The organism is Ruegeria sp. CJ2 (assembly GCF_056536745.1).
In genome coordinates this window covers 57,306-224,688 of record NZ_JBQFQF010000009.1, presented here as the reverse complement: position 1 = coordinate 224,688, position 167,383 = coordinate 57,306, and the positions used below count along the sequence as shown (strand labels likewise).

General features: G+C 59.4%; 161 protein-coding genes and 1 pseudogene (1 of these 162 running past the window's edge). 87 read left to right on the top strand and 75 right to left on the bottom strand.

Annotation, left to right across the window (positions count from 1 at the left end):
• Window positions 1-2,997: DUF5801 repeats-in-toxin domain-containing protein (locus tag ACR0MS_RS14795; RefSeq protein WP_480578967.1), on the bottom strand; the 2,997-nt coding region annotated here is incomplete at its 3' end.
• A 535-nt stretch (window positions 2,998-3,532) separates the two neighbouring features.
• Here ACR0MS_RS14795 and ACR0MS_RS14790 point away from each other — a divergent pair.
• Entirely contained in the window at window positions 3,533-5,764 is a 2,232-nt protein-coding gene (locus ACR0MS_RS14790; protein WP_480574721.1) for an Ig-like domain-containing protein, read from the top strand.
• Window positions 5,765-5,796: 32 nt separating this feature from the next.
• Here the strand turns inward: ACR0MS_RS14790 and ACR0MS_RS14785 are convergent.
• Window positions 5,797-6,196: pseudogene (locus tag ACR0MS_RS14785) on the bottom strand (hypothetical protein); the annotation flags it as partial.
• 268 nt (window positions 6,197-6,464) lie between these two features.
• Between ACR0MS_RS14785 and ACR0MS_RS14780 the strand changes: the two are divergent.
• From ACR0MS_RS14780 to ACR0MS_RS14770, 3 genes are all read left to right on the top strand, one after another.
• The gene (locus tag ACR0MS_RS14780; RefSeq protein WP_480574718.1) at window positions 6,465-8,189 is read left to right on the top strand and encodes a type I secretion system permease/ATPase; all 1,725 of its coding nucleotides are present in this window, start codon (window positions 6,465-6,467) and stop codon (window positions 8,187-8,189) included.
• Complete coding sequence (locus ACR0MS_RS14775; RefSeq protein WP_480574715.1) at window positions 8,189-9,493, top strand: HlyD family type I secretion periplasmic adaptor subunit; 1,305 nt, start codon at window positions 8,189-8,191, stop codon at window positions 9,491-9,493. The genes ACR0MS_RS14780 and ACR0MS_RS14775 overlap by 1 nt, the downstream gene beginning before the upstream one ends.
• 415 nt (window positions 9,494-9,908) lie before the next feature.
• Entirely contained in the window at window positions 9,909-10,598 is a 690-nt protein-coding gene (locus ACR0MS_RS14770) for a hypothetical protein (RefSeq protein ID WP_480574712.1), read from the top strand.
• Between the two features lie 302 nt (window positions 10,599-10,900).
• Here ACR0MS_RS14770 and ACR0MS_RS14765 read toward each other — a convergent pair whose 3' ends face one another.
• From ACR0MS_RS14765 to ACR0MS_RS14750, 4 genes are read right to left on the bottom strand one after another with little or no spacing between them, the layout of a single operon-like run.
• The gene (locus tag ACR0MS_RS14765; RefSeq protein WP_480574709.1) at window positions 10,901-12,055 is read right to left on the bottom strand and encodes a saccharopine dehydrogenase family protein; all 1,155 of its coding nucleotides are present in this window, start codon (window positions 12,053-12,055) and stop codon (window positions 10,901-10,903) included.
• A gap of 3 nt (window positions 12,056-12,058) precedes the next feature.
• Window positions 12,059-13,111: a saccharopine dehydrogenase gene (locus ACR0MS_RS14760; RefSeq protein ID WP_480574706.1), complete on the bottom strand. Its 1,053-nt coding sequence runs from the start codon at window positions 13,109-13,111 to the stop codon at window positions 12,059-12,061.
• 14 nt (window positions 13,112-13,125) lie between these two features.
• Window positions 13,126-13,740: a glutathione S-transferase family protein gene (locus ACR0MS_RS14755; RefSeq protein ID WP_480574703.1), complete on the bottom strand. Its 615-nt coding sequence runs from the start codon at window positions 13,738-13,740 to the stop codon at window positions 13,126-13,128.
• 12 nt (window positions 13,741-13,752) lie between these two features.
• On the bottom strand, window positions 13,753-14,403 hold the full coding sequence (locus ACR0MS_RS14750) for a histidine phosphatase family protein (RefSeq protein ID WP_480574700.1): 651 nt from the start codon (window positions 14,401-14,403) through the stop codon (window positions 13,753-13,755).
• 269 nt (window positions 14,404-14,672) lie between these two features.
• Here ACR0MS_RS14750 and gcvT point away from each other — a divergent pair, with 269 nt between their 5' ends.
• The 3 genes from gcvT to gcvP all read left to right on the top strand — a co-directional run bounded on the left by gcvT (window position 14,673) and on the right by gcvP (window position 19,120).
• Window positions 14,673-15,770 carry a glycine cleavage system aminomethyltransferase GcvT gene (gene gcvT, locus ACR0MS_RS14745; RefSeq protein WP_480574697.1) on the top strand — a complete coding sequence of 366 codons (1,098 nt, stop codon included), beginning with the start codon at window positions 14,673-14,675 and terminating at the stop codon, window positions 15,768-15,770.
• Window positions 15,771-15,788: 18 nt separating this feature from the next.
• A complete protein-coding gene (gcvH, locus tag ACR0MS_RS14740; RefSeq protein ID WP_480574694.1) occupies window positions 15,789-16,154 on the top strand; it encodes a glycine cleavage system protein GcvH in 366 nt (121 codons plus the stop codon).
• A gap of 110 nt (window positions 16,155-16,264) precedes the next feature.
• Window positions 16,265-19,120, top strand: coding sequence for an aminomethyl-transferring glycine dehydrogenase (gene gcvP, locus ACR0MS_RS14735; RefSeq protein ID WP_480574690.1), 2,856 nt, complete (start codon window positions 16,265-16,267; stop codon window positions 19,118-19,120).
• Between the two features lie 29 nt (window positions 19,121-19,149).
• On the opposite strand, the gene ACR0MS_RS14730 is transcribed toward gcvP, so the two are convergent.
• Window positions 19,150-20,496, bottom strand: a complete 1,347-nt coding sequence (locus ACR0MS_RS14730) for a cytochrome-c peroxidase (RefSeq protein WP_480592750.1) — start codon at window positions 20,494-20,496, stop codon at window positions 19,150-19,152.
• Between ACR0MS_RS14730 and ACR0MS_RS14725 the strand changes: the two genes are divergently transcribed.
• Window positions 20,434-20,904, top strand: coding sequence for a tetratricopeptide repeat protein (locus ACR0MS_RS14725; protein WP_480574683.1), 471 nt, complete (start codon window positions 20,434-20,436; stop codon window positions 20,902-20,904). The two genes, ACR0MS_RS14730 and ACR0MS_RS14725, sit on opposite strands and share 63 nt — an antisense overlap.
• Before the next feature lie 31 nt (window positions 20,905-20,935).
• Here the strand turns inward: ACR0MS_RS14725 and ACR0MS_RS14720 are convergent, their stop codons facing one another.
• Genes ACR0MS_RS14720 through ACR0MS_RS14695 form a run of 6 tightly spaced genes read right to left on the bottom strand, consistent with a single transcriptional unit; the run spans window position 20,936 to window position 26,513 of the window.
• A complete protein-coding gene (locus ACR0MS_RS14720; RefSeq protein WP_480574679.1) occupies window positions 20,936-21,997 on the bottom strand; it encodes a TRAP transporter substrate-binding protein in 1,062 nt (353 codons plus the stop codon).
• 25 nt (window positions 21,998-22,022) lie between these two features.
• On the bottom strand, window positions 22,023-23,312 hold the full coding sequence (locus ACR0MS_RS14715) for a TRAP transporter large permease (RefSeq protein WP_170485843.1): 1,290 nt from the start codon (window positions 23,310-23,312) through the stop codon (window positions 22,023-22,025).
• Window positions 23,313-23,900, bottom strand: a complete 588-nt coding sequence (locus ACR0MS_RS14710; RefSeq protein WP_480574674.1) for a TRAP transporter small permease — start codon at window positions 23,898-23,900, stop codon at window positions 23,313-23,315.
• Between the two features lie 53 nt (window positions 23,901-23,953).
• Window positions 23,954-24,469 (bottom strand): flavin reductase family protein, encoded by a 516-nt coding sequence (locus ACR0MS_RS14705; protein WP_480574732.1) that lies wholly within the window; start codon window positions 24,467-24,469, stop codon window positions 23,954-23,956.
• A complete protein-coding gene (locus tag ACR0MS_RS14700; protein ID WP_480574671.1) occupies window positions 24,469-25,359 on the bottom strand; it encodes an aldo/keto reductase in 891 nt (296 codons plus the stop codon). The genes ACR0MS_RS14705 and ACR0MS_RS14700 overlap by 1 nt, the downstream gene beginning before the upstream one ends.
• Complete coding sequence (locus tag ACR0MS_RS14695) at window positions 25,359-26,513, bottom strand: LLM class flavin-dependent oxidoreductase (RefSeq protein WP_480574668.1); 1,155 nt, start codon at window positions 26,511-26,513, stop codon at window positions 25,359-25,361. The genes ACR0MS_RS14700 and ACR0MS_RS14695 overlap by 1 nt, the downstream gene beginning before the upstream one ends.
• A gap of 107 nt (window positions 26,514-26,620) precedes the next feature.
• Here ACR0MS_RS14695 and ACR0MS_RS14690 point away from each other — a divergent pair, with 107 nt between their 5' ends.
• Complete coding sequence (locus ACR0MS_RS14690) at window positions 26,621-27,331, top strand: GntR family transcriptional regulator (RefSeq protein WP_480574665.1); 711 nt, start codon at window positions 26,621-26,623, stop codon at window positions 27,329-27,331.
• A gap of 12 nt (window positions 27,332-27,343) precedes the next feature.
• A complete protein-coding gene (locus ACR0MS_RS14685; RefSeq protein ID WP_480574661.1) occupies window positions 27,344-28,435 on the top strand; it encodes a Gfo/Idh/MocA family protein in 1,092 nt (363 codons plus the stop codon).
• A gap of 2 nt (window positions 28,436-28,437) precedes the next feature.
• Here the strand turns inward: ACR0MS_RS14685 and ACR0MS_RS14680 are convergent, their stop codons facing one another.
• From ACR0MS_RS14680 to ACR0MS_RS14645, 8 genes are all read right to left on the bottom strand, one after another.
• Entirely contained in the window at window positions 28,438-31,062 is a 2,625-nt protein-coding gene (locus ACR0MS_RS14680; RefSeq protein ID WP_480574658.1) for a molybdopterin-dependent oxidoreductase, read from the bottom strand.
• Complete coding sequence (gene nirD, locus ACR0MS_RS14675) at window positions 31,059-31,391, bottom strand: nitrite reductase small subunit NirD (RefSeq protein ID WP_480574655.1); 333 nt, start codon at window positions 31,389-31,391, stop codon at window positions 31,059-31,061. Before nirD ends, ACR0MS_RS14680 begins: the two co-directional genes overlap by 4 nt.
• Window positions 31,388-33,820 (bottom strand): nitrite reductase large subunit NirB, encoded by a 2,433-nt coding sequence (gene nirB / locus ACR0MS_RS14670; RefSeq protein ID WP_480574652.1) that lies wholly within the window; start codon window positions 33,818-33,820, stop codon window positions 31,388-31,390. Before nirB ends, nirD begins: the two co-directional genes overlap by 4 nt.
• 5 nt (window positions 33,821-33,825) lie before the next feature.
• The gene (locus ACR0MS_RS14665; RefSeq protein WP_480574649.1) at window positions 33,826-35,511 is read right to left on the bottom strand and encodes an ABC transporter ATP-binding protein; all 1,686 of its coding nucleotides are present in this window, start codon (window positions 35,509-35,511) and stop codon (window positions 33,826-33,828) included.
• A gap of 5 nt (window positions 35,512-35,516) precedes the next feature.
• Window positions 35,517-36,602: an ABC transporter permease gene (locus tag ACR0MS_RS14660; protein ID WP_480574646.1), complete on the bottom strand. Its 1,086-nt coding sequence runs from the start codon at window positions 36,600-36,602 to the stop codon at window positions 35,517-35,519.
• A gap of 100 nt (window positions 36,603-36,702) precedes the next feature.
• The gene (locus tag ACR0MS_RS14655) at window positions 36,703-38,070 is read right to left on the bottom strand and encodes a CmpA/NrtA family ABC transporter substrate-binding protein (protein WP_480574643.1); all 1,368 of its coding nucleotides are present in this window, start codon (window positions 38,068-38,070) and stop codon (window positions 36,703-36,705) included.
• A gap of 271 nt (window positions 38,071-38,341) precedes the next feature.
• The gene (locus ACR0MS_RS14650; protein ID WP_480574640.1) at window positions 38,342-39,514 is read right to left on the bottom strand and encodes a CmpA/NrtA family ABC transporter substrate-binding protein; all 1,173 of its coding nucleotides are present in this window, start codon (window positions 39,512-39,514) and stop codon (window positions 38,342-38,344) included.
• A complete protein-coding gene (locus ACR0MS_RS14645; RefSeq protein ID WP_480552418.1) occupies window positions 39,511-40,095 on the bottom strand; it encodes an ANTAR domain-containing response regulator in 585 nt (194 codons plus the stop codon). Before ACR0MS_RS14645 ends, ACR0MS_RS14650 begins: the two co-directional genes overlap by 4 nt.
• A gap of 285 nt (window positions 40,096-40,380) precedes the next feature.
• Here ACR0MS_RS14645 and ACR0MS_RS14640 point away from each other — a divergent pair, with 285 nt between their 5' ends.
• From ACR0MS_RS14640 to ACR0MS_RS14630, 3 genes are all read left to right on the top strand, one after another.
• Entirely contained in the window at window positions 40,381-41,535 is a 1,155-nt protein-coding gene (locus tag ACR0MS_RS14640; RefSeq protein ID WP_480574637.1) for a phosphoserine transaminase, read from the top strand.
• 57 nt (window positions 41,536-41,592) lie between these two features.
• Window positions 41,593-43,188, top strand: coding sequence for a phosphoglycerate dehydrogenase (gene serA, locus ACR0MS_RS14635; RefSeq protein WP_480574634.1), 1,596 nt, complete (start codon window positions 41,593-41,595; stop codon window positions 43,186-43,188).
• A gap of 113 nt (window positions 43,189-43,301) precedes the next feature.
• Window positions 43,302-44,033, top strand: coding sequence for a metallophosphoesterase family protein (locus ACR0MS_RS14630; protein WP_480574631.1), 732 nt, complete (start codon window positions 43,302-43,304; stop codon window positions 44,031-44,033).
• Here the strand turns inward: ACR0MS_RS14630 and ACR0MS_RS14625 are convergent.
• The 3 genes from ACR0MS_RS14625 to ACR0MS_RS14615 all read right to left on the bottom strand — a co-directional run bounded on the left by ACR0MS_RS14625 (window position 44,020) and on the right by ACR0MS_RS14615 (window position 47,713).
• The gene (locus tag ACR0MS_RS14625) at window positions 44,020-45,537 is read right to left on the bottom strand and encodes a malonate--CoA ligase (RefSeq protein WP_480574628.1); all 1,518 of its coding nucleotides are present in this window, start codon (window positions 45,535-45,537) and stop codon (window positions 44,020-44,022) included. The genes ACR0MS_RS14630 and ACR0MS_RS14625 overlap by 14 nt on opposite strands.
• 90 nt (window positions 45,538-45,627) lie before the next feature.
• Window positions 45,628-46,332, bottom strand: coding sequence for a GntR family transcriptional regulator (locus tag ACR0MS_RS14620; protein ID WP_480574625.1), 705 nt, complete (start codon window positions 46,330-46,332; stop codon window positions 45,628-45,630).
• A 25-nt stretch (window positions 46,333-46,357) separates the two neighbouring features.
• A complete protein-coding gene (locus ACR0MS_RS14615; RefSeq protein WP_480574622.1) occupies window positions 46,358-47,713 on the bottom strand; it encodes a formimidoylglutamate deiminase in 1,356 nt (451 codons plus the stop codon).
• Window positions 47,714-47,794: 81 nt separating this feature from the next.
• Between ACR0MS_RS14615 and hutI the strand changes: the two genes are divergently transcribed.
• The 8 genes from hutI to ACR0MS_RS14575 all read left to right on the top strand — a co-directional run bounded on the left by hutI (window position 47,795) and on the right by ACR0MS_RS14575 (window position 55,108).
• Entirely contained in the window at window positions 47,795-49,003 is a 1,209-nt protein-coding gene (gene hutI, locus ACR0MS_RS14610; protein WP_480574619.1) for an imidazolonepropionase, read from the top strand.
• Window positions 49,000-50,529: a histidine ammonia-lyase gene (hutH, locus tag ACR0MS_RS14605; protein ID WP_480574616.1), complete on the top strand. Its 1,530-nt coding sequence runs from the start codon at window positions 49,000-49,002 to the stop codon at window positions 50,527-50,529. The genes hutI and hutH overlap by 4 nt, the downstream gene beginning before the upstream one ends.
• The gene (gene hutG, locus ACR0MS_RS14600) at window positions 50,529-51,347 is read left to right on the top strand and encodes an N-formylglutamate deformylase (protein ID WP_480574613.1); all 819 of its coding nucleotides are present in this window, start codon (window positions 50,529-50,531) and stop codon (window positions 51,345-51,347) included. The genes hutH and hutG overlap by 1 nt, the downstream gene beginning before the upstream one ends.
• Window positions 51,344-53,026 (top strand): urocanate hydratase, encoded by a 1,683-nt coding sequence (gene hutU / locus ACR0MS_RS14595; RefSeq protein WP_480574610.1) that lies wholly within the window; start codon window positions 51,344-51,346, stop codon window positions 53,024-53,026. Before hutG ends, hutU begins: the two co-directional genes overlap by 4 nt.
• A gap of 72 nt (window positions 53,027-53,098) precedes the next feature.
• A complete protein-coding gene (gene serB / locus ACR0MS_RS14590) occupies window positions 53,099-53,977 on the top strand; it encodes a phosphoserine phosphatase SerB (protein WP_480574607.1) in 879 nt (292 codons plus the stop codon).
• Window positions 53,978-54,021: 44 nt separating this feature from the next.
• Entirely contained in the window at window positions 54,022-54,351 is a 330-nt protein-coding gene (locus ACR0MS_RS14585; protein ID WP_480574604.1) for an ArsR/SmtB family transcription factor, read from the top strand.
• Window positions 54,339-54,767, top strand: coding sequence for an SRPBCC family protein (locus ACR0MS_RS14580; protein ID WP_480574601.1), 429 nt, complete (start codon window positions 54,339-54,341; stop codon window positions 54,765-54,767). The genes ACR0MS_RS14585 and ACR0MS_RS14580 overlap by 13 nt, the downstream gene beginning before the upstream one ends.
• A gap of 20 nt (window positions 54,768-54,787) precedes the next feature.
• A complete protein-coding gene (locus ACR0MS_RS14575) occupies window positions 54,788-55,108 on the top strand; it encodes a YciI family protein (RefSeq protein ID WP_480574598.1) in 321 nt (106 codons plus the stop codon).
• 3 nt (window positions 55,109-55,111) lie between these two features.
• On the opposite strand, the gene ACR0MS_RS14570 is transcribed toward ACR0MS_RS14575, so the two are convergent.
• Window positions 55,112-56,110 carry an asparaginase gene (locus ACR0MS_RS14570; protein WP_480574595.1) on the bottom strand — a complete coding sequence of 333 codons (999 nt, stop codon included), beginning with the start codon at window positions 56,108-56,110 and terminating at the stop codon, window positions 55,112-55,114.
• A gap of 178 nt (window positions 56,111-56,288) precedes the next feature.
• On the opposite strand from ACR0MS_RS14570, the gene ACR0MS_RS14565 reads away from it, so the two are divergent.
• The 5 genes from ACR0MS_RS14565 to ACR0MS_RS14545 all read left to right on the top strand — a co-directional run bounded on the left by ACR0MS_RS14565 (window position 56,289) and on the right by ACR0MS_RS14545 (window position 59,778).
• Window positions 56,289-56,825: an invasion associated locus B family protein gene (locus ACR0MS_RS14565; protein WP_171124571.1), complete on the top strand. Its 537-nt coding sequence runs from the start codon at window positions 56,289-56,291 to the stop codon at window positions 56,823-56,825.
• A 134-nt stretch (window positions 56,826-56,959) separates the two neighbouring features.
• Window positions 56,960-57,127, top strand: a complete 168-nt coding sequence (locus ACR0MS_RS14560) for a hypothetical protein (RefSeq protein WP_480574591.1) — start codon at window positions 56,960-56,962, stop codon at window positions 57,125-57,127.
• A 148-nt stretch (window positions 57,128-57,275) separates the two neighbouring features.
• The gene (locus ACR0MS_RS14555) at window positions 57,276-57,653 is read left to right on the top strand and encodes a lysozyme inhibitor LprI family protein (RefSeq protein ID WP_480574588.1); all 378 of its coding nucleotides are present in this window, start codon (window positions 57,276-57,278) and stop codon (window positions 57,651-57,653) included.
• Between the two features lie 79 nt (window positions 57,654-57,732).
• A complete protein-coding gene (gene rlmN, locus ACR0MS_RS14550) occupies window positions 57,733-58,923 on the top strand; it encodes a dual-specificity RNA methyltransferase RlmN (RefSeq protein WP_480574585.1) in 1,191 nt (396 codons plus the stop codon).
• A gap of 228 nt (window positions 58,924-59,151) precedes the next feature.
• On the top strand, window positions 59,152-59,778 hold the full coding sequence (locus tag ACR0MS_RS14545) for a cytochrome P460 family protein (protein WP_480574582.1): 627 nt from the start codon (window positions 59,152-59,154) through the stop codon (window positions 59,776-59,778).
• Between the two features lie 4 nt (window positions 59,779-59,782).
• Here the strand turns inward: ACR0MS_RS14545 and ACR0MS_RS14540 are convergent, their stop codons facing one another.
• A complete protein-coding gene (locus ACR0MS_RS14540) occupies window positions 59,783-60,127 on the bottom strand; it encodes a hypothetical protein (protein ID WP_480574579.1) in 345 nt (114 codons plus the stop codon).
• Entirely contained in the window at window positions 60,124-61,041 is a 918-nt protein-coding gene (locus ACR0MS_RS14535; protein ID WP_480574576.1) for a DnaJ C-terminal domain-containing protein, read from the bottom strand. Before ACR0MS_RS14535 ends, ACR0MS_RS14540 begins: the two co-directional genes overlap by 4 nt.
• 154 nt (window positions 61,042-61,195) lie before the next feature.
• Here ACR0MS_RS14535 and ACR0MS_RS14530 point away from each other — a divergent pair, with 154 nt between their 5' ends.
• A complete protein-coding gene (locus ACR0MS_RS14530; protein ID WP_170415779.1) occupies window positions 61,196-61,582 on the top strand; it encodes a hypothetical protein in 387 nt (128 codons plus the stop codon).
• On the opposite strand, the gene ACR0MS_RS14525 is transcribed toward ACR0MS_RS14530, so the two are convergent.
• A complete protein-coding gene (locus ACR0MS_RS14525; RefSeq protein ID WP_480574573.1) occupies window positions 61,583-62,680 on the bottom strand; it encodes a cystathionine gamma-lyase in 1,098 nt (365 codons plus the stop codon).
• Window positions 62,681-62,683: 3 nt separating this feature from the next.
• Window positions 62,684-63,526, bottom strand: coding sequence for an LOG family protein (locus tag ACR0MS_RS14520; RefSeq protein ID WP_480574570.1), 843 nt, complete (start codon window positions 63,524-63,526; stop codon window positions 62,684-62,686).
• 79 nt (window positions 63,527-63,605) lie between these two features.
• Here ACR0MS_RS14520 and ACR0MS_RS14515 point away from each other — a divergent pair, with 79 nt between their 5' ends.
• Window positions 63,606-64,523 carry a threonine/serine dehydratase gene (locus ACR0MS_RS14515; RefSeq protein WP_480574567.1) on the top strand — a complete coding sequence of 306 codons (918 nt, stop codon included), beginning with the start codon at window positions 63,606-63,608 and terminating at the stop codon, window positions 64,521-64,523.
• 107 nt (window positions 64,524-64,630) lie between these two features.
• Entirely contained in the window at window positions 64,631-65,458 is an 828-nt protein-coding gene (gene dapD, locus ACR0MS_RS14510; protein WP_480574564.1) for a 2,3,4,5-tetrahydropyridine-2,6-dicarboxylate N-succinyltransferase, read from the top strand.
• A gap of 51 nt (window positions 65,459-65,509) precedes the next feature.
• Here the strand turns inward: dapD and ACR0MS_RS14505 are convergent, their stop codons facing one another.
• Entirely contained in the window at window positions 65,510-65,845 is a 336-nt protein-coding gene (locus tag ACR0MS_RS14505) for a cupin domain-containing protein (protein WP_480574561.1), read from the bottom strand.
• 98 nt (window positions 65,846-65,943) lie between these two features.
• Between ACR0MS_RS14505 and ACR0MS_RS14500 the strand changes: the two genes are divergently transcribed.
• On the top strand, window positions 65,944-66,288 hold the full coding sequence (locus ACR0MS_RS14500; RefSeq protein WP_170388822.1) for a hypothetical protein: 345 nt from the start codon (window positions 65,944-65,946) through the stop codon (window positions 66,286-66,288).
• A 6-nt stretch (window positions 66,289-66,294) separates the two neighbouring features.
• Here the strand turns inward: ACR0MS_RS14500 and ACR0MS_RS14495 are convergent, their stop codons facing one another.
• The gene (locus ACR0MS_RS14495) at window positions 66,295-67,353 is read right to left on the bottom strand and encodes a transporter substrate-binding domain-containing protein (RefSeq protein WP_480574558.1); all 1,059 of its coding nucleotides are present in this window, start codon (window positions 67,351-67,353) and stop codon (window positions 66,295-66,297) included.
• Window positions 67,354-67,561: 208 nt separating this feature from the next.
• Between ACR0MS_RS14495 and dapE the strand changes: the two genes are divergently transcribed.
• Genes dapE through rnr form a run of 3 tightly spaced genes read left to right on the top strand, consistent with a single transcriptional unit; the run spans window position 67,562 to window position 71,587 of the window.
• Window positions 67,562-68,701, top strand: coding sequence for a succinyl-diaminopimelate desuccinylase (dapE, locus tag ACR0MS_RS14490; protein WP_480574555.1), 1,140 nt, complete (start codon window positions 67,562-67,564; stop codon window positions 68,699-68,701).
• Between the two features lies 1 nt (window position 68,702).
• Window positions 68,703-69,278, top strand: a complete 576-nt coding sequence (locus ACR0MS_RS14485; protein WP_480574552.1) for a TIGR04282 family arsenosugar biosynthesis glycosyltransferase — start codon at window positions 68,703-68,705, stop codon at window positions 69,276-69,278.
• Between the two features lie 50 nt (window positions 69,279-69,328).
• Window positions 69,329-71,587: a ribonuclease R gene (rnr, locus tag ACR0MS_RS14480; RefSeq protein ID WP_480574549.1), complete on the top strand. Its 2,259-nt coding sequence runs from the start codon at window positions 69,329-69,331 to the stop codon at window positions 71,585-71,587.
• Window positions 71,588-71,595: 8 nt separating this feature from the next.
• Here rnr and ACR0MS_RS14475 read toward each other — a convergent pair whose 3' ends face one another.
• Both ACR0MS_RS14475 and ACR0MS_RS14470 read right to left on the bottom strand, forming a co-directional pair.
• Window positions 71,596-72,027 (bottom strand): DUF1801 domain-containing protein, encoded by a 432-nt coding sequence (locus tag ACR0MS_RS14475; RefSeq protein WP_480574546.1) that lies wholly within the window; start codon window positions 72,025-72,027, stop codon window positions 71,596-71,598.
• Window positions 72,024-72,719, bottom strand: a complete 696-nt coding sequence (locus tag ACR0MS_RS14470) for a glutathione S-transferase family protein (protein WP_480574543.1) — start codon at window positions 72,717-72,719, stop codon at window positions 72,024-72,026. Before ACR0MS_RS14470 ends, ACR0MS_RS14475 begins: the two co-directional genes overlap by 4 nt.
• Before the next feature lie 82 nt (window positions 72,720-72,801).
• On the opposite strand from ACR0MS_RS14470, the gene ACR0MS_RS14465 reads away from it, so the two are divergent.
• Both ACR0MS_RS14465 and ACR0MS_RS14460 read left to right on the top strand, forming a co-directional pair.
• The gene (locus ACR0MS_RS14465) at window positions 72,802-73,515 is read left to right on the top strand and encodes a helix-turn-helix transcriptional regulator (RefSeq protein ID WP_480574540.1); all 714 of its coding nucleotides are present in this window, start codon (window positions 72,802-72,804) and stop codon (window positions 73,513-73,515) included.
• 63 nt (window positions 73,516-73,578) lie between these two features.
• On the top strand, window positions 73,579-74,877 hold the full coding sequence (locus ACR0MS_RS14460; protein WP_480574537.1) for a lytic murein transglycosylase: 1,299 nt from the start codon (window positions 73,579-73,581) through the stop codon (window positions 74,875-74,877).
• Window positions 74,878-74,952: 75 nt separating this feature from the next.
• Here the strand turns inward: ACR0MS_RS14460 and ACR0MS_RS14455 are convergent, their stop codons facing one another.
• Together ACR0MS_RS14455 and ACR0MS_RS14450 are read right to left on the bottom strand one after the other, a co-directional pair.
• Window positions 74,953-76,350 (bottom strand): aspartate aminotransferase family protein, encoded by a 1,398-nt coding sequence (locus ACR0MS_RS14455; protein ID WP_480574534.1) that lies wholly within the window; start codon window positions 76,348-76,350, stop codon window positions 74,953-74,955.
• Between the two features lie 75 nt (window positions 76,351-76,425).
• Window positions 76,426-77,109, bottom strand: coding sequence for a GntR family transcriptional regulator (locus tag ACR0MS_RS14450; RefSeq protein ID WP_480574531.1), 684 nt, complete (start codon window positions 77,107-77,109; stop codon window positions 76,426-76,428).
• A 140-nt stretch (window positions 77,110-77,249) separates the two neighbouring features.
• On the opposite strand from ACR0MS_RS14450, the gene ACR0MS_RS14445 reads away from it, so the two are divergent.
• The 5 genes from ACR0MS_RS14445 to ACR0MS_RS14425 are packed head-to-tail and all read left to right on the top strand — an operon-like array spanning window position 77,250 to window position 82,535.
• Complete coding sequence (locus ACR0MS_RS14445; RefSeq protein WP_480574528.1) at window positions 77,250-78,335, top strand: polyamine ABC transporter substrate-binding protein; 1,086 nt, start codon at window positions 77,250-77,252, stop codon at window positions 78,333-78,335.
• Window positions 78,336-78,359: 24 nt separating this feature from the next.
• A complete protein-coding gene (locus ACR0MS_RS14440) occupies window positions 78,360-79,532 on the top strand; it encodes an ABC transporter ATP-binding protein (protein WP_480574525.1) in 1,173 nt (390 codons plus the stop codon).
• Window positions 79,532-80,422, top strand: a complete 891-nt coding sequence (locus tag ACR0MS_RS14435; RefSeq protein WP_480574522.1) for an ABC transporter permease subunit — start codon at window positions 79,532-79,534, stop codon at window positions 80,420-80,422. The genes ACR0MS_RS14440 and ACR0MS_RS14435 overlap by 1 nt, the downstream gene beginning before the upstream one ends.
• Window positions 80,419-81,237 (top strand): ABC transporter permease, encoded by an 819-nt coding sequence (locus ACR0MS_RS14430; protein ID WP_480574519.1) that lies wholly within the window; start codon window positions 80,419-80,421, stop codon window positions 81,235-81,237. Before ACR0MS_RS14435 ends, ACR0MS_RS14430 begins: the two co-directional genes overlap by 4 nt.
• A complete protein-coding gene (locus ACR0MS_RS14425) occupies window positions 81,234-82,535 on the top strand; it encodes an NAD(P)/FAD-dependent oxidoreductase (protein ID WP_480574516.1) in 1,302 nt (433 codons plus the stop codon). The genes ACR0MS_RS14430 and ACR0MS_RS14425 overlap by 4 nt, the downstream gene beginning before the upstream one ends.
• A gap of 2 nt (window positions 82,536-82,537) precedes the next feature.
• On the opposite strand, the gene ACR0MS_RS14420 is transcribed toward ACR0MS_RS14425, so the two are convergent.
• From ACR0MS_RS14420 to ACR0MS_RS14410, 3 genes are read right to left on the bottom strand one after another with little or no spacing between them, the layout of a single operon-like run.
• Complete coding sequence (locus ACR0MS_RS14420) at window positions 82,538-83,407, bottom strand: phosphotransferase family protein (protein WP_480574513.1); 870 nt, start codon at window positions 83,405-83,407, stop codon at window positions 82,538-82,540.
• 55 nt (window positions 83,408-83,462) lie between these two features.
• The gene (locus ACR0MS_RS14415) at window positions 83,463-84,125 is read right to left on the bottom strand and encodes a flagellar hook capping FlgD N-terminal domain-containing protein (RefSeq protein WP_480574510.1); all 663 of its coding nucleotides are present in this window, start codon (window positions 84,123-84,125) and stop codon (window positions 83,463-83,465) included.
• A gap of 1 nt (window position 84,126) precedes the next feature.
• Window positions 84,127-85,332 (bottom strand): flagellar hook-length control protein FliK, encoded by a 1,206-nt coding sequence (locus ACR0MS_RS14410; protein WP_480574508.1) that lies wholly within the window; start codon window positions 85,330-85,332, stop codon window positions 84,127-84,129.
• A gap of 111 nt (window positions 85,333-85,443) precedes the next feature.
• Here ACR0MS_RS14410 and ACR0MS_RS14405 point away from each other — a divergent pair, with 111 nt between their 5' ends.
• The 6 genes from ACR0MS_RS14405 to ACR0MS_RS14380 all read left to right on the top strand — a co-directional run bounded on the left by ACR0MS_RS14405 (window position 85,444) and on the right by ACR0MS_RS14380 (window position 89,130).
• Window positions 85,444-85,719, top strand: coding sequence for a rod-binding protein (locus ACR0MS_RS14405; RefSeq protein ID WP_480574505.1), 276 nt, complete (start codon window positions 85,444-85,446; stop codon window positions 85,717-85,719).
• Entirely contained in the window at window positions 85,709-86,068 is a 360-nt protein-coding gene (locus ACR0MS_RS14400; RefSeq protein ID WP_480574503.1) for a flagellar biosynthesis protein FlgN, read from the top strand. Before ACR0MS_RS14405 ends, ACR0MS_RS14400 begins: the two co-directional genes overlap by 11 nt.
• A gap of 209 nt (window positions 86,069-86,277) precedes the next feature.
• On the top strand, window positions 86,278-87,489 hold the full coding sequence (locus tag ACR0MS_RS14395; protein ID WP_480574500.1) for a flagellin N-terminal helical domain-containing protein: 1,212 nt from the start codon (window positions 86,278-86,280) through the stop codon (window positions 87,487-87,489).
• A 77-nt stretch (window positions 87,490-87,566) separates the two neighbouring features.
• Entirely contained in the window at window positions 87,567-87,941 is a 375-nt protein-coding gene (gene flaF, locus ACR0MS_RS14390) for a flagellar biosynthesis regulator FlaF (protein ID WP_480574497.1), read from the top strand.
• Entirely contained in the window at window positions 87,941-88,342 is a 402-nt protein-coding gene (gene flbT / locus ACR0MS_RS14385; protein WP_480574494.1) for a flagellar biosynthesis repressor FlbT, read from the top strand. The genes flaF and flbT overlap by 1 nt, the downstream gene beginning before the upstream one ends.
• Window positions 88,339-89,130 (top strand): DUF1217 domain-containing protein, encoded by a 792-nt coding sequence (locus tag ACR0MS_RS14380; protein ID WP_480574491.1) that lies wholly within the window; start codon window positions 88,339-88,341, stop codon window positions 89,128-89,130. Before flbT ends, ACR0MS_RS14380 begins: the two co-directional genes overlap by 4 nt.
• Window positions 89,131-89,228: 98 nt before the next feature.
• On the opposite strand, the gene ACR0MS_RS14375 is transcribed toward ACR0MS_RS14380, so the two are convergent.
• The 3 genes from ACR0MS_RS14375 to ACR0MS_RS14365 form a co-directional block, all read right to left on the bottom strand.
• Window positions 89,229-90,800, bottom strand: a complete 1,572-nt coding sequence (locus ACR0MS_RS14375; RefSeq protein WP_480574488.1) for a DUF427 domain-containing protein — start codon at window positions 90,798-90,800, stop codon at window positions 89,229-89,231.
• Window positions 90,801-90,906: 106 nt separating this feature from the next.
• Window positions 90,907-91,608 carry a winged helix-turn-helix domain-containing protein gene (locus tag ACR0MS_RS14370; protein ID WP_480574485.1) on the bottom strand — a complete coding sequence of 234 codons (702 nt, stop codon included), beginning with the start codon at window positions 91,606-91,608 and terminating at the stop codon, window positions 90,907-90,909.
• Window positions 91,580-91,867, bottom strand: coding sequence for a hypothetical protein (locus tag ACR0MS_RS14365; protein WP_480574482.1), 288 nt, complete (start codon window positions 91,865-91,867; stop codon window positions 91,580-91,582). Before ACR0MS_RS14365 ends, ACR0MS_RS14370 begins: the two co-directional genes overlap by 29 nt.
• A 177-nt stretch (window positions 91,868-92,044) precedes the next feature.
• Here ACR0MS_RS14365 and ACR0MS_RS14360 point away from each other — a divergent pair, with 177 nt between their 5' ends.
• From ACR0MS_RS14360 to ACR0MS_RS14345, 4 genes are all read left to right on the top strand, one after another.
• Window positions 92,045-92,512 (top strand): hypothetical protein, encoded by a 468-nt coding sequence (locus tag ACR0MS_RS14360; RefSeq protein ID WP_480574479.1) that lies wholly within the window; start codon window positions 92,045-92,047, stop codon window positions 92,510-92,512.
• A gap of 109 nt (window positions 92,513-92,621) precedes the next feature.
• Window positions 92,622-93,239 carry a ribonuclease HII gene (locus ACR0MS_RS14355; protein WP_480574476.1) on the top strand — a complete coding sequence of 206 codons (618 nt, stop codon included), beginning with the start codon at window positions 92,622-92,624 and terminating at the stop codon, window positions 93,237-93,239.
• A 107-nt stretch (window positions 93,240-93,346) separates the two neighbouring features.
• On the top strand, window positions 93,347-94,450 hold the full coding sequence (locus ACR0MS_RS14350) for a DNA methyltransferase (RefSeq protein ID WP_480574473.1): 1,104 nt from the start codon (window positions 93,347-93,349) through the stop codon (window positions 94,448-94,450).
• Between the two features lie 143 nt (window positions 94,451-94,593).
• Window positions 94,594-95,976: an adenylate/guanylate cyclase domain-containing protein gene (locus ACR0MS_RS14345; protein ID WP_480574470.1), complete on the top strand. Its 1,383-nt coding sequence runs from the start codon at window positions 94,594-94,596 to the stop codon at window positions 95,974-95,976.
• 82 nt (window positions 95,977-96,058) lie between these two features.
• On the opposite strand, the gene ACR0MS_RS14340 is transcribed toward ACR0MS_RS14345, so the two are convergent.
• Window positions 96,059-97,195, bottom strand: a complete 1,137-nt coding sequence (locus tag ACR0MS_RS14340) for an alkane 1-monooxygenase (RefSeq protein WP_480574467.1) — start codon at window positions 97,193-97,195, stop codon at window positions 96,059-96,061.
• A 59-nt stretch (window positions 97,196-97,254) separates the two neighbouring features.
• Window positions 97,255-98,310, bottom strand: a complete 1,056-nt coding sequence (mutY, locus tag ACR0MS_RS14335; RefSeq protein ID WP_480574464.1) for an A/G-specific adenine glycosylase — start codon at window positions 98,308-98,310, stop codon at window positions 97,255-97,257.
• A gap of 81 nt (window positions 98,311-98,391) precedes the next feature.
• Here mutY and ACR0MS_RS14330 point away from each other — a divergent pair, with 81 nt between their 5' ends.
• Together ACR0MS_RS14330 and ACR0MS_RS14325 are read left to right on the top strand one after the other, a co-directional pair.
• On the top strand, window positions 98,392-98,898 hold the full coding sequence (locus ACR0MS_RS14330; protein WP_480574461.1) for a DUF721 domain-containing protein: 507 nt from the start codon (window positions 98,392-98,394) through the stop codon (window positions 98,896-98,898).
• Window positions 98,899-98,912: 14 nt separating this feature from the next.
• Complete coding sequence (locus ACR0MS_RS14325; RefSeq protein ID WP_480574457.1) at window positions 98,913-99,575, top strand: DsbA family protein; 663 nt, start codon at window positions 98,913-98,915, stop codon at window positions 99,573-99,575.
• A gap of 35 nt (window positions 99,576-99,610) precedes the next feature.
• On the opposite strand, the gene lpxK is transcribed toward ACR0MS_RS14325, so the two are convergent.
• From lpxK to ACR0MS_RS14300, 5 genes are all read right to left on the bottom strand, one after another.
• A complete protein-coding gene (gene lpxK, locus ACR0MS_RS14320) occupies window positions 99,611-100,609 on the bottom strand; it encodes a tetraacyldisaccharide 4'-kinase (protein ID WP_480574729.1) in 999 nt (332 codons plus the stop codon).
• 4 nt (window positions 100,610-100,613) lie between these two features.
• Window positions 100,614-101,831, bottom strand: a complete 1,218-nt coding sequence (locus ACR0MS_RS14315) for a 3-deoxy-D-manno-octulosonic acid transferase (protein ID WP_480574454.1) — start codon at window positions 101,829-101,831, stop codon at window positions 100,614-100,616.
• Entirely contained in the window at window positions 101,828-102,628 is an 801-nt protein-coding gene (locus ACR0MS_RS14310; RefSeq protein WP_480574451.1) for an inositol monophosphatase family protein, read from the bottom strand. Before ACR0MS_RS14310 ends, ACR0MS_RS14315 begins: the two co-directional genes overlap by 4 nt.
• Window positions 102,615-103,961: a TldD/PmbA family protein gene (locus tag ACR0MS_RS14305; protein ID WP_480574448.1), complete on the bottom strand. Its 1,347-nt coding sequence runs from the start codon at window positions 103,959-103,961 to the stop codon at window positions 102,615-102,617. Before ACR0MS_RS14305 ends, ACR0MS_RS14310 begins: the two co-directional genes overlap by 14 nt.
• Before the next feature lie 272 nt (window positions 103,962-104,233).
• A complete protein-coding gene (locus ACR0MS_RS14300) occupies window positions 104,234-105,757 on the bottom strand; it encodes a DUF2125 domain-containing protein (RefSeq protein ID WP_480574445.1) in 1,524 nt (507 codons plus the stop codon).
• Between the two features lie 139 nt (window positions 105,758-105,896).
• On the opposite strand from ACR0MS_RS14300, the gene ACR0MS_RS14295 reads away from it, so the two are divergent.
• The 3 genes from ACR0MS_RS14295 to ACR0MS_RS14285 are packed head-to-tail and all read left to right on the top strand — an operon-like array spanning window position 105,897 to window position 107,979.
• A complete protein-coding gene (locus ACR0MS_RS14295) occupies window positions 105,897-106,640 on the top strand; it encodes an SDR family oxidoreductase (RefSeq protein ID WP_480574442.1) in 744 nt (247 codons plus the stop codon).
• On the top strand, window positions 106,637-107,245 hold the full coding sequence (locus tag ACR0MS_RS14290; RefSeq protein WP_480574439.1) for an enoyl-CoA hydratase/isomerase family protein: 609 nt from the start codon (window positions 106,637-106,639) through the stop codon (window positions 107,243-107,245). The genes ACR0MS_RS14295 and ACR0MS_RS14290 overlap by 4 nt, the downstream gene beginning before the upstream one ends.
• Window positions 107,242-107,979 (top strand): VOC family protein, encoded by a 738-nt coding sequence (locus ACR0MS_RS14285; protein WP_480574436.1) that lies wholly within the window; start codon window positions 107,242-107,244, stop codon window positions 107,977-107,979. The genes ACR0MS_RS14290 and ACR0MS_RS14285 overlap by 4 nt, the downstream gene beginning before the upstream one ends.
• On the opposite strand, the gene ACR0MS_RS14280 is transcribed toward ACR0MS_RS14285, so the two are convergent.
• Window positions 107,980-108,276 (bottom strand): HNH endonuclease, encoded by a 297-nt coding sequence (locus tag ACR0MS_RS14280; protein ID WP_480574433.1) that lies wholly within the window; start codon window positions 108,274-108,276, stop codon window positions 107,980-107,982. It abuts the gene before it with no gap.
• A gap of 48 nt (window positions 108,277-108,324) precedes the next feature.
• On the opposite strand from ACR0MS_RS14280, the gene ACR0MS_RS14275 reads away from it, so the two are divergent.
• Window positions 108,325-109,509, top strand: coding sequence for a TIGR03862 family flavoprotein (locus tag ACR0MS_RS14275; RefSeq protein ID WP_480574430.1), 1,185 nt, complete (start codon window positions 108,325-108,327; stop codon window positions 109,507-109,509).
• Here ACR0MS_RS14275 and holA read toward each other — a convergent pair.
• The 4 genes from holA to ACR0MS_RS14255 all read right to left on the bottom strand — a co-directional run bounded on the left by holA (window position 109,506) and on the right by ACR0MS_RS14255 (window position 114,104).
• Entirely contained in the window at window positions 109,506-110,534 is a 1,029-nt protein-coding gene (gene holA, locus ACR0MS_RS14270) for a DNA polymerase III subunit delta (RefSeq protein ID WP_480574427.1), read from the bottom strand. The two genes, ACR0MS_RS14275 and holA, sit on opposite strands and share 4 nt — an antisense overlap.
• Window positions 110,531-111,022: an LPS assembly lipoprotein LptE gene (lptE, locus tag ACR0MS_RS14265; RefSeq protein WP_480574424.1), complete on the bottom strand. Its 492-nt coding sequence runs from the start codon at window positions 111,020-111,022 to the stop codon at window positions 110,531-110,533. Before lptE ends, holA begins: the two co-directional genes overlap by 4 nt.
• Complete coding sequence (gene leuS, locus ACR0MS_RS14260; protein ID WP_480574421.1) at window positions 111,009-113,543, bottom strand: leucine--tRNA ligase; 2,535 nt, start codon at window positions 113,541-113,543, stop codon at window positions 111,009-111,011. Before leuS ends, lptE begins: the two co-directional genes overlap by 14 nt.
• A gap of 72 nt (window positions 113,544-113,615) precedes the next feature.
• A complete protein-coding gene (locus ACR0MS_RS14255) occupies window positions 113,616-114,104 on the bottom strand; it encodes a DUF3576 domain-containing protein (RefSeq protein ID WP_171124687.1) in 489 nt (162 codons plus the stop codon).
• A gap of 282 nt (window positions 114,105-114,386) precedes the next feature.
• Here ACR0MS_RS14255 and ACR0MS_RS14250 point away from each other — a divergent pair, with 282 nt between their 5' ends.
• Window positions 114,387-115,433, top strand: coding sequence for a porin (locus ACR0MS_RS14250; protein ID WP_480574418.1), 1,047 nt, complete (start codon window positions 114,387-114,389; stop codon window positions 115,431-115,433).
• A gap of 100 nt (window positions 115,434-115,533) precedes the next feature.
• Window positions 115,534-116,193 carry a YggS family pyridoxal phosphate-dependent enzyme gene (locus ACR0MS_RS14245; protein ID WP_480574415.1) on the top strand — a complete coding sequence of 220 codons (660 nt, stop codon included), beginning with the start codon at window positions 115,534-115,536 and terminating at the stop codon, window positions 116,191-116,193.
• Here ACR0MS_RS14245 and ACR0MS_RS14240 read toward each other — a convergent pair.
• Both ACR0MS_RS14240 and ribA read right to left on the bottom strand, forming a co-directional pair.
• A complete protein-coding gene (locus tag ACR0MS_RS14240; protein ID WP_480574412.1) occupies window positions 116,177-116,677 on the bottom strand; it encodes a L,D-transpeptidase family protein in 501 nt (166 codons plus the stop codon). The genes ACR0MS_RS14245 and ACR0MS_RS14240 overlap by 17 nt on opposite strands.
• Entirely contained in the window at window positions 116,674-117,768 is a 1,095-nt protein-coding gene (gene ribA / locus ACR0MS_RS14235) for a GTP cyclohydrolase II (RefSeq protein WP_480574409.1), read from the bottom strand. The genes ACR0MS_RS14240 and ribA overlap by 4 nt, the downstream gene beginning before the upstream one ends.
• Before the next feature lie 161 nt (window positions 117,769-117,929).
• Between ribA and ACR0MS_RS14230 the strand changes: the two genes are divergently transcribed.
• The gene (locus ACR0MS_RS14230; RefSeq protein WP_170415695.1) at window positions 117,930-118,616 is read left to right on the top strand and encodes a response regulator transcription factor; all 687 of its coding nucleotides are present in this window, start codon (window positions 117,930-117,932) and stop codon (window positions 118,614-118,616) included.
• Window positions 118,617-118,832: 216 nt separating this feature from the next.
• Here ACR0MS_RS14230 and ACR0MS_RS14225 read toward each other — a convergent pair whose 3' ends face one another.
• Entirely contained in the window at window positions 118,833-119,780 is a 948-nt protein-coding gene (locus ACR0MS_RS14225; protein WP_480574406.1) for an ornithine cyclodeaminase family protein, read from the bottom strand.
• Window positions 119,781-120,053: 273 nt separating this feature from the next.
• Between ACR0MS_RS14225 and ACR0MS_RS14220 the strand changes: the two genes are divergently transcribed.
• The 4 genes from ACR0MS_RS14220 to ACR0MS_RS14205 all read left to right on the top strand — a co-directional run bounded on the left by ACR0MS_RS14220 (window position 120,054) and on the right by ACR0MS_RS14205 (window position 122,687).
• Window positions 120,054-120,842: an exodeoxyribonuclease III gene (locus ACR0MS_RS14220; protein ID WP_480574403.1), complete on the top strand. Its 789-nt coding sequence runs from the start codon at window positions 120,054-120,056 to the stop codon at window positions 120,840-120,842.
• Between the two features lie 76 nt (window positions 120,843-120,918).
• Entirely contained in the window at window positions 120,919-121,836 is a 918-nt protein-coding gene (gene trxA, locus ACR0MS_RS14215; protein ID WP_480574400.1) for a thioredoxin, read from the top strand.
• Window positions 121,837-121,863: 27 nt separating this feature from the next.
• Window positions 121,864-122,505: an LON peptidase substrate-binding domain-containing protein gene (locus ACR0MS_RS14210; protein ID WP_171124449.1), complete on the top strand. Its 642-nt coding sequence runs from the start codon at window positions 121,864-121,866 to the stop codon at window positions 122,503-122,505.
• Window positions 122,502-122,687: a Trm112 family protein gene (locus tag ACR0MS_RS14205; protein ID WP_171124448.1), complete on the top strand. Its 186-nt coding sequence runs from the start codon at window positions 122,502-122,504 to the stop codon at window positions 122,685-122,687. The genes ACR0MS_RS14210 and ACR0MS_RS14205 overlap by 4 nt, the downstream gene beginning before the upstream one ends.
• Here the strand turns inward: ACR0MS_RS14205 and ACR0MS_RS14200 are convergent.
• A complete protein-coding gene (locus ACR0MS_RS14200) occupies window positions 122,684-123,946 on the bottom strand; it encodes an FAD-dependent monooxygenase (protein WP_480574395.1) in 1,263 nt (420 codons plus the stop codon). The genes ACR0MS_RS14205 and ACR0MS_RS14200 overlap by 4 nt on opposite strands.
• 53 nt (window positions 123,947-123,999) lie before the next feature.
• On the opposite strand from ACR0MS_RS14200, the gene ACR0MS_RS14195 reads away from it, so the two are divergent.
• The 4 genes from ACR0MS_RS14195 (at window position 124,000) to ACR0MS_RS14180 (ending at window position 130,263) form a co-directional block, all read left to right on the top strand.
• Window positions 124,000-125,328 carry an amidase gene (locus ACR0MS_RS14195; RefSeq protein WP_480574392.1) on the top strand — a complete coding sequence of 443 codons (1,329 nt, stop codon included), beginning with the start codon at window positions 124,000-124,002 and terminating at the stop codon, window positions 125,326-125,328.
• 108 nt (window positions 125,329-125,436) lie between these two features.
• Window positions 125,437-126,618 (top strand): aminotransferase class I/II-fold pyridoxal phosphate-dependent enzyme, encoded by a 1,182-nt coding sequence (locus ACR0MS_RS14190; RefSeq protein WP_480574389.1) that lies wholly within the window; start codon window positions 125,437-125,439, stop codon window positions 126,616-126,618.
• A 14-nt stretch (window positions 126,619-126,632) separates the two neighbouring features.
• On the top strand, window positions 126,633-129,527 hold the full coding sequence (locus ACR0MS_RS14185; protein ID WP_480574386.1) for a DNA translocase FtsK: 2,895 nt from the start codon (window positions 126,633-126,635) through the stop codon (window positions 129,525-129,527).
• 139 nt (window positions 129,528-129,666) lie between these two features.
• Window positions 129,667-130,263 carry a LolA family protein gene (locus tag ACR0MS_RS14180; RefSeq protein WP_171211144.1) on the top strand — a complete coding sequence of 199 codons (597 nt, stop codon included), beginning with the start codon at window positions 129,667-129,669 and terminating at the stop codon, window positions 130,261-130,263.
• 14 nt (window positions 130,264-130,277) lie between these two features.
• Here ACR0MS_RS14180 and ACR0MS_RS14175 read toward each other — a convergent pair whose 3' ends face one another.
• Both ACR0MS_RS14175 and ACR0MS_RS14170 read right to left on the bottom strand, forming a co-directional pair.
• Entirely contained in the window at window positions 130,278-130,859 is a 582-nt protein-coding gene (locus ACR0MS_RS14175; protein ID WP_480574382.1) for a transglycosylase SLT domain-containing protein, read from the bottom strand.
• Between the two features lie 59 nt (window positions 130,860-130,918).
• Window positions 130,919-131,800, bottom strand: coding sequence for an AEC family transporter (locus tag ACR0MS_RS14170; RefSeq protein WP_480574379.1), 882 nt, complete (start codon window positions 131,798-131,800; stop codon window positions 130,919-130,921).
• An 80-nt stretch (window positions 131,801-131,880) separates the two neighbouring features.
• On the opposite strand from ACR0MS_RS14170, the gene hspQ reads away from it, so the two are divergent.
• A complete protein-coding gene (gene hspQ, locus ACR0MS_RS14165) occupies window positions 131,881-132,207 on the top strand; it encodes a heat shock protein HspQ (RefSeq protein ID WP_171124435.1) in 327 nt (108 codons plus the stop codon).
• A 24-nt stretch (window positions 132,208-132,231) separates the two neighbouring features.
• Here hspQ and ggt read toward each other — a convergent pair whose 3' ends face one another.
• From ggt to ACR0MS_RS14150, 3 genes are all read right to left on the bottom strand, one after another.
• Entirely contained in the window at window positions 132,232-133,809 is a 1,578-nt protein-coding gene (ggt, locus tag ACR0MS_RS14160) for a gamma-glutamyltransferase (RefSeq protein WP_480574376.1), read from the bottom strand.
• Between the two features lie 198 nt (window positions 133,810-134,007).
• Window positions 134,008-134,448, bottom strand: a complete 441-nt coding sequence (locus ACR0MS_RS14155; protein ID WP_480574372.1) for an ATP-binding protein — start codon at window positions 134,446-134,448, stop codon at window positions 134,008-134,010.
• Between the two features lie 31 nt (window positions 134,449-134,479).
• Window positions 134,480-134,818, bottom strand: a complete 339-nt coding sequence (locus tag ACR0MS_RS14150; RefSeq protein ID WP_480574369.1) for an STAS domain-containing protein — start codon at window positions 134,816-134,818, stop codon at window positions 134,480-134,482.
• Window positions 134,819-134,920: 102 nt separating this feature from the next.
• Here ACR0MS_RS14150 and ACR0MS_RS14145 point away from each other — a divergent pair, with 102 nt between their 5' ends.
• Window positions 134,921-136,093, top strand: a complete 1,173-nt coding sequence (locus ACR0MS_RS14145) for a thiolase family protein (RefSeq protein WP_480574366.1) — start codon at window positions 134,921-134,923, stop codon at window positions 136,091-136,093.
• A gap of 58 nt (window positions 136,094-136,151) precedes the next feature.
• Complete coding sequence (locus tag ACR0MS_RS14140) at window positions 136,152-136,604, top strand: GAF domain-containing protein (RefSeq protein ID WP_480574363.1); 453 nt, start codon at window positions 136,152-136,154, stop codon at window positions 136,602-136,604.
• Between the two features lie 36 nt (window positions 136,605-136,640).
• Here ACR0MS_RS14140 and ACR0MS_RS14135 read toward each other — a convergent pair whose 3' ends face one another.
• Together ACR0MS_RS14135 and ACR0MS_RS14130 are read right to left on the bottom strand one after the other, a co-directional pair.
• Complete coding sequence (locus ACR0MS_RS14135; protein WP_480574360.1) at window positions 136,641-137,030, bottom strand: SHOCT domain-containing protein; 390 nt, start codon at window positions 137,028-137,030, stop codon at window positions 136,641-136,643.
• Between the two features lie 116 nt (window positions 137,031-137,146).
• Window positions 137,147-137,479 (bottom strand): DUF1294 domain-containing protein, encoded by a 333-nt coding sequence (locus ACR0MS_RS14130; protein WP_480574357.1) that lies wholly within the window; start codon window positions 137,477-137,479, stop codon window positions 137,147-137,149.
• 57 nt (window positions 137,480-137,536) lie between these two features.
• Between ACR0MS_RS14130 and ACR0MS_RS14125 the strand changes: the two genes are divergently transcribed.
• The 9 genes from ACR0MS_RS14125 to rarD all read left to right on the top strand — a co-directional run bounded on the left by ACR0MS_RS14125 (window position 137,537) and on the right by rarD (window position 148,199).
• Window positions 137,537-138,106: a helix-turn-helix domain-containing protein gene (locus tag ACR0MS_RS14125; protein ID WP_180887564.1), complete on the top strand. Its 570-nt coding sequence runs from the start codon at window positions 137,537-137,539 to the stop codon at window positions 138,104-138,106.
• Window positions 138,107-138,730, top strand: a complete 624-nt coding sequence (locus ACR0MS_RS14120) for a LysE family translocator (protein ID WP_480574353.1) — start codon at window positions 138,107-138,109, stop codon at window positions 138,728-138,730. It begins immediately after the preceding gene.
• Window positions 138,731-138,734: 4 nt separating this feature from the next.
• Complete coding sequence (locus tag ACR0MS_RS14115) at window positions 138,735-139,115, top strand: GFA family protein (RefSeq protein WP_480574350.1); 381 nt, start codon at window positions 138,735-138,737, stop codon at window positions 139,113-139,115.
• A 15-nt stretch (window positions 139,116-139,130) separates the two neighbouring features.
• Window positions 139,131-141,584, top strand: a complete 2,454-nt coding sequence (locus ACR0MS_RS14110; protein WP_480574347.1) for a GcvT family protein — start codon at window positions 139,131-139,133, stop codon at window positions 141,582-141,584.
• Window positions 141,585-141,587: 3 nt separating this feature from the next.
• Entirely contained in the window at window positions 141,588-142,640 is a 1,053-nt protein-coding gene (locus ACR0MS_RS14105; RefSeq protein ID WP_480574344.1) for an alcohol dehydrogenase family protein, read from the top strand.
• Between the two features lie 14 nt (window positions 142,641-142,654).
• Window positions 142,655-143,548, top strand: a complete 894-nt coding sequence (locus ACR0MS_RS14100) for a homocysteine S-methyltransferase family protein (protein ID WP_480574342.1) — start codon at window positions 142,655-142,657, stop codon at window positions 143,546-143,548.
• A 4-nt stretch (window positions 143,549-143,552) separates the two neighbouring features.
• On the top strand, window positions 143,553-144,497 hold the full coding sequence (locus ACR0MS_RS14095) for a GlxA family transcriptional regulator (protein WP_480574339.1): 945 nt from the start codon (window positions 143,553-143,555) through the stop codon (window positions 144,495-144,497).
• Window positions 144,498-144,586: 89 nt separating this feature from the next.
• Window positions 144,587-147,040, top strand: coding sequence for a GcvT family protein (locus ACR0MS_RS14090; protein ID WP_480574336.1), 2,454 nt, complete (start codon window positions 144,587-144,589; stop codon window positions 147,038-147,040).
• A gap of 253 nt (window positions 147,041-147,293) precedes the next feature.
• Complete coding sequence (gene rarD / locus ACR0MS_RS14085; RefSeq protein WP_480574333.1) at window positions 147,294-148,199, top strand: EamA family transporter RarD; 906 nt, start codon at window positions 147,294-147,296, stop codon at window positions 148,197-148,199.
• Here the strand turns inward: rarD and ACR0MS_RS14080 are convergent.
• Entirely contained in the window at window positions 148,190-148,894 is a 705-nt protein-coding gene (locus ACR0MS_RS14080) for an SGNH/GDSL hydrolase family protein (RefSeq protein ID WP_480574330.1), read from the bottom strand. The two genes, rarD and ACR0MS_RS14080, sit on opposite strands and share 10 nt — an antisense overlap.
• A gap of 2 nt (window positions 148,895-148,896) precedes the next feature.
• Entirely contained in the window at window positions 148,897-149,307 is a 411-nt protein-coding gene (locus tag ACR0MS_RS14075) for a nuclear transport factor 2 family protein (protein ID WP_480574327.1), read from the bottom strand.
• Window positions 149,308-149,403: 96 nt separating this feature from the next.
• Here ACR0MS_RS14075 and ACR0MS_RS14070 point away from each other — a divergent pair, with 96 nt between their 5' ends.
• Entirely contained in the window at window positions 149,404-150,051 is a 648-nt protein-coding gene (locus ACR0MS_RS14070; protein ID WP_480574324.1) for an RluA family pseudouridine synthase, read from the top strand.
• A gap of 2 nt (window positions 150,052-150,053) precedes the next feature.
• Here the strand turns inward: ACR0MS_RS14070 and ACR0MS_RS14065 are convergent, their stop codons facing one another.
• Complete coding sequence (locus ACR0MS_RS14065; RefSeq protein ID WP_480574321.1) at window positions 150,054-150,239, bottom strand: hypothetical protein; 186 nt, start codon at window positions 150,237-150,239, stop codon at window positions 150,054-150,056.
• A 103-nt stretch (window positions 150,240-150,342) separates the two neighbouring features.
• On the opposite strand from ACR0MS_RS14065, the gene ACR0MS_RS14060 reads away from it, so the two are divergent.
• The 4 genes from ACR0MS_RS14060 (at window position 150,343) to ACR0MS_RS14045 (ending at window position 153,333) form a co-directional block, all read left to right on the top strand.
• Window positions 150,343-151,032: a helix-turn-helix transcriptional regulator gene (locus ACR0MS_RS14060; protein WP_480574318.1), complete on the top strand. Its 690-nt coding sequence runs from the start codon at window positions 150,343-150,345 to the stop codon at window positions 151,030-151,032.
• A gap of 118 nt (window positions 151,033-151,150) precedes the next feature.
• Complete coding sequence (locus tag ACR0MS_RS14055) at window positions 151,151-151,822, top strand: YiaD family glycine zipper/OmpA-like lipoprotein (protein WP_480574315.1); 672 nt, start codon at window positions 151,151-151,153, stop codon at window positions 151,820-151,822.
• Window positions 151,823-151,940: 118 nt separating this feature from the next.
• Entirely contained in the window at window positions 151,941-152,483 is a 543-nt protein-coding gene (locus tag ACR0MS_RS14050; RefSeq protein WP_480574312.1) for an NADPH-dependent FMN reductase, read from the top strand.
• A 49-nt stretch (window positions 152,484-152,532) separates the two neighbouring features.
• The gene (locus ACR0MS_RS14045; protein ID WP_480574309.1) at window positions 152,533-153,333 is read left to right on the top strand and encodes an HTD2 family dehydratase; all 801 of its coding nucleotides are present in this window, start codon (window positions 152,533-152,535) and stop codon (window positions 153,331-153,333) included.
• Here ACR0MS_RS14045 and ACR0MS_RS14040 read toward each other — a convergent pair.
• Window positions 153,325-154,359, bottom strand: coding sequence for an NAD(P)/FAD-dependent oxidoreductase (locus ACR0MS_RS14040; RefSeq protein WP_480574306.1), 1,035 nt, complete (start codon window positions 154,357-154,359; stop codon window positions 153,325-153,327). The genes ACR0MS_RS14045 and ACR0MS_RS14040 overlap by 9 nt on opposite strands.
• Before the next feature lie 55 nt (window positions 154,360-154,414).
• On the opposite strand from ACR0MS_RS14040, the gene mnmC2 reads away from it, so the two are divergent.
• A complete protein-coding gene (gene mnmC2, locus ACR0MS_RS14035; protein WP_480574303.1) occupies window positions 154,415-155,080 on the top strand; it encodes a tRNA (5-methylaminomethyl-2-thiouridine)(34)-methyltransferase MnmC2 in 666 nt (221 codons plus the stop codon).
• Window positions 155,077-155,946, top strand: coding sequence for a DMT family transporter (locus tag ACR0MS_RS14030; RefSeq protein ID WP_170485739.1), 870 nt, complete (start codon window positions 155,077-155,079; stop codon window positions 155,944-155,946). Before mnmC2 ends, ACR0MS_RS14030 begins: the two co-directional genes overlap by 4 nt.
• On the opposite strand, the gene ACR0MS_RS14025 is transcribed toward ACR0MS_RS14030, so the two are convergent.
• Window positions 155,920-157,884, bottom strand: coding sequence for a lytic transglycosylase domain-containing protein (locus tag ACR0MS_RS14025; RefSeq protein WP_480574300.1), 1,965 nt, complete (start codon window positions 157,882-157,884; stop codon window positions 155,920-155,922). The genes ACR0MS_RS14030 and ACR0MS_RS14025 overlap by 27 nt on opposite strands.
• A 133-nt stretch (window positions 157,885-158,017) precedes the next feature.
• Here ACR0MS_RS14025 and dapA point away from each other — a divergent pair, with 133 nt between their 5' ends.
• Window positions 158,018-158,890, top strand: a complete 873-nt coding sequence (gene dapA, locus ACR0MS_RS14020; protein WP_480574298.1) for a 4-hydroxy-tetrahydrodipicolinate synthase — start codon at window positions 158,018-158,020, stop codon at window positions 158,888-158,890.
• 98 nt (window positions 158,891-158,988) lie between these two features.
• Here dapA and ACR0MS_RS14015 read toward each other — a convergent pair whose 3' ends face one another.
• The 6 genes from ACR0MS_RS14015 to pdxR all read right to left on the bottom strand — a co-directional run.
• Window positions 158,989-159,861 (bottom strand): dimethyl sulfoxide reductase anchor subunit family protein, encoded by an 873-nt coding sequence (locus ACR0MS_RS14015; RefSeq protein ID WP_480574295.1) that lies wholly within the window; start codon window positions 159,859-159,861, stop codon window positions 158,989-158,991.
• The gene (locus ACR0MS_RS14010; RefSeq protein ID WP_480574292.1) at window positions 159,861-160,610 is read right to left on the bottom strand and encodes a 4Fe-4S dicluster domain-containing protein; all 750 of its coding nucleotides are present in this window, start codon (window positions 160,608-160,610) and stop codon (window positions 159,861-159,863) included. The genes ACR0MS_RS14015 and ACR0MS_RS14010 overlap by 1 nt, the downstream gene beginning before the upstream one ends.
• Before the next feature lie 91 nt (window positions 160,611-160,701).
• The gene (locus ACR0MS_RS14005; protein WP_480574289.1) at window positions 160,702-163,515 is read right to left on the bottom strand and encodes a molybdopterin oxidoreductase family protein; all 2,814 of its coding nucleotides are present in this window, start codon (window positions 163,513-163,515) and stop codon (window positions 160,702-160,704) included.
• A 90-nt stretch (window positions 163,516-163,605) separates the two neighbouring features.
• Window positions 163,606-164,619, bottom strand: a complete 1,014-nt coding sequence (pta, locus tag ACR0MS_RS14000) for a phosphate acetyltransferase (protein ID WP_480574286.1) — start codon at window positions 164,617-164,619, stop codon at window positions 163,606-163,608.
• Window positions 164,620-164,624: 5 nt separating this feature from the next.
• A complete protein-coding gene (gene xsc / locus ACR0MS_RS13995) occupies window positions 164,625-166,403 on the bottom strand; it encodes a sulfoacetaldehyde acetyltransferase (RefSeq protein ID WP_480574284.1) in 1,779 nt (592 codons plus the stop codon).
• A 139-nt stretch (window positions 166,404-166,542) separates the two neighbouring features.
• On the bottom strand, window positions 166,543-167,383 hold the 3' portion of the coding sequence (gene pdxR / locus ACR0MS_RS13990) for a MocR-like pyridoxine biosynthesis transcription factor PdxR (protein ID WP_480574281.1). 620 nt of this gene lie beyond the right edge of the window; the window shows 841 of its 1,461 coding nt (coding positions 621-1,461); the start codon falls outside the window, past its right edge — the gene reads right to left on this strand; the stop codon is at window positions 166,543-166,545.

Here is a 167,383-nt window from a genome sequence, read left to right as displayed (position 1 = left end):
ATTGGAGCCCAGTTCAAGACTGTAGACCAGCGCGCCCAGGCCATCTTCGCCCGGATCATTCGTGGTCACGTTGAACAGATCGCCCACACCTTCGGTGTCCGTATCCGGCCCACCCGTCAGATCGGCGTCATCCGTCTGCAGGTCTGCGGTGCCAAGGGTCATGGCAAAGGCTGGCCCGTCATCGGTGAACGAGATTTTTTGGGTGAGGTCGACATAGTCCGTCGCGGTGTCCGCGGCGGTCTCGGCATCGCTGAGGGTGCCGACCAGACGGATCGCATCGGTCAGGGCCGCGCCCAATCCGGTGACATCCGAGGCATAGCCCGAGGTATCTGCCGAACTGTGCTCGACCGCCCGGTTCTGGGTCAGCGTCACCGCGCCGGTGCTGCTGACGACCGAGACCGAGAACACGACTTGCCCGCCCGAGGTTTTGCCTTCGATGACGCCAGCATTGTTGCTGAGAACCACGGTGTCTCCGGTGGCGGTGTCTTTCAGGGTCACCGACCCGGCATTGGAGCCCAGTTCAAGACTGTAGACCAGCGCGCCCAGGCCATCTTCGCCCGGATCATTCGTGGTCACGTTGAACAGATCGCCCACACCTTCGGTGTCCGTATCCGGCCCTCCCGTCAGATCGGCGTCATCCGTCTGCAGGTCTGCGGTGCCCAATTCCATTTCAAAGGCCGGCCCGTCATCGGTGAACGAGATGGAAGGCGCAATGTTGACGGCATCGGTGGCTTGGTCCGGTGGGGTCTCAGTATCGCTGAGCGTGCCAACCAGGTTGATGTAGTCTCCGGCACCAAGACCCAGCCCGACAGTGTCGCCGTTATATGGCGCTTGAGTGTCGGTGGTACTATGCTCGACCGCCCGTTCCTGGGTCAGCGTCACCGCGCCGGTGCTGCTGTTAACCGAGACCGAGAACACAACGTCGCCGGTTGCGGCGTCTGTGGCATCCGTGCCTTCACGACCGACGATGTCGCCGAGTTCGTCAAACAGGTACACGGTGTTGCCGGTGGCGGTGTCCTTCAAAGTTGTTGTAACCGAGGCTGCGCTCAATGCCAGGGAGTAGACAAGGCCACCATTGCCGTCGGCACCTGGTGAATTGGTTTCGACCGTAAACAATTCGCCGACGCCCTTGGTGTCGGTGTCCGGACCGCCTGCCAGATCTGCATCGTCTGTCTGCAATCCACCTGTACCAAGCTCGATGTCGAAGAGTGGTGCGTCGTCCTCAATGAGGCCACGGACATCATTTGCTGAGAAGTTCTGCTTGTCACCATCCTCGTCAAAGGCTTCGAAGAGTTCCCCAAGACCAATCCCAAGGATGTCGTCGTCGGGGTTGCCCGTCGTTACCGCGCCGTGCTCGACAGCGGCGAGTAGTTCCAGCCGGATATCTCCGTCGGTGTTCACAAGAACCCGGAGATGATCGGTGCTGCTGATCGAGAGGATGATTTCGTCGTTATAGGTTGTGCCGCCCACGTCGACGTTAACACCTTTATTCACCTCAACGTCAAATGTTTGACCATCGTCACTGTTCAGCGTGGTTCCGTCTTTCGTCGCATCCGCGCCAAAACCCAGGCCCGGTGCGTCCTGGCCGGATTGGAATATGCCGCTCAGGTTGTCAGTCGCGACCAGCACGTCACCCGTGCCGTCAAGGTTGCCGCCGGTCAAGGCGTCCTCATAAACCGTCAGATTGACATCCTGCGCGCCTTGGGAGGGGCCATCGTCGTAAAAATCGAGCTTGGACCCCGCCTCGGCCCGTTCGGAGGAGGTGCTTTCCAGGCTGAAGGCCTGAATACTGAACGCGACCTGATCATCGCCGTCGTTTTTGATTGCTATCCGGTTGAAGGACGGAGCCACGATACTGATGCGGTCATTTTCAACCGCGCCGATCACGGTAAATGTGCCGTCACCGTTATCCTGAACCATCGTTGGGTCGCCGGTGACGTCGACGCCGTTCACGAAGACTGCGGTGATGTTCACCTGAGCATCATCGCTATGGCCGGATATGAAATCTGTTCCGGTCTCAAGATATAAGCCCGCGCCTTCGGTATTCCACGCAGACAGATGGACCAAGGGGTTTGTGGTTGGGCCACCTCCAGTGACCTTCACAACATTGAACGCCGCACCGGTCGTCTGGAACACGTCCGTGAATAGAATGTTGTTCTGGTCACTGGCCTCGGTGGGGGTCAGCCCGGGTACGATATATTCGGGGTCAAACCCAGTGGTGAAATTGAAGTTCAAAATCTCGCCAGCGCCAATGTCCTGTGAGTTGGTGCCAAGCGCGGTTTTATCTGAACCGTCGCCCAGATTGGCACCCTGGCCACTGTTCACTGAATCGCCGTTGGCCTCGCCGGAGGCCACAATCGTGACATTCCCCGAACTGAAGGCCATGAATTCATTCTGGCCGGACGGAGCGCCCTCGAATGAAAAGTCGACGACCTGCTCGGCCGAGACAAAGACCTTATTGGCTAAGTCCACAACATCGTCGGGGTTGCTCCCATCCGGATGTTTTATCGGCTCGAACAAGGCGATCCAGAAGTCGCCGCCGATGATATTGCCGCTGACCGGATCAGTGACTTCTTCCAGGTAGATCGCAAAGATGACTTCCTGGGTAACCGAATCAATGCCCAAAACGACGTTGTCGTTCGCAGCCGACAAAAGATTGATGTTGTTTCCCGCAAGCGAGTCGAGGCCGGAATCAAACGTACCATCGAATAAGAACCCGCTGTCATCGGTCAGGCTCAGCCCAGTGATCGGAGGATCAGCGGTGATCTGCACATCATTGCCGCCGGTTCCGTCAGTGGGATCGCCCGCGATCTCAATCGCATCACCGACTGCCACGCTATAGCCTGTGACCGTTGCGCTATAGGCCGCCAATGCGGTGTTGAAAACCGACTCTACATCAGTCGGGAAAACGGCAGGGGTTCCAACAATGTCTTGCCGTTGGTCACCAAGGGATTCATCAATACCAGTAATGCCGTCAATATTAATCGTAAGTGCCATAATACTTCCCCCAATGGTTTACACTGGAAGCAATGAAGACACCGAGATGCACCGCTCAAATTCTATGTCTCGGATAACTTCAGATTCCAGCAGTCAATCCAGACGCAATAATGTGCTCAGAAGGAGACGGCTTTGTTGGGGGGCAGATGATGAGCCAGATAAAGTCACAAATAGGTCGTGCACCGCTGAAACGGATTCGCACAGCCAAGGTTTCTATAACTTCGATTTTTTGACTTTAAGAGATGTGAACCACGACATTGGCACCCCCATGCCAGAAAACAGGTTCTCCTTCAAACTGTGCCAGCACGCTACCACAGTGTTCCAAATTTCTCAACGTTTTCAAAAGGTCAGGCGAGTGCGTCGAGAATGGTTCGCGTAATGGTAGGTTCCGCTAGGTGATTTTTTGCCTGCTTTTCGAGCAAAGTTCTGCCCAAAAAATGCCCAAATTTCGGCAGCTCTTGCGACCACCATTGTTCGGCATTTATCAACAATCCAACCGCAAAATTTACAAAAGCGGGAAGTTTGAGGGCAAGAGATGGCTAAGGGCAAGGGCAGCGCCGGTAACGGCGGCAATACCGTGCTAAAAGGTGGGCGCGGAGACGATACCTATTTCGTTCATTCATCTGGAATTTCCATTAGCGAAAGAAAGAATGGCGGCATAGATACCGTTGTCTCGAGCGTGGACTATGCGCTTGATGATAATGTGGAAAACCTTTTCCTGGATGGCGTCGACGATCTCAATGGAACCGGCAATGAGCTTGACAATGTTCTCGAAGGCAACGACGGGGACAACATTTTTTCTGGCTTGGATGGCGACGACACGATCTTGGGGCTTGCTGGTGACGATATCTTGCAGGGCGGTGAGGGATTTGACCTGATCGACGGTGGCGAGGGGTATGACACCGTTCGCTTTGAAGGGAAGTTGGAAGACTACTCTTTCGAAATAGTAGGTGAAAGTATTTATGTCACCTCTTCTTCTGGCGAGCGAGACCACCTGAAAGATGTCGAGGTGCTGTCCTTTTCTGACATAGATTTGTTGGTCGTAGACTTGGAAACGCCTGACGATCCTAACGCTGATTCGCCGCAAGCGCTTGACGACTATGGGTCGGTGCAGAGCGATGGGTCGGTGATTCTAGCTGTTCTGACGAATGACCTTGGCGCGGGATTGCGAATAGCTTCTGTAACGGAAGGTGTGTCCGGTGCAGTAACAATTAACGAAGACGGGACCCTCACTTATGTTCCTTATGAAGGGGTCTCTGGCGCGGACACTTTCAGCTATACCGTTGTTGACGACCAAGGGCGCACTTCGACAGCGCAGGTGACGATGGAGATTGTAGACGGCAACTCGGCCCCAGTCGCTGTCAACGATACCTTTATGGCCGCTGAGGGTGAAACTCTCGAGAGTTCGGCCAGTATTCTCGACAATGACAGCGACAGCGATGGTGATACGCTGACCATTACGCAATACGATGCTGTCAGCGCCAACAATGGATCGGTCGTTGTGAACGCCGACGGGACGTTCAGCTATACCGCAGCCATGGGTTTCGTCGGAACTGACACTTTCAGCTATACAGTTGAAGACGGTCACGGAGGTAGTTCTTCCGCGGTTGTGACAATAGAAGTCGAGGGTGCCTCAGAGCCGGATGTCCCTTATTATGTTACAGGGCTGATTGCTGGAGACGAGTATCGGCTGAACCCCAACGATCCGGTCGGGACAAGCGTCACTGTAACTTATTCGTTCGCTACTGGGACACCGGATTATTACCACGACGGCCATTTTGCCTGGACGGACTTCGAAGCTTTCACGGCAGAAATGCAGGCGATTACGCGTAGCGCGCTTTCCAGTATTTCGGAGTTCGCGGACATTACGTTCGTCGAAGCCCCACTTGAAGAAGCCAGCATAGTGTTCGGGATCGCGGATATCGGCGGGTCCGCCCGAGGGTTAGCCTATTATCCAAATGCCTATACCGTTGGAGCCCCTGCCGGAGATGTGTGGATCGATTCATCATTGTCAGGACTTTCTTTCGAGCCTGGGACTGAGGAATATAAAACGCTGATTCATGAAATCGGGCATGTATTGGGGCTTCAGCACCCGGAAAACCTACCGCTTGATGAATTGAATCGGCAATATACTGTGATGTCGGATTATGTGCATCCGTCCTTCGACGGCGAGGCAAGTTCGATGTTATTGTATGACGTCGCGGCTATCCAATATTTGTACGGAGCCAACGAGACCACAAGAACAGCCGACGACGTATATGACTTCGATGCATTGTCCGAGACTGTGGAAATAATCTGGGATGCGGGTGGGCATGATGTCATAGACCTCTCAGCTTCAACGCATGGCGTTGAAATCGATTTGCGCGAGGGTTCATTTAGTACCGTTAGCCAGTCAGGTAGCAACAACATTGCTATCGCTCACCGGACAGAGATCGAAGACGCTATTGGCTCTTCTTTCGATGATACGATAGTGGGCAATGATGGCGACAATTACATTTTCGGCGGCGGCGGAAATGATGTCTTGTTCGGCGGTGACGGAGATGACTATTTCGATTTCGACTTCGATGGCTCCAACGGAAATGACCAGATTTCTGATTTCACGAACGGACAAGATGTACTTGCGTTCAGCGGTCCAGGGACGTCGATCGATGACCTAATCGTCACGACGCAGGAGTCTGGGGTTTTGGTAGAATATTCCGGTGGCTCAATCCATCTTGATAACGTTCTGTACCTGACAAGTGACGATGTAGTCTTCGGGGTTGCATAATCTGCAAATTTAGAACTGTAAGCGCTGCTGGCTCTGTCAGAAACGGTCAGTTGATTGCGAACATGGTTAATACAAGCACGACGGCGGGCGGGGCTCAGTAGTTTCCCTTTGCGGCTTCCATCAGGATCAATTTGTCCAACCTCAGATCGGAAATCGCACGTCGCTATTGCTCGTTTTCTTTCTGAAGCCGCTTCAGTTTTTTCGACCGATCTACGCTTATTCCGCATTCGCCGTTGGGCTCGACCCAATGGCGCCTTCAACGGCTCATTTCTTTCGCCAGCGGTAATAGGTTTGTTCAACAACGCCAATCTGTCTGATCGCATCAAGACGGGACTTGCCTAGCCCCATTAGAACTTCATCCTGTCTTAACCTCGGGACAATCCCTTCGGGCTTCGGTCGCTTGTTTGCCGTTCGTCGTCCGCCATTTTCCAACCATAGCGATGGACCAATTCACATAGGATGTTCAGTTCACACAAATTCACGACGCTTCAGATAATTTCTTAAGCCTGTTTTAGATCTGTGCTGTAGGAAACTAGAAAGACGACGGCGCATCAGTGTCAGGGCAAAGCAGACAAATTTGTAAGGACAACTTCGCGACTCCATTAGGGGAATTCCCTTGAGAACCCTACGTATTTTGCGCTGAGATGAAGCCGGTGTTAAAACCATTGTCGTTTACAGAATGTTTTGGCGGGCATCTCTTATGGATTCGACTACCGGTGGCGGCAAGCCTAAGAAGATCCGACCGCATATTCGCCGGCTTCTCGCAACGGTCATCGTTTTCAGCATTTTCACCAATCTTTTGATGCTGACAGGACCTCTCTTCATGCTTCAGGTCTATGACCGGGTGCTTGCCTCTCGATCAGAGGAAACCCTGGTTGCCCTGTTCGGTCTCGTCGCGATCCTTTACCTGTTTTACGGCCTCATCGAGTATGCCCGCGGACGCATCGCGGCGCGCGCCGGTGCCCGGTTTCAGTCGGCATTCGACGAGACCGTTTTCCGAGCTGTACTTGAAGACACTGCTGTACAAGGTGGACAACATAAGCAGTCCGCCCCGCTCGATGCGCTGGCCTCAATTCGAACTTTCTTTACCGCTCCGGTTTTCCTATCGCTACTTGATCTCCCATGGACCCCCATCTTTATCGGCTGCATTTTTGTCTTCCATCCCTATCTGGGATGGATGGCCAGCGCAGGCGGCATGGCTCTGATCACCGTCGCTTTCACTAACCAATTCGTAACTTATAAAAGGGTTACGGAAGCCAACAGGCTCTCGCACCGGGCAGACCGCTTTGCGGATCAAGCCGAAGAAGGGGGCGAACTCATCTGGGCACAGGGCATGTCGCAAGCAATGGTAAGCCGCTGGCAAGACATGCGAGCGGAAGGTGTTAAACGCACGATCGCTGCCACCGATTGGACGGGCTCTTTCACCGCCAGTAGCAAAGCCTTCAGGCTCTTCCTTCAATCTGCAATTCTGGCGGTTGGCGCCTGGCTCGTTCTGCAAAATGAAATCAGCGCAGGGGCCATGATTGCGGCCTCTATTCTGATGGGCCGTGCTCTCGCACCGGTCGAGCAGAGTCTTGGAAGCTGGCAAATCGTGCAGAATGCGCTTTCTGGCAGGAAGCGCCTGAACACCTTCCTCGCGGACATCTACGAGCGTGAGCCACCTCTTGAGTTGCCACGACCTGACGCCAAACTCCTTGTCAATAATGTGTCTGTTGTTGCCCGCCGTGGCGATGAACCGATCCTGAAATACGTGACGGTCGAAGTTTCGCCGGGAGAAGCGCTCGGTGTAATCGGAAAGAGCGGTTCCGGCAAAACCACACTTGCCCGCGTGGTCGTAGGTCTTGTGACACCCGTCGCCGGTGAGGTGCGTCTAAATGGGGCTAAGCTGGAACATTATGGCCCGGATCAATTGGGTCGGCACATTGGCTATCTTCCGCAGGACGTTGTGCTTTTTGAAGGTAGTGTTGCCGAAAACATCGCGCAAATGGATTTAAAGCCAGACTCTGAACTTGTCATCAAGGCTGCCAAAAAAGCGCGGGTGCACGATATCATTCAGAAACTTCCTGACGGGTACAATACTCGGATCGGAACCCACGATGCGCAACTGTCGGGAGGACAAAAGCAACGGGTAGCACTGGCTCGTGCGCTCTATCGCGATCCTGTGCTTTTGGTCCTCGACGAGCCGAACTCGGCACTGGATGCTGATGGATCAGAGGCTCTAAACTCGGTCGTGCGGGAAATGAAAGCAGACAACAGAGCCGTTGTTATTATGACCCATCGACCGACGGCGATCTCAGAGTGTAACAACCTGGTTATTCTCGACCAGGGTAAGGTCGCGGCGCATGGCCCGCGAGACGAGGTTATTAAGTCGACGTTGAAGAATGCCAATCAGGTTCAAAGCGTCGTCAGCGGAAAGACAAGCTGATGTCAGAACAGAAGGAGAGCTGGAGTGCCGTCGTACCCACCACGATTGGTGCAACGGCGATCATCGTGATGTTGGGCGTCCTTGGGGTTTGGAGCGTCAAGACGCAGATTGCCGGTGCCGTGGTTGCCTCCGGGGTGATTGAGGTTGAAAGCGAGCGGCAGGTGATCCAGCACCCAGACGGTGGGGTGGTTGGGGCTATTTTCGCGCGCGATGGCGATTTAGTGGCTGCCGGCGATGTGCTTGTGCGGTTCGACGATACATTTCTTAAAAATGAACTCGCGATCGTCGAAGGTCAGCTCTTGGAAATCTTCGCGCGCATGGCGCGCTTCGAAGCAGAGCGTGACGACACAGAGAGCGTGACATTCGACACTCCTCCAGACCTGATGTTAGTGCCTGAGGGCAAAATCACAGAGCAACTGGAAGGGCAGAAACGTCTTTTTGAAGCGCGTCGCATATCACTCGCGCAGAACGCCCAGCAAATTTCTGAACAGAAAGCTCAAGTTGCACAGCAAATTGAAGGCGTAGAGGCGCAGCGCAGGGCACTTGATCGCCAACTCAAGCTCATCGAACAGGAACTGGCTGATGTACAAAACCTCTTTGATCAGGGACTGACGAAAGCGTCGCGCCTTCTTGAATTGCAACGCGCCCAAGCTAGGCTCGAAGGAGAAATCGGCAGTCTGACGGCGCGCGTCGCCGAGGCGCGCGCAAAGATATCAGGCTTGGAAATCCAGCGACTTACTCTTTTTGACCAACGCCGCGAAGAAGCAATAAGCCGACTAAGGGACTTAGGCTACAACGAACTCGAATTGGTCGAAAAGCGCCTTGGGCTTATCGAAAGGCTGTCCCGCCTTGATGTCCGGGCGCCTGTATCCGGCATTACATTTGGATCAAGCGTCTTTGCGGAACAGTCTGTAGTTCGGGCAGCCGATCCGATGATGTATATCGTGCCCGGAGATCAACCGCTTCACGTGTCCGCAAGGATCTCACCGACAGATATCGAGCAGGTCTACACCGGTCAGGACGTTTCGCTGATGTTCACGACGTTCAATCGACGCACGACTCCGGAAGTTGCGGGGAAAGTCGTCCGCGTTGCCGCTGACGCTGCACAAGATGAAGCCACAGGCGTAACGTACTACGAAGCGATCCTCATGCCCGACGCGGCCGCGCTCGAAGCTTTGGAAAATGTCTCACTTGTTCCAGGCATGCCGGCCGAAGCCTTCCTCAAGACCGAGAACCGGACTCCGCTAAGTTATCTGACGCAACCGCTCACTGTGTATTTTCAGCGTGCCTTTCGCGAAGACTAAATCACCGGCCCCAATAATGCCGGTGATGCACACGTCCAAATGTTTCAACTTATCATGACTAAGTTTAGAATTGCGCACAGCAGTATCGTTAGGACGTCAATTTTGCGGACGTTCGGCAAAGGCCAAATCCTCTCCCCGCAACCAAACTTTGGGTTAAGAAACCCCAACACCGCCCGTTCAGACTACAATTGAGCCACTGGATCAACCGAATAACGTCGTCACAGCGTCGAGCGCGGGACTAAAGCGGCCCTACCTGGGACAGGAAGCCTTAACCTCAACCCAAGGGGCAGAGGTATGACGGAGTCGGGAAATCCTGACTTTATGATTGTTTGCGGTTCGTCGACCCTAAGTGCACTAGAATTGCCGCTCTATCTAAGGCGTGAATTTTTATTAAGGCTTTGAGAAAGAATCAAAATTGATTGGAAAGCTGAAAATTCCCTTCTTGGCTATCGCAACCCTTTGCATTCTTGGGGTGATTAGCTCTTCGACGGTTCGCTATAGGAATCGTACCAATCTGGAAGAGAGAATAAGAAACTACGCAATAGAACTGGTTCAAATGGACAGTTTTCTGGTCAAGTTTTTTCCTCCTCCGCACTCACTTGCGGAAGTTTATCAGTTTGGAATGCCGTTTTTTAACCCAACATGGGCTATAGCGCCTTTAGAACAAATTTCTGAATTCTCAAAGCGGAACCAGAGTAGAGTTAATGGAGATGTTCACGCTGTTCTTCTCGATAACTGGACGAAAGATGACACAGCTATTTTGTTCACTTTAAAAGACTGCGGCGGGTTTTTTTGCGACTTGGATAATTCTGACTTACAAGTCGTTCCCCGATCTGATGTTACGTATATTTTGCGGTCGGGAAACCCAAAAGTGAACAGAACCATAAGAAGTGATGGCTACCAAACCGCAAACATAACGCCGGGTTTTGCATCCAAAAAAGACTACTTGGTAACGGCTCAGATAATTCGAAACAATGGCGGCGATATTGTGGAGATATTCGTTTTCTATGAGCGACCGGCATCTTCGTTCGAAAGCTTCGTGCAGTCGTTCACTGGTGATCCACATAACAGACATATCGTAAAAAAAAATGTTCTTTCACTATAACTATGCTTTGCAATGGGGCGTTGAATACTAGATAGATGCGACCCGATCTGACTGCCGAATAATTACTTCGTTCGGGAGGGCGACAATAGGCTGAAGAGGTTAAAACCGCTTGTGTTTCGTCTCACGCAACGAATTCAATCGCTTCCGAGCGGCCTCCAATTCTAAACGTCAAATTCCGCCAAATCAGCTCAGTAATAGCCACTTCTGCGGCTATTACTATGTGATGGTTCCCCCCGGGAATAGGAAGAAGACGCGCCCAGCGCAAAAATTCCCTGTAGTGCGACTTGCCCGAACGCACTCGCTCAGGTCGCGGCGTCCGTCGAATGTGTCACTACTTGCAAGTGCTGAGCCAGCTTGTCGATCTCAGCCATCCAGCCTTGCACAAGTTTCGGATCGCTAGGGGCGGCATGAACGCCTGCTGGTATCTCGCGCTTCAAGACAGACTCAACAGCCAGAGACACGGGGATAGACACCAGTCGCGCCATTGCGGTTCCGCGTTCGTCACCCCAGGCATCCATCACATAGGTCTTGTGCCAGACCTCGGCGCCGTCTTTTTCCGCCTTCAGGCCGACGCACAGAACCACGCGGTCGGGCTCGCCCTCGTCATATGCGTTGTCAGTCCAGAATTGATCCGACATCTCTTTCAGGCGCGCATCCCCTTCGGGGCCAGAGAGTGTTTCGATTTCCGTGAACACGTCCGACCAGGCATCCGCCCAACCGTTCAGGCGCAAGGTGCCGCGGACGAATTCTTTGACCGGCCAGTGATCCTCGAAATGGTATTGGGCCATGAAAGGGATCGAGTCGCGGTTCGGATAGACTTCGAAACTTTCTGGCGTGGGCAGCGGTGCGATATAGCTGCTGATCGCATCCCACGGGCGGGCGACGTCCAGCGGGGCATAGTCGCGGATTGATTTGGACGGCGATCGCAGAGCCTTGAGTACCCCCAGCGGAGACCAGCTGAACTTGTACCGGAACGGGTTGGGGTTTTTCGGGACACCACCGCAATAGGAAATAAAGCTCAGGTGATTTTGGGGGTCGAACGCATCCGAGGCGCGGTAGTCGTCGACCAGGGCGTGCGCCATCAGATGGTCGATACCCGGATCAAGCCCGACCTCATTGACCAAGGCGACCCCGGCTTCGCGGGCCTTGTCGTCCAGCGCGCGCATTTCCGGCGCGATGTAGGAGGATGAGACGAAATTGGCCTGTTTCGAGATCGCCAGGTCTGCCAGCGGCACGTGCCAGTCGCCCGGCAGCATAGATACGATCACATCGCCTTGTTCCAGCACCGCACCCAAATCGTCGATGTCAAAGGCGCGGATGTCGTCGGTCAGGTCTCCGACCTCGGCGCGGGCCTTGTCGATGGTCCGGTTCCAAACGGTGACCTTGTGGCCGCCTTCGATCAGGCGGCGCAGGCCGGGGATGGCCGACAGGCCGGTGCCACACCAGTGAATCGTCATCGCTCAGATCCCTCTCATATGAGTATTGTAGGTTGCTTCTGCCCGACCCCAGACACCTCTGTCCAGATCGGTCAGAGTCAGCAGGGAGGGCAGCAGTTGGGCCGCGTAGTCTTCGGAACTTTCGACAGGCAGCATCGACGGAAGGTTGTCGATGGCCATCACATCCATCACCGGATCGGTCGCCACGCGCAGGGCGGGCGCGTCCCATGTGGTGGCGCGGTCATAGACCGGCACCGGGTTGTAGTCGCTGTCCGGGTCACAGGCCACGTCGCCAATGGCGGTCAGGTTGCGCGGTGCGTTCAGTGCATTACGGGGGACAAAGACCGGCGTGCCGGGGCGCGCGAAGATGCAGTTTAGGAACAGGTCGTGGTCAAGGATTTCGGGGAAGGGTCCACCGCTGGCGGTCTCGGCCATGTCCCATTTGGTGACGGAAACCCCCATACCCTCGCACATATCCGCAGCGCCTGTTCCCACGCGGCCCAAAGCACCGATGACGATGGCGCGGGGGCGGGTGCCGGTGGCGTCCAGTTCGGCCAGCAATTCGGCGTTCAGCGCGTCTTTGTTCGGATATACCCCGACCGGCGGGCATTCCTGCCCCCGCTGCTGCGCGGCCCATGTTTTCAGTGTCACCGCAGCGCCCGCGTATCCGGCCCAATAGCCAAAGGCGGCGACCCGGCGGCCCTCTTCATCCACCAGATATTCCAGATCATAGAGCGTACCGCCCCCGGCCTTGAACCGTTCCAACAGAGCGCGCCCGGAATGCTGCCCCTTATAGGCATGGCCGAACATGATGTGACGATGGGGCAGGGGCGTGCCATCTTCGGGCAGTTCCTTAAGGCCAAAGATGATCGCATCCAGCGGGGCGTCGGTCCACGCATTCTCGGCCGCGATCTCACAGCCTGCGTCCTTGTAGCCCTGCAACGGGATGGCGCGCACGGAACTTTCCTCGACCGTCACGCGGATGCCTGCGGCGATCAGGTCGGCGGCGCCTTCGGGGGTCAACCCGACCCGTTCCTCGTTCGGGCGCTGTTCTGCCCGGACCCAGAGATGTGTCATTGTCGTTCCTTTTGTCAGAGCATTCCGGCAGCGCGTACGGCCTGCACCGAAGGCCGCGCCTCCATCGCCTCGCGAAATGAGATGATCTTGGGAAAGGCTGCCACGTCCACGCCGTCGCCTTCCAGCCAACTACACACCACGTAGAGGTAGACATCGGCCAGCGAGACCTCATCCCCCAGCACAAACGGCCCACGCAGCCCGTTTGAACAGATGTAGTCGCAAGAGGCTGTCATCGTCTGCGCCACCTTCCCCTGCATGTCTTTCCAGCTGGCTTTCTTGTCGGCCCACCGCGCCCCGCGCATTTTGTGGGCGTGGTTCACATGCATGGTCGAGGCAAGGTAATACATCACCTCTCGCATCCGCGCGGCCATGATCGGGTCAGACGGAACCAACCCGGCCTGCGGCGCAACAGTAGCGATATAATCCAGCAGCGCGCCCGTTTCGGTCAGGATACCCCCATCCACCACCAGCGCGGGCACGCGGCCCTTGGGATTGATCTGCTTGTAGGCGGGTTTGGTCTGCTCACCGCCCGCGAAATCCAGCTTGATCGCCTCATATTCCAGCCCAGCTTCTTCCAATGCGATGGCCACAGCGACCGATATTGTGCAGGGGGCATAGTAAAGCTGCATCGGAGCCTCCGGTTACAGGTGTGTCTGGGCGAATTGCCGGTCTGGGGCCTCCAGGTGCGGAACTGCGTTGAACAGCACCGGGGCAAGCTGCGCGCCGATTGGATGCAGACGATGCATCGACGTATTCATGATGGCAAGCGCAACGCGCGCCATTGCCGGGATATCCAACCCCATCGCCTGCCGCACCACCATCGAGATCAACCCGCCCGAGGTCACCACAATCGCAGGGCCACCTTCTGTGCCGATGTCGCGCAGCGCACCGGATACGCGGCTTTCGAATTCCTCGAAAGTTTCCGGCGCATCTGTGATTTTACCCTTGGCCCATGCGTCAAACGTGCGCGGCAGATGTTCGACAAACCCCTCGCGGTCGGTCGGAATTGCGACGCCGTGCTGTTCTTCGAACAACTTGGCTATGGTGAAATATTCCAACTCGTTCAGCCGGGCGTCTCGGGTCGGTTCCGGCAAACCCATGCTGGCGGCCGTTTCCACATGCCGTGTGAGCGTTCCGCAAAACACCCGCGGATAATGCGCACGAGTATCTTGCAGATGAGCACCCAGCCAGCGCGCCTGCTGGTGGCCCAGATCGCTGAGCTTGTCGTAGTTTGTCTCGTCACGTGCTGCTGTATTCGCCTGGCCGTGACGTACCAGTGTAATATGTGACATGGCCGCCCCTCTTGGGCGGAGTCTTAGGGCAGGATACCGGTCGGGGCCAGAGCCGTTCGGCCAGTGTTTGAAAATAATTCTATTTGTCAGAATGCCTTGCCCAATACTGAACTGGTCGTGATACATTTTGTGCATGGCGGGTGTTGCCTAACGGAAAAAAGTTTCCTATACGCTACAAATCTGCTGTATGCCCCTGTATGCCGAATGGCCGGGTGACCATTGCTTTTTGCACAGCATTGACTGACAACGGGTTTGGAAAGGTCACGGATATGACTGACGCACCGAAACGTACTCCGCTCTATGATCTCCACGTCGAGCTTGGCGGTAAGATGGTCGATTTCGCCGGGTGGGAGATGCCGGTTCAGTACCCGCTGGGGATTATGGGCGAGCATAAGCAGTGCCGCGAAAAGGCGGCGGTGTTTGATGTCAGCCACATGGGTCAGGTGATCCTGCGGGGCAACAATGTGGGCGAAAAGCTGGAAACGCTCTGCCCCCAAGCCTATGCGACGCTGAAGGAAGGCAAGGCACGCTACGGATTCTTCACGAATGCCGAAGGTGGGATCATGGACGACCTGATCGTATCGAATGCGGGCGATCACTACTTTGTCGTCGTGAACGCAGCGCTGCGCCATCAGGACATCCCGCATATGCGCGACAATCTGGACGGCGTGGAAGTGACCGAGATTTTCGACCGCGCGCTGGTGGCCGTCCAAGGCCCCAAGGCCGAGGATGTTGTCGGTGCGCTTTGCCCGGCGGCACGAGACCTGAAATTCATGGAAACCACAGTGGCGGATATCAACGGCGTAGAATGCCGGATCTCGCGATTGGGGTACACCGGTGAAGACGGGTATGAAATCTCGATCCCCGAAGACAGCGCGATCGAGATCACCCGCGCGTTTCTTGCGCATGAAGATTGCGAACCGGCGGGGCTTGGCGCACGTGACAGCCTGCGGCTGGAGGCCGGGCTGTGCCTGTATGGTAACGACATCGACCAGACGACCTCGCCCATCGAAGCGTCGCTGGGATGGGCCATCCAAAAGCGCCGCAAGGAAGAGGGTGGATTTCCGGGCGCAGAGCGTATTCAGCGCGAATTGGCCGAGGGTCCAACACGCAAGCTGGTCGGCATCAAGCCCGAGGGCCGCGCGCCTGCCCGTCAAGGCGTTGAAATCCAGTGCGCCGAAGGCAATACAATCGGTCAAATCACGTCCGGGGGGTTTGGCCCTACAGTGGGTGGACCGGTCGCGATGGGTTATGTGTCTGCAGGCCACGCCGCACCCGGCGAGACTGTCAATCTGATCATCCGGGGTAAACCGCAACCCGCGCTGGTCGTGGCGCTGCCCTTCGTCACCCAGAATTACAAGCGTTGAAGTCAGGAGAGAGACAAGATGGCAACCTATTATTCCGAAGAGCACGAGTGGATCGACGTTGACGGCGACACTGCCACGCTGGGCATCACCAAACATGCGGCCGAACAACTGGGCGATGTGGTCTTTGTAGAGCAGCAGGAAGTCGGGGACGAATTCGCCAAGGATGGCGAGATCGGTGTGATCGAATCCGTCAAGGCGGCCTCGGAACTCTATGCTCCGGTTGATGGCGAGATCATCGAGGTGAACGAAGCGCTGGCCGACAACCCCGGCGCGCTGAACGAAGATCCCGAAGGTGAAGCATGGATCTACAAGATCAAAATCACCGACGCCTCGCAGCTCGAAGATCTGATGGATGAGGCCGGCTACAAGGACTTCATCGGCTGACACCTGCGGCGGGTCTCAGCACGGATCCGCCCTTCATCTGGCTAAAAATATCCCCGCCGGAGGCTCCCGCATCCTCCGCCGGGCCTGACCTACCCGTGAGGAGCGCAACGATGGCCTTCAAACTGACCGATTACGAAGCCTATGACTTCGCCAACCGCCGCCATATCGGGCCCAGCCCGACCGAGATGCGCGATATGCTCAAGGTGATCGGCTTCAAGACGCTGGACCAACTGATCGACGCCACCGTTCCGCCTGAAATCCGGCAAACCGAACCGCTGGATTGGGGTCCGGCAATGACGGAACGCGACGCGCTGTTCTATATGAAAGAGGTGGCGAGCAAGAACACCGTTCTGACCTCGCTGATCGGGCAGGGCTATTACGGCACCACCACGCCTGCGCCGATCCTGCGCAACATTCTGGAAAACCCGGCCTGGTATACCGCCTACACCCCCTATCAGCCCGAGATCAGCCAGGGTCGGCTTGAGGCGCTGTTGAACTTCCAGACCATGGTCAGCGACCTGACCGGGCTGGACGTGGCCAACGCCTCGCTGCTGGACGAAGCCACAGCCGCGGCTGAGGCCATGGCAATGGCCAAGCGCGGTGGGCGGTCCAAGGCCAATAACGCCGCCTTTTTTGTTGACCGCAACTGCCACCCGCAGACCATCGCGGTGATCAAAACCCGCGCCGAGCCTTTGGGCATTGACGTGCAGGTGGGCGATCCGGACCAACTGGAGGCCGGTGCCGTCTTTGGCGCGATCTTCCAGTATCCCGGCACCCACGGCCACGTCCGTGATTTCTCAGCCGAGATCGCAGCGCTGCATGAACACAAGGCCATCGCCATCGTCGCTGCCGACATCCTGTCGCTGGCGCTGCTGAAATCGCCCGGAGAGATGGGCGCGGATATTGCCATCGGCTCGACCCAGCGCTTTGGCGTTCCGATGGGGTACGGTGGCCCGCACGCCGCGTATATGGCAACCACCGATAAGCTGAAGCGCGCGATGCCGGGCCGGATCATCGGTGTCAGCATCGACAGCCGGGGCAACAAGGCGTACCGCCTTGCCCTGCAAACCCGCGAACAGCACATCCGGCGCGAAAAGGCGAACTCGAACGTCTGTACCGCGCAGGCACTGCTGGCCGTCATTGCCTCGATGTATGCGGTCTATCACGGCCCCGATGGGATCAAGGCCATCGCGCAATCAGTGCATCGCAAAACCTCGCGTCTGGCCGTTGGACTGGAAGAGGCGGGCTTTTCGGTTGAACCCGAAGTGTTCTTCGACACGATCACGGTCGAAGTCGGCCACCTGCAAAAGACAGTCATGGAGGCTGCCGTGGCGCGTGGCGTCAACCTGCGCAAAGTGGGCGACACCAAGGTGGGCATCAGCCTTGACGAACAGACCCGTGCCGAAACGATTGAGGCCGTCTGGGGTGCCTTCGGCATCGACCGCGCTGATGACAGCTCGAACAAGCAATACCGCCTGCCGGATTACGCGCTGCGCGAAACGCCTTATCTGACCCACCCGATCTTCCACAAGAACCGGGCCGAGGCCGAAATGACCCGCTATATGCGCCGTCTGGCAGACCGTGATCTGGCGCTGGACCGGGCGATGATCCCGCTGGGCTCCTGCACCATGAAGCTGAACGCCACGATCGAGATGATCCCAGTCACATGGCCCGAGTTTGGCAACCTGCACCCCTTCGTGCCCGAAGATCAGGCGCAGGGCTATCACGAGATGATTGCCGATCTGAACGACAAGCTGTGCCAGATCACCGGCTATGACGCAATCAGCCAACAGCCCAACTCGGGCGCGCAGGGGGAATATGCGGGCTTGCTGACCATCCGCAACTATCACTTCGCCCGTGGCGAAGGGCACCGCAATGTCTGCCTGATCCCGACCTCGGCGCACGGGACCAACCCGGCCTCGGCGCAGATGGTGGGCTGGCAGGTGGTGCCGGTGCAATCGGATGAGAACGGCAATATCGACCTTGCGGACTTCCGCGCGAAGGCCGAGAAGCACTCCGACCATCTGGCCGGCTGCATGATCACTTATCCGTCCACCCATGGTGTGTTCGAGACCACTGTGCAGGAGGTCTGCCAGATCACCCATGATCACGGCGGTCAGGTCTATATCGACGGCGCCAACATGAACGCCATGGTCGGCCTGTCGCGCCCCGGTGACATCGGCGGTGACGTCAGCCACCTGAACCTGCACAAGACCTTCTGCATCCCGCATGGCGGTGGTGGCCCCGGCATGGGCCCAATCGGTGTCAAAGCGCATCTGGAGGAACACCTGCCCGGTCACCCGGAATACGGCACTGCCGTTGGTCCGGTCTCGGCCGCACCGTTTGGCTCGCCTTCAATCTTGCCGGTCAGCTGGGCCTATGTGCTGTTGATGGGTGGCGCGGGTCTGACGCAGGCCACGAAAGTGGCGATCCTGAACGCCAACTATATCGCGGCACGGCTCAAGGATGCCTATCCGATCCTCTACACCTCCGAGAGTGGCCGGGTGGCGCATGAATGCATCCTCGACACCCGTCCCCTGGACGCCGAGGCGCATGTGACCGTCGATGACGTGGCCAAACGTCTGGTCGATTCCGGCTTCCACGCCCCGACGATGAGCTGGCCGGTGGCTGGCACCCTGATGGTAGAACCCACCGAGTCCGAACCCAAGGATGAGCTGGACCGCTTCTGCGACGCCATGCTCTCGATCCGCTCTGAGGCGCAGGACATCATCGACGGCAAGATCGACGCGGAAAACAACCCGCTGAAAAACGCGCCCCACACGGTGCGCGATCTGGTCGGCGACTGGGACCGCCCCTATAGCCGCGAGCAGGCGTGTTTCCCTCCGGGTTCCATGGGCGTCGACAAATACTGGTCGCCGGTCAACCGCGTCGATAACGCGTATGGGGACCGGAACCTTGTCTGCACCTGTCCGCCGATGTCGGAATACGAAGAAGCCGCAGAGTAACGAGAACCCCGCCATGTGCGGGGTTTTTCTTAGGGTTGGAAACTGTTGGGTACGCCGAACGGCGGCGTGTCAACGCTCGTCCCCGTCAGCGCATTCAGAAACGCCACGAGGTTTTGGATGTCCGCGTCTGACAGCGTGAGCGGCGGGATGTCAGTCTTGCTGCGCTGACGTTCCATTTCCAATCGGTCATCCCAAACCACGAAATCGGCTTTGTGCAGCCAGGGAACCTCGGGCAAAGCCGCCATGTCACGAGTCCATTGTGACAGGCTGCGTTCCGGGTCCAGATGATGGCGGATCATGCTGTCGAGATCGGGGAAGGCCCCGTTATGTCCATAAGGCGCGGTCAAAGCCACATTGCGCAGCATCGGCGTGCGAAAGCGATAGGCGTCCTCCAGCCGGTCGCTTTCCCCCATGCGCCCAACGTCGCGCACATAGGGGTCCCATTGCCGGGTGCGGCCCGGACCAAAGGGCGGCAAGGCCAGCGCGTGGAATTTCTGATCTGACATCAACGGACCGGAATGGCAGGTGGAACATTGGGCTTTGCCATAGAACAAGTCCATCCCGTCCTTTTGGGCAGGTGTCAGGGCGTTGGCGTCGCCCGCAAGATAGTGATCGAACGGGCTGTCCGTGCTGCGCCACTCAACGGCCATGAACGCCGCCAGCGCGTTGGCGATCTGAGTGATCGTGATGTCCTCGGTCGTGTTGACCTCATCAAAGGCGGCAACCATCGCAGGGCCATAGCGCGGATCGGCGCGCACCCGTTTGGCCAGTATCGGCCAGCCCAGATCAATCCGGTCGGCCACGGCACCGGTCACCTGATTTTCGCCGACATTTCCCGCCATTTCGAATTGCGAGGTCAGCGGGAACAGCGCCTGTGCCGCCAACAGTGAATTCAGACCCTCTGGCAACCATTCCTGCGCGGGTGAGTTAAACCCGTTGCCGTAAACGTCCGAGATACTCAGACGGCCATCGTGGAAGACCGTGTGAATGTCCTTGGCCCCAAGGTTCCAGAGACCGGGCGAGTTACGCGGAATGCGCTTGCGGATTTTATTCGCTCCGATACCCGGTGTGCGCTCCGGTCCCAGCCCCTGTCCGCCTTCTCCAATCCCAAGCGACAGCCCGTCGGAGGTGCCGAAATCCGGGTGGTGGCAATGGGCGCAGGCGATGTTCTGATTGCCCGACAGGATAGGGTCGTAAAACAGTTGATGACCGATGGCAGCCTGTTCCATATCAAAGAGGATAAAGTCATCATCGGTCAGCGGGCGCGGTAAATCCTGAGCCGCAGCCGCTCCGACGAAAAGGAAGAAAACCCCATGCGCCAGCTTGTATTTGCCCTTTGCCTTTTTGCGACCCCGGCGCTGGCCGAGTTGGAGCAAGCGCGCGACATGATGGAGGCGGGCGAATTTGAGGCCGCGCGCGAGGAACTGCTGCCAGCCGCGCGATCTGGCAATGCCGAGGCCGAGGAGTTGATCGGCGTCATGTACGGCCTTGGGCTGGGGGTCGAACAGGATTACGAACGCGCGTTTGAATGGTATCTGCGCGCCTCGATGAAGGGGCATCCGGGGGCGCAATCGGGTGTCGGCTGGTATTATGAGCTGGGTCTGGGCATGCCCGCGCCTGACCTTGTTCGGGCGTATATGTGGTACACGCTCAGCGCGATTGGCGGTGATCCCGATGCGGCGATCAGCCTTGAGGAAGTGGTCAAGAAAATGTCGCCGGAGCAAATCGAAAGGGCGCATGTTCTGGTGAATGACTACAAAGGGTGGATGTACCCGTTTCGGTAAGGGCCGGACGCCAACGCCCGGCCCTGTTCGCTTAGTTCAGATCCGCATCGCGAGAGGCGTTGATATCTGCCTCAGCCTCGGCAACCGCTTCGGTCAGCGCATTGAACACCTCGTCCCCGCGGCCCACATTGGTCTGGAACCACTCGTAAACGGGCGTTGCGGCCTCTTTGAATGCTGCCTTCTGATCGGGGGTAGGAACGTAGAGGTCACCGCCACCGGCGACGAAATCTTCATACGCCTGGATCGACTTGCGCTTGGGCGAGGCAAAAGTGGCCTGTTGCAGCGCGTAGAATCCGTCGACCACCACGCGGCGCAGGTCTTCGGGCATCTCCTGGAACTTGGCGTTGTTCATCCACCACAGCGCACCCATGTACGCGTGGCCGTCCAGCGTGACATATTGCAGGCCCGCATCGGGGAATTTCATGCCCATGATGTCGGTGATACCGTTCTTGGAGCCTTCAACCACGCCGGTCTGGAAGCTGGTGAACAGTTCCGGCCACGGGATCGGGGTGGGTGATGCGCCCAACGCCTTGACCAGTTCTTGCGGCAGATCGGCGACCACGGTGCGGATTTTCAGACCTTCCATATCGGCAGGTTCGGCGATGCGACGCTGCGTGTTGGCAAAGTTGCGCCAGCCGCCGGTGTTGCCGATGGTCATCAGACGGATCGCGCCGCCGGAATCCTCAAGGGCCATGTCGCGCATCTTGCGTGTGAAATCGCCGGACAGCACGTGTTCGGCCACGCGGTCATCCGCCATCAGGTAAGGCAGGTCCAGAACCTGAACATAGGGGAAAATGCCCGAGGCCCCGCCCGAGGTTGAGATGTAGATGTCGATGGTTCCATCTGCCACGCCCTGCAGACATTCGGCCCCGTTCGAGCACAATTGCGTGCCGATGAACAACTCGACCTCAATCGCGCCGTTCGATGCGGCCTCGACATAGTTCTTGAAGACGATCAGACCGTCATAGTCTTCGTCGTTTTCATTCGAGTTCGCGGTGGCGCGCAGGGTGTAATCTGCGGCGGTGGCGGCAAGAGCGGATGCGGCCAGCACCCAGGTGGCCACCGCAGCGGTTTTGATAAAGTCTCTGAGCATTCGTTTCCTCCCTGTGATACTCAGTTCAATTTGCAAATCCCGTTATCCTCGGGATCGTCATGGATAGTGCGGGGACATAGGTGATCAGGAAGATCACTATGATTTCAACAGCCAGAAACGGCAGGATCGCCTTGGCAATGGTCTCGACCTTTTCGCGCGATACAGCGGCGGCCACGAACAGCACCAGCCCCATGGGTGGCGTGGCAAGGCCGACGGTCAGGTTGACGCTCATGATAATGGCAAAGTGGATAGGGTCCACGCCAAGGCTGGTGAAGATTGGCGCAAGGATGGGGCCAAGGATGATGATTGCAGGGCCTGCATCCAGAAACATGCCGACGACGAACAGCAGCAGGTTGATCAGGAACAGCAGGATCAGCGGGTTTTCTGACAGGCCAAGGATCAGCGCTGCCAGTTGTTCCGGCGCGTGGCTGAGGCTGACCACGGTCTTGAACGCCATCGCCGCGCCCACCAGCAGCAAGACGACCGCCGAGGTCAGTCCTGCATTGCTGAGGATTTCGGGCACCTCTTTTAAGGTCAGCGTGCGCAGGACGAAGAAGCCGATGATGAAGGCGTAACCCACAGCGACTGCTGCAGCCTCGGTCGGGGTGAAGATACCACCAAGGATACCCCCCAGAATGATCACGGGTGTCAGCAGCGGGAAGAACGCCTTGAGGCTGGCCTGACGACGCTCGGGCCACGTGTATTTTCGGCTGGCGACGGGGAAGTCGTATTTGTCGGCCATGACCTTGATCATCAGCATCAGACCCACGCCGACCATTACGCCGGGCACGATACCCGCGAGGAACAGGGCGGCCACGCTTTCACCCATGACGTAGGCGTAAATGATCATGATGCCCGAGGGCGGAATGATCGGCCCGATCACCGAACTGGCCGCCGTGATCGCGGCGGCGAATTTGCGGGTATAGCCCTGTTTTTCCATCGCCGGGATCAACATCGACCCCAGCGCCGAAGTGTCGGCAACTGCCGAGCCTGACAGACCGGCGAAAAGGATCGAACTCAGGACATTCACATGGGCCAGGCCGCCCCGGAAGTGACCCATCAACGCCTGAGAGAACTCGACCAGACGGATGGTGATGCCGCCGCGGTTCATCAGTTCTCCGGCCAGCATGAAAAAGGGGATCGCCATCAGCGGGAAGCTGTCCATGCCGTTATAGACATTCCGGTACAGCAGAGTGATGTCGTTGGTCTGCCCGTTCAGCCACAGCAAAATGCCGGGCGCGGCCAAAAGCGCGAAAAAGACCGGCAGGCCGATCATCAGGAAAATCAGGAAGGTGGGCAGGAACCAGATCAGCATTTACTCAGCCCCCACCGGCGCGTCTGCGATTTTGGGCAGCAGGTCTTCGCCTCCCATCAAAGTCACGATGGCCCGCAGGATCAGCTCGATATTCACCGCGATCAGCAGGATCACCCCAACCAGCAGCGAGGCCATCATCCAGCTACGCGGGACCCGGTACCATTCGTCGAACCCGAAGGAGGTGGGGATATACAGCGCGGCCGTCGCGAACTTGCCGCCAAATCCGGTCACCTCGGACCAGCCGATATTGACCGCGACCAGCAGAACGGCCAGCGAGACGATCAGCAAAAACAAGGTCAGCAACTGCCCCAGCACACGCGGCAGCATCATGGGCACCATGTCGATTGCCACGAACCCGCCGCGCCGGAACGCGGTGGGGGCCATCAGGCCGGTCATCCACAACATACAGAACCGCGCGGCCTCATCCGGCCAGGGCAGGGCATTGCCCAGAACATATCGGAAGAACACCTGAATCAGGATTGCGATCACCATCAATGCAATCGCAACGACGCCAACGGCGCGGCCAAAACGCAGCACGGTTTCGTTCACGAATGCAATCGGTGCAAGCACCGACGCCAGTCCGCCCATGCGGATCCTCCCTTGTGCAGCCGCAGGTTTGCCCTGCGGTCGTCAGATCGCGCTTAGTGCTGCGCGAATTGGCCGAGTTTCCCGGCATAGAAGGTCAGCGCGTCTCCATCCGCCATGCTGACCTTGAGAACTTTGCCCACGACGATCACGTGGTCGCCTGCGTCGTGATAGGCGTGCTGTTCACATTCAAACCGCGCCAGACAGTCCGGCAGCAGCGGTGTGCCGTTGCCGCAGCGGTCGTGATCAATGTCGCGCAGTGCAAACGCGTCTTTCGAGCACCCGAAACATAGCTCGGCCTGTTCCGACGATAGCACGTGCACGCTGAAATGGCGCGCCTTGTGGAAATAGGGGAACCGGCGCGAGTTGCGGTCACCGGCCCACATGATCAGGGGCGGGTCCAGCGACAGGGACGAAAAGCTGTTCGCCGTGATGCAGACGGGGCCGTCATCGCTGTTGCAGGTGACGATCGTGACACCTGTGGCGAACCGTCCAAAGGCGTCGCGCAAAGTGCGGGTGTCGTCCTTATGCGGGACGAATGTGTGGGTCATGTCCTTTGAGATTGCATTCATCATGGTACCTCATGCCCCAGCGCCGCCTCGTACAGGCGGAACCAGCTTTCGCGATCCAGATTGACTTTCAATGCGTCCGAGATGGTCTTGATCCGTGATAAGTTGTTGGTGCCCATCACCGGAAGGATGCCTGCCGGGTGCGCCAACAGGAACGCAACGGCGACCGCCGCGCGGTCCACGCCGAATTCAGCAGCGATCTCATCCGCGACCACGCCAACGGGCGGGTTTCCGGCCATCAGCAGCCCGCCTCCCAGCGGCGACCACGCCATCACGGGCTGACCATGCTGCTGGTGAAAGGCCAGATCACCATTGGTAAAGGGGCTGATCCGACCCAAAGAAATCTCGATCTGGTTGGTGACCAGAGGTGTCTTCATCGCCGATTGCAACAGGGTCCAGTCCCAAGGTCGGAAATTAGACACACCAACCGCGCGAACCTTGCCGCTGGCCACCACTTCATCCAGCGCGGCGCCGGTTTCGTGATGGTCCATGAACGGGTCAGGTCGGTGGATCAGCAGCAGGTCGATATGGTCGATCGCCATCTCGGTCAGAGAAGTCTCGACCGACTTCAGAATATGGGCGCGTGAGGTGTCATAGTATTTGACCTTCGCGTCCGAATAGCGTCCGACCGGTGCCACGATATCGCATTTGGTGACGATCTCCATCTTCGCACGCAGCGCAGGATTTGCGCGCAAGGCATTGCCCAGCACCGCTTCGGCCCCGTAATCGCCATAGATATCGGCCTGATCGAAACTGGTGATACCCTGATCCAGACAGGCTTGAATCTTGGCCTCGACATGCGCTGCTGACGTGTCGCTGTCGTCGCCCAGCCGCCACATACCGTAGACAAGGCGGCTCATTTCCAGCGTGTCGGATAGTTTTACACGTTGCATCAGCGACGAACTCCGTTGCCCAGCGGGGTGGCCGGGGTCATTGCAGGCACGCGCCCATAGGCTTCGGGCAGCGAGCAGGTTTTCAAGTTGGGCATGACACGGGCACCAAAGTGCTTTGCCTCATCCATGTGGGGATAGCCCGAGAAGATGAAGGCGCGGATGCCCATCTTTTGGTATTCCTCGATCTTGGACATGACCTGATCAGTTGACCCGACCAAAGCCGCGCCGCAGCCGGACCGCGCGCGGCCAACACCTGTCCACAGGCCCGGTTCCACATAGCCATATTCATCCGCCAGATCGCGGTTCTTGGCCTGATGCGCCACGCCCAGAGAGGTCGAATCCAGCGCCCGTTCCCGGATTGCACGACCGTATTCGTCATCCAGCTTCGAGACGATGTAGTCCGCATATTCCTGCGCTTCAGCCTCGGTATCGCGGACGATCATATGCACGCGCAGACCGTAATCCAGCGTGCGGTTGTAGTTCTCGGCCACCGCGTGGACGGCCTTCATCCGCTCGGCCAGTTGATCCTCGGTTTCGGGCCACATCAGGTAGACGTCGCAATGCTCGCCACACAGGTCCAGCGCCGAGGGAGAATAACCTCCGAAATACAGCAGCGGACCGCCGGTTTGGTAAGGCTTGGCCGGATCAGTGGTCAGGCCCGAGAAATTGTAAACCTCACCCGCGTGGTTGATTTCATCCTGTGTCCACGCCTGTTTCAGAATCTCGACCACCTCGCGGGACCGCTGATAGCGGAACGCGCTGTCGGCCTTTTCGCCGGGGAAATCGGACGAGATGATATTCACCGTCAGCCGCCCCTGCAGCATGTGATCCAGCGTGGCGATAGTACGCGCCAGCATGATAGGCTGCATCTCGCCACAGCGCACGGCGGCCAGAAGGTTGATCTTTTCGGTGATTGGCGCGCAACCCGCCACAAAACTCAGCGTGTCCTGACCGACCTGATAGGAAGACGGGCAAAGGATGTTGCGGAACCCTTGCGCCTCGGCCTCGCGGACGATGCCGGAACAGTGCTCCCAACTTGACCGCAGGTCGCCATCCGGGACACCCAGAAACTGATAATCGTCCGAACACAGCGCGGCGAACCACGATACCTCGGCCGCATCCAGATCGGGGGATGTGATGGGGACGATGGTCATTTGATTCGTTCTCCGGGCATCTTTTGACTTTCCTCTTGCGTAGCAATCACATTGATGTAGATCAATAGTGTATCAATTTTTTCCGCGACTCGGTGAAGCACCCGAAAATGACCACCAACTCCCGAAACCCCAACGCGCTGCCGATCTATGTGCAGATCGCCGAGCTTTTGATCCGCGATATCGCTGCGGGCCGCTTGATTGATGGTGAGCGCTTGCCGCCCGAGCGCGAGATGGCCACGAACCTGAATGTCTCGGTCGGGACGTTGCGAAAATCGCTGGCGGAGCTTGAGAAAAAAGGGATGTTGGAGCGTATCCAGGGCTCGGGCAACTACATACGCGAGACCGGGACGCAGAACAGCGTCTATGCGATGTTCCGGCTGGAACTGCCCCAAGGCGGGGGTCTGCCGCGCGCCAATATCCTGTCGGTGGACCATCTGGAAAAGCCCTCTGATCTGCCAGAATTCGGTACGTCGACCAAGGGGTCGCGGGTGCGCCGGATGCGCTATTTGAATGACACAATCATCGCGGTCGAGGAAATCTGGCTGGACGATTCGGCGGGACAGATCAATCAGACGCTGCTGTCGGATTCGCTCTATCGCTATTACCAGCAGCAGCTTGGGTTCTGGATCACACGGGCCGAGGATCGGGTTTCGGTCCGTGCGCTGCCTGACTGGACGCCTGAGACCTTTACAAAACCCGCTGGCGAAACGGCTGGCTATATCGAGCGGTTCAGTTGGTCCGAAGGGTCAGAACCGGTCGAGTTTTCAAAAACGTGGTTCGACCCGGATCGGGCCACCTATGTCCAACGTCTGAAGTAGAAGGAAACGCGCATGACCCGGACCATCCATTACGGGCTGATCGGATGCGGCATGATGGGGCAAGAGCACCTGCACAATATTGCTCTGCTAGAGGACACGCAGGTATCGGCGATCTTTGAGCCTGACGCGGCAATGGCCAACGCTGCACAAGCGATTGCTCCCGATGCGCAGATGGTGGGCTCGGTTGAGGATCTGCTGGCCGTGGATGATCTGGATTGCATCGTGATCGCCAGCCCCAACCATTTGCATGTGGACCAGATCGAACAGATCGCGCGGGCACGGCCGTTGCCTCTGCTGGTCGAAAAGCCTCTGTTCACCGACCCGTCGGATGCCGCGCGGCTTGACGCCATCCAGCGCGATTACCCCCATCCGATCTGGGTCGCGATGGAGTATCGTTACATGCCCCCCATCGCAGCCCTGATTGACGAGGCACAGGTGACGGGCGGCGTTAAAATGCTGACCATCAAAGAACACCGCTTTCCCTTTCTGGAAAAGGTCGGCAACTGGAATCGCTTCAACCGCAATACAGGCGGAACCTTTGTCGAGAAATGCTGTCACTTCTTCGACCTCATGCGTCTTATCCTGCAATCGGACCCGGTGCGCGTGACGGCCAGCGGGGGGCAAGCCGTCAATCATCTGGACGAGGCTTACGAGGGCGAAACGCCTGACATTCTGGACCACGGCTATGTCATGGTCGATTTCGCCTCAGGCGCGCGAGCAATGCTGGAGCTGTGCATGTTCGCCGAAGGCGCGCGGTATCAGGAAGAAATCTCAGCCGTCGGTCCTGACGCCAAGATCGAGGCGCTGGTGCCCGGACCGGGCCGTTTCTGGCCCGAGCATCTGGGTGATGCGCCGGTGCCGCAACTGATCGTCAGCCCGCGCGCACCCAAGGGGCCGGTCGCCAAGGATATCCCTGTTGATCCGCGCCTTCTGGCGGCGGGTGATCATAACGGGTCCACCTTCTACCAGCATCAGGGGTTTCTATCCGTATTGCGCGGTGAGAAGCCCGCCCCCGAGGTGACCTTGCAGGACGGGATGTGGGCCGTGCGCATGGGGCTGGCCGCGCAGCAGGCGTTGGAGACTGGTGAGGCTGTTCGGTTTTAGGGTTATTGGGCGGCCTCTTTCTGATGTGCCGACGCGAGCAGGCTTGCTAGTTCCGGACGGCATGATCCGCAATTGGTTCCGGCCTGCAGCGCGTTGCCGATGGCGTCGACGCTCATCAGTCCTTTGGTTTCGATCGCGGTGAGGATGGTGTTCACGCCGACATCGAAACAGGAACACAGAACCGGACCGGGGTCGGGCCGGTCCGCGGGTGCGCGGCCGGACAACAGGTCGGGGACCTGCGGCAGCGTTGCCAGATAGTCGCGCATCACGGCCACCGGTTCAGGTGCGATGAACAAAGCCGCCACCAGACGCCCGTTTTCATGAAACGCAAGTCTCGCCAAACCACGTGCCGGATCCTCAAGCAGAGTGACGTCGTCGTCAGGCAGCCCAAACAGGTTGCGCGCGGCAGTTTGCCAGTCGCTGACGCCCTTCAACCCTGCCAATTCCGCGCGGTAACCGGATTTTGTGGGTGTTTGCGCCCAGTAGTCGCAATGGGGCGTCATCTCTCGGTCCGACACCGCAAACCCATACCATTTGGCATTGAACCGGGAGACGCTGACCACGGACGCCTTGCTTTCAGGTTGCCCCGAAACAGGGTCTGTCGCTGCGGCAACCACCGCGTCGATACGGGCGGAGGGTGCGGTTTCTCCGGTCCAGTGGATTGGCGCGAACACCTGACCTCGGGTGACATCGCTTGTGATCCGCGCGCGCAGGATGGATGTTCCATGTGGGCTGGTGACCTCAACCAGATCGGCGGACACAATGCCCTTGTCGCGCGCGTCCTCGGGGTGGATGTCCAGAAACGGTTCGGACAGGTGGGCAGACAGGCGCGCCGACAGCCCGGTGCGGGTCATCGTGTGCCACTGATCGCGCAGCCGCCCGGTGTTCAGCCAGAACGGATAGCGCGGTTCGGTCTTGGCCACCGGCGCGCGCCATGTGACCGGCAACAGCCGGGCCTTGCCGTTGGGGTGATAGAACTGCCCATCCGCAAAGAACCGCCCGCCCCGTCGTGTGGCGGTGACAGGCCAGCGTGTCGGCGTCAGTGCGTCATAGCCCGCCGCATCCAGATCGCTAAGGCCCGAGATATCGAAATCGCGCCCAAATTTGGCGGCCACACCGGACAGCGTGGCGTATTCGCGGAAAATCTCTCCGGGCGTTTGATAGTCGAAGGCGGATGTCCAGCCCATCCGCCGCCCAACCTCGGCCAGAATATCCCAATCCGCGCGGGCCTTGCCCGGCGCGGGCAGGATCGCGCGTTGGCGGCTGATCACGCGGTCGGAATTGGTGACGGTGCCGTCTTTCTCGGCCCATGCAGCGGCGGGCAGCAGCACATCGGCCATCCGCGCCGTATCGGTGCGCGCGGTGATGTCCGAGACCACGGTGAACGGGCAGGCAGTGATGGCGTCACGCACCGCGTCGGCCTCGGGCATGGACACCACGGGGTTGGTATGGATCACCCACAGCGCCTTGACGCGCCCGTCACCCACGGCGCGGAACAGGTCAACGGCCTTGAGGCCCGGGGCCTCGGGCATGGTCGGTGCCGACCAGAAATCGCGCACGGCAGCGCGGTGATCGGCGTTTTCAATATCCAGATGACAGGCGAGCATATTGGCCAGCCCCCCGACCTCGCGCCCGCCCATGGCGTTGGGCTGACCGGTGACAGACAGCGGCCCGCAGCCGGGTATGCCGATGCGCCCCGTGGCTAGATGGCAGTTCAGGATCGCGTTGACCTTGTCGCTGCCCGAACTGGATTGGTTCACGCCCTGACTGAAGATCGTCACGACCTTTTCAGTACCCATCCACATCTGACAGAACTGCGCGATATCGTCGGGGTTCAGCCCGGTGACTGAAACGTCATCACCCTGCGCGCTGTCCAGCGCCGCGTGAATGCCCGAGGTATGGGTCAGGAAATCCGTATCCACCAGCCCAGAGGCGTCAATCTGCGTCAGCAGGTGATTGAACAGCGCCACATCGCTGCCCGCCGCCAGCGGCAGGTGCAGATCGGCACTGTCACAGGACGCTGTGCGGCGCGGGTCGATCACGATGATCTTGGTGCCGCGCGCCTGCCGCGCAGCCAACAGGCGTTGATACAAAACCGGGTGACACCACGCCAGATTGGACCCGACCAGCACGACCAGATCGGCCTCGTCCAGATCCTCATAGGTTCCGGGCACGGTATCGGTGCCGAAAGCGCGTTTGTGGCCCGCAACGGTCGAGGCCATGCACAGCCGCGAATTCGTGTCGATATTGGCCGAGCCGATGAAGCCTTTCATCAGCTTGTTGGCGACATAGTAATCCTCGGTCAGTAATTGGCCCGAGACATAGAAGGCCACCGAGTCCGGCCCGTGTTCTGCGATGGTTTCACGGAACCGGTCGGCCACCCGTTGCAGCGCGTCGTCCCAAGTGGCCTGTTCGCCCGCAACCACGGGCGACAGCAGCCGTTGCGACAGACCCACCGTTTCGGCCAAAGCCGAACCCTTGGAACACAGCCGCCCTTGATTGGCCGGGTGATCCGGGTCGCCGGTGACGGTCAGGCCCCCCGCGCCATCCGGTTGCAGCAGAACACCGCAGCCCACCCCGCAATAGGGGCAGGTCGAGCGCGTGGCGCAGGCACTCAGGTCTTTCACGCGGCGCTCCTTTGCCCCAGCGAGGTGCTGTCCAGCAGGATACGCTCGCCGTCCAACTGCACCGTATACGTGGCGATCTGGCCTTCATCCGCGCCTTGTGCCTGACCCGAGTTCAGGTCGAACACCCAGTTGTGCAGCGGGCAGGTGACGGATTGCCCATGCACGATACCCTCAGAGAGCGGGCCGCCCTTGTGCGGGCAGGTGTCCGAGGCGGCAAAGACTTCGTCCTCAGCCGTGCGGAACAGGGCGATGCAGCCCACGGGCGTTTTCACCACGCGTGCGCCGCGCAGGGGGATGTCGTCGATATGTCCGATGTCGATCCAGCTCATTCTGCGGCCTCCAATGTCAGATCGGCGATGGGCGCAAAGCGTTGGGCTTCTTTGGCATGTTCTGCCCACGGGTCTTTGCGGTAGATGGACTGGCTGAGTTCAAACCGCTCGACCAGCGCGCGGCGGTTGTCGAGGTCATCCACCACGGTTTCCTTGATCCAGTCGAGGCCGACCTTCGCCATCCATTTATACAGACGGTCCAGATATTTACCGCCCTCACGATAGGCTTGGGTGACGGCCATCACGACCTCGATCGCCTCGTCCTCAGTAGGAACCTGCACCAGTAACTCGGTTTCCTTGACGTCCATGCCAGCCGCGCCGCCGATGCTGATCTGATAGCCACTGTCGACACAGACTACGCCGACATCTTTGCAGGTTGCTTCGGCACAGTTACGCGGGCAGCCCGAGACCGCCAGCTTCAGCTTGTGCGGCGTCCACGAGCCCCAGAGGATTTTCTCAAGCTTCACGCCCAGCCCGGTGCTGTCTTGTGTCCCGAACCGGCAGTGATCGGTGCCGACGCAGGTTTTCACCGTGCGCAGACCCTTGGAATAGGCGTGGCCCGAGACCAGCCCGGCCTTGTTCAGATCGGACCAGATATAGGGCAGGTCCGCGCCTTTCACGCCCAACAGGTCGATACGCTGGCCGCCGGTGACTTTGACCGTGGGAACATCGTATTTTTCGGCTGCATCTGCGATGGCGCGCAGTTCGGCCGGGTTGGTGATGCCGCCCCACATTCGGGGCACGACGCTGAACGTGCCGTCCTTCTGGATGTTGGCATGCTTGCGTTCGTTGACGAAACGGCTTTGCGGGTCGTCCTGATATTCGACCGGCCAATCAGCCAGCAGGTAGTAGTTCACCGCCGGGCGGCAGACATGGCAGCCGTTGAGTGTCTTCCAACCCAGCTCCTGCCAGACGGCTTCCTGACTTTTCAACTCTTGCGATTTGATCAGGCGGCGGACGTCTTCGTGGGTCAGGTCGCAGCAGCCGCAGATGGGTTGCGCGGTAGGCATCTGGAAGTCATCGCCCAGTGTGACCTGCAGCAGTTGTTCGACCAACCCTGTGCATGTCCCGCAGGAGGCGCTGGCCTTGGTGGTCGCGCGGATAGCGCCCAGATCGGTTGCGCCGCCTTCGATAGCGGTGGTGATATCGGATTTGCAAACGCCGTTGCAGCCACAGATTTCCGCCTCAGGCGGCAATGCTGCAACGGCTGAGAGAGGGTCCGCAGAGCCGCCCCCCTGATAGGCCGGGCCAAAGATCAGCGTCTCACGCATCTCGGACACGTCCTCAGCGTCGCGGATGAGGCCGAAGAACCAGTTGCTGTCGGCGGTGTCGCCATACATGACAGCGCCGACCAGCTTGTCGTCTTCCAAAACCAGTCGCTTGTAGACACCACGGGCCGGGTCGCGGAACACGATGTCCTCGCGGGTCTCGCCCTCGGCAAAGTCCCCGGCGCTGAACAGGTCGCAGCCGGTGACCTTCAGCTTGGTCGAGAGTGAACGCTGCTTGAACGCAGCCTCGTCACCCAGCAAGGTCTGCGCCAGCACCTTGGCCTGATCGTAAAGCGGTGCGACAAGGCCGAAAATTTCGCCTTGATGTTCGACGCATTCGCCAACGGCATAGATATCTGCGTCCGAGGTGATCATCTGATCATCCACATGGATGCCGCGCCCAACCGCCAGACCGGTTTCCTGCGCCAGCGCGATGTTCGGGCGGATGCCCACAGCCATCACCAACAGGTCACAGGGAAGCTCGGTGCCGTCGTCCAGCAACAGCGCCCTCGCCTTGCCATCCTTGCCCGCGATCTCGGTCGACTTGGCATTCAACAGGACCGTGATACCTTTTTCCTCCAGCGATTTCTTCAGCAGATAGCCTGCGGCGGGGTCAAGCTGACGCTCCATCAGATGGCCCATGATATGCACCACGGTTACGTCAGCGCCGCGCGCGGCCATGCCTGCGGCGGCCTCAAGCCCCAGCAAACCGCCGCCGATCACGACGACCTTGTTGCCTGCGCCCATACCCATCATCTGTTCGGTGTCTTCCAGATCGCGATAGGCGATCACGCCGTCCAGATCATGCCCCGGCATCGGGATCATGAAGGGGTTCGATCCTGTGCCAAAGATCAGCTTGTCATAGGGCACGTGGCCGTTCTCGCCTTCGACCACCTTCAATTCGCGGTCGATCTTGACCACTTTCTCGCCAAACCGACAAGTGATGCCCCGCTCGGCATACCAATCGTCGTCATGGGTGACGATGTCCTCGTATGTCTGATCGCCTGCCAGAACCGGGCTCAGCATGATGCGGTTGTAGTTCCCGCGCGGTTCAGCGTTGAAAAGGGTAATGTCGAACGCATCGGGGGCCGCGTCGGTCAGGTGTTCCAACACCCGGCCCGAGGCCATGCCAGCTCCGATGACAACCAGTTTCTGTTTCATGTCATTCACTCCGCAGCGATGGCTTTGGGGGCAGGGGATTTGGGCTTGGGTTTGGCCCCGTGCTCGTATTCCTCGAGGAAGTCCAACACCTCTTGCCGGTATTCGTAGTAATCGGGATGGGCCAACAGCGCCTTGCGTGTGCGGGGTCGGGGCAAGTCGACATTGGTGATCTTGCCGATGGTGGCCTGCGGACCGTTCGTCATCATCACCACGCGGTCGGCCAGAAGGATCGCCTCGTCCACGTCATGGGTGACGCAGATGGTGGTGACTTTGGTCCGCGACCAGACCTCCATCAGAACCTCCTGCAATTCCCACCGGGTGAGGCTGTCGAGCATCCCGAAGGGCTCATCCAGCAGCAGCAGTTTCGGCGACAGGGCAAAGGCGCGGGCAATGCCCACACGCTGGCGCATCCCGTTCGACATATCGGCGGCGGATTTGTCCATCGCGTCGGCCAGACCGACCCGTTCCAGATAATATTCCACCACATCCTGTCGTTCCGCCTGGCTTGCGCGCGGATACACGCGGTCGACCCCGACCGAGACGTTTTCCTTGGCGGTCAGCCACGGGAACAACGAGGGCGACTGGAACACAACCGCGCGCTCCGGGTCGGCGCCTTCGACATGGCGGCCATCCAGCTTGATCGCACCCTTGGAGATTTCGTTCAGACCAGCCGCCATGGTCAGCACCGTGGACTTGCCGCAGCCCGAGTGACCGATCAGCGAGATGAACTCGCCCCGGTTGAGTTTCAGGTTGAAGTCCTCGACCACGGTCAGCGGGCCTTTGGGCGTCGGGTAGACCTTGTGCAGCTGGCTGAAATCCAGATAGCGGTCTTCGATCAGGCCCTCCTGCGCCTCTTTTACCGCAGCCGGGATACCGTGGATCGGGGTCACGTCGGGTAGGGTCTTGGTGCCTTCGACCTTGGCCTCGATCCCCACATCCATCAGGTATTTCGTGACCTCACCACGCAGGGCCTTGAATGTCTCGTCATGGTTCATCGCTGAGCGGTCGCGGGGGCGGGGGATCGAGACCTTGAACTCGGTCCCCAGTGTGCCATCGGGGTTCAGCGGGATGATGCGGTCGGCCAGCAGGATCGCTTCGTCCACGTCATTGGTGATCAGAACACAGGTCTTGCGGTCGGCCTCCCAGATCTTTTCGATCTCTTCCGCCAGATTGCCACGGGTCAGCGCATCCAGCGCCGACAGGGGCTCGTCCAGCAGTAGAACCTCGGGGTTCATCGCCAGCGCGCGGGCCACGTTCACCCGCTGCCGCATCCCGCCCGACAACTCAGCCGGGCGACGACCGGCGGCGTGGCTGAGGCCGACCATGCGGATGTAGTGGGCAACCTTTTCCTCTTTCTCGGGTTTGGGCATTTTGGGGAAAACCGCGTCCACGGCCAGCCGCACATTGCCCGTCACCGTCAGCCACGGCATCAGCGAGTAGTTCTGGAAGATCACCCCCCGTTCAGGCGCGGGGCCTGTGATGGCCTTGTCGCGGAAGGTGACGCTGCCCTTGGTGGGGAATTCGATCCCCGCCATCAGGTTGATCAGCGTGGTCTTGCCGGTGCCGGAAAAGCCCAGCAAAACCACGAACTCACCTTCCTGAACCGAGAGGTTGATGTCTTTCAGCACATCCGTCGCAGCGGTGCCGGTGCCGAAGGATTTGCTGACATTCTTGAAGTCGATCACAGCCATATCGGTCACCGGTTGTTCGAGAAGGTAAACAGCGACTGCAACGCATACATCACGCGATCCAGCAGGAAGCCGATGATGCCGATGGTAAAGACAGCCACCATGATCTTGGCGAGTGAGCTGGAGGAGCCGTTCTGGAATTCATCCCAAACAAACTTGCCCAGTCCGGGGTTCTGCGCCAGCATCTCGGCCGCGATCAGAACCATCCAGCCAACACCTAGGCTCAGGCGCAGGCCGGTGAAGATCAGCGGCAGGGCCGAAGGCAGCACCAGCTTGGTGATCTTGGTGTAGGTGTTCATTTTCAGAACCTTGGAGACGTTGACCAAGTCTTTGTCGATCGACGCCACCCCCAGCGAGGTGTTGATCAGCGTCGGCCACAGCGAACACAGCGTTACGGTAATGGCCGAGATCAGGAAGGATTTCGCGAACCAGCCGTCATTGGTGACGTAAACGGCGGAAACGATCATGGTCACAATCGGCAACCAGGCCAGCGGCGAGACGGGCTTGAAAATCTGGATCAGCGGGTTCAGCGCCGCATTTGCGGTGGGCGACAGGCCCGCAGCGATGCCCAGCGGAACGGCGACGATGGTGGCGATCAAGAACCCGAAGAACACGGTTTTGATCGAGGTCCAGATCTGGTTGTAGTAACTCGGCGCGCCGGTATAGGCGACCTCTTTGACCTTGTCTGCCTGACCCGCTTCGATCAGCTTTTGGTTGCGCTTTTCAACCATCGCCTCGAACTTGGCTTTCTTTGCGGCCTTGGCCTGTGCGTCCTGATGCAGGCTGACGGCTTCGGACCAGACCTGCGCCGGCCCGGGGACCGCGCCCAGCGAGGTTTGCACCTTGGGCGCCAGCGTGCCCCACATCACAAGGAAGGCGAAGATGGCCAGCAGCGGCACGACCAGCAGTCGCCAGATCTCGCCCATCTGGGCGCGCGGGTTGTCGCCTGCACCGGCCTTCAGGATGGGGGTGATCCAGGCCAGGCCCAGAACCTGAAACCATTTGTCGGCGGCGTTGATCCGGGTGAACAGGCGGGCGCGGCGGGCCTCGCGTTCAGCATCAGCGGATAGCGTATCGTGGTCGATGGCTGTCATCTTGCGGTCTCCTGGCCCGGTCGTTCAGCGCCGGGCGGGGGTGGAATTCGGTTTCAAAGGGGAAAGCCCCCCGACCACGCAGGGCCGGGAGGCAGGGGAGTTAACCCTGAACTTCGGTGCCAACGACGACCTGCTCGCCTTTCAAGCCAATCGGCAGGCTTTGCAGATAAGCGTTGGGCTGGCGGGCGTCATAGGGAATGCCGTCGATGATATCCTCGGCGGGCGTGGGGGCCTTGTAGCCATCGCTGTCCCAGGGGAAATCGGCCTCATTCGCCAGACCTTCGTCGACCAGCATTTTCGCGGCGTCCAGATAGATGTCGGGGCGATAGACCGACTTGGCGACCTCATCATACCACGCATCGGTCTGCGGCTCGGCGATCTGACCCCAGCGGCGCATCTGGGTCAGATACCAGATGGCGTCCGAATAGAACGGGTAGGTCGCGTTATAGCGGAAGAACACGTTGAAATCGGGCACCTCACGCTTGTCGCCCTTTTCATATTCGAACGTACCCGTCATCGAGTTCGCGATCACGTCATAATCGGCCCCTACATATTCCGGCTGACTCAGCATCTCGACCGCGGCGGGGCGGTTGGCGTTGTCGTTTTCATCCAGCCACATGGCCGCGCGGATCAGGGCTTTGGTCACGGCGCGGGTGGTGTTGGGATACTGCTCGGCGAACTCGGCGTTGATGCCAAAGACCTTTTCGGGGTTGTTCTTCCACAGCTCATAATCGGTGATGACCGGCACGCCGATGCCTTTGAACACCGCCTGCTGGTTCCACGGCTCACCCACGCAATAACCATAGATGGTGCCCGCTTCCAATGTGGCCGGCATCTGCGGCGGAGGCGTCACCGACAGGAACACATCCGCACCGATCTGGCCGGTCACGTTTTCGGGGCTGTAGTAGCCGGGGTGCAGGCCGCCAGCCGCCAGCCAGTAACGCAATTCGTAATTGTGAGTCGAAACCGGGAAGACCATGCCCATATTGAACGGCTTGCCCTCGGATTTGTATTTCTCGACCACCGGGGCCAGAGCCTCGGCCGAAATCGGATGCTGCGGGCGGCCGTCATCCATCACCGGGATGTTGGGCTTCATCTCTTCCCAAACCTCGTTTGACACGGTGATGCCGTTGCCGTTCAGGTCCATCGAGAAGGGGGTGATGATATGCGCTTCAGTGCCGTAGCCGATTGTGGCGGCCAGCGGCTGACCGGCCAGCATATGCGCGCCGTCCAGTTGCCCGTCGATCACACCATCCAGCAGCACTTTCCAATTGGCCTGCGCTTCCAGCGTCACGAACAGGCCCTCATCCAGAAAATACCCGTTCTCATAAGCCACGGCCAGCGGAGCCATGTCGGTCAGTTTGATAAAGCCAAAGGTCAGCTCGTCCTTTTCCAGCTCCAGTGTTTCGGCCAGTGCGGGGCTGAGCAGGGCGGTGGTGGCGACAAGGCCTGCAAGCAATTTCTTCATGTGGGTCTGTCCCTTTCTTGGTCCCGGTCAATAGGGTGGGTGAAAAACAAAAAGCCGCTGCACGCTCTGACCGGGAGGATTGGTCAGAGAGTGAGCGGCTTTGCTCGGTCGTTCCCAAACTTTGGGAGGAATTCTTGCGGCACACGCCTTTGCGTGCCGATGGGTCCAGAGTGGTAAATGCTCTGTTGCCGATCAAGTGATTTTGCTGCGACGCGGCGTCAAATGCTGCAATCGCGCAGGGCAGGGCGCGTGCCTGCCCAATTCTTGAGCATCAGATGTCCTGAGGATCAAAAATGCGTCCATCCAGAAACGCATCCCGCTTCAGCGAGAGCTGTCCGTTATGGGATGCGACGGGCGTCCTCTCTCGAATCGCGCCTTCCAGTTTTTCCGAGGCGCCGGGCAGGTCCGCTCCGATACCCGCCAGTTGGTCGCGGTAGATATCGCTGCGGAACACGCTGCCTGCCTGTGCCAGCGCCAGATGCGGGTCCAGACCGTATCGCCGGGCCAGGCGATGGGCGATCCACTTGGCCTGACTGCGCCACGGAAAGTTCGCGGCCCCGTCGTGGAACTCGACAAATCCCGGCACCTCGCGTTGTTCAGCGTGGCCGGAGATCGTGAACCGACCCGACAGCGCCCGGTCGATCAGTTCCGAGGGCAGGTTCAGATAGGTGTCACGTGCAAGGATTTCAGCGGCGGCGGTGTGGCTGCCGGGTTGACCCAGCCATCGCCCGGCACGCCAGATGGCGCGCATCATTTTCCCCAGCAGGTGCGGCTCGGTTTCTGCCCAGTCGGTGCGCACGGCCAGCACCTTTTCCGGCGCAAAGGCCCAGATCGCCTGACCGGGCAGCAACAATGCGCCCGCCTGCGATTCCACAGCAACCGACCCCCACGGCTCGCCCACGCAGAACGCATCGACATCACCCTCGGCCAAAGCCTGCGCCATGAGGGGCGGTGGAATTGTCCGAACTTCGACACCGGCTTTCGACAGGTCAGTGGCCTCAAGCCAGCAATGCAAAAGCTCGACATGAAGGGAGAAAGGGAAAGGAACGCCGAAAACCAGTGGCCGATCTGCGACCGAGGCCAGTGCAGCGGCGGCCTTGAACGGATCGCGGAAGTCAAAATCATAGCCCGTTTCGCGCAGACGGGTCTCCAACCCGCGGCTGACGCCGATCACGTCGCCATTCACCGACAGGACCGACACAGCGGACAAGGGCTGAGTCACCCCGCCCAGCCCCAAGGCCATGGCGACCGGGACCGGGGACAGCAGATGCGCCGCATCCACACGCCCAAAGGCCAGCATATCGCGCACGGATGACCACGAGGGCGCGGCGATCAGGTCCAACTCGACCCCCTCGGCGCGGGCCAGACCCATCTCATGTGCCACGATCAGGGGGGCGGCGTCGACCAGCGGGACATAGGCTACGGGCAGGGTGACGGCGTTCATGACAGCAACCCCGAGGCCGTCACCAGCGCTTCGGCCACGTCAGCCACCCGACGGCCCTGATCCATCGCGGCCTTGCGCAGCAGGGCGTATGCCTCTTCTTCCTCAACCCCACGCGCCTTCATCAGCAACCCCTTGGCGCGGTCGATCACCTTGCGTTCTTCCAGCGCGCGTTTGGTCTCGGCCAGTTCGCGGCGCATTTGCCGGACGATCTGGAACCGCGCGATGGCGGCGTCCAGCACCGGCTTCAGTCGGTCCGGCTGCATTCCATCAACGACATAGGCTGACAGCCCCGCTTCAATCGCGGTCGAGGCCAGATCCCCAGCCGCGCCCGACACGAACATGGCCACGGGACGCTCCAGCGGGCCAGATGCCAGCGTCAGTTCTTCAAGCATGTCGCGGGTCGGGTTGTCGATGTCGATCAGCACCACATCGGGCACCAAAGCGGCGATCTTGCGCGCCAGGCTTGAGACATTGCCGATCACATGCACATCATAGGCCCCGGACGCCTTGAGCGCATCGACGATGGCAATCGCGCGCTCGCGGTCTTCTTCTACTACGACAATGGTCAGGGTGTCAGGCATGGCACCTTTTCACTGCCGTATTTCGCGATCACAAGAGTTCGGCGCAGATTCCGTCGCGGATCGGGCGCGCCTGCCTAAAAAACAGTCAAAAACAGTGCTGGGCGTGGGGCCAAGCCGCAAATCTTTCGCCTATCGGAAACTTGTGACTGTGAACGAGGCGCGGAAAAATGTCGTTTTTCTGCATCCAAGTGTCTTTTCTGCTTGCTGCGACGCGGCAAGGTTCATAGGTGTTGCGGTGGGACACCCCTCCCCAACGAGGGGCGTGTATCTGGAAGGGTAATACAGATGAGCACTAATACACCGGTCACGCGGCCGGCAAATCCGCGTTTTTCCTCTGGCCCCTGCGCCAAACCCCCCACATTTGAACTGAACAAGCTGGCCGATGCCGCGTTGGGCCGGTCGCACCGTGCCGCTGTTGGCAAGGATAAGCTGAAAGCGGCCATCGAAGGCACGCGTGAGGTGCTGGGCATTCCGGCGGATTACAAGATCGGCATCGTTCCCGCATCCGACACTGGCGCGGTTGAAATGGCGCTGTGGTCGCTGTTGGGCGAGCGCAAGGTCGAGATGCTGGCGTGGGAAAGCTTTGGCGCCGGTTGGGTCACGGACGTGGTCAAACAGTTGAATATCGACGCCGAGGTGAAAACTGCCGAGTACGGACAGATCGTCGATCTCGCGTCCGTCGATTTCGCCAATGATGTGGTGTTTACGTGGAACGGCACGACCTCGGGCGTGCGGGTGCCCAATGGCGACTGGATCGCGGATGACCGTCAGGGTCTGACGATTTGCGATGCGACAAGCGCTGCCTTTGCGATGGACCTGCCGTGGGACAAGCTGGATGTGACCACCTTTAGCTGGCAGAAAGTGCTGGGCGGTGAGGCCGCGCATGGGATGCTGATCCTCAGCCCACGCGCGGTGGAGCGGTTGGAAAGCTACACCCCCGCATGGCCGCTGCCCAAAATCTTCCGTCTGACCAAAGGCGGCAAGCTGATCGACGGTATCTTTACCGGGGCCACGATCAACACGCCCTCGATGCTGGCGGTTGAGGATTACCTTTTCGCGCTCGATTGGGCGCGCTCGGTTGGCGGCTTGCAGGGCTTGATTGCCCGTGCGGATGCCAATGCGGGTGCGGTGCATGCGTTCTGTGATCAGAATGATTGGATCGCAAACCTGGCCGAGGATGCAGCGACACAGTCGAATACGTCAGTGTGCCTGAAATTCACCGATCCGCGTATTCAGGATGGCGCGACATTCGCCAAGGCTGTGGCCAAGCGGCTGGAGGCCGAGACTATCGCGCTGGATATCGGTGCCTATCGCGACGCCCCTGCGGGCCTGCGCATCTGGTGCGGCGGCACGGTCGAAACCTCGGATATCGAGGCGATGCTGCCGTGGCTGGCTTGGGCTTTTGAGGCCGAGATCGCGGCGCAAACCGAAGCTGCCTGACATTTTACCGGGCCGCCCAAGGCCCGGACCCTCCATACAATTCAAGGACCAGAGACTATGGCCCCCAAAGTACTCGTATCTGACAAGCTCAGCGAAACCGCCGTGCAGATCTTCCGCGATCGCGGCATCGACGTGGATTTCATGCCCGACTTGGGCAAGGACAAGGACAAGCTGGCCGAGGTGATCGGCCAGTATGACGGCCTTGCTATCCGTTCGGCCACCAAGGTCACGCCGACCCTGCTGGAAAAAGCCGACAATCTTAAAGTCATCGGTCGTGCCGGGATTGGCACCGACAATGTCGACAAGGAAGCGGCGTCCAAAAAGGGCGTGATCGTGATGAACACGCCCTTTGGCAACATGATCACCACAGCCGAACACGCCATCGCGATGATGTTCGCCGTGGCGCGGCAAATCCCCGAGGCCAGCACCTCGACCCATGCGGGCAAGTGGGAAAAGTCCAAGTTCATGGGGATCGAACTGACGAACAAGACCCTTGGCGTCATCGGCGCGGGCAATATCGGCGGAATCGTCTGCGAACGTGCGCTGGGCCTGCGGATGAAAGTGGTCGCCTATGACCCTTATCTGGGTGAAGAGAAAGCCGCCAAGATGGGTGTCGAAAAGGTCGAGTTGGATGAATTGCTCGCGCGGGCTGATTTTATCACCCTGCACGTGCCGCTGACCGACCAGACCCGCAATGTCCTTAGCCGTGAGAATCTGGCCAAGACCAAGAAGGGCGTGCGCATCGTGAACTGCGCTCGTGGCGGTCTGGTCGATGAGGACGCGCTGGCAGAAATGCTGCAATCGGGTCATGTCGCTGGCGCGGCCTTTGACGTGTTCAGCGAAGAACCGGCCAAGGAAAACGCGCTGTTCAACCTGCCCAACGTGGTCTGCACGCCGCATTTGGGCGCAGCAACGACCGAAGCGCAGGAGAATGTCGCGCTGCAGGTGGCCGAGCAGATATCGAACTATCTGCTGACCGGTGCCGTGGAAAACGCGCTGAACATGCCCAGCGTGACGGCGGAAGAAGCCAAGGTCATGGGCCCGTGGATCAAACTGGCCGGACATCTGGGCAGCTTCATCGGCCAGATGACGGATGAACCGATCAAGGCGATCAACATCCTTTATGACGGCGTTGCGGCTGAAATGAACCTGGCGGCCCTGAATTGTTCGGTCGTGGCGGGGATCATGAAGAAATTCAATCCCGAGGTGAACATGGTTTCGGCCCCGGTTGTCGCCAAGGAACGCGGGATCAAGATCTCAACCACCAATCAGGACAAGTCGGGCGCGTTCGAGGGGTACATCAAGGTGACCGTCGTGACGGAAAAGCGCGAGCGGTCCATTGGTGGTACTGTGTTCAGCGACGGCAAACCGCGGTTCATTCAGATCAAGGGCATCAATATCGACGCCGAGGTGGGCGCCCATATGCTCTATACCACCAACGAAGACGTGCCCGGAATCATCGGTGCGCTGGGTCAGACCATGGGCGACCACAGCGTCAACATCGCGAACTTTACCTTGGGCCGGTCCGAGGCCGGTGGTGAGGCCATCGCGCTGCTCTATGTCGATGAGCCGGTGCCCGCCGAGGCACGTGCGAAGCTGGCTGAAACCGGCCTGTTCACACAGATCAAGCCGCTGGAATTTGACGTTGCCTAAGCGTCTTTGACCGGACTACATCATCAATGCCCGTGCTCACATAGTGCGGGCATTGTCTTTTTTCAGTTACCAAAATAGGCCACAAACGCGCAGCGTTAAGGAAAGGCATTGCAGTGACGACACCCATCTACGCCGTCGGGGATATCCACGGGCAACTTGATATGCTGCAAGAAGCGCTTTCACGGATCGAACAGGATGGCGGCCCCGATGCGCGTGTCGTGTTTCTGGGGGATTACGTGGATCGCGGACCAGACAGTCGCGGTGTGCTGGACCTTTTGATCGAAGGCCAGCGCGCAGGGCGGAACTGGGTGATGATCAAGGGGAACCATGACAGGATGATGGCGCGGTTCGTTCAGGCGGCCGAAATCGCCGATACGCATCTGCCGATCACACTCAGCTGGTTGCATCCGCGTCTGGGCGGTCGCGAAACACTGGCCTCTTACGGGGTCACGGTCGAGGACACAGATCGCATCTATCAGGTCCATGAACAGGCGTGTCACGCGGTGCCGCAGGCGCATCTGGATTTCATCAATGCCCTGCCGCATTACCACAAGGAAGACGACCTACTGTTCGTTCATGCCGGCATCCGTCCCGGTGTGCCTCTGGATCAGCAGTCCGAAAATGATCTGGTTTGGATCCGGCACGAATTTCTTAGGGATATGACTACGCATCCGTGGCTGATCGTGCATGGGCATACGCCGGTGGATCAGGCCGAACATTGCGGCAATCGGGTCAATCTGGATTCGGGCGCTGGTTACGGCCGCCCGCTGACTTCGGCCGTTTTCGAAGGGCGGCAATGCTGGCTTTTGACGGATCGCGGGCGGAAGCCGCTTATGCCTGCGTAAACAGGTCCTTATACTTGTCCCGCAGGATGTTCTTCTGAACTTTGCCCATCGTATTGCGGGGCAGTTCGTCCAGCACGATAAGCTTGCGGGGATGTTTGAAGCGGGCCAAGGCTTCTTGCACATTGGCTTCAACCAACGCGATGTCGGGCGTTTGGCCGGGTTCCGACACCAGAATGCCCAGAACGGTTTCGCCAAAATCCGGGTGCGGCACGCCAATCACGGCACTTTCCAGCACGCCGGGTTGATCATCCAGCACCAGCTCAACCTCTTTCGGATAGATGTTGTATCCGCCCGAAATGATCAGGTCTTTGCCGCGCCCGACGATATGAACATATCCGTCCGTGTCCACATGCCCGAGATCACCGGTAATAAAGAACCCATCCTCGCGCAATTCGGCGGCTGTCTTTTCCGGCATACCCCAATAGCCCTGAAATACATTGGGGCCGCGCACCTCGATCATGCCAATCTCACCCTGAGGACGCTCGACCCCAGTATCCGGATCGGTGACCTTGAGCTCGACATCCGGCAAGGGAAAGCCGACAGTTCCGGCCCGCCGTTCCCCGTCATAGGGGTTGGACGTGTTCATGTTGGTTTCGGTCATGCCATAGCGTTCAAGGATGCGGTGGCCGGTGCGGGCCTCGAACCTTTCATGCGTTTCTGCAAGCAGGGGGGCTGAACCTGATATGAACAGCCGCATGTGCTGCGCCAGGTCGCCGGTAAAACGGTCATCGGCCAGTAGGCGCGTGTAAAAGGTCGGGACGCCCATCATCGACGTGGCTTGCGGCATCAGGCGCAGCACATCATCCAGATCGAATTTCGGCAAAAAGATCATCGACCCGCCCGAGGCCAGCGCCACGTTCGTCGCCACAAACAGCCCGTGTGTGTGAAAGATCGGCAGCGCGTGCAAAAGCACATCGTCGTGGGTGAAACGCCATTCCTGCACCAACGTGTCTGCGTTGGATAGCAGGTTGGCCTGCGACAGCATCGCCCCCTTGGATCGTCCGGTTGTGCCCGAGGTATACAGGAATGCCGCCAAATCATCCTCGGTGCGCCGAACCGGTTCAAAAGCGGGCAACATGCCAAGCGCACGCCGCATGAGGCTGCCTTTGCCGTCCGCGCTCAGAGTTTCAAGCCGCGCATTCTGCGCTTGGGCGATTGGCGCAAGATCCGCTTCGGTCCGGGGATCACAGACGACCAGCGACGCGCCGCTGTTTTCGATAAAATAGGTCAGCTCGCCAACCGTGTACCCCGTGTTGAGCGGCAGAAAGACCAACCCGGTTTGCGCACAGGCCGCATAGACGGCCAAGGCTTCGGGCGACTTTTCCACCTGAACGGCCACCCGGTCTCCGGGTTCAAGGCCATAACCGGTCAATGCGTTCGCGATCCGCGCCGTCATGTCCAGAAACGCAGCATGGGTCAGCGTCTGACCATCTGGCAAATGCAGGAACGGGGTGTCTTTGCCCGCGTGAATGCCAAACAAGCGATCATAGAGCGGGTTGCCCATGCCATCTTCCCTTATGCCGGAATGTCCGGTTCTGAATCTGGCTTGGAATGCAGAGGGGGTAAAGTCAAAATTGCGAAAACTCTGACCCTCTCAGAACTGAGTGGTCATCCGGTACCCGGCGGCAAAATACATCTTGGCAAAGGTAACCGGCCGCCCCTCAAGCCACGTGATGCGCTCGCCTGTGAAAACCGGCTCACCTTCGGCGACGTCCAGAAAGTCAGCCAGTGCTGCATCGGCGCGGCTGGCCAGAAAGGTCAGTTCCACATTGGTGAAAGGCACGGTCTGGATCAGCCATTCGTTTGGGCCGATCTCTGAAAAATCAGCCTGCTTCACCTGCGGCACGCTGTCGGTGACGATCCAGCGGTCTTCGTACTGAAACGGCGTGTTTCCCGAATAGTGCATGCAGCGCACATGCACGACGTCCTGACCCGGCGATAGGGCAAGTCGCGCGGCCAGCCAGTCGGGGGCCGTTTTCTGATCGCAGGACACCAGCGCATAGCGATAGGTTCCGCCCAGTGCCTCAACCTCGTCCCGCACCATGGGGATGGTGAAACGCGCCTGACGTTGCGGAGCGCTCAGGACCCGTGTTCCGGCCTTTCGGCGGCGTTTCAGATATCCTTCTCCGGCCAGTTCCCTCAGCGCCCGGTTGACGGTGGTGCGGGTGCACGAGAATTCGGTGGCAAGTTCCGATTCATTCGGCAGCAGCGAGTCCGGCTGCCACTCACCGGACCGAATACGTGCCAGAACGGTTTTCTTGATGTCTTTATAGCTGGTGTTTTCGGTGGATTGGGTCATGTGGCCTCGGCTTTGGTGCCCCGTCTTAGAGTTCGCTCAGCAGTTCCGCAATCGCTGCCCGATACGCAGGGATGATCTGATCGCGATGAATGTGCCGCCCTTGTCGCACCATATGGCGCCCTGCCGACCACAGGTCTGTCACCAACCCATCCGGGGCCGCAAAACACAGACCGTCCAGCACCTGATCGTCACGCAAGGCACACAGCGTCGGGTGGGTGCGGTCGATGGCGACAAGGTCGGCTATTTTGCCGACGGCGATTTCCCCGCTGTTACGCCCCAGTGCCTGTGCACCGCCAGCGGCGGCACCGGTATAAAGGGCGTGGCCCACTGATCCTTCTGGCGAAACCATAATAGTACGCGCCCGGTCGCGGAGGCGTTGCGAATACTCCAGCATCCGAAGCTCTTCGGGCAGTGAGATCCGGATATTCGAGTCTGATCCGATGCCAAACCGCCCACGATTGGTGATGTACTCTGCCCCGTTGAAGATGCCGTCCCCAAGGTTGGCCTCGGTGATCGGGCATAACCCCGCCACGGCCTCGGACCGCGCCAACCGCTGCGTTTCCGCCTTGGTCATGTGCGTCGCGTGGATCAGGCACCAACGGCTATCCACGTCAAAGTTGTTGAGCAGCCAGCTTACTGGACGATCGCCAAGGGCGGCTTCGACGTCGGCGACTTCCTGCATCTGCTCGGCAATGTGAATATGCACAGGTCCGCTTGGGCGCGCGTCGAGTACGGCCCGAATGTCCTGCGCTGGGGTTGCGCGCAGCGAGTGGGGCGCGACCCCGATTGCTGAATCCGAATGGGGCAGGGCCTTTTGGCAGTCTTCAACCAGCCTTAGAAACCGATCGACCGAGTTGCCAAATCGCAATTGCCCGCCGGTCAGAGGCTCCTGCCGCACGCCGCCATGGGTGTACAGCACCGGCAGATGGGTCAATCCGATGCCGGACTGACCTGCGGCGGCAAAGACGCGCTGGCTGAGTTCAGAAAGCGTGTCGTACGACTGCCCTCCGGGGCGATGGTGGACATAGTGAAACTCACCCACCGACGCGTACCCGGCCTCCTGCATCTCCATGAAGACCAATGCTGCAATGGCTTGAACCTGTTCCGGGGTCAGCCTGTCCAGAAAGCGGTACATCAGGGTGCGCCATGTCCAAAAGCTCTCGCGTCCGGCTGCGCGCACTTCGGTCATGCCTGCCATGGCTCTTTGGAACGCGTGGCTGTGCAGGTTGGCCAAGGCTGGCAACAGAACATCCACCTGCACGTCATCCGGTTTGACCGCAACCCCGGTTTGCTTCTGAGTGATCTGGCCATTCTCGACCTCGACCCAAAGGTCGTGGACCCAATCAGACCCTAACAAGGCAGTTTTGGCGTGGATCGACATCGGCATTCCAATTTGTGTAGACTTTAAATATTTATACATATACGAAATAGCAAATTGCAACGGGAACCCCAAGGAATCGTCATGGCGGCACAATCGGTCCTTTTCTGCTCGCAGGTTGCGTCCATGGTGCCGGGATCAGAGTCATACGGTTTGGGCCGGGACATGGCGGTTGCGGTCGAAGGTGAGAGAATTGCGTGGGTCGGCCCCAAGTCGGGCTTGCCCCAGCAATATTCGGCGTGGCCAAGCATGGATTTTGGGGACAGGTTGATGACACCAGCCCTAATTGACGCCCACACGCATATTGTATTCGGGGGCAACCGGGCGGCAGAGTTCGAGATGCGGCTGAACGGTGCCTCATACGAACAGATCACCCGCGCCGGGGGCGGTATCCTGTCGACGGTCACGGCAACACGACAGGCCAGCGAAGCAGAGCTTTTGACCGATGCCCTGACCCGCGTGGATGCTTTGACAGCCGAAGGTGTCGCCTGCATCGAAATCAAATCCGGTTACGGGTTGGATACTGAAACCGAACTGAAAATGCTGCGTGTGGCGCGACAGATCGGGCAGGTTCGCCCGGTTCGGGTCAGAACAAGCTTTTTGGGCGCGCATGCTGTGCCACCTGACTATGCGGGCCGGCCAGACGACTATCTGAACGAGGTCTGCCTTCCAACCCTGCGCGCGGCTCAGGCCGAGGGGCTGGTGGATGCGGTGGACGGCTTTTGTGAAGGAATAGCGTTCTCACCCGCCCAGATTGCTGTTGTTTTTGACGAAGCCAAGCGCCTTGAGTTGCCCGTTAAGCTGCATGCCGAGCAGCTTTCGAATCTTGGTGGCGCAAAACTGGCGGCCAGATACGGGGCTTTGTCCGCTGATCATATCGAGTATCTGGACAGCGATGGCGTATCCGCGATGGCGGACGCTGGCACCATTGCCGTGCTTTTGCCGGGGGCGTTCTACACATTGCGCGAAACGCAGGTTCCTCCGGTGCAGATGCTGAGGGACGGAGGTGTGCCTATGGCGCTGGCGACGGATTGCAATCCGGGGTCGTCTCCGCTGGCCTCGATCTTGCTGACGATGAACATGGCTTGCACCCTGTTCCGCCTGACACCCGAAGAAGCATGGGCCGGGGTCACCCGGAATGCGGCGCAAGCGCTTGGGATAAGGGATAGCGGCACGATCGCTGTCGGTCAGCGCGCTGATCTGGCGGTTTGGGATGTCCAGCATCCGGCAGAGTTACCATACCGGATCGGCTTCAACCCCCTGCACACGCGCATAGTCGGGGGTCAACTATGACGCGCTACGCATTGGTGCCGGGGCAGGTTTCACTGTCTGATCTTACGGAAATCTATCGCACGCAGGCTTCGGCTTTTCTGGAAGACGGGTGCAGGCCAGCCGTGGATGCGGCAGCGGTGCGCGTTCGGGATGCCGCCGCAGGAGAGGCGGCCGTATATGGCGTCAACACCGGCTTTGGTAAACTGGCGAGCCATAAGATCAAAGCGGATGACACAGCCAAGCTGCAACGTAACCTGATCCTCAGCCATTGCTGCGGCGTCGGGCCTGCCGTGCCCCGCCGCATTACACGGCTAATGATGACGCTCAAGCTGATCTCGTTCGGGCGCGGAGCTTCGGGCGTGCGTTGGGACCTGATCGAGCTGTTGCAAAATATGCTGGAGCGCGGGGTCACTCCGGTTGTCCCTGCGCAGGGTTCTGTGGGTGCTTCTGGCGATCTTGCACCGTTGGCGCATATGACAGCCGTGTTGATCGGAGAGGGTGAGGCCGAAGTAGACGGCAGCGTATTGCCCGGCCGCGACGCGTTGAAATCGGTTGGGTTAGAGCCTGTTGAGCTTGGACCGAAAGAAGGGTTGGCGTTTATAAACGGAACCCAGTTCTCAACCGCCTACGCGCTGGCCGGATTGTTTGAAGCCTGGCGCGCGGCCCAGAACGCTCTGGCCATTTCAGCGCTTTCGACGGACGCGATTATGGGCTCTACCGCCCCTCTGCGGCCCGAAATTCACGCCCTGCGAGGCCACCGTGGGCAAACCGAAGCCGCAGGAACGATGCGATCTATTCTGGCCGGGTCTGAGATACGCGAGAGCCATCGTGACGGGGATACACGCGTTCAGGACCCGTATTGTATCCGGTGTCAGCCACAGGTCACGGGCGCGGCGATGGATGTCATGCGTCAGGCGGCGGCCACGCTTGAGATTGAGGCCAATGCCGCCACCGACAATCCGCTGGTGCTTGAGGACGCAATTCTGTCAGGTGGAAACTTTCATGCCGAACCCGTGGGTTTCGCGGCGGATATGATCGCGCTGGCGCTGTCTGAAATCGGCGCAATCGCACAGCGCCGTATTGCGCTTATGGTCGACCCTGCCCTCAGCTTTGACCTGCCGCCCTTCCTGACGCCCGAGCCGGGACTGAACTCGGGCCTGATGATCGCAGAGGTCACCACAGCCGCGTTGATGAGCGAAAACAAGCATCTGGCGAACCCCTGCGTGACAGACAGCACGCCAACATCTGCCAATCAGGAAGACCATGTCTCAATGGCGGCGCATGGGGCGCGGCGTCTGATGCGGATGGTCGATAACCTGAGCTACATTCTGGGCGTCGAACTGCTCTGCGCTGCTCAGGGAGTTGAATTTCGCGTCCCGCTCAGCACCAGCGCGCCGTTGCAGCAGGTCATCAAGCGTCTGCGTGCGGACATCGACCCGTTGAAGGATGATCGCTATCTGGCCCCGGACCTTGAGGCGGCAACAAAGCTGGTCGCCGACGGAGATATCCTGCGCGCAGTGGCCACCCCGATGCCGGAGCTTAACTGATGCAGGTGGTCAGTGTTCTAAGGGGCGACGGCCCGATCGTGCTGGGGCAACCTCATGGCGGGACATTTGTACCTGCCGATATTGCGGCGCGCCTGAACGATACCGGTCGCGCCCTCGCCGATACCGATTGGCATATAAACAGGCTCTACAAAGGGCTTTTTGACGAGGTTTCCGTCGTTCAATCCAACATCCACCGCTATGTCATTGACGCCAATCGAGCACCGGACGGGGCGTCATTGTATCCGGGGCAGAATACGACGACGCTTGTCCCTTTGACGGATTTTGACGGGCACCCGATTTGGATTGAGGGTCAGAACCCCTCGGCGGACGAAACGGAAAGCCGACGGTTGGCGTTCCACGCACCTTATCACGATGCCTTGCGGCAAGAGTTAGAACGGGTCCGCAATCGCCACGGTGTTGCGATCCTGTTTGATTGTCACTCGATCCGATCCGTAATCCCCTATCTGTTCGAGGGCGCATTGCTGGTGTTCAATACAGGCACAAATGGCGGTCAGAGTTGCCACCCCGCCATTGAACAGGCTGTGCATCACGTCGCGACGGATGCCGATGGATACTCATCCGTTCTGAACGGTCGCTTTCGGGGGGGATGGACAACACGCCATTACGGTCGCCCGTCCGAGGGCATTCACGCGGTCCAGATGGAAATCGCGCAGCGGGCCTATATGGACGAAACTCCCCCGTGGACGTGGCGAGATGACCGCGCCGCAGCCCTGCGACCTCATCTGCGCAAAATGCTGTCCCGTTTGAACGAACTGGCGCTATCAGGCGAACTCACCAACACAGGAGCCCACACATGAGCGATCCGCGCAAAAACACCCGCGATGTCTATCCGCCGACCGGCCCCGAGTTGAATGCCAAAAGCTGGGTGACCGAGGCCCCGCTGCGGATGTTGATGAACAACCTGCACCCTGATGTGGCCGAAAACCCGCATGAGCTGGTGGTCTATGGCGGCATCGGTCGCGCGGCGCGCACGTGGAAGGATTTCGACAGGATCGTGGCTGGTCTGAAGGATCTGGAGGAGGACGAGACCCTGATCGTCCAGTCCGGCAAACCTGTGGCCATCATCCGCACGCACAAGGACGCGCCCCGTGTCTTGATCGCCAATTCCAACATCGTGCCGCATTGGGCGACTTGGGATCATTTCAACGAGCTCGATAAGAAGGGCTTGATGATGTACGGCCAGATGACGGCGGGGTCGTGGATCTATATCGGCACACAAGGCATCGTTCAGGGCACCTATGAAACCTTTGCCGAGGCCGGGCGCCAGCACTATGGCGGCGACCTGACAGGCAAGTGGATTTTGACCGGTGGTCTGGGCGGAATGGGCGGCGCGCAGCCTCTGGCCGCTGTTTTCGCCGGGGCCTGCTGTCTGGCGGTGGAATGCAACCCCGACAGCATCGACTTCCGTCTGCGGACCAAATACTTGGACGAAAAGGCCGACACGCTGGACGAGGCACTGGCGATGATCGACCGCTGGACCAAAGCGGGTGAGGCGAAATCGGTTGGTTTGCTGGGCAATGCCGCCGAAGTTTTCCCCGAAATCTACCGCCGCATGGCCGCGGGCGGGATGCGTCCCGATATCGTCACGGACCAGACCAGCGCGCATGACCCGATCAACGGGTACCTGCCGGTGGGATGGTCGATGGCCGAATGGCGCGACAAGCGCGAAACAGACCCTAAAGATGTTGAAAAGGCCGCGTGCGCGTCGATGAAACAGCACGTTGCGGCGATGGTCGATTTCTGGAACGCGGGCGTGCCGACGCTGGACTATGGCAACAACATCCGACAGGTGGCGCAGGATCAAGGGCTGGAGAATGCTTTTGCCTTCCCCGGTTTTGTGCCGGCCTATATCCGTCCGCTGTTCTGCAAAGGGATCGGCCCGTTCCGCTGGTGCGCGCTGTCCGGCGACCCCGAGGATATCTACAAGACCGATGCCAAGATGAAGGAACTGTTCCCCGAGAATGAGCACCTCCATCGTTGGCTGGACATGGCGGCAGACCGGATCGCATTTCAAGGTCTGCCTGCCCGTATCTGCTGGATCGGGCTGGGGGACCGGCACCGTGCTGGTCTGGCCTTCAACGAGATGGTGGCCAGTGGTGAGTTGAAAGCGCCGGTCGTGATCGGTCGGGACCATCTGGACAGCGGCTCGGTCGCCAGCCCCAACCGCGAAACCGAAGCGATGCTGGACGGGTCCGATGCGGTGAGTGACTGGCCCCTGTTGAATGCGTTGATCAACACGGCCAGCGGCGCGACATGGGTGTCCCTACATCACGGCGGCGGTGTTGGCATGGGGTTCAGTCAGCACGCTGGCGTGGTGATCTGCGCCGACGGGACCGAGGACGCCGCGCGGCGGTTGGAGCGTGTGTTGTGGAACGATCCGGCCTCGGGCGTGTGGCGTCATGCGGATGCGGGCTATGACATCGCAAAGGATTGCGCGCGGGAACATGGTCTGCGGTTGCCGGGAATTCTGGGCTAGACCGCATCAATCTGTCTCTGGTGAAAATGCTGCACCTGCGATATGCGCAGGGCAGCCTGCAGGAGACCGAAGATGTACGTTGCCACATTGATCACCAACCCCGACGCGCCGACGCTGAACCAGACACTGGTGGAGTCGTTGCGCAATGCGTGGGGCGGGGGCGACATCGTTTGGCTCAGCCCGGACGAGGCGGCCGAGTTTTCGGTATCTCAAATACCGGACAATCAATGGGACGTCTGGGCGGATCTGCAGAAAATGGGCGTGGATCTGGTTGTGCAGCCCACTGAGGGACGGCGAAAGAAGATGCTGCTGGCCGATATGGACAGCACCATGATCCAGCAGGAATGCATCGACGAGCTGGCGGACGAAGCGGGCGTTGGCGACCGCGTCAAGGACATCACCGCCCGCGCGATGAACGGAGAGCTGGATTTCGAGGGCGCGCTGACCGAACGCGTCAGTTTGCTGAAGGGTTTGGACGAGGCCGTGATCGCCAAAGTGCTGGCCGAACGGATTACCCTGATGCCCGGCGGCAAGGAGCTGGTCGCGACAATGCGCGCAACCGGCGGATACGCTGCGCTTGTTTCTGGCGGGTTCACGGCCTTCACAGCGAAGGTCGGCGAAGTTTTGGGCTTCGATGAAAACCGGGCCAACATCCTGCTGGCCGCGAACGGCAAACTGACAGGCGACGTTCAACGACCAATTTTGGGACGGCAGGCCAAGGTGGACGCCTTGGAGGAGATCACAGAACGATTGGGCTTGTCCGAAGCTGACGTGATCGCCGTGGGCGACGGTGCAAATGATCTTGGGATGCTGGGCCGCGCCGGAACGGGTGTTGCGCTGCATGCCAAGCCCTCGGTCGCCGAGAAATGCGATGTTCGGGTCAACCACGGGGACCTGACCGCTCTGCTATACGTGCAGGGATACGCCCGGTCCGAGTTCGCCTGCGCGTGATATCGGGGCTTCCCTAAATTTAACAAAAATGTTAATAAGCGGTCATGAACACACTTCTGACCGCCTTTTCCGCATTGTCCGATGCCACCCGGTTTTCGATCGTTGAGCAATTGATGCAGGACGGAGAATTGCCAGCCGGTGATCTGATTGAAGGGCGCGGCATGACCGGTGCAGCGATCTCGCGTCATTTGAAGGTGCTGCGCGAGGCGGGTCTTGTGCAGCAACGCGTGCACGGCACCCAGCGCATGTACTCCATCCGGGCCGAAGGGCTGCGGGCTGTCGCTGAATGGACCATCTCGAAACGGCAATTCTGGGAAAGCAGCCTTGATCGTCTGGGCGACGCTATCGAAAAGGAGCAGTCATGGCCGACCTGAAACTGGAACGAGAGTTCCCGATTGACCCCAAAGACCTGTTTGCCTGGATCAGTAATGCAGAAAAGCTGTTGCAGTGGTGGGGGCCGGAAGGCGTGAATGTGCCCGAACACAATCTGGATTTTTCACGTCTTGGCCCGTGGTACTCGGTGATGCAGAACGCAGAGGGCCAGCGTTTCAAGGTATCGGGGCAGGTCACCCATGTTGATCCGCCCAAATCCGTTGGGTTTACGTGGGGCTGGCATGATGATCAGGACCAGCGCGGTGCCGAAAGCCACGTCACGCTATTGGTTGAGCCCGCAGGCCAAGGCGCACGGCTGATCATTGATCACCGCGATCTGGGTGACGACGATATCGCAGCCAACCACGAAAAAGGCTGGACCTCGACGCTCAACAAGCTTGCTGCACAGTTGAAATAGATTTCATTAGGGAGGAAAAAATGCCGCAATTTCTATTTGTTTATCACGGTGGTCATACCCCGACCGACCCGGCCGAGATCGAAGCGACCATGGCTGCTTGGGGCGCTTGGTTCCAGAACATGGGCGAAGCGCTTGAAATCCCCGGAAACCCGGTTGGCCAGTCTTATACAGTCAGTTCCAGCGGCGTGGTCGACAATGGCGGCGCAAACCCGGCCTCGGGCTTTACTGTCATCAAGGCTGACAGCATGGATGCCGCAACCGAAATGGCCAAAGGCTGCCCGATGGTGATGAACGGCTCTGGCTCGGTCGAGGTGGCCGAGGTGCACGAGATCGAGATGTGACGCCTAGCCGGGGAAACCCGGCGCTGGGCGGATTATCCCACATTCCAGACCACGACGGCTGTATTGTGTGGCGTTCATGAATTTGCGGGTGGCCGGGTGATCGGCCTCCAGCACGCCTAGGCTGACCAGAATAGCGGCAATCGCACATTCGCTTGCGCGCGTGGTGCCGTCGGTGATCTTCAGCGCGACCCCCATGCGTTTTTCGGGGAGTATTGCGACAAAAACAGCCTCGGCCCCGGTCTTGATTGCTGCACGACCCTGCATGGCGCGCATCAACTCGGTGCAGGCGCGGCTTTCCCCGGCAACAAGTTCAGGATGTTTGATCATCGCAGCCGTCAGTTGCGCCGCCGCGTCGCTGGCGCGATCGGACCGGTTCCCGGCACTGGCGAACCAAGCCATTGACCGCGCCAACCCAGCCAGCGAGGTTGCAAAGTTCGGGGCCGAGCAGCCGTCGATGCCATAGGCCGGGCTGGTCTCGCCCGTTGTTTCTTCGATGGCTGACAGGCAGGCTTGTTGTACGGGGTGGTCAATCTCAAGGTATTCCGGGCCGGCCCCCATATGCTGGGTCACGGTCAGGAACCCGCAATGCTTGCCAGAGCAGTTGTTGTGGATCTGACAGGGCGTGTCATCCGCCAGTATCAACCCGTCACGGGCCGCCATGTCCTGCGGCTCTTGCGGGCCGCAGCGCAGATCATGCTCGGTCAGGCCCAGATGATCCAGCCAGGCCGACACCCGATCCGTGTGGATATGCGCACCGCTGTGGGACGCGCAGGCCAACGCCAGATTCTCGGAATTCAGCCCGTATTTTGCGGCCGCCCCGGACGTGATCAGCGGCAGCCCCTGGATCATCTTGGCCGAGGATCGCGGATAGATCACCGCGTTCGGATCACCCCAGCTTTGCACGATCTGACCGCTGTCGTCGCAGATCACCGCGTGGCCCAAATGCAGGCTCTCCAGCAAGGGGCCGCGCCACAGTTCTGTCATTGGTACCGGCTGCGTCATCTGGACCCTCCGTAACATGCGCAAAATTCTGCCAATCGCTCTTTCGCCTGTGGCGAAACCTGCGTTAGTGTGTGTATGTCGGCAATCACCGGATTACGCAACTCACAGACGAACCAGGCAGGGTTCGCAGGCATGTTCGGTGGGTATGAGGTATTAGGTCGAGCTAGGAGGCTGGACGATGGGATCAAAGCTTGTCCGCGTGATCGCGGGCCTTTGCGTGGCAGGGATGGCCACAACAGCAACCGCGCAGCAGGCGACCAGCACCAATCGTGTTGCAGCTAAAACGGACTGGAGCGTGTTCGTCGAGGATGATCCCACGGAATGCTGGAGCGTATCCGCCCCGAAAGAGACGGTTAACACTCGCGGTGGACGCGTTGTTTCCGTACGCCGCAGTGACATCCTGCTCTTCGTCTTTTACCGCCCCAACGCCGAAGTGAAGGGTCAGGTCACATTCACCGGCGGGTACCCTTTTGCAGCCGGATCGACAGTCAACCTGGACGTTGACGGCACCAAGTTCGAGCTGATCACCGAAGGCGAATGGGCATGGCCTGCGACTGAAGGCGAAGACCTGAAAGTGGTTGCGGCCATGAAGCGCGGCACCGAAGCTGTTCTGACGGCCCGGTCCGAGCGTGGCACGCAGACCAAAGACACCTTCTCGCTGTTGGGCTTCACGGCTGCGATCGAAGACGCCGAAAAACGCTGCACCAACCAATAGGGCTCGTCGGCGGTTCATCCCGTTTTTTGGCGGGGGTGTCTGCAATCAGACTTTGGCCGCCAATTTGATCCGCATCAATGCGAAGAACCTCATTCTCTGACCTCATCGGACAGTGAAAGTGAAGGAGCCTGCAGATGCTGAACAAATTCCTTACTGCGTTCTTGATGACGGCCACCGTGTTTCTTGGCGCGTGTGAAAAAGAAGCTGATACCTATCCGGTAACCGGGGAACAGTGCGGCCCGGATGATCCAGTGCAAACATTGGACGCTGCGGATTGTGATATCTTGCCTGCCGGTGTCTGATCGTCTTTTGGCGGCAGAATTTAGTCTGAGTTAACCTTTGGACATCGGTCGCATGAGGTAATCTGATGCGGCCAGACCGCGTTTGGGGTCATTGCCGGTTGCGTGCTATTGTAACCACTGCTGCATCAGTGATTTCCAGGGGTTAGTTATGCGTCTTGCCTTTTTTGTTTTGCTGTTATCGTCCTCGGCCATGGCGGACCCTGCTTTGGAGTGCGGGGACGCCAGTTCTCAGGTCGAAATCGGATCATGTGTCGGCGACATGGAACAGCGCGTCGAACTGGCACTGGAAACAAGCTTTGAGATTGCGATGCAGGCTGCAAAAGAGTTGGACGAGGTGACACAACGCGTCGTCGCCCAGCCTGCTTTGGAAGCCTCGCAAGAAGCTTGGTTGGGATATAGGGACGCGCAGTGCGACGCTGTGGGTGCCTCGTTTGGGGGCGGGTCAGGGACAGGCATCGCCATCACCTCCTGCCGTGTCGAGCTTGGTCGCGCGCGCGTGGATGAGTTGCTGCGGCTTGCAAATTGATCCGTACGATTCCTTTTGATCTTTGCGCTGGGTCCTATATAGAGGCGCATCCCAAGCCAGAATCTGCCGAGATAGCCCCATGTCGCCCAAAGCGCCGATCACTCAAGACGTCCTGACCCTCCCCCGCAAAATGCCCGAGGGGAAGATGAACCTTGTTGGCCTGACCCGTGACCAGCTTCGCGCGGCGCTGATCGAACACGGCACGCCTGAGAAACAGGCCAAGATGCGCACCGGTCAGATCTGGCAGTGGATCTATCAATGGGGCAAACGCGATTTCGCTGAGATGACAAATCTTGCCAAAGCGTATCGTGCGCAACTGGCCGAGCATTTCGTGATCGAAATCCCCGAGGTCGTGACCCGTCAGGTCTCAGAAGACGGCACCCGCAAATATCTGTGCCGCATCGCCGGCGGGCACGAGGTTGAGGTGGTCTATATCCCCGAGGAAGATCGCGGCACGCTGTGTATTTCGTCTCAGGTCGGATGCACGCTGACCTGTTCCTTTTGCCATACAGGGACGCAGAAGCTGGTGCGCAACCTGACAGCGGCGGAAATCGTCGGTCAGGTGATGATGGCGCGCGACGATCTTGAGGAATGGCCGATCCCCGGCGCGCCAAAGGACGAAACGCGGCTGCTGTCGAACATCGTTCTGATGGGTATGGGTGAGCCGCTGTATAACTTTGAAAACGTCCGCGACGCGATGAAGATCGCGATGGACCCTGAGGGGATCTCACTGTCACGTCGCCGGATCACGCTGTCGACCTCGGGCGTGGTGCCGGAAATTGCACGCACTGCTGAAGAAATCGGATGCCTGCTGGCGATCTCGTTCCACGCCACTACGGACGAGACGCGCGACGTATTGGTGCCCATCAACAAGCGCTGGAATATCGAGGAATTGCTGCAGGCGCTGGCCAGCTATCCCAACGCGTCAAATTCCGAGCGGATCACCTTTGAATACGTGATGCTGGATGGTGTGAACGACAGTGACGAAGACGCGCATCGCCTGATCGACCACATCAAACGCCACAAAATCCCGGCCAAGATCAATCTGATCCCCTTCAACGAGTGGCCCGGCGCGCCCTACAAACGCAGCTCGAACAACCGCATCCGGGCCTTTGCGAACATCATCTATCAGGCGGGCTATGCGTCGCCGATCCGAAAAACGCGTGGTGAAGACATCATGGCCGCCTGTGGTCAGTTGAAATCAGCCACCGAGCGCGCCAGGAAATCCCGCAAGCAGATCGCAGCCGAAGCGGGCCTGGCCGGGCAGTAAGTCCAAGATTTACCCCGCCCGCCGACAGATTTTCTGCGGCAAACGCTGTCTATTGCATGCGTAATTTGATATATTTGTCTGATCTAGACCCGGCTTTTGCCTTCACCTAAGCACACGAAGCGGTGAAGGCAGGTGCCCGGTTGTGGCGCGATTGTTCAAGAGCGCTATTGTTGCTCTTACACGGCACGCGGCTTTCACGTGAACGAATTGACCAGTTGGGCGATCAGTATGTTTTCTCGTTTGATAGCACTTAAACTCACATTGGTTTGCACGCTTTCATTTGCGGTTTTGGATGCGAGCCAGGCGCTGGCTCAGTCTGAGGGGGAAGATGCGCATCTTGCGATCGAAAACCCGGCTGAGCTGTCCAAGGAAGAAGCGCAGCAGATCTACAAATCATTGCAAAGGCGAATGGCGCAGGGCTATGCGGCGGCGCAGTTTGAACAGTTGAGAAATTATCAGAATTGGCCCCTGTTCAATGACGCGCCCTACATTTCAGCCACGCATGGGCAGCGGTTCGTGAACAGTTATGCAAACCGTATGGCGCATAACTACGGGACTTTGCAGGAAGGTGAAAAACTGCCGAAAGGGTCGGTGCTGGCCAAGGACAGCATGACCGTCACGGATGAGGGAAACACCCATCCCGGTGCGTTGTTCATCATGGAAAAACTGGCCGAAGGCACCAGCCCGGAAACGGCTGACTGGCGATACATCATGGTCATGCCGGATGGGTCCCTGTTTGGCGACACCATGGGGGATCGCGCTGACAACGTCGCCTATTGCCACGATTGTCATGAGGCCGTCGCGGACCGTGACTACACCTTTTTCGTACCAGAGGAATACGTGGTCGGAAACTGACCTGTTACTTGGGGCCGAACCGCGCCGCGCCGATCACTTCGATCAGAGTTTGCCGCACGGGGTCGGGCTGGGCTTCGACCGCGCTCAGAACCTCGCGCAGTTCCGCACGCAGCCCATGCATCTGGTCGATCAATGAGATCATCATGGCCAGCGCGTCAGCTTCCATGTCGTATTGCTCGTGCAATTCACAGGCCAGTTCCAGCCGCGCCACATCCAGCGTGTGATATACCAATCCCCGGTTTGTCTGTTCCGGGATGATGATTTCGGCAGCGAGATATTCGGACAGCCGGGTCGACGTCAGCCGGGCAACGGTTGTGATCAGTTCCTCTTCGGTCAGGGTGCGGGTCATGACGGCATTCCTTTGCGCGGGTCATAGCTGTGGGCTTCGCGCCATGTTTCGAAGAAAGTCTTCAGGTCCGCATCTATCTCGCCCGGCAGGGCAACAGTCAGTTCGATCAACTGGTCGCCCCGTTCTGAAGACCCGCGTTTCTTGACCCCCTTGCCACGCAACCGCAGCGTCTTGCCGCTGCTGGTTCCCGCAGGGACGCTGACATTGACGCCGCCATCTATGGTTGGGGCGGGGACTTTGCCGCCCAATATGGCCTCGTCAATCGAGATGGGCAGAGTAATGTGGATATCGTCCCCCTGACGGTCAAAGACCGGGTGCGGCATGACCGAAACCGTGACCAGAGCATCACCCGGCGGCCCGTCTCCAAAGCCGGGATCGCCTTTGCCGCGCAGACGGATCGTCTGGCCATCCGTTATGCCTGCCGGAATTTTGACCTCGATCCGGTCGCCATCGGGCAGCGTCAGCTTCTGGCTTGCCCCGAACACGGCATCCAGAAAGCTGATTTGCAGGCTATAGCCGCGATTGTGGCCGGGCGCGTGAAACTCCTGAGTGCGCTGGCCAAAGCCGCCGCGCCCCCGCATGAACTCGGCAAAGATGTCGGACATATCGTCCGGGTCCGCGGCCCGTCCGCGATAGGGGTTTCCGGCGGCCTCGGCATAGTCGCGGTAATATTGCTGTTGCGGACGTTCCTGACCCGAGGCGTCAATCTCGCCATTGTCATATCGCGCACGCGTGTCGGGGTCTTTCAGCAGGTCATAGGCAGCAGCGGCAGCCTTGAACTTGGCCTCTGCCTCGGCGTCACCGGGTTTCAGGTCCGGGTGACATTCCTTGGCGATACGCCGATAGGCTTTCTTGATTTCGGCGGCGGTTGCGTCTTTCGCAACACCAAGGACGGAGTAGGGATCGTCGCTCATCTCACCTCTCATCGGTGGGGGTCTGATCTTGATAGTTCTGTTTTATCATGCGATTTCAATAGGCCAAAAGGAAGGGGCTTTTGAAACGCCTCGCTTAATCGCTTAATCCTGTTAATATCTTCATGTTTCTAATTGATTGCTGACGGAGACCTCAATGACGCGCAGACTCAAGTCCATTCTGGCCCTGCTGGTCGGTAACGCCATCGGTTTGTTGCTTGCCGCGATTTTGCTGCCCGAATTCGCGATCCGGCCGATCTCTTTCATCGTTGTGGTGATCGTCTTCACGCTGGTTCAGTGGATTGCCGAGCCGCTGATCCTGAAGCTGGGGGAAAAACGCGCCCCCGCGATCAAAGGTGGTATCGCACTGATCGTGACATTCGTGGGGCTGTTGTTGACCGACCTGATTACCAACGGTCTGACTGTGGGTGGGATTTCCAACCTGCTGGCGGCGACCTTGCTGGTCTGGCTGGGGGCGCTGATCGCCAGCATCGTACTGCCGATCTACGTGTTCACCGAGCTGCGCGAGCCAAAGAAGAAGTAATCACAGCGCAGTCAGGCTGTTGTTGATCGCCTGCCAAAGCTCTTCGGTTGGTTCACAGCCGACCGAGAGGCGGATGAAGGCGGGGTCTACATCGTCGCCCCACCGTGCGCGGCGTTCGGCTGAACTGTGGACGCCGCCGAAAGATGTAGCGGGTCGCAGCATCGGGCAGGCGTTGATGAAGGCTTCGGCCTTGTCTTCGCTGTCCAGCGTGATCGACAGCAGGAACCCGAACCGTGCGGTTTGTGCTTTGGCCAGCGCATGCGCGGGATCAGACGGCAGGCCGGGATAGCGGATGGCTTTCACCGCAGGGTGATCCGCCAGCCGTTCGGCCAGCACTTGGGCCGAGGCGCACATCCGGTCGAACCGCACATCCAGCGTTTCCAACCCGCGATGCAGCAGCCATGCCTCATGCGGGCCGGGGATCGCGCCAGAGACTTTGCGCCATTCCTCAACCCGCTCCATGATCTGCGGATTGCGGCTGGCGACATGGCCCATCAGCAGGTCGGAATGCCCACCCATCGCCTTGGTGTCCGAGGCGACAACCACATCCACGCCCAGATCCAGCGGGCGCTGGCCCAGCGGGGTCATGGTGGTGTTGTCGGCAATCGTGATCCCTCCGCTTGCGCGTACTGCTTGTGCAATCGCGGGTAGGTCCATCATGTCCAAGCCGGGGTTCGAGGGGCTTTCGACAAAGACCACATCGAACCCGTCAAACCCGCCTTCGGTAAACGCGGTCGTGGCGCGTTCGGTGACGGACACGCCCAGACCCGACAAGAACCGATCCGCCAGCACGCGGGTGACATAATAGCCGTCAGAGGGGATCAGGATTCGCGATCCAGCCTTGATGGTGGCAAAGAACGCCGCCGTGATCGCCCCCATGCCTGAGGGGAACACGAGGCAAGGCGCGTCCTCCAGATGGGCCAGAACATGTTCCAGATGCACCCATGTGGGGTTGTCGACGCGGCCATAGGTTGCCAAACCATCCGGCGCGCCGGGCAGGTGGTACATGCTGCTTTGGGTCAGCGGCAGCGCCACAGGGTCGCCTGCATTCAGGGCATTGCCGCGCAGGTGCAGCATCTCTCCGGGTTTCGGGGCCATCGTTCAGCGCCCCGGAATGTCGTCGCGGGGCGGGGCGGGTTTCCAGTTTTCGATGATGTCGACCGCCTCTTGCGCGGTGTCGACAAAGCGGAACAGGTCCAGATCTTCGTCCGAGATGGTGCCCGCATCCGCCAGCGCCTCCCAGTTGATGACCTTTTCCCAGAACGCGCGGCCAAACAGCAGGAAGGGCACGCGGTCCATCCGTCCGGTCTGGATCAGGGTCAGGGATTCAAACAGCTCATCCATGGTGCCAAAGCCGCCGGGGAAGATGGTGATGGCACGAGCGCGCATCAGGAAATGCATCTTGCGGATGGCGAAATAGTGGAAGTTGAAGCTGAGTTCCGGCGTCACGTAGAGGTTCGGCGCCTGTTCATGCGGCAGCACGATGTTCAACCCGATCGAGCAACCACCCGCATCCTGCGCGCCGCGATTGCCAGCCTCCATCACGCCGGGGCCGCCGCCGGTTACGATCACATTCTCGCGGCAACCGGTCTGGTTCGATTTCTCGGTCATCAGCCGGGCAAACTCGCGTGCCTCGTCATAATATTGCGACAGACCGGCCAGCGTTTCGGTGCGCGCGGTGTGTTTCTGCGATGGTTCCGGGATGCGTGCACCGCCGAACATGACGATGGTCGAGGTGATCTCGCGTTCGCTCATGATCATCTCGGGCTTGAGCAGTTCCAGTTGCAGGCGAACCGGGCGCAGCTCATCGCGGCACAGGAATTCGTCATCGGCAAAGGCAAGGCGATAGGCGGGCGATCGTGTCTGCGGCGTGTCCGGCACTTCGCTCGCGGTCGAGCGGTCGGTCTGCGCGTCGCGGAACGGGCTGTGGCGGTCTTCTCTCATTGGTGATCGATCCCTGCTTGCGTGTTTCCAAAACAGCTATAGGGTTCGCGGTCAGAGTGCCAGTCACGGAAGAACAAGAATGAATTGGAAGAGCGAAATTTCAGCAGCCGCAGACCGGATCGCCGGGTATGCGCAAGTCACGCCCGTGATGGAAAGCCGCGCGCTGGGACTGGACTATCCGGTCGAGATGAAGCTGGAGCATATGCAGCACACCGGCAGTTTTAAGGCGCGCGGGGCGTTTAACACGCTGCTCAGCATGGATGTCCCCGAGGCGGGGGTTGTTGCCGCATCAGGTGGCAATCACGGCGCTGCGGCGGCTTATGCGGCGCAGACGCTGGGGTATCCGGCCAAGATTTTCGTGCCCGAACTGGCCGGACCGTCCAAGATCGCGTTGATCCGGCAAACGGGCGCAGATTTGAGCGTGGTGTCGGGCGAATACGCCAACGCGTTGACGGCGGCCAAGGCGCATGAGGACGCGACCGGCGCGATGCAGATACACGCCTATGACGCACCTGCGACGGTGGCTGGACAGGGCACCTGTTTCGCTGAATGGGACACGCAGGGGTTGCAGGCTGACACTGTTCTGATCGCGGTTGGCGGCGGCGGTCTGATCGCCGGGGCGCTGGCATGGCTGCAAGGAGCGCGCAAGGTTGTGGCGGTCGAGCCCGAGACATCCTGTGCGCTGAACGCCGCGCTGAAGGCCGGGGAACCTGTTGACGTCACCGTCTCGGGTATTGCGGCCAATGCGCTGGGCGCGCGGCGGATCGGGTCGATCTGTTTCGGATTGGCGCAGGGCATGACATCGGTTCTGGTGTCGGACGAAGCCATCTCCGAGGCGCAACACGTGTTATGGCGCGCCCATCGCATTCTGGTCGAACCTGCGGGCGCAACCGCTTTGGCGGCGTTGCTGTCGGGCGCTTACCGACCCGAACCGCAAGAGCGCGTGGCGGTGCTTATCTGCGGTGGCAACATCTCTCCTGACCCTTTGGACGGCTGAAACCGGCACAATCGGACGCAAATTGCGCCTTCTGCGTCGCATTGCGGCCAGTCCCTTGCTTGCGTATAGGCAAGACCAACGTGAACAGATTCTGCAGGGAGCCCCCCATGTCCAACGCCCAACTCGAAGCCGCCATCGAAGCCGCCTGGGACGCGCGCGACACAATTACCCCCGCCACCACGGGCGAGCAGCGCGAGGCGATCGAGGATACGCTGAACGCGCTGGACAGCGGCGCATTGCGCGTGGCCGAAAAGCAGCAGAGCGGCGACTGGCACGTGAACCAGTGGGCCAAGAAAGCGGTTTTGCTGGGCTTCCGCATCAAGGATATGGAGATTCAGGACGGCGGCCCACAGGCCGGTGGCTGGTGGGACAAGGTGGACAGCAAGTTCGCCGGTTGGGGTGAGAACCAGTGGAAAGCCGCAGGCTTCCGCGCCGTGCCCAACTGTGTGGTCCGCAAATCGGCCTATATCGCGCCGGGCGTGGTGCTGATGCCATCGTTCGTGAACCTGGGCGCTTATGTGGATGAGGGCACCATGGTTGATACCTGGGCCACCGTTGGCTCTTGCGCGCAGATCGGCAAGAATGTCCACCTGTCGGGCGGCGTCGGCATTGGCGGCGTGCTAGAGCCGATGCAGGCCGGTCCGACCATCATCGAAGACAACTGCTTTATCGGTGCCCGGTCGGAAGTGGTCGAGGGCTGCATCGTCCGCGAAGGCTCGGTTCTGGGTATGGGCGTGTTTATCGGTAAATCGACCAAGATCGTCGACCGCGAAACCGGTGAGGTCATGTATGGCGAAGTGCCGCCCTATTCGGTGGTTGTCGCGGGTTCGATGCCGTCCAAGAACAATGTCAGCCTGTACTGCGCGGTGATCGTGAAGCGGGTGGACGAAAAGACCCGCTCGAAAACCGGGATCAACGAGCTGCTGCGCGACTAAACCCCGCTCCAACCGAACAAGGGCCGCAGCACCGCGCTGCGGCCTTTTTTGTTAGCCTTTCACCGGATAGCGGTCGGGCTCCTCGAACACGTCGATCACGCGCGATCCGGCTTTGATCTTGCCGCCATGCTCGACGCCCGAGGGGATCGAATAACTGTCACCGGGGCGGTACGTTCGCGTCTCATCTCCGATGGTCAGTTCAACCTCACCCTCGATCACCGTTCCCCATTGGGCCTTATGCGAATGCATGGGCAGTTCGAAATCCTTCAAAAAGGTAAAAAACGCCACCAGTCCGGCATCGGACCGGATCACGGCAGTCTGCACGACGTCCTCGGGGAAGGGGACGTCGAGGCTGGGAAAATCGGTGATGAAATCTGGATAGGTCATGAAGCACCCTTTTTGACTAATGGCAGGGTCACTATGACGACGCGCATGCGCCAGCGCAATCGCTTGACCGGGACGGTGCACGGGGCTATGGCCCCCGCATGGAAAAGCAAAAGAAACCCTCTCGTCAGCAAGTTTACACCCTGCTTGTGCAGATAGGCCGCAAGGATGGCGACGGCCTGCCCGAAGGTGCGACCGGGGCGGCGTTGATGTGTTTTGCCAGCGGCGTTGATGAGGCTGAGGCCGTGCGCGAGACCGTGGCGATCCTGAAACAGGCGGACACTGCGCCTTTGGATGTGACCGGCTATGGCACACTGGCCGAACGTGAGGCGCAGGGCCACGACATTGATCCTGATGAGCGTGCCCTGATGCAACGCGCGCTGGATGAGAACGCGGTTATCGTCGCGCAGATGACGCCGTTTTTCGGGGATGAGGAACCGGCCTAGGCCGCTTTAGTTCCGCGCCCCGAACCACTTGCGATAAATCTCGTCATAGGTGCCGTCTTCCCGCAGAGACAGCAGCGCCTGATTGACCTCCTCGACCAGTGGCGAACCGGTCGGAAACGCGATTCCGTAGTTTTCGCGCAGGAACACACCGCCAGTGACCGACGCGATCCGCCGACCTTCATGTGAGGCATAATAGGCCAGGATCGGGGCGTCGAACACGACAGCATCAAGCTCTTCATTCTTGAAGGCGTCCAGCAATGGGTCCAACCCGTCATAGCCGACAAATTCGATCTCGCGCCGGTTCAGGAAATTGGCTGCGGTTGAATTGGAAATCGTGCCAACCTGCTTTCCATACAGATCGTTGACCGAGTTCACATTGCCGCTGATGGCGTCGACGGTCATCACGGATGTAATCCGCGCGGTGAAGACGGATACGATAAACAGCGAAGATACGACCAGAACAACACCCAACAGCCGACCAAACGGGGTGCGCGGCATCCGTTCTTCGAACCCGCCATTGACCACGAGGTTCAGGGCCCACCAGAAGGACGGGAACCATGCTTCGTCCAACTTGCGGTCAAAATAGGGTTGCGAGCGGCGTTCGAATATCCACATCAACATGCCGCCGCCCAGAAGGATCGCAAAGGCAAGCCCGATGGCGATGAACAACTCGACCGACAGCAATGCCTGCAGCAGTGACGGTCGCCGCACGGCGTCAGAGGGGACCATGATCTGCAAACCCGCCTCAAAAATGGGCTGGCTGAAATCCATCTGCGTTTCGCGCGAGGCGGTGATCGAAATATTGGCGATGGCCAGATCAGCGGACCCGTCCTGAACCGATCCCAGCATGTCGCCAAAGGTTTCGACGCGGTTGATCTCGTAGTCCCAGTTCAGGGACTCGGACAGCGCCGCAAGCAAGTCCATCGAAAAACCGGTCTGCGCCCCATCCTCGACATAGGAAAATGGGGTGCGGGTCACGGTGGCGACCGACAGCGTCTGGGCCTGGCTTTGCTGTGCAAGAACGGCGAAAGTCAGGCAGATCAAAGCGAAAAGGACTCGTTTCATCGTCAATTTACCTGTTTCGCCGCCCTGTAACTCAGTTTTGAACAAGGCGGCAAGGTGGTCTTGGGGTAAACGGGCATGTTTTATTGAGATATCAAACTGAGGCCTATGCAAAAAAGCCGCGGGAAATGGGGGTATAGGGGTTGGCAATTCACCCAATTCGTTGAATCTGTGCGCGATCCTGCGAAGAGACAGTCAGAGAGGGCCAGAAATGACAGATCCGGTACAACTCACGGCAGACCTGATCCGTTGCCCTTCGGTCACACCCGAAGAAGGCGGTGCCCTTGTGCTGCTTGAGAAAACCCTGTCCCAAGCCGGGTTCGAGTGTACGCGCGTGTACCGGGGTGGTGTCAGTAATCTGTTTGCGCGTTGGGGCGCGAAAGGACATGCGCGCAGCTTTGGGTTCAACGGTCACACGGATGTTGTTCCGGTCGGGGATGAGGCTGCATGGACCATGCCGCCCTTCGGGGCCGAGATCAAAGACGGGGTCATGTACGGTCGCGGAACGACGGATATGAAATCCGGTGTTGCGGCTTTTGCCGCGGCTGCCGTTGATTTCGTGCGCGACACGCCTCCGGACGGGGCGGTGATCCTGACCATTACGGGCGACGAAGAAGGGGATGCGGTGGACGGGACGACCGCGTTGCTGGACTATATGGACAGCGCGGATGAGAAGATGTCGGTCTGCCTGGTGGGTGAGCCGACCTGCCCCAATACGATGGGCGAGATGATGAAGATCGGCCGCCGTGGTTCCATGAATATCTGGTTCACCGTGACCGGGGTGCAGGGGCACGCGGCCTATCCGCATCGGGCCAAGAATCCGATGCCTGCAATGGCGCGGCTGATGGATCGGCTGGCCAGTCACGAGCTGGATCAGGGCACGGACCATTTCGATGCTTCGACACTGGCCGTCGTGACAATCGACACCGGAAACCCCGCGACCAACGTGATCCCCGCGCAATGTACTGGCGCGGTGAATATCCGCTTTAATGATCTGCATTCCGGGGCCAGCCTCAGCGATTGGCTGCGGGCCGAGGCCGCTGCGGTGGCGGACGCGTTTGGGGTTGAGATCGACGTTCGGATCAAGATTTCGGGCGAGAGCTTCCTGACACCTCCCGGTCCTTTGTCTGATCTGGTTGCCAAATCGGTTGAGGCGGAAACGGGCGTGAGACCTGAGATGTCGACGACAGGCGGCACCTCGGACGCGCGGTTTGTGAAGAACCACTGCCCGGTGGTGGAATTCGGGCTGGTGGGCCGCACGATGCATCAGGTGGATGAATGCGTCGAGGTGGCGCAGATCGAACAACTCAAGGCGATCTACACGCGCATCCTGCGGGACTATTTCGCCTGAGATGCAGCGCACCCTTGTGATCATGGTTAAAGAGCCGCGGCCGGGTCGGGTTAAAACCCGACTGGGCCGCGATATCGGTATGGTCGGAGCCGCGTGGTGGTTTCGCCATCAGACCCGTTCGCTGATCCGTCGGCTGCGTGACCCGCGCTGGCAGATCATGCTGGCGGTCTCGCCGGATCGCGCGGGGCTGATCAGCCGCGTCTGGCCAGCGGACTTGCCGCGCGCGGCACAGGGGCGCGGAGATCTGGGGGACAGGATGGGGCGCATGCTGCGCGGGATGCCTGTTGGCCCTGTCTGCCTGATCGGTGCGGATATTCCGGGGATTACCCGCGCTCATATCGCGCGGGCGTTCAGGGCACTAGGGTCTTCCCAGATGACCTTTGGGCCCGCGCCCGACGGGGGCTATTGGCTGGTCGGCGCGCAGCGATTTGGCGCGCTGCCCGAGGGTCTGTTCCGCAATGTGCGCTGGTCCACTGAGCATGCGCTGGCGGACACGTTGGCCTCGATCCCCGGCGCGCGTGTTGCTCTGCTGGATCATCTAAGTGACGTGGACACGGTGGCGGATCTGAAGCGCTGATCCGCTTTTTTAGTCATGACGCCGTCGCACGCCCGTGTTAGGCCGAATGTATGAGTCGCATACCCACCAAGCAGGAGGTCCTTGACTGGATCTCGGCGAACCCCACCCTGACCTCGAAACGCGATATCGCCAAAGCCTTTGGGATCAAGGGCGCGGCGCGGATCGACCTGAAACGCATCCTGCGCGAGCTTGAGGCCGAAGGACATCTGGAAAAGCGCAAGCGCAGCTATGGCGACCCGGATCGTCTGCCGCCGGTCAGCGTGTTGCAAGTGAAGGCTCCGAATGTCGATGGCGACCTGTTTGCGCGTCCGTTGGAATGGCATGGCGAAGGGGTCGAACCCATCGTCTTGTTGATCACCCGCGCCAGCGATCCGGCATTAGGCGAGGGCGACCGGATTCTGGCCCGCCTGACCGTGGTGCATGAGGAAGACCACAACTACGAGGCGCGCCTGATCCGCCGCATCGGAACCAACCCGCGCAAGATCGTCGGCATTTTCCGCAAAGGGGCCGAGGGCGGGCGGGTCGTGCCCATCGACAAGGCGGGTTCGACCGAATGGCTGGTTCCCGAAGGTGCCGTTCTGGGGGCCAAGGATGGCGAACTGGTCGAGGCTGAACAGGCAGGGCCAAAGAACCGCATGGGTCTGCCGCGTGCGCGCGTTGTGGAACGGCTGGGCGACCCCACCGCGCCCAAGGCGGTGTCGTTGATTGCAATTCACCAGCACGGCATCCCGGATGACTTCCCCGATAAGGTGATTGATGAGGCTGACAAGGCCAAACCCGCCGGCCTGAAAGGGCGCGAAGACCTGCGGGATATGCCGCTGCTGACCATCGACCCTTCGGATGCGCGAGATCATGATGACGCGTGCTATGCCCACGCAGACGATGACCCGAAGAACCCCGGCGGCCACGTGATCTGGGTCGCCATCGCCGATGTCGCCGCCTATGTGCAGCCCGGAACCGCGCTGGATCGCGAGGCGCGCAAACGGGGCAATTCCAGCTATTTCCCCGACCGCATGGTGCCGATGCTGCCGGATCGTTTGTCAGGCGATCTGTGCTCGCTGCACGAAGGCGTCCCGCGCGCCTGTATCGCCGTGCGGATGCAGATCGACGCCGAGGGCAACAAGATCGGCCACCGGTTCGTGCGCGGCCTGATGCGCTCGGCCGCGTCGCTGCACTATGCCGAGGTGCAGGAGGCCATCGACGGATCGCCGAATGACCGCACCGGGCCTCTGTTAGAGACAGTGCTGAAACCGCTTTATGCCGCTTATGCTGCGTTGAAGTCCGCACGTGCGGTGCGACAGCCATTGGAGCTGGACTTGCCAGAGCGCAAGATCGTCCTCAGCGACACCGGCGAAGTGACCAGCGTGGCGTTCCGCGACCGGCTGGACGCGCATAAGCTGATCGAAGAATTCATGATCCTCGCCAATGTCGCCGCCGCCGAGACGCTGATCGCCAAGCGCCGCCCGCTGCTGTTCCGCGTCCATGAAGAACCCGCGCCGGAAAAGCTGGAAAGCCTGCGGGAAACCGCACAGGCCGCCGGGTTGAATTTGGCCAAGGGTCAAGTGCTGCAAACCCGTCACCTGAATGCGTTGCTGAATGCGGCAGCGGGGACTGAGGATGCCGAGTTGATCAATCTGACCACCCTTCGGTCGATGGCGCAGGCTTACTACAACCCCGAGAATTTCGGACATTTCGGTCTGGCGCTGCGGAAATATGCGCATTTCACCTCGCCCATTCGCCGCTATGCCGACCTGATCGTGCATCGCGCGCTGATCTCGGCCCATGGTTGGGGCAAGGATGGGCTGACCGAGGATGAAATCGCGCGGCTGGATGAGACCGCCACCCATATCTCGGACACCGAACGGCGGTCGATGATGGCCGAACGCGACACCACCGACCGCTATCTGGCCGCCTATCTGAGCGAGCGGGTCGGCAATGAGTTCACTGGCCGCATCAGCGGCATCGCGCGGTTCGGTGCGTTCGTGAAGATGGACGAAACCGGAGCGGATGGGTTGGTGCCGGTGCGATCCCTGGGGCGCGAGGTCTTTCATTTCGACCGCGAAGCCGGGACGCTGATGGGATCGGATACCGGTCTGATCATCGCCATCGGTCAGCGTGTCACCGTGCGGTTGACGCAGGCAACGCCGGTCACGGGCGGGCTGGAGCTGGAGCTGCTGTCGATTGACGACCAAACCCTGCCACGCGGACGCGGCGCTGCGAAACGAGGTGCGCGCCGTAAGGCAGCCAGCAACAAGCGCAAGAAAGACAAGATCAAGCGCAAGGTCGAACGCAAACGCCGTCAGAGGTAAAACACGATTCAGGTACGCGTCGCATCGTTTATTGCTGTGTCTCTGCGTTTCCGAGAAACGTGATAGGTCAGCGCACTGGCAATCAGCCAACCATGGCGGTTTGCGTCGATCTGCCCCGGGTGATCGAACAGGATCGCGCGATTGCCGTCCAGCCGGTCCTCGCCGGGAAAGGCCAAGGTGAAATCACCGATCAGCCGTGTCTGGCAATGCACGAATAATGCGAAATTGGCAGACTTGTGCCCACCCAGCCTGAGCGTTGACCCTTTAGGCGCAAGATAAGCCGGTTGACCCCAGCGCAGAACCTCTTGCATGGGGTGCGTGTCCGGCAATGTCTGGGCAGTTTCAAAGATCAGATTCCGCAGCGCCAGAGCACCTTTGCGGGTGCTCTCGGGGAATGCGTTGAACACGGCTTCGACGGCAGGGTCTTTGAAGGGCCTCATACGGGAATCGCCTGTTCTATGCGGTCGATATAGCTGTTGAGCAGCGTATCCTGTTTGATCCGCCGGGTCAGTGGCGTTTCTACCGGCGTTGCGCGCATCGCTGCCAGAATTGGGCCGACGCTCATATCTGCCGCCGTGGGGGTGTCGCCCATCAGGAAGGGAGATTGCCAAAGGAACGCGGAAATCGCCTCGAGGTCGCGTTCCAAACGTCCGCTGCGTTCGGCCTCTGAGAAGTTCGAGACACCCACCCCGTTCAGGCGCTTGAGCACCGACTTGCGAATAGGCTTGGTGACAGGTCCACGGATCAGCGCGGGGATTTCGGTGAAGAACGTGTCGCGCAGAATAGGCCATGCCTCATCGTTGCCCCAGCGGTCCAGAACAATGTGGTGATAGATATGCTCTTCGGCCATGCGGATCAGGGCGCGGGATTGTGCCTTTTGCACGTCGCTCAGCCCTTTGTCGAAATCGGTACCCTGCGATTCCAGCCAATCCCGGATCAGGTCGCTGTCGGGCAAAAGACGGTCCGGTGTGCGCAGGACGGGTAGTTTCTGATGTGGCATCTTGCTGGGGTTGAGCAAGTCGGAACGCTGCCAGCGTTGCCCCGAGTATTGCAGCATCAGGGCCGTCTTGACGCAGAACGGGCTGGCGCTGAAGGACCCAAAAGCGGCTGGAAAGGTCAGTAAGGTCAACATTGGCAACTCCCTTGGTTGGACGCCACCTAGTTACGCGCACCTGATGACAAAAAATGTCATTAGGTCTAAGGTAAGTTGCGTTATGTCCCGCACCGCCCGCCTGTTCCAGTTGATGCAAGCCTTACGCTCGGGCCCGTCGCCGAAAACGTCCGTGCAGTTGGCGCAGGATCTGGGTGTTTCAGCCCGCACCATACATCGCGATATAGACGCCCTGCGTGGCTTGGGCGCCGTGATAGGCGGAGAGGCAGGGTTCGGGTTTACCCTGATCGAAGATGCCACCCTGCCACCTTTGGGTTTTACCGATGATGAGCTGGAAGCCTTGGTCCTGGGGCTGCGCGAGGTGCAGTCAATCGGTGATCCGGGGTTGGCCGAAGCCGCCGGTGACGCGCTTCGAAAGCTACAGGGCCGTTTGCCGCCGCGCCAATCGCATCGGTTAAGTCATGCGGTCCTGGCTGCCGCCCGGTTCGCACGCCCGGCCAAGCCGACTATCGAAGTGGCCGATCTGCGGCAGGCCACATGGGACGAGCGCAGCATTGATTTTGCCTATACGGACGGCAAAGGCGAGGAAACGCGCCGAAGGGTGGACCCGCTTAGCATCGTCTACATGGACCGGGCCAGCGTTCTGGTGTCGTGGTGCCATCTGAGACAGGACTTTCGCGTCTTTCGCTTGGATCGCATGCGCGAAATGTTTGTGACAGACGACAGCTTTAGACCAAATCGCGTCCCTTTGTTGCGGCAGGCGCTGGCCCGGATTCGGGCCGAGCGGGAAGCAAAAGATCGCGAGCAGAACACATGACCGCTTTGTCGAAATGCGGTTTTGCGCTATTCTGGGGTTGAGCAGTAATCAGGAAAAATCGGAATGCGTAAATGCATAAGCGGCGTCATGACCGCTGCATTATGGGCATCCATAGTGCAGGCGGAATCGCAGGGAAACTCAGATAGATTGCAGGTCTTGCAGTTGGCTTCGGCTGATGTAACGGTCTCGATCCGACCGGTCGTTCGACCTATAGCCAAGGAGTATCGGGTGTCTACCGAAGGAAACGCGCGGTTTCAGGCGTGGCTGGGGGCCTTTCGTGAACGGGCCCTTGAGCAGGGGATTTCCGCCTCGACTTTGGACCGGTCTCTGAAAGGTCTGACATACGACACGGATGTCATCAAACGGGACCGCAATCAGGCAGAGTTTTCGAAACCTATTTGGGAGTATCTGGACGCTGCCGTCTCGGACCGACGCATCACAGATGGTCGCGCGGGATTGCAGCGCCACGGCGACACCCTGACCCGGATCGAGGCGCAGTATGGCGTTGAAAAAGAGGTCGTGACCGCTATCTGGGGGCTGGAGACATCCTTCGGGTCCTTCAGGGGAAGCGACCACACTATCCGGTCTTTGGCCACGCTTGTGTTTGATGCGCGCCGCGCGCGGTTCTTTGAAACACAGTTGATTGCAGCCTTGCAGATCATCGAGGCTGGGGATGTCAGCCCTGACAAAATGGTCGGAAGCTGGGCCGGGGCGATGGGGCATACGCAATTCATGCCGACCTCATACCTGGATCACGCCGTCGACTTTGACAAAGATGGACGCCGCGATATCTGGTCGGATGACCCGACTGATGCGCTGGCCTCTGCCGCGTCTTACCTGGCGCGCCATGGTTGGACGAAGGGGCAGCCATGGGGTATCGAAGTGCGCCTACCGCACGCGTTCGACTTTTCCACCGCCAAGCGGGACTACACTTTGCTGCCATCTGAATGGGCCGCGCGGGGCGTGACTGCAATGGATGGCGACCCGGTGCCAGATCATGGGCAGGCCGCGATCTTGCTGCCTGCGGGCCGGCAGGGCGTAGCGCTTATGATTTTTGATAATTTCAGGGTGATCGAGGCGTATAACGGTGCAGATGCTTACGTGATTGGTATCGGTCACCTTTCGGACCGCCTGTCCGGTCGCGCCCCGTTTCAGGCCGGTTGGCCGCGCGGCGACCGTGTGCTGAGTTTCACCGAGAAAAAGGAACTGCAGACGCGGCTGACCCAAGCTGGTTTTGACACGCAGGGCATTGACGGGCGGACGGGGCCGAATACGGTGAATGCGGTGCGGGCTTATCAGTTGGCGCAGGGCCTGGTGCCGGATGGCTACCCGTCGCTGCGGTTGCTGGAGCGGTTGAGGTAGGGGAGGGGGCTCTGCCCCCGCCGCGGCAGGCCGCGACTCCCCCGGGATATTTTGAGCCAGATGAAGCTGCGCGGATCAGTTGGCGGCTTTCATCAACCCCTGTTCGATGATGTCAGCCTGAGCTTCGTCCAGTGATTTGTGGATGCGCACGAACATTTCGTCGATCTCTGACGGGGTCAGGACCAGCGGCGGCGAAATGATCATCCGGTCACCGACGTGGCGCATGATCAGGTTGTTGGCAAAACAGCGGTCGCGGCAGATATAGCCCACAGTGCCGGGGGCCGAGGCGAATTTGGCGCGGCTGGCCTTGTCCGGGGTCAGCGCGATCGAGGCCATCATGCCAACGATTTTCGCCTCACCCACCAGCGGGTGATCGGCGAGCGCCTCCCACTTTTCCTTGAGGTAGGGCGCGGCCACGTCGCGGACATGCTCGACGATCTTTTCTTCTTCGAGGATGCGCAGGTTCTCTAGGGCGACCGCGGCCGCGACCGGATGGCCGGAATAGGTGTAACCGTGGTTGAATTCAGTGCCGCCGATGACCTCGGCAATTTCGTCATTGACGATTGAGCCGCCGATGGGCGCATAGCCCGAGCTGAGACCCTTGGCGATGGTCATGATATCGGGGCGGATGCCCACGGTTTGCGAGCCGAACCAGTTGCCGGTCCGACCGAAGCCGCAGATCACCTCATCCGCGATCAGCAGAATGTCGTATTTATCGCAGATGCGCTGGATTTCGGGCCAATACGTGTCAGGCGCTACGATCACGCCACCAGCGCCCTGCACGGGTTCGGCGATGAAGGCCGCGACGCGGTTTTCACCCAGTTCCAAGATCGCTTTTTCCAGCTCGCGTGCGCGGGCCAGACCAAAGTCTTCGGGCGACATGTCGCCGCCTTCGGCCCACCAGTTCGGTTGGTTGATGTGGTGAATGTTCGGGATCGGAATGCCGCCCTGTGCGTGCATCCCGGCCATGCCGCCCAGCGAGGCCGAGCCCACGGAGGAGCCGTGATAGGCGTTGTGGCGACTGATGATGATGTTCTTGTCGGGCTGGCCCTTTTCGGCCCAGTAGGTGCGCACCAGACGGATGTTGGTGTCGTTGGCCTCGGACCCGCCCGCGGCAAAGAAGACATGGTTCAGATCGCCAGGCGCAAGCTCGGCCAGTTTCTTGGCCAGCGCGATGGCGGGGACGTGGGTGGTTTTGAAGAAGGTGTTGTAATAGGGCAGTTCGCGCATTTGACGCGCTGCGGCCTCGGCCAGTTCGTCGCGACCATAGCCGATATTGACGCACCACAGACCCGCCATGGCGTCCAGAATTTCTTCGCCTTCACTGTCGGTCAGGTAGACGCCCTTGGCGCGGGTGATGACGCGCGCGCCCTCTTTCCCAAGCGCACCATTGGCTGAAAACGGGTGCATGTGATGAGCGGCGTCCAGCGCCTGCAACTCGGCGGTCGGCATGTGATTGGTGATCGTGGACATCAGGGTGACTCCTGCAAAAGCGGTTGGCCATCACAATATGATCAAATTTTTTGCTGTCAATCGAATCGCGTTGTTCTAGGCGTTCGCAAGTGAATCCGCCATCAGCTCCATACCCTGTTCAATGTCCTGAGCTGTTGCTTTGGCAGCAAGATCGGCGTCCTGATCACGCAATGCCCTGATGATATCTTTGTGGCGGTCAGGAAGGCTTTGGGTTCCGAATCGGCCGCAGACCACACGCAGGGACGGCCCGAACCTGAGCCACAGACGTTCCGCCAGATCATTGAGAATCGGCGCGTCGGCATGGGCATAGAGCGTTTCGTGAAACTGATGGTTCAAACGCAGATAGCCGCTGACATCCCCATCCGCGATTGTTTGATCCAGCTGTTGATCTATGCGTTCCAAACGGTCCACATCCGCGGGGGATACATTGGCCGTTGCTTGTCTGGAAAGCTCTGATTCTATTGATATTCTGGCATAGATCATCTGCTTGACGTCACGCGATGACAACATGGGCACGCTGACCCGGCGGTTTCCCTGAAACACCAGTGCTCCGTCTGAAATCAGCCGCCGGATCGCCTCTCGCACGGGGGTCATTCCGGCGTTTAGCGAATCAGTCAGGCCTTGGATGGTGACGGGCTGCCCGGGAACCAGTTCACCATACATGATCTGCGACCTGAGTGATTGATAAACCTGTTCATGCGCGGGCCGTTTTTGCCCATTGCCGGACGACCCGACCGCCTTATTTTTGATCAAATCCAATTGGTTTGCCCTGTTTCCAATGATGCTGACTTGCCAGGTGCCTGACCTCGTGAAACCATACGCGGGATCGGGGGAAAACGCAAAACTTGATCAAATCCAAAAAAACGGGAAAATACCCGGACACTTGCAGGGAGAATAAAATGTCAATCAAAACGCTGACCATGACAGCGGTCATCGCACTGGGGACTTCGGCGGCCTTCGCTGAAGAAGTGCGTGTCTACAACTGGTCCGACTATATCGACGAAGAGCTTCTGACGAAGTTCGAGGAAGAAACCGGACTGACGCTTATCTACGACGTGTTTGACAGCAACGAAGTGCTGGAAACCAAAATGCTGGCCGGTGGGTCGGGCTATGACGTGGTTGTCCCGTCTGGCACGTTCCTTCAGCGTCAGATTCAGGCCGGAGCGTTTCAGGAACTGGATGCGTCACAACTGTCCAACTCGGGCAATCTGTGGGATGTCATTCAGGAACGCACTGCCGGGTACGACCCGAACAATGCCTATTCGATCAACTACATGTGGGGCACCACCGGTATCGGTGTGAATGTCGCCAAGGTCAAAGAGGCGCTGGGTGATGACGTTGCCCTGAACAGCATGGACTTGGTGCTGAAGCCTGAAAACATGGAAAAATTGGCTGCTTGCGGCGTGCATTTCCTGGACGCACCAGCGGAAATGATCCCGATGACTTTGCAGTATCTGGGCGAAGACCCGGACAGCCATGATCCGGACGTCATCAAAAAGGTCGAAGACGTTCTGACCAGCGTGCGTCCGCATATTCAGAAGTTCCACAGCTCGGAATACATCAACGCGCTGGCAAACGGTGATATCTGCGTGGCCGTGGGGTGGTCGGGCGACATTCTGCAGGCCCGTGACCGCGCTGCCGAAGCTGATAACGGGGTAGAGATCGAATACCACCCGTTCGCCGAAGGCTCGCTGATGTGGTTCGACCAGATGGCGATCCCGGCAGATGCGCCGAATCCGGAAGGTGCGCATAAGTTCCTGAATTTCATTCTGGACGCCAACAACATGGCGGCTGCGTCGAACTATGTGTACTACGCCAATGGCAACAAGGCCTCGCAAGAGTTCCTTGAGGAAGACGTGATCGGCGATCCGGCGATCTATCCGGATGATGCGACGATGCAGAACCTCTACATCACCACGCCCTACCCGGCGAAAACGCAGCGGGTCGTGACCCGCCTGTGGACCAAGATCAAATCGGGCACCTGATCCGATTTACCAAGGCAGGGCGGCATGTCCGCCTTGCCCTTTTTTACAGATTGCCGAACGGGGGCTGTAGTGAACTCTGACGTCTTTGCGCCGTGGGAAGACCCACAGGCGAAACCCTTGATCCAGTTCCAGAATGTCACCAAGCGGTTTGGAGACTTTACGGCGATCGACAACCTGTCTCTGGATATTTTCGAGAAAGAATTCTTTGCTCTGCTGGGGCCGTCGGGCTGCGGTAAGACCACGATGATGCGGATGCTGGCAGGGTTCGAGACGCCCACCGAAGGCCACATCATGCTGGGCGGTCAGGATATCGACCCGATCCCGCCGAACAAACGGGCGGTGAACATGATGTTCCAGTCTTACGCGCTGTTTCCCCATCTGAGTATCTGGGAAAACATCGCCTTTGGCCTGCGCCGGGACAACATGCCCAAGCATGATCTCGAGGACCGGGTTGAAGAGATGCTGCGCCTGACTCGGCTAACGCAATTCGCCCACCGCAAACCGCACCAGATTTCGGGCGGGCAGCGGCAGCGGGTGGCGTTGGCGCGATCTCTGGCCAAGGCACCCAAGCTATTGCTGCTGGATGAGCCGCTGGGCGCGCTGGACAAAAAGCTGCGGCAGGATACGCAGTTTGAACTGATGGATATTCAGGAAAAGACCGGCACCACCTTTGTCATCGTGACCCATGATCAGGAAGAGGCAATGACCGTGGCCAGCCGCGTGGCCGTGATGGATCAGGGCAAGCTGATGCAGGTTGCTACCCCGGACCGGATTTATGAAAATCCGAACTCGGTCTATGTCGCGGACTTCATCGGTGACGTGAATATCATCGAAGGCCGCGCCACCGCCAATGGCGAGGACACCTATCAGATCGACTGGGCCGAAGGGCAGGCGCCCCTGACGGCGACTTCGGCCAATGGTCTGGCGCAAGGACAAGCCTGTCATTTGGCGATCCGCCCCGAGAAGGTGACGATTTCCGCTGACCGTCCGGCGGATGCGATCAACGCGGTGCAGGGCAAGGTCCACGACATCGCCTATCTGGGCAACCTGTCCACTTATTATGTCGAACTGCCCAACGGCACGATCATCAAGGCGCAGACGGCCAATACCCGCCGCATCTCGCGCCGTTCATTCACGTGGGAAGACCCGGTCTGGCTGTCCTGGACAGCAACGGCTGCGGTTCTGCTGGCCGACTGATGCGCCGCGCGTTCCTGATCGCCATTCCCTATGTCTGGCTGCTGGCGCTGTTTCTGGTGCCGTTCTTCATCGTCCTGAAAATCTCGCTGTCGGATATCGCGCTGGCGATCCCGCCTTACTCACCGACGCTGGACTTTTCGCAGGGCTGGTCGGGCATCAAAGAGTTCTTCAGCCAGCTTGACCTGGAAAACTATGTCTGGCTGACCGAGGATGACCTTTACTGGAAGGCCTATCTGTCCAGCGTCAAGATCGCTCTGATTTCGACGTTTCTGACCCTGCTGGTGGGCTATCCGATCGCCTATGGCATGGCCCGCGCGCCTGCCGAGTGGCGCCCGACGCTGATGATGCTGGTGATACTGCCCTTCTGGACCTCGTTCCTGATCCGCGTTTATGCGTGGATGGGCATCCTGTCGAACGAAGGCTATCTGAACCAGTTGCTGCTGTGGACGGGGCTGATCTCGACCCCGCTGACCATTCTGAACACCAATACGGCCGTCTATATCGGCATCGTCTACACCTATCTGCCGTTCATGATCCTGCCGATCTATTCGGCGCTGGAGCGGATGGACGAATCCCTGATCGAGGCCGCCGAAGACCTTGGCTGTTCGCGGGTTCAGGCCTTTTGGCTTGTGACAATCCCGTTGTCCCGCCCCGGCATTATCGCAGGCTGTTTCCTCGTGATGATCCCGGTGATCGGCGAGTTCGTCATCCCCTCGCTGCTGGGCGGCTCGGGCACGCTGATGATCGGCAAGGTGCTGTGGGAGGAGTTCTTCTCGAACCGCGACTGGCCCGTGGCGAGCGCCGTGGCCGTAGTATTGCTGCTGATCCTTGTGATCCCAATCGCGCTGTTCCAGCGCAACCAGCAGAAACAGACGGAGGCCGAGCAATGAACAGGCTAAGCTGGTTCAACGCGGTCTCGCTGACGCTGGGATTTGCGTTCCTCTATATCCCGATGATCATCCTGATCATCTTTTCCTTCAACGAAAGCAAGCTGGTCACCGTCTGGGCTGGCTTCTCGACCAAATGGTATGGTGAGCTGATCCAGAACGAGGCGTTTCTGGATGCGGCATGGGTGACAATCCGGGTGGCTGTGTTCTCATCTACGCTGGCGACCATTCTGGGCACCGCCGCCGCCTATGTGCTGGTGCGTGGAGGGCGTTTCTTCGGTCGAACGCTGTTCTCCGGTATGATCTACGCCCCTCTGGTGATGCCCGAGGTAATCACCGGCCTGTCGCTGCTGCTGCTGTTCATCGGCATCGGGCTGGATCGCGGTATCCTGACCATTGTGCTGGCGCATACGACCTTTTCGATGTGTTTCGTCTCGGTCGTTGTCTCGTCGCGTTTGGTGACGTTCGATCAGTCGCTGGAAGAGGCCGCTCTGGACCTTGGTTGTTCGCCCGCGCAAGCGTTTCGCCTAGTGACACTGCCGATCATTGCGCCTGCCGTGATTTCCGGGTGGTTGCTGGCCTTTACCCTGTCGCTGGATGATCTGGTGATTGCATCCTTTACCTCGGGTCCGTCGGCCACAACCTTGCCGATCAAGATCTTCTCGGCTGTGCGGTTGGGGGTCAGTCCCGAGATCAACGCACTGTCCACGTTGATGATTGCCGTCGTGACCGTGGGCGTCATCACTGCGTCTTTGGTGACAAAACGCGCCATGATGCGACAGAAACAGGATGAAATGGCCGCGGCACGGGCTGAATGAAACGGCTGTTTCCGGATTATACCTATGGCCCCGGCCCGCGTGAGGGCTGTTGGTGGGACGAGACAATCGCCGCCCCGGATTGGCCGGAATTGCAGGGCGATCTGAGTGTTGACGTCGCCATTGTCGGGGCTGGGTTCACGGGCCTGTCTGCGGCTTTGCATCTGGCTGGGGCAGGCGTTTCCGTGGCCGTGCTCGAGGCGGAAACACCCGGTTGGGGTGCGTCGGGTCGGAATGGCGGGTTCTGCTGTCTCGGCGGCTCGAAACTCAGCCACAAGGCGATGGTTCGGAAATACGGCACCCCGGCTGCTGAACGCTATGACGCGGCAGAAGCTGAGGCAGTCCAGCTTGTTGCCGAGTTGTTGGACACCCACGGGATCAACGCGGACACCCACTCGAAAGGGGAAACCCAACTGGCTCACACCGCGCGAGCGATGGAAAACCTTCGCCGAACCGCAGACACATCCGGGATTTTGCACGAGGCGCAGGAGCTTTCTGGGCTCGGCTTCGGGGGGACGTTTCACGGCGGGTATACCAACCCGGTCGGTTTTGGTCTGAACCCCAGAAAATACCTGTTCGGACTTGCGAATGCGGCAGGTAAGGCCGGTGCGAAATTGTTTCAAAAAAGTGCTGTGCACGCCGTGCAGAAATCCGGGAGAGGCTTTGACATTCGCACCGCGGCAGGTCGTGTGCGCGCTGAAAATGTTCTGATCTGCACCAACGGATATTCAAGCGAAGATGTCCCGGACTGGCTTGCTGGCCGCTATATGCCTGCCCAGTCAACGGTTCTGGTGACGCGCCCAATGTCCGAGGGTGAACTGCAGGATCAGGGCTGGACTACAGACCAGATGTCTTACGATACGCGTAACCTGTTGCACTATTTCCGTCTCATGCCCGACCGGAGGTTCCTGTTCGGTATGCGCGGTGGTTTACGGTCTTCGGCCAAGGCCGAAGTTGCAATTCGCCAAAAGGTTCAATCGGACTTTCGCAAGATGTTCCCCGCATGGGCGCATGTCGACATCACCCATACGTGGTCCGGCATGGTGTGCCTGTCGCGCAGCCTGACACCGTTTGCTGGTGCGGTGCCGGGCCAATCCGGGCTGTTTGCCGGGTTTGCATATCACGGCAATGGGGTTGCGATGGGCACCTATTGTGGACGCGCTTTGTCCCGTATGGTGCTTGGTCAGGACGCGGGGCTACCAGAGCCGATTAGCCAAATCCCCGGCCGCTTTCCGCTTGGGTTATGGCGGCGCGCTTTGTTGCCGCCGGCATACGCGATGATGGCGCTGGCCGATCTTTGACTTTACTGCAGTGCTGTGACTTCCAGATCCAGCGCTGCGGAATAATCCGCTGCGCCGTTTTCTACGCGCCACAGACAATAGGCTGCCATCCGCCACGCATACCACTTTTGCAACTCGCGGTACCTGCTGGTTACATCTGGCCGCTCATAAGCAGACAGGAACTGCGTTTCCTCCGCTAGGCTCAACGCGGCGCCGCGATAAAGCAACTGCATTGCCGGCGAAAGGAACAGCGCGAGGTCTTCACAAGGATCGCCATGGGCCGGACACTGCCAATCAATGAGAGTCAATCCAGCGGGATCCACCAAAATGTTCCCCGCAACCGGATCACCGTGGACCAAACAGGTGCGGCCTGTTGCTGGCACCGGGTTATCTGGGCGCAGTTGGATCAATTGTGCTTTTTGATCCGAACGACACATGTCCAGAATTTGTTCCGCCTGATGTGCAAGCTCGGCGCTGCCGTTACGTCCCCGGGGCACCTCTATCGAGATGTCCAGCATGTGCAGTTTGCGCAGCAATGCGGCGACGCAGGGTGTTTCTGACTGCCATGGGGACCCCGGTGCGTGATCATAAAACACCCAATGCCCGTTATCGTGTTTGCCTGTTGCCCGCAGGCGCGGCGCGAAGCCCATCGGCTCTAGCGCATTCAGGCACCGGGCCTCAAGTTCGGCGTCGTTTCGAAACAGCGGGTTACGCAGCTTGGACCGATAGAGTTTCAGCACCCTGTCCCCGTCGCCGCCGAGAACCTTCCAAACCTGATTGGTGCGGCCCCCATACAATGTCTGAAAACGAGCATTGGCGTCGACAAGCCCCGTGCTGCGGAGGTGGTCAACAAGATCACGCGGTGGGGCAGTTCGGTCGGGCAGGAGGTTCACCAATTCTGTAAACGAGTCGAAGGTGGCAAAGCTTTGGCCTGCCTTGGCCTTCAGATCAAGTTCCAGATCGTACTGCGTTTACCATGCTGACCGGAATGACGTGCCCCCCTTCCAGCGTCAGCAACAGCGCGTTGTCCGCGACCTGAGCTTCGACCACGCGGTTATATGCGGAAGCGGCCTGCTCGGACAGCAGGTCCTCTCCATCATAGCTTTCGAGTGTGGCGGAATAGGATCCGGCGGGAACGGAATTGCCTGCGCTGTCCGTCCCGGACCAGATGAACTCGGTGCTGCTGGGGGATGCCGGGACGCGGTTGATAACCGTCCCATCGGCGTTGCGAACCACAAACGTTGCTGATTTCGCGGCTGCGTCGGGTTGCGCGAACAGTTTGACTGGTGCCCCGTCAAACTGAAACGCCGAGGCCGACCGCACATCCATTCCGATCCAGTCCGCAAGTCGTTCCAGCCCGACATTGTCCATCGACGCGGACAGGCCGGATAGCAACGCGTTGGTTTGAACTTGCTGCTCGACCATTGAAAACTGGGCCAGTTGCGACGCGTATTCGGATGAATCCAACGGCTCCAACGGGTCCTGGTTTTTTGCCTGAGCGGTTAGCATTTGAAGGAACGTCTCAAAATCCGATGCGATTCCCGTTGCCCGAGTCTGAGTCGCCTGTGTCTGAGCGCCGGGTTGTATGGTCGATGGGGTCGGGTTGATCATGTCATAGCCTTATGTCGATGCGCCCAGCCGCCCCTACGCGCGATGGGGCCTGTGCGGTTGCGGGAAAATGGGCGTCCTGCTCCGGCTCAAATGGCGAATGGGTCCGGTCGTCATGATCATTCTGGTGGGCGTCGGATGAAGTTCCCAAATCGAATGACAGATCGCCAAAGCCAAGGGCTCTGAATTCAGCCTCCAGAACCGAAATGTGACGGCGCATGAAGTCGAGTGTTTCCGGGCGCTCGGCCGCGATTGTCAGGTGGACGCCATCGTCGCGGCCGTTCAGAACAATGGAAACGCGCCCAAGTTCCTCTGGGTTCAAGGCGATTTCAATGGCCCCTGTCTGCGGTCGTGCATGTATGACGGCGGCCATCTGCCCTGCGATGGCGCGAGCCATTTCAGCACGCGCGTTTGACCCAAATGCATGCGTGGCCGAGGTGGATTCTCGACCGGTCTGCAAAGGGGAATTGTCCCTCAGGTGCTGGGTATCCTCAACGTCTGGAACCTCAGCTTCGGCTTGGGTTTCCTGTGTCGCCATCAATTGCATTTGGACGAAGGGTTGAGCCGTGCCCGAAGCGGCCGGGGTCTTGTTCTGTGGCGTGCCGCTTGAAGTGTCCCGGTTTGGAAGTGCGTCCGTTTTTGGCAGTTCAGCCAGCGGGGGGGCATTGCGGTCAGGGGTGGGTGGCACCCTGAACCCGGAACTGCGTAAGGGCCGGCTCTCCGTAGAAATCGGCGCGTTACGCCCCTCATTCGCCGTTCGGACAAGCCGAACCGCTGGTGCAGGATCATTTTCAGAAATTTCAAAGCGGCCTTGGGGGGCGCCACCCCCCGCAAGTTCCCCTGTGTTTTGTTGGCCCGAAACAGATTTGTCTGATTGGTCGCTGACAACACGAGCGGCAAGGGTGTTACCCGGAGCTTCGCCCTTTGGTTCGAGCAATGAAACTTGCCGCAGCCCGGAATCTGGAGCGGCCACGATATTCGGTGTTGTGTCCGCAGGCCCGTCATCTTCGACCGGTTCCGATGGGTCCGATTCTGTTTCCTGAGCGGGTAATTCAGGCGTCTGGGTGCCTTCAGCCTGTTGTTTGATTTGTTCGTCCAATACGGCTTCAAACGATCCTTCCGTTTTTTGCTCAGACGGGTCCGCGGACGTTCCGGGGGGCTTGGCAGAGGGGGTGGGCGAGGCGATCGCCGTCAAAAGAGGGTTGGGCATTTTGCTCCGACTCCGGTTGTGTGACCCGAAATCTGACCGCAGGAAGTTACGTTTATTTTAACCGCTTTCACCTTTGATCGACAAAGTTCGATGCAAATTTCGGAGAAAGCTATGAAAATACCCGCACCCGTTCCCAGAGCGATAGCCCCGTCCACGGTTGAAAGACTGCAAACCGCAGCTGTTGAGCTTGAGGCTACTTTTCTGGCCGAGATGTTGAAATCCGCAGGTCTGGGCGACGGTCGCCAATCCTTTGGAGGTGGGGCCGGTGAGGACCAGTTTTCGTCCTTATTGGTTCAGCAGCAAGCGCGTCAGTTGGCCAAAGCCGGCGGCGTCGGTCTGCAAGATGTTCTGTTCCGGTCCATGATGGAGAAAGCCGATGCCGAGTAAATCCGAGACTGATCTGATCAGGTCACTAGAAGAGGTTCTGGACCTGGAGCGAAACGCGCTTGTGCAGGGTGATCTGGATCAATTGGGCCAAATGATGCCCGAAAAGGAAAAGTTGATTGGCGCGCTCAACCAGTTTCCGGTTCGGGAAAGCGAAGAACTGGTCCGGCTTCAGAAGAAAGTTGAAAGGAATCAGTCGCTTTTAAACAGTGCGGCGGACGGGATTCGGGCGGTTGCGGACCGTATGGCAGAACTCCGCCGTGTCCGAAATGAACTCAGCACCTACAGCGCTGACGGGCAACGCAAAGGCTTTGCGGTTCGTAGCAATGCCAAGTTGGAGAAACGCGCATAGCCGCTGGTTTGATTCAAATCTGAATTTTCCAGATCGCGGGCCTTAGCACTCCGTTAGGGGATCGGCGGCAAAGGTGGCGACGCACCTGAAACAACAGGTGGCGCGAACAGCCGGACGGCGGAACGCATTGATCAGAACGACGTCAAAGCCCGCAGGTGATGCGGGGTCAGCATGGGCGCAAAGGGCCCGAATGGAAAAAGGAAGAAGCTATGTCCAGCATTCTGACCAACAATGGCGCAATGGTTGCGCTGCAAACCCTGAAGTCGGTCAACAAGAACCTGGCGCAGACCCAGAACGCGATCTCGACCGGTAAGGACGTTGCCACGGCCAAGGACAATTCGGCAGTCTGGGCGATCTCGAAAGTCATGGAATCCGACGTAAAAGGGTTCAACGCGATCAAGGACAGTCTGGCGTTGGGTGAATCGACCGTTGCGGTGGCCCGCAATGCCTCGGAAACCGTGACCGACCTTCTGAACCAGATGAAGGGCAAGATCGTCGCGGCGCAGGAAGACAACGTGGATCGTGGAAAGATCAATGATGACGTAACCGCTCTGCGAGATCAGATCACCGCTGTTGTGGGCGCGGCCCAGTTCAACGGGCTGAACCTGGTCAACGGGTCTGTGGCCTCGGCTTCGATCCTGGCCTCGTTGGACCGTGACTCGACGGGTGCTGTGACGGCTTCATCAATCACTGTTTCAGGGCAGGATTTGTCGGTTGGTGGGTATACGGCCAATGACATCTTCTCGGGCAGCTCGGCAGGTGCCTCGGCCAATGGTGATACTGTTGCGATCGCTTTGGATGGTGCTGGTGGTAACGAGCAGATCGAAATTGCTGAAAACGGCGTGGCCTTCGCTGCGGGGGACAGTGTCAGCCTGACCGTTGGAGATCGGACCGTATCCTACACCGTGACCGCAGATGATGCGGCGGCGACAACCACCGCTGACATTGTTGCCATTGCCCTGAAAGGCAAGGTTGATGATCTGGGTATCGCCGGTTTGACCGTGGATTATGATAGCGGCACGCCGGGGACTCTCGATTTCACCAACGCTGGCACCAATGACCTGACGGTCAGCGGCCAGTTCGCCAATGCGGGTTCCGGCGGTCTGGGTGCGCTGACAGGTATTGACGTTTCGACCGCAGCGGGGGCGACGGCTGCTTTGGGCACCATTGAAACGCTGATCGACACGGCCATTGACGCGTCGGCGGCCTTTGGTTCGTCGCAAGGCCGGATCGAGACCCAGAAAGAGTTCATCTCGAACCTGGCAGATTCCTTCAAGTCCGGTATCGGCTCGCTGGTGGACGCCGACATGGAAGAGACTTCGGCCCGACTGCAGGCCCTGCAGGTGCAGCAGCAGCTGGCCACACAGTCGCTGTCGATCGCAAATCAGGCTCCGCAGTCGATCCTGTCGTTGTTCCGGTAATCGAAAGACCTTGGTCGGGGCGTCATAAGGCGCCCCGGCTCTGATTGCCAAAAGACGGACTATTGGAAGGATTTCAAGTGACACCGCAAACCCTGGCGCACCGCGCCTATGCTCAAACCGCGGCTCCGACACGTACGCCACGCGATACCGAATACGAGGCCATTTCGAAAATCACGCATCGCCTCAAAGCTGCCGCCGCCCGGCAGAAATCCGACTTTGGCGGGTTTGTTCAGGCGCTGCATGAAAACCGTCGATTGTGGTCGGTCCTGGCCAGCGGTGTCGCGGATTCAGAAAATGCGCTTCCAAATGAGTTGCGGGCACGGATTTTCTATCTGGCCGAGTTTACCGAGCAGCACAGCAGCCAGGTTCTGGGCAAGAAAGCTACTGTCGATCCCTTGTTGGAAATCAACATGGCCGTTCTGCGCGGCTTGCGGCAGATGAGGGCAACCTAATGGGTGGGCTGGTTCTGAAGCTCGCCCCGAAAGAGCGAGTGTTGATCAACGGGGTCGTTGTGGAAAATGGTGATCGGCGCAGCCGGTTTTCAATCATGACACCGCAGGCGAATGTCTTGCGTCTGCGCGACGCCATCCACCCGGACGAGGTCAATACGCCCGTACGCCGTGTGTGCTATGCCGCGCAGCTTGTCTTGTCAGGGGACATGGAGCCTGAAGACGCAAGGCAGCAATTGCTGCGCCGCGTGGAAGAGCTAAGCCAGGTGTTCACGGATGCTGACAGTCGCAAGGTCCTCGCGGAAGCCACCGATGCGCTGCTGGCTGAGCAGTACTACAAGTGTCTCAAGGCTCTTCGCGCGCTTCTTCCAAGGGAAGAGCGGCTGATGGCTTACCAGCAATGACTTTCCAACCTGTTGTACCGTCCGGCGGCATTGTGGGGTGGCGCTTTCTTCAGCGTAGTTATGACGCACAGCTAGAGAGTTTTTCCGCGTCGGCGGCGAATGAACGAGAAACCCGGTACTTTCTGGAAAACATCGGGAAGGTTCAGACAGCCGAAGATCTGGTCTCGGACCGCCGGTTGCTGCAGGTGGCGCTGGGGGCGTTCGGTTTGGAAGGGGATCTGAATAACCGTTTTTTTATTCAAAAAGTGCTGTCTGACGGCACATCCGCCGAGGACGCGCTGTCCAATCGGTTGTCGGACAAACGATATCGCGAATTTTCCGAGGCTTTCGGTCTGGGTCCAGGCGAAATTCGCCGGACCGGTCTGCAGAGTTTCATGGAAGATATCGCGCAGGACAACGTGGTTTCACGGTTTGAGGTCGCAGTGGGTGAGCGTGACGAGACAATGCGCATTTCGCTTTATGCGCAACACGCGCTGGCGGAATTGGCTGTTCAGGAAAGTGGGGCTGACACCAAGTGGTTTGACTTGATGGGCTTGCCGCCTTTGCGCAGCATGATGGAAACGGCGCTTGGCCTTCCTTCAAGTTTTGCCCAGTTGGATATCGACAAACAGCTTGCTGAGTTCAAGGACAGGTTAAAGGGCCTAACCGGTTCAGATGACCTGTCGCAATTTTCGGATAAGGCAGCGGTCAATCGGCTGACGGACCAGTTTTTGGCGCGAAGCCAGATCGCACAGCTCCAAAGCACGATATCACCCGCACAAACCGCCTTGATCCTTCTTGGGGGCTGACACGGACACAGGACCACGGCGCATGGTTTGCGGCCAAACGAGCCCTACAGTCTTTTCCGCATTGGCTCACCGCCGAAATGCCTTAACTTACCGCCGGGTCAGGAATTCAGCACGGCATCCGCCGAAGTTCTGAGCGCGTAGGACGACACGGGCTGCGAAACATTGTGAAGCTTGATGTCTCCAAGCGGCACCGCGTCCGCGCAGGCGGGTACGATGTCAGCCGATACGACGATCCGGTGGTCCACCGTCTTGCCATATTCGCCGAGCCGCGCCGCAATATTCGCGGCTTGCCCAATCACGGTAAAGTCCAGCCGTTCGCGCGAGCCGACATTGCCGTATGTCACGCGCCCATAGGCAACACCGATTGAACAGTCGCAATGCGGGTCAGAGCCTGCCTGACGCAGGTCGCCCAGCTTCTCGACGATTTCAACGGCCGTGCGCTGCGCGTTGCTGCGGGCCGTCATTGCATCGTCACCTTCCGGAAAGACGGCCAGAACCGCGTCGCCGATGAATTTCAGAACTTCGCCGCCATTTTCGTGCACGATATCCGAGACGGTGTCGAAAAAGTCATTCAGCAGGACAATATAGTCCGTGCGCCCCAGCCGCTCTTCCAGACTTGTGGAGTTGCGAAGATCGCAAAACATAATGGCCGCGTCGATTTCGTCACCATCGCCACGCCGAATTTCGCCCCCCAGAACGCGTGCGCCCGATCGCTTGCCGACATAGGTCTCTAGCAGAACCTGCGCGTTTTCCCGCTGCATGAAGACTTCGTAGAACCGTGCAATGACCGACGAGCATTCAAACACCAACCCCAGATTTTCCGTCGTGAAGCCATCGGGGTGATCGCACGTTAACGTCAGAACATTGGTGCGGCCGTCCGAGAAGGGAAGCGGCATTGCGACATAGTCGGTAGCACCCTTGGCGCGCAAATCCTCCATGATCGGAAAGCTGTTGTGGGGGTTGTCGTCATTCAGCCGCTGACGCACGCCCCCCAGACCGTTCGACACATGCCGAAGCGGGCTGTTGATATAGGCTGGGTGATCGTGAATTTCATATGTAGGCACATTGGTCGAGATTTCGGCCACACCCTTTTCCCAGATATAGTGTTTTCCGGCGATCAGGGGGTGCAGCGACCAGACCAGAATGCTGAGGCGTTGAATCGCTATCCCATGCTCCAGCATCTTCTCGGCCAGCGCCTTGGTGAAGTCTTCTGAGGTCGTGATCTCGGACGCGCCGCGCATCAGCCAGTCAATCAAAGGGCCGCTGATATTGCCGTCATCGGGTGCCCGAAGCCGGTTTTCCCCCAGGTCGATCCGGTCATAGGCTGAGGGCAGGAACCCGATATGACCCTGAATCGCTTTGCTTTCTGGCAAAGCTTCTTCATAGGCCCAGACGCTGTTTGCCACGCGTTGTCCATCTAATACGACGTCGTGATAGGTCGCGGTCCCTTTGAACGGACAAAAGGTCTGCAACTCTGTCTCTTCTCCAAGATCCACATATACGTCTTCGCGGGGAATATAGATCGTTGGGGGCAGCCGGGTTTCATACATGACCTTGGCGTTGTCGCTTTGGGCCAAAAGCAAATCGCCACGGTAGATCGTGACGGAATCGTTCAACGGTTCGACCGAAATTCGATACCCTGTGGATTGCGGTGTGGCGTGGACGTTCATGATCAACCTCCGTGGCACGGGTATCCTAATAATGGGCTTTTGATCCCGAATTTCCAAGGGGCAAGGATGACAGTTTTCCACACAACCAATGTGCGAACCCGTTTGGTCAGACCATCTGAATCACATCTTTGTCGATCGACAGCATGTAGCCTTTCTTGGCGATATTCTTGACCAGCAACTCGCTGACCATCTGGTTACCCAAGGCGTCGCGCAGCCGTTTGATCCGCGTCGCGCCGGCGGCCTCTTCGCAATCAGAGGCGTCTTTGCCGGATATGACCGCCTCGATCTGGGCACCGGACAGCATTTCGTCGTCCAGTCTGGACTCAGCCAGAACCGCCAGCGTTTCCATCGCGGCAGGTGTCAGCTTGAAGTCCATATTGTTCAGATAGACGGTGTTTTCTTCGCGGCTGATCAGCAACGAGGTCACCTGAATGCCCGTCCTTTCGATCTGGGCCATCCGCCGGTTCAGCAGCACCAGCATCACCAGAAACACGAGCGCCGTAACCAGCATGGTGCTGGCGAAGACCAGCAAAACAAATATGACCATCCGGTAGCTGGACAGAGTATCCGCAAAGGCCGTTCCCGATTGCGCGAGGATTTCCAGCAGGCGGATCTCGGCCTGAGAGGTCAGGTCGCTTTCGATGAACAATCGCTCAACACGCGCATTGAAGGCGTTGGCGTCGGGCAAGGTCCAGAACAGAAAAACGGCTGCCGTTATCAGGATCAAGACGATCGCTGCGATGCCAACCCCAACCAGCCGTGTCCCTGATCGCCGCGCCTCAGTAACGGAGATAGAATTTTCCGGCATTGGCCTTCCTTTTGTCCAACCCATCCGGCCCAAACACCGACATCACGTTCAGCAAGGTCCATCCTGACCCGCGCAGGCGTTGCGCGACTTCTTTTTTTGCCTTGCCCTTGTCGCAGGCGGACACCTGCATGACGCCGTAATGTAATCGCAAGGGATTGTCCTGTTTGGCTTTGTAATCGGCATAGCAATCCGCCGCGGATGCGGCGGTGCCGACCGATATCAGGGCGCAGACAGCCAGAGAAGAGAAGATCTGTTTCATAGGCTGCATCCTGCGCATGGCTGGTCGCGATATTCAATAACTCAAGGGGTTTTGGGGTGCTGATATTTGATAACACCGGCCCGTTATTGCGTGTCTTTCAGGGCTGCGACCAGTGTTGAGGCAAGGAAAACGGCCACCGCGCCGGATCGCCCCACCACTTGGAAAAGGACAAATATCATGCACCGGAAATTCATTGCTCTGATTCTGGCCACGGCAATTACCATCACCGGCGTTTCTGTGTCTCAGGCGCGGGCCGCAGATGCCAAGGACATACTCGGAGGATTGGCCGCCATCGCGCTGATCGGCGCCGGTGTCCATTATTATAACAAGGAGAAAGACAAAGAACGCGCCAGCCGGAACCGGGCGCCGGTCTACAAGGCCAAGCCCGACCCGTCCTATTATCCGGTGCGTCCGCTACCGGGCCGTGTTGCCAAATACGATTTGCCGCAAAAATGCCTGCGCACGTTCGACAGGTATTCGGCCAAGCGCCCGTTGCTTGGGCCAGGTTGCCTGAACAAGCACTACAAGTACGTCAAAAGCCTGCCGCAAGAGTGCAAGGTCGGTTTCTGGAACGGCCAAAAGGTCAAGCGTGCCTATGAGCCCGCCTGCCTGCGCCAAAAAGGATACCGCGTGGTTTACCAGTAATCGCTTTCGAGCAGGAGCGGCGTCACAGAAGCGCCGCGGGGAGGGGGCAGCGCAGTCTGCCCCTTCCTTTTTGCTTGCGGTTGGCCTTGAAACGCGGTCTTTCCAAGGCATGACGAAACCTGATTACGAACTGGAACAGGCCGCCGTTGCGCAGGGCTACATACGGATCGCAGGCGTGGATGAGGTTGGCCGTGGCCCGTTGGCAGGCCCGGTGGTTGCAGCGGCCGTGATCCTGAACGCCGATGACATTCCCGAGGGGCTGAACGATTCAAAGAAACTGACAGCGAAGCGCCGTGCCGGTCTGGATATTGAAATACGCGCGCGGGCCGAGTTCGCAATTGCCGAAGCAACGGTTTCAGAGATCGACGAACACAACATCTTGCGTGCTTCGCATCTTGCGATGGAACGGGCGGTGGCCGCGCTGGACCCGCCGCCGGACTATCTTTTGATAGACGGGAACTTGATTCCGCGTGGGCTGACGATCCCCTCTCAGGCCGTTGTTAAAGGCGATGCGCATTCGGTGTCGATTGCAGCCGCATCAATCATTGCGAAAAACTGGCGCGATCAGGTGATGGTGGATTTGGCGCAACAGCATCCCGGCTATGGATGGGAGACAAACGCCGGATATCCGTCAAAACAACACAGCGAAGCGCTGCAAAATCTTGGTGTGACCCCACATCATAGGCGTTCGTTTAAACCCGTACACAATATCTTGTATCAAGAGTAAATCGTAAGTCGCTGATTCAAAAAAGAAATTGACGGCGAATCGTCTTTGACTCATCCTAGTCTCAACCAAATGAGCGCAAAAGCGCCGTGGACACTTGAGGCAGTGATATGACGACAACCACCAAAAAGGGCGCAAAAGCGCTCCCTTTAAACACGATTCTATCCGGGGACTGCATCGAAGCGATGAGCAGTCTGCCTGAGGCGTCGGTTGACCTGATCTTTGCGGATCCGCCCTATAATTTGCAGCTGAAAGGTCAGTTGCATCGCCCCGACAATAGCCAGGTGGATGCGGTTGATGATCATTGGGATCAGTTTTCCAGCTTTGCAGCCTATGACCAGTTCACCCGCGAGTGGCTGAAAGCGGCGCACCGGTTGTTGAAACCCAATGGCGCGATTTGGGTGATTGGCTCGTATCACAACATTTTCCGTGTGGGTTCGGCCCTTCAGGACGCGGGATATTGGATTTTGAACGACGTGGTGTGGCGCAAGTCGAACCCGATGCCGAATTTCCGTGGCAAGCGGTTCACCAATGCGCATGAGACGATGATCTGGGCGTCCAAGCGTGAAGGCGCGAAATACACGTTCAATTATGAGGCGCTGAAGGCGCTGAACGAAGGTGTGCAGATGCGCAGCGACTGGGTGCTGCCGATCTGCACCGGACATGAACGCCTGAAAGATGAAAACGGCGACAAGGCGCATCCGACACAAAAACCGGAATCGTTGTTGCATCGGGTACTGATCGGCTCGACCAACCCCGGTGATGTGGTGCTGGACCCGTTCTTTGGTACTGGCACGACCGGGGCCGTGGCCAAGATGCTGGGGCGTGAATTCATCGGGATCGAGCGCGAGGAAAGCTATCGCAAAGTGGCCGAAAAGCGCATCGCCAAAGTCCGCAAATTCGACCGCGAAGCGCTGGAAGTCAGCGCCAGCAAACGCGCCGAGCCGCGCGTGCCGTTCGGCCAACTGGTCGAACGCGGCATGCTGCGTCCGGGTGAGGAACTGTATTCCATGAACCAGCGCCACAAGGCCAAGGTCCGCGCCGATGGCACGCTGGTGGGCGATAACGTCAAAGGCTCGATCCATCAGGTCGGGGCGCATCTGGAAAACGCGCCATCCTGCAACGGCTGGACATATTGGTGCTTCAAGCGCGACGGAAAGACCGTACCGATCGACGTGCTGCGTCAGCAGATCCGGTCGGAGATGCATAACTGATTTCACGAATACCGCCGGTGCCTGTGGCCTGACACAAGGCACTAAGCCTTGCCCCGCCGATCTCGGCGGGGTCTTTTGTTTTTCGCATTTCCCTTTCGATCTGAGACTTCTAGGATGTGCACCGCACCGAAGGAGTCTCAGCCATGTCGGACACCGCAGCCAGTGAATCTCGGTTCAGTCGATTTTTTGTGACGCGCCCGGATCGCTACGATCTGGACAACAAATATACCGAAGCCGCGTTGGAACGGCACAAGCGTGAAGGGCTGGAGCTGGCTGTCAGGGCGCGTTGGATCGCCATGGGTCTGACGGGAATTTTGTTGATCTTCCTGAACCCGCAATGGGAAGTGATGTGGTATCATTTCATCCTGCTTTTGATCTGCGCGAATGGCTGGCTGATCCGCAAGGCAGGTCAGGTTGGGCAATCGCGTACCGAACTTCTGCTGATCTTTGTGGATCTTATGATCATGACCTTGGGCATGATCGTGCCCAACCCGTTCAGCGATGATGTGCGGCCCTTGGCCATGCAGTACAGGTTCGACAATTTTCAGTATTTCTTCATCATTCTGGCTGCGGGAACGCTGGCCTATTCCTGGCGCACGGTTGTTGCGATCGGGTCGTGGACCGCATTGGTGTGGACGGCGGGCTGGCTGATTGCGTGGTGGGTCTCGACCCCGATTCCGGGCATAAGCGAGCGTGTCGCGCAGGCTTTGTCAGGCTACCCTGACGTTGCTGAACTGCTTGATCCCAACAGCTTTATGCCGTCGCAGCGGGTTCAGCAGGTGATCGTGTTTGTGATGGTCGCCGTGACGCTTGGCGTCTCGATGCGGCGTCTCAATCAATTGTTGTTAACCAATGCGGGGCTGGAGCGTGAGCGTGCAAACCTGTCCCGGTATTTCTCGCCAAACGTGGTCGATCAGTTGAGCCAGAATGACGAACCTCTCAAACAGGTGCGCAAGGAAAACATTGCGGTTCTGTTCATTGATATTGTCGGGTTTACCAAATACGCCGCCGGGCGCGATCCTTATGAGGTGATCGAGGTTTTGCGCGGTTTTCACGCCCGCATGGAGACCGAGGTCTTTCGGCATCACGGGACGTTGGACAAGTATCTGGGCGACGGGTTGATGGCCACGTTCGGCACTCCGGTTCCAACCCCGCTGGACGCCACAAACGCCGTGGCCTGCGCCCGCGATATGGTGCGTGTTGTTGACCGTTGGAACGTCGAGCGGAAGCGTCAGGGTGAGCCCGAGATTCAAGTGGGTATTGGTGTCCACTATGGATCGGTCGTTCTGGGTGACATCGGCGCAAACAGGCTGGAGTTCGCAGTCATCGGTGATGCGGTCAACGTAGCCGCCAAGCTGGAGGCATTGACCCGCGAGTTTGGCGCGCGCGCTGTTCTGAGCGATGCAATAAACGTGCAATTGCAAGAGGAAGGCCAAAACCTGCCGGAATTGATGGAAGGTTTTGCCAAGCACGAAAACCAGACGGTACGCGGTGTCGAAGTGCCGATGGATGTTTGGGTGCTATAGGGTCGGCCTCCCGCCGAATTCATATGCGTCCAAGATGCAAATAAATTCGTTGGGCCGGGCAGCGCGCTGATGCGCGCTGCGGTCAGGCCCTTGGCAAAGGATTTCGCGACGCGTTGTAGGGCGTCCAATCGGTGATTTCGGGATAGTATTGCCGTCGCCAGGCCCGAACCCGCGGGTTCATGACCCGGCGCCAAAGTGGTGGCACCATTGCGGCGACTGTCATCACCGGATAGCCAAATGGAAGTTGCGGCGCGGTGTCTTCCGAATGGTGCTGCAACAGCGGGAACCGGCGGTTGGGTTTGTAATGGTGGTCCGAGTGCCTTTGCAGGTTGATCAGCAGCCAGTTGGATGCCTTTTGCGATGCGTTCCACGAATGGCGCGGCAGAACTTGTTCGTATTTCCCATCGCCCAAATGTTTGCGGGTCAGGCCGTAGTGTTCGACATAGTTGACCAGCTCGAGCTGCCAGGTGGCGACGCCTGCCTGAACCAGAAACAGGGCCAAGCCCGACCAGCCGCCAATCAGAAATGCCAGCAACAGCATCCCGCCCTGCAAGGTCCAGTACCGCCAAAAAGGATTGGCGAGGTCGGTCCAGGGGCGGTCTTTGCGGGCCAGCTTGTCCTTTTCGGCGCGAAACGCCGATACAAGGCATTGCCACAAAACGCGGGGGTAGAACCGGTGAAACCCCTCGTTATAGCGCGCGGTCACGGGGTCCCGCGGGGTGCCGACATAACGGTGATGGACCAGCAGGTGTTCGGACCGGAAATGCGAATACAGCACCATCGCCAAAAGGATGTCGCCCAGCCAGCGTTCCAGTCGGCCCTTTTGGTGCATCAATTCGTGGCTGTAGTTGATGCCGATCGTGCCTGAAAGGACACCCATGCCAAAGAACAGGCCGATTTTTGACAACGACGACAGGTGATCTGTGTGCGTTGCGTACCAGATCAAGCCATAGAGCGTCAGGAACTGCGCCGGAACCCACGCCTTGGTCAACAGGATGTACCACTGCAGTGTAACGTCAGAGGTGTCGGGGTCTGCGTTCCCCAGCTCAAGCCCTGTCAGCCGGTCCAGTAATGCAAAGGCCCACCAGGTCGACAGCGGCACCAGCAAAACCCACCATCCGCCCGCAAAGGCGGTAATCCAGATCAGCGGGATCAGCAGGAAAGCCACCCAGAACGGGAGGGCGGATTGCCAGCGGCTGAGGGTTTCTGCTGCGATCATCGAGGGGCTCCGAACGATTGCGCCAAGATTAGTCCTAGTCCGATATTGCGCACAATGGGTTACCGATTGCGCCAGAGGTCATGCGCCTTGCGCATAACGGTTGGCAGATCGCTGGGTTTAAACCTGTGTTTTTCCACCACAAGCAGGTTATTCGGAAGCAGCCCTTGGGGAAGGGGGGCGGTCCAGATGTACAGGACAAGATGGAAATGGGTGAACGTGTGGCGCACCTCACCCGAAAGCTGCTGCCATTCTGCTTGAAACGGAGGGGATTTCTCGGGCGCATCGGTCCAGTCCGAGCCCGGCCAGCCCAACATGCCACCCAACAAGCCCTTGTCCGGTCGCCGTTCCATCAGCATGTCGCCATTCAAGGCCTGAGCAATATAGATATGCCCGTATCGTGTTGGTTTCGGTTTCTTGGCTGTCTTGCGTGGCAGGTCAGCCTGAGTTCCGGTCCTGCGCGCCGGGCAGGGATCGCGCAAAGGGCAAATACCGCAGGCCGGTGACTTTGGCGTGCAGATGGTCGCCCCCAGATCCATCACCGCCTGCGCATAGTCGCCGGGTCTGCTGTTGGGCGTCAGCAAGGCGGCACGTTCCTTCAATACCGGCTTTGAACCCGGAAGGGGCTCGTGAATATCAAAAAGGCGGGACATGACGCGTTCGACATTTCCGTCGAGCACAGTTTCGGGCCGGTCAAACGCAATCGCTGAGATCGCGGCGGCGGTATAGGGACCAATGCCGGGCAGTTTCAGCAGGGCGTCATAGGTGTTCGGGAACGTACCATCGTAGTCATCTGTTATCACGCGCGCGCATTTGAGCAGGTTGCGGGCGCGCGCATAGTAGCCCAGCCCGGCCCACTCACCCATGACTTGATCGTCGGGCGCTGATGCCAGGGCCTGAACCGACGGCCAGCGGGTGGTGAAGCGCAGAAAATAGTCGCGCACGGCAGCAACCGTGGTTTGCTGCAACATCACTTCGGATAGCCAGACGCGATAGGGATCAGGCAGCACCCCGGTGACCCGGTCCGCCGGCCCAACCCGCCACGGCATTTCCCGCGCATGGCGGTCATACCAGGCCAACAATTCTTCGCTTACGTTCAAATCGGCAGAGTCACGCAAGTTTTATGTATCTCCGTGTCGGGTTTCGCTGGCGCCCAGTGTCCTGCCCTTTACAATAGCGGCGCAGGAGTTGGAAACCAGATGCAGCGCAGACGTTCTTCGACCCGCGGGTTCAAACGCACCGCGACATTGCTGAACGACCAGATCAGGCACGCCGGTGAAAGCCGGGGGTTCGCTGTGACGCGTCTTTTGACCCATTGGGCTGAAATCGTGGGGCAGGACATGGCTGCGATCGCACGGCCCGTGAATGTGGGCTACGGAAAAGGCGGGATGGGGGCCACGCTGACTGTGCTGACCACCGGGCCGCAGGCCCCGATGCTGGAAATGCAGAAGGAACAGTTGCGCGGTAAAGTGAACGCGGTCTACGGCTATAACGCCATCAGCCGGGTGCGCATCACGCAGACAGCTCCGACCGGATTTGCCGAGGGGCAGGCCAGTTTCGACCACAAGCCGAAAACGCAAAAACCCAAGATCGAACCAGAGATTGCGGCCGAGGCGGACCGCGCCGCGCGGGATGTTCACGACGGTGATCTGCGCGCAGCCCTTGAACGTCTGGGCCGTAACGTATTAACCAAACAAAAACGCTGAGAAAGGGCCCAGACATGAGCCGTATTGCAACCGGAATTTGCGCGGCTGTCGCCATAGCCGCTGGCGGCTATTGGCTGTCGCTGTCCAATTCAAACTCTGCCTATCCGCTGATCAGCAGCGCCGAAGCGCAAGAGGCTGATCTGGACACATCGACCATCGTGGAAATGACGCTGGGCGCCGAAGATGCGCCGGTCGAGATCATCGAATACGCATCCTATACCTGCCCGCATTGCGCCAATTTTCACACTGGGCCGTACAAGCAACTGAAAAAAGACTTTATCGACACCGGCAAGGTCAAGTTCATCTATCGCGAGGTGTATTTTGACCGCTATGGCCTGTGGGCCTCGATGGTGGCGCGCTGCGGCGGGCCCGAGAAGTTCTTTGGCATTTCCGACCTGATCTATGAAGGCCAGTCGGAATGGACCCGCGCCGGTGGCCCGGCCGAGATCGTGGATGAGCTGCGCAAGATCGGGCGTCTGGCCGGGATCGACAATGATCAGTTGGAAGCCTGCCTTCAGGACGGGACGCGCGCACAGACGCTGGTGGCCTGGTATCAGGAAAATGCCGAACGCGATGGTATTCAGGCGACCCCGTCATTCCTTGTGAATGGCAAGAAGGTCGACAACCAGTCTTACGATGACTTCAAAAAGCTGATCGAAGACGAGCTGGGAAGCTAAGTCACGAAAGGGCCGGACTTCGGACCGGCCACAGATCACGGTGAAGGGGCGGCCTGTAGCAGCAATTGCCTGACTCGGTCGCCGTCGTTCACATTCAGACGCACCGGCAGGGTTATCACCTTGCTGCGAAACGCGGCAGGCAGGCGCACGGCATCCTTTTCCGTGGTAACCATCTGCGCGCCAAGCGCGCGCGCCTCACCTTCGAGCCGCGTCATCAGTGCGGGGGTCAAGGGCTGGTGATCGTCCAATGCTTCGGCCCGCAACAGGGTGGCACCCTGTTGGCGAAGGGTTGCGAAGAATTTTTCTGGATGTCCAATACCTGCAAAGGCCAGCACAGGCGTATCGGCCCAGTCCATGCCCGTTTGCAGGGGGACAACTGCACCCGTCGCGTGGGGTGCGGTCAGCGCGTTGCCCCAGTTATCCGCGAACTGTTTTTGCGCGTTTTGTTGCCCCAACGAAAGCACAAGATCCGCGCGTTTCAGGCCAATGTCGACGGGTTCCCGCAGGGGTCCTGCAGGCAGGCACAGACCGTTTCCAAATCCACGTTCCGCATCCACAACGATGATTGAGAAATCCTTGGCCACCGATGGATTCTGAAACCCGTCATCAAGCACAATGACAGTGGCGCCCTCGGCTGCGGCAGCACGCGCGCCGGCCGCGCGGTCCTTGGCGACCCAAACATCTGCAAATGCAGCAAGGAGCAGCGGTTCGTCACCAACCTCGGCGGCTGAATGTTTGGCGGGATCAACCCGAACGGGGCCATCCAGCGACCCGCCATGGCCACGGGTTACCACATGGGTTGTGTGCCACGCATCGCGCAACTGTTCGATGATCCAGATCACGGTCGGCGTTTTTCCCGTCCCGCCCGCATTCAGGTTGCCGACGCAAATGACGGGCACACCGGGGTTCAGACCCGGTCCCGAGGCAACCCGGCGCGCGGTGGCGGCCGCGTAGATGCGCCCTAGCGGGGACAGGATGCGCGCTCGCAGGGCCAGTCTGTCGGGGGCGGTGTTCCAGAAGTCAGGTGCTCGCATCATCTCAACTCCGCTGATCCAGACAATCCTGCACGATGTCGATCAGGTGATCCGCCTGAGGTGCGCCCTCGGTCACGATCTGCCATCCGGCCAAGGCCATGTCCGCCGCTCGATCCGGCGCCAGCAGTGCGACAACGGCATCGCCAAGCTCGGTCGCGGTTCTTACGGTTCGTGCGGCATTCGCTCGGTCCAGTTGATCGTATAGTTGCTGATGGCGATGCACAAATGGGCCGTGAATGACCGCAGACCCAAGGGCCGTTGCCACCAGCGGGTCCTGTCCGCCTGCGCCGCGTTCCAGTGAACTGGCCATGAAGGTCACGGGTGAGACACGTTGCCAAAGACCCAGATCTTCAGGCTCGGACGTCAGGATGACCTGAGTGGTGTCTTCGATAGTGCCGCCGTCGTCCCAGTTGATACAGCGCAGGTCCATGGATTCCAGACGTCTGTGCAACGGACCGGCTTCGGAAATGTCGGCGACGTGAAGAATAAGCGCCAGACGGGGCAGCATCCGCATGGCCTGACGATGCGCGCTGAGGACCGAGATGAACTCTTTGTCGCGCACCCATGCCGCCAGCCAGACCGGACGCCCTGAAAAGGCATGGGTCATCTCGATAAGCTCATCTTCGGGCCAGGGACGCGGGTTGGGACTGACGTGCAAAGGCGGAGAGACTTGGGTCTTGGACGACGACACACCCAGACGGCGAATATGTCGTACGACGTCTGGTGTGGTCGCAAGGATCGTGTGGAAACAGTCAAATGTGTACCGCGTGATATCCGGCAACCAACGCCCGCCGCGTGCGACCTTGATGTCGACTTCTGCCTCTATCAGGATCAGGGGAATACCCCGCTCGGACGCGCGAGTGATCAGGTTGGGCATCAGCCCGCCGCCAACCCAAAGCCCGATATCCGGGCGCCAATGATCCAGAAAAGCACGGGCGGCACCGGTTTGTTCCGCGGGCAGGTTGACCAGCGGAAACGCGCAGGCGTCCCATCTGGAAAGGTCAGCATCGGGTGGTGCGGACAGAACGATCGAGAGCGTGGGGCGCGATTGCAGCAACCGCTGACAAAAGTCGACAGCCGCGCGTTGCCGGTCCTGTGCGCCGACGTGAATCCATATCACCTCACCGTCCGGTCTGGGAATGTATGGGGCATCCGTCGCGTTGGAGACACCCCAGGACAGGATGCGATACGCAGCAAGGCTGAGCGAGCGCGGCTTGCTCATGGGGTGATCCCCGAGCCCCGTGGATCAAGCTGTTCAAACAGCTTGTCGTGAACGGCAGTGCCCGCCGCGATCACACCGGTTAGTCGGGGATGCGGGTTATTGAACCGCAACGGCTGTCCAGAACGGTCCGAACATACCCCGCCCGCCTCACGAATGATCAGATCTCCGGCGGCGATGTCCCATTCCCAGCTCGGGCGAAGCGTCAGCATCCCGTCGAACCGCCCTTGAGCGACAAGCGCCAGACGATAGGCCAGCGAAGGCCGATAATTGCGAAGGAAGTCCGGCGGGTGACCGTTCAGCCAATGGCGTGCATCCAGATTGGGTTTTGCCGCAAGTATTTCGGCGGACTTCAAATCAGTGACGCCTGATACCCGGATCGGCGCGCCGTTCAGCGTCGCGCCCTGTCCCTTGGCGGCCGCATAAAACAAGTCGCGCCGCGGCAGGTAGATCACCGCCGCCGTCACCTCGCCATCTTCCGCGATGGCCAGAGAATGCGCCCATGTGCGCGATCCTTCGGCAAAACTGCGTGTGCCATCAATCGGGTCGATGATGAACACACGGGACTTGCTCAGCCGATCCTGTGAATCCTCGGTCTCTTCGCTGAGCCAACCGTAACCGGGCCGGGCGGCGGGAAGATCCCGCTCGAGCATCGCGTTGACAGCCAGATCCGCCTCGGTGACCGGTCCTGCGCCATCCGGCTTGTCCCACCGACGGGCAGAACTGCCTGTGTAGCGCGTGGCGATCTTTCCAGCCTCCCGTGCGGCATCTATCAGCAGAGGCAGGTCAGTTGCCGGCAAGTGTCATTCCTTCGATCAACAAGGACGGAACCACACGGGACAGGTATGTCCGCGCGTCGTTTGCCGGAATGATCCGTTTGAGCATATCGCGCAGGTTGCCTGCGATCGTGCATTCGTTGACCGGATAGGCGATCTCGCCGTTTTCGATCCAGAAACCGGATGCACCACGGGAATAGTCGCCCGTGTTCGGGTTGATCGTCGATCCGATCATCGAGGTCACGAGCAACCCTGTGCCCATATCGCGCAGCAACTGTGCCCGGCTTTGATCCCCTTGTGTCAGGCTCAGGTTCCAGTTGCTGGGGGATGGTGGGCCGGATACGCCGCGCGCCGCGTTCCCGGTAGATGCCATATCAAGCTTGCGCGCGCTGGACAGGTCAAGCGTCCAGCCGGTCAGCGTGCCGTTTTCAACGATGGCCCTGCGTCGGGTGGGCAGACCTTCGGCATCGAAGGGGCGCGATCCTGAAATGCGCGGGCGGTGCGGGTCTTCGATCAGGGACAGGTGGTCGGGCAGAACCTGCTCACCCAGACAATCCGACAACCATGATGCGCCACGTGCGATGGCCGCGCCGTTGCTGGCCCCCAGAAGATGACCAATCAGCGATGACGAAATACGCTCATCAAACAGAACCGGATATGTCCCCGTTGCGGGTTGGCGGGCGCCGACCTGTTGCAAGGCGCGTTCTCCGGCGCTTTTGCCGATATCAGCCGGGCTGCGCAGGTCTGACTGGAATGTGCGGCTGTCGCCATCGTAATCACGCTCCATCCCGGTGCCTTCGCCCGAGATCGCAACGCAGGATGTGGATCGGCTGCTGCGCACGTAGCCGCCGGAAAACCCGTTCGTGGCGGCCAGATGGACCCGATGCGTCCCGTATGAGGCCGCCGCGTCAGACACTTGGGTCACGCCCTGAACAGAAAGCGCGGCTGCTTCGGCTGCAAGCGCGTCCTGCATCAGATCTTCGGCAGAAGGCTCAGCGGTCGGGTCAAAGAGCTCCAGTGCCTCGATGTCCCAACCCGTTGCAAGCTGGTCAGACTGGGCAAGGCCGGTATAGGGGTCCTCGGGCGCTTCACGCGCCATGGCAACGGCGCGTTCGGCCATGGCCTTCAGGGTTTCCGGACGGCTGTCCGAGCTGGAAACAATGGCTTGGCGTTTCCCAAGAAAGACGCGCAGCCCCAGATCGGTACCTTCTGACCGTTCCGCGTGTTCCAACGCCCCGCCACGTACCTCGACCGAGACCGAGGACCCGTCGAGCACGATGGTATCTGCTGCTTCGGCCCCAGCTTTTCGGGCGGTTTCCAGCAGGGCTTGGCTGATGTCTTCAGGTGTTCGGGTCATGAGGTCTCCGGTCTGTATATATTGGACCTAGCGTTGCACTGCGCTGCTCGCAAGACCTGAAGCCGGACAGCAGCGGTTCGGGAATTCAAACTATGGTGCAAATTGGCCCCAATGGGGATTTGACGGAACACCAAAGTCGACCGAACGCGGTACATTGTCTGAAATATTGGAAAGGGACCTGCCAGAACGAGCCTGTGCCGATATCGGTCAAACGACCCGAAGACCCGGCATTTGGGGCGAGAGAAGACCGGTTGACCTTCTCTCGCAAAAGGTCACTTGATGCGCTGACCATTGGCCGAAATCTGGCCGTCTTCGGTAAACTCGATTGTCGAGTTCAGCGTATCGGGCTCTTCGCCGGGCACAGCCATCAGACCCATCATCATGCGCGCGCCCATTGCGTCGCTGTCCGAAATCAGGCCCATACCGATGAGCTTGTCGATCAGCGTGTTCGCGCCCGTCAGCGTCAGGTTTGCAACCCCGGTCGGGTTCGGCAATCCGCCGAGTTCTTCGGTGTTGGTATTGTCGAAGGTAAAGTCGCCGTTGCCCGTCAGCTTTGCACCGACCAGCGATACCAGCAGTTCGTTGATCTTGAGAGAGTGCAGTTCGCCCGGTGCTTCTTCCGAGAATTCCAGCGCTTCAACGGCTTCGGGGTCGAAGAAGTTGGTCAGAATCTTGGCCGTGCCCGAAGTATCAATCGAAATCGTGGCCGGATCGCGCGGTAGGGCACCTGCCGGGTCAAACATGCTCCACAGGATGTCGGACATGGTGAAATCGGTCATGTTGATGGCAAATCCAAAGGGCTGGATCTCTTCGGACTGCTGCACGGGAAACTCGAACTTCAGCCCGGCATTGGCCATCGCAATTTCGATCGGGAAAGGAAGGTCAGCAGTTGTCACGGCCAGTTTTGCGCTGTTTTGCTCAACGTCATAGGCCAGTCGCTGCGCGTCAAAGCTTGCGGCAAAGCGACCGCCCTCGGACTCGCTGCCCAACGAGAACGCCTCGCCATCGCTGGTGCCCGCCATCGCGGTTGTGCCAGAGCCGTATGTGAACAGACCCGAAAACTCGAACCCCGCCCCATAAAAGGCTTGCGGGTCCGACATGTCAAAATCTGACGGGATCACGCTGGTGCCTTCAAAATCAAGCTGGTTGAGATTGCCGTCGATCTTTGCGGTTTCGTCGCTTTCTGGATCTTCGAATACCAGCCCATAGGTCAAACCAGCGGCCTTGAACGTCTGATCCACACTGCGGTTTTCGCCAACCTTCATCCGCGAGCTGCCGGTCAGGTCGGTCATTTCCATATTGGCGCCAAGGATGTCGCCGGGCATTTCTTCGCCATTGACGTCCACGCCGTCCAGCTTGATGCCAAGCGAGGCTGCGGAATAGTCGTAGGTCATGTCTTCGGGCGCGCCGGATGCAACCATCTCAAGACCGCTATGGGTGTAGAGAATATCGGCCGAGAATGTCTCGCCTTCACCCTCGCCCGATACGGTCATCGGGAAGCTTTCGGGGAAACCGATGCTGACAGTTCCGTCTCCGTTTTCGGTGAGGGTCATCTGCGGAACCAGCATCTGGAAGGTCGCGTCTTCCTCGGGCAGCGCCATCGCGACACTCATGTTGCTGATGCTCGTCACGTTTCCATCAACGGATTGGTCGCCGGACACGGTATACCCCATCTGGCTGAGGTAGGACTGCCAGTCGTTCCAGACATCCTGCGCGGTCAAATCGGCCAGCGCCCCCTGAGTCACTATGGCATAGGCAAATACTGCGCCGCAGCTACGGCGAAGAAAAACGGACATTACAGAACCCTTCTTGATTAATCTTGCGCGCATCGTCGTGTCTGTGGCGTCGGGCGTCAAGGGGCAAGGGGTGGACCCTTTCCCCCTTCGCGCGGTAGAGGTTCACACAATCTCAAAACAACGGAGGTACAGGGTTCACATGCAAGGGAAAACCGTACTGATTACAGGGGCAAGCCGCGGCATCGGGGCCGAGGCAGGGCGTGTTTTTGCCGCAGCCGGGGCAAACGTCGCTCTGGTCGCGCGCAGCCGCGATCAAATTGCAACCCTGGCCGAGGCGCTGGGCGAAAACGCACTGGCGCTGCAATGCGACGTAAGCGATTTTGCGCAGGTGGAACAAGCCGTTGCCGATTGCGTGGACCGGTTCGGCGGATTGGACGTTCTGATCGGGAATGCGGGTGTCATCGACCCGATCTTTCACATGTCCAGCGCCGATGTCGCGGCGTGGAGCACGGCGATCGACATCAACCTGAAAGGGGTCTTTTACGGCATGCGCGCAGCGCTGCCCGTGATGCGGGCCGCCGGTGGCGGTACGGTGCTGACCGTATCCTCTGGCGCGGCGTCAAACCCTATCGAGGCGTGGAGCCATTATTGCGCCTCGAAAGCGGGGGCGAAGATGTTGACCGAGTGCCTGCATCTTGAAGAAGCCATTCACGGCATCCGCGCGATGGGATTGTCACCCGGAACCGTCGCCACCGACATGCAGCGCGTCATCAAGGCCAGCGGCATCAACGCTGTAAGCCAGCTGGATTGGAGCGATCATATCCCGGCTGACTGGCCGGCTCGCGCGCTGCTTTGGATGTGTACCGAGGATGCGGATGAGTTTTTGGGAACTGAAATTTCGCTTAGGCGCGAAGACATTCGGCAAAGGGTAGGGCTGACGTGATCCAACTGACCAAGACGGGCGGATTGTGGACCGTCACTTTGAACAACCCGGACAAGGCTAACGCGCTAACCGGGGCCATGCTGACCGAACTGTGCGACATAGCCGAAAATGCAACCGACGCGCGTGCTTTGATCCTGACCGGTGAGGGCAAGGTATTCAGCGCTGGTGCCGATCTGGACGAAGCGCGCGCGGGCCTTGCGACCTCGGACCTGTGGGAAAGGTTGTCCGGGGCTATCGCTGCTTTGCCATGCCTGACGGTTGCTGCGCTGAATGGCACTTTGGCTGGCGGTGCCAATGGCATGGTACTGGCTTGCGATCTGCGCATTGCGGTGCCATCGGCCAAGTTCTTTTACCCGGTGATGAAGCTTGGGTTTCTGCCGCAACCTTCGGATCCACAGCGAATGGCGGCATTGATAGGCCCGGCACGCACCAAGATGATTTTGATGGCAGGGCAAAAGATCACTGCGGACGAGGCGTATTCCTTTGGTCTGGTGGATCGCGTTGTTGACCCCGACCTGCTGATGCAAACGGCGCATGAATTGGTTTCTGACAGCGTTCAGGCCAACCCCGAGATCGCGCAGGGTATCGCAAGGCTGTGCCGATGAGGTTATCTGCCCTTCGGTTGCACGTTTCCGATCCGGAACGTCTGTCGGCATTTTACAGCGATGTCCTTGGCATGACGGCCCAAGCTCAGGGCGTCTGCCAGCGTGTCGGCTATGGTGGCTCTGATGCCGACGTGGTCATGATGCCGGGTGGCGGCAAATACAGCCACGATCAGGGGCAACGATATTGGAAGATCGGTATAACCGTACCGGATGTGGATCTGGCCGCGGCCTTCCTGCGCCAAAAGGGGGTGGAGGTTTCGGATCCGAAGCAATTTCTGGATATCGGTTACATGTGCCATCTCAAAGACCCCGAAGGGTTCGTGATCGAACTCTTACAATGGGATTTTGAAGGCAACCGCCCGGACAATGCGGCCAATCCGTCAAACCCGTTTGCAAAAGCGTGTCTTGGTCAGATCACCTTGCGCACGGGCGATATCGCTGCCGAGGATGCGTTCTGCCGTGCGCAGGGGATGCGCTTGTTGTCGATGCAGGACGTCGCGCAATACGGGTTTGACCTGCATTTCTATGCGTTCACGGATGAAACGTCGCCAAATGCGGATGTATGGGCTGTCGAAAACCGCGAATGGCTTTGGAAAAGACCGTATACCACGCTGGAGTTCCAGCATGTTGCCGGCGGAACTTTCGTGCCCTCTCCGGACTATCGCGGGCTGGAGGTCAGCGGGCTTTCGTCCCCGGTACGGGACGCGTTCGGGGATCAAGTTTGGCCCGGTTGATTATCGCGCTCGCCTGCGGCCCGGCACTTTCGAGCGAAAACCGGGCGGGCGCTTACGGACCCAATTCAGGAATTTCTCCAGTCTTGGATGCGCGCGCAAAGCCTCTACCGTATTGAACTCGCGCGCCAACTGGCCTTCGGTCAGGGTTGCGTGGACTTCTTTGTGGCAGATCACGTGCAGTAAAACGGTGGGGCCACCCTTGCCCCCTTTGAGTTTTGGGATCAGATGGTGCAGGCTGCCGTCCCCATCCGGGATCGGACGGTCGCAAAGTGGGCAGATTGGATCAATTTCTGGCATGACTTGGCAAGAGTTGCGTCGGATGCGGCAGAAGGCAATAGGATAGAAATGGCACAGGCAGTTGTGATCGGGGCAGGGCCCGCTGGCCTGATGGCTGCGCAACAGCTTGCAGCGGCCGGTCATGACGTATTGGTGGCCGAGGCCAAACCATCGGTCGCACGCAAATTCCTGATGGCTGGGAAGTCTGGCTTGAATCTGACCAAGGATGAGCCATTCGAGGACCTGTTGCAGTCCTATGGACAAGCCGCCCGGTGGTTGCGTCCCATCCTGTCTGAATTTGACGCAACCCATGTTCAGGATTGGGCCCGTGACCTGGGGCAGGAGGTGTTTACCGGGTCCACTGGGCGTGTATTTCCAACTGCGATGAAAGCCTCCCCCCTGCTGCGCGCATGGCTGGGTCGGCTCGGGTCGGCTGGCGTCGAGATCAAAACGCGCTGGAGGTGGACCGGGTGGGAGGACGGGGCTCTGGTCTTCGAAACACCTGACGGCAAACAAAGTGTAAACCCGGATGCAACGATTCTGGCGCTGGGTGGCGCAAGTTGGGCGCGGTTGGGATCAGACGGGCAGTGGGCATCGTTTCTGGCGTCCAAAGGCGTTGCACTTGCCCCATTTGAGCCGTCGAATTCGGCCCTTTCGGTGGATTGGAGCCATCACATGCGCCCTCATTTCGGTGCGGCCCTGAAATCGGTTCAATGGATAGCCGGTGATATCGCCAGCCGGGGCGAAGCCACGATTTCCGCCAATGGGCTGGAGGGCGGAGGATTGTATTCATTGACCCCCGCCCTGCGCCACGGGGCGTCGTTGTTTGTCGATCTGACGCCTGATCTGAACACGTCGGTCCTGAAAGAACGCCTGTCTGCCAGAAAGTCCAAGACAACCGTGTCGCAGTGGTTGAAGAAATCACTGCGCCTGCCCCCTCAAAAAGTCGCGCTGTTCCACGAAATGACACAGGGTGAAGTTCTTGCGCCAGAGAAATTGATCTCTGCGATCAAACGCTTACCCATTCATCACGCCGGTCTGCGCCCCATGGACGAGGCGATTTCGACAGCCGGAGGCGTTGCCAGAGCTGCCGTGGACGACAGGCTCATGCTTACGTCTTTGCCGGGGGTGTTTTGTGCGGGCGAAATGCTGGACTGGGAGGCCCCAACCGGGGGGTATCTGCTGACGGCATGTCTGGCAACGGGGCGTTGGGCTGGCCGCAGGGCTTGCGAGTGGCTGGAAACTGGGCGCTAACGCGGCCGTGCAAGCATCGCCAGGCGGATCATTGCCCGTTCAACAAGTGCCATTGCCGGGGCCGTCTGACCTGCGGATCGCAATGTAAGGTCCGTATCTGTCAAAACGGTCAGGGCCGTCTGAAGTTTCGCAGCACCCCAACCTTGCGCCTGCCGGACAATGCGATCCCGGCGTTTGCCGTAGATCGGTGGGCGCATTTTGCCGATCCCCTGCGCCGCACCACCGGGGTCCGAGGCACACGCATACAACGTGCGGAAATGCCGAGTGGCGCCGATACACAACGCGACCGCATCAGTGCCCTGCGATTGCAACCTTCGGATCAGCGGACCGATCTCTCCGGCGCGGCCCTCGGCCACGACGTTGAGAACATCATCCAACGCGGCCTCGGTCGAGCGTGGGGCACAAGCTTCGATATCTTCGATTGTCAGTTCAGTTGCGTCGCCCGACTTGTAAAGCGACAGTTTTTCAATGGTTTGAGAGAAATCGCCGGGGCTGATGCCAGCAGCCAGCTCGGTCAGGGCCGACATGGAATCGCGAGGGATGTTCTTCACAACGGCTTGCGTCAGAACCCGCTCAATCTCGTTGCGCGAAGGCGGATCATCGTAAATTCCGGTCGCAAACGCCGCGTGATGGGCCTCGAACGCCTTGCGCATTTTTGAACTGGCCTTGAGCTGCCCAGCCGTGACGACAATCTGCGCATCGCCGGGGCGCCAATCCTCCAGCGCCGCAAGGATCGCAGGCGCTGCGGCATCTGTTGCGTCTTCGACCAGAACGGCGCGGGGACCGGGAAAGAAGCCAACTGCCTTTACCGCATCCAAAAGTGCGGCGGGGTCTGCGCGCAAATCTGCCCCCGGCAATCGGGTCAGGCGCATCTCTTCTTCGGCATTGGGGCCCAACAGCGCCGCAAGTACCTGCTGGCGCTTCAGCGCCACGCGCATGGCGTCAGCCCCGTAGATCAGCAGACCGGTCTTATCTGCATCCGGTTTTGCGAAATAACCCTCGGCCTCGCGCGGGCTGAGCTTCATTGTGTCAGGCCCGGCGCTGCGTAAAGGCGGCTGACGATCTGATCAGAAAGAATCACCATCAGCCGGTCAGTGGCGTCGCGCTCATCCGCAAGGGTCGATACTGTCGAACCCGCAGCCGAATATCCGACAAAGTCTGAAACCGTCCCTGATGTCATAACCTGACCTGTTTCATTCGATTTCAGGGCAAATCTGGCGCGGCCCTCGATCGTATACCGGTCGGTTTCGTTGGTCGTCCGGATTGCTGCGCGCCGCGTTTGGGTGACAAGGCTTACATCCAGTTGGTAATCTTTGACCGAACCGGAACTGCGACCCAGTCGTTGTTCCAGATTTTGAACCAGCAAATAGCTTTCGACATCGCTTGGGGCAGAAACCTGAACTTTGCCATTCAACGCATCACCCGATCCGCCGGGGGCGTAAACCGGCTCAAAGCCGCAGGCAGCAAGTGCCAGCGGCAGCATCAACAGGGTTCTGCGGTCAAACAACGACATTCACGATCCGGCCCGGCACAACAATCACCTTTTTCGGCGCATTGCCATCCAGCGCCTTTTGCACAGCTTCGGTGCTGAGCGCGATTTTTTCAACCTCTGCCTTGTCCATATCCTTGGGAACGCTGATTTCCGCGCGGCGTTTGCCGTTGATCTGGATCGGCAGGGTGACGGTATCGTCAACCAGCATCGCCTCATCCGCGACGGGCCATGCGGCGGTGGCAACCAACCCCTCGCCGCCCAGCAACTGCCAGAGCTCTTCGGACAGGTGCGGGGTCATCGGTGACATCAACTGAGCCAGCGTCTTGGCGGCCTGACGTTTTGCATCCGCGCCTGCCTTGGATTTCGCCAAAGTGTTGGTGAAGGCATAGAGCTTGGCGATGGACGCGTTGAACCCAAAGGATTCGACCCCGCCCGAAACATCATGGATGGCTTTGTGCATCTCACGCAGCAGGGGTTCATCCTCGGCATTGGCCGCAGCGTCCGATTCCGCGATTTCCGACGCGATGCGATGCACGCGGCTCAGGTGCTTGAACGCGGCCTCGGCCCCCGATGCGGTCCATTCCACGTCACGCTCGGGCGGCGAATCGGACAAAACAAACCAGCGCGCGGTGTCGGCACCAAAGGCCGAGATGATGCTGACCGGGTCCACCACGTTTTTCTTCGACTTCGACATCTTGGCCGAGGGGATGATTTCAACCTCGGTGCCGTCGGCCAATTTGCCGTCGGTCACGTCCTCGGGTAGGTGATAGACTGGGCGGCCATTGGCGTCGCGGGTCTGGTAGATTTCATGCGTGACCATGCCTTGGGTGAACAGCGCATCAAACGGCTCAATCGCCTTTTTCGGCAGGTGGCCGGTGATGTTCATCGCCCGCGCAAAGAAGCGGGAATAGAGCAGGTGCAGAATTGCGTGCTCGATCCCGCCGATATACTGGTCGACATTCATCCAGTATTCGGCTTCGGCCAGATCGGTGGGCGTCTCAGAACGGGGCGCGGTGAATCGCGCGAAGTACCACGACGAATCGACGAACGTGTCCATCGTGTCCGTCTCACGCTTGGCGGGCGCTCCACAGGACGGGCAGGCACAGTCGCGCCACGTCGGGTGACGGTCCAGCGGGTTGCCGGGTTTGTCAAAGGTCACATCGTCGGGCAGGCGAACCGGCAGGTTCTCTTTCTTCTCGGGCACCACGCCACAAGAATCGCAATGCACAACGGGAATAGGGCAGCCCCAATAGCGTTGCCGCGAAAGACCCCAGTCGCGCAGACGGTATTTGGTGACGCCTTCGCCCCAACCGGCCTTTTCTGCGAAATCAACGGTGGTGTTGATGGCCTCGTCGCCCGTCGCCTCGGTCAGACCGGCGAAGTGATTCACCCAGCGGACTTTCTCAGTTTTGGGCGGTACAAAGGCGATCTTGTCGACCGGAGTGTCGTCATCCAGCGCAAAGAAGGTATCGACCACGGGCAGCCCGTATTTGCGGCAGAAATCCAGATCGCGTTGGTCATGTGCGGGGCAGGCAAAGATCGCGCCGGTGCCGTAGTCCATCAGGATGAAGTTGGCGATCCAGACCGGCAGTTCCCAGTTCGGGTCCAGCGGGTGTTTGACGGTGATGCCGGTGTCATAGCCCAGCTTCTCGGCGGTTTCGATGGCCTCTTCCGTGGTGCCACCCTTGCGGCATTCCGCAACAAACTCAGCGACTTCTGGGTTTTCCGCCTCAAGTTGCTTGGCAATCGGGTGATCGGGCGAGATACCGACGAAAGACGCGCCCATCAGCGTATCGGGGCGGGTCGTATAGACGGTGATCGGCTCGCCGCCATCGGTGCGTTCAAAGCCGAATTGCAGACCGCGCGACTTGCCGATCCAGTTCTCTTGCATCAGGCGGACCTTGGCAGGCCAGTTTTCCAGCGTATCCAGCGCGTCCAGCAATTCCTCGGAATAGTCGGATATCTTGAAGAACCACTGCGTCAGCTCGCGCCGCTCGACCAGAGCGCCCGAGCGCCAGCCGCGGCCGTTTTCCACCTGTTCATTGGCCAGAACGGTCATGTCGACCGGGTCCCAGTTCACCACGGCGTTCTTGCGGTAGACCAGACCCGCCTCGAGCATATCCAGAAACAGCGCCTGCTGCTGGCCGTAATATTCCGGGTCACAGGTGGCAAATTCGCGCGACCAGTCAATCGACAGGCCAAGCGGCTTCATCTGACTGCGCATGTCAGCGATATTGCCATAGGTCCAGTCTTTGGGGTGACCGCCAATCGCCATCGCTGCGTTTTCCGCAGGCATCCCGAAGGCGTCCCAACCCATCGGGTGCAGTACATTGTGGCCGGTCGCCAGTTTGTGCCGCGCGATCACGTCGCCCATCGTGTAATTGCGCACATGGCCCATATGGATTCGGCCCGAGGGGTAGGGGAACATCTCAAGCACATAGTATTTGGGCTTGTCCGCCTTGTGGTCGGCGGTGAAAATCCCGGCCTTGTCCCAGGCTTCCTGCCATTTTGCTTCGATTTCGTTGGCCGAGTAGCGCGACATCGTGCGGTCCTTCGTGAATGAAAACGCCGGGTCAGAGCCCGGCGTGGTAATATTGTGATTTTCGGCGGGTTGCTAGAGCTTGTTATCCGCAATGCGCAACTGACGGGCGCGGGACAGGATGGCATCCTCGACCGCGCGCGTGGTCGCCGCACTGACCGGAGCACCCCCGCTGGACTGCAAGGCCACCGATAAAGAACGCGCCGCCAGAGCCGGGTCGCTTATGTGAACCGTTGCTCTATAAGACCGCCCGCCGCCCGGAGGTGTTCCGTAACCCGTTACAATAATGCCCGTAAACGGGTCGACCTCTTGCACGGGCAGGAAATTCAACACGTCCAGAGAAGCCGCCCACAGATATCTGTTCACATTTGTGACCTGTTCCGCGTTTCTGGTGTCGAAGACATCCCAGATGGTCGAGCGGTTGGGGTCGTTCAGTTCGCGTTCGCTTGATCGGCCGCTGTCTGTATTAAGCAAATCGGGATTCGGTGCGGCCCCTCGATTCTGTCCGCAGGCCGACACTGCGGCAGCCACTATGATCAAACCGATAATCGTCTGCAGGCGCATCGTCGACTGGTCCTGTTTCACTTGGTCTCGTTCGTTCAGTGATACTCCTAGACAAGGTCCAGTGCGGCAACAACCCTCTTATTGTCACAATTAAGCGGTATTGCTGATGCTTTAAGGCCCAAAACGGACTGTGGCATCCTTGCACCAATCTGTTGCCAATGCTGCCTGCCTAATTATGCCGTGCTTGCGCGAAGGGGGCAAAAAGAGCGAAACGGTTCCCGTGCTGAGACATGTGCTGAAGCATGTGTCGAGTAGAAAAACTTTGAAACCGAGGGAAACAAGATGAAAAAAGTTCTCTTCGCATCGACCGCTCTGATCGCAACCGCAAGTGTTGCAGCGGCCGACGTACGCTTTAGCGGTTATGGCCGCTTTGGTATTGGATACCAAGAAGACCGCACCGGTTCGGTTGCGAACTTCACCACCACCGCAAGCGGTGACATTGTTCGCGGAACCGGCACCAACGCCAACGCGACTGTCGACACCGACAACACTATCCTGATCTCGCGCTTCCGTCTGAACATCGACGGCGTCGTTGAGACCGATGGCGGCGTTGAGTTCTCGGCTCGTGTTCGTCTGCAGGCTGACGAGAACGCCGGCAACGGTGAAGCAAACGCAGCCGGTCTGAACGGCGCACGCTTCTCGGTCATCTACGGTGGTCTGCGTGTTGACGCGGGCAACGTCGCAGGTGCCTTCGACAACTTGGCAAACTACTACGGTAACGAGCCGGGCCTGGAAAACTTCATCGGCCAGTACTCGGGCGTTGACTACAGCTTCCTGGGCTACTCGTCGACCGGTTCGGGTTCGAACGCTGTGTTCTTCCAGTACGCAGTTGGCGACTTCGCATTCGGCGCATCGTACGACCAGGCAACTGTTGCTCTGGGCGGCGTTCCTGAAGATGCAGACCGCTGGGACATCAGCGCGACCTACACCTTCAACAACATCACCGCAGCTCTGGCCTACGGTCAGACCGACGCGGGTTCGTTCGGCGATGACCCTGACCTGCTGGTCTTCACCCTGGGTGGTGAATGGGGCGACTTCTCGGGCACCCTGTTTGTTGGTGACGAAGGCGACACACCTGTGAACTCGGCTGGTGAAGAAACCGACGACACCTTCTACGGTCTGTCGGCAGCTTACAACGTTGGTTCGGCTCTGACCCTGACCGCCGCTTACGGTGACGGTTCGGCAGACGGTGACACCCGTCAGTATGGTATCGGCGCAATCTACGACCTGGGTGGCGGTGCATCGCTGCGCGGTGGTATCGGCGACACCAAAGTCGGCAGCGCAGACAGCACCATCCGTGCTGACTTCGGTGCTCAGTTCAACTTCTAAGTTGATCTGAACCGCAAGGTTTAAGGGCAGGTCTTCGGACCTGCCCTTTTCTTTTGGGCTGACATGGTGTTTTTCTGCCTCAAGCCAATTGAGGATCTCCATGTCACTACATGATATCGCCACTCGTATCCAAAACGCGGAAACCGCTGCCGGACGGCCAAACGGGTCCGTCAAGCTGATTGCGGTGTCCAAGGTACAGCCGAATGAACGCGTTCGCAGTGTTCTGGATAAGGGTCACCGCTGTTTTGGTGAAAACAGGGTGCAGGAGGCCATGGGCAAATGGCCCGACTTTATGCAGGACTACTCCGACATTGATCTGCATCTGATCGGACCGCTCCAGACAAACAAGGCGCGGCAGGCCATGGAGTTGTTCAGCGCGATACATTCGGTCGACCGTCCCAAACTCGCCAAAACGCTGGCGCGCCTGGCGCAAGAGATCGGCGCCTGCCCGGACCTGTTCATACAAGTGAATACCGGGGAAGAGGATCAGAAGGCCGGTGTCATGCCTGCCGAGGCAGATGCATTCATCGCCGAATGCCGTGATCTGGACCTGCCATTGGCTGGATTGATGTGTATCCCTCCGGTCGAGGAAGAACCCGCGCTGCATTTCGCCCTGCTTGCCAAAATCGCAGACCGGAATGGGCTGATGGGGCTGTCCATGGGCATGAGCAGTGATTTCGAAAAGGCCATCGCACTGGGCGCAACCCATGTGCGTGTCGGATCGGCGATCTTTGGCGAGCGTGTCAAACCGCAGGTATGATCAACCGCGCACCGGGTGATATCCTGCGGGCGATCCAGTGGAGATGGTCCCGTCGAAACGCAACGCAGCCTTCGGTGGGATAACCGGGCCTTCTCCATTGATGCAGAAAGATGGCAGAGCCTTTTCCCGGTACCGCATTCGGCCAGTTCCAATCGGTCAGCAAAACCAGATCGTATAAAGGATCGGCCCGGCGCAGTTTTTCATGGCTGAACGGGTAGGGCGCGCTGACCAGTTGGTTATAGCGATCATCGCTGCTGTCATCCGACCAGAGATCCCACGGCCCAATCGGGATGGCCCATGGGGTTGGCGCCGCGATCCGGTCGGGCCGGAAAAGCATGCCGACGATACGGTGAACGCCGGTTGGGGTTGCGCCGTCGCCCTCGCGCTTAGTGTTGCTGAGCCCACCCTTGCCGATTGAGCAGGGAAAAACACGTCCGGCAAACCGGACGCCGCGCGGCGTGAGCACGAGGTCAGAGGGCGTCAAAGCAGATGGCCCGATTTTTCCGCCTTGGTCGCCAGATATCCGCGATTATGGGCTGTTTCTCCGACCTTCAGCGGGACGCGTTCCGTAACGGCAATTCCCGTCTTTTCCATCATCGCGATCTTGGCCGGATTGTTGGTCAGCAGCCGGACGGCACTGAAGCCCAGCGATTTCAGGATGTCCGAACCCAAGCGGAAATCGCGTTCGTCATCCTCGAATCCCAGCCGGTGATTGGCCTCGACCGTGTCGAAGCCCTGATCCTGAAGGAAATAGGCCCGCATCTTATTGGCCAGTCCGATGCCGCGCCCTTCCTGGTTCAGATACAACAGCACCCCGGCCCCTTCTGTTCCCATCTGGGCAAGCGCACCACGAAGCTGAGGGCCACAATCGCATTTCAGGCTGCCCATGAGATCGCCTGTAAAACAGGCCGAGTGTAAACGGGCCAATACGGGTTTACTCCGGTCGGGACGTCCGATTTCGATGGCGTAATGTTCCTCGCCGCCATCTTCCGGGCGAAAGACGTGAAGCCGCCCGGCCTCGGACACTTCCATCGGCAGGCGCGCGGCCACCACTTCGTTCAGAATGCTGCGGTCTGCCAGATGCGGCGCTGCCCGTGTGTGGTCGATGCAGGTGAGGCCATGAGCGCTTGCAAAGCTGCGGCCGTCATCAACGGGGACGACGACGGCTGCGGGAAGAAGGCGCGCAGATTTGGTCAGTGCAATGGCGATGCGATGCAGGCTGGCGCTGCCCTGACGTTTCGTCATCAGGGGGCCTTTCATCGGTGCGTTCAGATCGTCGGAGGGGTCAGCGACGGCTTGCACCCAGCCGATATCCGCATCGGCCGGAATAATCACTCGCGCCAAATCCCCATCATAGGCCCGCGCCTTGAGCGTATCCGCACGGCGCACGGTAATGGCGACGACTGGTTCACCACCCAGTCCGCGTAAATCCGCAAGGCGTTGGGCGCTCAGTGTTTCTGACGCGATTGCAAGAACGCTGAAACCGCTGTCATCTGTCAGGATGACAGGCACCCCCATACGCAGGTCCGCACGCGCACGTGCCAGAAGTTCCGAGATATCCGGGATGAGACTCATTCATGTTACCCTGTAACGATTAACCCTTCCTGTAGCCTGATCGGACGGAAATGTGAAACATTTCCTCGTCATCAGACACGAGGGCGTGAGACGATTGCAGCAAACCTTGTTGATTGCATCTTCGACGCGCAAGTGGTGGAAAAGGCTTAGGAGGACCAAGTATGGCGCAGCTTAAGAAAATCCTGCTGGTGGATGACGACGAAGATCTTCGCGAAGCTCTGAGTGAGCAGCTTGTAATGACCGAAGACTTCGACGTGTTCGAAGCATCCGACGGGCAGTCCGCCATGGAGCGCGCCCGTGAAGCGATCTATGATTTGGTCATTCTGGATGTCGGCCTTCCGGATACCGATGGCCGCGAACTGTGCCGCCTGATGCGCAAGCAGGGTGTGAAAAGCCCGATTCTGATGCTGACGGGGCACGATAGCGACGCCGACACCATTCTGGGCCTTGATGCCGGTGCCAATGATTACGTTCCCAAGCCGTTCAAATTCCCTGTCCTTCTGGCCCGTATCCGCGCCCAGTTGCGTCAGCATGAGCAGTCCGAAGACGCGGTCTTTGTTCTGGGGCCGTATACCTTCAAGCCTGCGATGAAGATGCTGATCACCGAAGATGACCGGAAAATCCGGCTGACCGAGAAAGAGACGAATATCCTCAAGTTCCTCTATCGCTCCGCCGACGGTGTGGTTGCGCGTGATGTGCTGCTGCACGAGGTCTGGGGATACAACGCCGGGGTCACCACGCACACGCTGGAAACCCACATCTACCGCCTGCGCCAGAAGATCGAGCCCGATCCTTCGAACGCGCGCCTTTTGGTCACAGAATCGGGCGGATATCGCCTTGTGTCGTAACTAAGATGGAATGATGCAGATCAAAGTGATACTCTGGAGATATATTTAGATTACTCCCATCCCGTGCATGTCCGGGTAATGACATGTACCTCCCTGTTGGACTGCCGGGCCTGATGGCCCGGCTTTTTTTGTGGGGAGTTGGGGATGGGTGTCTACTTTGAGCCCAAAGCAACCATTTCGACTTCTAATTCCAAAGAACATTTTATGTCTTTGGCCTCATTTCACGGGTATGTCGGCGGCCCGGCGTACCGCGAGAACCGAAGCAGCATAATCCCCCAGTGAAATTCCTCTGAAAGCAAATGCTGCTGGATTATTGCGCGCTCGGCTGTCGACTTTCGCAGTGACCAATTCCGCCAAATCACCAGCAATTTGCTCGTATGGCAACATCGGCTTGTCGCTTTCCAGTTCCTGTTGTCGGTCGTCGACTATCACCGTTTCGAAAGCAGCCATGCCTGCTGGCATCCATGGAATGCAGATATCTGTTATCGCTGCGAAGGCATTCGGTTTCAGCCATCGGCCATCTAAGAAGGGTTCGATAGAGTAGTCCAAAGTTATCGATGTCACTATCAGATCGGCATCACACAAAGCGTCTTTGGCATTGGTGTACGATTCAGCTTCCAGCCCCAGTCCTCGAGCATAACGACAAAGCTTGTCGACATTCTCTTTACCTCGCCCGAACACGCGGATTCGTTTCAAAGGAAACAGTTCTGAAAACGCAGCAAGATGGGAGTGAGCTTGCACACCCGCGCCCACAAAAGCCACGGTCTCGGCGTGGGGGTCGGCAAGCTTTCGCGCTGCAACTACTGACAGAGCAGCAGTTCTGACTGCCGTAATCCAATTCGCTCCCAAGACTGCGCGAAGTAGTCCCGTTTGCGCATCCATAACCATGATTGCACCGTTGATCGCGGGAAATCCCCTCGCCGGGTTTTGCGGACACAATGTGACCTGCTTGGTTACGATGAAACCATCATCTCCCATCGCTAAGGTAGACATTGCGTAGCGCCCGTCTCCGGGTAGGATGACTGTTTTGGGAGAAGTTTTAAGCCTTCCTTCTACTTTGTCTATTAGAGCGGACTCAATGGCATCGGCAACTTCAGTAGGCTGGATGCCCAAAGCCCCTAGGTCTTCGTCAGACAGATAAATTAGCGCGTTCTCAGATGTCATGGCTTTCCTCACCTCAGCAATTTGGCTTTCTGACAAAATACATTATTTTTAGCGGTTTTTCTTATCGGCTCACTTTCGCAGAAGAAACAAAGCGGAAACTTTGAATCGCCCGATCCAAGACGCAAAAAAAAGAAATGCGTCTTCAATTCCCAAAATTGTGAATCTCGCCGAACGGAAACTTTGTCCGCATAACTGCCGTTCAGTCTCTTTCCCCATGGCACCCCAACCCAACCCACGCTAACCTCCGCCCAACCCGCGACAGAGGATTCCCCAATGCCCTTTACTCTTGCCACCTGGAACATCAACTCGGTCCGCCTGCGCGAGCCTATCGTGCTGAAATTGCTGCGCGACGAAGCCCCCGATGTGCTGTGCCTGCAAGAGTGTAAATCTCCGGTCGATAAAATCCCAACCGAAGGCTTTGCGGAACTGGGCTATACCCACATGGTGGCGCGTGGGCAGAAGGGGTATAACGGCGTTGCGATCCTGTCGCGCATCCCGATGGAAGAAGTGGGCGAAAAGGATTTCGCTGGTCTCGGCCACGCCCGCCACATCGCCGCGCGGTTGGAGAATGGCGTGACCGTCCAGAACTTTTACGTCCCCGCAGGTGGCGATGTGCCGGATCGCGAGGCGAATGAGAAGTTCGGGCAAAAGCTGGATTACCTCACCGACATGCGCGACTGGTTCCATGCTGAAAAGCCCGAAAAGTCCATTCTGGTCGGTGATCTGAACATCGCCCCGCGCGAGGATGATGTCTGGTCGCATAAGCAACTGCTCAAGGTCGTTTCGCACACGCCGATCGAGGTCGAGGCGCTGGCCGAAACACAGGATGCGGGCGGTTGGGTCGATATCACCCGGCAGGATATCCCCGAGGGGCAGCTTTATAGCTGGTGGTCCTACCGTGCGCGCGATTGGGATGCGGCGGATAAGGGCCGGCGGCTGGATCACGTCTGGGCCACGCCCGATATCTCGAACGCAGGGCATTCCAGCCGCGTGTTGCGCGATGCGCGCGGGTGGGAAAAGCCAAGCGACCACGCTCCGGTCTTTGCAAGTTTCGACCTCTGATTCCGCAATTCAGCCCTTGGTTTCTGCCCTATGCAGTTGCATATAGGGCGCAAGTTCGAACGAAAGAGTGAGTGTCATGGACCTTTTGAACAGCGCAGCCAGCCCCGATACCGCGGATCTGATCAAGGACGGGTCCGAGGCCACGTTCATGGTCGATGTCGTCGAGGCTTCGCAGGAAACTCCGATCATCGTGGATTTCTGGGCGCCGTGGTGCGGACCGTGCAAAACTCTGGGACCTCTGCTGGAAGACGCGGTAACCGCCGCCAAGGGCGCGGTGAAAATGGTCAAGATCAACGTGGACGAGGCGCAGATGATCGCCTCGCAAATGCGTGTCCAGTCTATTCCGACCGTCTATGCCTTTTACAAAGGACAGCCGGTTGACGGGTTTCAAGGCGCGTTGCCGGGGTCCGAGATCAAGGCATTTGTCGACCGCGTGATCGAGGCGGCAGGCGGCGAAAGCCCGGGCGGGCAACTGGATGACGCTGTTCAAGCGGCCGAAGAAATGCTGTCCGAAGGGGCGGCTGCGGACGCGGCGCAGACCTTTGCCGCCATTCTGGGCGAGGATCCGAACCATGCGGCCGCCTATGGTGGTTTGGTGCGCGCCCATATCGCAGCCGGTGATCTGGAACAGGCCGAGGCCATTCTGAACGGTGCCCCTGCCGAAATTTCCAAAACGCCGGAACTGGAGGCCGCGCATGCGCAACTGGAACTGGCCAAACAAGCCGCAGATGCAGGTCCTGTGGCCGAACTGACTGCGGCTGTTCAGGCCGACGCGGACAACCATCAGGCCAGGTTCGATCTGGCGCAGGCATTGCACGCCAATGGTGACGTGGAAGAGGCCGTCAGCCAGTTGCTTGAACTGTTCCGTCGGGATCGCGAATGGAACGACGGCGCGGCCAAGGCGCAGTTGTTCACGATCTTCGATGCGCTCAAGCCAAATGACCCGATTGTTCTGAACGGGCGGCGCAAACTGAGCTCGATGATATTTGCCTAATCTCTGATCAGAGCTACACTGGGGTACATGATGCATCCCGCTGACCTGCCGGAAACGGTATCCGTCTTTCCTTTGCCCGGGGCGCTGCTGTTGCCCCGCTCGCGCCTGCCGCTGCACATTTTCGAGCCGCGCTATCTGCAGATGCTGGACGACGCCTTGAAAACGCCCGAGCGTTTGATCGGGATGGTGCAACCGAACCCCTGCCAAAGCGACGATGACAAGCTGCATCAGATCGGTTGCGCGGGGCGGGTGACGCAGTTTTCGGAAACCGAAGATGGCCGCTACCTGATTACGCTGACCGGGATTTCGCGGTTCCGCGTCAAGTCCGAGCTGGACGCCTTTACCCCTTATCGCCGCTGCCAAGTGTCCTGGGATGGGTTTGACCGTGACTTGGGCCGGGCCGAACAGGATGACGGGTTCAACCGCACAAACTTTCTGACGCTGCTGGAGCGATTTTTCTCGTCCCGGCAGTTATCGACCGACTGGGATTCGTTGAAGGACGCGGATGATGAGCTGTTGGTCAACTCGCTGTCCATGCTGCTGGACTTTGATCCCGAGGAAAAACAGGCCTTGCTTGAGGCCCCCTGCCTGCGTACCCGTCGCGAAACTCTGGTAACACTGATCGAATTCGCCATGCGCGGCGGATCGAGCGAGGAAAAGCTGCAATGACCACACCCGAACATGCCTTTGACCGCCGAATGCTTGAGGCGTTGATTTGTCCGCAGACGCAGACAACCTTGCACTATGATGCAGAAAAGCAGGAACTAGTTTCAAAGGCCGCGGGGCTGGCTTTTCCGATCCGCAACGGCATTCCGGTGATGCTGGTCGACGAGGCGCGGCAACTGGATTAAATCGCGCGCCCCTGAAGCAGTTTCGGCAGGTCTCCGGTCAATCCGGCGGCCTCGCGCACGAAACCCCGGCGCAGGCCCGGAAGTGACCCGACAATCCCCATCCCGATGTCGCGCCCAACGCGCAAGAGGGGGTTATCATTTGAAAACAGCTTGTTGAATACATCCGTCGCCATGGCCAGCGCAGCCGTGTCAAAACGGCGCCATTCCTGATAGCGCTCCAGCACCAGAACCGATCCGATATCCTCGCCGCGCCGTCCGGCCAGAGTCAGGACCTCGGCCAGCGCGCCGACGTCACGCAACCCGGCATTAAGCCCCTGACCGGCAATCGGGTGCATGCCATGCGCGGCGTCTCCGACAAGGGCCATTCGTTCACCAATGAATGCGTTCGCGATGGTCAGGTTCAACGGATAGGTGAACCGGTCTCCGGCCAGTTTGATATCGCCGAGGAAGTCACCAAACCGGGGGCGCAGGACTTGCAGATAATCCCCTTCGGGCAGGGCGTTGATGCGTTTTGCGGCGTCGGTCCGCTCGCTCCAGACAATCGAGCTGCGGTTGCCGGTCAATGGCAGGATCGCAAGCGGACCGGGCGGCATGAAGAATTGATGCGCGACACCGTGGTGGGGCAGGTCATGTTCGATGGCGCAGACAAGTGCAGTCTGGCCGTAGTCCCATCCGCTGCGCTTAATACCCGCACGCGCAGCCGTACCACTGCGGCGGCCATCGCAGCCCACAAGCAGGCTGCCTGTCAGGGTCGAGCCGTCATCCAGAGTAAGGGTAACGCCCGTTGCGTCATGATCCTGTGCTATGACCGTTCGACCACTGATTTGCGTGATGTTGCTGTCTGCGTCCATCGCATCCAAAAAGGCGCGCCGCAGATGGCGGTCCTCGGCCATGTATCCCATCGGGCCTTCTTCGATCTCGGCGTGATCGAAATGCATGAAGAAGGGCGATGGCCCGGCCCCGGCGTGCCCGTCGGTGACCTTGATCTCAAGCATCGGCTGGGCGTGGTCGGCGACACGGTCCCAAACGCCAATCGTTAGCAACAGGCGCTGAGAGGCCAGCGCAAGCGCATAGGCACGCCCGTCGAATGCGGCGTTTTTCCGAACTTTCTCGGCCAGGGCGTCGATGATCGTGACGGTGTGTCCTGTCTGAGCCAATGCCAGTGCCAAGGCGGGACCGTTCAGACCGCCACCAACGATCAGGATATCGGGCTTGTGTTCCATGCGGTGCAATATGCGCGCCCTTTCGGGATTGTCCATGTGCGGTCCTGTCGCTACCGTCCCTCAACGCAAATTTTTCCAAGGGGGTAGGAATGCAGGATTGGTTGACGATGACCGCGTGTGATCTGGGCCGAGGCATTGGCATGGGTCAGATCGACCCTGTTGAACTGACCGAAACCTACCTGTCTGCCATCGCCGCGCACCCCCACCGGGACCGCATTTATGCGCGCGTAACCGAAACACGCGCCCGCGCCGAGGCTGAGGCTGCGCATGCACGGGCCAAACTTGGCCTGCGCCGCTCGCTGCTGGATGGGGTGCCGATCAGTTGGAAAGACCTGTTCGATACCGCTGGAACCGAGACCGAAGCGGGATCCGCCCTATTGAAAGGGCGCGTCCCTGACCGGGATGCAGTTGTTGTCAGAAACGCGACGGCGATGGGGGCGGTTTGTCTGGGCAAGACCCACATGAGCGAGCTGGCCTTTTCCGGTCTGGGTCTGAACCCGATCACCGGGACGCCACCCTGTATCGACGATGTCGACGCGGTGCCGGGCGGGTCTTCCTCTGGTGCTGCGGCCTCGGTCGCCTGGGGGCTGGCTGCGGGCGGTATTGGGTCAGACACGGGCGGGTCGGTCCGCATTCCGTCTGCCTGGAACAACCTTGTCGGGCTGAAGACAACGGCAGGACGCGTGACGCTTGAGGGGACTGTGCCCCTGTGTTTGCGGTTCGATACGATTGGCCCATTGGCGCGTTCGGTTGAAGATGCCGCCCATCTGCTGGCGCTGCTGGAAGGCGGCACACCCGCTGACCTGCGCGGTGTAACGCTGCAAGGCCGCCGTTTCGCCGATTTGCAGAACGTGGCCAAGGATGATCTGCGGCATGGCCCGGGCGCGGCTTACGAATCCGCGTTGGACCGTTTGCGAGAGGCCGGGGCCGAGATTGTCCCGCTGGAGGTGCCCGAACTGAACGACGCCATGAGCCTGTCCGGTATCCTCTATACGACCGAAGCCTACGGCCTGTGGCGCGATGTGATCGAGGCCAACCCCGACGCAATGTACCCAGAGATTCTGGAGCGGTTCCGCGCGGGCAAGAACGTCTCGGGGCCGGATTACATTGCGGCCTGGTCCCGGTTGAAAGCCTGTCGGACCGCATGGGATGCGGCCACGGCCGGTTTTGATGCTGTTCTGGCCCCAACCGCGCCAATCCTTCCCCCCAATCTTGAGCGGCTGATGACGGATCATGACTATTACGTCACCGAGAACCTGCTGGCATTGCGCAACACCCGGATCGGCAACCTGATGGGATTGGCGGCGCTGACCGTTCCGACGGGCACGGCGGGGTGCGGGTTGATGATGATGGGGTATCCGGGATCGGAAGAAGCGCTTTTGCGGGTTGGTGCGGCGGTCGAAACTGCTCTGGCGTGAATGCCACAATCCCCTGATTCGGCGTCGCTTTGTCTGGACGAAGCGGAATCCGACCTGTAATCTGCCAAAAAACGGGGCGAAAACGATCCCGGCATTGAGGCAGTAGTTATGAATTTTCCCGAGCGGTTCTCGAACCTACCGGAATATGCTTTCCCGCGTCTGCGCACCCTGTTGGATCGTCACCAACCGGGCGGAGATGTCATTCACATGACCATCGGCGCGCCCATGCATGATTTTCCGGCATGGGTGACGGATGTGATCATGGAAAACGCGGCCGGATTTCAGGGTTACCCCCCAAATGAGGGCTCTGCCGAGCTGCGTGGCGCAATCACCGATTGGATCAAACGCCGCTATGGGGTGGCGATGGACCCCGATACCAATGTGATGGCCCTGAACGGGACGCGCGAGGGGCTGTATAATGCTGCGATGGCGCTGTGCCCCGAGGAAAAGAACGGGCAGAAGCCGGTCATCCTGTGCCCCAACCCCTTTTATCAGGTCTACATGGTTGCCTCGATCTCGATCGGGGCCGAGCCGGTATTTGTGCCCGCCACCGCTGCAACCGCCCATCTGCCAGACTATGCGGGGCTGCCCGAGGATGTTCTGAACCGCACGGTGGCAGCCTATATCTGTTCCCCGGCCAACCCGCAGGGTGCGGTGGCGTCGCGCGACTACTGGGCCGAACTGATCCGGCTGGCCGAAAAGTACGATTTCCGCATCTTCGCGGATGAATGCTATTCCGAGATTTATCGCGATGAGGCCCCGACCGGCGTTCTGACCGTCGCGCAGGAACTGGGCGCTGATCCTGAGCGGATCACCCTGTTCAATTCGCTATCCAAGCGGTCAAATGTCGCCGGGTTGCGCTCTGGTCTGATCGCAGGTGGCCCCGAGACGATCAAACGCGTCAAGCAACTGCGCAACTATGCGGGCGCACCCCTGCCGTTGCCTTTGCAAGCAGCTGCCGCAAAGCTGTGGGCGGATGAGGCGCACGTGGCCGAGAATCGGGCGCTCTATCAGGAAAAATACGCCATTGCCGATCAGGTGTTCGCTGGCATTCAGGGGTATATGGCACCGCAGGCCGGGTTTTTCCTTTGGTTGCCGGTCGATAATGGCGAAGAAACCGCATTGAAGCTGTGGCAGGACACCGGGGTTCGGGTACTGCCGGGCGCATATCTTTCTCAAGGCGATCCGGGGCAAAACCCGGGCGAGCAATTTATCCGGGCTGCTTTGGTGGCCCCAAAAACAGAGTTGCAGCAAGGGCTGATCAAGCTCCGCGACTGCATCTATTCGTGAGGTACGAGGGCAAAATGGCATCATATAACGCGCGCAATCGCGATCCTTTGCTGGACAGCACGACGCAAGCCGCCATTGAACGGCGCAGCAAAGAGCTGATCGGCATCGCCTTGATCCTGCTGGGGCTGGCCGCAGCCGCGATGATCTGGTCCTACACGCCGGACGATCCGAACTGGATGGTGTCGACCGATGCGCCGGTGCAGAACTGGATGGGCCGGATCGGAGCCTCGATCGCCGCGCCCCTGTTCATGATCGTGGGCTGGGGCAGTTGGAGCATCGCGCTGGTTCTGATCGGATGGGGCGTGCGATTTGCAGGTCATTTTGGCGAAGAACGTGCGATTGCTCGCCTGATCTTTGCCCCGATCTGGATCGCGATTGTATCCGTTTATGCGGCAACACTGGTTCCGGGTGAGGCGTGGCGCGCGACGCACAGCTTTGGGCTGGGGGGTCTTTTTGGCGATACGGTCATGGGTGCTTTGCTGACGCTGTTGCCGATTTCGTCGCATTTCATGGTCAAGGTGATGTCTTTGGCCATGGCGGTCGGAATGTTGACGCTTGGTGTATTTGTTCTTGGGTTCACCAAGGATGACGTGCGCAAGGGGTTCCGTGCATTCCTGCTGGGTCTGGTCATGTCCTATGATGGGATGATGAACCTGCTGGGCCGGGGCGCTGCAGCGACAGCTCAGGCCGCCCGTGATCGCCGCGCGCATTGGGACGAGCGTAAAACGGCAAGGGCGGAAGCCGCCGAAGCTGTATTTGATGACGAACTGGCCTATGCCGACCCCGTATTCGACGAACCCCCGCTCGAGTCGCCGGAGCCTGTGAAAACAGGCCTTCTTGCGCGGATGCCGTCCTTGATCCGCCGCCCAGAGCCGATGCCCGAGCCTGAATTGCTGGATCGTGAGCCCGTCGCCGGGTTTGATGAGATGCCGGGGGAAGATCGCATTCGGTCAAAGATCTCCGCAGCCGTACGCAACCGCAAGGTTGCAGCCGGTGAGATGACGCCTGAGCCTGATCCGAACCTGCCGCTGACCAAAGGGCGCGGCAGGGGGCCGGATCCGCTTATCCTGAATGCAGGTGGGGCAGGTGACTTGCCGCCTGAACCCCCGATGACGTCGGCGGGTCTGCCGATGGAACCGATGATGTCAGCACCTCAGGCGACCGATTGGCAAGAGCCTTTGGAACAGGCGGATGACTTCGGCACGGATTACGAAGAGGAATCCGTGTTCGAAGATGTGGCCGAGCCCGCGCCGCAACAGCGCCCGGCTGTGAAAATCCCGGTTGCCGAGCCGCGCAAACCGATCGTCGCGCAGCCCGTGCGCCGCGCGCCGCAGCCGTCGCGCCGTGCGCAGGCCGAGGCACAACCAGCGCTGTCCTTCGAGGAAAAGCATTCCGATTTCGAACTGCCGCCCTTGGGACTGCTGTCGAACCCCTCCAGCATTCAGCGCCACCACCTGAGCGATGAGGCGCTGGAGGAAAACGCGCGGATGCTGGAAAACGTGCTGGACGATTACGGCGTGAAGGGTGAGATCGTCAGCGTCCGCCCCGGCCCCGTTGTCACCATGTACGAGCTGGAGCCCGCTCCGGGCCTGAAAGCCAGCCGGGTGATTGGTCTGGCGGATGATATCGCGCGGTCGATGTCTGCGTTGTCGGCACGGGTTTCGACCCTGCCGGGCCGCTCGGTCATCGGGATCGAACTGCCCAACGAAAACCGCGAAATGGTGGTGCTGCGCGAAATCCTCGCCAGCCGGGACTTCGGCGACGGCAACCACGCGCTACCCTTGGCTTTGGGTAAGGATATCGGTGGTGAATCCGTTGTGGCGAACCTTGCGAAGATGCCTCACCTGCTGATCGCGGGGACCACGGGGTCCGGTAAGTCGGTGGCGATCAACACAATGATCCTGTCGCTGCTGTATAAGCTGACGCCGGATGAATGCCGCCTGATCATGATCGACCCCAAGATGCTGGAACTGTCGGTTTATGACGGTATCCCTCACTTGCTGTCGCCCGTTGTGACCGACCCGAAAAAGGCGGTTGTCGCCCTGAAATGGGTCGTGGGCGAGATGGAAGATCGTTATCGCAAGATGTCCAAAATGGGCGTGCGCAACATCGCGGGCTACAACGGTCGTGTGAAGGATGCGCTGGCCAAGGGCGAGATGTTCAGCCGCACGGTCCAGACCGGGTTCGATGATGAAACCGGCGAACCGGTGTTCGAGACCGAGGAATTCGCGCCCGAAGCGATGCCCTATATCGTGGTGATCGTCGACGAGATGGCCGACCTGATGATGGTCGCCGGTAAAGAGATCGAAGCCTGCATTCAGCGTCTGGCACAGATGGCGCGGGCTTCGGGTATTCACCTGATCATGGCCACGCAACGACCTTCGGTCGATGTGATTACCGGTACGATCAAGGCGAACTTCCCCACACGGATTTCGTTCCAGGTGACGTCCAAGGTCGACAGCCGCACCATTCTGGGTGAGATGGGCGCCGAGCAACTGCTTGGGCAGGGCGACATGCTCTATATGGCGGGCGGTGCCAAGATCACCCGTTGCCATGGCCCGTTCGTCTCGGATGAAGAGGTCGAGGAAATCGTCAGCCACCTGAAACAGTTCGGCCCGCCAGATTACATGAGCGGCGTCGTTGATGGCCCGGCCGAGGAAAAAGCCGACAATATCGACGCTGTTCTGGGCCTGAACACTGGTGGCAACACGAATGGTGAGGACGCCCTGTATGATCAGGCCGTGGCGATCGTGATCAAAGATCGCAAATGCTCGACCTCGTATATCCAGCGGAAACTTGCCATCGGCTATAACAAGGCCGCGCGACTGGTCGAGCAGATGGAGGATGAAGGCGTTGTATCCTCGGCAAACCATGTCGGAAAACGCGAAATCCTTGTGCCCGAGCAATAAGACCCTTTGCGGAATACCGCCGTAGGAAAATCAAGTGACGCGCTGAAATTATGGGTTTCGGCGCGTCTGCTATGTCAAGCGCTCCCGAAATCGGATTTGGATATTTAATAACAGGGACGAAACGCATATCTGGTAGATCATGAAACAGATTGCTTTTGCCCTGGCCCTGACGCTGGCTGCGCCCGCTGCCTGGGCCGCTGAAAAACTGCCTTTGTCGCAGATCTCCAACTACCTGAACGGTTTGAAAACCGTTGAAACCACGTTCACGCAGGTCAATGATGATGGATCACTAAGCACCGGCAAGCTGTGGATGGAACGGCCGGGCAAGATGCGGTTTGAGTATGATCCCCCAAACAGCGCGGTTGTTCTGGCGCGTGCAGGAACGGTTCAGATATTCGACCCGAAATCCAACCAGCCGCCCGAGCAATACCCGCTGAAGCGCACGCCGTTGTCGCTGGTTCTGGCGCGCAACGTCAATCTGGGCCAGGCCAATATGGTCGTCGGCCATGAGTTTGATGGAACCGCTACGGTGGTAACCGCTCAGGACCCGAAAAACCCCGAGTCGGGCCGGATTGAGCTGATGTTCACTGGCGATCCGATCGAGCTGCGCAAATGGGTCATCCACGACAATGCCGGTAGCCAGACAACCGTTCTACTGGGTCAGTTGGATACGGATAACAGGTTGGATCAAAGCCTGTTTTCGAACCGTGCACGAAGCGGGTCAGGCAATCGCTGACCCGCTGAGTTCTCTTAATACCGGCAGCCGGCCAACTGTGCCTGATACAGCTTAGCGCGTGCATCCACATCATTTGCCACGTTCAACAGCCATGTTTTGCTGTAATGGCTGCCGCGTGCATATCCCGTATGACCTTCGTGATAGGCGAGATACTGGTTGCGCGTGTCGCTGGGGTGAATCCCGTTCCGCTCATAGCTTTTGTTCATGTACCAGCCGATGAAATCCGAAGCGTCCCGGATGCGGTCACGCTTGGCGCGGCGTTTGCCGGTCTCTTTCTGGTATTCGTCCCAGGTTCCGTCCAACGCCTGACTGAACCCATAGGCGCTGCTTTGACGGCCCATCGGAATGACACCCAACACGTATTGATGCGGTGTCCTCGCATCATGGCGATAGCGGCTTTCCTGATAGATAGTCGCCATCTGGACGTGTACCGGGACGCCCCATTTACGTTCGGTGTTTTTGAACGCCTTGATAAAATCCGGCCGTTCGCGCGCAATGCTGCACGCGTCATTTAGCTTGCTGGGCGGTTGCTTTGACCCGCCCCCACAGGATGCCAAAAGCAGCACCCCGAAGAGTACGATAAGAATTCTGCTCATGTGCCTCGTGCCTTTTTCTTTATTCTAGCGCAGATTGCGCTTTGAGGAAATCACAATCGCTATAGCACAATAGCTAGAATTATAGGCAAAGCGGCCACGGATAGCACGGTTGAGACCATGACCAGCCCGGCGACGGCGTCTGAATCCGCATCAAACCGCTCGGCCAGCAGGTATGAGGTGACTGCCACGGGCGTGCACATTTGCACAAGAAGCACCCCGAAGGCGACGGTATCAAGGTCAAAAGCCACCGCGATTCCCCACCCCAAAACAAAGCAAACCGCGAGTTTCAGCAGTGAAAGCCAGATAGCCTGACCCAATTTGCGGGTGGTCAGGCGCGCAATGGCGACGCCTACGGTGATCAACATCATGGGGATCGCCATTTGCCCCAGCAGATCCAGTGTATTGGTCAGAAAGACCGGGGTTTCCCAGCCACGCCACAGAAACAGAGAGCCGAGCAACGTGGCCCAAACCATCGGTTCTCGGGCCGCTTTTCCAAACGCGCCTTTGCCCGCGACCAGATAGATGCCGTAGGTGAACGACAGCAGAGCGGTAACAGCCAGAAATACCACGGCAAACCCCAGCCCCGCCTGCCCAAAGGCAAACAGGCACAAGGGCAGCCCAAGGTTTCCGGTGTTTCCAAAGATCAACGGCGCCAAATACGTTCTGCGATCCAGCCCACGGAACCGCACGAATACTTCGAAGGCCACTGCAAGCGCGATGTGACCGGCAATGGCCGCCACGGTAAAGCGCGTCAGTTCACCGGCCGGGATCTCGGTCTGCATCAGCGCGACAAAGATAAGGCTGGGAACCGCAAGGGTGACCGCAAGGCGCGTTACAAATTGCAGCCTGTATTCAAACCCCAATTTGACCCAGACAAAGCCGATCCCTGACAAAATAAAGACAGGGGCCGCGATTTCAAAGACTGTCAGTAAGAGGTTCACAGACTGTTTCCCTAATTTTCAGATCAATGATTGGCATTCTCGCGCGGAAAGAGGTAGTAAGTCCCCTGGGGGCTGTGAAAATGCTTAAGACAAACGCCAAGTACCGTTTGGGCCAGGTGGTCCGCCACAAAAAACATCCCTTCCGGGGGGTGATTTTCGACGTGGACCCAGAGTTTTCCAATACCGAAGAATGGTATCAGGCCATTCCGGAAGACAGCCGTCCGATCAAGGATCAGCCGTTCTATCATTTGTTGGCAGAAAATGATCAATCCTTCTATGTCGCTTATGTTTCTGAACAAAACCTGATTGCTGACCAGTCGGGCGAACCTGTGGAGCATCCTGATATCCCCGACATGTTCGGCCCGTTCGAAAACGGGGCATATCCGCTGCACTTTCATTTGAACTGATCAGGTGCGCGCTTTGCGCCTGGATCAATATCCCAGCGCACAACCGTCTTTCCTGGGATCGCTTGCGCCCTCCAAAACGCCGTCTTCACGGATCCTGATTGCTTGGGCTCCGCCAAGTGGTGTTTCCGGCGCTTGAACATTGTGACCCATGTCGGCCAATTGTTGAGCGACCTTGCGCGGAATTCCGCGCTCTAACTTAAGAACGCCTGCATCTGCAAAGGCACGCGGGGCGTCAATACATTGCTGCAGTCCCAGCCCGTGATCCGTCAGGTTGGACAAAAACCGCGCATGCCCGGTTGGTTGAAATGCGCCGCCCATAACGCCGAAGGGCATGGTCACGCGCCCATTTTCGCACAGCATACCCGGGATGATCGTGTGCATCGGGCGTTTGCCGGGGCCCATTTCATTGGGATGTCCGGGTTCGAGCGTGAATCCTGCCCCTCGGTTCTGTAGCAGGATCCCGTATTTCTCGGACGCGATGCCCGAGCCAAAGCTGTGGAAGATCGAATAGATCAGGGAAACGGCCATCCGATCGCGGTCAACGACCGTAATGTAAACCGTGTCTTTGTGGATTGCCTCGGTCAGAGGGGCCGCCGCAGGCATCGCGCGTTTGGGGTCAATCAGGGCTGCCAGTCTGTCGGCCAAGCCCTGATCGCAGAATAACGCGGCCCGTGCAGTGTAATCCGGGTCTGCAATGAACCGGTTGCGCGCATCATAGGCCAGTTTCGAGGCTTCGGCCTCGATATGGATGCGCTCGGTCCCGAAGGGATCCATGCTGGCCAGATCGAAGCTTTTCAGAATGTTCAAAAGCAGGATCGCGGTCGCGCCCTGACCGTTTGGTGGGTGTTCGACAAGGTCAACGCCCTGATAATTGCCACTTACGGGTTTGGCTTCGGTAGATTGGGTTGCCTGAAAATCAGCAAGCGAGTGCGCGCCGCCCATTTGCGTCAGTGCGTCGACCATATCTTGCGCGATATCGCCCGAGTAGAAGGCGTCGCGCCCTCGCTTGGCAATCTGGCGCAGAACTTCGGCTTGACCGGGCGAGCGGAAGACCTGCCCGACCGTCGGAACCTTGCCGTCGATCAGGTAATGGTCGCGCGCGGCACCCTGCAGCGTTGCTTCACCTGATTGCCAGTCGAACGCAACCCTTGGTGCCACCGGCACGCCGATGTCGGCATAGTGAATCGCAGGCTGAAGGATCGCGTCGAGGCCCAGCCTGCCCTCGGTCTCGGCCAGATGACACATGGCGTCCACCGCACCGGGTATGGTGACAGAATCCGGCGTATTCAGCGGTACAGTCGTCAGACCGGCATCGCGCAGTTTCTGAGGGTTCGCCGCCGAAGGTGCCCGCCCGGATCCATTCAGCGCCCGGATTTCATTTTCTCCGGCCCGATTGAAAAGGACAAAGCAATCCCCGCCCAGCCCAGTCATTTGCGGTTCGCAAATGCCCAGAAGGACGGCTCCGGCAATCGCCGCATCCATTGCGTTGCCGCCTTTTTGTAGAATGTCCACCGCGACTTGGGCCGCCAAAGGGTGTGACGTGGCACACATGCCTTCTGTTGCAAGAACTTCGGATCTGCCCGGAGTGTGAAAATCCCGCATAGCGCTGTTTCCCTGATTGAACGCGCCGAAGGTATCGCGCAGGCAGGTATTGTCCAGTCAAATCAATGGGAAGTTCCTCGGCGCCGTTCACTGGGTGGGGGCTGTGACACTGGACGCCGAGGGAAGCTATCTGAGCTACGAGAATCACTATGCCCTTTGTTTGCGGCGCGACCATGGTTTGATTGTGGCGATTTTGGGTCAGCCGGGTTCGGGAAAATCGAACCGAAGCGACAGCCTGTTGCAACCCTCTTTACGCTCATATCGGATATCGCTGGTCAATTCGTGGATCAGGAACCAGCCGAACCCCCCCTCGGGCAACTCTTCAATCGTTTCCCCCAGTGCCGCGGGAATCCCGTCGGGGACACGAAAGCCAGGAAGGGGCATACCTGTGTCGGAAATCAGGATGTCGAGCCAGTTCTGGTGAAAGCGGCAATGCACCTGGACCCGCGCCGGGGTTATCCCGGCATAGGCATGTTCGACCACGTTGTTGATGGCCTCTGCCAGCGCGATTTTCACGTCACCGGCCTTGTGACCGGGCAGGCCCTTTTCTTCGAGGCACAAACTCAGCTTGGCGATGCCAAGGCTGGCTTCCGCTTCAGTCGCGGCAAAACTCAAGTCCAGGCAGTTACAGTTACACATGGGCGTCGCGTCAAATCCGTTGAGCGGCAGGTTAGTCTGCGGGGGCGGACAGTGCGTCGTCCAACGACGCAAACAGCTTGAAAACCGTATCCATGCGCGTCAGCCGAAACACCTTTTCGACAAAGGGGTGCAACCCGGCCAAATCCAGTCTGCGATCATTGCCGAGTTGCTTCATCGCGGCGACGATGGCGCCAAGACCGCTGGAATCAATGAACTCCACAGGGGTCAGATTCAGAATGACCCGCGCGTTGCCACCTTGGGCTTCGTTCCTCATGTCTTCCTTGAACTGTATGGCCATGGCTGCATCTATCCGGTCGGAATGAACCGTGATGACCTGTATGTCGCCTGTTGTTTCGCTGGTCAGGCTCATGCGCGATGATCCTTTAAACTGAAATTCAATCGTAGAAATACGCTAGACGGCAATTCTTACCATTCGGTATCCATCAATGCGGAAAACAGGAGGAGCACCCGGATGAAACATGTTGTTATTGCAGGCGCGGCCCGGACACCCATGGGCGGATTTCAAGGCGTGTTTGATGGTGTAGCGGCGGCCGATCTGGGGGGCACTGCCATCCGCGCAGCGTTGCAAGGTGCCGGGGCCGAAACGGTAGACGAGGTTCTTATGGGTTGTGTCCTGCCCGCCGGTCAGGGGCAGGCCCCGGCACGGCAGGCCGGGTTTGCGGCGGGGTTGGGCGAAGACGTCCCCGCCACAACGCTGAACAAGATGTGCGGCTCTGGCATGAAAGCCGCGATGATGGCGTTTGACCAGATCGCGCTGGGACACGCGGACACGATGGTCGCGGGTGGGATGGAGAGCATGACAAACGCCCCCTATCTGCTGCCGAAAATGCGCGGCGGGGCCCGGATCGGGCACGGGCAGGTCGTGGATCACATGTTCCTTGATGGGCTCGAGGACGCCTACGACAAAGGTCGGCTGATGGGCACGTTTGCCGAGGATTGTGCCGAAGCCTATCAGTTCACCCGCGAGGCACAGGATGAATATGCGCTGCAATCCTTGTCCAACGCTTTGGCCGCGCAGGAAAGCGGGGCGTTTTCGGACGAGATCACTCCGGTCGTTGTCGCCACCCGCAAGGGTGAGGTGCAGCACGCCGCAGACGAACAGCCGCAATCTGCCCGGCCTGAGAAGATTCCCACGCTAAAGCCTGCATTCCGCAAAGATGGTACTGTGACGGCGGCCAACTCATCCTCAATCTCGGATGGGGCGGCTGCGCTTGTGCTGGCGTCCGAGGATGCCGCCAAAGATCAGGGGCTGACGATACGTGCGCGCGTTCTGGGGCATGCCAGCCATGCTCAGGCCCCCGGCTTGTTCACAACCGCCCCTGTCCCTGCCGCACAGAAATTGCTGTCCAAGATCGGGTGGTCCAAGGACGACGTCGATTTGTGGGAGGTGAACGAAGCCTTCGCTGTTGTGCCGATGGCCTTTATGCATGAGATGGGCTTGCCGCACGACAAGGTCAACGTGAACGGCGGGGCCTGCGCATTGGGGCACCCGATCGGCGCTTCGGGCGCGCGCATCATGGTGACGCTTTTGAACGCGTTGGAGAAGCGCAACCTAAAGCGTGGAGTCGCGGCGATCTGCATCGGTGGCGGAGAAGGCACCGCGATTGCAATCGAACGTATTTGACGCATGGGTGGTTTCGGCATAGGTGGCATTGCACCTCGACTTATGCCGGACAACCATGATGACCGTTGACTACGACCTGCTTGCGAAAACCATCTCATCCCTGACCGAAGGGGAAACTGACGCGGTCGCACTCATGGCAACCGTCGCATGCGAGGTGCATCATTCCGACGATCGGTTCGACTGGACCGGGTTTTATCGCGTGACTGAACCGGATGTATTGAAGATCGGCCCGTATCAGGGCGGTCACGGATGTCTGGTTATCCCGCTCGAGCGTGGCGTGTGTGGCGCCGCCGCGCGAACGGGCGAGGTCCAGCTTGTGCCGGACGTGGATGCTTTTCCCGGCCATATCGCCTGCGCCTCGACCACGCGGTCAGAACTGGTTTTGCCCGTGCGAAACGCGTCGGGCGACATCATTGCCGTGTTTGACATCGACAGCGATCAACCGGACGCATTCACGCAGCAGGACGCGGACGCGCTTGGTGCAATTCTGACTGCCGTTTTCGCGAGTTAACTCCGGCAAGTGCGACACTGGCCGGAGCTTTGTTTGTCACGCGCTGAGGATCTTGGCTTTTTGGGCTGCGAATTCTTCGTCTGTCAGAACGCCTTTGTCTTTTAAGGCGACCAAACGCTCCAATTCGTCCGCCGTCGAAACCGTCGCGACGGATCGGATGTAATCTTTCTGCGCTTCCTCGAACTTGTTCATCGCAGCGACATTGTGTTCATGCATCTTTTCGCCCCGCGCGATCAGATAGGACAGCACCCCGAGCCAGGGAATGAGGATTACAAACGCGATCCATGCAGCCTTGCCGAAACCGCTCAGGTCTTTTGAGCGGAACACGTCGGCCACCACCGAAATCATTACCCAGAACCAGGCCACCATCAGGAACAGCCAGAAGATCGACCAAACTATGTCGAAAAACCCGATGCCATTTTCCATGTCTCTTCCAACCCTTTGCCAAAATGAGATTATTTCAGGAATTCAGTAACTACGTCACTGTAGCAGACAGTTTCCTCTTTGGCTGCGGATAATTTTTGATTGAAAACCCGCGGTGTTCATAGCGTGAGTTGGGTGGCCAGAAAGTACAGAACAGCAACCTGCAGACCGAGCACCAGATAGAGGTACATTGAAAACCGTCGCTTGCGGGTCTTGTGTCGGAAAATCCAGCGTCCCAAAACAGCACCCGGCGCCCCGCCAATTACGGCAAGCCATAGCAGCTTGGCCTCGGGCACGCGGCGTTTGCGACGTTTGGCGCGCAGCTTGTCCCATCCAAATGCCAGCAGGGTCAGAAGGTTAATGGCCCAAAGATACGCGACAGCAATCCACATGCGCGACGAATAGACAATCTCTGCCCGGCACCCAAGTGAAAAAACGCTTGGAAATTTCACCGACTCAGGTCATCGTGAAAAAGTTAGCAGAAATTTCACGAAAGACCGGAGCGCCACGTGAACAGCCAAGCCCCAAACAGGTCGACCCTTGGCGCGGATATCCGGGCATTGCGCAAAGCGCGGGGTTTGACCCTGACCGAGATCGCAGCGCGTCTGGAACGCTCGGTCGGGTGGCTCAGCCAGGTTGAAAGGGACAAGTCCGAGCCGTCAATCTCGGACCTGCGCCAGATCGCCGAGTGTCTGGGCGTGCCGATGTCGATGCTGTTTGCGCATTCTGCCGCCCCAGCGGATGAACAGGGCTACATTGTCCGTGCGGGGTCACGACGCCCGATGGGGTCTGGTGAGGAAGGGCTGATCGAGGAATTGTTGTCGCCTGACCTGACCGATGATTTCGAGATGGTGCATTCCACATTCGAGCCTCGGTCACAGATGCAGACCCCCGCAGATCGCCCGACGCAGGAGGTCGGCTATATGGTATCCGGCCGGTTGGATCTGACGATTGGAGGGCGGCAGTTCTCGGTCGGGCCCGGCGACAGTTTCCGCATCAAGCATGAACCCTATCAATGGGCGAACCCCTATGATGAGCCCGCCGTGGCCATCTGGGTCATCGCGCCGCCGGTGTATTGAATGAGTTTCGAGGCATGGACCATATTCGCGCTGTTCTGGCTGGTCTTCGTTACCACGCCGGGGCCAAATGCAGTCAACTGCATCTCGAACGGGATGAGCCTGCCGTTTCCTAAGGCGATGCTGGGGATATTGGCGATCCTGACACAGGCCACTGCTTTTCTGATCCTCTCGGCGCTGGGGATAACGGCGCTGATCGCGGCCTCTCCCACAGGGTTTTTCGTCGCCAAGCTGATCGGGGCTGGCTTTCTGATCTGGATGGGCATCCGTGGCTGGATGAATGCCAGCAAACCCGCGCCTGCATTCGAGCGGCCCGCGCGCCATGTCTATCTGCATGCGCTGGCCGTGGCGACGATCAACCCCAAAAGCGTGGCCGGGTATCTGGCGGCCTTCTCGCAGTTTGTTCAGCCCGGCATACCGGTCTGGCAGCAGATGGGGGTGATCATGCCCACCGTACTGGTCATTACAACGCTCAGCTATACCGGGTTCACTCTGCTGGGCGCGCTGATGGGCAAGGCTGCGCTGGGAGCGGTGTTCAATGTCTGGGTCCGTCGCGGGATGGCGACCTGTTTCATCATTTACGGCGTGTTGCTGGGCACCAGCACGACGCCTGCAGCAAGGGGGTAGCGATATGCACACCGGTTCCTGTCTATGCGGCAAGGTCGCGTTCAAGATTGACGGAGATCTCACGCCGCCAAATGCCTGCCACTGCGGTCAGTGCCGCAGGCAGTCGGGGCATCTTTGGGCTTCAACCGTCGCGCATCAGGACAACCTCAGCTTTACCGCCAGCGATACACTGGGCTGGTATCGCGCCTCGGACATCGCCAAGCGCGGCTATTGCAGCGCCTGTGGCTCGTTCCTGTTCTGGCAGCACAATGACGAGGACACGATTGCGGTTTCAGTGGGGTCGCTGGACGAACCCACCGGTTTGAAACTCGCCCAGCACATCTTTGTCGCGGACAAGGGCGATTACTATGATATCCAGGACGATCTGCCCCAGCGGGCACACTAACAGGGGATCAAGACCATGAGTGATTTTCCAACCAAGGCCCGTGTGGTCATCATCGGCGGCGGCGTTGTCGGCTGCTCATCACTGTATCATCTGGCCAAGAAGGGCTGGACCGACTGCGTTCTGCTGGAGAAGAACGAACTGACCGCAGGCTCGACGTGGCACGCGGCGGGCAATGTGCCGACCTTTTCGACCTCATGGGCGATCATGAACATGCAGCGCTATTCGACCGAGTTGTATTCGCGCCTTGCGGATGAAGTCGATTACCCGATGAACTACCACGTCTCGGGCTCGATCCGTCTGGCGCACAGCAAGGAACGGATGCAAGAGTTCGAACGCGCCCTGTCCATGGGTCGCTATCAAGGCATTCCGATGGAGATGTGGACTGCGGAAGAGGCCAAAGAGCGCTATCCCTTCCTCGAAACCCACGACCTTGAGGGCGTGTTGTACGACCCGACCGATGGCGATATCGACCCGGCGCAGTTGACGCAGGCTCTGGCCAAAGGCGCGCGTGATCTGGGGCAAAAGATCATTCGCTTTTGCCCGGCAACCGGCGTGACTCAGCACGACGACGGCACATGGACCGTTCACACCGACAAAGGCGATATCGCCTGTGATTATGTGGTCAACGCCGCCGGGTATTATGCGCAGCGCGTGGGTGAGATGTTCAAGCCCTTTGGCGGACGCACCGTGCCTGCGATGGTCATGAGTCACCAGTACCTGCTGACCGACGAAATCCCCGAGGTTGAGGCATGGTCAAAGGACAACGGTGGCAAGCTGCCGCTGCTGCGCGACGTGGATATCTCGTATTATCTGCGGCAGGAGAAGAACGGCTTTAACCTTGGCCCGTACGAGCCAAACTGCAAGGGCCATTGGATGACCGAAGACGATCCGATGCCCGAGGATTTCAGTTTCCAACTGTGGAACGACGATCTGGACCGGATCGAAGACATCGTCACCGACGCGATGGAGCGGGTGCCGCTGATGGCAACCTCGGGCGTCGGACGTGTCATCAACGGCCCGATCCCATACGCACCCGATGGCCTGCCGTTGATCGGGCCGATGCCGGGTGTGCGGAATGCGTTTGAGGCGCATAGCTTTACCTTCGGTATCGCGCAGGGCGGCGGCGCTGGTAAGGTGCTGGCCGAATGGATCGTCGATGGCGCGACTGAGTGGGACATGTGGGCCGTCGATCCGCGCCGCTACACCGACTACACCGATCAGGACTACTGCAACCAAAAGGGTATTGAGGTCTATGGCAACGAATACGCCATGCACTTCCCCCATCACGAATGGCCTGCGGCGCGCGACAAGAAAGTCTCGCCGGTTCACGCCAAGATCAAGGAACTGGGCGGTGTCATGGGGGCCTATAACGGCTGGGAACGCGCCAACTGGTTCGCCAAGCCGGGTGACGATACCTCGCTTGAGGCCACGCATACATGGGGGCGCTCGGGTCCGTGGGAGCAGCGGATCAAGGAAGAATGCGAGGCGGTGCGCGACCATTGCGGTGTGCTCGACCTGCCGGGGTTCTCGCGGTTCAAGGTGCAAGGGCCGGGGGCTGACGAATGGCTGCGGGGGCTTGTGACCGGGTCCCTGCCCAAGATTGGTCGTGTCGGGTTGGTCTATTTCTCGGACGACCGCGGTCGCATCCTGACCGAAATGTCCGTAACCCGCGAGGCCGAAGACCTGTTCGTGCTGGTCACAGCCGCCACCGCGCAATGGCATGACAGGGAATGGTTGGAACGCCATATGCCTACTGACGCAGCCTTTACGCTGGAGGACTGGACCACGCGCATGGACACGCTGATCGTGACTGGTCCCAAATCGCGCGAGGTGCTGAGCAAGGTTTGCGAAGCCGACCTGACGCTGCCGTGGCTCAGCTTTCAGGAAAGCGAGATCAAAGGCGGATGGGTTGCCCTTCTGCGCGTGTCCTTCGCCGGAGAACTGGGGTGGGAGGTTCACGCCGAAAACGCGGACATGCCCGCGATCTATGACGCGATCCTTGAGGCCGGGGCAAAACCGTTCGGCATGTATGCGCTGAACTCGCTGCGGATCGAAAAAGGCTACCGTGCTTGGAAGGGTGATCTGTCGACCGATTACACGTTGCTGGAAGGTGGACTTGATCGTTTCGTTAAACTGGACAAGCCGCAAGACTTCCCCGGCAAGGCCGCGATCCTGAACGAAAAGCAGCAGGGGGTGAGAAAGTCGTTCGTGACCCTGACGGTTGAGGCTGGTGAGTGCGACGCGCCCTACATGTCCTGCATCTGGCAAGGCGATCAGATCGTGGGTGAGACGACCTCGGGCGCATGGGGATATCGTGTCGGCAAGTCCATCGCGCTGGGCATGATCAAGTCGGAACTGGCCAATCCCGGCACCGCGCTGGAGGTTGAAATCTACGGCCAGAAATACCCCGCCGTGGTGCAAGAGGACCAGCCGCTTTGGGATCCGGCCAACGACCGGCTGCGGGCCTGATCCATGGCTGTTCCGCGCGTCATGCAGGGCGTTCACCTGACCCGCCACGGTGGGCCAGAGGCGTTGGAGTGGCGCGCGGATATCCTCGTGCCACAACCCGGACCCGGTCAGGTTTTGGTCCGGGTTGCTGCCGCGGGGGTGAACAATACCGATATCAACACGCGCGTGGGCTGGTATTCCTCGGACGTGACCAGCGCGACGGACGCGGTGGATCAGGATGTCGACGCAGGCGGCTGGGGCGGAGCATTGCACTTCCCGCGCATTCAGGGCGGCGATCTGTGCGGTATCGTTGAACTTGCAGGGCCAGAGACAGGCTTCACCAAAGGCCAGCGCGTTACTTGCCCAATCAACCTGCCGCGTCCACGCCCCGGCAATCCGACCGGGTTCATCGCGCTGGGGTCCGAGATCGACGGGGCTTTCGCGCAATATTGTCTGGTCGAGGCGGCTGATCTGTACGACGTATCGACCTCCCCCCTGTCAGATGTCGAGATCGCGGCCATCCCCTGCGCCTTTGGCACGGCTGAAAACCTTCTGACCCGCGCAGGCGTGACGGCCGGGCACAAGGTCCTGATCACCGGGGCCTCGGGTGGGGTCGGCCTTGCCGCCGTGCAACTGGCCCGGCTGCGCGGGGCGACCGTGTGGGGGGTCACCAGCCCTGCCAAGGCTGAGGTGGTCAAAGATCAAGGGGCCACGGATACGTTCGACCGTGGCGCGCCTTTGCCGAAAGACATGTTCGACGCGGTGATCGACGTCGTCGGCGGCCCCGCATGGCCCGACCTGATCCTGTCGCTGAAACCCGGCGGGCAGTATGTCGTCTCGGGTGCCATTGCCGGACCCATCGTTCAGGCCGATCTGCGCGATATCTATTTGCGCGACATCACTATCCACGGCTGCACCCATCAGGCGTTCGAGGTCTTCGGTCGATTGGTCGAACTTATGAACGCAGGCCGGATCAAACCTTTGATCTCAAAAACCTACCCGCTAAGAGATATCGCCAAAGCGCAAGAAGACTTTCAGTCCAAGGCGTTTGCGGGAAAACTGGTTCTCATTCCCTGAGGAAAGGTAAGGCAATGGCGGATATCACCCTGTTGGACGGCTCGATCGGGCAGGAACTGGTCAAACGCGGCGGCGAAAAGCCGACGCCTTTGTGGTCGACGCGGGTTATGATAGACCAACCCGATCTGGTGGGTCAGGTCCATGCGGATTACTTCCAACGGGGCGCGACGGTTGCCACCACCAATACCTATGCCGTCCACCGCTCGCGCCTTGTGCGCGAAGGGATCGAGGATCAATTGCCCAATCTGATCGACACAGCGCTGACACAGGCCGAAGGTGCGCGGCCCGCGTCGGGTGGCCGGATCGCCGGGGCGCTGGGGCCTTTGCTGGCCTCGTACCGGCCCGACCTGAAACCGGATGTCGAGGAAGCCGCCTTGAAATATGCGGAACTGGTGGGCCTGATGAACGACCGGGTGGACCTGTTCCTGCACGAGACGGTGTCGTCCTTGCAAGAGGCCGAAGGCGCGTTGCGCGGGACGGAAAGCGCAACCAAACCCGTCTGGCTGGCGCTGTCGGTGATGGATAATGACGGCACCCGCCTGCGTTCGGGCGAGCCTCTGGCGCAGGTTGCTCCGCTGGTCGATCGCTTTGCGCCGCAAGCGGTTCTGATCAACTGCACCCGCCCGGAATCGGTAATGCCCGCGCAGACGATCCTTGAAACGATGGGCCGCCCCTTTGGGGCCTATGCCAATGGTTTCACCGGCATCACACAAGGGTTTCTGGAAGACGCCCCCACCGTTGACGCGCTAACAGAGCGCCATGACCTGACCCCCGAAGCCTATGCCGATTTCGCAATGTCCTGGGTCGAACATGGGGCCACCATCGTCGGCGGCTGCTGCGAGGTCGGCCCCGATCATATCGAGACGCTGGCCCACGCGTTGCACGCCGCCGGGCACCGGATCGTTTAACCCGATGGCGACACAGCAGCACTTCGATATCCTCGTCGCCCCCGGCTATGTGCTGCTGGAATTGGCGTCGTTGGTCGAGGTGCTGCGGCTGGCCAATCGCGTCTGCCCGCATCCGCCCTTTACCTATACGTATAAATCCCTGAAGGGCGGGCCTATTCATTCCAGCAGCGACGCGATGATCCAGACCGAGGCTGTCAGTGCCCAGCCCAAGGCGGATTACCTGTTTGTCATCGGCAATTCCGACCCTGACCACCCCGACCTGTCATTGGGCCGCGTGGTGTCGGATTATACCTATCGCGGCGCACAGGTGTTTCTGTTGGCCGAAGCCGCCAGCCGCTATATCGACGAACACGGCACCGAGGATATGGCGACCCATTGGGAAAACGCCTCATTCCTGCGCGAACGTGGCGCCCGGTTCGAGGCCAAACTGTCCATCGCCACTCAGCAAGGCGCTGTCGTAACCTGCGCGGGGATGGAGGCGACGACGGATGTGGCATTGTCAGTCATCGGCCGCCATATCTCGGGACCCGCCAAGATGACCGTTGCCGACATCATGCTGCACGAGAACATCCGCGATTTCTCCTCGATGCAGCCGTTTTCCGGCACGCATCTGACGGCGACCGGGGATGCCAAGCTGGACCAGTGCATCAAGCTGATGCAGGCCAATATCGAGGACCCTCTGCCGATCCATCAGATCGTCGAGGAACTGCACCTGTCCAACCGCTCGCTTGAGCGGAAGTTCAAGACCTTCTTCGACACCACCCCCAACGGGTTCTACCGCGAGATGCGGTTGGCCAAGGCCAATAACCTGCTGCTCAACACCACCATGAGCGTGCGCGAGATCGGCCTAGCGTGCGGGTTCCCGAACGGGTTTTCGTCCGTCTACAAAAGCTTTTTCGGCGTCACGCCCTTTGTCCTACGCCGCGAAAAGCGCGCAGCACATCGGTGAAAATTACCAATTTTGTGACGCTTTTGACGCATTTATTGTCGATCCTTCATGGCATTTTGGTCCAAACCTGACAGTGCGGAGATTTCAGGATGGTTGATCTTCCCCAAAAGGCCCGCGTGGTCATCATCGGCGGCGGCGTCATCGGATGCTCGGTCGCGTATCACCTGACCAAGAAGGGCTGGAGTGATGTCGTTCTGCTGGAACGCAAGCAACTGACCAGCGGCACCACCTGGCATGCCGCCGGTCTTATCGCGCAGTTGCGGGCGACGGCGAACATGACCAAACTGGCGAAATATAGTCAGGAACTTTACGGCTCGCTCGAGGAAGAAACCGGGGTGGCCACCGGATTCAAACGCTGCGGCTCGATCACCGTGGCCTTGTCCGAAGAACGCAAGGAAGAGATTTACCGTCAGGCTGCCATGGCCCGCGCCTTTGGGGTCGAGGTCGAGGAAATCTCGAACGAACGCGTCAAGGAGATGTACCCGCACCTGAATGTCGAGGACGTCAAGGGCGCGGTCTATCTGCCGCTGGACGGGCAGGGCGACCCGGCCAACATCGCGCTGGCGCTGGCCAAGGGCGCGCGGCAACGTGGCGGGATCGTCAGAGAACGGGTGAAAGTCACCGATATCACCAAACGGGGGCGCAGGGTCACGGGTGTTGACTGGGTCGCCGATGACGGCAGTGCCTCGGGTCATATCGAATGCGACATGGTCGTGAACTGCGCGGGCATGTGGGGACATGAGGTTGGCCGCATGGCAGGCGTGAACGTGCCGCTGCACGCGTGTGAGCATTTCTATATCGTCACCGAAGGGATCGACGGGCTGACCCAATTGCCGGTGCTGCGCGTGCCGGATGAATGCGCCTACTACAAGGAAGACGCCGGTAAAATCCTGCTGGGCGCGTTTGAACCCAACGCGAAACCGTGGGCGATGGAGGGTATCCCCGACAGTTTCGAGTTTGATCAACTGCCCGAGGATTTCGATCATTTTGAGCCGATCCTCGAAGCTGCCGTGAACCGGATGCCGATGCTGGCCGAGGCGGGGATTCACACCTTCTTTAACGGCCCGGAATCCTTCACGCCCGACGATGCCTATCATCTGGGCCTCGCGCCCGAGATGGACAATGTCTGGGTCGCGGCCGGGTTCAACTCGATCGGTATCCAATCCGCCGGGGGCGCGGGTATGGTGCTGGCCGAGTGGATGGACAGCGGCGAGAAACCGTTTGATCTGGGTGATGTGGATATCAGCCGGATGCAGCCGTTTCAGGGCAACAAGCAGTATTTGTTTGAACGGTCCAAGGAAACGCTGGGCCTGCTCTATGCCGACCACTACCCCTATCGTCAAAAGGCCACCGCGCGCGGGGTACGACGCACGCCGTTCCACCATCACCTGCTGGAACAGGGTGCGGTCATGGGTGAACTGGCCGGGTGGGAGCGCGCCAACTGGTTCGCCAATGCAGGTCAGGAACGCGAATACCACTATAGCTGGAAGCGCCAGAACTGGTTCGAGAATTCTGCCGCCGAACACCGTGCGGTACGCGAGAATGTGGGCATGTATGACATGTCCTCCTTCGGTAAAATCCGCGTCGAAGGGCCGGATGCCGAGGCGTTCATGAACTACATTGGCGGCGGAGACTATTCGGTGTCCAATGGCAAGATCGTCTACACCCAATTCCTGAACCGCACAGGCGGGATCGAGGCAGACGTGACTGTCACCCGCCTGACCGAGACCGCCTATCTGGTTGTCACCCCCGCCGCCACCCGTCTGGCCGACCAAACCTGGATGCAGCGTCACGCGGGCGCCTTCAACGTGGTCATCACCGATGTCACCGCAGGCGAGGGCGTTCTGGCCGTCATGGGGCCCAACGCGCGCGCATTGCTGCAAAAAGTCTCGCCCGCTGATTTCTCTAACGCGGCAAACCCGTTCGGCACCGCGCAAGAGATCGAAATCGGTATGGGCCTCGCCCGCGCGCATCGCGTCACCTATGTGGGCGAACTGGGGTGGGAGATCTATGTCTCCTCCGACATGGCAGGCCACGTATTCGAAACCCTTCACGAGGCCGGGCAGGACATGGGCTTGAAACTCTGCGGTATGCACATGATGGATTCGTGCCGGATCGAGAAAGGCTTTCGCCATTTCGGTCATGACATCACCTGCGAGGATCATGTGGTCGATGCCGGGCTGGGCTTTGCCGTGAAAACCGATAAAGGCTGCGATTTCATCGGGCGCGAGGCGGTGATCGCGCGGAAAGAAACCGGACCACAAAGCCGGTTGGTTCAGTTCAGGTTGACCGACCCGGAGCCGCTGCTCTTCCACAACGAACCTATCCTGCGGGATGGGGAATATGTGGGCTATCTGAGTTCGGGCAACTACGGTCACACGTTGGGCGGAGCCATCGGACTGGGCTATGTGCCCTGCGCAGGCGAAAAGGCCGCCGACGTTCTGGCCTCAAACTATGAGATCGACGTCTGCGGCGTGAAGGTCAAAGCCGAAGCCTCGCTGAAGCCGTTTTACGACCCCAAATCGGAACGGACAAAAGTCTGAGGCGCAGGAAGGGGGCGCTGCCCCCGCCGCGGCACGCCGCGACTCCCCCGGGATATTTGAGGCCAGATGAAGCAGGGGATCCGTTCTTCATCTGGCTGTAAATATCCCGGAGCGCGAGGCAGAGCCTCGCATGTTGAGCCGGTGCATCGGGCGCGACACATCAGTTTTCATGATGAGGGTCGTCACAGATTTCGCGGTTTTCTTCGCAACTGCATTTGCCTTACAGAGCTTCAAGATCGATCGGAGACTCACCATGGCAGACGCCCCTGTACCGCCGAATAATGCAGACACGCCGAGGGGGTTGGCTCTGGCGGTTACGGCCTATGTTTTGTGGGGGTTTCTGCCGCTCTACATGAAGGCATTGGCGCATATTGGCCCTGTTGAGATTGTGGCGCATCGGGTCATATGGTCCGTTCCCGTGGCCGGTGCGTTGCTGATTGCGCTTGGGCGAACTGCGGACCTGAAAGCGGCATTGCAAAACCCTCGAATGTTGGGCATGGCCTGTTTGACCGCTGCGCTGATTTCCGTAAATTGGGCGATCTACGTCTGGGCCATTGCCAGTGGAAACGCGTTGGACGCGGCGCTTGGGTACTATATCAACCCTCTGTTCAGTATTGCGTTGGGTGCGGTTCTGCTACGGGAACCGCTTAACAAAACGCAGTTGATTGCTGTCGGTCTTGCCGCCGCCGGAGTTTTGGTCTTGGTGCTTCAGGCAGGGAGTTTGCCCTGGGCGGCCTTGGGCCTGATGGTCAGTTGGGGGTTCTACGCATTCTTCAAGCGTTCGTTGCCTATCGGCCCAAATCAGGGGTTTCTGCTTGAACTTCTGATCCTTTTGATCCCTGCCCTGGTATATGTGACATGGCTTGGCGCAGAAGGTTCCGGACATTTTGGGGCAACAGTTTCAGACACCATGTTGCTGGCCGCCGCCGGGGTGGTGACAGCCGTCCCGCTGCTGGTTTATGCGAACGGGGCCAAGTTGGTGCGCCTGTCGACGATGGGCATATTGCAATACATTGCACCGACCATGATCTTCATCACTGCGATCACAGTTTTTGGCGAGCAGGTGGACAGGGGGAGGATGATTGCCTTTCCGCTGATCTGGGCCGCGCTGGTCGTGTATTCGATCCCGATGATCCGGCAGATACGCGCTCAGGCGTGACGGAGGAGTGCTGCGGCTTCGGATGCCCAGATTGCATAGGTTTTAGGGCTGGGATGATAGCCGTCCGGCGCGGCCAATGCCGGATCGTCAGGCAAGTTCAGCGTCAGATGACGCGCCTGAGAAAACCCGGCGGTGACCTGTTGCAAAGCCTGATCCAATCGGGCGGCTTGCTGGCCCAGAACCCAGGCCAATGGCTGCGGCAGCGCCGGGAACCGGGCCATCTGGGGAACAGCAGTCGCAACGATGCGACGAACGCCAAGCTGCTGGATCAGAAGGGACATCAACCGCGTTTGTCGCTCAGCGAATTTCTTGCGTGTGACACCGCGCGTGACATCATTCACACCCAGCGCTGTGACTGCCATGTCAAACTGACCGCCTAAATCCTGCAGACGGTCAAGCGTATCCTGGGTGGTGTGACCGGTCATGGCTTCAAGCTGCCATTCGACGGTGTAGTGCCGGGACAGTTCCCGGACCAGATGTCCAGAAAGCGCCTGTGCCTGTGTGCCAGCGCCGACGCCGGCGGCTGAGCTGTCCCCGGCGATTAGAAGACGCAGGCGCGGCCCTCGTCCGTCGCAGCCGCTGCGGGGGCCAATGGGTTCGGGCAGAAGTTGCGCTTTGCGACGGACAGACAGGCCTTGCGCGGCCAGAACTGGCAGCAATGGCACACGCAACAACTGGTCTGCGGCAACTGGCATGATCAGCTCAGTGCGTTTTTGTATTCCAGAAAACGCGGATCGGTCATGACACGGGCCATCATCGCCTCGCGCAGGGCGCCAATCGTCTTGTAGGGGCGCATGACGACTTCGAATTCCTGTATCAGACCCTCGTCATTCAAGGTAATCAGATCGACGCCGACCGCGTCCAGATCGCCGACCTTGCACTGAAATTCCAACGCCCAGTCTTTGCCGTCGCCCATAACCCGGCGATAGCGAAAATCCGAGAACACCTGCCCCACATGTCCCAGTACCGCCGCCACCGGAGCGCGCCCTGTCCACGTGTTGTAGTAGGTGGGTGGTGAAAACCGCACATCCTCGGCCAGCAGCTCGTGAATTTTGGTTTCGTCACCTTTGGCAACAACTTCTTGCATGCGCTCGATTGTGGGATGCATGATCTTTCCTCCGCTTTTGGCGCAGAGTTGCGGAACTGTGCGACGCAAGCAAGGACGACGTTGCGGGAGGCAGCAGGCTGCGATAGGCAGGCGCGCATGAGCGAACCCTATTCTCCGCCCCAAACACCTTTGGACGTGCTGTATGAAGACGCGCAACTGATCGTGGTGAATAAGCCATCGGGCCTGTTGTCGGTTCCGGGCCGCGGAGAGCATCTGGCTGATTGCCTGTTGACGCGAGTGCAGGCCGCTTTTGCGCAGGCCTTGCTGGTGCACCGGCTGGATCGGGATACGTCGGGGGTGATGGTGTTCGCGCAGACCCCGCACGCCCAACGGCATCTGAGCATGCAGTTCGAGAAACGCCAGACCCGCAAAACCTATGTTGCGCGTGTGTTTGGCAGGGTTGAGCCCAGAACCGGCACCATTGATCTGCCGCTGATCGTGGATTGGCCCAATCGCCCGCGTCAGATGGTGTGTCATGAGACAGGCAAACCCGCTGTCACGGAATGGCGTGTTGTCAAACACCAAGGCGACACGACCCGTGTACGCCTGTTTCCAAAAACCGGGCGGTCCCATCAGTTACGGGTCCACATGCAGGCATTGGGGCACCCAATTCTGGGCGACCCGTTTTATGCGGACGGCGCGGCGCGCGACTATCCGCGCCTTATGCTGCATTCTGAAGAACTGCGCCTGAAAAACCCCGAGGGCGGCGTTTCAATGAAATTCCGTGCCGCCCCCGACTTTTAAGGTCAGATAGCACTGCTCCAGAGCAGCTTGAGATTGCCCAGAGAAAACCGCCTTGTGCGTCGTCTGGGGGTGCAGCGCTGACGGCTCTTTGCGATTTCGCGCTCAATTTCAAAGGCGCGCAGGCTGTGCTTGTCGGACCATTGACCCAGTTTGAGGGTCATCAGAACATGATTGTCTCGGCTTGGCATGGAGGGCATCCTTTTTCGTGTTGGTCCAGCCTTGCCGATCACTGCTGACACCACCCTGTCAGGGGAGTGTGTTAGAGTGTCAGCAGTTTAGCCGGAGATTTCCATGCGCCGTTCGACTCGTTTGTTTGAGATCATCCAAATCCTGCGCGCCTCAAACGCGCCCGTCACCGCCGAGATGCTTGCCGAAAAGCTCGAGGTTTCGGTGCGGACGGTGTATCGCGACATTGCCGCGTTGCAGGCGCAGCGCACCCCAATCGAAGGTGAGGCAGGCATCGGGTATCTGATGCGCCGTGGTTATGATCTGCCGCCACTGAACTTCGACGCGGAAGAGGTCGAGGCATTGTGGGTTGGCCTGTCCATGCTGGCGCGGACCGGCGACAGCACGCTGCAACAGGCTGCCGATCGGGTGTGTCGCAAAATCGACGCCCTGCGCGCGCCGGCGGATTGGCTGCAAGTGGCCCCGTGGGGTGCGCCCACGGACGACCCTGAAAAGGGATGCGTTCAGGTCGTGAACTATCGTGAGGCGATCCGGTCCGAGCGCAAGATCCGTATCACCTATGTCAATTCGGACGGCGAACGGACAGAACGGACCGTCCGCCCGGTTGCGCTGATCTATCATATCGAGTGCACGATGCTTGCCGCATGGTGCGAGTTAAGAAACGGGTTTCGCCATTTTCGGACCGACCGCATCTGGTCCTGTGACTTGATCGACGATCACTTTTGCGGTCAAGGCGCGCCGCTTCGCGCGATATGGCAAGAGCAAAATCGCTGGGACGCTGCCACACAACAATGATTGGCAGGTAACTGCCGATATCACCGGATTGTTGCTTGAGCCTGCGCTGCGTCGGCGCGATATACTGCACTGAACAAGATGGCCCCGGCAAACGGGTGCCAGAGCAGAAGGTGATTTCATGACCGTTTCCAAGTTTGTTGTTTCCGCCGGGCTGTGCTCGGCAATGTTTTTGGGCGCGTGTACCGACCCCGGCACGCTGAATTTGCCAGCCGATCCAAACCAGAACACAAAACAGGGTGCGATCCTGGGCGGTTTGGTTGGCGCGGGTGTTGGCGCGATTGCGAATGGCTCTGATCCGCTTCTTGGCGCGCTGGCCGGTGGTGCGATTGGTGCGGCTGGCGGTGGCCTGATCGGTAACCAACTGGACCAGCAGGCCGCAGAACTGCGCCAGCAACTGGCCAATCAGGGGATCACCGTGACCAATGCCGGGGACCGGCTGATTGTCACCGTGCCGAACGACATAACCTTTGACACCGACAGCTCGACCGTGCGCCCGGCGCTGCGGGCTGATCTGGTACGGGTGGGGCAAAACCTGGTGAATTACCCCAACTCGACCGTGCAGGTCATCGGTCATACGGACAGCGACGGTGAGGCGTCGTACAATCAGGCCCTTTCAGAACGCCGGGCCCGCTCGGTCGCCGATATTTTGCAGGCCAATGGTGTCAACAGTGCCCGGATCAGCACGATTGGACTGGGTGAGAACCGCCCAGCGGCCTCGAACCTGACACCCGAAGGCAAGGCCCGTAACCGCCGGGTTGATATCGAGATCATTCCAAACGGGCGCACCTGAACCTGACGGGGTACCGTCAGGTGCCTTGGCTTTTTTGCACATTGACTGCGCGTCATGGGGGCTTTGGCGCGCAGATGTGTCGCGCTAACTAGTGAAGACACCATCACGGAGCCCTACCATGTCTGAACCGATCCTGCTTGGCCTGTCCGGGTCGCTGCGCCAGAGCGCAACCAACCGTAAGCTGCTGCGCGAAGCCGCGCGGCTGTTTGATCCGGGGACATATGTCGAGGCAGACCTGAACCTGCCGCTTTATGACGGTGATCTGGAGGATGGCGAAGGTATCCCCGAGCCGGTGCAACTGCTGGCGGACCAGATCGCGCAGGCGCATGCCGTGATCATCTCGACCCCGGAATACAACAAGGGTCCGTCTGGTGTGTTGAAGAACGCGCTGGATTGGGTGAGCCGAACCAAGGGCAAACCGTGGGCCGACAAACCCGTTGCCGTGATGTCCGCCGCCGCAGGTCGCGCAGGCGGTGAGCGGGCCCAAATGGTGCTGCGCGGCTATATGGTGCCGTTCCAGCCGCGTATTCTGCAGGGGCCGGAAATTCATCTGGCCAGCAGTTCCAGTGAATTTGATGAGCAAGGGAAGCTGACCAGCGAAAGATATGAAAGCGTACTGCAAACTCTGATGCAGAAGCTGCGCGCCGAGGCTGGTTTCTGATCGTCGCGGGCCGCTTGTCGGTGAACCTTCGTCTGTCTAGGGTTTTGCCATGACGGAGGAAAAACAGACAGATGTTCTGGACCCGACCCGTGCCGCTGCGTTTCAGATCGCGCTGGGGCAGGGCGGGACCATCGGGGTTGGCACACCCCTGCCTGCCTTTTTCCACCAGCTTTATTTCTGGACGCCGCAGCCACCGGACCGTCTTGGACGGGACGGTCATCCAAAGGTTGGCGGGGGCCTGATCCCTGACATGGGCTTGCCACGCCGGATGTGGGCGGGTGGACGGTTGGAGTTTCATGCGCCGCTTGTTGCAGGTCAGGCAGCCGAACAGCGTTCGGTTCGGGAAAATCTTGTGTCCAAAACAGGACGAACCGGGCCGCTGGCCTTTGTCACGCTTCGCCACGAGATTTGGCAGGATGAAACGCATTGTCTGACCGAATGGCAGGACCTCGTTTATCGCAATGATCCATCTGACACGGAACCGCGCCCCGTGCCGTCGGTCGCACGGACCGATGAGACCGATCGGCGCGAGGTATCTTTCGACTCGACTTTGTTGTTTCGATACTCGGCGCTGACGTTCAACGGTCACCGTATCCACTATGATCTGGACTATGCGCGTCAGGTCGAAGGGTATGACGGTCTGGTCGTGCATGGGCCGCTGCTGGCCCAGTTGTTGATGCTGTTCGCCGAGGATGTGATGGGTCCGCTTGCACGGTTTTCGTTCCGCGCGACATCGCCGTTGATGCATACCGAAACCGCGACCTTGTGCCGGAACGGTCAGAGCATGTGGGTACGCGGCCCCGACGGGCGGCAATGTATGATTGCCGATGCCGCCGCGCGGTCACAGTGATGCTTCGGGCCGGAATTCGTCTGGGATCGTATCGCGGTCGTCCAGTATCAGATCGGCCATGACTGCGGCCACCTTCGGGGCCATTCCAAAGCCGATTTTGAACCCACCATTGGCGATGAACTGCCCCTTGTGCAAAGGATGCGCGCCCAGCATCGGGGCCCGGCTTTTGCTGCGGGGACGAACCCCGGCCCAGCGTTCGATCACCTCGGCCCCGTGCAGAACAGGGACCGCGCGCATGGCGCGCTCCAACACATCCGCAAGCGCGGCATCAGTGCTGGTCGGATCGTCATACTCCCGCTCGGAGGTTGAGCCGATGGCCAGCGTGCCATCCGCATGCGGCACGATATGGACCGTATCGGCAAAGAGCTGAGGAACCTCTCCGGCGTCGAACCGCAACAATGCGGCCTGTCCTTTGACGCCATTGCCGACGACTTTCCCAAATGCGTCGTTGAGTTCCTGCAGCCCGGCCAACCCGGTGGCGTGAACGACGTGCCCCTTGTCTGGCGCGTCGGTCACCACATCAACACCCATAACGGCCAGCGCCGATACCAGCGCGGCACAGGCGCGCCGTGGGTGCATCCGGGCACTAAGCGTGTCGTGAATCACGTACCCGGTTGGGCTGGGTGGGCACCACGATCCAAGTGTTGCGGTCTCAACGACACGCCAATCCGCCTTGCCCTGCCACAGTTCAGCCGCCGTATCCGCACGGGCGTAAGCCAGCTCCAGGGTTCTGGCGTCGGGAATGGGTTGCAGCCGACCCAGCCGTGCGTAACCCGCTGACACCCCGCCAGTTTCCTCGACTTGTGTCCAGAAAGGTTCGGCCATGATCAGGCTGTCGAACTGAAAGGCTTTTTTCGCGTTCCAGTTCTCGGGGACATGGGGGGCAAGGGCACCGACCAGCCCGCCGCTTGATCCCGCGCCCGCGCCGAAAAGATCAACGACCTGAACTTTTGCACCGCGTCGGGCGCAGGTCCAGGCGATGGACAGGCCAAAGATACCCGCGCCGCGTACCGTCACATCGACCATTGCCAAACCCCTTTTCCTTGTTCAGTGTCGCGCCGCTTAGCTACAGGATTCCCCGATGGCAGACCAGCGCGCCGAACTGACTTGGACCGACGATCAAATACCTGTTTCAGACCGGTTCGACGATCCTTATTACTCGTTACAGAACGGGCTGGCTGAGACGCGCCATGTCTTTCTTGACGGCAACGACCTGCCTGCGCGTTTCGCACCGGGATTTCATATTGCCGAACTTGGGTTTGGCACCGGCCTGAATATGCTGACGGTGTGGTCAGAGTGGGAGAAGTCCGGGCAAACGACACCACTGAGCTTTACCAGTTTCGAAGCCTACCCAATGGACCCTGCGGATATGTCCCGCGCGCTGGAGGCTTTCCCCGAAATCGCCCCCTGGAGCACGCGTTTTCTGCAGCACTGGCGCGGAGGATCGTGCAATCTGGGTACGCTGCGACTTGAGGTTATCGAAGGGGACGCGCGCGAGACCCTGCCCAAATGGAACACGTCCGCGGATGCGTGGTTTCTGGACGGGTTCTCTCCGGCCAAGAACCCAGAGCTGTGGGGGGCTGAGCTGATGCAGCATGTGGCTGATCATACGGCCCCCGGCGGCTCTGCCGCAACCTACACGGCTGCTGGTTTCGTTCGCCGCGGATTGGAGGAGGCGGGTTTTTCTGTCACCCGCGCGCCGGGATATGGCCGCAAACGCCACATGACGCGGGCGGTCAGATCATGACGCAGCAGAACAATACGCGCGCGGGGATCGCCCTGATGATCGCGGCAACTGTTGTGTTTGCGTTGCAGGACGGCATGTCCCGCCACCTTGCCGGAACCTACAACACCTACATGGTCGTCATGATCCGGTACTGGTTCTTTGCCGCGTTTGTTGTGGCACTGGCCCTGCGCGCTCCGGGTGGTATCGGGGTGACGGCGCGGACCAGCCAACTGGGATGGCAGATATTGCGCGGTGTCCTGCTTGCCGGCGAGATTTGCGTGGCCGTTTATGCCTTTACCGTTCTGGGCCTGATCGAAAGTCAGGCCGTGTTCATCTGCTATCCGCTTCTGATTGCGGCGCTCAGCGGTCCGGTACTGGGCGAAAAGGTAGGCTGGCGGCGGTGGATGGCGATTGGCGTTGGCTGCATGGGTGTTCTGATTATCCTCCAACCCGGTATGGGCGTGTTCAATCCGTTGGCCGTAATCCCCCTGATCTCGGCCCTGATGTTTGCCGTCTACGGGTTGCTGACCCGGTATGTCGCCCGGCAGGACAGCACCGCAACCAGCTTTTTCTGGACCGGTATCGCCGGAGCGGTCGCCATGACTGCGGTCGGCATGTGGTTCTGGGAGCCGATGGAAAGCCGCGATTGGTTCTGGATGGGGTTGCTGTGCCTCAGCGGGGTGCTGGGGCATTGGCTGCTGATCAAATGCTATGAAATGGCGGAAGCCAGCGCCGTGCAACCCTTCGCCTATTTCCATCTGATGTGGAGCGCAATTCTGGGTATCTCGGTATTTGGCGAAACCCTACGGCCCGCCGTCGTCATTGGCGCCGGGCTGGTCATCGCTGCTGGTCTGTTCACCCTATGGCGCGAACGCCGCCAAGGTTGAACCTATCAACTCCTGCGAAAACGGGATCGGCAGGGCCGGTTGGCCCAGACGGGCGCGGTAGACCGGCAGGCTTTCGGCGACGCGCATCACGTAATTGCGGGTCTCGCTGAACGGGATCGTCTCGATCCAGTCGACAACGTCGATCTCACCTGCGCGCGGGTCACCATACCGCCCCATCCACGAGATCGGTCTGCGCGGTCCGGCGTTATATCCGGCGGCCATCATCACGACGTTGCCGTTGAAATCCGCCGCCAGTCCAGACAGGTAATTCGCCCCCAGCTTGGCATTGTATTGCCAGTCCGACGTCAGCTTGCCCGTTTTATGACCGCTGAGAATGCCCATGTTCTTGGCAACAAGCTGCGCGGTCGCAGGCATGACCTGCATCAACCCTCGGGCGCCTGCACCACTGATGACAACCGGATCGAACTCGCTTTCGCGCCGGGCAATGGCCAACGTCATTTCTTTCGCCATCGGCAGGCCCAGATCGGCCACCGGGTGCACCGGGTAATAGGCAGCAGGAAGGACAACACCGGTTTTGGCCGCGCGCTTGGCAATCATCACCGCCAGATGCGGCTCTTTCAGTTCGATCACCAGATCGCCCAACTGGGTTGCCTCAACCGAGTCCAGATCCTCCACCAAATGTGTCAGGAACCGCTCAGACAGGTTTGCTTCGCCAGCTTGCAACAGCAGCAACCCCGCCTCCAGCACGCTGGATTCGGCGAATTCGGCCTGTTTCCAATGCGGCGCGCGTCTTGGATTTGCCAATTCACCGTCGAAGGGGCGGCCAATCTGCTCGGCCGCCAGCAAACCGTAGAAAGAGGTCTGATGGTCCGCGCCCATCGCATAGGCTTCGTAGGCCTTTTCCGCATTGCCCTGTGCTGCGTGAGCCCGCCCAAGCCAATACCCGCCCCGCCCTTTCGAGATAGGCGACTGAACGGCGTCCGAGAAATTCTGGAAATGACGCACGGCGGTCGCCGGGTCGTTCAGCTTGCGCAGGGCAAGGAAGCCTGACAGCCATTCAAGATCGGCATATCCATAGCCCATTTCTGGTGTCATGTGGTGGTTGGCCGCGATTTCATAGGCACGGTTGGCATCGCCGCCGCGCATCTCCAGCCGCGCCAGCCGACGGCGGCCTTCGGCCCATTTGTCCGGTTCGCCCAAAGACTCGGGACCAGTGGACCGCGCCAGCATCAGGTCAATGGCGCTGTCATCCAGTTCCTTTCTGTCCCGCCAGACAAACCGGTCAAATGCCAGCCCCGGAGAGTCTGCCAGTGACTTGGGAACGGCGGCAACCTTACCATCTACACCGGGCAGACGCTTTTGCAGGGCGATCCGGGCTTCGGCCAGTTTACGATGATCAGACCCGACCAAAGGCAGCATCTGCCCCGCGCTGACAAGGTGGTTGTCCCACAGCATCCGATCCAGCCGGGCCTCATGGTGGGGTTTGAGGAGCTTGCCGAAGTTTTCAAGGTAATCCTTCTGCAGACCTTTGCCCATCGGCATGGTCCGCCACGCCGCAACAATATCCGCCTCGGCATCCCCCGGACGCCCCTTGGACTTGAGTGCCACGGCATAGTTCAAGGCACCTTCCGCCGTCTGCGGCGGTATTTCGGCATAGAATTTCAAGACACGGTCAGGATCCGCTCCGGTAAATGCCGGTTCGCTTTTGCGGCGCAGCCATGTCAAACCGGGCCAGTCCGGGCGACGTTCCAGAAAGACCAATACATCACCGGAACTGCCAAAACCTTCGCGCAGCCAATGCCAGACGATTATGTCACGCGATACGGACCCCCGGGCACCGGCTTCGCGCAAAGCGGCGTTCCAGTCGCCCTTGCGCATTTCATCCAGCCCGGCGCGCAGATCGCTCGCTGCGTCGGCATGCGCCTGCCCGAATGATCCCAGAATCATTGCCATCAATAGCGTCAGAACGCGTGTCATGCCTTGCATTTCCTAACCAACCAAGGATAGAGCCATTCAGGATAAACCTTGCGCCGCCGGGATCAACTCACATCGCGCAGATTGTGATCGCTGGCGGCACAATAATTGCCAACTGCACTCTGAGGAGCGTGTCATGTTCAAAGGCTCGATGCCAGCCCTGGTTACCCCGTTCACTAACGGCGAGTTGGACCTGGATATGCTCAAACGGTTGGTCGAATGGCAGATTCAGGAAGGGTCGACGGGCTTGGTTCCTGTCGGCACCACCGGAGAAAGCCCCACCCTCAGCCACGAAGAACACGAAACCGTCGTCGCAGAGGTCGTGAAGGCCTCGGCCGGACGCGTGCCCGTGATCGCGGGTGCAGGATCGAACAATACGGTCGAGGCTATCCGCTTCGTGCGATTCGCACAGAAAGTTGGTGCCGATGCCGCGCTGGTCGTGACCCCCTATTACAACAAGCCGACGCAAAAAGGGTTGATCACGCATTTCCGCGCGCTGCATGACTGCGCCGATATTCCGATCATCATCTACAACATACCGGGCCGCTCGGTCGTCGACATGACGCCTGAAACGATGGGAGAGCTGGCGCAGTTGCCGCGCATTGTTGGGGTCAAAGACGCCACCGGTGATCTGGTGCGTGTCAGCCAGCAGCGCGCCACCTGCGGCGCAGATTTCTGTCAATTGTCGGGCGAGGACGCAACCGCGCTGGGCTTCAATGCGCATGGGGGCGTGGGCTGCATATCAGTAACAGCAAACGTGGCACCTAAGCTCTGCGCCGAATTCCAGCAGGCGACCCTTGAAGGTGATTATGCCAAAGCGCTGGAATACCAGGACCGGTTAATGCCTTTGCACGAGGCGATCTTTATTGAACCGGGTCTAGTGGGCGCAAAATACGCCCTCAGTAAACTTGGCCTCTGCAGTACCGAGGTCCGTTCGCCGCTGACAGAACTGGAAGACGGCACCAAATCCGCGATTGATGCGGCAATGGCCCACGCCGGTCTCGTATAGCTCGGCTGACCCTTGGTGGGGTCCGCCTTTCATCTGGCTGAAAATATCCCGGGGGATGAATTGGTCTGAAAGACCAAGAAGGGGGCTGGCCCCCTTCCTTACCGTTTGCCGTAATACAATCCGACCACGTGCTCGGCCTGCGCGAAAAACAACCAGCGTGACACGGCCACGCCCGTCAGATGCGAGAGCACCGCAAGCAGCGCGAAAAAGTGGTTGAACGGCAGAAACAGTAAAACAACTGGGGCGAAGAACGCCAGCAGAAACGAAATGATCCTCAGTTTCTCAGTATGCTTGCGCCCCACGACGTGCACGAACTCCCGCAATAGATAGTTCGTCCCCGTGTGAGGTGGTTCAAAAGCCCGAACTGCCCCACGCGACCCCAGACCCGTAGCAGTGCCTAGGTTGGTTCCTGACTGCGCGAACGCCTTGTCGCTCTGCCACCAATACAACGCTTGAATAGTCGCGGCGATCAGCAACAAAGGAACGGCCAACCCGGTTTGACCTGCAAGCAGTGCGCCCCCAGCCAGGCTGAAACTCAGGAACAGTGCCGGCGTCAACTTCATGTTCCAGCGCGGGATGGTCTTGAGTTGGGTATAGATCATGGACGTCGTAAAAACAGTCGCCAGCGAAAACACGGACCCGATAAGCCCGAGCACGCTCCACCGTTGTCCCAGAAAGACGGCTCCGAGCGCGTAAAGACCCATGACGATCAGTGCGATAACTGCGCACCATCCTTCGCGGCTAAGCCAACTGGACCTCCATTGCGTGAACGCCTTCCAAGCACGTTCCGGGTGCCCAAGGTGGAAGGTCGAGGCCATCAGCCCGCCAACAGACAGACCATAGGCGATCACAAAGAAAGCGAACGCAACCCAACCGGTGACGTCCGGCATCCCAAGGCCCAGAAAGAAGAGAAGACCAAATCCCAGACCGGACAGGGTGGTGAAGATGATGACGGAAGGGGCTGGATGCATCAGAGCTTCTCCAGAGCTTTGTCGAGCCAGCCGATAAAGCCCTTGGGTTCTTCAGCGACCGGGGCCAGCAGCGGTGCCAGAATGTCAATCTGGTCTTCCACCTGGTCCTTGGGGCGCGGTGGCAGGTATTTGTTCACAGGCTTGGTGCCCATCTCGGGCATCAGGTCCATGCCTTCTCGCTCGGCAACCAATTTGCTGACATCGCTTTCGGGGTCTCCCAGATCGCCGAAATGCCGCGCTCCTGCGGGGCATGTACGCACACAGGAGGGGACACGATCCACCTCGGGCAGGTTTTCATTGTAGATACGGTCCACGCAGAGCGTGCATTTCTTCATCACCCCTTCTGCCAAGTCCATCTCCCGCGCTCCGTAGGGACAGGACCATGCACAGAGTCCGCAACCAATGCAGTCGCTTTCATTGACCAGCACAATGCCATCCTCGACCCGCTTGTAGCTGGCCCCGGTTGGGCAGACGGTGACGCAAGGCGCGTCCTCGCAATGCAGGCAGGATTTTGGAAAGTGGATTAGTTGGGCATGGCCTTCGGCGGGCTGAACCTCGTACGAGTGGACGCGGTTCAGGAACGTGCCTGATGGGTTGGCGCCATAGGCGTCCTGATCGGACAAGGGCGCCCCATAGTTTTCGGTGTTCCAGCCCTTGCACGAGATCACGCAGGCATGGCAGCCGACGCAGGTATCAAGGTCGATGACGAGGCCCATTTTGCGCTCGGTCGTTTGGGGGAGCTGGGTCATGACGGGCGTGCCTCTGTGCGTGTGGTGAGGGTCGGCTGGGGCTCTGCCCCAGACCCCGGGATATTTTTGGCCAGATGAAGCGCGGATCCGGTCATTTGCCAACCTTCCAGGCGAGATCCTTTGGGCCGGTGCCCACAGGGGATTGGATCGGGTCGAATTCAGGTTGGCTTTGCGCGTCGGTCGGAGGGGTGGTCTTTTCGATTTTGACCTTGAGGTCGAACCATGCCGCCTGACCTGTCACCGGGTCCGAGTTGGCCCATCGCATCCCATCACCTTTGGGCGGGAGCAATTCGTGGATCAAGTGGTTGAGGAGGAACCCTTTGGTGGCTTCGGGGGCGTCCTCTTGCAAAGCCCAGGCGCCTTTGCGCTTGCCGATGGCGTTCCATGTCCAAACGGTGTTGTCGTTGAGCGCGGCCATTTCCATGACCGGGACAGTGATCTCGCCGTGGGGCGAGGTGACTTTGGCCCAGTCGCCGTCTTGCAGGTCATGTTCACGCATGAGTTTTGTTGGGACATAGAGCGGGTTGCGGCCGTGGAGTTGTCGTAGCCAGGCGTTCTGAGTGCCCCAGCTGTGATACATCGCCATGGGGCGTTGGGTCAGGGCGTTGACAGTAAACCCGTCGTTGCCCTGCTGGTCGGTTTCGTACCAGATGGGCAGCGGGTCCATTGTATCCTTGAGGCGCTGACGCAGATGCTCGGGGGGCTGGCGGTCACCATGCCCTTCGGCGGCCAGTTGGAATTTGCGCATTGGTTCGGAATAGAGTTGGAACAGGTAGGGCTGCGGGCTGTCATAAATGCCCATGCTGACGGCCCAGTCTTGATAGGCGGTGTTCCACGGTTTGTAGTAATCCGCGCCTTTGGGGATGTGCGCGACGTAGAAACCACCGTTTTCGATGTAGCGGTTCAACTGGTCGGGGTTGACCGCGCCGCGGCCTTCTTTGTCGCCGTCTTCGCCCCGGAACCCGGCCAGAGGGCCGATGCCCGGTTTGCGTTCGTGGTTGACGATGTAGTCGGCATAGTCCTTCCACTTGGCAGTGCCGTCTTCATTGGTGAAACCCGGCAGTTTCATGCGGTTGGCCAGTTCGATTAGCACCGATTGGAACCCGCGCACGTCGCGGTCGGGTTCCACCACCGGCCAGCGGATGGCGTCGGCGGCGGCGTCGGCCTCGCAAATTGGGCGGTCCAGCAGCGAGATACAGTCGTGCCGTTCCAGATAGGTGGTGTCGGGCAGGATCAGGTCGGCATAGGCCACCATTTCCGAGGAATAGGCATCCGAGTAGATGATCTTTGGGATGACGTATTTGCCGTCTTCGGTCTTGGCCGACAGCATCTCCATCACACCCTTGGTGTTCATGGAGGAGTTCCACGACATGTTGGCCATATACATGAACAGCGTGTCGATTTTGTAGGGATCACCGGCGGCGGCGTTCGAGATCACCATATGCATCAGCCCATGCGCTGACATCGGGTTTTCCCAAGTGAACGCTTTGTCGATGCGCTGGGCGTTGCCTTGGTCGTCCAGAAGCAAGTCCTCGGGGCCGCGCGGGAAGCCAAGGTGCGGGCCTTCCAGAGGGCGACCGGGGCGGCGGTCGCCGTGTGGGGTGGGGTGCGCCTCGACCGGTTTGGGGTAGGGCGGTTTGAAGCGGAAGCCGCCGGGAACTTCGACCGTGCCCAGAAGGATTTGCAGTACGTGCAGGGCGCGGCAGGTCTGAAAGCCGTTGGCATGGGCCGAGATTCCGCGCATGGCGTGGAAACTGACCGGTCGGCCCGTCATTTTGGAGTGTTTTTCGCCTCGGAAGTCAGTCCATTCGTGGTCCAGCTCGATCGCTTCGTCGAAAGCGACGCGGGCGATTTCGGCGGCGATGGCGCGGATGCGTTGGGCAGGGATGCCGCAGCGGTCGGCCACGTTTTCGGGGGCGTGCTCGTCGGACAGGTATTTCTCGGCCATCAGGTGAAAGACCGGGCGGTGGGTGACGCCATCTTTGTCATAGGTCGCCGACAAATCCGGACGGACGCCGGGTTTGTCGAAGGCGGTTGGCTCGCCTGTCAGACGGTCAATCACCAGCGGTTTGCCATCGGCATCGCGCAGGAATAGGCCCTGTTCGGGGCCCTCGGCGGCGTTCACCAAGACGGGGGCGTTGGTGTAGCGGCTGAGGTAGTCAAGGTCGATCTTGCCCGCCTTCATCAGCACATGGATCAGCGACAGGATGAAGAGCCCGTCGGTGCCCGGCGTGATCCCGACCCAATCGTCAGCCACCGCGTTATAGCCCGAGCGGATCGGGTTCACCCCGATCACCCGCGCGCCGCGTGCCTTGATCTTGCCGATCCCCATCTTGATAGGGTTGCTGTCATGGTCCTCGGCCACGCCGAACAGCATGAACAGCTTGGTGTGGTCCCAGTCGGGCTGGCCAAACTCCCAGAAGGCACCGCCCATGGTGTAGATGCCACCGGCGGCCATATTGACCGAGCAGAACCCGCCATGGGCCGCATAGTTTGGCGTACCGAAATGCTGCGCCCAGAAACTGGTGAAACTCTGGCTTTGGTCGCGTCCGGTGAAAAAGGCCAGCTTATGCGGGGCGGTCTCGTGCAGCTCGTTCAGCCAGCCGACAGCGGTGCTGATCGCCTCGTCCCACTCGATCTCCCGGAACTCGCCTGAACCGCGCGGCCCCACACGGCGCAGCGGTTTGCGCAGGCGCGAGGGTGCATTGACCTGCATGATCCCCGCGCTGCCCTTGGCGCATAACACGCCCTTGTTGACGGGGTGGTCCCGGTTGCCTTCGATATAGGCGACCTTGCCGTCCTTCATGTGGACGTTGATACCGCAGCGGCAGGCGCACATGTAGCAGGTGGTCTTGCGGACCTCGTCCGAGACCTTTGGTGAGGTGTTGATCACTGGCTGGTTCAAAAAGCGCCCCCCTGTCTGCTTTTGACCCGATCATTCCCACGGATTGCGAAAATTCGGAACAATTTTTTCATTTCTGGGCGACGGGGCAACTTATTTCCCGCCGTCATTATGTTGCGCCTGAACTGCGGTGACCGCGATCATGTGCAGAATGTCCTCGGACGTGCAGCCGCGCGACAGGTCGTTGGCGGGTTTTGCCAAACCTTGCAGAACCGGGCCGATGGCCTCGACCCCGCCGATGCGCTGCGCGATCTTATAGCCAAGGTTTCCGGCATTCAGGCTGGGGAAGACGAAGACATTTGCCTCGCCCTTTAACGGTGAGTCCGTGGCCTTGGTTGCGGCGACTTCGGGGACGAAGGCGGCGTCGAATTGCAGCTCTCCGTCTATCAGCAGGGTTGGGGCCTTGGCGCGCGCGATCTGCGTTGCCTCGACCACTTTCGAGACCTTGGGATGATCTGCGCTGCCCGAGGTGGAAAAGGACAGCATCGCAACGCGCGCTGTATCGCCGGTCAGGGTGGTGTAGGAGTCAGCCGAAGCGCGGGCGATTTCCGCCATTTCCTGCGCGTCGGGGTCCACGACCAGACCGCAATCGGCAAAGATGCGGGCGCCTTTGACCTCGTGATGGTCCTGACAGAACAGCATCAGGAAGAAGCTGGACACCATCGCCGCATCGGGCGCGGTGCCGATGATCTGCAACGCGGCGCGCACGGTGTCCGAGGTGGTCTCGACCGCGCCGCCGACCGTGCCGTCGGCGATGTCCTGTTGCACCAGCATTGCGGCGTAGGTCAGGCGGTTTGTGATCTGCTGGCGCGCCTCATCCAGCGTCAGGCCCTTGTGCTTGCGCCGCTCATACAGCGCCTGCGCAAGGCCGGGCGTCAGGTCAGAGGTGGCCGGGTCGTGAATGTCGATCCGGCCCGGGTCAAATCCCTCGTGCGTGCTGAGAAGGGCCGAAACCTCGGCCCTGTCTCCGATCAGGATGATCCGCGCGACATTCTCTTTCACGGCTTTCACCGCGCCTTCGACAACGCGGGGATCGTCGCCCTCGGACAGGGCGATGATCTTGTCCGACGCGCTTGCCGTCCCGAGAATGGCGCGCAGAGGCTTCACGCGGATTACGCCCCAGCCTGCGGGGTCATGTCATCGGCGCTGACGCCCGCAACGGCCACCGGTTTCTTCATCGCGTCGCGGCGGAAGGGCTCCCCCAGTTCCTGGTTGATCATGGCTTCGATCAGGGTGGTGATGCCGTTCTTCTGATCTTCTATGGCCTGGTTCAGGGCTGCGGTCAGCTCGTCCATGGTGCGGGCCACGACGCCTTTCAGACCACAGGCCTGCGCGATACCGGCGTAGGAGACCTTGGTGTCCAACTCGGTGCCCACGAAATTGTCGTCGAACCACAGGGTCGAGTTCCGTTTCTCCGCCCCCCACTGATAGTTGCGGAACACGATCTGGGTGATCGCGGGCCATTCTTCGCGCCCAATTGCGGTCAACTCGTTCACTGCGATGCCAAAGGCACCATCCCCGGCAAAGCCCACAACCGGCACGTCCGGGCAGCCGATCTTGGCCCCCATGATCGACGGCAGGCCATAGCCGCAGGGCCCGAACAGGCCCGGAGCCAGATATTTGCGGCCATCCTCAAAGGACGGATAAGCGTTGCCGATGGCGCAGTTATTACCGATATCGGACGAGATGATCGCCTCTTTCGGCAGGGCGGACTGGATCGCGCGCCATGCCATGCGGGGGCTCATCCAGTCGGGCTTGGCCGCGCGCGCGCGCTGGTTCCACGTGGTGCCGGGATCGTCGTCTTCGTGATCCATGCTGGAGAGCTGCTGCGCCCAGGCAGATTTCTTCTGCGCGATACGCGACTTGCGCTCGATCCGACCTGCATCGCCGGCGGTGTCACTGAGTTGCTCAAGAATACCGTTGGCCACTTTCGCGGCGTCGCCGATGATGCCGACCGAAACCTTTTTGGTCAGGCCGATCCGGTCAGGGTTGATGTCGACCTGAATGATCTTGGCATTTGCTGGCCAGTATTCCATGCCATAGCCCGGCAGGGTCGAGAACGGGTTCAGGCGGGTGCCTAGGCACAGAACCACATCGGCCTCGCTGATCAACTCCATCCCAGCTTTTGAGCCATTGTAGCCCAGCGGCCCGGCGAACAGCGGGTGGCTGCCGGGGAAAGCGTCATTGTGCTGGTAGCCGACGCAAACAGGCGCATCCAGTCGCTCTGCCAGTGCCTTCGACGCCTCGATCCCGCCTTCGGACAGAACCACGCCTGCGCCGTTCAGGATCACGGGGTTCTTGGCGTTCGACAGCAGGTCCGCCGCCTGCGCCACAGCGCTTTCCCCGCCCGAAGGACGTTCGAATTCCACAATTGCGGGTAGGTCCACGTCGATGACCTGAGTCCACATGTCGCGCGGGATGTTCAACTGTGCGGGCGCGCTGGCGCGTTTGGCCTGCATGATCACGCGGTTCAGAACTTCGCACACGCGGGAGGGGTCGCGGACCTCTTCCTGATAAGCGACCATGTCCTCGAACAGTTTCATCTGCTCGACTTCCTGAAAGCCCCCCTGACCGATGGTCTTGTTCGCCGCCTGCGGCGTGACCAGCAGCAGCGGAGTGTGGTTCCAATAGGCGGTCTTTACGGCGGTAACAAAGTTGGTGATGCCGGGGCCGTTCTGCGCGATCATCATCGACATCTTGCCGGTGGCGCGGGTGTAGCCGTCGGCCATCATCCCGGCGCTGCCTTCGTGGGCGCAGTCCCAGAACATGATCCCCGCCTTGGGAAACAGGTCCGAGATCGGCATCATGGCCGAGCCTATGATCCCGAACGCATGTTCGATCCCGTGCATTTGCAGAACCTTAACAAAGGCCTCTTCCGTGGTCATTTTCATCTGAATGATCTCCGCGCATATGTGGACTGGCCGGGTCTTTTGCCCTGCCTTTACACACGGTTTTGACGGATGGCGCGGGGCGGCGTTAGGGCCAGAATGCGTGGCGGAGTAGGTCCAGTATTTCGCTAGGGTCAGGACCCTAACAGGCGCGGATCGCCTCGGCGATGCGTTTCACGCCGGGTTCAATGCGATCAGGCGCGATCGAGGAATATCCAAGACGGTAGAAATTCTGTGGCTGGTCGAGGCCGGAAAAGAAGGGCGCGCCGGGTTCGATATGAACGCTTTGGCCTTGCAATGTTTGAGCCAGCCGCCCCGTGTCCACATGATCCGGTGCCGACATCCAGATGGATGAGCCGCCCAAAACGCCGCGCCCAGCCACCGTCAGACCGTGCTGTTCGACGGCTGCGTCCAAAGCTGCGCGCCGTTGTGCCAGCGCCTTGGACATCCGCCGGATTTGCGCGTCGTAGTGGCCAAGCGACAGGAAATAGGCCGCGGTGCGCTGGATATGTCCCGGTGGGTGACGCAGGACTAGCGAGCGCAGGGCGCGCGCCTCGCGAATAAAGGGCTCAGACCCGACCATGTAGCCAAGGCGCAGACCGGGAAAGAGCGATTTGGAAAAGCTGCCGACATAGATCACCCGCCCGTCCCGGTCCATCGACTTGAGCGCGGGCGAGGGGGCACCCAGAAAGGCCATCTCGAATTCATAATCATCCTCGACCACCATGGCGTCCAACGCGCGGGCACGCGACAGCAGGGCGGTGCGCCGGTCTACGGGCATGGTGGCGGTAGTCGGGCTTTGGTGGCTGGGAGTGGTGAAAATCACATCGGTCTGCTCGGGCAGCGCCTCGGGCGGTAACCCGTCGCGGTCCACCGCGACCGGGGCCACTTTGCAATCGGAGTGGTTCAGCAGATCGCGCAGGGCATAGTAACACGGGTCTTCGATCACAGCCGTCCGGTTGCGGTTCAATAGAATGCGCGAG

What these genes read in the sequence shown, in the direction of transcription:
- ACR0MS_RS14790 (WP_480574721.1), top strand. Translation starts at nt 3,533, where the DNA reads ATGGCTAAGGGCAAGGGCAGCGCCGGTAACGGCGGCAATACCGTGCTA.
- ACR0MS_RS14780 (WP_480574718.1), top strand. Translation starts at nt 6,465, where the DNA reads ATGGATTCGACTACCGGTGGCGGCAAGCCTAAGAAGATCCGACCGCAT.
- ACR0MS_RS14775 (WP_480574715.1), top strand. Translation starts at nt 8,189, where the DNA reads ATGTCAGAACAGAAGGAGAGCTGGAGTGCCGTCGTACCCACCACGATT.
- ACR0MS_RS14765 (WP_480574709.1), bottom strand. Translation starts at nt 12,055, where the DNA reads ATGACGATTCACTGGTGTGGCACCGGCCTGTCGGCCATCCCCGGCCTG.
- ACR0MS_RS14760 (WP_480574706.1), bottom strand. Translation starts at nt 13,111, where the DNA reads ATGACACATCTCTGGGTCCGGGCAGAACAGCGCCCGAACGAGGAACGG.
- ACR0MS_RS14755 (WP_480574703.1), bottom strand. Translation starts at nt 13,740, where the DNA reads ATGCAGCTTTACTATGCCCCCTGCACAATATCGGTCGCTGTGGCCATC.
- ACR0MS_RS14750 (WP_480574700.1), bottom strand. Translation starts at nt 14,403, where the DNA reads ATGTCACATATTACACTGGTACGTCACGGCCAGGCGAATACAGCAGCA.
- gcvT (WP_480574697.1), top strand. Translation starts at nt 14,673, where the DNA reads ATGACTGACGCACCGAAACGTACTCCGCTCTATGATCTCCACGTCGAG.
- gcvH (WP_480574694.1), top strand. Translation starts at nt 15,789, where the DNA reads ATGGCAACCTATTATTCCGAAGAGCACGAGTGGATCGACGTTGACGGC.
- gcvP (WP_480574690.1), top strand. Translation starts at nt 16,265, where the DNA reads ATGGCCTTCAAACTGACCGATTACGAAGCCTATGACTTCGCCAACCGC.
- ACR0MS_RS14725 (WP_480574683.1), top strand. Translation starts at nt 20,434, where the DNA reads ATGCGCCAGCTTGTATTTGCCCTTTGCCTTTTTGCGACCCCGGCGCTG.
- ACR0MS_RS14720 (WP_480574679.1), bottom strand. Translation starts at nt 21,997, where the DNA reads ATGCTCAGAGACTTTATCAAAACCGCTGCGGTGGCCACCTGGGTGCTG.
- ACR0MS_RS14715 (WP_170485843.1), bottom strand. Translation starts at nt 23,312, where the DNA reads ATGCTGATCTGGTTCCTGCCCACCTTCCTGATTTTCCTGATGATCGGC.
- ACR0MS_RS14710 (WP_480574674.1), bottom strand. Translation starts at nt 23,900, where the DNA reads ATGGGCGGACTGGCGTCGGTGCTTGCACCGATTGCATTCGTGAACGAA.
- ACR0MS_RS14705 (WP_480574732.1), bottom strand. Translation starts at nt 24,469, where the DNA reads ATGAATGCAATCTCAAAGGACATGACCCACACATTCGTCCCGCATAAG.
- ACR0MS_RS14700 (WP_480574671.1), bottom strand. Translation starts at nt 25,359, where the DNA reads ATGCAACGTGTAAAACTATCCGACACGCTGGAAATGAGCCGCCTTGTC.
- ACR0MS_RS14695 (WP_480574668.1), bottom strand. Translation starts at nt 26,513, where the DNA reads ATGACCATCGTCCCCATCACATCCCCCGATCTGGATGCGGCCGAGGTA.
- ACR0MS_RS14690 (WP_480574665.1), top strand. Translation starts at nt 26,621, where the DNA reads ATGACCACCAACTCCCGAAACCCCAACGCGCTGCCGATCTATGTGCAG.
- ACR0MS_RS14685 (WP_480574661.1), top strand. Translation starts at nt 27,344, where the DNA reads ATGACCCGGACCATCCATTACGGGCTGATCGGATGCGGCATGATGGGG.
- nirD (WP_480574655.1), bottom strand. Translation starts at nt 31,391, where the DNA reads ATGAGCTGGATCGACATCGGACATATCGACGACATCCCCCTGCGCGGC.
- nirB (WP_480574652.1), bottom strand. Translation starts at nt 33,820, where the DNA reads ATGAAACAGAAACTGGTTGTCATCGGAGCTGGCATGGCCTCGGGCCGG.
- ACR0MS_RS14665 (WP_480574649.1), bottom strand. Translation starts at nt 35,511, where the DNA reads ATGGCTGTGATCGACTTCAAGAATGTCAGCAAATCCTTCGGCACCGGC.
- ACR0MS_RS14660 (WP_480574646.1), bottom strand. Translation starts at nt 36,602, where the DNA reads ATGACAGCCATCGACCACGATACGCTATCCGCTGATGCTGAACGCGAG.
- ACR0MS_RS14655 (WP_480574643.1), bottom strand. Translation starts at nt 38,070, where the DNA reads ATGAAGAAATTGCTTGCAGGCCTTGTCGCCACCACCGCCCTGCTCAGC.
- ACR0MS_RS14650 (WP_480574640.1), bottom strand. Translation starts at nt 39,514, where the DNA reads ATGAACGCCGTCACCCTGCCCGTAGCCTATGTCCCGCTGGTCGACGCC.
- ACR0MS_RS14645 (WP_480552418.1), bottom strand. Translation starts at nt 40,095, where the DNA reads ATGCCTGACACCCTGACCATTGTCGTAGTAGAAGAAGACCGCGAGCGC.
- ACR0MS_RS14640 (WP_480574637.1), top strand. Translation starts at nt 40,381, where the DNA reads ATGAGCACTAATACACCGGTCACGCGGCCGGCAAATCCGCGTTTTTCC.
- serA (WP_480574634.1), top strand. Translation starts at nt 41,593, where the DNA reads ATGGCCCCCAAAGTACTCGTATCTGACAAGCTCAGCGAAACCGCCGTG.
- ACR0MS_RS14625 (WP_480574628.1), bottom strand. Translation starts at nt 45,537, where the DNA reads ATGGGCAACCCGCTCTATGATCGCTTGTTTGGCATTCACGCGGGCAAA.
- ACR0MS_RS14620 (WP_480574625.1), bottom strand. Translation starts at nt 46,332, where the DNA reads ATGACCCAATCCACCGAAAACACCAGCTATAAAGACATCAAGAAAACC.
- ACR0MS_RS14615 (WP_480574622.1), bottom strand. Translation starts at nt 47,713, where the DNA reads ATGTCGATCCACGCCAAAACTGCCTTGTTAGGGTCTGATTGGGTCCAC.
- hutI (WP_480574619.1), top strand. Translation starts at nt 47,795, where the DNA reads ATGGCGGCACAATCGGTCCTTTTCTGCTCGCAGGTTGCGTCCATGGTG.
- hutH (WP_480574616.1), top strand. Translation starts at nt 49,000, where the DNA reads ATGACGCGCTACGCATTGGTGCCGGGGCAGGTTTCACTGTCTGATCTT.
- hutG (WP_480574613.1), top strand. Translation starts at nt 50,529, where the DNA reads ATGCAGGTGGTCAGTGTTCTAAGGGGCGACGGCCCGATCGTGCTGGGG.
- hutU (WP_480574610.1), top strand. Translation starts at nt 51,344, where the DNA reads ATGAGCGATCCGCGCAAAAACACCCGCGATGTCTATCCGCCGACCGGC.
- serB (WP_480574607.1), top strand. Translation starts at nt 53,099, where the DNA reads ATGTACGTTGCCACATTGATCACCAACCCCGACGCGCCGACGCTGAAC.
- ACR0MS_RS14585 (WP_480574604.1), top strand. Translation starts at nt 54,022, where the DNA reads ATGAACACACTTCTGACCGCCTTTTCCGCATTGTCCGATGCCACCCGG.
- ACR0MS_RS14580 (WP_480574601.1), top strand. Translation starts at nt 54,339, where the DNA reads ATGGCCGACCTGAAACTGGAACGAGAGTTCCCGATTGACCCCAAAGAC.
- ACR0MS_RS14575 (WP_480574598.1), top strand. Translation starts at nt 54,788, where the DNA reads ATGCCGCAATTTCTATTTGTTTATCACGGTGGTCATACCCCGACCGAC.
- ACR0MS_RS14570 (WP_480574595.1), bottom strand. Translation starts at nt 56,110, where the DNA reads ATGACGCAGCCGGTACCAATGACAGAACTGTGGCGCGGCCCCTTGCTG.
- ACR0MS_RS14565 (WP_171124571.1), top strand. Translation starts at nt 56,289, where the DNA reads ATGGGATCAAAGCTTGTCCGCGTGATCGCGGGCCTTTGCGTGGCAGGG.
- ACR0MS_RS14560 (WP_480574591.1), top strand. Translation starts at nt 56,960, where the DNA reads ATGCTGAACAAATTCCTTACTGCGTTCTTGATGACGGCCACCGTGTTT.
- ACR0MS_RS14555 (WP_480574588.1), top strand. Translation starts at nt 57,276, where the DNA reads ATGCGTCTTGCCTTTTTTGTTTTGCTGTTATCGTCCTCGGCCATGGCG.
- rlmN (WP_480574585.1), top strand. Translation starts at nt 57,733, where the DNA reads ATGTCGCCCAAAGCGCCGATCACTCAAGACGTCCTGACCCTCCCCCGC.
- ACR0MS_RS14545 (WP_480574582.1), top strand. Translation starts at nt 59,152, where the DNA reads ATGTTTTCTCGTTTGATAGCACTTAAACTCACATTGGTTTGCACGCTT.
- ACR0MS_RS14540 (WP_480574579.1), bottom strand. Translation starts at nt 60,127, where the DNA reads ATGACCCGCACCCTGACCGAAGAGGAACTGATCACAACCGTTGCCCGG.
- ACR0MS_RS14535 (WP_480574576.1), bottom strand. Translation starts at nt 61,041, where the DNA reads ATGAGCGACGATCCCTACTCCGTCCTTGGTGTTGCGAAAGACGCAACC.
- ACR0MS_RS14530 (WP_170415779.1), top strand. Translation starts at nt 61,196, where the DNA reads ATGACGCGCAGACTCAAGTCCATTCTGGCCCTGCTGGTCGGTAACGCC.
- ACR0MS_RS14525 (WP_480574573.1), bottom strand. Translation starts at nt 62,680, where the DNA reads ATGGCCCCGAAACCCGGAGAGATGCTGCACCTGCGCGGCAATGCCCTG.
- ACR0MS_RS14520 (WP_480574570.1), bottom strand. Translation starts at nt 63,526, where the DNA reads ATGAGAGAAGACCGCCACAGCCCGTTCCGCGACGCGCAGACCGACCGC.
- ACR0MS_RS14515 (WP_480574567.1), top strand. Translation starts at nt 63,606, where the DNA reads ATGAATTGGAAGAGCGAAATTTCAGCAGCCGCAGACCGGATCGCCGGG.
- dapD (WP_480574564.1), top strand. Translation starts at nt 64,631, where the DNA reads ATGTCCAACGCCCAACTCGAAGCCGCCATCGAAGCCGCCTGGGACGCG.
- ACR0MS_RS14505 (WP_480574561.1), bottom strand. Translation starts at nt 65,845, where the DNA reads ATGACCTATCCAGATTTCATCACCGATTTTCCCAGCCTCGACGTCCCC.
- ACR0MS_RS14500 (WP_170388822.1), top strand. Translation starts at nt 65,944, where the DNA reads ATGGAAAAGCAAAAGAAACCCTCTCGTCAGCAAGTTTACACCCTGCTT.
- ACR0MS_RS14495 (WP_480574558.1), bottom strand. Translation starts at nt 67,353, where the DNA reads ATGAAACGAGTCCTTTTCGCTTTGATCTGCCTGACTTTCGCCGTTCTT.
- dapE (WP_480574555.1), top strand. Translation starts at nt 67,562, where the DNA reads ATGACAGATCCGGTACAACTCACGGCAGACCTGATCCGTTGCCCTTCG.
- ACR0MS_RS14485 (WP_480574552.1), top strand. Translation starts at nt 68,703, where the DNA reads ATGCAGCGCACCCTTGTGATCATGGTTAAAGAGCCGCGGCCGGGTCGG.
- rnr (WP_480574549.1), top strand. Translation starts at nt 69,329, where the DNA reads ATGAGTCGCATACCCACCAAGCAGGAGGTCCTTGACTGGATCTCGGCG.
- ACR0MS_RS14475 (WP_480574546.1), bottom strand. Translation starts at nt 72,027, where the DNA reads ATGAGGCCCTTCAAAGACCCTGCCGTCGAAGCCGTGTTCAACGCATTC.
- ACR0MS_RS14470 (WP_480574543.1), bottom strand. Translation starts at nt 72,719, where the DNA reads ATGTTGACCTTACTGACCTTTCCAGCCGCTTTTGGGTCCTTCAGCGCC.
- ACR0MS_RS14465 (WP_480574540.1), top strand. Translation starts at nt 72,802, where the DNA reads ATGTCCCGCACCGCCCGCCTGTTCCAGTTGATGCAAGCCTTACGCTCG.
- ACR0MS_RS14460 (WP_480574537.1), top strand. Translation starts at nt 73,579, where the DNA reads ATGCGTAAATGCATAAGCGGCGTCATGACCGCTGCATTATGGGCATCC.
- ACR0MS_RS14455 (WP_480574534.1), bottom strand. Translation starts at nt 76,350, where the DNA reads ATGTCCACGATCACCAATCACATGCCGACCGCCGAGTTGCAGGCGCTG.
- ACR0MS_RS14445 (WP_480574528.1), top strand. Translation starts at nt 77,250, where the DNA reads ATGTCAATCAAAACGCTGACCATGACAGCGGTCATCGCACTGGGGACT.
- ACR0MS_RS14440 (WP_480574525.1), top strand. Translation starts at nt 78,360, where the DNA reads ATGTCCGCCTTGCCCTTTTTTACAGATTGCCGAACGGGGGCTGTAGTG.
- ACR0MS_RS14435 (WP_480574522.1), top strand. Translation starts at nt 79,532, where the DNA reads ATGCGCCGCGCGTTCCTGATCGCCATTCCCTATGTCTGGCTGCTGGCG.
- ACR0MS_RS14430 (WP_480574519.1), top strand. Translation starts at nt 80,419, where the DNA reads ATGAACAGGCTAAGCTGGTTCAACGCGGTCTCGCTGACGCTGGGATTT.
- ACR0MS_RS14425 (WP_480574516.1), top strand. Translation starts at nt 81,234, where the DNA reads ATGAAACGGCTGTTTCCGGATTATACCTATGGCCCCGGCCCGCGTGAG.
- ACR0MS_RS14415 (WP_480574510.1), bottom strand. Translation starts at nt 84,125, where the DNA reads ATGATCAACCCGACCCCATCGACCATACAACCCGGCGCTCAGACACAG.
- ACR0MS_RS14410 (WP_480574508.1), bottom strand. Translation starts at nt 85,332, where the DNA reads ATGCCCAACCCTCTTTTGACGGCGATCGCCTCGCCCACCCCCTCTGCC.
- ACR0MS_RS14405 (WP_480574505.1), top strand. Translation starts at nt 85,444, where the DNA reads ATGAAAATACCCGCACCCGTTCCCAGAGCGATAGCCCCGTCCACGGTT.
- ACR0MS_RS14400 (WP_480574503.1), top strand. Translation starts at nt 85,709, where the DNA reads ATGCCGAGTAAATCCGAGACTGATCTGATCAGGTCACTAGAAGAGGTT.
- ACR0MS_RS14395 (WP_480574500.1), top strand. Translation starts at nt 86,278, where the DNA reads ATGTCCAGCATTCTGACCAACAATGGCGCAATGGTTGCGCTGCAAACC.
- flbT (WP_480574494.1), top strand. Translation starts at nt 87,941, where the DNA reads ATGGGTGGGCTGGTTCTGAAGCTCGCCCCGAAAGAGCGAGTGTTGATC.
- ACR0MS_RS14380 (WP_480574491.1), top strand. Translation starts at nt 88,339, where the DNA reads ATGACTTTCCAACCTGTTGTACCGTCCGGCGGCATTGTGGGGTGGCGC.
- ACR0MS_RS14375 (WP_480574488.1), bottom strand. Translation starts at nt 90,800, where the DNA reads ATGAACGTCCACGCCACACCGCAATCCACAGGGTATCGAATTTCGGTC.
- ACR0MS_RS14370 (WP_480574485.1), bottom strand. Translation starts at nt 91,608, where the DNA reads ATGCCGGAAAATTCTATCTCCGTTACTGAGGCGCGGCGATCAGGGACA.
- ACR0MS_RS14365 (WP_480574482.1), bottom strand. Translation starts at nt 91,867, where the DNA reads ATGAAACAGATCTTCTCTTCTCTGGCTGTCTGCGCCCTGATATCGGTC.
- ACR0MS_RS14360 (WP_480574479.1), top strand. Translation starts at nt 92,045, where the DNA reads ATGCACCGGAAATTCATTGCTCTGATTCTGGCCACGGCAATTACCATC.
- ACR0MS_RS14355 (WP_480574476.1), top strand. Translation starts at nt 92,622, where the DNA reads ATGACGAAACCTGATTACGAACTGGAACAGGCCGCCGTTGCGCAGGGC.
- ACR0MS_RS14350 (WP_480574473.1), top strand. Translation starts at nt 93,347, where the DNA reads ATGACGACAACCACCAAAAAGGGCGCAAAAGCGCTCCCTTTAAACACG.
- ACR0MS_RS14345 (WP_480574470.1), top strand. Translation starts at nt 94,594, where the DNA reads ATGTCGGACACCGCAGCCAGTGAATCTCGGTTCAGTCGATTTTTTGTG.
- ACR0MS_RS14340 (WP_480574467.1), bottom strand. Translation starts at nt 97,195, where the DNA reads ATGATCGCAGCAGAAACCCTCAGCCGCTGGCAATCCGCCCTCCCGTTC.
- ACR0MS_RS14330 (WP_480574461.1), top strand. Translation starts at nt 98,392, where the DNA reads ATGCAGCGCAGACGTTCTTCGACCCGCGGGTTCAAACGCACCGCGACA.
- ACR0MS_RS14325 (WP_480574457.1), top strand. Translation starts at nt 98,913, where the DNA reads ATGAGCCGTATTGCAACCGGAATTTGCGCGGCTGTCGCCATAGCCGCT.
- lpxK (WP_480574729.1), bottom strand. Translation starts at nt 100,609, where the DNA reads ATGCGAGCACCTGACTTCTGGAACACCGCCCCCGACAGACTGGCCCTG.
- ACR0MS_RS14315 (WP_480574454.1), bottom strand. Translation starts at nt 101,831, where the DNA reads ATGAGCAAGCCGCGCTCGCTCAGCCTTGCTGCGTATCGCATCCTGTCC.
- ACR0MS_RS14305 (WP_480574448.1), bottom strand. Translation starts at nt 103,961, where the DNA reads ATGACCCGAACACCTGAAGACATCAGCCAAGCCCTGCTGGAAACCGCC.
- ACR0MS_RS14300 (WP_480574445.1), bottom strand. Translation starts at nt 105,757, where the DNA reads ATGTCCGTTTTTCTTCGCCGTAGCTGCGGCGCAGTATTTGCCTATGCC.
- ACR0MS_RS14295 (WP_480574442.1), top strand. Translation starts at nt 105,897, where the DNA reads ATGCAAGGGAAAACCGTACTGATTACAGGGGCAAGCCGCGGCATCGGG.
- ACR0MS_RS14285 (WP_480574436.1), top strand. Translation starts at nt 107,242, where the DNA reads ATGAGGTTATCTGCCCTTCGGTTGCACGTTTCCGATCCGGAACGTCTG.
- ACR0MS_RS14280 (WP_480574433.1), bottom strand. Translation starts at nt 108,276, where the DNA reads ATGCCAGAAATTGATCCAATCTGCCCACTTTGCGACCGTCCGATCCCG.
- ACR0MS_RS14275 (WP_480574430.1), top strand. Translation starts at nt 108,325, where the DNA reads ATGGCACAGGCAGTTGTGATCGGGGCAGGGCCCGCTGGCCTGATGGCT.
- holA (WP_480574427.1), bottom strand. Translation starts at nt 110,534, where the DNA reads ATGAAGCTCAGCCCGCGCGAGGCCGAGGGTTATTTCGCAAAACCGGAT.
- lptE (WP_480574424.1), bottom strand. Translation starts at nt 111,022, where the DNA reads ATGTCGTTGTTTGACCGCAGAACCCTGTTGATGCTGCCGCTGGCACTT.
- leuS (WP_480574421.1), bottom strand. Translation starts at nt 113,543, where the DNA reads ATGTCGCGCTACTCGGCCAACGAAATCGAAGCAAAATGGCAGGAAGCC.
- ACR0MS_RS14255 (WP_171124687.1), bottom strand. Translation starts at nt 114,104, where the DNA reads ATGCGCCTGCAGACGATTATCGGTTTGATCATAGTGGCTGCCGCAGTG.
- ACR0MS_RS14250 (WP_480574418.1), top strand. Translation starts at nt 114,387, where the DNA reads ATGAAAAAAGTTCTCTTCGCATCGACCGCTCTGATCGCAACCGCAAGT.
- ACR0MS_RS14245 (WP_480574415.1), top strand. Translation starts at nt 115,534, where the DNA reads ATGTCACTACATGATATCGCCACTCGTATCCAAAACGCGGAAACCGCT.
- ribA (WP_480574409.1), bottom strand. Translation starts at nt 117,768, where the DNA reads ATGAGTCTCATCCCGGATATCTCGGAACTTCTGGCACGTGCGCGTGCG.
- ACR0MS_RS14230 (WP_170415695.1), top strand. Translation starts at nt 117,930, where the DNA reads ATGGCGCAGCTTAAGAAAATCCTGCTGGTGGATGACGACGAAGATCTT.
- ACR0MS_RS14225 (WP_480574406.1), bottom strand. Translation starts at nt 119,780, where the DNA reads ATGACATCTGAGAACGCGCTAATTTATCTGTCTGACGAAGACCTAGGG.
- ACR0MS_RS14220 (WP_480574403.1), top strand. Translation starts at nt 120,054, where the DNA reads ATGCCCTTTACTCTTGCCACCTGGAACATCAACTCGGTCCGCCTGCGC.
- trxA (WP_480574400.1), top strand. Translation starts at nt 120,919, where the DNA reads ATGGACCTTTTGAACAGCGCAGCCAGCCCCGATACCGCGGATCTGATC.
- ACR0MS_RS14210 (WP_171124449.1), top strand. Translation starts at nt 121,864, where the DNA reads ATGATGCATCCCGCTGACCTGCCGGAAACGGTATCCGTCTTTCCTTTG.
- ACR0MS_RS14205 (WP_171124448.1), top strand. Translation starts at nt 122,502, where the DNA reads ATGACCACACCCGAACATGCCTTTGACCGCCGAATGCTTGAGGCGTTG.
- ACR0MS_RS14200 (WP_480574395.1), bottom strand. Translation starts at nt 123,946, where the DNA reads ATGGACAATCCCGAAAGGGCGCGCATATTGCACCGCATGGAACACAAG.
- ACR0MS_RS14195 (WP_480574392.1), top strand. Translation starts at nt 124,000, where the DNA reads ATGCAGGATTGGTTGACGATGACCGCGTGTGATCTGGGCCGAGGCATT.
- ACR0MS_RS14190 (WP_480574389.1), top strand. Translation starts at nt 125,437, where the DNA reads ATGAATTTTCCCGAGCGGTTCTCGAACCTACCGGAATATGCTTTCCCG.
- ACR0MS_RS14185 (WP_480574386.1), top strand. Translation starts at nt 126,633, where the DNA reads ATGGCATCATATAACGCGCGCAATCGCGATCCTTTGCTGGACAGCACG.
- ACR0MS_RS14180 (WP_171211144.1), top strand. Translation starts at nt 129,667, where the DNA reads ATGAAACAGATTGCTTTTGCCCTGGCCCTGACGCTGGCTGCGCCCGCT.
- ACR0MS_RS14175 (WP_480574382.1), bottom strand. Translation starts at nt 130,859, where the DNA reads ATGAGCAGAATTCTTATCGTACTCTTCGGGGTGCTGCTTTTGGCATCC.
- hspQ (WP_171124435.1), top strand. Translation starts at nt 131,881, where the DNA reads ATGCTTAAGACAAACGCCAAGTACCGTTTGGGCCAGGTGGTCCGCCAC.
- ggt (WP_480574376.1), bottom strand. Translation starts at nt 133,809, where the DNA reads ATGCGGGATTTTCACACTCCGGGCAGATCCGAAGTTCTTGCAACAGAA.
- ACR0MS_RS14155 (WP_480574372.1), bottom strand. Translation starts at nt 134,448, where the DNA reads ATGTGTAACTGTAACTGCCTGGACTTGAGTTTTGCCGCGACTGAAGCG.
- ACR0MS_RS14150 (WP_480574369.1), bottom strand. Translation starts at nt 134,818, where the DNA reads ATGAGCCTGACCAGCGAAACAACAGGCGACATACAGGTCATCACGGTT.
- ACR0MS_RS14145 (WP_480574366.1), top strand. Translation starts at nt 134,921, where the DNA reads ATGAAACATGTTGTTATTGCAGGCGCGGCCCGGACACCCATGGGCGGA.
- ACR0MS_RS14140 (WP_480574363.1), top strand. Translation starts at nt 136,152, where the DNA reads ATGACCGTTGACTACGACCTGCTTGCGAAAACCATCTCATCCCTGACC.
- ACR0MS_RS14135 (WP_480574360.1), bottom strand. Translation starts at nt 137,030, where the DNA reads ATGGAAAATGGCATCGGGTTTTTCGACATAGTTTGGTCGATCTTCTGG.
- ACR0MS_RS14120 (WP_480574353.1), top strand. Translation starts at nt 138,107, where the DNA reads ATGAGTTTCGAGGCATGGACCATATTCGCGCTGTTCTGGCTGGTCTTC.
- ACR0MS_RS14115 (WP_480574350.1), top strand. Translation starts at nt 138,735, where the DNA reads ATGCACACCGGTTCCTGTCTATGCGGCAAGGTCGCGTTCAAGATTGAC.
- ACR0MS_RS14110 (WP_480574347.1), top strand. Translation starts at nt 139,131, where the DNA reads ATGAGTGATTTTCCAACCAAGGCCCGTGTGGTCATCATCGGCGGCGGC.
- ACR0MS_RS14105 (WP_480574344.1), top strand. Translation starts at nt 141,588, where the DNA reads ATGGCTGTTCCGCGCGTCATGCAGGGCGTTCACCTGACCCGCCACGGT.
- ACR0MS_RS14100 (WP_480574342.1), top strand. Translation starts at nt 142,655, where the DNA reads ATGGCGGATATCACCCTGTTGGACGGCTCGATCGGGCAGGAACTGGTC.
- ACR0MS_RS14095 (WP_480574339.1), top strand. Translation starts at nt 143,553, where the DNA reads ATGGCGACACAGCAGCACTTCGATATCCTCGTCGCCCCCGGCTATGTG.
- ACR0MS_RS14090 (WP_480574336.1), top strand. Translation starts at nt 144,587, where the DNA reads ATGGTTGATCTTCCCCAAAAGGCCCGCGTGGTCATCATCGGCGGCGGC.
- rarD (WP_480574333.1), top strand. Translation starts at nt 147,294, where the DNA reads ATGGCAGACGCCCCTGTACCGCCGAATAATGCAGACACGCCGAGGGGG.
- ACR0MS_RS14080 (WP_480574330.1), bottom strand. Translation starts at nt 148,894, where the DNA reads ATGCCAGTTGCCGCAGACCAGTTGTTGCGTGTGCCATTGCTGCCAGTT.
- ACR0MS_RS14075 (WP_480574327.1), bottom strand. Translation starts at nt 149,307, where the DNA reads ATGCATCCCACAATCGAGCGCATGCAAGAAGTTGTTGCCAAAGGTGAC.
- ACR0MS_RS14070 (WP_480574324.1), top strand. Translation starts at nt 149,404, where the DNA reads ATGAGCGAACCCTATTCTCCGCCCCAAACACCTTTGGACGTGCTGTAT.
- ACR0MS_RS14065 (WP_480574321.1), bottom strand. Translation starts at nt 150,239, where the DNA reads ATGCCAAGCCGAGACAATCATGTTCTGATGACCCTCAAACTGGGTCAA.
- ACR0MS_RS14060 (WP_480574318.1), top strand. Translation starts at nt 150,343, where the DNA reads ATGCGCCGTTCGACTCGTTTGTTTGAGATCATCCAAATCCTGCGCGCC.
- ACR0MS_RS14055 (WP_480574315.1), top strand. Translation starts at nt 151,151, where the DNA reads ATGACCGTTTCCAAGTTTGTTGTTTCCGCCGGGCTGTGCTCGGCAATG.
- ACR0MS_RS14050 (WP_480574312.1), top strand. Translation starts at nt 151,941, where the DNA reads ATGTCTGAACCGATCCTGCTTGGCCTGTCCGGGTCGCTGCGCCAGAGC.
- ACR0MS_RS14045 (WP_480574309.1), top strand. Translation starts at nt 152,533, where the DNA reads ATGACGGAGGAAAAACAGACAGATGTTCTGGACCCGACCCGTGCCGCT.
- ACR0MS_RS14040 (WP_480574306.1), bottom strand. Translation starts at nt 154,359, where the DNA reads ATGGTCGATGTGACGGTACGCGGCGCGGGTATCTTTGGCCTGTCCATC.
- mnmC2 (WP_480574303.1), top strand. Translation starts at nt 154,415, where the DNA reads ATGGCAGACCAGCGCGCCGAACTGACTTGGACCGACGATCAAATACCT.
- ACR0MS_RS14030 (WP_170485739.1), top strand. Translation starts at nt 155,077, where the DNA reads ATGACGCAGCAGAACAATACGCGCGCGGGGATCGCCCTGATGATCGCG.
- ACR0MS_RS14025 (WP_480574300.1), bottom strand. Translation starts at nt 157,884, where the DNA reads ATGACACGCGTTCTGACGCTATTGATGGCAATGATTCTGGGATCATTC.
- dapA (WP_480574298.1), top strand. Translation starts at nt 158,018, where the DNA reads ATGTTCAAAGGCTCGATGCCAGCCCTGGTTACCCCGTTCACTAACGGC.
- ACR0MS_RS14015 (WP_480574295.1), bottom strand. Translation starts at nt 159,861, where the DNA reads ATGCATCCAGCCCCTTCCGTCATCATCTTCACCACCCTGTCCGGTCTG.
- ACR0MS_RS14010 (WP_480574292.1), bottom strand. Translation starts at nt 160,610, where the DNA reads ATGACCCAGCTCCCCCAAACGACCGAGCGCAAAATGGGCCTCGTCATC.
- xsc (WP_480574284.1), bottom strand. Translation starts at nt 166,403, where the DNA reads ATGAAAATGACCACGGAAGAGGCCTTTGTTAAGGTTCTGCAAATGCAC.